The sequence below is a fragment of the Pseudomonas sp. BIGb0176 genome (assembly GCF_024810175.1).
Classification (GTDB): Bacteria; Pseudomonadota; Gammaproteobacteria; order Pseudomonadales; family Pseudomonadaceae; genus Aquipseudomonas; species Aquipseudomonas protegens.
Map to the genome: position 1 here is coordinate 1078878 of NZ_JANUEC010000002.1, position 227636 is coordinate 1306513.

At 63.6% G+C, this 227636-nt stretch carries 206 protein-coding genes and 1 pseudogene (2 of these 207 cut by a window edge); 95 read left to right on the top strand and 112 right to left on the bottom strand.

What is annotated here, in order from left to right:
- The 4 genes from M2395_RS16005 to M2395_RS16020 all read right to left on the bottom strand — a co-directional run.
- Nucleotides 1-450 carry the beginning of an NADH:flavin oxidoreductase/NADH oxidase gene (locus tag M2395_RS16005; protein ID WP_077933403.1) on the bottom strand. Its footprint begins 657 nt before the window's first position, so only the first 450 of its 1107 coding nucleotides appear in the window; its start codon is at nucleotides 448-450; its stop codon lies beyond the left edge, outside the window.
- 244 nt (nucleotides 451-694) lie between these two features.
- Entirely contained in the window at nucleotides 695-1078 is a 384-nt protein-coding gene (locus M2395_RS16010) for a DUF6124 family protein (protein ID WP_077933402.1), read from the bottom strand.
- A 527-nt stretch (nucleotides 1079-1605) separates the two neighbouring features.
- A complete protein-coding gene (gene recJ / locus M2395_RS16015) occupies nucleotides 1606-3315 on the bottom strand; it encodes a single-stranded-DNA-specific exonuclease RecJ (RefSeq protein ID WP_011059468.1) in 1710 nt (569 codons plus the stop codon).
- A gap of 57 nt (nucleotides 3316-3372) precedes the next feature.
- Nucleotides 3373-3915, bottom strand: coding sequence for a YaeQ family protein (locus M2395_RS16020; protein ID WP_041116152.1), 543 nt, complete (start codon nucleotides 3913-3915; stop codon nucleotides 3373-3375).
- A 218-nt stretch (nucleotides 3916-4133) separates the two neighbouring features.
- On the opposite strand from M2395_RS16020, the gene M2395_RS16025 reads away from it, so the two are divergent.
- Nucleotides 4134-5870, top strand: coding sequence for a hypothetical protein (locus tag M2395_RS16025; RefSeq protein WP_123430112.1), 1737 nt, complete (start codon nucleotides 4134-4136; stop codon nucleotides 5868-5870).
- A 70-nt stretch (nucleotides 5871-5940) separates the two neighbouring features.
- The gene (locus tag M2395_RS16030; RefSeq protein WP_123430111.1) at nucleotides 5941-7659 is read left to right on the top strand and encodes a hypothetical protein; all 1719 of its coding nucleotides are present in this window, start codon (nucleotides 5941-5943) and stop codon (nucleotides 7657-7659) included.
- A 29-nt stretch (nucleotides 7660-7688) separates the two neighbouring features.
- On the opposite strand, the gene M2395_RS16035 is transcribed toward M2395_RS16030, so the two are convergent.
- The 6 genes from M2395_RS16035 to M2395_RS16060 form a co-directional block, all read right to left on the bottom strand.
- Nucleotides 7689-8378: a phospholipase D-like domain-containing protein gene (locus tag M2395_RS16035; RefSeq protein ID WP_011059464.1), complete on the bottom strand. Its 690-nt coding sequence runs from the start codon at nucleotides 8376-8378 to the stop codon at nucleotides 7689-7691.
- Nucleotides 8379-8414: 36 nt separating this feature from the next.
- Complete coding sequence (locus M2395_RS16040; RefSeq protein ID WP_123430110.1) at nucleotides 8415-13562, bottom strand: DNA repair ATPase; 5148 nt, start codon at nucleotides 13560-13562, stop codon at nucleotides 8415-8417.
- A gap of 176 nt (nucleotides 13563-13738) precedes the next feature.
- Nucleotides 13739-15814, bottom strand: a complete 2076-nt coding sequence (locus M2395_RS16045; protein ID WP_015634288.1) for a flotillin family protein — start codon at nucleotides 15812-15814, stop codon at nucleotides 13739-13741.
- A 37-nt stretch (nucleotides 15815-15851) separates the two neighbouring features.
- On the bottom strand, nucleotides 15852-16493 hold the full coding sequence (locus M2395_RS16050; RefSeq protein ID WP_041116145.1) for an OB-fold-containig protein: 642 nt from the start codon (nucleotides 16491-16493) through the stop codon (nucleotides 15852-15854).
- Between the two features lie 66 nt (nucleotides 16494-16559).
- The gene (locus tag M2395_RS16055; RefSeq protein ID WP_041116143.1) at nucleotides 16560-17255 is read right to left on the bottom strand and encodes a PspA/IM30 family protein; all 696 of its coding nucleotides are present in this window, start codon (nucleotides 17253-17255) and stop codon (nucleotides 16560-16562) included.
- 15 nt (nucleotides 17256-17270) lie between these two features.
- Nucleotides 17271-17891, bottom strand: a complete 621-nt coding sequence (locus M2395_RS16060; RefSeq protein ID WP_011059459.1) for a YjfI family protein — start codon at nucleotides 17889-17891, stop codon at nucleotides 17271-17273.
- A 320-nt stretch (nucleotides 17892-18211) separates the two neighbouring features.
- On the opposite strand from M2395_RS16060, the gene M2395_RS16065 reads away from it, so the two are divergent.
- The gene (locus M2395_RS16065; protein WP_011059458.1) at nucleotides 18212-19411 is read left to right on the top strand and encodes a CaiB/BaiF CoA-transferase family protein; all 1200 of its coding nucleotides are present in this window, start codon (nucleotides 18212-18214) and stop codon (nucleotides 19409-19411) included.
- 76 nt (nucleotides 19412-19487) lie between these two features.
- Nucleotides 19488-20339 (top strand): TIGR02285 family protein, encoded by an 852-nt coding sequence (locus M2395_RS16070; RefSeq protein ID WP_015634285.1) that lies wholly within the window; start codon nucleotides 19488-19490, stop codon nucleotides 20337-20339.
- Between the two features lie 168 nt (nucleotides 20340-20507).
- Here M2395_RS16070 and M2395_RS16075 read toward each other — a convergent pair whose 3' ends face one another.
- On the bottom strand, nucleotides 20508-20795 hold the full coding sequence (locus tag M2395_RS16075) for a DUF3509 domain-containing protein (RefSeq protein WP_011059456.1): 288 nt from the start codon (nucleotides 20793-20795) through the stop codon (nucleotides 20508-20510).
- A gap of 208 nt (nucleotides 20796-21003) precedes the next feature.
- Here M2395_RS16075 and M2395_RS16080 point away from each other — a divergent pair, with 208 nt between their 5' ends.
- A complete protein-coding gene (locus M2395_RS16080; RefSeq protein WP_011059455.1) occupies nucleotides 21004-21666 on the top strand; it encodes a response regulator transcription factor in 663 nt (220 codons plus the stop codon).
- Here M2395_RS16080 and M2395_RS16085 read toward each other — a convergent pair.
- From M2395_RS16085 to xerD, 6 genes are all read right to left on the bottom strand, one after another.
- A complete protein-coding gene (locus M2395_RS16085) occupies nucleotides 21663-22922 on the bottom strand; it encodes an EAL domain-containing protein (protein ID WP_011059454.1) in 1260 nt (419 codons plus the stop codon). The two genes, M2395_RS16080 and M2395_RS16085, sit on opposite strands and share 4 nt — an antisense overlap.
- 90 nt (nucleotides 22923-23012) lie before the next feature.
- A complete protein-coding gene (locus M2395_RS16090) occupies nucleotides 23013-26615 on the bottom strand; it encodes an ATP-binding protein (protein WP_123430109.1) in 3603 nt (1200 codons plus the stop codon).
- 100 nt (nucleotides 26616-26715) lie between these two features.
- Nucleotides 26716-28125 (bottom strand): threonine synthase, encoded by a 1410-nt coding sequence (gene thrC / locus M2395_RS16095; protein ID WP_011059452.1) that lies wholly within the window; start codon nucleotides 28123-28125, stop codon nucleotides 26716-26718.
- Between the two features lie 107 nt (nucleotides 28126-28232).
- Nucleotides 28233-29537, bottom strand: coding sequence for a homoserine dehydrogenase (locus M2395_RS16100; RefSeq protein ID WP_011059451.1), 1305 nt, complete (start codon nucleotides 29535-29537; stop codon nucleotides 28233-28235).
- A 134-nt stretch (nucleotides 29538-29671) separates the two neighbouring features.
- Nucleotides 29672-30403, bottom strand: a complete 732-nt coding sequence (locus M2395_RS16105; RefSeq protein WP_011059450.1) for a thioredoxin fold domain-containing protein — start codon at nucleotides 30401-30403, stop codon at nucleotides 29672-29674.
- 149 nt (nucleotides 30404-30552) lie between these two features.
- Entirely contained in the window at nucleotides 30553-31449 is an 897-nt protein-coding gene (xerD, locus tag M2395_RS16110; RefSeq protein WP_011059449.1) for a site-specific tyrosine recombinase XerD, read from the bottom strand.
- Between the two features lie 107 nt (nucleotides 31450-31556).
- Here xerD and M2395_RS16115 point away from each other — a divergent pair, with 107 nt between their 5' ends.
- Nucleotides 31557-33359 carry a sodium:proton antiporter gene (locus M2395_RS16115; RefSeq protein ID WP_072443100.1) on the top strand — a complete coding sequence of 601 codons (1803 nt, stop codon included), beginning with the start codon at nucleotides 31557-31559 and terminating at the stop codon, nucleotides 33357-33359.
- Between the two features lie 57 nt (nucleotides 33360-33416).
- Here M2395_RS16115 and M2395_RS16120 read toward each other — a convergent pair whose 3' ends face one another.
- The gene (locus M2395_RS16120) at nucleotides 33417-33830 is read right to left on the bottom strand and encodes an acyl-CoA thioesterase (protein WP_019094772.1); all 414 of its coding nucleotides are present in this window, start codon (nucleotides 33828-33830) and stop codon (nucleotides 33417-33419) included.
- A gap of 325 nt (nucleotides 33831-34155) precedes the next feature.
- On the opposite strand from M2395_RS16120, the gene M2395_RS16125 reads away from it, so the two are divergent.
- Nucleotides 34156-36282 carry a DUF4132 domain-containing protein gene (locus tag M2395_RS16125; protein WP_123430108.1) on the top strand — a complete coding sequence of 709 codons (2127 nt, stop codon included), beginning with the start codon at nucleotides 34156-34158 and terminating at the stop codon, nucleotides 36280-36282.
- Nucleotides 36283-36340: 58 nt separating this feature from the next.
- On the opposite strand, the gene rplS is transcribed toward M2395_RS16125, so the two are convergent.
- The 5 genes from rplS to ffh all read right to left on the bottom strand — a co-directional run bounded on the left by rplS (nucleotide 36341) and on the right by ffh (nucleotide 39912).
- On the bottom strand, nucleotides 36341-36691 hold the full coding sequence (gene rplS / locus M2395_RS16130) for a 50S ribosomal protein L19 (protein ID WP_009047143.1): 351 nt from the start codon (nucleotides 36689-36691) through the stop codon (nucleotides 36341-36343).
- A 45-nt stretch (nucleotides 36692-36736) separates the two neighbouring features.
- Nucleotides 36737-37510 (bottom strand): tRNA (guanosine(37)-N1)-methyltransferase TrmD, encoded by a 774-nt coding sequence (gene trmD / locus M2395_RS16135; RefSeq protein WP_019094770.1) that lies wholly within the window; start codon nucleotides 37508-37510, stop codon nucleotides 36737-36739.
- Nucleotides 37492-38028 carry a ribosome maturation factor RimM gene (rimM, locus tag M2395_RS16140; RefSeq protein WP_011059444.1) on the bottom strand — a complete coding sequence of 179 codons (537 nt, stop codon included), beginning with the start codon at nucleotides 38026-38028 and terminating at the stop codon, nucleotides 37492-37494. Before rimM ends, trmD begins: the two co-directional genes overlap by 19 nt.
- Nucleotides 38029-38033: 5 nt before the next feature.
- A complete protein-coding gene (gene rpsP, locus M2395_RS16145; RefSeq protein ID WP_007927680.1) occupies nucleotides 38034-38285 on the bottom strand; it encodes a 30S ribosomal protein S16 in 252 nt (83 codons plus the stop codon).
- Nucleotides 38286-38535: 250 nt separating this feature from the next.
- Nucleotides 38536-39912, bottom strand: coding sequence for a signal recognition particle protein (gene ffh, locus M2395_RS16150; protein WP_011059443.1), 1377 nt, complete (start codon nucleotides 39910-39912; stop codon nucleotides 38536-38538).
- A gap of 209 nt (nucleotides 39913-40121) precedes the next feature.
- Between ffh and M2395_RS16155 the strand changes: the two genes are divergently transcribed.
- The 3 genes from M2395_RS16155 to M2395_RS16165 all read left to right on the top strand — a co-directional run bounded on the left by M2395_RS16155 (nucleotide 40122) and on the right by M2395_RS16165 (nucleotide 43780).
- A complete protein-coding gene (locus M2395_RS16155) occupies nucleotides 40122-40934 on the top strand; it encodes an inner membrane protein YpjD (protein WP_011059442.1) in 813 nt (270 codons plus the stop codon).
- 9 nt (nucleotides 40935-40943) lie between these two features.
- Nucleotides 40944-42173 carry a transporter associated domain-containing protein gene (locus tag M2395_RS16160; protein WP_077933395.1) on the top strand — a complete coding sequence of 410 codons (1230 nt, stop codon included), beginning with the start codon at nucleotides 40944-40946 and terminating at the stop codon, nucleotides 42171-42173.
- Between the two features lie 290 nt (nucleotides 42174-42463).
- Nucleotides 42464-43780, top strand: coding sequence for an MFS transporter (locus tag M2395_RS16165; protein ID WP_015634277.1), 1317 nt, complete (start codon nucleotides 42464-42466; stop codon nucleotides 43778-43780).
- 77 nt (nucleotides 43781-43857) lie between these two features.
- Here M2395_RS16165 and purT read toward each other — a convergent pair whose 3' ends face one another.
- The 5 genes from purT to M2395_RS16190 form a co-directional block, all read right to left on the bottom strand.
- On the bottom strand, nucleotides 43858-45039 hold the full coding sequence (gene purT / locus M2395_RS16170; protein ID WP_015634276.1) for a formate-dependent phosphoribosylglycinamide formyltransferase: 1182 nt from the start codon (nucleotides 45037-45039) through the stop codon (nucleotides 43858-43860).
- A 93-nt stretch (nucleotides 45040-45132) separates the two neighbouring features.
- Complete coding sequence (locus M2395_RS16175) at nucleotides 45133-45600, bottom strand: hypothetical protein (RefSeq protein ID WP_015634275.1); 468 nt, start codon at nucleotides 45598-45600, stop codon at nucleotides 45133-45135.
- A gap of 132 nt (nucleotides 45601-45732) precedes the next feature.
- Nucleotides 45733-45948 (bottom strand): DUF1289 domain-containing protein, encoded by a 216-nt coding sequence (locus M2395_RS16180; protein WP_011059437.1) that lies wholly within the window; start codon nucleotides 45946-45948, stop codon nucleotides 45733-45735.
- Nucleotides 45945-46469: a gamma carbonic anhydrase family protein gene (locus M2395_RS16185; RefSeq protein WP_011059436.1), complete on the bottom strand. Its 525-nt coding sequence runs from the start codon at nucleotides 46467-46469 to the stop codon at nucleotides 45945-45947. Before M2395_RS16185 ends, M2395_RS16180 begins: the two co-directional genes overlap by 4 nt.
- Before the next feature lie 56 nt (nucleotides 46470-46525).
- Entirely contained in the window at nucleotides 46526-47125 is a 600-nt protein-coding gene (locus M2395_RS16190) for a CoA pyrophosphatase (RefSeq protein WP_011059435.1), read from the bottom strand.
- 147 nt (nucleotides 47126-47272) lie between these two features.
- Here M2395_RS16190 and M2395_RS16195 point away from each other — a divergent pair, with 147 nt between their 5' ends.
- From M2395_RS16195 to nagE, 7 genes are all read left to right on the top strand, one after another.
- Nucleotides 47273-47824, top strand: a complete 552-nt coding sequence (locus tag M2395_RS16195; protein ID WP_011059434.1) for an NUDIX hydrolase — start codon at nucleotides 47273-47275, stop codon at nucleotides 47822-47824.
- 48 nt (nucleotides 47825-47872) lie between these two features.
- The gene (locus tag M2395_RS16200) at nucleotides 47873-48376 is read left to right on the top strand and encodes a murein L,D-transpeptidase family protein (RefSeq protein ID WP_011059433.1); all 504 of its coding nucleotides are present in this window, start codon (nucleotides 47873-47875) and stop codon (nucleotides 48374-48376) included.
- 275 nt (nucleotides 48377-48651) lie between these two features.
- Nucleotides 48652-49383: a GntR family transcriptional regulator gene (locus M2395_RS16205; RefSeq protein WP_011059432.1), complete on the top strand. Its 732-nt coding sequence runs from the start codon at nucleotides 48652-48654 to the stop codon at nucleotides 49381-49383.
- 27 nt (nucleotides 49384-49410) lie between these two features.
- Entirely contained in the window at nucleotides 49411-50517 is a 1107-nt protein-coding gene (gene nagA / locus M2395_RS16210; RefSeq protein WP_123430107.1) for an N-acetylglucosamine-6-phosphate deacetylase, read from the top strand.
- Nucleotides 50498-51520, top strand: a complete 1023-nt coding sequence (locus M2395_RS16215; RefSeq protein ID WP_103289925.1) for an SIS domain-containing protein — start codon at nucleotides 50498-50500, stop codon at nucleotides 51518-51520. Before nagA ends, M2395_RS16215 begins: the two co-directional genes overlap by 20 nt.
- 26 nt (nucleotides 51521-51546) lie before the next feature.
- Complete coding sequence (gene ptsP / locus M2395_RS16220) at nucleotides 51547-54069, top strand: phosphoenolpyruvate--protein phosphotransferase (RefSeq protein WP_123430106.1); 2523 nt, start codon at nucleotides 51547-51549, stop codon at nucleotides 54067-54069.
- Between the two features lie 22 nt (nucleotides 54070-54091).
- Complete coding sequence (nagE, locus tag M2395_RS16225; RefSeq protein ID WP_123430105.1) at nucleotides 54092-55798, top strand: N-acetylglucosamine-specific PTS transporter subunit IIBC; 1707 nt, start codon at nucleotides 54092-54094, stop codon at nucleotides 55796-55798.
- 123 nt (nucleotides 55799-55921) lie between these two features.
- Here nagE and M2395_RS16230 read toward each other — a convergent pair whose 3' ends face one another.
- A complete protein-coding gene (locus tag M2395_RS16230; RefSeq protein ID WP_015634269.1) occupies nucleotides 55922-56233 on the bottom strand; it encodes a YqfO family protein in 312 nt (103 codons plus the stop codon).
- 5 nt (nucleotides 56234-56238) lie between these two features.
- Nucleotides 56239-60135, bottom strand: a complete 3897-nt coding sequence (gene purL, locus M2395_RS16235) for a phosphoribosylformylglycinamidine synthase (protein ID WP_015634268.1) — start codon at nucleotides 60133-60135, stop codon at nucleotides 56239-56241.
- Nucleotides 60136-60422: 287 nt separating this feature from the next.
- Between purL and mltF the strand changes: the two genes are divergently transcribed.
- Nucleotides 60423-61883 carry a membrane-bound lytic murein transglycosylase MltF gene (gene mltF / locus M2395_RS16240; RefSeq protein WP_011059425.1) on the top strand — a complete coding sequence of 487 codons (1461 nt, stop codon included), beginning with the start codon at nucleotides 60423-60425 and terminating at the stop codon, nucleotides 61881-61883.
- A 66-nt stretch (nucleotides 61884-61949) separates the two neighbouring features.
- Here mltF and pdxJ read toward each other — a convergent pair whose 3' ends face one another.
- The 8 genes from pdxJ to lptF form a co-directional block, all read right to left on the bottom strand.
- Nucleotides 61950-62696, bottom strand: a complete 747-nt coding sequence (pdxJ, locus tag M2395_RS16245; RefSeq protein WP_123430104.1) for a pyridoxine 5'-phosphate synthase — start codon at nucleotides 62694-62696, stop codon at nucleotides 61950-61952.
- Between the two features lie 49 nt (nucleotides 62697-62745).
- The gene (gene recO, locus M2395_RS16250) at nucleotides 62746-63435 is read right to left on the bottom strand and encodes a DNA repair protein RecO (RefSeq protein WP_011059423.1); all 690 of its coding nucleotides are present in this window, start codon (nucleotides 63433-63435) and stop codon (nucleotides 62746-62748) included.
- Between the two features lie 118 nt (nucleotides 63436-63553).
- The gene (gene era, locus M2395_RS16255; RefSeq protein WP_019094760.1) at nucleotides 63554-64456 is read right to left on the bottom strand and encodes a GTPase Era; all 903 of its coding nucleotides are present in this window, start codon (nucleotides 64454-64456) and stop codon (nucleotides 63554-63556) included.
- Nucleotides 64449-65138, bottom strand: a complete 690-nt coding sequence (gene rnc / locus M2395_RS16260; protein WP_011059421.1) for a ribonuclease III — start codon at nucleotides 65136-65138, stop codon at nucleotides 64449-64451. Before rnc ends, era begins: the two co-directional genes overlap by 8 nt.
- Nucleotides 65139-65354: 216 nt before the next feature.
- Nucleotides 65355-66209: a signal peptidase I gene (gene lepB, locus M2395_RS16265; RefSeq protein ID WP_011059420.1), complete on the bottom strand. Its 855-nt coding sequence runs from the start codon at nucleotides 66207-66209 to the stop codon at nucleotides 65355-65357.
- Nucleotides 66210-66214: 5 nt separating this feature from the next.
- Complete coding sequence (gene lepA / locus M2395_RS16270; RefSeq protein WP_011059419.1) at nucleotides 66215-68014, bottom strand: translation elongation factor 4; 1800 nt, start codon at nucleotides 68012-68014, stop codon at nucleotides 66215-66217.
- 168 nt (nucleotides 68015-68182) lie between these two features.
- A complete protein-coding gene (gene lptG, locus M2395_RS16275; protein ID WP_011059418.1) occupies nucleotides 68183-69244 on the bottom strand; it encodes an LPS export ABC transporter permease LptG in 1062 nt (353 codons plus the stop codon).
- On the bottom strand, nucleotides 69237-70355 hold the full coding sequence (gene lptF, locus M2395_RS16280) for an LPS export ABC transporter permease LptF (RefSeq protein ID WP_015634263.1): 1119 nt from the start codon (nucleotides 70353-70355) through the stop codon (nucleotides 69237-69239). Before lptF ends, lptG begins: the two co-directional genes overlap by 8 nt.
- Before the next feature lie 306 nt (nucleotides 70356-70661).
- On the opposite strand from lptF, the gene M2395_RS16285 reads away from it, so the two are divergent.
- The 5 genes from M2395_RS16285 (at nucleotide 70662) to rlmF (ending at nucleotide 77322) form a co-directional block, all read left to right on the top strand.
- Nucleotides 70662-72152 carry a leucyl aminopeptidase gene (locus M2395_RS16285; protein ID WP_123430103.1) on the top strand — a complete coding sequence of 497 codons (1491 nt, stop codon included), beginning with the start codon at nucleotides 70662-70664 and terminating at the stop codon, nucleotides 72150-72152.
- A 60-nt stretch (nucleotides 72153-72212) separates the two neighbouring features.
- Entirely contained in the window at nucleotides 72213-72641 is a 429-nt protein-coding gene (locus M2395_RS16290) for a DNA polymerase III subunit chi (protein ID WP_015634262.1), read from the top strand.
- Nucleotides 72642-72648: 7 nt separating this feature from the next.
- Nucleotides 72649-73125 carry a hypothetical protein gene (locus M2395_RS16295; RefSeq protein WP_041116109.1) on the top strand — a complete coding sequence of 159 codons (477 nt, stop codon included), beginning with the start codon at nucleotides 72649-72651 and terminating at the stop codon, nucleotides 73123-73125.
- A 119-nt stretch (nucleotides 73126-73244) separates the two neighbouring features.
- Nucleotides 73245-76091 (top strand): valine--tRNA ligase, encoded by a 2847-nt coding sequence (locus tag M2395_RS16300; protein ID WP_011059413.1) that lies wholly within the window; start codon nucleotides 73245-73247, stop codon nucleotides 76089-76091.
- A gap of 205 nt (nucleotides 76092-76296) precedes the next feature.
- Nucleotides 76297-77322: a 23S rRNA (adenine(1618)-N(6))-methyltransferase RlmF gene (gene rlmF / locus M2395_RS16305; RefSeq protein ID WP_015634259.1), complete on the top strand. Its 1026-nt coding sequence runs from the start codon at nucleotides 76297-76299 to the stop codon at nucleotides 77320-77322.
- Nucleotides 77323-77416: 94 nt separating this feature from the next.
- On the opposite strand, the gene M2395_RS16310 is transcribed toward rlmF, so the two are convergent.
- Nucleotides 77417-77698, bottom strand: a complete 282-nt coding sequence (locus M2395_RS16310; protein ID WP_003440137.1) for an HU family DNA-binding protein — start codon at nucleotides 77696-77698, stop codon at nucleotides 77417-77419.
- Between the two features lie 394 nt (nucleotides 77699-78092).
- Here M2395_RS16310 and yejK point away from each other — a divergent pair, with 394 nt between their 5' ends.
- Both yejK and M2395_RS16320 read left to right on the top strand, forming a co-directional pair.
- A complete protein-coding gene (gene yejK, locus M2395_RS16315) occupies nucleotides 78093-79097 on the top strand; it encodes a nucleoid-associated protein YejK (RefSeq protein ID WP_015634258.1) in 1005 nt (334 codons plus the stop codon).
- Nucleotides 79097-79450: a glutaredoxin family protein gene (locus M2395_RS16320; RefSeq protein ID WP_011059410.1), complete on the top strand. Its 354-nt coding sequence runs from the start codon at nucleotides 79097-79099 to the stop codon at nucleotides 79448-79450. The genes yejK and M2395_RS16320 overlap by 1 nt, the downstream gene beginning before the upstream one ends.
- A gap of 91 nt (nucleotides 79451-79541) precedes the next feature.
- On the opposite strand, the gene M2395_RS16325 is transcribed toward M2395_RS16320, so the two are convergent.
- The 5 genes from M2395_RS16325 to M2395_RS16345 form a co-directional block, all read right to left on the bottom strand.
- On the bottom strand, nucleotides 79542-80477 hold the full coding sequence (locus tag M2395_RS16325; protein WP_015634257.1) for a glutathione S-transferase family protein: 936 nt from the start codon (nucleotides 80475-80477) through the stop codon (nucleotides 79542-79544).
- A gap of 87 nt (nucleotides 80478-80564) precedes the next feature.
- Nucleotides 80565-80885 (bottom strand): GIY-YIG nuclease family protein, encoded by a 321-nt coding sequence (locus M2395_RS16330; protein ID WP_123430102.1) that lies wholly within the window; start codon nucleotides 80883-80885, stop codon nucleotides 80565-80567.
- A 54-nt stretch (nucleotides 80886-80939) separates the two neighbouring features.
- Nucleotides 80940-81410: a nuclear transport factor 2 family protein gene (locus tag M2395_RS16335; protein ID WP_011059407.1), complete on the bottom strand. Its 471-nt coding sequence runs from the start codon at nucleotides 81408-81410 to the stop codon at nucleotides 80940-80942.
- A 99-nt stretch (nucleotides 81411-81509) separates the two neighbouring features.
- Nucleotides 81510-82802: a CynX/NimT family MFS transporter gene (locus M2395_RS16340; RefSeq protein WP_015634256.1), complete on the bottom strand. Its 1293-nt coding sequence runs from the start codon at nucleotides 82800-82802 to the stop codon at nucleotides 81510-81512.
- A gap of 13 nt (nucleotides 82803-82815) precedes the next feature.
- Entirely contained in the window at nucleotides 82816-83475 is a 660-nt protein-coding gene (locus M2395_RS16345) for a FadR/GntR family transcriptional regulator (RefSeq protein ID WP_015634255.1), read from the bottom strand.
- 165 nt (nucleotides 83476-83640) lie between these two features.
- Between M2395_RS16345 and M2395_RS16350 the strand changes: the two genes are divergently transcribed.
- Together M2395_RS16350 and M2395_RS16355 are read left to right on the top strand one after the other, a co-directional pair.
- Nucleotides 83641-83952, top strand: coding sequence for a type II toxin-antitoxin system MqsR family toxin (locus M2395_RS16350; RefSeq protein WP_011059404.1), 312 nt, complete (start codon nucleotides 83641-83643; stop codon nucleotides 83950-83952).
- A complete protein-coding gene (locus M2395_RS16355; RefSeq protein WP_015634254.1) occupies nucleotides 83949-84431 on the top strand; it encodes a type II toxin-antitoxin system MqsA family antitoxin in 483 nt (160 codons plus the stop codon). The genes M2395_RS16350 and M2395_RS16355 overlap by 4 nt, the downstream gene beginning before the upstream one ends.
- Nucleotides 84432-84496: 65 nt before the next feature.
- Here the strand turns inward: M2395_RS16355 and M2395_RS16360 are convergent, their stop codons facing one another.
- From M2395_RS16360 to M2395_RS16375, 4 genes are all read right to left on the bottom strand, one after another.
- Complete coding sequence (locus M2395_RS16360) at nucleotides 84497-85261, bottom strand: amino acid ABC transporter ATP-binding protein (protein ID WP_011059402.1); 765 nt, start codon at nucleotides 85259-85261, stop codon at nucleotides 84497-84499.
- A gap of 10 nt (nucleotides 85262-85271) precedes the next feature.
- Nucleotides 85272-86369 carry an amino acid ABC transporter permease gene (locus M2395_RS16365; RefSeq protein WP_011059401.1) on the bottom strand — a complete coding sequence of 366 codons (1098 nt, stop codon included), beginning with the start codon at nucleotides 86367-86369 and terminating at the stop codon, nucleotides 85272-85274.
- Nucleotides 86370-86379: 10 nt separating this feature from the next.
- Nucleotides 86380-87561 (bottom strand): amino acid ABC transporter permease, encoded by a 1182-nt coding sequence (locus M2395_RS16370; RefSeq protein ID WP_011059400.1) that lies wholly within the window; start codon nucleotides 87559-87561, stop codon nucleotides 86380-86382.
- Nucleotides 87562-87626: 65 nt separating this feature from the next.
- The gene (locus M2395_RS16375) at nucleotides 87627-88655 is read right to left on the bottom strand and encodes an amino acid ABC transporter substrate-binding protein (RefSeq protein WP_011059399.1); all 1029 of its coding nucleotides are present in this window, start codon (nucleotides 88653-88655) and stop codon (nucleotides 87627-87629) included.
- A 476-nt stretch (nucleotides 88656-89131) separates the two neighbouring features.
- On the opposite strand from M2395_RS16375, the gene M2395_RS16380 reads away from it, so the two are divergent.
- From M2395_RS16380 to M2395_RS16400, 5 genes are all read left to right on the top strand, one after another.
- Nucleotides 89132-89788 (top strand): alpha/beta hydrolase, encoded by a 657-nt coding sequence (locus tag M2395_RS16380; protein WP_011059398.1) that lies wholly within the window; start codon nucleotides 89132-89134, stop codon nucleotides 89786-89788.
- A 97-nt stretch (nucleotides 89789-89885) separates the two neighbouring features.
- Nucleotides 89886-91382: an ATP-dependent RNA helicase RhlB gene (rhlB, locus tag M2395_RS16385; RefSeq protein ID WP_015634252.1), complete on the top strand. Its 1497-nt coding sequence runs from the start codon at nucleotides 89886-89888 to the stop codon at nucleotides 91380-91382.
- Between the two features lie 140 nt (nucleotides 91383-91522).
- A complete protein-coding gene (locus M2395_RS16390) occupies nucleotides 91523-92476 on the top strand; it encodes an ornithine cyclodeaminase family protein (RefSeq protein WP_077933386.1) in 954 nt (317 codons plus the stop codon).
- Nucleotides 92477-92509: 33 nt separating this feature from the next.
- Nucleotides 92510-93649 carry an FAD-binding oxidoreductase gene (locus tag M2395_RS16395; protein ID WP_019094753.1) on the top strand — a complete coding sequence of 380 codons (1140 nt, stop codon included), beginning with the start codon at nucleotides 92510-92512 and terminating at the stop codon, nucleotides 93647-93649.
- 73 nt (nucleotides 93650-93722) lie between these two features.
- Nucleotides 93723-94352: a transcriptional regulator gene (locus M2395_RS16400; RefSeq protein ID WP_011059395.1), complete on the top strand. Its 630-nt coding sequence runs from the start codon at nucleotides 93723-93725 to the stop codon at nucleotides 94350-94352.
- Nucleotides 94353-94446: 94 nt separating this feature from the next.
- On the opposite strand, the gene M2395_RS16405 is transcribed toward M2395_RS16400, so the two are convergent.
- From M2395_RS16405 to moaC, 4 genes are all read right to left on the bottom strand, one after another.
- Nucleotides 94447-95223, bottom strand: a complete 777-nt coding sequence (locus tag M2395_RS16405) for an ABC transporter substrate-binding protein (RefSeq protein ID WP_015634249.1) — start codon at nucleotides 95221-95223, stop codon at nucleotides 94447-94449.
- Nucleotides 95224-95441: 218 nt separating this feature from the next.
- Nucleotides 95442-95894 carry a molybdopterin synthase catalytic subunit MoaE gene (moaE, locus tag M2395_RS16410; protein ID WP_123430101.1) on the bottom strand — a complete coding sequence of 151 codons (453 nt, stop codon included), beginning with the start codon at nucleotides 95892-95894 and terminating at the stop codon, nucleotides 95442-95444.
- 1 nt (nucleotide 95895) lies between these two features.
- Complete coding sequence (locus M2395_RS16415) at nucleotides 95896-96138, bottom strand: MoaD/ThiS family protein (protein ID WP_011059392.1); 243 nt, start codon at nucleotides 96136-96138, stop codon at nucleotides 95896-95898.
- The gene (gene moaC / locus M2395_RS16420; RefSeq protein WP_011059391.1) at nucleotides 96135-96608 is read right to left on the bottom strand and encodes a cyclic pyranopterin monophosphate synthase MoaC; all 474 of its coding nucleotides are present in this window, start codon (nucleotides 96606-96608) and stop codon (nucleotides 96135-96137) included. Before moaC ends, M2395_RS16415 begins: the two co-directional genes overlap by 4 nt.
- A 230-nt stretch (nucleotides 96609-96838) precedes the next feature.
- Here moaC and M2395_RS16425 point away from each other — a divergent pair, with 230 nt between their 5' ends.
- The 6 genes from M2395_RS16425 (at nucleotide 96839) to ribD (ending at nucleotide 102729) form a co-directional block, all read left to right on the top strand.
- Nucleotides 96839-97285: a DMT family transporter gene (locus M2395_RS16425; protein WP_011059390.1), complete on the top strand. Its 447-nt coding sequence runs from the start codon at nucleotides 96839-96841 to the stop codon at nucleotides 97283-97285.
- Between the two features lie 101 nt (nucleotides 97286-97386).
- Complete coding sequence (locus tag M2395_RS16430) at nucleotides 97387-98127, top strand: class I SAM-dependent methyltransferase (RefSeq protein ID WP_123430100.1); 741 nt, start codon at nucleotides 97387-97389, stop codon at nucleotides 98125-98127.
- 41 nt (nucleotides 98128-98168) lie between these two features.
- Complete coding sequence (locus M2395_RS16435; RefSeq protein ID WP_015634245.1) at nucleotides 98169-99176, top strand: SUMF1/EgtB/PvdO family nonheme iron enzyme; 1008 nt, start codon at nucleotides 98169-98171, stop codon at nucleotides 99174-99176.
- A gap of 66 nt (nucleotides 99177-99242) precedes the next feature.
- A complete protein-coding gene (ribA, locus tag M2395_RS16440) occupies nucleotides 99243-99842 on the top strand; it encodes a GTP cyclohydrolase II (protein WP_011059387.1) in 600 nt (199 codons plus the stop codon).
- An 80-nt stretch (nucleotides 99843-99922) separates the two neighbouring features.
- A complete protein-coding gene (locus tag M2395_RS16445) occupies nucleotides 99923-101626 on the top strand; it encodes a WD40 repeat domain-containing protein (RefSeq protein ID WP_015634244.1) in 1704 nt (567 codons plus the stop codon).
- Nucleotides 101623-102729 (top strand): bifunctional diaminohydroxyphosphoribosylaminopyrimidine deaminase/5-amino-6-(5-phosphoribosylamino)uracil reductase RibD, encoded by a 1107-nt coding sequence (gene ribD / locus M2395_RS16450; RefSeq protein ID WP_011059385.1) that lies wholly within the window; start codon nucleotides 101623-101625, stop codon nucleotides 102727-102729. The genes M2395_RS16445 and ribD overlap by 4 nt, the downstream gene beginning before the upstream one ends.
- On the opposite strand, the gene M2395_RS16455 is transcribed toward ribD, so the two are convergent.
- On the bottom strand, nucleotides 102708-103634 hold the full coding sequence (locus M2395_RS16455) for a LysR family transcriptional regulator (RefSeq protein ID WP_011059384.1): 927 nt from the start codon (nucleotides 103632-103634) through the stop codon (nucleotides 102708-102710). The genes ribD and M2395_RS16455 overlap by 22 nt on opposite strands.
- A 46-nt stretch (nucleotides 103635-103680) precedes the next feature.
- On the opposite strand from M2395_RS16455, the gene M2395_RS16460 reads away from it, so the two are divergent.
- From M2395_RS16460 to M2395_RS16470, 3 genes are read left to right on the top strand one after another with little or no spacing between them, the layout of a single operon-like run.
- Nucleotides 103681-104094 carry a VOC family protein gene (locus M2395_RS16460; protein ID WP_015634243.1) on the top strand — a complete coding sequence of 138 codons (414 nt, stop codon included), beginning with the start codon at nucleotides 103681-103683 and terminating at the stop codon, nucleotides 104092-104094.
- Between the two features lie 30 nt (nucleotides 104095-104124).
- A complete protein-coding gene (locus tag M2395_RS16465; protein WP_015634242.1) occupies nucleotides 104125-105276 on the top strand; it encodes an efflux RND transporter periplasmic adaptor subunit in 1152 nt (383 codons plus the stop codon).
- Nucleotides 105273-108335 carry a MexW/MexI family multidrug efflux RND transporter permease subunit gene (locus M2395_RS16470; RefSeq protein ID WP_123430099.1) on the top strand — a complete coding sequence of 1021 codons (3063 nt, stop codon included), beginning with the start codon at nucleotides 105273-105275 and terminating at the stop codon, nucleotides 108333-108335. Before M2395_RS16465 ends, M2395_RS16470 begins: the two co-directional genes overlap by 4 nt.
- Before the next feature lie 59 nt (nucleotides 108336-108394).
- Here M2395_RS16470 and M2395_RS16475 read toward each other — a convergent pair whose 3' ends face one another.
- Both M2395_RS16475 and M2395_RS16480 read right to left on the bottom strand, forming a co-directional pair.
- A complete protein-coding gene (locus tag M2395_RS16475) occupies nucleotides 108395-109789 on the bottom strand; it encodes a PhoH family protein (RefSeq protein WP_011059380.1) in 1395 nt (464 codons plus the stop codon).
- A 346-nt stretch (nucleotides 109790-110135) separates the two neighbouring features.
- Nucleotides 110136-111260, bottom strand: a complete 1125-nt coding sequence (locus M2395_RS16480; protein WP_123430098.1) for a polysaccharide deacetylase family protein — start codon at nucleotides 111258-111260, stop codon at nucleotides 110136-110138.
- Between the two features lie 211 nt (nucleotides 111261-111471).
- Here M2395_RS16480 and yaaA point away from each other — a divergent pair, with 211 nt between their 5' ends.
- The 13 genes from yaaA to M2395_RS16545 all read left to right on the top strand — a co-directional run bounded on the left by yaaA (nucleotide 111472) and on the right by M2395_RS16545 (nucleotide 129832).
- Complete coding sequence (gene yaaA, locus M2395_RS16485; protein ID WP_053156460.1) at nucleotides 111472-112251, top strand: peroxide stress protein YaaA; 780 nt, start codon at nucleotides 111472-111474, stop codon at nucleotides 112249-112251.
- 813 nt (nucleotides 112252-113064) lie between these two features.
- Nucleotides 113065-114381 carry a nucleotide sugar dehydrogenase gene (locus M2395_RS16490; protein ID WP_011059377.1) on the top strand — a complete coding sequence of 439 codons (1317 nt, stop codon included), beginning with the start codon at nucleotides 113065-113067 and terminating at the stop codon, nucleotides 114379-114381.
- A 142-nt stretch (nucleotides 114382-114523) separates the two neighbouring features.
- Nucleotides 114524-116005 carry a mannuronan synthase gene (alg8, locus tag M2395_RS16495; RefSeq protein ID WP_011059376.1) on the top strand — a complete coding sequence of 494 codons (1482 nt, stop codon included), beginning with the start codon at nucleotides 114524-114526 and terminating at the stop codon, nucleotides 116003-116005.
- Between the two features lie 35 nt (nucleotides 116006-116040).
- A complete protein-coding gene (locus tag M2395_RS16500) occupies nucleotides 116041-117210 on the top strand; it encodes an alginate biosynthesis protein Alg44 (protein WP_011059375.1) in 1170 nt (389 codons plus the stop codon).
- An 83-nt stretch (nucleotides 117211-117293) separates the two neighbouring features.
- Nucleotides 117294-118733, top strand: coding sequence for an alginate biosynthesis TPR repeat lipoprotein AlgK (gene algK / locus M2395_RS16505; protein ID WP_011059374.1), 1440 nt, complete (start codon nucleotides 117294-117296; stop codon nucleotides 118731-118733).
- Nucleotides 118734-118894: 161 nt separating this feature from the next.
- A complete protein-coding gene (locus M2395_RS16510) occupies nucleotides 118895-120352 on the top strand; it encodes an alginate export family protein (protein WP_185057767.1) in 1458 nt (485 codons plus the stop codon).
- A gap of 26 nt (nucleotides 120353-120378) precedes the next feature.
- Nucleotides 120379-121968, top strand: a complete 1590-nt coding sequence (algG, locus tag M2395_RS16515; protein ID WP_123430096.1) for a mannuronan 5-epimerase AlgG — start codon at nucleotides 120379-120381, stop codon at nucleotides 121966-121968.
- 11 nt (nucleotides 121969-121979) lie between these two features.
- Nucleotides 121980-123440: an alginate O-acetyltransferase gene (locus tag M2395_RS16520; protein ID WP_011059371.1), complete on the top strand. Its 1461-nt coding sequence runs from the start codon at nucleotides 121980-121982 to the stop codon at nucleotides 123438-123440.
- An 8-nt stretch (nucleotides 123441-123448) separates the two neighbouring features.
- The gene (locus M2395_RS16525; RefSeq protein WP_019094744.1) at nucleotides 123449-124564 is read left to right on the top strand and encodes a mannuronate-specific alginate lyase; all 1116 of its coding nucleotides are present in this window, start codon (nucleotides 123449-123451) and stop codon (nucleotides 124562-124564) included.
- Between the two features lie 187 nt (nucleotides 124565-124751).
- The gene (locus M2395_RS16530; protein ID WP_053149125.1) at nucleotides 124752-126317 is read left to right on the top strand and encodes an MBOAT family protein; all 1566 of its coding nucleotides are present in this window, start codon (nucleotides 124752-124754) and stop codon (nucleotides 126315-126317) included.
- An 11-nt stretch (nucleotides 126318-126328) separates the two neighbouring features.
- A complete protein-coding gene (locus M2395_RS16535; RefSeq protein WP_123430095.1) occupies nucleotides 126329-127504 on the top strand; it encodes an alginate O-acetyltransferase in 1176 nt (391 codons plus the stop codon).
- Nucleotides 127505-127519: 15 nt separating this feature from the next.
- Nucleotides 127520-128188, top strand: coding sequence for an alginate O-acetyltransferase AlgF (locus tag M2395_RS16540; protein ID WP_011059367.1), 669 nt, complete (start codon nucleotides 127520-127522; stop codon nucleotides 128186-128188).
- A gap of 192 nt (nucleotides 128189-128380) precedes the next feature.
- Entirely contained in the window at nucleotides 128381-129832 is a 1452-nt protein-coding gene (locus M2395_RS16545) for a mannose-1-phosphate guanylyltransferase/mannose-6-phosphate isomerase (RefSeq protein WP_123430094.1), read from the top strand.
- Between the two features lie 281 nt (nucleotides 129833-130113).
- Here M2395_RS16545 and M2395_RS16550 read toward each other — a convergent pair whose 3' ends face one another.
- Nucleotides 130114-131379, bottom strand: coding sequence for a type II toxin-antitoxin system HipA family toxin (locus M2395_RS16550; RefSeq protein ID WP_123430093.1), 1266 nt, complete (start codon nucleotides 131377-131379; stop codon nucleotides 130114-130116).
- A complete protein-coding gene (locus M2395_RS16555; protein WP_123430092.1) occupies nucleotides 131376-131672 on the bottom strand; it encodes a helix-turn-helix domain-containing protein in 297 nt (98 codons plus the stop codon). Before M2395_RS16555 ends, M2395_RS16550 begins: the two co-directional genes overlap by 4 nt.
- Before the next feature lie 215 nt (nucleotides 131673-131887).
- On the opposite strand from M2395_RS16555, the gene M2395_RS16560 reads away from it, so the two are divergent.
- The 4 genes from M2395_RS16560 (at nucleotide 131888) to M2395_RS16575 (ending at nucleotide 135675) form a co-directional block, all read left to right on the top strand.
- Nucleotides 131888-132352, top strand: a complete 465-nt coding sequence (locus M2395_RS16560) for a hypothetical protein (protein WP_015634229.1) — start codon at nucleotides 131888-131890, stop codon at nucleotides 132350-132352.
- A 36-nt stretch (nucleotides 132353-132388) separates the two neighbouring features.
- Nucleotides 132389-133213 carry an SDR family oxidoreductase gene (locus tag M2395_RS16565; protein WP_015634228.1) on the top strand — a complete coding sequence of 275 codons (825 nt, stop codon included), beginning with the start codon at nucleotides 132389-132391 and terminating at the stop codon, nucleotides 133211-133213.
- A 176-nt stretch (nucleotides 133214-133389) separates the two neighbouring features.
- Entirely contained in the window at nucleotides 133390-134418 is a 1029-nt protein-coding gene (locus M2395_RS16570) for a hypothetical protein (RefSeq protein WP_053149112.1), read from the top strand.
- A gap of 231 nt (nucleotides 134419-134649) precedes the next feature.
- Nucleotides 134650-135675, top strand: coding sequence for a sel1 repeat family protein (locus M2395_RS16575; RefSeq protein ID WP_233447048.1), 1026 nt, complete (start codon nucleotides 134650-134652; stop codon nucleotides 135673-135675).
- A gap of 139 nt (nucleotides 135676-135814) precedes the next feature.
- Here M2395_RS16575 and M2395_RS16580 read toward each other — a convergent pair whose 3' ends face one another.
- From M2395_RS16580 to M2395_RS16595, 4 genes are read right to left on the bottom strand one after another with little or no spacing between them, the layout of a single operon-like run.
- Nucleotides 135815-136675, bottom strand: coding sequence for an HlyD family secretion protein (locus tag M2395_RS16580; RefSeq protein WP_053149108.1), 861 nt, complete (start codon nucleotides 136673-136675; stop codon nucleotides 135815-135817).
- Between the two features lie 10 nt (nucleotides 136676-136685).
- Nucleotides 136686-136886, bottom strand: coding sequence for a DUF1656 domain-containing protein (locus M2395_RS16585; RefSeq protein WP_007930063.1), 201 nt, complete (start codon nucleotides 136884-136886; stop codon nucleotides 136686-136688).
- Complete coding sequence (locus tag M2395_RS16590; RefSeq protein ID WP_019094736.1) at nucleotides 136876-139083, bottom strand: FUSC family protein; 2208 nt, start codon at nucleotides 139081-139083, stop codon at nucleotides 136876-136878. Before M2395_RS16590 ends, M2395_RS16585 begins: the two co-directional genes overlap by 11 nt.
- 11 nt (nucleotides 139084-139094) lie before the next feature.
- Nucleotides 139095-140606 (bottom strand): efflux transporter outer membrane subunit, encoded by a 1512-nt coding sequence (locus M2395_RS16595; RefSeq protein ID WP_077933375.1) that lies wholly within the window; start codon nucleotides 140604-140606, stop codon nucleotides 139095-139097.
- Nucleotides 140607-140880: 274 nt separating this feature from the next.
- Between M2395_RS16595 and M2395_RS16600 the strand changes: the two genes are divergently transcribed.
- Together M2395_RS16600 and M2395_RS16605 are read left to right on the top strand one after the other, a co-directional pair.
- The gene (locus M2395_RS16600) at nucleotides 140881-141849 is read left to right on the top strand and encodes a LysR family transcriptional regulator (RefSeq protein WP_011059356.1); all 969 of its coding nucleotides are present in this window, start codon (nucleotides 140881-140883) and stop codon (nucleotides 141847-141849) included.
- A 206-nt stretch (nucleotides 141850-142055) separates the two neighbouring features.
- Nucleotides 142056-143030: a D-glycerate dehydrogenase gene (locus M2395_RS16605; RefSeq protein ID WP_123430091.1), complete on the top strand. Its 975-nt coding sequence runs from the start codon at nucleotides 142056-142058 to the stop codon at nucleotides 143028-143030.
- Between the two features lie 89 nt (nucleotides 143031-143119).
- Here the strand turns inward: M2395_RS16605 and M2395_RS16610 are convergent, their stop codons facing one another.
- Nucleotides 143120-144067, bottom strand: coding sequence for a DMT family transporter (locus M2395_RS16610; RefSeq protein ID WP_072443052.1), 948 nt, complete (start codon nucleotides 144065-144067; stop codon nucleotides 143120-143122).
- Between the two features lie 154 nt (nucleotides 144068-144221).
- On the opposite strand from M2395_RS16610, the gene M2395_RS16615 reads away from it, so the two are divergent.
- The 3 genes from M2395_RS16615 (at nucleotide 144222) to M2395_RS16625 (ending at nucleotide 147748) form a co-directional block, all read left to right on the top strand.
- Nucleotides 144222-145097 carry an AraC family transcriptional regulator gene (locus M2395_RS16615; RefSeq protein WP_011059353.1) on the top strand — a complete coding sequence of 292 codons (876 nt, stop codon included), beginning with the start codon at nucleotides 144222-144224 and terminating at the stop codon, nucleotides 145095-145097.
- 497 nt (nucleotides 145098-145594) lie between these two features.
- Nucleotides 145595-146869: an OprD family porin gene (locus tag M2395_RS16620; protein WP_123430090.1), complete on the top strand. Its 1275-nt coding sequence runs from the start codon at nucleotides 145595-145597 to the stop codon at nucleotides 146867-146869.
- A gap of 51 nt (nucleotides 146870-146920) precedes the next feature.
- Complete coding sequence (locus M2395_RS16625) at nucleotides 146921-147748, top strand: phosphatase PAP2 family protein (protein ID WP_019093376.1); 828 nt, start codon at nucleotides 146921-146923, stop codon at nucleotides 147746-147748.
- Here M2395_RS16625 and M2395_RS16630 read toward each other — a convergent pair.
- The 12 genes from M2395_RS16630 to M2395_RS16685 form a co-directional block, all read right to left on the bottom strand.
- The gene (locus M2395_RS16630; protein ID WP_123430089.1) at nucleotides 147745-148794 is read right to left on the bottom strand and encodes a hypothetical protein; all 1050 of its coding nucleotides are present in this window, start codon (nucleotides 148792-148794) and stop codon (nucleotides 147745-147747) included. The genes M2395_RS16625 and M2395_RS16630 overlap by 4 nt on opposite strands.
- Entirely contained in the window at nucleotides 148794-151229 is a 2436-nt protein-coding gene (locus M2395_RS16635; protein WP_015634217.1) for a TonB-dependent receptor, read from the bottom strand. The genes M2395_RS16630 and M2395_RS16635 overlap by 1 nt, the downstream gene beginning before the upstream one ends.
- A gap of 299 nt (nucleotides 151230-151528) precedes the next feature.
- On the bottom strand, nucleotides 151529-153232 hold the full coding sequence (locus M2395_RS16640; protein ID WP_011059348.1) for a bifunctional UDP-sugar hydrolase/5'-nucleotidase: 1704 nt from the start codon (nucleotides 153230-153232) through the stop codon (nucleotides 151529-151531).
- A 113-nt stretch (nucleotides 153233-153345) separates the two neighbouring features.
- Nucleotides 153346-153990: a MotA/TolQ/ExbB proton channel family protein gene (locus tag M2395_RS16645; protein ID WP_123430088.1), complete on the bottom strand. Its 645-nt coding sequence runs from the start codon at nucleotides 153988-153990 to the stop codon at nucleotides 153346-153348.
- Between the two features lie 28 nt (nucleotides 153991-154018).
- Entirely contained in the window at nucleotides 154019-156259 is a 2241-nt protein-coding gene (locus tag M2395_RS16650) for a TonB-dependent receptor (RefSeq protein ID WP_123430087.1), read from the bottom strand.
- A gap of 43 nt (nucleotides 156260-156302) precedes the next feature.
- Nucleotides 156303-157070 carry an energy transducer TonB gene (locus tag M2395_RS16655; protein WP_011059345.1) on the bottom strand — a complete coding sequence of 256 codons (768 nt, stop codon included), beginning with the start codon at nucleotides 157068-157070 and terminating at the stop codon, nucleotides 156303-156305.
- A gap of 4 nt (nucleotides 157071-157074) precedes the next feature.
- A complete protein-coding gene (locus tag M2395_RS16660; protein WP_011059344.1) occupies nucleotides 157075-157482 on the bottom strand; it encodes a biopolymer transporter ExbD in 408 nt (135 codons plus the stop codon).
- A 168-nt stretch (nucleotides 157483-157650) separates the two neighbouring features.
- Nucleotides 157651-158640 (bottom strand): FecR family protein, encoded by a 990-nt coding sequence (locus tag M2395_RS16665; RefSeq protein ID WP_123430086.1) that lies wholly within the window; start codon nucleotides 158638-158640, stop codon nucleotides 157651-157653.
- A complete protein-coding gene (locus tag M2395_RS16670; protein WP_011059342.1) occupies nucleotides 158637-159215 on the bottom strand; it encodes an RNA polymerase sigma factor in 579 nt (192 codons plus the stop codon). The genes M2395_RS16665 and M2395_RS16670 overlap by 4 nt, the downstream gene beginning before the upstream one ends.
- 11 nt (nucleotides 159216-159226) lie before the next feature.
- Entirely contained in the window at nucleotides 159227-159553 is a 327-nt protein-coding gene (locus M2395_RS16675; protein ID WP_047283981.1) for a DUF3325 domain-containing protein, read from the bottom strand.
- Nucleotides 159554-161137: a PepSY domain-containing protein gene (locus M2395_RS16680; protein ID WP_077933368.1), complete on the bottom strand. Its 1584-nt coding sequence runs from the start codon at nucleotides 161135-161137 to the stop codon at nucleotides 159554-159556. It abuts the gene before it with no gap.
- A complete protein-coding gene (locus tag M2395_RS16685) occupies nucleotides 161134-161439 on the bottom strand; it encodes a DUF3649 domain-containing protein (RefSeq protein ID WP_077933367.1) in 306 nt (101 codons plus the stop codon). Before M2395_RS16685 ends, M2395_RS16680 begins: the two co-directional genes overlap by 4 nt.
- 219 nt (nucleotides 161440-161658) lie before the next feature.
- Here M2395_RS16685 and M2395_RS16690 point away from each other — a divergent pair, with 219 nt between their 5' ends.
- The 3 genes from M2395_RS16690 (at nucleotide 161659) to fecA (ending at nucleotide 165678) form a co-directional block, all read left to right on the top strand.
- Complete coding sequence (locus tag M2395_RS16690) at nucleotides 161659-162147, top strand: sigma-70 family RNA polymerase sigma factor (RefSeq protein WP_019093370.1); 489 nt, start codon at nucleotides 161659-161661, stop codon at nucleotides 162145-162147.
- Between the two features lie 8 nt (nucleotides 162148-162155).
- Nucleotides 162156-163121, top strand: coding sequence for a FecR domain-containing protein (locus M2395_RS16695; protein ID WP_123430085.1), 966 nt, complete (start codon nucleotides 162156-162158; stop codon nucleotides 163119-163121).
- A 202-nt stretch (nucleotides 163122-163323) separates the two neighbouring features.
- Complete coding sequence (fecA, locus tag M2395_RS16700) at nucleotides 163324-165678, top strand: TonB-dependent Fe(3+) dicitrate receptor FecA (RefSeq protein ID WP_123430084.1); 2355 nt, start codon at nucleotides 163324-163326, stop codon at nucleotides 165676-165678.
- A gap of 70 nt (nucleotides 165679-165748) precedes the next feature.
- On the opposite strand, the gene M2395_RS16705 is transcribed toward fecA, so the two are convergent.
- A complete protein-coding gene (locus M2395_RS16705; protein ID WP_011059335.1) occupies nucleotides 165749-166156 on the bottom strand; it encodes an HPF/RaiA family ribosome-associated protein in 408 nt (135 codons plus the stop codon).
- 213 nt (nucleotides 166157-166369) lie between these two features.
- Nucleotides 166370-167317 (bottom strand): LysR substrate-binding domain-containing protein, encoded by a 948-nt coding sequence (locus M2395_RS16710; protein ID WP_015634207.1) that lies wholly within the window; start codon nucleotides 167315-167317, stop codon nucleotides 166370-166372.
- A gap of 135 nt (nucleotides 167318-167452) precedes the next feature.
- Between M2395_RS16710 and M2395_RS16715 the strand changes: the two genes are divergently transcribed.
- The 3 genes from M2395_RS16715 (at nucleotide 167453) to M2395_RS16725 (ending at nucleotide 170724) form a co-directional block, all read left to right on the top strand.
- Nucleotides 167453-168829: an L-serine ammonia-lyase gene (locus tag M2395_RS16715; RefSeq protein ID WP_123430083.1), complete on the top strand. Its 1377-nt coding sequence runs from the start codon at nucleotides 167453-167455 to the stop codon at nucleotides 168827-168829.
- A 63-nt stretch (nucleotides 168830-168892) separates the two neighbouring features.
- Entirely contained in the window at nucleotides 168893-170188 is a 1296-nt protein-coding gene (locus M2395_RS16720; protein WP_123430082.1) for a serine/threonine transporter, read from the top strand.
- 218 nt (nucleotides 170189-170406) lie between these two features.
- Complete coding sequence (locus M2395_RS16725) at nucleotides 170407-170724, top strand: DUF3509 domain-containing protein (protein WP_011059331.1); 318 nt, start codon at nucleotides 170407-170409, stop codon at nucleotides 170722-170724.
- Here the strand turns inward: M2395_RS16725 and M2395_RS16730 are convergent.
- Complete coding sequence (locus M2395_RS16730; RefSeq protein WP_011059330.1) at nucleotides 170721-171221, bottom strand: phosphate-starvation-inducible protein PsiE; 501 nt, start codon at nucleotides 171219-171221, stop codon at nucleotides 170721-170723. The genes M2395_RS16725 and M2395_RS16730 overlap by 4 nt on opposite strands.
- A gap of 266 nt (nucleotides 171222-171487) precedes the next feature.
- Here M2395_RS16730 and M2395_RS16735 point away from each other — a divergent pair.
- Nucleotides 171488-171742 (top strand): annotated as a pseudogene (locus M2395_RS16735) (YebG family protein); the annotation flags it as partial.
- A gap of 135 nt (nucleotides 171743-171877) precedes the next feature.
- Here the strand turns inward: M2395_RS16735 and M2395_RS16740 are convergent.
- The 3 genes from M2395_RS16740 to M2395_RS16750 all read right to left on the bottom strand — a co-directional run bounded on the left by M2395_RS16740 (nucleotide 171878) and on the right by M2395_RS16750 (nucleotide 173695).
- Nucleotides 171878-172330 (bottom strand): hypothetical protein, encoded by a 453-nt coding sequence (locus M2395_RS16740; protein ID WP_123430081.1) that lies wholly within the window; start codon nucleotides 172328-172330, stop codon nucleotides 171878-171880.
- An 11-nt stretch (nucleotides 172331-172341) separates the two neighbouring features.
- Entirely contained in the window at nucleotides 172342-172596 is a 255-nt protein-coding gene (locus M2395_RS16745) for a hypothetical protein (protein ID WP_019093365.1), read from the bottom strand.
- A 79-nt stretch (nucleotides 172597-172675) separates the two neighbouring features.
- The gene (locus M2395_RS16750) at nucleotides 172676-173695 is read right to left on the bottom strand and encodes a Glu/Leu/Phe/Val dehydrogenase dimerization domain-containing protein (protein ID WP_011059327.1); all 1020 of its coding nucleotides are present in this window, start codon (nucleotides 173693-173695) and stop codon (nucleotides 172676-172678) included.
- Nucleotides 173696-173877: 182 nt separating this feature from the next.
- Between M2395_RS16750 and M2395_RS16755 the strand changes: the two genes are divergently transcribed.
- The 3 genes from M2395_RS16755 to M2395_RS16765 all read left to right on the top strand — a co-directional run bounded on the left by M2395_RS16755 (nucleotide 173878) and on the right by M2395_RS16765 (nucleotide 176083).
- Entirely contained in the window at nucleotides 173878-174681 is an 804-nt protein-coding gene (locus M2395_RS16755; protein WP_011059326.1) for a SirB1 family protein, read from the top strand.
- 65 nt (nucleotides 174682-174746) lie between these two features.
- The gene (locus M2395_RS16760; protein WP_123430080.1) at nucleotides 174747-175559 is read left to right on the top strand and encodes a class I SAM-dependent methyltransferase; all 813 of its coding nucleotides are present in this window, start codon (nucleotides 174747-174749) and stop codon (nucleotides 175557-175559) included.
- Nucleotides 175560-175615: 56 nt separating this feature from the next.
- Nucleotides 175616-176083 (top strand): GNAT family N-acetyltransferase, encoded by a 468-nt coding sequence (locus M2395_RS16765; protein ID WP_011059325.1) that lies wholly within the window; start codon nucleotides 175616-175618, stop codon nucleotides 176081-176083.
- Between the two features lie 13 nt (nucleotides 176084-176096).
- Here M2395_RS16765 and M2395_RS16770 read toward each other — a convergent pair whose 3' ends face one another.
- The 4 genes from M2395_RS16770 to hmgA form a co-directional block, all read right to left on the bottom strand.
- Entirely contained in the window at nucleotides 176097-177464 is a 1368-nt protein-coding gene (locus M2395_RS16770) for an aromatic acid/H+ symport family MFS transporter (protein ID WP_053156409.1), read from the bottom strand.
- 138 nt (nucleotides 177465-177602) lie between these two features.
- Nucleotides 177603-178241: a maleylacetoacetate isomerase gene (gene maiA / locus M2395_RS16775; protein ID WP_019093360.1), complete on the bottom strand. Its 639-nt coding sequence runs from the start codon at nucleotides 178239-178241 to the stop codon at nucleotides 177603-177605.
- 12 nt (nucleotides 178242-178253) lie between these two features.
- Entirely contained in the window at nucleotides 178254-179558 is a 1305-nt protein-coding gene (gene fahA / locus M2395_RS16780; RefSeq protein ID WP_011059322.1) for a fumarylacetoacetase, read from the bottom strand.
- Nucleotides 179559-179561: 3 nt separating this feature from the next.
- Nucleotides 179562-180866: a homogentisate 1,2-dioxygenase gene (hmgA, locus tag M2395_RS16785; RefSeq protein ID WP_011059321.1), complete on the bottom strand. Its 1305-nt coding sequence runs from the start codon at nucleotides 180864-180866 to the stop codon at nucleotides 179562-179564.
- Nucleotides 180867-181033: 167 nt separating this feature from the next.
- Here hmgA and M2395_RS16790 point away from each other — a divergent pair, with 167 nt between their 5' ends.
- The gene (locus M2395_RS16790; protein WP_011059320.1) at nucleotides 181034-181828 is read left to right on the top strand and encodes an IclR family transcriptional regulator; all 795 of its coding nucleotides are present in this window, start codon (nucleotides 181034-181036) and stop codon (nucleotides 181826-181828) included.
- A gap of 10 nt (nucleotides 181829-181838) precedes the next feature.
- Here the strand turns inward: M2395_RS16790 and M2395_RS16795 are convergent, their stop codons facing one another.
- The 9 genes from M2395_RS16795 to M2395_RS16835 form a co-directional block, all read right to left on the bottom strand.
- A complete protein-coding gene (locus M2395_RS16795; protein WP_015634192.1) occupies nucleotides 181839-184394 on the bottom strand; it encodes a LuxR C-terminal-related transcriptional regulator in 2556 nt (851 codons plus the stop codon).
- A 261-nt stretch (nucleotides 184395-184655) separates the two neighbouring features.
- Nucleotides 184656-186023, bottom strand: coding sequence for a DUF1329 domain-containing protein (locus M2395_RS16800; RefSeq protein ID WP_015634191.1), 1368 nt, complete (start codon nucleotides 186021-186023; stop codon nucleotides 184656-184658).
- Between the two features lie 24 nt (nucleotides 186024-186047).
- The gene (locus M2395_RS16805) at nucleotides 186048-187838 is read right to left on the bottom strand and encodes a DUF1302 domain-containing protein (protein WP_015634190.1); all 1791 of its coding nucleotides are present in this window, start codon (nucleotides 187836-187838) and stop codon (nucleotides 186048-186050) included.
- Between the two features lie 497 nt (nucleotides 187839-188335).
- On the bottom strand, nucleotides 188336-188695 hold the full coding sequence (locus M2395_RS16810) for a hypothetical protein (RefSeq protein ID WP_019093356.1): 360 nt from the start codon (nucleotides 188693-188695) through the stop codon (nucleotides 188336-188338).
- 183 nt (nucleotides 188696-188878) lie between these two features.
- Nucleotides 188879-189790 (bottom strand): SDR family oxidoreductase, encoded by a 912-nt coding sequence (locus M2395_RS16815; protein ID WP_011059315.1) that lies wholly within the window; start codon nucleotides 189788-189790, stop codon nucleotides 188879-188881.
- 138 nt (nucleotides 189791-189928) lie between these two features.
- Nucleotides 189929-190831: an alpha/beta fold hydrolase gene (locus M2395_RS16820; protein ID WP_019096053.1), complete on the bottom strand. Its 903-nt coding sequence runs from the start codon at nucleotides 190829-190831 to the stop codon at nucleotides 189929-189931.
- Entirely contained in the window at nucleotides 190831-191613 is a 783-nt protein-coding gene (locus tag M2395_RS16825; RefSeq protein ID WP_011059313.1) for a class II aldolase/adducin family protein, read from the bottom strand. Before M2395_RS16825 ends, M2395_RS16820 begins: the two co-directional genes overlap by 1 nt.
- 143 nt (nucleotides 191614-191756) lie before the next feature.
- Complete coding sequence (locus M2395_RS16830) at nucleotides 191757-192443, bottom strand: LrgB family protein (protein WP_011059312.1); 687 nt, start codon at nucleotides 192441-192443, stop codon at nucleotides 191757-191759.
- Complete coding sequence (locus M2395_RS16835; RefSeq protein ID WP_011059311.1) at nucleotides 192433-192819, bottom strand: CidA/LrgA family protein; 387 nt, start codon at nucleotides 192817-192819, stop codon at nucleotides 192433-192435. The genes M2395_RS16830 and M2395_RS16835 overlap by 11 nt, the downstream gene beginning before the upstream one ends.
- Before the next feature lie 98 nt (nucleotides 192820-192917).
- On the opposite strand from M2395_RS16835, the gene M2395_RS16840 reads away from it, so the two are divergent.
- Nucleotides 192918-193814, top strand: a complete 897-nt coding sequence (locus M2395_RS16840) for a LysR family transcriptional regulator (protein WP_011059310.1) — start codon at nucleotides 192918-192920, stop codon at nucleotides 193812-193814.
- Here the strand turns inward: M2395_RS16840 and M2395_RS16845 are convergent.
- The gene (locus M2395_RS16845) at nucleotides 193795-194250 is read right to left on the bottom strand and encodes a flavodoxin (RefSeq protein WP_123430079.1); all 456 of its coding nucleotides are present in this window, start codon (nucleotides 194248-194250) and stop codon (nucleotides 193795-193797) included. The two genes, M2395_RS16840 and M2395_RS16845, sit on opposite strands and share 20 nt — an antisense overlap.
- A gap of 154 nt (nucleotides 194251-194404) precedes the next feature.
- Here M2395_RS16845 and M2395_RS16850 point away from each other — a divergent pair, with 154 nt between their 5' ends.
- Together M2395_RS16850 and M2395_RS16855 are read left to right on the top strand one after the other, a co-directional pair.
- Nucleotides 194405-194863 carry a PAS domain-containing protein gene (locus M2395_RS16850; protein ID WP_011059308.1) on the top strand — a complete coding sequence of 153 codons (459 nt, stop codon included), beginning with the start codon at nucleotides 194405-194407 and terminating at the stop codon, nucleotides 194861-194863.
- Nucleotides 194864-194931: 68 nt separating this feature from the next.
- The gene (locus M2395_RS16855) at nucleotides 194932-195537 is read left to right on the top strand and encodes a hypothetical protein (protein ID WP_011059307.1); all 606 of its coding nucleotides are present in this window, start codon (nucleotides 194932-194934) and stop codon (nucleotides 195535-195537) included.
- A gap of 11 nt (nucleotides 195538-195548) precedes the next feature.
- Here M2395_RS16855 and M2395_RS16860 read toward each other — a convergent pair whose 3' ends face one another.
- A complete protein-coding gene (locus tag M2395_RS16860) occupies nucleotides 195549-196490 on the bottom strand; it encodes a MerR family transcriptional regulator (RefSeq protein ID WP_123430078.1) in 942 nt (313 codons plus the stop codon).
- 211 nt (nucleotides 196491-196701) lie between these two features.
- Here M2395_RS16860 and M2395_RS16865 point away from each other — a divergent pair, with 211 nt between their 5' ends.
- The 6 genes from M2395_RS16865 (at nucleotide 196702) to M2395_RS16890 (ending at nucleotide 199814) form a co-directional block, all read left to right on the top strand.
- Nucleotides 196702-197271, top strand: a complete 570-nt coding sequence (locus tag M2395_RS16865) for an antibiotic biosynthesis monooxygenase (RefSeq protein ID WP_011059305.1) — start codon at nucleotides 196702-196704, stop codon at nucleotides 197269-197271.
- Between the two features lie 176 nt (nucleotides 197272-197447).
- Nucleotides 197448-198158: a dihydromonapterin reductase gene (gene folM / locus M2395_RS16870; RefSeq protein ID WP_041115997.1), complete on the top strand. Its 711-nt coding sequence runs from the start codon at nucleotides 197448-197450 to the stop codon at nucleotides 198156-198158.
- A 23-nt stretch (nucleotides 198159-198181) separates the two neighbouring features.
- Nucleotides 198182-198742 carry a GTP cyclohydrolase I FolE gene (gene folE, locus M2395_RS16875; RefSeq protein ID WP_011059303.1) on the top strand — a complete coding sequence of 187 codons (561 nt, stop codon included), beginning with the start codon at nucleotides 198182-198184 and terminating at the stop codon, nucleotides 198740-198742.
- A gap of 2 nt (nucleotides 198743-198744) precedes the next feature.
- Entirely contained in the window at nucleotides 198745-199125 is a 381-nt protein-coding gene (folX, locus tag M2395_RS16880; RefSeq protein WP_011059302.1) for a dihydroneopterin triphosphate 2'-epimerase, read from the top strand.
- Nucleotides 199126-199185: 60 nt separating this feature from the next.
- Nucleotides 199186-199479 carry a DUF1244 domain-containing protein gene (locus M2395_RS16885; RefSeq protein WP_011059301.1) on the top strand — a complete coding sequence of 98 codons (294 nt, stop codon included), beginning with the start codon at nucleotides 199186-199188 and terminating at the stop codon, nucleotides 199477-199479.
- The gene (locus M2395_RS16890; RefSeq protein ID WP_019093350.1) at nucleotides 199476-199814 is read left to right on the top strand and encodes a HopJ type III effector protein; all 339 of its coding nucleotides are present in this window, start codon (nucleotides 199476-199478) and stop codon (nucleotides 199812-199814) included. Before M2395_RS16885 ends, M2395_RS16890 begins: the two co-directional genes overlap by 4 nt.
- Before the next feature lie 146 nt (nucleotides 199815-199960).
- Here the strand turns inward: M2395_RS16890 and trxB are convergent, their stop codons facing one another.
- On the bottom strand, nucleotides 199961-200923 hold the full coding sequence (trxB, locus tag M2395_RS16895) for a thioredoxin-disulfide reductase (protein WP_011059299.1): 963 nt from the start codon (nucleotides 200921-200923) through the stop codon (nucleotides 199961-199963).
- 310 nt (nucleotides 200924-201233) lie between these two features.
- Here trxB and cysZ point away from each other — a divergent pair, with 310 nt between their 5' ends.
- Nucleotides 201234-201983 carry a sulfate transporter CysZ gene (gene cysZ / locus M2395_RS16900; protein WP_123430077.1) on the top strand — a complete coding sequence of 250 codons (750 nt, stop codon included), beginning with the start codon at nucleotides 201234-201236 and terminating at the stop codon, nucleotides 201981-201983.
- Nucleotides 201984-202028: 45 nt separating this feature from the next.
- On the top strand, nucleotides 202029-203309 hold the full coding sequence (locus M2395_RS16905) for a glycosyltransferase family 1 protein (RefSeq protein ID WP_053156387.1): 1281 nt from the start codon (nucleotides 202029-202031) through the stop codon (nucleotides 203307-203309).
- Here the strand turns inward: M2395_RS16905 and M2395_RS16910 are convergent.
- The 3 genes from M2395_RS16910 to M2395_RS16920 all read right to left on the bottom strand — a co-directional run bounded on the left by M2395_RS16910 (nucleotide 203306) and on the right by M2395_RS16920 (nucleotide 205686).
- Entirely contained in the window at nucleotides 203306-204409 is a 1104-nt protein-coding gene (locus M2395_RS16910; RefSeq protein ID WP_123430076.1) for an NADH:flavin oxidoreductase, read from the bottom strand. The genes M2395_RS16905 and M2395_RS16910 overlap by 4 nt on opposite strands.
- Before the next feature lie 187 nt (nucleotides 204410-204596).
- Nucleotides 204597-205079, bottom strand: coding sequence for a glutathione peroxidase (locus tag M2395_RS16915; protein WP_015634175.1), 483 nt, complete (start codon nucleotides 205077-205079; stop codon nucleotides 204597-204599).
- A 121-nt stretch (nucleotides 205080-205200) separates the two neighbouring features.
- On the bottom strand, nucleotides 205201-205686 hold the full coding sequence (locus M2395_RS16920; RefSeq protein ID WP_011059294.1) for a peptidylprolyl isomerase: 486 nt from the start codon (nucleotides 205684-205686) through the stop codon (nucleotides 205201-205203).
- Here M2395_RS16920 and M2395_RS16925 point away from each other — a divergent pair.
- The 3 genes from M2395_RS16925 to M2395_RS16935 are packed head-to-tail and all read left to right on the top strand — an operon-like array spanning nucleotide 205655 to nucleotide 209055.
- Complete coding sequence (locus M2395_RS16925; RefSeq protein WP_011059293.1) at nucleotides 205655-205993, top strand: DUF3565 domain-containing protein; 339 nt, start codon at nucleotides 205655-205657, stop codon at nucleotides 205991-205993. The genes M2395_RS16920 and M2395_RS16925 overlap by 32 nt on opposite strands.
- Nucleotides 205994-206049: 56 nt before the next feature.
- Complete coding sequence (gene pta, locus M2395_RS16930) at nucleotides 206050-208149, top strand: phosphate acetyltransferase (RefSeq protein ID WP_019096051.1); 2100 nt, start codon at nucleotides 206050-206052, stop codon at nucleotides 208147-208149.
- Nucleotides 208150-209055 (top strand): acyltransferase, encoded by a 906-nt coding sequence (locus M2395_RS16935; RefSeq protein ID WP_011059291.1) that lies wholly within the window; start codon nucleotides 208150-208152, stop codon nucleotides 209053-209055. It begins immediately after the preceding gene.
- Between the two features lie 120 nt (nucleotides 209056-209175).
- Here M2395_RS16935 and cysN read toward each other — a convergent pair whose 3' ends face one another.
- From cysN to M2395_RS16950, 3 genes are all read right to left on the bottom strand, one after another.
- Nucleotides 209176-211074: a sulfate adenylyltransferase subunit CysN gene (cysN, locus tag M2395_RS16940; protein ID WP_011059290.1), complete on the bottom strand. Its 1899-nt coding sequence runs from the start codon at nucleotides 211072-211074 to the stop codon at nucleotides 209176-209178.
- 9 nt (nucleotides 211075-211083) lie between these two features.
- The gene (gene cysD / locus M2395_RS16945) at nucleotides 211084-212001 is read right to left on the bottom strand and encodes a sulfate adenylyltransferase subunit CysD (RefSeq protein ID WP_011059289.1); all 918 of its coding nucleotides are present in this window, start codon (nucleotides 211999-212001) and stop codon (nucleotides 211084-211086) included.
- A gap of 224 nt (nucleotides 212002-212225) precedes the next feature.
- Nucleotides 212226-212984 carry a Nif3-like dinuclear metal center hexameric protein gene (locus M2395_RS16950; protein WP_123430075.1) on the bottom strand — a complete coding sequence of 253 codons (759 nt, stop codon included), beginning with the start codon at nucleotides 212982-212984 and terminating at the stop codon, nucleotides 212226-212228.
- Nucleotides 212985-213086: 102 nt separating this feature from the next.
- Here M2395_RS16950 and algW point away from each other — a divergent pair, with 102 nt between their 5' ends.
- From algW to M2395_RS16965, 3 genes are all read left to right on the top strand, one after another.
- A complete protein-coding gene (algW, locus tag M2395_RS16955; RefSeq protein WP_123430074.1) occupies nucleotides 213087-214241 on the top strand; it encodes a Do family serine endopeptidase AlgW in 1155 nt (384 codons plus the stop codon).
- Between the two features lie 85 nt (nucleotides 214242-214326).
- Entirely contained in the window at nucleotides 214327-216432 is a 2106-nt protein-coding gene (locus M2395_RS16960) for a TonB-dependent siderophore receptor (RefSeq protein WP_041115983.1), read from the top strand.
- Nucleotides 216433-216444: 12 nt separating this feature from the next.
- The gene (locus M2395_RS16965) at nucleotides 216445-217173 is read left to right on the top strand and encodes a DUF4198 domain-containing protein (RefSeq protein ID WP_041115982.1); all 729 of its coding nucleotides are present in this window, start codon (nucleotides 216445-216447) and stop codon (nucleotides 217171-217173) included.
- Between the two features lie 33 nt (nucleotides 217174-217206).
- Here M2395_RS16965 and hisC read toward each other — a convergent pair whose 3' ends face one another.
- The 10 genes from hisC to M2395_RS17015 all read right to left on the bottom strand — a co-directional run bounded on the left by hisC (nucleotide 217207) and on the right by M2395_RS17015 (nucleotide 225197).
- A complete protein-coding gene (gene hisC / locus M2395_RS16970) occupies nucleotides 217207-218259 on the bottom strand; it encodes a histidinol-phosphate transaminase (protein ID WP_123430413.1) in 1053 nt (350 codons plus the stop codon).
- A 2-nt stretch (nucleotides 218260-218261) separates the two neighbouring features.
- Nucleotides 218262-219590, bottom strand: a complete 1329-nt coding sequence (gene hisD / locus M2395_RS16975; protein ID WP_011059283.1) for a histidinol dehydrogenase — start codon at nucleotides 219588-219590, stop codon at nucleotides 218262-218264.
- A 154-nt stretch (nucleotides 219591-219744) separates the two neighbouring features.
- Nucleotides 219745-220380: an ATP phosphoribosyltransferase gene (gene hisG, locus M2395_RS16980; protein WP_011059282.1), complete on the bottom strand. Its 636-nt coding sequence runs from the start codon at nucleotides 220378-220380 to the stop codon at nucleotides 219745-219747.
- A 129-nt stretch (nucleotides 220381-220509) separates the two neighbouring features.
- Nucleotides 220510-221775: a UDP-N-acetylglucosamine 1-carboxyvinyltransferase gene (gene murA / locus M2395_RS16985; RefSeq protein WP_011059281.1), complete on the bottom strand. Its 1266-nt coding sequence runs from the start codon at nucleotides 221773-221775 to the stop codon at nucleotides 220510-220512.
- Between the two features lie 22 nt (nucleotides 221776-221797).
- A complete protein-coding gene (locus M2395_RS16990) occupies nucleotides 221798-222037 on the bottom strand; it encodes a BolA family protein (RefSeq protein WP_011059280.1) in 240 nt (79 codons plus the stop codon).
- A gap of 116 nt (nucleotides 222038-222153) precedes the next feature.
- Nucleotides 222154-222462: a lipid asymmetry maintenance protein MlaB gene (locus M2395_RS16995; protein ID WP_011059279.1), complete on the bottom strand. Its 309-nt coding sequence runs from the start codon at nucleotides 222460-222462 to the stop codon at nucleotides 222154-222156.
- Entirely contained in the window at nucleotides 222459-223112 is a 654-nt protein-coding gene (locus tag M2395_RS17000) for a phospholipid-binding protein MlaC (RefSeq protein ID WP_011059278.1), read from the bottom strand. Before M2395_RS17000 ends, M2395_RS16995 begins: the two co-directional genes overlap by 4 nt.
- Nucleotides 223113-223123: 11 nt before the next feature.
- On the bottom strand, nucleotides 223124-223591 hold the full coding sequence (gene mlaD / locus M2395_RS17005) for an outer membrane lipid asymmetry maintenance protein MlaD (protein WP_011059277.1): 468 nt from the start codon (nucleotides 223589-223591) through the stop codon (nucleotides 223124-223126).
- Nucleotides 223591-224388, bottom strand: a complete 798-nt coding sequence (gene mlaE, locus M2395_RS17010) for a lipid asymmetry maintenance ABC transporter permease subunit MlaE (protein WP_011059276.1) — start codon at nucleotides 224386-224388, stop codon at nucleotides 223591-223593. The genes mlaD and mlaE overlap by 1 nt, the downstream gene beginning before the upstream one ends.
- Nucleotides 224388-225197: an ATP-binding cassette domain-containing protein gene (locus tag M2395_RS17015; RefSeq protein WP_011059275.1), complete on the bottom strand. Its 810-nt coding sequence runs from the start codon at nucleotides 225195-225197 to the stop codon at nucleotides 224388-224390. Before M2395_RS17015 ends, mlaE begins: the two co-directional genes overlap by 1 nt.
- 264 nt (nucleotides 225198-225461) lie before the next feature.
- On the opposite strand from M2395_RS17015, the gene M2395_RS17020 reads away from it, so the two are divergent.
- The 4 genes in view from M2395_RS17020 to lptA are tightly spaced (at most 9 nt apart) and all read left to right on the top strand, a layout consistent with a single transcriptional unit that may run on beyond the window.
- Nucleotides 225462-226436: a KpsF/GutQ family sugar-phosphate isomerase gene (locus M2395_RS17020; RefSeq protein ID WP_011059274.1), complete on the top strand. Its 975-nt coding sequence runs from the start codon at nucleotides 225462-225464 to the stop codon at nucleotides 226434-226436.
- Complete coding sequence (locus M2395_RS17025; RefSeq protein ID WP_011059273.1) at nucleotides 226436-226960, top strand: HAD family hydrolase; 525 nt, start codon at nucleotides 226436-226438, stop codon at nucleotides 226958-226960. The genes M2395_RS17020 and M2395_RS17025 overlap by 1 nt, the downstream gene beginning before the upstream one ends.
- A gap of 9 nt (nucleotides 226961-226969) precedes the next feature.
- Complete coding sequence (gene lptC / locus M2395_RS17030; RefSeq protein WP_011059272.1) at nucleotides 226970-227542, top strand: LPS export ABC transporter periplasmic protein LptC; 573 nt, start codon at nucleotides 226970-226972, stop codon at nucleotides 227540-227542.
- Nucleotides 227529-227636, top strand: the beginning of a protein-coding gene (gene lptA / locus M2395_RS17035; RefSeq protein WP_011059271.1) for a lipopolysaccharide transport periplasmic protein LptA. The gene runs 438 nt beyond the window's last position; only the first 108 of its 546 coding nucleotides appear in the window; its start codon is at nucleotides 227529-227531; its stop codon lies off the right edge, out of view. Before lptC ends, lptA begins: the two co-directional genes overlap by 14 nt.

Below are 227636 nucleotides of genomic sequence, written 5' to 3' on the forward strand. Positions count from 1 at the left end.
CCCTTCATCGAGCTGGGTCGGCGGTGTGTGCTGCGGGTCGAAGGCAATCCGCGAGGGCCCCACCGGCACCCAGCCGCCGTCCTCGGGCTTGACGCTGCCGGACTTGCCCAGCCAAGGCCGATGAGTACTGGCCTTGCGCCCGGCATGAGCCAGCTGGATACCCGCCACCGCGCCCTGGGCGGTGATGAAACGGGTGATGCGCTGCAAGGGTTCGATCTGCGCGTCGTTCCACAGGCCCAGGTCCTGGGCGGTGATCCGGCCTTCGGCGGTAACCGCCGTGGCCTCGGTGAAGATCAACCCGGCGCCGCCGACGGCACGGCTGCCCAGGTGCACCAGGTGCCAGTCGTTGGCCAACCCGTCCACCGACGAGTACTGGCACATGGGCGACACGGCGATGCGGTTGAGAAGGGTCAGTTGACGCAAGGTATAGGGTTCAAGCAGCAGACTCATGGGGCACCTCTCGGTCAATGGTCAGGCTCCAGGGTTCTGTTTGAACGGTCGACGAGTGACTGCGAAGTGAAGCGCCCGCCCCCGCGGGTAGAAGAATGACAAAAGGTCACAAGGCCAATCAGACAGTGCTTAGAGACTAGTCGACAACACTGCCGCTGGCAGGGTTCCTGATGGGTGCAGGGGTAAAAACTTGCCCCCGGGCCCAAGCGCTAGCCGCTGCGGCGGGGCAGCGGCTAGCAGAGCGTCAGATTGCAGGCCCCCTGCGATTGCCATCGAGCAAGGCTTCCACCACGCCGCGGGCCATCTCCACCGAATGCACCAGCGACCAGATCAGGCCACGCTCGATGCCGCTGGCGTGCTCGGTGATTTCATCGGACACCTCCTCGGCGGCCTTGAGCAGCATGGACACATGAATCAGCGCTTCTTCGGCACTGATACCGGGGCGCACAGTGAAGGGGTTATCAGGCCCTGCAGGGCCGGCCACGGTGGGTTGCAGAGTCGCGATCAACGAGCCGTTTACGCAAGTATTGGCCAGTGCATGGCGCACAGCTTCATTGGCCAGATCGTGGTCTGGATTACGACGGGAAGAAGGATGGAGAACCGGCGGATCGGGGACGATCTTTTTCATGGTGCAGCTCCTTGGAATGGAGCCACCACCCAACGCTGCTAAACGTAAGGGTGGCAGCTGTACGCGGGTTAGCAGACCGGTCCAAGGAACCCGGCGCACCCAAAGGGCGCCCCACGCACAGCCGCCATAACAGAACACAGCAGGCAGGAAAGCCAACTGGGCTCGCGGCAACATTCACGTGTCTTGGTAACAGGCTGCTAAACCCGATCACTGAAAATTCAGTGACGATCCGAGCCTAGTGAGCCGAATACCCAGCCGCAAGCGCCCGAGAGTGTCTCGGAAACCCCTTACAAAAGAAAGAGACATGCCGCCGCCGCGCTTTCCCAAAGTCTGGCAAAACCACCCACATCACTTACTGCCAATCAGTTAAGGACAAGCACTGTACTTGCTCCCGCTGGGCCGGGCTGGCGTACCAGCGCAAAGCGGCCCCAAAAATGGGACTGCTACGCAGTCCAGCGGGAGCAAGCTCCCTCGCCACAAGTGATTTTTCGCTCACTCCAGCGTTGAGCTGATCGGCAGTACCCGCCTCAACGCGGTTCGATATGAGCAATCATCAACTGCACGGTTTCCTGGCCACGGAACTCGTTGAGGTCGAGCTTGTAGGCCAGCTCCACCCAGCGGATGGTCGGGTTGGGCCAGACTTCGCGGTCGATGCCGAAGGCAATGCCGTCCAGCTTCAGTGAGCCGCATTCGCTGCGCAGCACCACTTTCAGGTGGCGTTCGCCAACGATGCGCTGCTCCACCAGTTCGAACACGCCATGGAACATCGGCTCGGGGAAATGCTGGCCCCAGGGCCCGGCATGGCGCAGGGCGCGGGCCAGTTCCAGGTGGAACTCTTCCACGGCCAGGGTGCCGTCCGACAGCAGGCGCCCGGTGAGGTCTTCTTCGCGCAGCTGGCGCCGCACTTCTTCGTCGAAGGCCTCGGCAAAGGCCGGGAAGTTCTGTTCCGGCAGCGACAGCCCGGCGGCCATGGCGTGGCCGCCGAACTTGCTGATCAGTTGCGGATGGCGCGCGGCCACGGCGTCCAGGGCGTCGCGGATATGAAAGCCCGGCACCGAACGCGCCGAGCCCTTGAGCATGCCGTCACCGGCATCGGCAAAGGCGATGGTCGGCCGGTGGTAACGCTCTTTCAGGCGCGAGGCGAGAATCCCGATCACCCCCTGGTGCCAGTCGGCGTCGAACAGGCACAGGCCGAACGGCATCGACTCCACCGGCAGTTCCTTGAGCTGGGCCAACGCTTCGCGCTGCATGCCCTGCTCGATGGATTTGCGGTCCTGGTTCAGTTCGTCGAGCTGGGCGGCCATGGCCCGAGCGGCGGAAACGTCGTCGCTGAGCAGGCACTCGATACCCAGGCTCATGTCGTCCAGGCGCCCGGCGGCGTTGAGCCGCGGGCCGAGGATAAAGCCCAGGTCGGTGGAGGTGATGCGCGAATGATCACGCTTGGCCACTTCGAGAATCGCCTTGAGCCCCGGCCGTGCGCGACCGGCGCGAATCCGCTCCAGGCCCTGGTGCACCAGGATGCGGTTGTTGGCGTCCAGGGGCACCACGTCCGCCACGCTGCCCAGGGCCACCAGGTCCAGCAGCTCGCCGATGTTCGGCTGCGGCTGGGTTTCATAGCGCCCCAGGCTGCGCAAACGGGCGCGCAGGGCCATCAGCACGTAGAAGATCACCCCGACCCCGGCCAGGGCCTTGCTCGGAAACTCGCAGCCCGGCTGGTTGGGGTTGACGATGGCGTCCGCCGCCGGCAGTTCATGGCCGGGCAAGTGGTGGTCGGTGACCAGCACTTGCAAGCCTGCTGCCTTGGCCGCCGCCACGCCCTCGACACTGGAGATGCCGTTGTCCACGGTAATCAAAAGCTGCGGCTCGCGCTGCAGGGCCACGGCAACGATTTCCGGGGTCAGGCCGTAGCCGTATTCGAAACGGTTGGGCACCAGATAATCGACATGGGCCGCGCCCAGCAGGCGCAGGCCCAGCAAGCCCACGGTGCTGGCGGTGGCGCCGTCGGCGTCGAAGTCGCCGACGATGAGGATGCGCTGGCGCTGGTCCAGGGCGGTCACCAGTAGGTCCACCGCGGCGTCGATGCCCTTGAGCTGCTGATACGGGATCAGCCGCGCCAGGCTCTTGTCCAGCTCCTCCACCGACTGCACGCCACGGGCGGCATAAAGGCGGGTCAGCAGTGGCGGCAGATCGCCGAGAAAGGGCAGGACGGCGGGCAACTCACGGGGTTCGATACGCATGGGCTAACAGCAACTTCTCTGGGGGGACGGTGGATCGTTCAGGTGCGGAGCGGGCGATCAGCCGCGCTCGCCCAGCAGCCATTCCAGCTGCACTTCGTGCTGGCCGCGATCATCGGTGACGAAGATCGTGCCTTCGCTGATCATCACGTCCCACTTGATGACCCGCGGCATGTCCTTGGCCAGGGTCTCGAGGACGTCCTGGGGCACGCCGGCGATGTTGAGGTTCTTCAGGTTCTTCACCGCGTCCAGCACCCGGGTCTGCCAGACCCGCAGGCTGCCGTAGGCCAGCAGGCTGGTGCGCTCGGTGCGGCGCGAGCACCAGGTCAGGCGATCGGCGTCCGGCTGGCCGACTTCGATCCAGTGCAGGACGCGGTCATCCAGGCTCTTTTCCCACAGGGCGGGTTCATCCACGTCCGACAGACCCCGACCGAACGACAGGTGCTCGTTGTACCAGAAGGCGTAGGCCAGCAGCCGCACGGTCATGCGCTCTTCGGTTTCCGAAGGGTGACGGGCGATGGTCTGCTTGACGCTTTCGTAGACCCCGCGGTCGAGGTCGGTCAGGTTCAGTTCGAATTTGTAGGTGGTGGACGGCTGGGCCATGTGCGGGCTTCTTGAATGTGCGAAAAGGCGGCAAGTCTAACCCGAAACCCGCCGCCCTGCCCGACCGCTGACCGGCCACTCGGACCCTGGACGACATCCGCTGAAATGCATTGCCTGGGTAAAGTCGGTTGCCAGCCCGTAACCATGGCTTTATAACCCCGCGCAAACCGGCTGGCGCGCACCGCGCCAGAGCCGCTGTGCAATAGAAAAGGACGTCCATGACCCTCTTTGTCACCCTGCTCGTCATCGTGCTGCTGTTCATCGCACTGATCCTGTACTTGCGCCAGAAATCCGCCGACCAGCAGCAGTACCTGGAACAGACCGGCAACCTCACCGCCCAGATCAATCAGACCCTGCTGATGAGCAAGGCCGAGCCGCAGCTGGCCCTAGAACTGGCGCTGCAACTGCCGGAGGGCGAAGCGCAGCAGTTGGCCCTGCAACTGGTGGCCAGCGAGCTCTATGTAGCTGGGCACAAGGCCCAGGCCACGGCGATCTACCAGCAACTGTCGCCTCACGCTCGGGAATACGTGCTCAATACCCTGATTGAAACGCTGCTCGACAGCCAGGATACCCAGGCCTGCCTGGAGCTCCTGGAGCACTGGGGCGAATCCCTGCCCAGTTGGCCGCTGCTGCAGGTGCCAATCCTCCAGGCCCGCGGTGAACAGGCGCGCGCCCTGGCGCTGATCGGCGAGCTCGGCGACCCGAAAAACCCTGCGGCCCATGAACGCCAGAGCATCGGCAATTTGCTGATGCTGTCGCGCCTGCAATTTCAGGCGGGCATGCAAGACGCCGCGCTGATCAGCCTCGAACAGGCCTGGGCGAGCTTCCAGCAACCCGGGCAGGAGCGCTATCACACTGTGCTGCGCAGCCTGTTCGACGCGTTCGCCACCCAGGGGCATGCCGAGCGGATTCTGGCCCACTCGGCCGAACTGCCGGCCGAGGAACAGGTGCAGGCGCTGATCGCCCTGTTCGATGCCGGCAATCTGGAGCCGGCCTTCAGCTTGCTGGCCGACAACGGCACCCTCTACTCCTCGACCTACAGCGACCTGATGGACTCGGCCCTGAAACGCCAGCCCATCGAAACCGCCCTGCGCCTGCTGGACCTGAGCCCCGAGATGCACCAGCACAGCCTGCTGCTGCAACTGCTCAACCATCTGGCGGCCCAGGGTCAGACCGCCGAAGCCGAGGCCCTGCTGCTGCAGCGAGCCAGCCACGAGTCGCAGCGTCCGGGGCTGATGCTCAACCTCTGCGATGAGTTGCACCAGGCGCAGCCGCAATGGACCACAGCCCTGCTGGCCCAGGCCCTGCAACTGATCGACGGCTACAAGAATGAACATGAGTTCTACAACAGCTTGCGCATGCAGGCCCTGCAAACCCAGCTACTGATGCAAAGCCACCTGCCAGCTCATCGCCGGGACAGCTGGCTGGTGCGCAGCAGCATCGAGGAAATGCACCGCCTGCGCCAGCAGATGCCCGGTGACGAGCAATTGCTGCACCTGTGCGACCAGGCCAAGCTGCTGCACGCCCTGGACCAGACCGCCCAAGCCAGGTCCCTGCTGGAGCAGGCGGTGCAGCTACTGGATGGCGAGCCGCTGCCGGATGTGGATGAGATGGACGCGCGCTTCTACCTGGAAGACATCGCCAGCGCCTACCTGAGCATCGACGAGGCGCAACAGGCCCAGGCCCTGCAGGACCGGCTCAACGCCGAGGATTCGGGCAGTCGCATCCTGGAAGAGGAACTGCTGCTCAACCATATCCAGCATCAGCGTTACGCCCAGGCCATCGAGGGCCTGAACCTGGGCATCCTGCTCAGTGACAAGAAGCCCCTGTCGCTGCTGTACCAGGCCCTGGAAGACCTGCAGCAGCGTGCCCCCGAACGTGCCGGCGAGCTGAAACAGCAGCTGATGGCGCGCATCGCCAACGGCCAGATCTGGCTCAGTTCCCAGACCAACTGACGCCCCCCCGGTTGCGCGCCCTTGGCGGGGCGCGTCACCGGCCAACAGCCGCACCCGAGGAAGATTCATCATGGAAGTACTTGTCATCCTGCTGCTGATTACCGGCGTGATAACGCTGCTGGTGGTCTATGCCAACAAGCGCAGCGCCGGCAATGACCTGGGCATCACCCTGGACGAGGCGGCGCAGATCAATCGCGCGGCGCACCTGAGCGCCATCGAACCGCAAGTGGGCCTGCAACTGGCCCAACGCCTGACGGGTAAAGCCCGGCAACTGGGGCTGTTCCAGATGCCCGCAGCGCTGTACCGGCAGGGGCACCCGGAACAGGCCCTGGAAGTACTGGCCGAGCTGGATGAAACCTACCAGCCCATGGCACTGAACCAGTTGCTCGAAACCCTGCTCGACAACGACGGCCCGCAGGCTGTGCTGGGCTTGCTGGAGCGCCTGCATCAACCCCTGCCGTCAGCGCCCTTGCTGCGCATCCCGCTGCTGCTGGCCAAGGGTGAACACGAGCAGGCCCGCGCCTTGCTGGTGACCTTCGGCGTCAACCAGCTGAGCCCGGACTCCCCCGGCGAGCACCGGCAGTTGGCTGCCCTGCAACGCAGCTTGGGCCTGGCCGACGAGGCTGCCATCAGCATCGGCCTGGCCTGGCAACTGCTGCTCAAACAGCCGGTCAACGAACTGGACCCACACGAGATAGAGCAGACCCTGCGCGAGTACCGTGCCCAGGGGCAAGATGCGCAGTTCCCGGCCATGGCTGCGCAATTGCCCGGATCGGCTCGGATCATCGTCGTGACCCTGCTCATGGAAACCGGGGAATTCGAGGCCGGGTTCGAACTGCTGGCGCAGGCCCTCGAGCCCGAGGACTACTTCGGCTACCCGCCGCTGCTCAAGCTGATACTGGACGCCAACCGCCCGGATCTGGCTCCACGGCTGATCGCCCAGATGCCGGAAAGCTACGCCAGCGATCTACTGCTGAGCCTGTTGAACTGGCATGTCGGGCGCAACGAAATGGCCAAGGCCGAGGCGGCCCTGCAGGCCTGCGCCGTTTCGCCCTCGCAGCGTATCTGGTGCCTGGTCTGCCTGTGGGGCAGCTACGTCGAGGAACACTCGCAATGGTGCGCCCATCTGCTGGAGCAAGCCTTGCTGACCCTGGAAACCCTGCGTGGCGATGAGCAATGGCCATGGTTGCGCCTGCTGATCCTGGAAACCCAACTGCGGGTGCAGGCCGACCTGCCGCGCCTGCGCCGCGACAGCTGGCTGATCCGCAACAATCTGGAGGAAATGGCGCGCCTCAACACCCAGCTCGAATACGCCGATCGACCGATGAAACTGGCCTTGCAGGCCAAGCTGCTGCACGACCTGGAGCAGACCCGGCAAGCCGGTGAACTGCTGGACCAGGCGGTGCAAGCCCTCGACGACAGTCAGAATGCGCCTCTGGATCCAGCGGAAAAAAACTTCTTCCTGGAACAGCTGGCGCTGAGCTACGTCTACATCGACGACCAGGCAAAGGCTGTCGAACTGAAAGCTCGCCTGGAGCAGCAGGCGGCCTACACCCACCAGTTGAGCCAGGCCATGGTGCTCAAGCACATCCACGAGCAACGCTTCGACGAGGCGATTGCCGGGCTGGAACCGGGCAACCTGTTTATCGGCGAAAACCCGGTGCAACAGTTGCACCTGGCCCTGGAAACCCTGCGCCAGAGCGCCCCGGAAAAAGCCCAAGGGCTGTGCCAGAAGTTGATCGACCACCTGGCCGCCGAGAGCGCCTGGGGCCAGCCGAACGCCGCCTGAGGCCGCGTCAAGGCCCGCCGCTGCACGCCTTAACGCGGCGCGTAGCGGCTCCAGAGTTCGTTGAACTCCTTGAGGTAACTGGCCACCAGTTGCGGATGGTCGATCACCAGCAGGTTTTCCTCATTGCCGGTGGTGGCGCTGCGGGTCCAGTTGAAGCTGCCGTTGAGCAGGGTCCGGCCATCGAACACGGCGAACTTGTGGTGCATGTGGAACGGCGTGTCGTCGATCCGCACCGGCACCCCGGCCTCGCGCAGCGCGGCGATATCGCTGCCGACATCGAACTGCTTTTCACTGTCGCTGATCACCCGTACGGCCACGCCGCGCTGGTGGCAGGCGCGAATTTCGTCGCTCAGTTGATCGTCGGAAATGGTGAACACGCAGATATCCACCGAGATCCGGGCCTGGCGGCACAGGTCGCGGATCTTGCGCCGGCAGTCTTCGCCGGGGCTGAAGTGGGCGCTGGCCATGTCCCGGACCGGGGCGCTGTTGGCGTCCAGGGTCTTGATCACTTGTTCCAGCCACTTCAACGCCGGCAGCACATTGACGCTGTCCGCCAGCGCCAGCTCGCGCACCAGGTCAAAGGCACGGTTACGCATGTAGCGCACCTGGTCCTGGCCCAGTTCGCTGCCCAGCTGGCGCAGCTCGTCCCGCTCTTCGTTGCTCAGTTTCAGGTCCAGCACGCTGTCGCGCAGTTGCTGGTCCAGGTGGGCAAAATCCATGTCGTGATCCTTGGCTGTTCGCCGGCAAGCCGGCTCCTACGGTTGGGAGTCCTTGAGGGTCGGAACCTCGCCGTTACTGAGCATCTGGCTCAGTTCGTCGAGGCGCGTGGCAATGTCGCCGATGCGCTGGTGGCTGTGCAGGTCGACATCGATCTTCTTGTGCATGACCTTGAGCAGCGGCAGGAAACTCTGCTCCAGGTGCTCGGAGAGGTTCTCCAGCACTTCACGCATGCCTTGCTGCGGCGCGGGCCGGGCCAGGCCGCGCACACCTTCCACCAGATCGTTGAGCTGCGCCACGACGCGGGTACCGACATCGCTGTCGCTGCCGCCCATGGAACGGTTGCGCACGAAGTCGCGCTTGATCTGGGTCCAGCGCTCGCTCTGCTCCGGGGTCTGGTTGCCCCGCAGTTCGGCGAGCTTGAGCAGGTTCTCTTCGGCGCCGGTGGTCAGCAGCTGGGATTCGCCCTGGTAGTGGTCGGCCAAGAGTTGCAGGAGCTCGGCATCGTTCATCACCGCCGAGATCTTCTCGGCCATCTTGTTCATGTTGCGGTAGCTGCCCTGCAACTTGAACGGCGGCTCGCTGCGGTACTGGTCGGCCTGGGCGGCGCTGGCGATGTACTGCTGGTTGACCCGCAGCACCACGTCGCGCACCTGCATCAGGCGTTGCAGGGTGGTGGTGATCTCGTTGATCTCGGCACCGCTGTAGCTGTGGCTCAGCTCGTTGCTGGAGAAGGCCTTGCCCTCGGCCTTGGCGACGAAGCGGTAGACGTCCGCCATGTCGCGGGTGGCCAGTGGCGCCAGCACCGGGTTGGAGGTCAGGCCGTTCTCGATGTAGCTCAGGGCGAAGGCGTCCTGCATGCCCCCCAGGGTGTCGCCGAGGTTATAGATGTCGGCCCGGTTGGCCAGCATGTCGGGGATCTTGAACACTTCGCCGGACTCGGTGTACGGGTTGCCCGACATCACCACGCAGAACTTCTTGCCGCGCATGTCGTAGGTCTTGGTGCGGCCTTTCCACACGCCTTCGATGCGCCGGGTGCCGTCGCACAGCGAGATGAACTTCTGCAGGAATTCCGGGTGGGTGTGCTGGATGTCGTCGACATAGAGCATCACGTTGTTGCCCATCTCCAGGGCCAGGTTGAGCTTCTCCAGCTCCTGGCGCGAAGTGGCGTCCGGCGCCTGGGCCGGGTCCAGGGAACGGACCTGGTGCCCCAGGGCCGGGCCGTTGATCTTCATGAAGATCAGGCCCAGGCGGTGGGCCACGTACTCCATCAGGGTGGTCTTGCCGTAGCCCGGTGGCGAAATCAGCATCAACAGGCCCATCAGGTCGGTGCGCTTGTTCTCGCCCACGGTGCCCATCTGCTTGGCCAGGTTGTCGCCGATAAAGCCCAGGTACACATCGTTGATCAGCTTGTTGCGCACGAACGAGCTCAGCGGCCGCGGCTTGAATTCGCTCAGGCGCAGGGCCGAGCGTTCGCGGCTGATGATGCCCTGGCGCAGGCTCTGGTAACGCTGCAGGCCAGGCAGGAATTGTTCGCGGTGAGCCCGCAGGCGAGCGAAGAAGCCGTCCACGGTGAGGGACAGGCTGCGCTCCTGGATGCGCGGGTGTTCGCCCATCAGGTTGTCGACCTTGAACCGCAGATCGACTTCGGTGATGCGCTTGGCAAAGTCTTCCCGCAGCAGCGACAGGGCCACCGCCTCGGGCACGTAGTCGGCCCACTCGACGAACTCGCCCTCGGCGCACAGGGCCGAGAGCCAGTTCTCGGTCAGCGCCCACTGCGCAGCGGGCCGCTCCACCAGCCGCGCCAGGGCCTGCTGGTAGTCGTCCCACATCCGCGCGCCTTGCAGGCGCAGGGTCAGGGCTTCCTGCAGTTGCTTGGCGTATTTGCTGAAGGTGAATTCGATGCGTTCTGCGGCCAGTTCCTGAACCAGGTACTCGGCAGCCTCGGGCAACAGCTCGGCGGCCAGGGTGAAGGCGTGCTGCTGATGCCAGTCACCCAGCGCCACGAGGATTTCCTCCTGCAATTGCAGCAAGCCTTCACGACGCCCGAACAGTTGCTGGATATGCCGGCTGGTACGGGCACGTTCCACCCATTGCCGAGGTTGCGGCTGTTCCTGCTGGCGATCCCAGTAGAGGCAGGCAAAGGCACGGGCCGCCGCGCCGAAACGCAGCAGGCCGGCGCTGTCGCGCAGGGGCAGCAGCTGCAGGAGGATCGCTGCGGCGTCGTGGTCGTGGATGCCCTTCTCGTAGCCTTCCTTGTAGCGCGGCGCGGCAAAGTCGCGGATCACCCGCGCCAGTTCTTCAGGGTGCGCCAGCAAGGGTTTCAGGCTTTCCAGGCTCAGGCCTTCCTCGCCGCGGTCGGCAGCGTCCAGCACCTGCCCGGCCAGGTATTCGGCGCGGTACAACTGGGCCGATTCCGACTCCAGGGCTACCTGCCAGAAGTCCCGCAGGGCCTCCAGCTCGGGGTCGCGCAGGGGTTCGAGGAAATCCGTGCCGGTGAGGTGCAGGTGCAGCTCATCGCCCCGGGGCATCAGGGTCAGGTCCAGCTCCTGGGTGTTGACGCTGAAGCGGTGGCGCGGCCCCAGCTTGATGACGTTGCCGCCCTCTTCGAACAGCTCGGTCTTGTCGCGCAGGGCACGCACGGCTTGGTCCCGGGCGCCTTTGAGGCGCGACTCGACATCGTCGGCCTTGACGCTGTCCTTGAGCTCGCGCAGGCGCTCGGCCAGCTCCCGCAGCTTGAGGATCAGCGGGTCGGCGGCGAAGAACGCATTGAGCTCTTCGGCCTGGGTGAACTTGGCGGTGCGCCGACCGAGGCTGTCGAGAATCCGCCGCGCGGCATCCAGCAGGCCCTGGGCCTTGCGCTGGCGCTCGTCGAGCAGCGATTGCTTGTGGGCCTCGAAGGTTTCCAGCAACTCCTCGCGCTTGCCGAGGATGTCGCCGAGGAACTGTTCGTGATCGCCAAAGCGACTCTCCAGCTCCTCAAGCTGTACCAGCAAGCGCGACAGTTGCTCATCGCAACGCTCGGGGTCCTGGGCCTGGGCCAGGGCGTTGGTGATGCCCTGGCTGAAGAGTTTGAACTGGGCGCCGAACTGGGCCACGGTCTCGGTCGAACCCAGGGCCTTGCGCCGTTGTTCGGCGCGGGCCTTGGCCTGGTTCAGGCGGGCGTAGATCTGCGAGATGGATTCGATGATCCGGGTGCGCTGGGTGGCGTCGTCGATCTGCAACGAGGCCATCAGGCTCGACAGCATGTCCAGGTCCCCGGCCATGGCTTGCAGGGCGCCCAGGGGCTCGCTGAGCTGGGCCACGGTTTCGGCTTTCTGCGCCTGGGCGTCCAGGGTTTCGAGCTGGGTGACGAAGGGTTGCAGGGCCTGCTCGCTGGCAAGGAAGGTCGCGGTGCCGGCGGCAGTGCGTTCCTGGGCCTTGAGCAGCTCGGCTTCCATGGCGTCGATGCGCGCCACGTCGATGTAGCGGTAGTCGCGAATGGTCAGCAGCAGGCCGCGCTGGGTGGTGATGCCGTTCAGCGCATCGACGAAGCTCTGCACCTGGTCCCAGCTGTCCACCAGCAGGCTGTCCAGCAGGGCTTTCTGCTTGGCCTCCGCGGCCACCATGGCCTGGTCCGACTGGCGGCGGATGCTTTCGACCTTCTCGTATTCGTCCAGCACCAGCTCCGACGTGGACGCCACTTCCCGCAGCAGCGGGGCCAGGCCGTCCAGCTCGTCGCTGCCCAGCCAGTGGTACACATCGAACAGCCGACGGGTGTTCTGGCACAGCAGCGAATAGCGCTGCACCGACACCGCCGGGGTATCGATCTCGCGGCACAGGTCGTAGAGGTCGGAAACGCTGCGCACCAGTTCGGCATTGCCGATGCGTCCGAGAAAACCGCTGCGGGTCGGCTGCCGCGCGGCGTACTCCTCGGTGAAGAACGGTGTCTGCCAGACCTGCATCGGATGGACCCGGGTCGGCTCGTCGCCCTCGGCGGCGAAGATCACCATGCGCCCGTCTTCCAGGCGCGCGTAACCGTGGCCGAACAGCGGGTTCTGCAACTGGCGGTTGATCATGTTGTAGGTCAGCAGCACCGAGCGGCCCTGCTCCGGGTGGTAGAAGATGTACTGCACATCTTCACCGTTGGGCGAGCGCACCGAGCGCTTGAAGCGCATGCCTTCCATGGACTGTTCGAAGGTCTTGTACTCGCCGCTCTGCAGGTAATAGCCGCCGGGGAAGATGATCCCGTGGTCTTCCGGCAGCTGCACGCAGGCCAGGCCGATGGCGTCGATGCGCTCCACCTGGCGAGTCAGGCTGTTGAACACCAGATAGCGCCACTGCTCTTCGCGGTACGGCAGAACCTTGAGCAGGATCAGGCTGCCCAGGCGGGCGAATTCGATCTGCGAGTCGTCCAGGGACTGGGTCTTGTCCAGCACCTCTTCACGGTAGATGCCCAGACCCGACTCGGTGTTGTTCTCGACCTTGATGGTCAGGTCGCCGCCGATGGTTTCGACGAACACCGTGTCGAGGATGTTCAGGTGCGGGAAGCGGCCTTCGACCACCATCTCGCGGGTGGCCTTCTTCCATTCGAAGTCGAAGGGCGCCGGCAGGGCGATATCTCGCTCGCCGCGATTGTCGATGTAACGGACGTCCCGTCCGTCCACCGAGATCGACCAACGGAACACCCGCACATCGGTGACGCGCTCGCCGATCTGGAAACTCGCCAGCAACTTGCCGTCACGGATCGCCAGTTGCAGCAGGCGGGTGTTCTTGTAATAGGTGTAGAGCTCGTTGAAATCGTTGAGGAAGCCCTGGGCCGCCAAAAAACTGCCTTCCAGGGGCACGGGCTCGGCTTCGTAGCCTTCGCCCTCTTCCACCAGGCGGTAGAGGGAAAACACGTCGGCGACGCTGGTTTCCTTCTTCAGGCCGATAAAGACGTTGTAGCCAAACAACAGGCAGTCGCCGACCTGGACGATGTCCCGGGCGATGCAGTTGTTCTCGGTACGGATGCGCACCCGCCCGACCACTTCCATGCGGCTGTTGCCGAACTCGTCGAGACGCCTCTGGTTGAGGTCGTCAGTGGTGGCCCGCAGGCGCTGGCCCTGGTCCAGCAGGCGCTTTTGCAGCACCTCATAGGCGCCGCCTTCGGCGACGGCCTTATCCAATACGTCCTGTGGGGGAGTTGCGACTTGAGCGTCCGACATCGTGGCCTTCCTGGATCTACGGCGGTGTGCAAAAAAGCGGGCTCCTCAAACCTGGAGCCCTGCACCTGAAACCAGCCAGCTGAAACCCGCCGCCTGACACCTGCCCTGCAGCCGTGGATAAAAACGGTGGCTACAGGATTAGGTGAGGGCTGGTGAATCAGCTGTGGTCAGGCATTTCAGGCTTCGGCAGACGGAGCGTCGGCCTTGCGCGTAACGGCAGCGGCGGCCAGCTCAGCGGCTACGGCCGGAGCGCCCTTGCCATTGAGCAGGCGTGCCAGGACGTCCTGGACCACCGGGCTCTTGCCCACCACGCCCTCGATGGCCTTGCCCACCGACAGTGACTTGGCGAAGGAGTTGAAGAAGTCGCCTTCGCCACCAACGATCTCGATCTTGGCCTTGCTGAGGGCGGCGGACAGCACTTCGGCCTGGTCCTTGGCGATTTCCTTGTTGGCGGCGATGGCGGCCATCGCTTCCTCGAAGTTCTTCTCCAATTGCATGCGGAACTCTTCGTGCTGACGTGCGCTGTCGCTGAGGGAGTCCAGGGCACCGAACTTCTTGCCCAGGCCTTCGGCTTCGGCGTTCAGGCGCTGCAGCAGCACTTCGGCTTCGGCCGAACCCAGGTCCTTGGTGGCCTTGGCCTTGGCCGCGCCCAGTTGCTCTTCGCCACGGGCCTGAGCCCCGAGCTTCTCTTCCATGACCTTGGCTTCTGCCAGGCCGTCCTTCTCTTTGGCAGCCGCCTGGGCTTCCATGATGCGGGCGTCGGCCAGGCCTTTTTCCTGCTCGCCGCGGGCTTCGGCAATCAACTGCTCGGTGCGTACGCGGGCTTGAGCCAGGCCTTCCTTTTCCTGGGCCGCTGCGGTGATTTCCAGCACCCGGGCATCGGCCAGGCCAGGCGCGGCGCGCTCGGCTTCCAGGCCTTCGGCCAGGCGTTTCTTGGCTTCGGCCTGCTTGGCCGCGGCTTCCAGTTCGGCCTGGGCCAGGTTGTTGATTTCCACGGCCTTGTGCTTGGAACGGGTCTCGTCGGCTTCGGCCTGCTTCACCTGGCGCACCAGGTCCTGCTCGGCTTCGGCCTGGGCCTGGATCACCACCACTTGCTTGGCGCGCTCGGCTTCGGAGACTTCGCGCACTTCCTTGATCCGCTCTTCCTCCTGGGCCACGGTCTTCTCCACCGCTACCCGCTCACGGATCACGGTGGCGATGTTCTTGCGCTGTTCTTCCAGAGCCTTTTCTTTCTCGATGCGTTGCAGTTCCACTTCACGCTCGCGGGCCACCACTTCCAGGTCCTTGGCGCGGGTGACTTTCTCGACTTCGATGACCACCGCACGCTGGCGGTTCTGCTGGGCCACTTCGACTTCGCGCTGATGGTTCTCGGTGCGCACGTCGATTTCCTGCTGGGACTGAATGCGTGCCTGTTCGGCCTTCAGGCGCTCTTCTTCCTTGACCTTGGCGGTCTCGGCTTCCTCGCGGGCACGGATGGTTTCGATCTCGCGCTTCTGCCGGGCTTCGGCATCGGCCTGCTGGCGTTCGAGGGACAGCGAGGCTTCGCGGGTCTCGACGTTCTTCTTCTGGATCGCCAGTTCCTGGTTGCGCTCCAGTTCGTTGGTGATGACGTTCTGCGCCGCGGTCAGCTCGGTGATCTTGCGGATACCCTCGGCGTCGAGAATGTTGCTCGGGTCCAGGGAGTGCTTGGCGGTCTGCTCCAGGTAGTCGATGGCCACGTCTTCCAGCACATAGCCGTTGAGGTCGTTGCCGATGATCTCGATGATGCGGTCGCGGAAGTCCTGGCGGTTCTCGAACAGCTGGACGAAATCGAACTGCTTGCCCACGGTTTTCAGCGCTTCGGAGAACTTGGCGTTGAACAGTTCGTTGACCGCGGCGCGGTCGGAGGCACGGTCGACACCGATGGCCTTGGCCACCTTGAGCACGTCTTCCTGGGTTTCATTGACCCGCAGGTAGAAGGCCACGGTGATGTCGGCGCGCATGTTGTCGCGGCAGATCAGCCCGTCCTTGGCCCGACGGTCGACTTCCAGGGTGATCAGCGAGATGCGCATGAACTCCTTGAGGTGGATGACCGGGTACACCAGGGCACCGGTGAAATGCACCTTGGGGGTCGAGGACATGTCGTTGACAATCAACGCTGTGCCTTGGGGAACCTTGATATAGAAGGCCTTGAACAGGGCCAACAGGCCGAAGACCACCAGGACGACGAGGCCGATCCCGAGCAGGATGGGCAGCAGCGACGGTAAATTCATGCAATCAATCTCCTTTGATTCTTGAGGAAGCCCGGGCTCAGAGGCCGCGAAACTCGTCCTCTGTAATGACCCGATAGGCGTGTTGCGCCTCCAGATACTCCAGTAACACGACGCGATCGCCGCGTTTGAAAGCTCGTGCCTCATCGGCACGCACACGCAGGATCAGGCCCGCGCCGCCGTCCTCGAGCACGGCTTCGCCATGTTCCAGGGTGACTCTGCCGCTGCGTACCACAGCCGTCTGCCCCAGCACCGACTTGCTGCTGGTGGCCTCCATCTTGAGAAACAGCGGGCGCAGCGGACGACAGATCGTCGCGCTGATGGGCGCTGCCAGGAACAGTGCGAACACCGCCAGCAACAGGCCCAGGGGATAGCGCAGCCAACCCAGGGGCAGGTGGCTGAGCACGTAGAGTTCGGCGAAATAGGTCAGGAACCAGCTGAAGAACATCAGCAGGGTCAGCACCAGGGTGACCGGCACCCCGTTGAGTTTGAACTTGATCAGCAGCCCGGCCAGGCCTTCGCCGGCGTGGGCACTGTCGAGCAGCGAGTCGGCCTCGAAGTCCAGCAGGTCGACTTCAAGCATGCCCATGGCCACCACGGCCCAGTAGATCACGGCCAGGCAGAGCATGAAGCTGAACAGCACTGTGGGGAACGACAACACTGTCTGCAGGAAGATTTCCATTGCTTTCCTATCCCTGAAAAAGCCGGGCAAGGCCAGGCGGCCCCGCCCCTACAACACAACGGTGAATCAGGACTTGCTACGGTCCTTGAGGCGCGCCAGCACGCTGTCGGCGCTGGTGCTGCCGGCAACGATCCCGGCTTCACGCAACTTGGCATCCAGGGCATCGTCCGGGCTGCTGGTATTGGCCAGCTCGGCCGCGGCGTCCATCTTTGCCGCGCGCTCGGCCTGCTTCTGCTTGATCCGCTCCAGGGACTCCACGGCGGTGTGCAGCTTGCTCTGGGAGCCGCCATAGCGCTGGGCCACGGCCTGCTGGGCCTTCTGCACGCTTTCGGTGGCCTTGACGGTATCCACCTGTTGTTTCAAATGCTTGATGTTGCCCTCGGCCTGGGTCACGGCCTTGCGCAACTGCGCGACGCTGGCGGCAAAACCATCGGCCTGCTCACGCTCCACGGCCAGGTCATTTTCCAGGTTGGCGATCTTTTGCGCCACTTCCTGGGCAAGGGCTTCGTTGCCCGCTTCCAGGGCCTTGAGGGCGTAGCTTTCATACTCGGCGATCTTGGCCGCGCTGCCGTTGGCGCGCTCGGCGGCGAGTTTCTGCCGGGCCATGATCTCGGCCAGGGCTTCCTTGGACTTGCGCAGTTCCTGATCGGCGTCGCGGATCTCCTGATCGAGAATCCTCAGCGCCTGGCTGTCCACCAGGGCCTCGCCCGCCTCATTGGCACCACCGCGCAGCGCGGTGAGCAGCTTGCTCCATACGTTCATGTGCATTCCTCCAGGTCAGGCCTGAGCCTTCAGGTAGCCTTCGTAGGCCTCGGTTGCCCTGATCACGTTGCTGGCCAGGGTTTCGATCTCGTAGAGCACGTTGGAGAGAATCGAGGTTGCGCTCAGGGCGCCGTACATCATGTAGTGGCGCTCACCGCCAAAACGGGTTTCCAGGCCGATGCTCGACAGCGGGAACAACTGGCGGCTGAGCAACACTTCCTCGTTGAACGCGGCCACATCGGTCACTTCACTTTGCGGCCACAGCAGCGCCTCCACCAGGATCTGCTCGCCGGACAGGGCCACGAACAACGGCAGGTCGCCGTATTCGCGCATGGTCACGTGCAAGCTCGGCTCCGCACCCTCCAGCAGTTCAACGCTGGCTTCGCCACTGCTGAACAACTCGGTGGCTACCAGGGCCTGGCACAGCGATCGGGCATTCCAGATCTGCGGCATGCTCATTTCTCCATCCTTTTCCACAGGAGCCAGCCCTTCTGAGGGCTGACGCAGTTTGCGTTCAACCGCCAGCAACGCCTGGGCGTTCTCCGGCAGTATCCAGACTTCCTTTTTCACCAAGCCCTGATCACGCAGGCGCTGGCGGAATAAACGTTGGTAATGGGCTGAGGATTTGTTTTCCATGGCGCAGAGACTAAAACATCACATGTAAGGTTTTCAATTCATCACATGTAAAATTTACAGGCGACATTTGTAACAAGAAATATCAGGAAGATCGCTCGGCAAACAGCCGCAAGGCATCCATCGCTGCATAGACCCTTTTACAGCTTTCGCAACCGCTCTTTTTTCAAGCGGCGTCATTAAACCCTGCCGCCCAATAGAATGAGAAGCACAATAATCCTTGGCCCGGGCGGGAAATAATCGGCAAAGGCAGGCGTCAGGCGCTGCCTTAATGGCGACCAATGGTCTAGGCTAGGCGGATTTTCCTGCCCAGCGGATGCCCCATGACCAGCCTCAGCAAGCCCCTCGCCGGATTGAAAGTGATAGAACTCGGCACCCTGATCGCCGGCCCTTTCGCCTCGCGCATCTGCGCCGAGTTCGGTGCCGAGGTGATCAAGGTCGAGTCACCCGATGGCGGCGATCCGCTGCGCAAGTGGCGCAAGCTGTATGAAGGCACCTCGCTGTGGTGGTTCGTCCAGGCACGTAACAAGAAGTCCCTGACCCTGAACCTCAAGCACCCGGAAGGCCTGGCGGTGCTCAAGCAACTGCTGGGTGAAGCGGACATCCTGATCGAGAACTTTCGCCCCGGCGTGCTGGAAAAACTCGGCCTGGGGTGGGACGTGCTGCACGCCCTCAACCCCAAACTGGTGATGGTGCGGCTATCGGGCTTTGGCCAGACCGGGCCGATGAAGGACCAACCGGGCTTCGGCGCGGTGGGCGAATCCATGGGCGGCCTGCGCTACATCACCGGTTTCGAGGACCGCCCACCGGTGCGCACCGGAATTTCCATCGGCGACTCCATCGCTGCCCTGTGGGGGGTGATCGGCGCGCTGATGGCGCTGCGTCACCGCGAGGTCAACGGCGGCCAGGGGCAGGTGGTGGACGTGGCGCTGTACGAGGCGATCTTCGCCATGATGGAAAGCATGGTTCCGGAGTTCGATGTATTCGGCTTCATCCGCGAACGCAGTGGCAACATCATGCCCGGCATCACCCCTTCGTCGATCCACACCAGTGCCGACGGCAAGCACGTGCAGATCGGCGCCAACGGCGATGCGATCTTCAAGCGCTTCATGCTCCTGATCGGCCGTGAGGACCTGGCCAATGACCCGGCCCTGGCCAGCAACGACGGGCGCGACACCCGCCGCGACGAACTCTATGGGGTGATCGACCGCTGGGTGGCGTCCCTGCCCCTGGAGCAGGTGCTGGAGCAGTTGAACCAGGCCGAAGTCCCGGCGAGCCGGATCTTCAGCGCCGAGGACATGTTCCACGACCCGCAATTCCTCGCCCGGGAAATGTTCCTCCAGGCCAGGCTGCCGGACGGCAAGGCCTTCAAGATGCCCGGCATCGTGCCAAAGCTCTCGCAGACTCCGGGCTCGGCCGACTGGGTCGGCCCCGAGCTCGGCGAACATTCCAGCGAAGTTCTGGCCGGCCTGGGCTACAGCAGCGAGCAGATCCAGGACCTGCGCAACTCTGGGGCAATCTAAGCTGAAACAGCCGTCTCACACTGCCCCCCCGCAACGGGCCCAGCGACGCCCGAGGCCAGGCCTTGGCCGGTTGACGATGGCGCTCGCGACCTGCCTGCTGTGGCTGCCCTGCGCCCCCGGCCACGCCGGCGAAATGCTCACCTGGCTGCTGCGCGACCTGCCGCCGCTGAATATTTTCGAGGGCCAGCAAAAAGGTCGAGGAGTGGTCGACCTGCTGATGCCGCAATTGATTGCCAGCCTGCCGGAGTACCAGCACGAACTGGTACGGGTCAATCGCGCCCGGGGCATGCAGATGTTGCGCGACCCCAGCTTCACCTGTGATCCGGCGCTGATCTGGAACAAGGAGCGTGCGCAATGGGTGGCCTTTTCCATCACCAGCTTTCGAGTGCTGAGCAATGGCCTGGCGATCCGCCGTGCCGACCGTGAACAGATCGCGCACTTCATCCATGACGGCAAGGTCGACCTGCATGGCCTGCTCGACAGCGGCAAGGAACTGATCGGGGTGGTGGCAGAGCGCAGCTACGGGCAACAGCTCGACAACCTGCTGCAGCAGGTTGCTCCGCAGCAGATCCGCGCCCACTACGGCAACGACGCCCTGGGCAGCCTGCTGCAGATGCAGCGCCTGGGGCGCCTGCAACTGCTGTTGGGCTACTGGCCGGAAATCCGCTACCAGGCCGTGCAGCAGGGCATGGACCCGCAGGATCTGGAGTTCTACCCGGTCGAAGGCACCAGCAAGTATCAGGAAATCCACGTCGGCTGCTCCGATACCCCGCAGGGCCGCAAAGCCATCACCCGGATCAACCAGGCCCTGCTCAAGCTGCGCGAGGAGCGACTGGTGGAGTTGTATGCCGCCTGGCTGGACCCCGGAATGCGCGATGAATACCGCGCCGATGCCCGGGCCTACTTCCAGGACTTGAAGGACCACTGACAAACGCCGGGCAAAAAGAAACCCCGAGAAGTGGGGAGACGACTCGGGGTTAAACGTGGTCTTTGCAGACCCGTACCAGCAGGCCACAAGCACCGGAGCACAATGCCTGATCCTGCTGATACTGAGTCTGACTGACGGGCCTGGCGGAAGGTTCCGTAAAATTTCAGATCAATTGCGCCGGGCGAACGCCTTGTCTTCGGCGGCATGGCGCAGGGCGGCGATCACGCAGGGTTCGAGCCGGCCTTCGGCGATCAGCACATCACGGTGCAGGCCGTCCACCACATCAGTGAGCAGGCGCTTGTCAGTGAGCTGGGCCCGATTGACCTCACGCTCCACCACGATGGCGCCGGCAGCATTCTTCAAGGTCACCAGGCATTCGCCCCGAGCCCCGCAAGGCGTCAGAGCAACCTGGTAAGGGCTCAGGGCCTCACTCAATAAAAGACTGATACTTTCCATCTAGATCACCACTCAATAGCTCGAATTAAAGGTTCGAAAACAAAAATGCCGGTAGCTTTCTGACATTCAAGTGACCATCGCTCAGAGAAGAAAGTTCGCCACACCTACTGCTGCCGACCTGAGTCAATCGAGCATGCACGGGTAATATGACAGCTGAAAAACGGCCGACCAGGCGCAAACAACGCCGCCTTTGCATTGGAGCTCAGCTTTGAAAGCAACGACGAACAACAAATTGCGCATCATCCTTGCCGACGACCACCCGATCTTCCTCATTGGCCTGCGCGCCGTCCTGGAACAGGACGACAGCCTGGCCATCGTCGGCGAGGCCAGCTCGCCCTCCGCCCTGGCGCAACTGATGCAGGAGATCGAATGCGATGTGCTGGTGACGGATTTCATGATGCCAGCCGAACAGCAGAACGACGGCCTGCGCCTGATCGAACAGCTGCGCCGCCGCCACCCCGACCTGCCCATCGTGGTGGTGACCATGCTCAACCACCCCGGGCTGTTCCGCTCGATCCTCGATCTGGGAGTAACGGGCCTGCTGAGCAAGGCCAGCCTGGCGGACGAGCTGCCGACCGCCATCGCCCGGGCGCGGCAACACAAGCCCTACATCGCCCAGGCCATCAAGCAGGCCCTGAGCCTGGCCGGCGAAGTGGGGCCGGACCGCCTGGTTTCCAGCGATCAGTTGTCGCCGCGGGAGCTGGAAGTGATCCGCCTGTTGGCCGCTGGCCATGCGGTCGGGGAAATTGCCGCGCAACTCAACCGCAGCAAGCAGACCGTCAGTGCGCAGAAGGTCAGTGCCATGCGCAAGCTCGGCCTGTCCAGCGAAGCCGCGCTGTACATCTACGTGCAGGAGCACGGGCTGTCCTAGGCACACAGGCCCTCAGCGCCAGCCCCCTCAGCACCCCGGTCCAGCGCCTGCGCCAGCCACTGGCGCATCTGGGCAGCGCTCATCGGCCCGGCCAGGAAGCAGCCCTGCAGATGGGCCGCCCCCAGGGCCTTGGCCGCCTTATAGTCGGCCTCGCTCTCGATCCCGGCCACCACCACTCCCAGGGACATGCGCCGGGCCATGTTCATCGCCCCACCGACCAGGGCCACCTTGCGCTCGTCGGCCGCCATGCCCGCCACGAACACCGGGGGAATCTTCAACTCGGTAAAGGGCAGTTCCAACAAGCGCTGCAGGCTGGTGCCGCCGATGCCGAAGTCGCCGATGGACAATTTGCAGCCGATCATCCGCAGGCGCAGCAGCGCCTCCACATGGGCGGTATCGGTCTGTAGCCGGGTGGTGTCGATGATTTCCAGGGTCAGCAGCCGGGCGGGCACTTCGAAACGCCTGAGCAAGGCCTCCAGCTGACGGGGAAACAGCGGCCGTTCAAGGATGCCGATGGGAATGTTCACTGCCACCGGCAACGAATGGCCCATCACCAGCTTCACCCCAGCCGCCAGCTCCAGGGCCTGTTCCAGCATGTGCCAGGTAAAGATCTCCTGCAGGCCGGCGAACTCGATCAATGGCAGAAACTCCCCGGGCATCAGCAGCCCGCGCTCGGGGTGCTGCCAGCGGGCCAGGGCCTCGACCCCCTGGAGCTCGCCGTGGGGCTGGATGACCGGCTGGAAATGCGCCACGCCGTGGCCCAGGATAGCCGCCAGCCCTTCCTCCTGGGTGACGCTGTCGAGGGAAAACGGCTCCAGCCCGAGCAAGTCCCGCAGCAACGCCTGGTCCGGCGCCGGCGCCCCCTGCCTGGAGTGCTGCTGGTAGGCCGTGAGCAAGTCGCCGATCACCGTCACCGAGGCCGGCTTGGGCAGGCAGCCCAGCACTTTCAGGCCCAGCTCCCGGGCCATGCCGGCCGCCCCCTCCAGCACATCCTCTTCAGCATCGCTGAGGATGATCAGCGCCCTGGCCCGCTCCTGGCGGGCCAGGTCACGGATCAACTCCAGCCCGTCGGCCTGCTCCAGGTACAGGTCGCAGATGGCGATATCCACCGGCCCCTTGCTGTCCAGCGAACGCCGCGCGGCCTCGACACTCTCGGCGGTCAGCACATTGAACACGCCATTGGCGTTGAGCATCTGGTGCAGGGCCATCAATTGGAACGAGTTATCTTCGAGAATCAGCACTTTAAGCGAATGCATGGGGCAACCTCCGGTACGACGTGCGTGGCAAGTATCCACAACGAGCCGGCAGGTTAATCAGACAATTCCTACACACACATAGGACAAGTCTTAATCATCCAGGACAGCCTGGATATCACTGCGCAAGCTGGCGATGACCTCCAGCAACAATGGCCAATGACGATCGATGGCCTCGTCCTGCCGCCCCTTGACCAGCCCCTCGAGCTCGATACAGGCCCTGGCCAGGGGCAGGGCATCGATCAGGCAGCACACGCCCTTGAGCCGATGCAGGGTACCCCCTAGGCGTTCCCGGTCGCGGTCCTGGTGCGCCGCTTCCAGCGCCTGCTGCTCCTCGGCGAGGTTGCGCAACAACTCGTGCAGCATGCGTTGCAGCACCTGGTCGTCGGCCTGGGTCATGCTGCGCAAGGTCTGGATGTTGAAGGATGGCGGCGGCAGGAAGCGCGCCAGGGCCTGGGCCAACTGATCCAGGGTTACCGGCTTGACCAGCAGTTGATCCATTCCGGCCTCCTCGCAGCGCTCGCGTTCGTCTTCAAAGGCATTGGCGGTGCAGCCGATCACCGGACAACGCCCGCGCCCTTCCTGTGCCTCGGCCTGGCGTATCGCCTCGGCCAGGGCGTAGCCGCTCATGTCCGGCATGTTGCAGTCAGTCATCACCACGTCGAAGGTGCCGCCACGCCATTGCTGCAACGCCTCCCGGGCATTGTCACAGGCCACCACCCGGTGCCCGAGGAACATCAGTTGCTGGCACAGGACCATGCGGTTGGCGCTCAAGTCATCCACCACCAGCACCTCCATGCTCCGGCTCGGCGGACGTTCCTGCGTCGACGCCGGCACAGACTCGAAATCGTCACTGACCCGCTCCAGGTACAACTCCAGCGACACCACGGTACCGACCCCAGGCTCGCTGAGCAGGTGAATCCGCCCGCCCATCAGTTCCACCAGTTGCCGGCAGATACTCAACCCCAGCCCGGTGCCGCCGTAGGCCGACGAGGTCATGGCATCGGCCTGGACAAAGGGCGTGAACAGCTTGGCCTGCTGCTCGGCGCTGATACCGCGGCCGGTGTCCGCAACGCTGATGCGCAGGCACTCAAGGCCGGACTCGTCAGGCTGGCACTCTACCGTCATCCGCACCTCGCCCTGGGCGGTGAATTTCAGCGCGTTGCTCAACAGGTTGTGCACTACCTGGCGCAGGCGCGCCGGGTCGAACAGATAACGGCCCTTGGCCCGCTCACTGAACACCAGCTGCAACTGCACGCCCTGGTTGCGCGCCGTGACCTCGAACAACTGCCGGATACTCTCGAAAAACGGCTTGAGGGCGGTGACCTGGGGCACCAGGTGCATATACCCGGCCTCGATCTTGGCCAGGTCCAGGCTATCGCCCATCAGGCCGATCAATTCCTGGGCAGACTGGTAAGCCACCCGCAGGGCTTCGGAAAAGGGCACGCCGCGCAGCCGCGCCTGCTCTTTCTCCAGCTCCAGCAGGCCAAGGATGGCGGTCATCGGTGTGCGGATCTCGTGGCTCATGGTGGACAGGAAAGCCGTCTTCGCCGCGTTGGCCTGATCGGCCGCCTGGCGTGCCTCCACCAGTTGGTTCTCCAGGCGCTTGCGCTCGGTGATGTCGATCCAGCCGCCCAGCAAGCCCTGCAACTGCCCTTCTGCACTGTAGAAGGGCACCGCCCACTGATAGACATCGATAGGGCCATCCCTGGACTCCACCTGTCGGTCGGCGAACACCGACTCACCGGAGGCCAGCAACTGCATGAACTCACCATGCAACTGCTGGGCGGTGGCCGGCGGCAGGATGTCCAGTTCGGTCAGTTGCCGCCCCTGGATCTGCGCCAGGCTGGTGCCCAATTGCTGTTCATAACTCTTGTTGCAGGTCATCAAACGCCCCTGCAGGTCGCGCACGAAAATCGGGTTGGGAATACCGTCGAGCAAAGCCCGCTTGAACACCAGTTGATCATTGAGCCGCTGTTCGGCCAGCAATCGCTGCTGGATCTGGCGCTTGAGGCGACTGTTCCAGGCCAGGGAAATCAGGCCGAACAGCAGTGCTGTGGCAATCGCCCAATACACCCAGTTCGGCACGCGCTGCCAGGCAGGCACCGGCACTGGCGTAGCCCCCAGCCATTTCAAGCGCAGAGCGCTGAGCTCCGCTACCGGCAAGGCTTCCAGTGCCTTGTTGAGAATGCTCAGCAGCTCGGGCTGGTCCTTGCGCACGGAAAACTCGTCGGCCGACCAGGTGCCCTCGACACTGCGCCCTACCATCACCCCGGTCTCGGCCGGCCCCAGGGCTTGCACCTCGCTCTGGATAGTCGCCATGGCCTCGCCATTGCTGACCAGGGCCCGGGCCTCTTCATAGCTGGCAACGCTGCGCAGGCGAATGTCCGGGTAGTTGCGCCGGATAAAGCTCTCCAGGGTGTGCCGGGCCGGAAGCACCAGCACCTCCCCCGCCATCTGCTTCAGGCTGCTCAGGCGCCGGTCCTCGGGACGCACCACGAACACCCAGGCCGCGCCGCCGAAGGCATGGGAGAAGTTCAGGAACAACCGCCGGTCATCGCTGGCCGTGAGGGTGGTGTTCATCTGCGCCTCCCCGCTTTCCAGCAGTTCCAGAGTCTGGGCAGTAGTCTGGCTTTCCTTCTGCACGAAATGCAGCCCGGTCATGCGCGAGATACGGTTGAGCAGGTCGATATTGAGGCCGGTCCACTGGCCTTCCTTGTCCTTGAACACATGGGGCGGGTATTGCTGGGAGGCCACCACCACATGCTGGTGCTGGAGGATCCAGGCCTGTTCCTGGGCGCTGAGCTCGATCGGCTCAGCGAAGTTGCTCGCCCCAAGGCCAGTGGTCCAGCGAGCCTGGATTTCCCGGCGTATGGATTCATCGATGCTTTGCAGGGCCTTTTCCAGCAACTGCGCCAGCAGCACATTGCTGTCGCGGGTGGCGAAGGCGAAGCCGGTGGGCGGCAGGCGGCTTTCCACGTGGATCTGCAACCCCAGGTAGGGACGCAGGGCCTTGTAGGCGCGAACGATCACCTCGTTGCCGATGAAGGCGTCGGCATCCCCCTGCTTCACCGCTTCCAGGCCGCTGTAGAGGTTCGGTGAAAGCATGATCTGGCTGTCGGGATAGGCCGCATGGACCTGGGCGGCATTGGCGTAGCCGTCCAGCAGCACCACCTTCTTGCCCGCCAGGTCGTCACTGGGCTGCGGCTCGTCCCGACGCACCACGACCACCGCCAGGTCCGGCATGTAGTCACTGGTAAAACGCAGCCCCGGCGCTCCGCGCTCATAGCCGTTGGCACTGGTCAGCACATCGATGGTGCCGTTGCGCAGCGCTTCCACCGCCTGCTCGCGCTCGGAAAAGCCCAGGACCTCCATGGACGTCCCCAGGCGCTCGCCCACCAGGCTCAGGTAATCGGCGCTGATGCCCTGGTAACGGTTACGGTCGCGAGTGATGTCGATGGGCTGGTAGTCATCGATGGAAATCCCCACCCTTAGGGTCCGGTGGCTTTTCAGCCATCGCTGCTCGGCGGGAGCCAGGGGCAAGGGGTCGAGATCGACGAAGGCCGGCACCAACTTGAAAGACAGGTTCTGAGCGGCGTAGGCAGGTGCCGCCCAAGCGAATATTGCACAGACCAGCACAGGCCCGCACAGCCAGCGCTGGACGGGCAGTTTCCGATAGGTTCGACGGCGAATCATCCGGGCCTCCCGGCGTCTTGCGAGCCACACTCATGCCACTGGGGCAAGAAAAAACAAAGCCCGTCAGAAGACGGGCTTGTTAGTCGGCAAAGCCAATGAATCAGAGCGGCTTGCCACGATTGCCGTGCTGGCTGACAAAAGCCTGCACCGCTTTCAGGTCGTTGGCCAGGACCGTGCAGCGCTCTTCACGCTGGAACAGGTCGGACAGATGCGCCGGCAGCTCCAGAGCCTTGCCGACACCGGCCTTTTCCACCGCATCCGGGAACTTGACCGGGTGCGCGGTGCCCAGGACCACCATGGGTGTATCCAGGCTGCGCCGGCATTCACGGGCGGCCTTGACCCCGATCGCGGTGTGCGGGTCCAGCACTTCGCCGGTCTGGGCGAAGACTTCGGCGATGGTTTCGCAGGTCTGCTCGTCGTTCACCGCCAGGGAGTCGAACAGCTTGCGCGCTTCGGTCCAGCGATCCTGTTCGACGCTGAAACCGCCGCCCTGCTTGAAGCTGTCCATCAAAGCCGCCAGGGCCGCGCCGTTGCGACCGTGCAGGTCGAACAGCAGACGCTCGAAGTTCGACGAGACCATGATGTCCATGGACGGCGACAGGGTCGCGTGCAGGGTTTCCTTGACGTACTGATTGCCGCTCATGAAGCGGTGCAGGATGTCGTTGCGGTTGGTGGCGACGATCAGTTGGCTGATCGGCAGGCCCATGTTGCGCGCCAGGTAACCGGCGAAGATGTCGCCGAAGTTGCCGGTGGGCACCGAGAACGCGATGGAACGTGCCGGGCCGCCCAACTGCAGGGCCGCGTGGAAGTAGTAGACGATCTGGGCCATGATCCGCGCCCAGTTGATCGAGTTCACCGCCACCAGGCGAGTGCCCTTGAGGAAGCCCTGGTCGGCGAAGCTGGCCTTGACCATTTCCTGGCAGTCGTCGAAGTTGCCTTCGATGGCGATGTTGTGGATGTTCTCGCCGAGGATGGTGGTCATCTGCCGGCGCTGCACTTCCGATACACGGTTGTGCGGATGCAGGATGAAGATGTCGACGTTGTCGCAACGCTTGCAGCCTTCGATGGCCGCCGAGCCGGTGTCACCGGAGGTGGCACCGATGATCACCACGCGCTCGCCGCGCTTCTCCAGCACGTAGTCCAGCAGGCGACCCAGCAGCTGCAGGGCGAAGTCCTTGAATGCCAGGGTCGGGCCATGGAACAGCTCCAGCACCCACTCGTTGCCGTTGAGCTGGCGCAGCGGCGCAATGGCGTTGTGGGAGAAGGCGCCGTAGGTTTCTTCAAGGATCTTCTTGAAATCGGCGTCCGGAATGCTGCCGGTGACGAACGGGCGCATGACCCGGAACGCCAGCTCGTGATACGGCAGGCCAGCCCAGGAAGCGATTTCTTCCTGAGTGAAACGCGGCAGGTTCTCTGGCACATAGAGACCGCCGTCGCTGGCCAGACCTGCCAGCAGCACATCTTCGAAATTCAGGGCCGGTGCCTGGCCACGAGTACTGATATAGCGCATGGGGACAAACCTTCGGTTTGAGCCTCAAGCCGCAAACTTCAAGCCTCAAGTCAAAGCCGATCAGCTTCTGACTTGGCGCTTGCCGCTTGCCACTTGCGGCTGCTTCATTAATTCAAATGTTCGACGCGGATACGCACCACCGGGCCAACGACGCCCTGCAGGGCCTCCAGGGCGGTGATCGCATCGTTGATGTGCTGCTCCAGAACACGGTGGGTCAGCAGGATCATCGGCACCAGGCCGTCCTGCTCTTCCACTTCCTTCTGCATGATCGATTCGATGTTGATGCCGCGCTCCGAGAGGATGCTCGCCACCTGGGCCAGTACGCCCGGGTGATCCTTGGCCTGGATGCGCAGGTAGTAGGCGCTCTCGCAGGACTCGATCGGCAGGATCGGATGATCCGACAGCGAGTCAGGCTGGAACGCCAGGTGCGGCACGCGGTTTTCCGGGTCGCTGGTCATGGCGCGAACCACGTCCACCAGGTCGGCCACCACCGAGGAAGCGGTCGGCTCCATGCCCGCGCCGGCGCCGTAGAACAGGGTCGAACCGGCGGCATCGCCATTGACCATGACCGCGTTCATCACACCGTTGACGTTGGCGATCAGGCGATCGGCCGGAATCAGGGTCGGGTGCACCCGCAGCTCGATACCGGCCTCGGTGCGGCGCGCCACACCCAGGTGCTTGATGCGGTAGCCCAGGGCCTCGGCGTAGTTCACGTCGGCGGTGGTGAGCTTGGTGATGCCTTCGGTGTAGGCCTTGTCGAACTGCAGCGGGATACCAAAGGCAATGGAGGCCAGGATGGTCAGCTTGTGCGCGGCATCGATGCCTTCGACGTCGAAGGTCGGATCGGCTTCGGCGTAGCCCAGGGCCTGCGCTTCGGCCAGCACGTCTTCAAAGGTGCGGCCCTTCTCGCGCATTTCCGAGAGGATGAAGTTGCCGGTGCCGTTGATGATCCCCGCCAGCCAGTTGATACGGTTGGCCGACAGGCCTTCGCGGATCGCCTTGATCACCGGGATGCCACCGGCCACGGCGGCTTCGAAGGCCACGATCACGCCCTTCTCCTGGGCCTTGGCGAAGATTTCGTTGCCGTGCACGGCGATCAGCGCCTTGTTCGCGGTGACCACGTGCTTGCCGTTCTCGATGGCCTTGAGCACCAGGTCACGGGCCACGGTGTAGCCGCCCACCAGCTCGATGACGATATCGATTTCAGGGTTGGTGGCCACGGCGAAGACATCGTTGGTAATCGCAATACCGGTCGTTTGGAACTGCGGCTTTGGCGTACGGGTAGCAATCTGCGCTACTTCGATTCCACGCCCGGCACGGCGGGCAATCTCCTCGGCGTTGCGCTGAAGTACGTTTAGGGTACCGCCACCGACAGTACCCAGCCCACAGATGCCTACTTTGACCGGATTCACTCTGAACTCCCCATAAAACGGCCGACTCTAGGCCGGCCGTGGAATACAGCCGCAAACTGCGCGGCTCTCTATTAATGGCCCGCCGGCTTGGCCGGCGGGCCATGATCGTCAAAGGCTAGCGTGACGATGCAGGATTATTTCGCACCCAGGGCCAGTTTGGCGATCTGCGGTGCCGGCTGGTAGCCGGGAATCACCTGGCCATCAGCCAGAACGATGGCCGGGGTGCCGTTGACGCCGATCGACTGGCCCAGGGCGAATTGCTTGGACACCGGGTTGGCGCACTTGGCGGCCTTGATTTCCTTGCCGTCGACCATCTTGTCCATCGCGGCTTTCTTGTCCGCCGAGCACCAGACCGCCTGCAGCTGTTCGTCACCCGGCGAGCCCAGGCCCTGGCGCGGGAACGCCACGTAGCGCACTTCCACACCCAGCTTGTTCAGCTCGGGCACTTCGGCGTGCAGCTTGTGGCAGTACGGGCAGGTGGTGTCGGTGAACACGGTGATGTGGGTCTTGGTCTCGCCAATGGCTGGATAGACCACAGTTTCCGCGACCGGAATGCCGTTGATCAACTTGGAAATGCCCAGGCGCTCGGTTTTTTCGGTGAGGTTGACCGGCTTGCCATCCTTGAGCTGGAACAGGTAGCCCTGGACCACGAACTGGCCGTCGGCGCTGGCGTACAGCACACGGCTGCCCTTGAGCTTGACTTCGTACAGGCCACCCATGGGGCTGGCGGTAATGCTTTCCACAGGCGTTTCGAGCTGCAGGGTCTCGAGGCTCTTGCGGATGGCTTTCTCGGCACTGTCATCGGCCATGGCAAAAGTGCTGAGCAGCGCCAGGGAGGCGGCGGCAAAAATCTGGGTCAAGCGCATGGGAACTCCTGAAGGCGGGCAAATGGGCCACTCGCAGCGATCACCATGGCAACCGCTCGCAAACAGCCGTTTTGCAAACCGGCAAAGCCTATCACATCTGTTTGCCGGCACCGACTACGGGCGACGCAAAGCGCGGCCCGGAAGGCAAATCAACCGCGCGGATGGTGCTTGGCGTGCAGATCCTGCAGCCGGGCGCGGGCCACATGGGTATAGATCTGGGTGGTGGACAGGTCGCTATGGCCCAACAGCATCTGCACCACTCGCAGGTCGGCGCCGTGATTGAGCAGATGGGTAGCGAAGGCATGGCGCAAGGTGTGGGGCGACAGCGCCTTGCCGATCCCGGCGACCTTGGCCTGGTGCTTGATCCGATGCCAGAAGGTCTGGCGAGTCATCTGCTCGCCACGCAGGCTGGGGAACAGCACGTCGCTGGGACGCCCGCCCAGCAGCTCGGCACGGGCATCACGCATGTAGCGCTCGACCCAGACAATCGCCTCCTCGCCCATGGGCACCAGGCGCTCCTTGCTGCCCTTGCCCATGACCCGCAGCACGCCCTGGCGCAGGTTGACCTGCTCCAGGGTCAGGCTGATCAGCTCGGTAACCCGCAGGCCGCAGGCATAGAGCACTTCGAGCATGGCCCGGTCGCGCTGGCCGATGGCCTCGCTCAGGTCCGGCGCGGCCAGCAGCGCTTCCACATCCGCCTCCGACAGCGACTTGGGCAACGGACGCCCCAGTTGCGGCATGTCGATCTGCAAGGTTGGATCGATTTCAATCAGCTTTTCCCGCAGCAGATAGCGATAGAAACCACGCACGCCCGAGAGGAATCGCGCTGTCGAGCGGGGCTTGTAGGCTTGCTCCACGCGCCAGGCCAGGTGATCGAGGATCAGCTCGCGCCCGGCCCGCGGCAACTCCAGCCCCTGCTCCTGCAACCAGCCGTTGAACAACGCCAGGTCACTGCGATAGGCGTCGCGCGTGTTGTCGGACAGGCCTTTCTCCAACCACAGGGCGTCGAGAAAACGGTCGATCAGGGGGTGGTCGATGGCAGGCATAAAGACTCGAAAGGCGCGGCCCAGAGGCCAGGCGTAAAAAAATAGTGAACTGCGCGCAGGGTCGCTAGTCTTTCATAGCCAGCCATTTTCAGGAACAGGGTGCATTGATGAGTGAACAACAGATTCTGCTGGCCTTCGGCGGCATCGGCGTGGCCGCGCTGGGCTGCCAGTGGCTGGCCTGGAGGCTGAAACTGCCGGCCATTCTCTTTCTGTTGCTCAGCGGCATTCTGGCCGGGCCGATACTGGGCTGGCTCGACCCGCAGGAGATGTTCGGCCCGCTGCTGATGCCCCTGGTTTCGCTGGCGGTGGCGCTGATCCTGTTCGAAGGCAGCCTGACCCTGCACCTCTCCGAGTGGCGCGAGATCGGCAGTGTGGTGCACCGCCTGGTGACCATCGGCGCGCTGTCCACCTGGGCCGTGATCACCCTGGCCACCCACTGGCTGCTGGGCTTCGACTGGATGCTGGCCCTGCTGTTCGGCACCCTGACCCTGGTCACCGGACCGACGGTGATCGTGCCCATGCTGCGGGTAGTGCGGCCCAAGGCTTCGATCGCCAATATCCTGCGCTGGGAAGGCATCGTCATCGACCCTATCGGCGCCCTGCTGGCGGTGGTGGTCTACAGCTTCATCATCGCCAGCGCCGAGGGCGCCGGTCTGAGCCAGAGCCTGCTGACCTTTGGCGGGGTGATTCTGTGCGGCAGCCTGTTCGGCATCGCCGGCGGCTGGGTCCTGGGCAGCATCATGCGTCGCCAGTGGCTGCCGGAATACCTGCACAACCTGGCAACCCTGGCGGCAGTGCTGGGAATCTTCATCGCGTCCAACCAGGTGATGCACGAATCCGGGCTGCTGGCGGTGACCCTGATGGGCATGTGGATGGCCAACATGAAGGGCGTGGATGTGCGGCACATCCTGCACTTCAAGGAAAACCTCAGCGTGCTGCTGATTTCCGGGCTGTTCATCCTGCTGGCGGCACGCCTGGACCTCAAGGCGCTGATTGCCCTGGGCCCGCTGGTGCTGATCCTGCTGCTGGTGATCCAGTTCATCGCCCGGCCACTGAACGTGCTGCTGTCCACGGCCGGTTCCAACCTCAACTGGCGTGAACGCGCCTTGCTGGCGTGGATTGCCCCACGGGGGATTGTTGCAGCAGCGGTGTCGGCGATCTTCGCCATCCGCCTGGATGAAGCCGGTCATGAGGGGGCATTGCTGCTGGTGCCACTGACCTTTGCCGTGATCATCGGCACCGTGGTCCTGCAAAGCGCCACGGCTCGCCCCCTGGCGCGCCTGTTGAAAGTCGCCGAGCCGGCGCCCAGCGGCTTTCTCATCGTCGGCGCCAACGGCCCGGCACGGACCCTTGGCAAAGCCTTGCAGCAACTGGGCAGCCGGGTGCTGTTGACCGACTCCAGCTGGGAAAACATTCGCGCGGCGCGCATGGAAGGGCTGCCCACCTATTTCGGCAACCCGGCCTCGCAGCACGCCGATGCCCATCTGGACCTGGTGGGCCTGGGCCACTTGCTTGCACTCTCGCCCTCAGGAGAGCTGAACACCCTGGCCGCCATGCGCTTTCGCCACGACTTCGGCCACCAGCGCCTGTTCGCCCTGGCCAACAGCCAGGAAAGCCGGCGCACCGACAAGCACCGGGCCAGCCACGAACACCGCGGCCAGTTGCTGGGCAGCGAGGCCTTGACCTACACCAAGCTGGCCAGCCTGCTGGGCCAGGGCGCGGAGCTGTACAGCACCAACCTGACCGAAGCCTTTGGCTGGAACGATTACCAGGCCCTGCACGGCGAACGCGCCACTCTGCTGTTTGCCCGCGACAGTAGCGGCTGGGTGCATGTCGTCACCCCAGACAGCAGCCTCAAGCCGGCGGCAGGCTGGACGCTGCTGGCCCTGATCCAGCCCGAGTCCCTGTAACGCTAACTGGTTTGCCAGCGAAGAGGCCCGATGGCTTATTCGCCGGCACGCCGGCTCCTACGTCGCAAACCCTGGAAGCACCGGCACCGGGCGCTTGTCATCGTCGATGGCGACAAAGCTGAACAAGCCATGGATGGCCTTTTCCCGACCATCACAGCTCATGCTCTCTACAAACACCTCGACTTCGACCTTGAGGCTGGTGTTACCCACCTTCACCACTCGCCCCACCAATTCGACGATCGAACCTGCGGCAATCGGATGGTTGAAATCAATGCGGTCGGTGGACACCGTCACCAACGGCAGCCGGCAGAAACGGGTCGCGGCGATAAACGAAACCTCGTCCATCCAGGCCAGGGCAGTGCCGCCGAACAGGGTGTTGTGATGATTGGTGGTGGACGGGAATACCGCCTTGGTCACGCGGGTCACCGAGAGTTCGGTACGGCGCTGGATTTCTTGCTCACGAAGGGTCATCGGACTACTGCCTGAATGGATGGATCCGCGCACGGGCACGCTGCGGGCATGGAACGCCCATGAGCACTGCAGGGCAGCGACCCAAGGCTTGATGGGAATAATCGGGGGCGGCCTGCCTGTGGATAGAACCAGGCCAGGATTGCCGGGAGGATGCGACGCACCCTGGGCGTCCGTGCAGGCTGCACGGATCGGGCGATCACACTTTATTGGGCCGGCGAGTATATCGCCGCCCGGCAGGGGTCGAAAGAACCCGCCAGGGGCCAAAGGCCACAACCGGCGATAAAAAATGCGATTATCCGCGCACTGAAAAAGGAGACCCGCCGCCATGGATGCCCCGCTCGCGCCTTCGCTCATCGCGCACCTGCAACAACGCCTGAACACCGACCGCGTGGATCATCCGAACTTCATCGGCCCGCCGCCCGACATCAGCCCATTGACGCCCGCTCAATTGGGCAGCCTGTGGCCGGCCATCCGCCGGGCCCTGCGCGACCATGCCAACCCGGCGGCGCAGCAACTGGCGACCGCGATCGTGCAGCAGGCCACGCAACTGGAGCTGAGCCCGGCCCTCGATCAAACCACCCTGCTGGAGGCGCTGCGCAGTTGCGTGAACTGGCAGGAAGCGCTGGAACAACTGGCCTGTTTCAGCGGAACACCGAGCCCCGCCTTGACCGAGGAACTGCGCAGGATCCTTGCGGAACCGGGCCCACAGTGGGCGCTGTACTACCACCAGGCGTACGTGCTGGCGCAATGGGTGGATGAAGAAACCCGCACGGCGCTGCGGCGCTGTGTGGAACAACACTACGCCGATGCGCCCTACGCCCGGCAGGAGTTCGAACTGCTTGGGCAACTGGAGCCTCGCTCACGGCAGGCCCTGGCCGGCAGCGAGTACTGGACCGGCCATCATCACCTGAGCGCCGATCCGGCCAGGGTACTGATGGATGACGCGGCGTACGTCGAATTCTCACAGCAGATCCTCAGTACCGCAGCCCAGCGCCTGGACGCCATCCACAGCGGCGCCACGCCCTATGTGGCCGATGGCGCCTTTACCACCGATGACACTCCGGTGATCGCCCGCGCCGCGCGGGTCGCCCTGCTGCGCGATGCCTCCTGGCTGCCGCCACTGATGGACATTTTGCTGCCCAAGGCCTGCGTCGCCCCGACCCAGGCCAAGACTGCGCCGTCGCAGTCCCTGGCCATTGCCCTGGGGCATTGCATCGAGCAGGTACCAACCCCGGAAAGCGTGCAGGCACTGCGCAGCGCCCTGGGCCTGGTGCGCCATGCCAGCATCCAGAAAAAACTCGCCCGCAACCTCAAACCTGCCGAACGCGGCCTGGCCCAACGCCCCGAGATAGCCCTGCGCCTGGCCCCCACCAGCACGCCCGGCAAGGCCCAGCACGGGCTTCTGGCCAGTTGCCTGGAATCCGGGCTGTGGCAAGCCTTTGAGTTGTCTTTCAGCGACTGGCGAGCGCAACTGGCGGACTCCGCCGTGGGCTCGCCCTTTGCCCGCTCACTGGTTTGGGTTGCCCATTGCACAGATGGCCAACGCCGCAGCTTCCTGCTGGACGCCAATGCTCAAGCGCTAGACTCCCGGGGCCAACCGCTGAGCCTGGATGCCGGGTGCAGGATTTCGCTATGGCACCCGCTGTCAGCCAACGCCGCAGAGCGCCACGCCTGGCAGGCCCTGATCAGCGAACGCCGGATCAAACAACCGCTGCGCCAAGTGTTTCGCGAGTACTACCTGCCCTCTCAGCAAGAGCTGGAAAGCCACACCTGCCAGGCATTCGCCGGATACAGCCTGTCCATCCGCCCCCTGATCGGCCTGGCCCGCCGCGAAGGCTGGAAGATCGACAGGGACAGCGGCCTGAGCCGGAACCTGGGGGATATCCGGGTGAGCTTTGCGGTGGACGCTGCACTCTATCCGGGGCTGCAGGGGCACTGCCTGTCCGGCAGCGCAAGCTTCGCTCGGCGCACCGATAAACACTGGCAGCCGATGCTGCTGCAGGATGTGCCGCCGCAGGTGTTTTCAGAAGCCTGCCGGGCCATCGACCTGCTGGTGAACGTCAGCAGTTTCGCCATCGAAGAGCTGGCACAGAGCGCCAGCGGCCAGCCCCTGCCGCAAATGCCGGCCGCCAGGCGCGAGCAACGCCTGAACCTGCTGGCCGGGCACAACCTCACCCAGATGGCTCTGATGCGCCAGCACGTGCTGGGCAGGGCTTTCGCCCCACTTATCGAGCAGGGGGTGTTGTCGATGGAGGGGCGCCATGCCCGCATCGGCGACCATGCGGTGCATCTGGTCACCGGGCGCGTGACACGCGATGGCGAACCCGTGGAGATGGCCCTGGCGGCGCAAAGCGGCAAATTGACCGCCGTGCCCTGGCTGCCTTATGACGAGGTACTGCTGGAACGGATCGCCAACACGGTCTGTGCCCTGCTGAACCGCTCCGGGCATTAAATGACAGGCAACAAAAAAGCAGCCCGTAGGCTGCTTTTTTCTGCATCGGAAGCTGGACTTAAGCCAGTTTTTCCTTGATGCGAGCTGCTTTACCCGACAGGTCGCGCAGGTAGTACAGCTTGGCTTTACGCACGTCACCGCGACGCTTGACAGCCATGCTGTCGATCTGCGGGCTGTAGGTCTGGAAAGTACGCTCTACGCCAACGCCGTTGGAGATTTTACGTACGGTGAACGCGCTGTTCACACCGCGGTTGCGCTTGGCGATAACTACGCCTTCGAACGCCTGCAGACGGGAACGATCACCTTCCTTCACTTTCACCTGAACGACAATGGTGTCGCCCGGGGCAAAGGCTGGGATCTCTTTGGTCATCTGCTCTGCTTCGAGTGCAAGGATGATTTTGTTGGTCATGCTGTGCTCCTAAGGTAAATCGTCGGATCTACCATCGATACGTTGTTAACTATCGTCCCGCTCGCGGAGATATTCCTCGAGCAGCTTCTTCTCTTCTCCAGAAAGCGAGCGGCTTTCCAGAAGATCGGCGCGTCGTTCATAGGTCCGACCAAGGGACTGCTGTAAACGCCAACGCCGGATGTGTGCGTGGTTGCCACTTAGCAACACGTCGGGAACACGCTGATCCGCATACACCTCCGGTCGGGTGTAGTGCGGGCAATCCAGCAGACCGTCCGTGAAGGAATCTTCCTCCGCGGAATCCACATGCCCTAAAGCTCCGGGCAGCAGTCGCGTAACCGCATCAATCAGGACCATCGCCGGCAGCTCGCCACCGGAGAGTACATAGTCGCCAATCGACCACTCTTCATCGACATGAGCATCAATAAAACGCTCGTCAATGCCTTCATAACGACCAGCAATCAGGATCAATGCATCCTCATTCGCCAACTCGCGCACCGCCGACTGATTCAGTTGGCGGCCTTGGGGCGACAGGTAGATCACCTTCGCGCCCTCCCCGGCTGCGTTTCTGGCCTGAACCAGTGCATCTTCCAGGGGCTTGATCTTCATCACCATGCCCGGACCACCGCCAAACGGGCGATCGTCCACAGTGTGATGTCGATCCGTGGTGTAGTCTCGCGGATTCCAACAGGTCAGCTGCAACAGCCCCTGTTTCACCGCGCGGCTGGTTATGCCGTACTCGCTGATGGCGGAGAACATCTCGGGAAACAAACTGATCACTTCTACGCGCAAGTTAGCCACACTTAGAAGTCCGCATCCCATTCCACCTTCATCTCGCCCGCGGCCAGGTCGACGGCCAACACGCATTGCTCGGTATAGGGCAACAGGCGTTCGCGATCATCCAGGCTGCCAGCGCAAGGCTTGACCACCATTACATCGTTCGAGCCGGTCTCCAGCAGGTGATCGATCTTCCCGAGCAGTTGCCCGAGGCCGTCGATAACCTTGAGACCTTGCAGCTGGTACCAGTAGTACTCGCCGTCGGTCAGTTCAGGGAACAGGCTGCGCGGCACGCAGATCTCGTAACCGGCCAGAAGACGAGCTTCCTCGCGATCATCAAGACCCTTGAGCTTTGCGACCAGGAACTTGTCGTTCCCGCGTCCGCTGACCAGCTCAACCTGCTTCACGCTACCTTCGCGCTTGAGCGTCCAGGTTTTGTAGTCCAACAGGTTTTTAATCGGATCAGTAAAGGAAAAGACCTTCACTTCGCCGCGAACGCCATGAACAGAGTAGATTTTGCCGATAACGATCAAATCATCAGCAGGAGCTGGCGTCGCGTTCATAGGGTTCAGGCTGCAGCCTTAGCCGATTCCTTCAGCAACTGAGCAACACGCTCAGAAGGCTGTGCACCAACGCTCAGCCAGTAGGCTACGCGCTCTTGGTTCACGGACAGGCGGACTTCTTGACCACGAGCGATCGGGTTGAAGAAGCCAACTTGTTCTTTGTGCGAACCGTCGCGTGGGTTGCGGCTGTCGGTCACGGTCAAGTGGTAAAACGGGCGCTTTTTGGAGCCGCCAAGGGCAAGACGGATTGTTAGCATGTGAACATCGTTCCTGTAGTCGGTGCTGCAAATCTAAATGCACAGCGGGCATGGGTGCCCGAAAGGCCGCATATTCTAAGGAATATCCGGACTTTTGCAAATGACTTTTTCCGGCGCCCGTCGGCTGCCATTCAGATTTGCCATGGAGCTGCCGCAAGCGACAGCGGGTGAGCGCACCCCAATCGAGGGTTTGCCCGGGATTCCACGTCCCCGTGGAAAAAGCGCCGGCATGACGGCCGGCGCGGATTCTTCAGATCTTCGGCATGCCGCCGCCGGGCAACATACCGCCCATGCCGCGCATCATCTTGGCCATACCGCCCTTGGCGGAGAACTTCTTCATCATCTTCTGCATCTGCTTGTGCTGCTTGATCAAGCGACCGATGTCCTGCACCTGGGTGCCGGAACCCAGGGCGATCCGGCGCTTGCGCGAACCGCTGATCAGCTCGGGGTCGCGGCGCTCGGCCGGGGTCATGGAGTTGATGATGGCTTCCATCTGCTTGAACTGCTTCTCTGCCGCGCCCTGGGCATTGCCCATCTGCGCCAGGTTCACGCCACCGATGTTCGGCAGCTTGTCCATCAGGCCGCCGAGACCGCCCATGTTCTTCATCTGCTGCAACTGATCGCGGAAGTCTTCGAGGTCGAAGCCCTTGCCCTTCTTCAGTTTTTTAGCAAGCTTGTCGGCCTTGTCCTTGTCGAGGGTCGCTTCAGCCTGTTCGATCAGGCTGAGCACGTCGCCCATGCCGAGGATGCGCGAAGCGATGCGCTCAGGGTGGAACGGTTCCAGGGCTTCGCTCTTCTCGCCCATACCGATGAACTTGATCGGCTTGCCGGTAATGGCCCGCACCGACAGCGCGGCACCACCACGGGCATCGCCGTCGACCTTGGTCAGGATCACACCGGTCAGCGGCAGCGCGTCGCCAAAGGCCTTGGCGGTGTTGGCGGCGTCCTGACCGGTCATGGCGTCGACCACGAACAGGGTTTCCACCGGCTTGATGGCCGCGTGCAGCGCCTGGATCTCGTCCATCATCTCGCTGTCGATGTGCAGGCGACCGGCGGTGTCGACAATCACGACATCGATGAACTTGAGCTTCGCTTCCTTAATAGCCGCTTCGGCGATAGCTACCGGCTTCTGGCTCAGGTCCGATGGGAAGAAGGTCACGCCAATATCATTGGCCAGGGTTTCCAGCTGCTTGATAGCCGCCGGACGGTAGACGTCCGCGGAGACCACCATCACGCTCTTTTTCTTGCGCTCTTTAAGGAAGCGCGCAAGCTTGCCGGCGGTGGTGGTCTTACCCGCACCCTGCAGACCGGCCATCAGCACCACGGCCGGTGGCACTGCGCTGAGGTTCAAATCTTCGTTGGCCGCGCCCATCAGGCTTTCCAGCTCGGCCTGGACGATCTTCACAAAAGCCTGGCCCGGCGTCAGGCTGCGGGACACTTCGGTGCCGACCGCACGCTCCTTCACGGAGTTGACGAAGTCCTTGACCACCGGCAACGCAACGTCGGCTTCGAGCAGCGCCATGCGCACTTCGCGCAGGGTGTCTTTGATGTTGTCCTCGGTCAGCTTGGCCTTGCCGGTGACATGGCGCAGCGTCTGCGAGAGACGGTCGGTTAGGTTTTCAAACATGCTCGATCCTTTCAGGCCCAAGGTAGACCGGGGGTAATGGCGGCCCAGAGCGTAATAAACAGGTGCTCGATGAGCCTGCGGCGTGGGCAGGTCGCGGATTATAGCGAAGACTGTGCGTGGCGGACACCTCGCCGTCTGCTTGCCTGGTCTTTCAGGGCTCTGGGTTCTATGCCAAACTCAGCGACTTTCGGGCCTGCCTAACAGGATTTATGCTCCCCTTGTCACCCAGTTTGCTACCCACCCTCGCCGCCGCCGTCCTTTATGCCGCTGCGACCTTCTACCAAGGCTCCCGCCTGGCCACAGGCGCCAAGGCGAACAAGCGCCTGCTGGTTACGCTCGGCATCCTGGCCTTGCTGGCCCATGCCGCCAGCCTGCTGACCCACTTGCTGACTCCGGTCGGCCTGGGCCTGGACTTCTTCAGCGCCGCCAGCCTGATTGCCGCTGCAGTCATCGCCCTGACCCTGCTGGCCTGCTGGCGCATCCCGGTGGAAAACCTGCTGGTACTGCTGTTCCCGCTCGGCGCCCTGACCGCGCTACTGGCGCAATTCGTCCCCACCGGCACAGTGCCGGTGATCGATGAGGAACCCGGGATCCTCGCCCACATCCTGTTGTCGATCCTGGCCTACGGCATGTTCACCATCGCGGTGTTCCAGGCCTTGTTGCTGCTGGTGCAGGACCATCAGCTGAAGAACAAGCACCCGTCCGGGCTGATCAGGAACTTCCCGCCGCTGCAAACCATGGAAAGCCTGCTGTTCGGTTTTCTCTGGGCCGGCTGGACCCTGCTGTCGCTGTCGCTGATCTCCGGCTGGCTGTTCGTCGAGAACCTGTTCGCCCAGCACCTGGTGCACAAGACACTGCTGGCCTGTTTGGCCTGGGTAGTGTTCAGCGTGCTGCTATGGGGCCGCAATCGCCTCGGCTGGCGCGGGCACAAGGCAATTCGCTGGACCCTGGCAGGTTTCTGCCTGCTGATGCTGGCCTACTTTGGCAGCAAGCTGGTTCGTGAATACATCCTGCACATCTGACGACCGGCCATGACCGACTCCCTGCCCACCGGGCCCATGCTCGCGGTAATCGCCCTGCTCATCGTCTGGTCGGGCCTGTTCACCGCTATCGATGCCGCCCAGCAGCACCTGCTGACCCTGCGCGGCAACTCGCGCAATGGCGACAAGTCCCAGGCACGCCTGGCCTTCCCCAAGGAAAGCCTGATCCTGTGCAATACCCTGTGCCGGGTCCTGGCGGTGATCATCAGCACCCTGCTGGCGCTGTTCTACTGGGCGGAAAATGGCCCCTGGCTGGCCTGCCTGATCAGCACCTGCGCCCTGCTGGTGCTGGCCGAATACCTGCCGCGAGCCCTGGCCGTGCGCTACCCGGAAGGTACCTTGGGCTTTGGCAACAGCCTGCTGCTCATTCCGATGAAAATCGTCTATCCCCTGGCCTGGCTGCTCGACACCCTCAGCCAGTTGCTGCTGCGCCCGTTTGCCCGCAAGGCCAGCGCGGTCAAGCACAGTGACGACGACCCGGCGCTGCTGGACGACGAGCCCACGCCACAGGAGCCACATGCCCTGTCCGGCATCCACGCCCTGGACAACATCACCGTCAATGACATCCTGGTGCCCCGCAGCGAAGTGGACGGCATCAACCTGGACGACCCGATCGAGGACATCATCGCCCAACTGCGCCTGAACCGACGCACACGGCTGCCGGTGTTCCACAGCGATATCAACCAGGTCGAAGCGGTGCTCAACACCCGACAGATCCGTCACCTGCTGCCGGACGCCAGCCTGACCAAGGAGGCCCTGCTGGCGGCCTGCCACGAGCCCTACTTCGTCCCGGAAAGCACCCCGTTGCAGTTGCAACTGCTCAACTTCCACAAACAGCAACGGCGCCTGGGCATGGTGGTGGACGAATACGGCGAAGTGCTGGGCATCGTCACCCTGGAAGATATCCTCGAAGAAATCGTCGGCGAGTTCGAAAGCGAGCACAGCCTGGACAACCCGCACATCCACCCCCAGGCCGATGGCCGCTATGTGGTGGAAGGTGCGGCATCGATCCGCGAGCTGAACAAGAGCCTGGGTTGGCACCTGCCCAGCGACGGTCCCAAGACCCTCAACGGCCTGGTCACCGAAGCCTTGGAAACCATCCCCGACAGCGCGGTGTGCCTGAAAATCGGCCGCTACCGCCTGGAAATCCTCGAAACCGAGGAAAACCGCGTCAGCCGCGTACTGATCTGGCACACCAGCAGCGTCCCCGCCCGCATCTGATCGCCTGCCGCCGCAGCCAATGGCGCCCCTGAAGGTCGAAAACCGTCTCGCCAGCCCGGCAGCCGCCAAGCCCCTTGTTGAATCGTTAGCCGCCTTTCTATAATCGATCCGCTTACCCAAGCCCTGTGCAGACCCGCGTGCTACCCGCACCCAGCGCAAATCTGCCGATAACCAGCCCTTCTGTTCGACGTCACTCCCATCCCGAGGGACGACCGCGCCAAACCCACATCCCTGGGTGCTCGACCATAATAATTCGCTCCACCGGAGCACAGACTGTCAGGGATAACCGCATGACGACCAGCACCGCCTACAGCGCCACCACGCCTGCCCAACCGAGCAATTCCGCCTCGCGGGTGGCCACTGCCAGCTTTATCGGCACCGCCATCGAGTTCTACGACTTTTACGTCTACGCCACCGCCGCCGCACTGGTGATAGGCCCGGTATTCTTTCCCCAGACCTCCGGCACCGCCCAGATGCTCTCGGCGTTCCTGACCTTCGGCATCGCCTTCCTTGCCCGCCCCTTGGGCTCGGCACTGTTCGGCCACTTCGGCGACCGTATCGGACGCAAGTCGACCCTGGTTGCCTCGCTGCTGCTGATGGGCGTGTGCACCACCCTGATCGGCGTACTGCCAGGCTACGCCAGCATCGGCGCCTGGGCGCCCATCCTGCTTTGCGTGCTGCGCTTCGGCCAGGGCCTGGGGCTGGGTGGCGAATGGGGCGGCGCCGCGCTGCTGGCCACGGAGAACGCACCGGAAGGCAAGCGCGCCTGGTTCGGCATGTTCCCGCAGTTGGGCCCCTCCATCGGTTTTCTCGCTGCCAACGGCCTGTTCCTGGCCCTGGCCATGGGCCTGGATGACGAACAGTTCCGCTCCTGGGGCTGGCGCATTCCCTTCCTGCTCAGCGCCGCCCTGGTGATGGTGGGCCTGTACGTGCGCCTGAAGCTGCACGAAACCCCGGTCTTTGCCAACGCCGTGGCACGCCAGGAACGGGTGAAGATGCCACTGGTGGAACTCTTCAGCCAGTACTGGCTGCCGGTACTGCTGGGCGCCGCGTCGATGGTGGTGTGCTACGCCCTGTTCTACATCTCTACGGTGTTTTCCCTGAGCTACGGCGTCGCTACCCTGGGTTACAGCCGGGAAACCTTCCTCGGCCTGCTGTGCTTCGCCGTATTGTTCATGGCCGCGGCCACGCCTCTGTCGGCCTGGGCCAGCGACCGCTTCGGGCGCAAGCCGGTGCTGATTGTCGGCGGCGTGCTGGCGATTCTGTCCGGCTTCACCATGGAACCCCTGCTGACCCAGGGTTCCACCGCCGGCGTGGCGCTGTTCCTGTGCATCGAACTGTTCCTGATGGGGGTGACCTTCGCCCCGATGGGCGCCCTGCTGCCGGAACTGTTTCCGACCCACGTGCGTTATACCGGCGCTTCGGCGGCGTACAACCTGGGGGGCATCGTCGGGGCTTCGGCCGCGCCGTTCTTTGCCCAGAAACTGGTAGCGATGGGCGGTTTGAGCTGGGTTGGGGGGTATGTTTCAGGGGCGGCGATCCTGAGCCTGATCGCGGTGCTGTGCCTGAAGGAAACGCGCAATAACGATTTGAATCGGGTCGCTTGAGCGACCGCTTCACGAGCAAGCTCGCTCCTACAGGTTCAATCCGGACGCTGTAGGAGCGAGCTTGCTCGCGATGCTTTTTACAGCTCGACCACCACCGCTTGCGCAGCGCGGGTCGCCTTGGCCCGGGCGGCTTCGATCGACTCGTCACGCGCCAGGGCTACGCCCATGCGGCGCTGGCCATTGACTTCCGGCTTGCCGAACAGGCGCAGCGCAGTGTCCGGCTCGCTCAGGGCGGCACCGAGGTTGGCGAAGGCGGTCTGGGTGGATGTGCCTTCTACCAGGATCACCGCCGAAGCCGAAGGGCCGAACTGGCGGATCAGCGGAATCGGCAAGCCGAGAATGGCCCGCGCATGCAGGGCGAACTGGGACAGGTCCTGGGAAATCAGGGTCACCAGGCCAGTGTCGTGTGGGCGCGGCGAAACTTCGCTGAACCACACCTGGTCGCCCTTGATGAACAGTTCCACGCCAAACAGGCCGCGGCCCCCCAGGGCCTCGGTGACTGCCTTGGCCACCCGCTCGGATTCGGCCAGGGCTTTGGGACTCATGGCCTGAGGCTGCCAGGATTCCTGGTAGTCGCCCTTTTCCTGACGATGGCCGACCGGCGCGCAGAAGGTGGTGCCGCCCACATGACGCACGGTCAACAGGGTGATTTCGTAGTCGAAGTCGATAAAGCCTTCGATGATCACCCGGCCCTTGCCGGCACGGCCGCCTTCCTGGGCGTAGTCCCAGGCTTTCTGCACGTCGTCGACGCTGCGCAGCAGGCTCTGGCCCTTGCCCGAGGAACTCATCACCGGCTTGACCACGCACGGGAAGCCCAGGTCTTGCACGGCCTTGGAATAGTCTTCGAAGGTGTCGGCGAAATGGTACGGCGAGGTCGGCAGGTCCAGCTCTTCAGCGGCCAGGCGCCGGATGCCTTCGCGGTTCATGGTCAAGGAGGTGGCCCGGGCGGTGGGGATCACGGTGAAGCCCTCGGCTTCCAGTTCCACCAGGGTCGCGGTGGCGATGGCTTCGATTTCCGGCACGATGAAGTGCGGCTTCTCGGCTTCGATCACGGCCCGCAGCGCCGCGCCATCAAGCATGTTGATCACGTGGCTGCGATGAGCCACCTGCATCGCCGGAGCGTTGGCGTAGCGGTCCACCGCAATCACCTCGACACCCAGGCGTTGCAGCTCGATCACCACCTCCTTGCCCAACTCACCACAGCCACAAAGCAAGACGCGGGTCGCGGTTGGCGACAGTGGAGTTCCGATACGAGTCATCTGAAGGTCCTCAAAGGAGCGGATCATCGAGGGCCGAGCGCCAGGCGGGCGACCCATGGGGAGCGGCATTTTACATGAAGCGCGGGCTTTGGCTCAGCCGGCGCACGCCGCTTTGCGCAAACGCCAGGCCATGGCCAGCCAGACCACGGTAACACCGGCGAACTTCGAACCCAGGGCGGTCAGGATCACCCCAGGGGTCAAGGCATCGATCATGCCGAAGAAGATGAAGGTATCCAGGGGAATGCTCAGGGCCGAGCTGATCCATAGACGATCATGCAAGGGCCGCTTGGTGATACTGAACACCAGCCAGTCGATGCATTCCGAGACGGCGAATGCCGTGGCGCTGGCCAGGGCGATGGTCGGATCGGAGGTCACATAGGACAGCACCAGGGCCGCCAGCATCGCGACGATGGCGCCGTGGCCGAAACGAGTCTGCACCATGTCCCGCAGGACAAACACCAACCCGCCCCAGGCCGACCAGATGATGTCCAGATGCGGGGCAGACGAAAAGGCGTAGTTGATCAGCACGACACTGCTGATATAGGCGATCAGGAAGAACATGGGGGCGAAGGGTACCTGTCAGGAAGGTGCACAGGTTACTGCAGGCCCGGGGCTGGGCCAAGAAGCCCTTTCGCCAGCACGCTGGCACCTGCACAAGATTGCAGGAGCCGGCTTGCTGGCGAAACGAGCGGATCAACTTGCCGAGCTGGAGCCGATCATCCACAGCAAGCCGCTGGACTTGGCCCGCTCATGGCACAGGGCCAGGACCGCACGCCGCTCGGCGTTGTCCATGCGGCTCCAGCGGGTGATCTCGTCCACCGTGCGCTGGCAACCGGTGCAGATATCCTGCTCGTCCAGGGCACAGATGCTCACGCAGGGCGAAGCGACGGGTCTTTCAGGGGCTGTCATTGTTCTTGCTCAACCAGGTCTCGGGCATAACGCTGGGCATTATGAACGTAGTGCGCGGCGCTGGCTTCGAGCATTTTCTTCTGCGGCTCGGTCAACTCCCGTACCACCTTGCCTGGCGAGCCCATGACCAGCGAACCGTCGGGGATTTCCTTGCCCTCGCCGATCAGCGAGTTGGCGCCGATGATGCAGTTCTTGCCGATCTTCGCGCCATTGAGGATCACCGCGTTGATGCCGATCAGGCTGTAGTCGCCCACGGTGCAGCCGTGCAGCATGGCATTGTGGCCGATGGTCACGCCGGTACCGATGGTCAGGGGAAAGCCCATGTCGGTGTGCATCACCGTGCCATCCTGGACGTTGCTGTGCTTGCCGATCAGGATCAGTTCGTTGTCCCCGCGCAGCACGGCGTTGAACCAGACGCTGGCTCCCTCCTCCAATTTGACCTTGCCCACCAGCGTGGCATTCGGGGCAACCCAGCTCTGTGGATGGGTCTCGACTCGGGCGTCGCCCAGGCGGTATTTCATCTTATTGTCCTCATGGCTCAGGCAGCCGCGGGTTTATGCCATGCGAAGTGATGGCTTCAGGTATCGATATAGTTTTTCGGCGGGCGATGCAGGCTGATTCCGGCGTCGTACAACAGGTTGACCAGCTCGACGATCATGATCGCGGTCAGGCCCCAGATCTTGTACTCGCCAAAGCGGTAGCTGGGGACGTACCAGCTGCGCCCCTGGTAATCGATGCGATGGGTATGTTCACGGGGGTCCTGGCGAAAGAACTCCAGGGGCACGCTGAAAACGGCGGCGATCTCGGCGTCATTGGCCTGGTATTCGACATAGTCGGGAATCACCCCGACGTAAGGCGTGACCTTGATTCCGTGCAGGGAAATCAGCGGGCTCAAAGGCCCGATGACCTCCACCAGCCCCGGCGGCAGGCCGATTTCCTCCTTGGCCTCGCGCAGCGCGGTAAAGATCAGGTCCGGATCTTCCGGATCGCGTCGGCCACCAGGGAAAGCCACCTCGCCGCCATGGGTCGACAGCCCGCTGGCACGCAAGGTCAATACCAGTTCCGGTTCTTCGCTGCGGGTGATGGGCACCAGCACCGCAGCCTCGGGAAAACGTCGGTCGGTCTCCAGCGTACGCGGCGTGTAGTGGCTTACCCGATGAAGTAGCTCGTCCAGCATGAGGCATCTCGATCTGTTGGCTACCGTGCATCATGCACCAATCCAATCTTCGGCCCAACCCCCGCCCCCGGGCATGTCGCTTAACGACAACTTGCCGACAACGGGGCTGGCGCGCCAAGATAGCCCCAGCCTTTTCGGATACCCCACATGAAATTTTGCAGCCAGTGCGGCAACCCGGTGACCCAGCGCATTCCCGAAGGCGATTCGCGCCTGCGCTATGTCTGCGACCACTGCCAGACCATCCATTACCAGAACCCCAATATCGTCGCCGGCTGCCTTGCCACCTGGGAGGGCAAGGTGCTGCTGTGCCGTCGCGCCATCGAGCCGCGCCTGGGCTACTGGACCCTGCCCGCAGGCTTCATGGAAAACGGCGAGACCATCGAACAGGCGGCCATTCGCGAAACCTACGAGGAGGCCTGCGCCCGGGTGCGCGGCCTGAGCATCTACACCCTGATCGACGTGCCGCACATCAGCCAGGTGCATGTGTTCTTTCGCGCGGAGCTCGCCGACCTGGACTTTGCCGCCGGCCCCGAGAGCCTGGAAGTGCAGTTGTTCGACGAAGCCGATATCCCTTGGTCCGAGCTGGCTTTCCGCACCGTCGGCCGTACCTTAGAATGCTTCTTCGCTGACCGGCGGGCCGCAGCCTTTGAAGTGCGCTCCGAATCCATTCCGCCGCTCTCTCAGCCTGCCATCAGTTAAACAATAAAACGTGCACGGGATCTGTGTGCGCCTGGGGATATCGTGTCAATGCGCTGGTTGCTTGCCCTGCTGTGCTGTTCCGTCGTTGCTGTGTGCCAGGCCTCCACCGTGGAAACCCTGGACGGCAAGGTCATCGAAAAGGTCCTGGTGCTCAAGTCCGCCCATCAACTGCAACTGATCAACGGTGGCAAGCCACTGAAGACCTACCGCATATCCCTGGGCAAGAAACCCAAGGGTCCCAAGCTCATGGAGGGCGACAAGCGCACCCCTGAAGGCCTCTACTGGCTCGACTGGCGCAAGACCAGCGACCGCTACAACCTGGCCATGCACATCTCCTATCCGAACATCACCGATGCCGCCCGCTCGCGGCGCGAAGGGGTGGACCCGGGCGGCATGATCATGATCCACGGCACCCCGGACACCGAAGAATTCCCGGAGCAGTATTTCCACACCCTGGACTGGACAGACGGGTGCATCGCCATGCGCAACGTCGACATGCGCGAGGTCTGGGGCCTGGTCAAGGACGGCACCATGATCGAGATCCGCCCTTAATTTCCCTTCCGCAAAAAATATTTTTACCCCCGCCAGCTCTTCCACTGCGCCCATACCACTTGGCGACCCGCAAGGGGTCGCCACTCGACGCCATGGCGATGGCAGTCAGACCTGCCTAATACCACTTTAATCATTTACCCTTCAAAGCACCCCGAAAACGCTGGATTTACGCCACCTTCAGCAGACCAGTGGCGTTGACATGGTATCTAAGTGGTATTAGTTTTTCGGCACTACCGGGCGACAACAACCTAATAACCGCATCGGAAAACCTACAGATGAATCACCTCCTGGCCCTGCGCCCCGACGACTCCCAACCCACTCCGCTGTACCTGCAACTGGCTCGCAACCTGGAAGCGGCAATCCATGCCGGCCAGTGGAAAGCCGAGCAGGCACTGCCGTCGGAACGCAACCTCAGCGAATTGCTGGGGATCTCCCGGGTCACCGCGCGCAAGGCCCTGGAAGTGCTCTTCGAACAGGGCTTGATCCGCCGCAGCCAGGGCTCGGGGACCTTCATCACCCCGCGCCTGGAGCAACCGCTGTCGCGGCTCTCCGGCTTCAGCGAAATGCTGCGCCTGAAGGGTTTCGTGCCCGGCTCCCAATGGCTGGAACGCACCCTCACCCCGCCCACCCATGAAGAACTGATCCGCCTCGGCCTGTCGCCCAACGACAAGGTGGCGCGGCTCAAGCGCCTGCGCAAAGCCGATGACACAGTGATGGCCATCGAGATGAGCACCCTGCCGGCCAGCATCATCGCCCAGCCGGAAGCGGTCGGGGATTCGCTCTATGAATACCTCGATGGCATCGGCAAGCCCGTGGTGCGGGCGCTGCAGCACATCCAGGCGATCAATGCCTCGGACGAATTCGCCGCCCTGGTGGGCATCGCCCCCGGCACCGCCATGTTGCTGATGACCCGGGTCGGCTACCTGGAAGACAACACGCCGATCGAGGTCACCGACACCTACTGCCGCAACGACTACTACGACTTCGTCGCTGAACTGCGACGCTGAACCCGCTTCCGGAGCCAGAGAAACGCCATGTCCGAAGACAATATCCTCACGCCCCAAGGCTGGGTCCGCGGCCGTCTGCTGCATCAGGACGGCAAGGTGATCGCCATCGAAGGCAGCCCCTGCAATCCGGCGGACAACGACCTGCCCTACCTGCTGCCCGGCTTTATCGACCTGCATGTGCACGGCGGCGGCGGCAAGGACATCATGCAAGGCCGCGATGCCTTCCAGACCATCACCCGCACCCATCTGCGCTTCGGCACCACCTCGTTGCTGGCCACCACCATGACGGCCCCCAGCGAGGAAATCCGCCAGGTCCTGGAGCAACTGGGCAGCTATGCCGAACAGCGCCCCAAAGGCTGCGCCCGAGTGCTCGGCGTGCACCTGGAAGGCCCCTACATCAACCCCGGCAAACTTGGCGCCCAGCCCAACTTCGCCCACACCGCACTGCTGGCGGAAGTGGAGCAGTACCTGGCGCTGGCGCCGATCCGCGTGATCACCATCGCCCCGGAAGTCGCCGGCCACGACGGCCTGATCCGCGAACTCAGCGCCCGCGGCGTGCGCATGCAGATCGGCCACACCCTGGGCAGCTACGAGGAAGGCGTGGCGGCCCTCGCCGCTGGCGCCACCAGTTTCACCCACCTGTACAACGCCATGAGCCCGCTGCATCACCGCGAGCCGGGGATCGTCGGCGCGGCCCTGGCCCACGCCCAGTACGCCGAGCTGATCCCGGACCTGCTGCACGTGCACCCCGGTGCCATGCGCGTGGCCCTGCGCTCGATCCCATGCCTGTACTGCGTTACCGACTCCACCGCAGCTGCCGGCATGCCCGACGGTGAATACAAGCTGGGCAGCCACACCGTGACCAAGTGCCTGGGTGGTGTGCGCCTGGCCGACGGCACGCTGGCCGGCAGCACCCTGACCATGGACCAGGCCCTGCGCAATCTGGTGAAGATCGGCCTGCCCCTGGCCGAAGCCTCGCAGCGCCTGTCGCAATTTCCCGCCGACTACCTCGGCATCCCTGAACGCGGCCGCCTGCAACCTGGCAGCTGGGCCGACAGCGTGCGCCTGGACCGGGCACTCACACTGACCGCCGTCATGGTCGAAGGAGAAGACATTGACTTCAAAAATGCTTGAAGAGGCGCTGTCCTCGCACCTGGCCGCGAGCAACCAGTTGCAGCACCTGGACCCGGCGCTGATCGAGGTCGCCGGCCGCCTGCGCCGCCAGCCGCCACAAGTGGCAATGACCGTGGCCCGGGGCAGCTCCGACCACGCCGCCAGCTACTTCGCCTACCTGACCATGCAGCAAGTGGGTATTCCCGTGGCCTCGCTGCCGATGTCGGTGGTGACCATGCAGCAGGCGCCCCTGCGGGTCAGCGGCCAGGCGGTGTTCGCCTTTTCGCAATCGGGGCAAAGCCCGGACCTGGTAAACAGCGTGCGCCTGCTGCGCAAGCGCGGGGCCCTCAGCGTGGCCATGGTCAACGCGGAAAACAGCCCGCTGGAAGCGGCCAGCGAATTCTTCCTGCCATTGCACGCCGGCGCCGAGCAGAGCGTGGCCGCCACCAAGAGCTTTATTGCCACCCTCAGTGCCAGCGCGCGACTGATCGGCCACTGGAATGATGACGGACGCTTGCTCGAAGCCGGCCTGGCCCTGCCCGAAGGCCTGCGCCAGGCCGCGACCCAGGATTGGAGCCTGGCCGTCAATGCGCTGCGCGATTGCCAGCGCCTGATGGTGATCGGCCGTGGGGCGGGATTCGCCATTGCCCAGGAAGCCGCGCTCAAGCTCAAGGAAACCTCGGCCATCCAGGCCGAAGCCTTCAGCAGTGCCGAAGTCCGCCACGGCCCCATGGCGCTGATCGACCACGACTATCCGCTGCTGGTGTTCGCCCCCCGCGGCGCCGAGCAGGGCGGCCTGCTGAGCCTGGCCGCCGACATGCGCCAGCGCGGCGCCAAGGTGCTGCTGGCCGCTCCGGACGACATCGGTGAACGGGACCTGACCCTGAGTCGTGCCGAACACCCGGCACTCGACCCGATCCTGGCGATCCAGAGTTTCTACGTCATGGCCGCCGGCCTCGCCCAAGCCCGCAGCATGGACCCCGACCAACCGCGCCACCTGAGCAAAGTGACCCGCACTCACTAAGCCCCATCGCCAACGAGTACTGCGCCATGCACAACAACAATAACGAACTGACGCTCGGTGCCCCGTTAAGCGGGCCAGTGCTAGCACTACGCAGCGTGCCCGACCCGGTGTTCGCCAGCGGTGCCATGGGCGACGGCATCGCCATCGATCCCCTCAACGACACCCTGCATGCGCCCTGCGCCGGCCAGGTGATCCAGGTCGCACGTACCGGGCACGCAATCACCCTGCGCGCCGCCAATGGGGCCGAACTGCTGCTGCACCTGGGCCTGGACACTGTCGAACTGCAGGGCGAGGGGTTTGCCCTGCTGGTGAAGGAAGGCCAGCAGGTGCGTGCCGGCCAGCCCTTGATGCGGGTTGATCTGGACCACGTGGCACAGCATTGCCGAAGCCTGATCAGCCTGCTGATCCTGACCAATGGCGAGGGTTTCGACCTGCGCCCGCTGACCCTGTCGACAGTCCAGGTGGGCGAGCCATTGCTGCACATCAGCCGGCGCGCCAACGCGGGCCCGCAGCCGCTGGCGCAAGAGCAATCCGGGCAGCAGGCCAGCGCCCGGATCAAGGTCGCCCATCGCGGCGGCCTGCATGCCCGCCCCGCCGCCCTGGTGCGCCAGACCGCCCTGAGCTTCAACAGCCATTCGCAGTTGATCTTCAAGGACAAGAGCGCCCCCTGCACCAGCCTGATTGCCCTGATGAGCCTGGGCATCGGTGAACAGGAAGAAGTGCTGGTCAGTTGCCAGGGCGACGATTGCCAGGATGCCCTGCAGGCGGTGCTGCAGACCCTCGGCACCGCGATGGCCGCAGATGCCCATGGCGAAACCCCGGTACCGGCCCCGGCCGCCCAAGGCCCCGTGGAAGACGGCGTGCTGCCGGGCGTCTGCGCCGCGCCGGGCCTGGTGTGCGGACCCCTGGTGCGGCTTAACGCCATGGTCTTGGCGGAGGATCATGGCCAGCATGCACCCGAGCCTCAACGGCAAGCATTGAGCACCGCACTGAACCAGGTGCGCGGGGAAATCCGCCACACCCTGGAGCAGGCTCAACAACGCCGCGACCAGCAGGAACAGGACATCTTCAGCGCCCACCTGGCGCTGCTCGAAGACCCGACCCTGCTGGACGCCGCCGAAGCCTCCATTGCCCAGGGCCGCGCCGCCACCCATGCCTGGAGCGCGGCGATTACCGAGCAATGCCAGATCCTGCAGCAACTGGGCAGTACGCTGCTGGCTGAACGCGCCAACGACCTGCGGGACCTGCAGCAGCGCGTTCTGCGCGCCCTGCTGGGGGAGGCCTGGCACTACGATCTGCCAGCCGGGGCGATCGTTGCCGCCGAGGAGTTGACCCCTTCCGACCTTCTGCAACTCAGCGCCCAGGGCGTGGCCGGGTTGTGCATGGCCGCCGGCGGTGCCACTTCCCACGTGGCGATCCTCGCCCGGGGCAAAGGCCTGCCTTGCCTGGTGGCCCTGGGCCCGCAAGTGCTGCGCATCGACAGTGGCCGCCAGGTGGTGCTGGATGCCAACGGCGGGCGCCTGGAACTGGAGCCCGACCCGCAGCGCATCGCACAGGTGCAACGGGCCGGTGAAACCCAGCGCCAGCGCCATGCGCTGCAACAGCAAAAAGCCCATGAGCCCGCCCTGACCCAGGACGGCCAGCAGATCGAGGTGGCGGCCAATGTGGCGTCCAGCGATGAAGCCCGAGACGCCCACCAGGGTGGCGCCGACGGCGTCGGCCTGCTGCGCACCGAGTTTCTCTTCGTTGACCGCCAGACCGCCCCGGATCAAGAAGAACAGCGCCAGGCCTATCAGGCAGTGCTCAACGCCATGGGCGACAAGCCGGTGATCATTCGCACCATCGACGTCGGCGGCGACAAACAGCTGGATTACCTGCCCCTGCCGGTGGAAGCCAACCCGGTACTTGGGCTGCGCGGCATCCGCCTGGCCCAGGCGCGCCCTGAACTGCTGGACCAACAACTGCGGGCGCTGCTCCAGGTCAGCCCCGTGCAACGCTGCCGGGTGATGCTGCCGATGGTCACCGAAGTCGCCGAGCTGCTGCACATTCGCCAGCGCCTGGACCTGTTCGCTGCCGAACTGGGCCTGAGCCAGCGCCCGGAACTGGGGGTCATGATCGAAGTCCCCGCCGCCGCCCTGATGGCCGAGCAACTGGCCGAACACGCCGACTTCCTGTCCATCGGCACCAACGACCTCTCCCAGTACACCCTGGCCATGGACCGTGACCACGCCGGGCTGGCGGCACGGGTCGACGCCCTGCACCCCGCCCTGCTGCGGCTGATCGCCCAGACCTGCGCCGGCGCCCAGCGCCATGGTCGCTGGGTCGGGGTCTGTGGCGCCCTGGCCTCCGATCCCCTGGCCACACCAGTACTCATTGGCCTGGGCGTCAGCGAGCTGTCGGTCAGCCCCCCACAGGTGGGCGAGATCAAGGACCGGGTGCGCCAGCTGGACGCCAGCCAGTGCCGCCAGCTCAGCCAACCGCTGCTCAACCTGCCCGGTGCCGCCACAGTCCGTCAGGCCTGCGAACGGCTTTGGCCTCTGCACTCATAACAAGAATTCCAGGAGAGACGCCATGTACCAGTATTTCATCGAGGGCCTGCAACGCCTCGGCCGGGCGCTGATGCTGCCCATCGCTATCTTGCCCATCGCCGGTCTGCTGCTGCGCCTGGGCGACACCGACCTGCTGAACATCGCGATCATCCACGATGCCGGGCAGTCGATCTTCGGCAACCTGGCGCTGATCTTCGCCATCGGTATCGCCGTCGGCTTTGCCAAGGACAACAATGGCACCGCCGGGCTGGCCGGGGCCATTGGCTACCTGGTAATGATCTCGACCCTCAAGGTGCTGGACGCCAGCATCAACATGGGCATGCTCGCCGGGATCATCAGCGGGCTGATGGCCGGCGCGCTGTACAACCGCTTCAAGGACATCAAGCTGCCGGAGTACCTGGCGTTCTTCGGCGGCCGGCGCTTCGTGCCCATCGCCACCGGTTTCACCGCCGTGGGCCTGGGGGTGGTGTTCGGCCTGATCTGGCCGCCGATCCAGCACGGCATCAACAGCTTCGGCCAGTTGCTGCTGGAGAGCGGCAGCTTCGGCGCCTTTGTCTTCGGCGTGTTCAACCGGCTGCTGATCGTCACCGGCCTGCACCACATCCTCAACAACATGGCCTGGTTCATCTTCGGCAGCTTCACCGACCCGAGCACCGGCGCCGTGGTCACCGGCGACCTGACCCGCTACTTTGCCGGCGACCCCAAGGGCGGCCAGTTCATGACCGGGATGTTCCCGATGATGCTGTTCGGCCTGCCCGCCGCCTGCCTGGCGATGTACCGCAACACACCGCCGGAACGGCGCAAGGTAATGGGCGGGATCTTCCTGTCCATGGCCCTGACATCCTTCCTGACCGGGGTCACCGAACCGATCGAATTCGCCTTCATGTTCCTTGCCCCCCTGCTGTACCTGGTGCATGCCCTGCTCACCGGGCTGGCCATGGCCCTGACCAACCTGCTGAACATCCACCTGGGTTTTACCTTTTCCGGCGGCGCCATCGACATGGCCCTGGGCTGGGGCCGCTCCACCAACGGCTGGAAGGTGTTTCCGGTGGGCCTGCTGTACGCGGTGGTGTACTACCTGGTGTTCGATTTCTGCATCCGTCGCTTCAACCTCAAGACCCCGGGCCGTGAAGACAGCCCCTCCAGCGAAAAGACTGAACTGAGCGTCGATCAGCGCGCCGCGGCCTACATCAAGGCCCTGGGTGGCGCCGGCAACCTGCTTACCGTCGGTGCCTGCACTACGCGCCTGCGCCTGGAACTGGCAGACCGCAACCTGGCTTCGGACAGCGAGCTCAAGGCTCTGGGCGCCATGGCCGTGGTGCGCCCCGGCAAGGGCGGCAGCTTGCAGGTGGTGGTGGGGCCGCTGGCAGACAGCATCGCCGACGAGATCCGCCTGGCGTCACCCGTTTCGGCCAGGGCTGCGGTGGCACAGGCGCCTGTTGAAGAAACCCCGCAGGTCGACATTTCCATCCACGAAGCCCAGCAGTGGCTCAACGCCCTCGGCGGTCGGGACAATCTGGTGCAGATGGACTGTGTGGCCCTGACCCGGTTGCGAGTGCGAGTGAACAATAGCCGCAGCCTGTCGGAGCCGGCGCTCAAGGGGCTGGGCTGCCAGGGCATGCGGCGCATGGAAGGGGACGTCTGGCACGTGCTGATTGGCGAAAAGGCCGGGGGCTTGCAGGTGGCGCTGACGGGCTTGCTGCACCAAGAGGTCGGCGCAGGTGCTTGAAGGCACTTTCGCCGGCAAGCCGGCTCCTACAAGGCTCCTGTAGGAGCCGGCTGGCCGGCGAAGGCCCACAAAAAAGCCCGCTGACCGTTGCCGGTTCAGCGGGCTTTGTGTCTGTGGATAACCTCAGAACGCTTCGAGGCGCCAGACTTCATAAGCCGGCGTTTCGTAGGGATGGCTCTGCTTGAGGGCCAGTACCACGTCGCGAATCAGTTCGTCGGCCACCACCAGCTCGACCTTCCACTCCTCCACCCGCTCCACCTGGCCGGTCTGCCCGAGAAACGGCTGGCTGCCGTCCAACGGGCGAAACTGGCCCTGGCCAAGCACCTGCCAGGCGCACTGGTCATAGGCGCCGATGCGTCCGCCGCCCGCGGCGAACACAGCGCTCTTGACCGACTCCACATGGCTGGGGGGCACGAAGAAGCTGAGCTTGTACATCAGCCTCAGTTCACCCAGACCCGAGCGTTACGGAACATGCGCATCCACGCCCCATCTTCGTTCCACTCATCCGGGCGCCAGGAGTTCTGCACGGCACGGAACACCCGCTCAGGGTGCGGCATCATGATGGTGACGCGACCGTCGCGGCTGGTGAGACCGGTGATCCCGCGCGGCGAACCGTTGGGGTTGGCCGGGTAACGCTCGGTAACCTTGCCGTGGTTGTCGACGAAACGCAGGGCCACGCAACCGGACAGGTCGGCTTCCAGCAATGCCTCTTCGCTTTCGAACTCCGCATGGCCTTCACCGTGGGCGATGGCGATCGGCATCCGCGAACCGGCCATGCCCTGCAGGAAGATCGAGTTCGACTCCTGCACCTGGACCATGGCCACCCGCGCTTCGAACTGCTCGGAGCGGTTGCGCACGAAGTGCGGCCAGAACTCGCTGCCCGGGATCAGCTCGTGCAGGTTGGACATCATCTGGCAACCGTTGCACACACCCAGGGTGAAGCTGTCGGTACGTTCGAAGAAGCCCTGGAAGGCATCCCGCGCACGGCTGTTGAACAGCGCCGACTTGGCCCAGCCTTCACCAGCGCCCAGTACGTCGCCGTAGGAGAAGCCACCGCAGGCAACCATGCCCTTGAAGTCGTTGAGGTCGACACGACCGGCGAGGATATCGCTCATGTGCACGTCGATGGCGTTGAAGCCGGCGCGGTCAAAGGCCGCTGCCATTTCCACCTGGCCGTTGACGCCCTGCTCACGCAGTACCGCCACCTGTGGACGCACGCCTTTCTTGATGTAAGGCGCGGCGATGTCCTGGTTGACGTCGAAGCCCAGCTTGACGCTCAGGCCCGGGTTGTCTTCTTCCAGTACCACGTCGAATTCCTGCTCGGCGCAGTCGGCGTTGTCCCGCAGGCGCTGGATCTGGTAGCTGGTTTCTGCCCACTGACGCTGCAGCAGGCGACGCTGGCCGGTGAACACGCTTTCGCCGTTGTAGGAGATGCTCACTTCACCGTTGTTGATCGGCTGGCCGATCACGGCCACGCAATCGCCCAGGCCGGCGGCGCTGAACTGGGCCAGCACGTCCGGAGTAGCGTCCTGGCGCACCTGGATCACCGCACCCAGCTCTTCGTTGAACAGGATGGCGGCGATTTCGGCGGTGTTTTCCGCCACGGCGTCGAGGCTCAGGTTCAGGCCGCAATGGCCGGCGAAGGCCATTTCCACGGCGCTGACCAGCAGGCCGCCATCGGAACGGTCGTGGTAGGCCAGCAGGTGACCGTCGGCGTTGAGGCCCTGGATCACCGCGAAGAAGGCCTTGAGGTCTTCCGCATCATCCACGTCCGGTGCCTGGCTGCCGAGCTTGCCGTGGGTCTGGGCGAGGATCGAGGCGCCCATGCGGTTCTGCCCGCGACCGAGGTCGATCAGGATCAGGTCGGTGGTGCCCTTGTCCATGCGCAGTTGCGGGGTCAGGGTCTGGCGAATGTCCGCTACGGGTGCGAAGCCAGTGACGATCAGCGACAGCGGCGAGGTGACGCTCTTGTCCACGCCCTCTTCGTTCCAGCGGGTGGCCATGGACATGGAGTCCTTGCCCACCGGGATGGTGATGCCCAGCTCAGGGCACAGCTCCATGCCCACTGCCTTGACGGTGTCGTACAGACGCGCGTCTTCGCCCGGGTGGCCGGCAGCGGACATCCAGTTGGCGGAGAGCTTGATGTCGCTGATCTTGTTGATGCGCGAGGCCGCGATGTTGGTCAGGGTCTCGCCGATCGCCATGCGGCCGGACGCCGGGGCATCCAGCAGGGCCAGCGGCGTGCGCTCGCCCATGGCCATGGCCTCACCGGTGTAGACGTCGAAGCTGGTGGCGGTCACGGCCACGTCGGCCACCGGCACCTGCCATGGGCCGACCATCTGGTCGCGGGCCACGAGGCCGGTGATGGTGCGGTCGCCGATGGTGATCAGGAAGCTCTTGCTGGCCACGGCCGGGTGGTGCAGGACGCGCTCGATGCTCTCGGCGATATCCAGGGTGCTTGGATCGAAATCGTCACCCAACTCGTTTTCCCGTACGGCCGAACGGTGCATGCGCGGGGCCTTGCCCAGCAGCACTTCCAGCGGCATGTCCACCGGGCTGTTGCCGAAGTGGCTGTCGGTCACGGTCAACTGTGGCTCGGCAGTGGCTTCGCCGACCACCGCGAACGGGCAGCGCTCACGCTCGCAGATGGCCTTGAAACGTTCGAAATCCGCAGCGCCTACCGCCAGGACATAACGCTCCTGGGATTCGTTGGACCAGATTTCGTGCGGGGCCATGCCCGGCTCGTCGTTGGGGATGTTGCGCAGTTCGAAGCGACCGCCACGGCCGCCATCGTTGACCAGTTCCGGGAAGGCGTTGGACAGGCCACCAGCCCCGACGTCGTGGATGAAGCTGATGGGGTTGTTGTCCCCCAGTTGCCAGCAACGGTCGATGACTTCCTGGCAACGGCGTTCCATCTCAGGGTTTTCACGCTGTACCGAAGCGAAATCCAGGTCCGCCGAGCTGGTGCCGGTGGCCATGGAGGAAGCGGCGCCGCCGCCCAGGCCGATGAGCATCGCCGGGCCGCCGAGCACGATCAGCTTGGAGCCGACGGTGATCTCGCCTTTCTGCACGTGCTCGTCACGGATGTTGCCCATGCCGCCTGCCAGCATGATCGGCTTGTGGTAACCGCGAACTTCATCGCCACGAGGCGTGGTAATGGATTGCTCGAAGGTGCGGAAATAACCGGTCAGGGCCGGACGGCCGAATTCGTTGTTGAACGCCGCGCCGCCCAGTGGGCCTTCGATCATGATGTCGAGGGCGGTGACGATGCGCTCAGGCTTGCCGTACGGCACTTCCCACGGCTGTTCGAAGCCCGGGATCTGCAGGTTGGACACGGTGAAACCGGTGAGGCCGGCCTTGGGCTTGGCGCCGCGCCCGGTGGCGCCTTCGTCGCGGATTTCGCCGCCGGAACCGGTGGAGGCCCCCGGGAACGGCGCGATGGCGGTCGGGTGGTTGTGGGTCTCGACCTTCATCAGGATGTGCACCGGCTCCTGCACCGCACCGTACTGGCGGGTCTCAGGGTTCGGATAGAAACGCCCGGCAACCGAACCGACGATGACCGCAGCGTTGTCCTTATAGGCGGAGAGCACACCTTCGCTGTGCATCTGATAGGTGTTCTTGATCATGCCGAACAGGCTTTTTTCCTGGCTCTGGCCGTCGATATCCCAACTGGCGTTGAAGATCTTGTGGCGGCAGTGCTCGGAGTTGGCCTGGGCGAACATCATCAGTTCGATGTCGTGGGGATTACGCTTGAGGCCCTGGAAGGCGTTCATCAGGTAATCGATTTCGTCTTCGGCCAGGGCCAGGCCCAGCTCGCTATTGGCCTGCTCCAGCGCAGCACGGCCACCGCCGAGGATGTCGATGGCGGTCAGCGGCTTGGGTTCGGCGTGGCTGAACAGGCCGGCGGCCTGTTCCAGGTTGGCCACCACGATCTGGGTCATGCGGTCGTGCAGGGCGTCGGCAATCAGTTGGGCCTCGGCCTCGCTGAACTCACCAGCCACATAGAAGGCGATGCCGCGCTCCAGGCGCTGGATCTTCGCCAAGCCACAGTTGCGGGCGATGTCGCTGGCCTTGCTCGACCACGGCGAAATGGTGCCGAAACGTGGCAGGACCAGGAACAGACGGCCGGTCGGCTCTTGTACCGGAACGCTGGGGCCGTACTTCAGAAGGCGCGCAAGCACCTGCTGTTCGTCGCCGGTCAGGACGCCGGTGACTTCGGCGAAGTGAGCGAATTCAGCATACAAGCCACTGACAGCCGGTACTTTCTGGCTCAGTTGCTCAAGGAGTTTGCTGTGGCGAAAGGCAGAAAGGGCAGGAGCGCCGCGCAGGATCAACATCTTCGGGACAGCCTCGGGAAGGGGGTGTGCTTTGAGGCCGTGCATTCTAACGTAAACCGCTGGCATCGGCACTCGAAACGCAACCCCCGGGCGCCTCCGGACGTCGGCCCGGGGCCAGCCCCCTATAACAAAGCCTCATCAGGGTCATTGCCGGTGGTTATTTTAAACGTCACATTCAGCGCCCAGGCCCCATTCCTGAGGCCTTCAGCCCGGCTCGACCATCGCTAGCAGACAAGCCCTTCGCTGTCGAGATATGGCGGCCGTTATCCTTTGCGTATACTGCGCCAATGTTTTCCCCTATGGCTTTACGTCCGCGCTGCGCCAAGTGGCTCATCGTTACCGGACTCTTCCTGATGCTCGGCGCCTGTGTTGAGAAACCCAGCACGCTCGAGCGCGTAAAGGAGGATGGTGTGCTGCGGGTGGTCACCCGTAACAGCCCTGCCACCTACTTTCAGGATCGCAACGGTGAAACCGGCTTCGAATACGAGCTGGTGAAACGCTTTGCCGACGATCTGGGGGTGGAGCTCAAGATCGAGACCGCCGACAACCTCGACGACCTATTCGACCAGCTGGGCCAGCCCAAGGGCCCGGTACTGGCCGCCGCCGGCCTGGTGAGCAGCGAGCAGCGCAAGCAGCAGGTGCGGTTCTCCCACCCCTATCTGGAAGTCACGCCCCAGGTCATCTATCGCAATGGCCGTTCCCGCCCCACCACCGCGCAAGACCTGGTGGGCAAGCACATCATGGTGCTCAAGGGCAGCACCCACGCCGAACAACTGGCGGAACTCAAGCTCAAGTACCCCGGCATCGAATACGAAGAGTCGGACGCCGTGGAAGTGGTGGACCTGCTGCGCATGGTGGACGAAGGGCAGATCGACCTGACCCTGGTGGACTCCAACGAACTGGCGATGAACCAGGTCTACTTCCCCAATGTGCGAGTGGCCTTTGACCTGGGCGACGCCCGCAGCCAGAGCTGGGCCGTGGCCGCAGGCGACGACAACAGCCTGCTCAACGAGATCAACAGTTTCCTCGACAAGGTCGAGAAGAACGGCACCCTGCAACGCCTGAAGGACCGCTACTACGGCCATGTGGACGTGCTCGGCTATGTCGGCGCCTACACCTTTGCCCAGCACCTGCAGCAACGCCTGCCCAAGTACGAGAAGCACTTCAAGGCGTCGGCCAAGCAGGAAAAGCTCGACTGGCGCCTGCTGGCGGCGGTGGGCTATCAGGAATCGATGTGGCAGGCCGAGGTCACCTCCAAGACCGGGGTGCGCGGGCTGATGATGCTGACCCAGAACACCGCCCAGGCCATGGGCGTTTCCAACCGCCTGGACCCCAAGCAGAGCATCAGCGGCGGGGCCAAGTACCTGGCCTATATCAAGGAACAGCTGGACGACAAGATCGAGGAACCGGACCGCACCTGGTTCGCCCTGGCCGCCTATAACGTCGGCACCGGCCACCTGGACGATGCGCGCAAGCTGGCCGAGAAAGAGGGCCTGAACCCGAACAAGTGGCTGGATGTGAAGAAGATGCTGCCGCGCCTGTCGCAAAAGCAGTGGTACAGCAAGACCCGCTACGGCTATGCCCGGGGCGGCGAGCCTGTGCATTTCGTCGCCAACATCCGTCGCTACTACGACATTCTCACCTGGGTGACCCAGCCGCAGCTGGAAGGCGACCAGGTCGCCGAAGGCAACCTGCACGTACCCGGGGTCAACAAGACCAAGCCGCCGGAAGAGAATCCGCCGCTTTAAAAGCATTCGCCGGCCAGCCGGCTCCTACGCAGGTTGTACAGGAGCCGGCTGGCCGGCGAAGGCGATTCAGGCCTTGGCCGCAGCCGCCAGGATCAAGGCCTTCATCTCAGCCACCGCACCTTTGAAACCGACAAACAGAGCGTGTGCCACCAGGGCATGGCCGATGTTCAGCTCGTTGATGCCCTTGATCGCCGCCACCGCCTCGACGTTGTGGTAATGCAGGCCATGGCCGGCGTTGACGATCAGCCCCTGGGCCAGGCCAACAGCAACGCCGTCGACGATACGTTGCAGCTCCTCGGCCACTTCACTGGGCGTCTGGGCATCGGCATAACGCCCGGTGTGCAACTCGATGGCCGGCGCGCCGACCCGCTTGGAGGCCTCGATCTGGCGATCGTCGGCGTCGATGAAAAGGGACACTTCGGAACCGATTTTCGACAGCCGCTCTACCGCCGCCTTGATCCGCGCCTCCTGCCCCGCCACATCCAGGCCGCCTTCGGTGGTGAGCTCCTGGCGGGTTTCCGGCACCAGGCAGATGTGTGCCGGACGGATACGCTCGGCAAAAGCCATCATCTCTTCGGTGACGCCCATTTCGAAGTTCATGCGGGTCTGCAGCACATCCTTGAGCAGCAGCACGTCGCGCTCCTGGATATGCCGGCGATCTTCGCGCAGGTGCACGGTGATGCCGTCGGCGCCCGCCTCTTCCGCGTCCAGCGCTGCCTTGACCGGGTCCGGGTAACGGGTGCCCCGTGCCTGGCGCAGGGTGGCAACGTGGTCGATGTTCACGCCAAGAAGAATGCGATTGCTGGTGGTCACGGAAGCGCTCCTGAATAAATGAAGATTCGGCGCACAGCATACGGGGAGACTAAGGCTTGCGAAACAACTCGCGACTGACCAGGGGCCGGCCGCCCAGGTGCACCGCCAGGGCCTGGCGCATCAGGCGCTTGGCCGCCGACAGCGCGCCGGGAGCGCTCCAGTCGGCATCGGCCATGGCCAGCAACTCGGTGCCGTTGAACAACCCCGGCTGCAGCAGGAACACCTGCTCCAGCCCGGCATCCACCTGTAAGCGGTACAGGCCGTCGGCAGCAATGGGCGCGCCATGGATGTCGCTGTCCAGGGCAAAGCCGTAGCCCAGGTCATCCAGCAGGCGCCACTCGAAGGCCCGCAGCAGAGGCTCCAGGGGACGGCCTTCGGCCAGGGCCAGCAGCGTGGCAGCGTAGTGGTCGAATACCGCGGGATGGGGATCTTCCGCCGGCAGCAGGCGAATCAACAGCTCGTTCAGATAGAGGCCGCTGAACAACGCCTCGCCATTGAGCCAGGCGGCAATGCCGGCACTTTCCATGCGCCCGACGTTCTTCAGTTCGCCACGGCCGCGAAACTCGACCTCCAGGGGAACGAAGGGCCGCGCCAGGGTCCCGGCCTTGCCCCGGGCATTGCGCAGCACCGCTCGCAGGCGACCTTGGGGGGTAAGAAAATCCACCAGGGCACTGCTTTCGCGGTAGGCGCGGCTGTGCAGGACGTAGGCGAGTTGGCCGACTGGGGCGTTGCTGGACATGGTTGCGAGGGATCTCAGGGGAAGAGAGGGAACCGGGTCCGGAGAAGGGGTTGCAGCTGTACGCCGGCAAGCCAGCTCCTACAGGAAGGTGCAGGAGCCGGCTTGCCGGCGAAGTGCATCAGAGGTCGCCGTAGCCCAGCGAGCGCAGGGCGCGTTCGTCGTCGGACCAGCCGCCCTTGACCTTGACCCAGAGGTTGAGCATGACCTTGGAATCGAACAGCAGCTCCATGTCCTTGCGCGCCTCCATGCCGATGCGCTTGATCCGCTCACCCTTGTCGCCAATGATGATTTTCTTCTGGCCGTCGCGCTCGACGAGGATCAAGGCATGGATATGCAGGGTCTTGCCCTGCTGCTTGAACTCTTCGATTTCCACGGTGATCTGGTAGGGCAGCTCGGCACCGAGCTGGCGCATGATCTTTTCCCGCACCAGTTCGGCGGCGAGGAAGCGGCTGCTGCGGTCGGTGATCTGGTCTTCCGGGAAGAAGTGGTCGTTCTCCGGCAGGTGCTTGGCGATCAGGCCTTCCAGGGCTTCGAGGTTGTGGCCCTGCTGGGCGGAGACCGGCACGATCTCGGCGTTCGGCAGTTGCTCCTGCAGCCAGGTCAGGTGCGGCATCAGCTCGGCCTTGTCCTCGATGCGATCGGTCTTGTTGATCGCCAGGATTACCGGGCCCTGCACGTACTGCACACGCTCCAGCACCAGTTGGTCTTCGTCGGTCCACTTGGTGCGATCGACCACGAAGATCACCACGTCGACGTCTTTCAACGCCGCCGAAGCGGTCTTGTTCATGTAGCGGTTCAGCGCCTTCTCGTTGCTCTTGTGCATACCGGGGGTATCGACGTAGATCGCCTGGATGGCGCCTTCGGTCTTGATCCCGAGCATGTTGTGACGAGTGGTCTGGGGCTTGCGCGAGGTGATCGCCAGCTTCTGACCGAGGATGTGGTTGAGCAGCGTCGACTTGCCCACGTTGGGGCGGCCGACGATGGCGACATAGCCACAGCGTGTTGCAGTTGAATCAGTCATGGCCATTCTCCACGCCCAGGGCAATCAGTGCTGCGGCGGCCGCTACCTGTTCGGCAATACGGCGGCTCACACCCTGACCTCGGCTTTTTTCATTCAATAAGGTGACTTCACATTCAACGAAGAATGTCCGGCAATGCGGTTCGCCCTGGATATCCACCACTTCGTAACGTGGCAATTCGCAGGCGCGGGACTGGAGGAACTCCTGCAGCCGGGTCTTGGGGTCCTTGTTGGTGTCCACCAGGGTCAGGCTCTCGAACTCCGAGGCCAGCCAGGACAGCACGCGGTCACGGGCAGTCTCCATGCCGGCGTCCAGGTAGATCGCACCAATCAGGGCCTCCAGGGCATCGGCAAGGATCGACTCACGACGGAAACCGCCGCTCTTCAATTCGCCGGAGCCCAGGCGCAGGTACTCGCCCAGGTCGAAACCACGGGCCAGCACCGCCAGTGTTTCACCTTTTACCAGACGCGCGCGCAAACGCGACAGCTGGCCTTCGCGGGCCTGGGGAAAGCGCTCGAACAGCGCCTCGCCGGCAACGAAGTTGAGAATGGCGTCACCGAGAAACTCCAGGCGTTCGTTGTTGCGCCCGGCAAAGCTGCGGTGAGTGAGGGCCAGCAGCATCAGCTCCTGGTCCTTGAAGGAATAACCGAGCTGACGCTCGAGACGGCTCAAAGAAACGCTCACGGTTTACCCACGCTGGTTTCGTTGCCGAAACTCGCCATCCCAGGGGCCGCGCACGAGGTGCGGGTGGCAATTAACGCTGTGTTCAAATTTACATCCTGAATATCGTTGACTGCATGCTTCTGGCGATAAGGCTGTTACGGGTCGCCCAAGGGCAAGGCCGTTTTATACAAGAGCCAGAAAAGCATTCGGCGCTGTGTTCAACAGCGCCGCGTGTGATTACTTGATCAGGCCAACCCGCGAGAAATTCGGCAGGTGGCTGAGTTTCGGTTCGGGCCAGCTCATCCAGACTGCGAAGGCCTTGCCGACGATATTCTTGTCGGGAACCATGCCCAGCAGGTCCTTGGGAATACTTGGATCGTCCCAGTAGCGACTGTCGTTAGAGTTGTCGCGGTTGTCGCCCATCATGAAGTAGTGCCCGGCCGGCACCACCCAGCGACCGTCCGGGGTTGCCCGGTAACGGCTCATTTCCTTGCGGATCAAGTGCTCGGCGGCGCCCAGTTTTTCCTTGTACAGCTCGGCGCTGCCCAAGGTGCCGGGTTCAGCCCCCACCAGTTGCTCCGCCACCGGCTGACCGTTGACGAACAGGTGCTTGTCGCTGGTGTAGCGCACTTCATCACCCGGCAGGCCGACCACACGCTTGATGTAGTTGACGTTCGGATCGCTTGGGTAGCGGAACACCATCACATCGCCGCGCTGCGGATCACCGACTTCGATGACCTTCTTGTCGATCACCGGCAAGCGGATCCCGTAGGAAAACTTGTTCACCAGGATGAAGTCGCCCACATCCAGGGTCGGCTTCATCGAGCCCGATGGAATTTGGAACGGCTCCACCAGGAACGAACGCAGCACCAGGACGATGAACAGCACCGGAAAGAACGACTTGCCGTATTCAACCAGCAGCGGCTCTTTGCTCAGCTTCTCGACCACCACCCCGTCCGGCTGGCTGACGCTGCCCTGATAGTTGGCAATGGCGGCACGCCGGCGCGGTGCCAGGAACACCAGGTCGAGCAACGCCAAGAGACCGCAAACGAAGACAGCGATGACCAGCAACAGCGGGAAATTTAGTGACATAGGACCTAACTATCCAACCTGAGCACGGCAAGGAAGGCTTCTTGTGGAATTTCCACGTTGCCCACTTGCTTCATGCGTTTCTTACCGGCCTTCTGCTTTTCCAACAGCTTGCGCTTACGGCTAACGTCGCCGCCGTAGCATTTGGCCAGTACGTTCTTTCTGAGCGCCTTGACGGTTGTCCGCGCCACAATCTGCCCGCCAATGGCGGCCTGGATTGCCACGTCAAACATCTGCCGAGGAATCAGTTCTTTCATCTTTTCGGTCAGCGCACGCCCTTTGTAGTGGGCGTTGTCACGGTGCACGATCAACGCCAGGGCGTCGACCTTCTCACCGTTGATCAGCACATCCAGTTTCACCAGATTAGCCGACTGGTAACGATCGAAATGGTAATCCAGCGAAGCATAGCCGCGGCTGGTGGATTTCAGGCGGTCGAAGAAGTCCAGGACCACTTCGTTCATCGGCAGATCGTAGGTCACCTGGACCTGGCTGCCGAGGAACAGCATGTCGTGCTGCACGCCGCGCTTCTCGATGCACAGGGTTATGACGTTGCCCAGGTGCTCTTGCGGCACAAGAATATTGGCCCGCACGATCGGCTCGCGCATGTCTTCGATCGCCGACAGATCCGGAAGCTTGGACGGGTTGTCGACGTAGATCGTTTCACCGTTCTTCAGTTGCAGCTCGAAGATTACCGTCGGTGCGGTGGTGATCAGGTCCAGGTCGTACTCGCGCTCCAGGCGCTCCTGGATGATCTCCATGTGCAGCATGCCGAGGAACCCGCAGCGGAAGCCGAAGCCCAGGGCGTCGGAGCTTTCCGGGGTGTACTGCAGGGAAGAGTCGTTGAGGGTGAGCTTCTGCAGGGCTTCGCGGAAATCCTCGAAGTCGTCGGAGCTGACCGGGAACAGGCCGGCGTAGACCTGGGGCTGGATGCGCTTGAAACCCGGCAGCACTTCAACGTCCGGGGTCGAGCTCAGGGTCAGGGTGTCACCCACGGGCGCGCCGTGAATGTCCTTGATGCCCGCGATGATGAAGCCCACTTCACCGGCCTTGAGGTCGGTGGTGGCGGTGTGTTTCGGGTTGAATACACCAACGCTGTCCACCAGGTGGATCTTGCCGGTGGATTTCACCAGGATCTTGTCGCCCTTCTTCACCCGGCCATGACGTACACGTACCAGGGACACGACGCCCAGGTAGTTGTCGAACCAGGAGTCGATGATCAGGGCTTGCAGCGGGTCTTCGATGTTGCCGGTCGGTGCCGGAATGGTGGTCACCAGGCGCTCGAGCACCTCGTCCACGCCCAGGCCGGTCTTGGCGCTGCAGGTCACGGCGTCGGTGGCATCGATACCGATGATCTTCTCGATCTCTTCCTTGACCCGCTCAGGATCGGCCTGTGGCAGGTCGATCTTGTTCAGCACCGGCATCACTTCCAGGCCTTGCTCGATGGCGGTGTAGCAGTTGGCAACCGACTGGGCTTCGACGCCCTGGCCGGCGTCCACCACCAGCAATGCACCTTCACAGGCCGCCAGGGAACGGCTGACTTCGTAGGTGAAGTCCACGTGGCCCGGGGTGTCAATGAAGTTCAGCTGGTAGGTAATGCCGTCGCGGGCCTTGTAATAGAGGGTGACGCTGTGGGCCTTGATGGTGATCCCGCGCTCACGCTCAAGGTCCATGGAATCCAGAACCTGGGCTTCCATTTCGCGCTCGGCCAGGCCGCCGCACATCTGGATGAAGCGATCGGCCAGAGTCGACTTGCCATGGTCAATGTGGGCGATGATGGAGAAATTGCGGATATGACTCAAATCACTCACGGATGAACACTCAAAAAGGCTGCAGGCATGGCCCGCCGAAAAATAGCCGGGAATTGTACCTGATACTCGGCACAAGCGTCACGCTCGCCTGTCAGCGTTTGTCAAATGCAAAAACGCCCCGATCCAAGGACCGGGGCGTTACGTCAAGACCCTGGCAAAGCCGCGGAATCAGCCGGCCCGGCGCAACAGCCAGACGCCCGCCACCGCGCAGATACCCGCAGGCACCAGCACCGCGAACAGCGGCGAAAAGCCAAATACCAGGCTCGAAGGGCCCAGCAGATCCTGGGCGATGCGGAAGGTGAAACCCACCAGTACGCCGGTGAATACCCGCTGACCCAGGGTCACCGAACGCAGCGGACCGAAAATGAAGGAAATGGCCATCAATACCAGCGCCGCCGTCACCAGCGGCTGCAGGACCTTGACCCAGAACGCCAGCCAGTAGCGACCGTTATTCAGGCCCTGGTCGGCCAAGTAGTGGATGTAGCCCCACAGGCCGCTGATGGACAGGGATTCCGGCGCCATCACCACAGTGCTCAGCAGTTGCGGGCTCAAGGCCACATCCCAACGTTCGCCGGGCACGCTGATGACTTCGGTATGACCGTCGCGGAAGTAGGTGGTGGTGACATCCGTCAGCTGCCAGTAGTCCTCGTGGAAACGGGCCTGGCGGGCAAAACTCGACGACAGCATGTGGCGCTGGTCATCGAAGTGGTAGCGGGTCACGCCATAGAGCAGGCCATTGGGCTGCACTGCGTTGATATGGATGAATTCATCGCCCTGGCGGTGCCACAGGCCGTGCTTGGAACTCTGGGCATCGCCGGAACCCTGGGCCAGGGCCCGACTGGCCTGGGCCTGGGTCTCGGTGGCCGGCGCTACGTATTCGCCCACCAGCACGCCCACCAGCATCAGCACCAGCATGGGTTTCATGACCGCCCAGACAATACGGCCCACCGATACACCGGCCGCGCGCATGATGGTCAACTCGCTGTTACTGGCCAGGCTGCCAAGGCCGATCAGGCAGCCGATCAGGCCTGCCATCGGCAGCATTTCATAGACCCGACGCGGCGCAGTGAGGGCCACGTAGCTCATTACATCCACCACGGTATACGTTTCGTTGACAGCCCCCATCTCATCGATGAAGGCAAACAGCGAGGCCAGCCCGAGGATGATCCCCAGGACCGCCAGGATAGCCATGAACACACTGCTACCGATGTAGCGATCGAGCTTAACCACGAGCCATCTCCTTCACGCTGCGACGACTCGCCATTTTCAAGCGCATCGGCTCCCAATACATCAGGCCGAGGCCGATCAACAGAAACAGTAGGTGCACCCACCACAGCCCCAGGGCCGGGGAAATCTTGCCCTTCTCCAGTGCACCGCGCACGGCGATCAGGATGGTCAGGTAAGCCATGTACAGCAGGATCGCCGGGATCAGCTTGAGGAAGCGGCCCTGGCGCGGGTTCACCCGGGACAACGGCACCGCCATCAGTGTCACGATGAACACCAGCAATGGCAGGGACAGGCGCCATTGCAGCTCGGCACGGGCTCGCAGGTCATCCTTGCCGATCAGGTCAGCGGTGGGCATGGCATCGCGATCGGTGACTTCGTCGCTGACGTCCGGACGCTCCAGCAAAACACCGTAGGTGTCGTACTTGATCACCCGGTAGTTGGCCTCGCCCGGGTTGCCGTCATAGCGATAGCCGTTTTCCAGGATCAGGTAGCGATTGCCGTCGGGGCGAATGTCCTGATGGCCCTTCTCGGCCACCAGCACCGAAATGCCCTCGTCCTTTTTCTGCTGGCCCAGGCGCTTCTCGGAAATGAACACGCCGCCCAGGTTGGTTCGGTCTTCGGACAACTGCTCGGTGTAGGTGACCCGGGTACCGTCGTTGAGCGCCTGGAAGCGCCCCGCCACCAGCGTGTCGAACTCGGTCAGGGCATCCTGCTTGTTCAGCAACAGCTGGAACTGGTTGGCACCCTGGGGCGCCAGGCTCAGGCTCAGCCAGGCCACCAGCAGGGCCACCAGGGCCGCCGGGATCATGGTTATGCCCAACAGGCGCTGCTGGCTCATGCCGGTGGCCGACAGCACGGTCATCTCGCTTTCGAGATAGAGCCGGCCGTAAGCCAGGAGAATGCCGAGGAACAGCCCCAGGGGCAGGATCAGTTGCAAGAAGCCCGGCAGGCGAAAACCCATGATCAGGAACAGCGAGCCCGGATCCAGGGCCCCCGAGGCGGCTTGCGCGAGGAACTTGACGAAGCGCCCGCTCATGATGATGACCAGCAATACCGCGCTCACGGCACTCAGGGTCAGCAGGATTTCGCGGGACAGATAACGAAAGACGATCAAACCAGACACTCCAGGGTTGTCAGGCTAAGGCGGCCGAACAAGCAAACGTATCGAGCCGGCCCCAGACGCGGGGCCGCCGAAAAAAGATGGCGCATTATCCTGTGATTGCGCGCGCCTGTCACGGAGGATGCTCACCCAGCGCTCTAATGCGCCGAAACTGGCCCATGCGAGGGTTGTCAGCCGCGACCGGCGAGGTTCAAACTGGCGGCTTTGTCGTCGGCAGCATGCGGCGTCTTCTTCTATATAGATAAGCTCGGCGCAGGACAGCCTCCTGCGCTCTTTGACCATTTATTCAGGGACCCAGACATGGAACTGGTTGTAAAAAGCGTTAGCCCGGAAACGTTGAAGACTGCCACCCTGGTGGTCGCCGTCGGCGAAGGCCGCAAACTCGGCAGCGTTGCCAAGCAACTCGACGAACTCAGCGGCGGCGCCATCAGCGCCGTACTCAAGCGCGGCGACCTGGCCGGCAAGGTCGGCCAGAGCCTGCTGCTGCACGGCGTGGCCAAGCTCAAGGCCGAGCGGGTGCTGCTGGTAGGCACCGGCAAGGACGGCGAACTGGGCGACCGCCCGTTCCGCAAGATCATCAGCGGCGTGCTCACCACCCTCAAGGGCCTGGGCGGCAGCGACGCCGTGCTGGCGCTGGATGAAGTCGTGGTCAAGGGCCGCGACAGCTACGGCAAGACCCGCCTGCTGGCGGAAACCCTGGTGGACGGTGGTTATGTCTTCGACCGCTACAAGAGCCAGAAGGCAGAGCCCCGCGCCCTGAAGAAAATCACCCTGCTGACCATCAAGGCCGCCGAAGCCGAAGTCCAGCGCGGCGTAACCCATGCCCAGGCCATCGCCAACGGCATGGCCTTTACCCGCGACCTGGGCAACCTGCCGCCGAACGTCTGCCACCCGACCTTCCTCGGCGAACAGGCCAAGGCCCTGGGCAAGGAGTTCAAGGGCCTGAAGGTCGAGGTCCTCGACGAGAAGAAGATCAAGGAACTGGGCATGGGCTCGTTCTATGCCGTGGGCCAGGGCAGCGACCAGCCGCCACGCCTGATCGTCATGCAGTACAACGGCGACAAGAAGTCCGAGAAGCCGTTCGCCCTGGTGGGCAAGGGCATCACTTTCGACACCGGCGGTATCAGCCTCAAGCCGGGCGCCGGCATGGATGAAATGAAGTACGACATGGGCGGCGCCGCCAGTGTGTTCGGCACCCTGCGCGCCGTGCTGGAGCTGAAGCTGCCGATCAACCTGGTGTGCATCCTGGCCTGCGCCGAGAACATGCCCAGCGGTGGCGCCGCGCGCCCTGGCGACATCGTCACCACCATGAGCGGGCAGACCGTGGAGATCCTCAACACCGACGCCGAAGGCCGCCTGGTGCTGTGCGATGCCCTGACCTACTCCGAGCGCTTCAAGCCACAGGCCGTGATCGATATTGCCACCCTCACCGGTGCCTGCGTGGTCGCCCTGGGCGCCCATACTTCGGGCCTGCTGGGCAACAACGACGAACTGATCGGCCAACTGCTCAGCGCCGGCCAGCAAGCCGACGACCGCGCCTGGCAACTGCCGTTGTTCGACGAGTACCAGGAGCAACTGGACAGCCCGTTCGCCGACATCGCCAACATCGGCGGGCCGAAGGCCGGCACCATCACCGCCGCCTGCTTCCTCTCGCGCTTCACCAAGAACCTCAACTGGGCGCACCTGGACATCGCCGGCACTGCCTGGACCAGCGGTGGCAAGGACAAGGGCGCCACTGGCCGTCCGGTCCCCCTGCTGACCCAATACCTGCTGGACCGCGCCAAAGCCTGAAAACCATGACCGCAGGGGGCGCCGCATGAAGGCGGCGCCCTCCTCGGCTCAGGAAGCCCAATGACCAAAGTCGACTTCTATATTCTTCCCAGCGCGGACCCTGCGGCGCGCCTGGATTTTGCCTGCAAGCTCACCGACAAGGCCTGGCGCATGGGCCACCGCATCTACCTGCATTGCAGCGATGCAGAGCAACGGGACGAGCTCGATGCCCGCCTGTGGCGCTTCAAGGGCGAAACCTTCGTCCCCCACGGCCCGGCGGAAAGCGAACCCGAAAGCCTGATCGTCCTCGGCCTCGGCCAGGACCCCGGCCCCCACAATGACCTGCTGGTGAACCTGGACCTGAAAGTGCCGGCCTTCGCCCCGCGTTTTGCCCGGATTGCCGAGGTGGTGGTAGAAGACCCCGCTATTCGTCAGGCGGCCCGCGAGAGTTTCCGTTTCTATCGCGAACAGGGCTATCCTCTGCAAGATCACCGTTTACAGCGACTCTGAGCACCCGATGGACACTCCCAATCCGCTGCAAAAGCCCGCGCACCTGCTGGATGACCTCGAGTCGATCCGTAAACTGCTCGGCGATGAAAACCTGCAACCGCCACTGCTGACCGAGACCGTCAGCAGCGAAGTACAGATTCCCCTGCTGTTCGACATGGTGGGCAACCAGCAGCCGGCCGCTGCCCAAGCCGCCCCTGCTGCACCTGCCAAGGCGCAACCCGCGCCAGCCGCCGCACCCGCACCGGCTCAAGCGGCGACACCCGCTCCAGTACCTGCTGCGGCGGCCCCCGTCGCCAAGCCTGCCCCCGCCAGCAACAACGCCGATGCCTTGCTGCACCTGGACAGCGAACTGCGCGCCGCCGCACAACTGATCATGCAGGACGTGATCGACGACTTCGCGCCGCATATCGAAACCGAGATCAAGCGTCGCCTCGACGCCCGCCTGGAACGCCTGCTCGCAGCGGCCACCAGCGGCAAACCATAAGCCACACGCAAAAGCCGGGCCGGGCCATCTTGTCGCTTGCCGCAGGTGGCTTGCTGCCGCCCCCCTCCGCTATACTTCCCGGCTTTTCCTGAATAAATGCCAATAGGGTCCCGCCGCGCATGGATAAGACCTACCAGCCGCACGCCATTGAAACTTCCTGGTACCAGACCTGGGAGTCCGAGAACTACTTCGCCCCGCAAGGCGCGGGCGACTCCTACACCATCATGATCCCGCCGCCGAACGTCACCGGCAGCCTGCACATGGGCCACGGCTTCAACAACGCGATCATGGACGCCCTGATCCGTTTCCGCCGCATGCAGGGTCGCAACACCCTGTGGCAGCCGGGCACCGACCACGCCGGCATCGCCACGCAAATGCTAGTGGAGCGCCAGATCGAAGCCCAGGGCCAGAATCGCCATGACCTGGGCCGGGAAAAATTCCTCGAAAAAGTCTGGGAATGGAAGGATCAGTCCGGGGGCAACATCAGCCGCCAGATCCGCCGCCTGGGCTCCTCCGTGGACTGGAGCCGCGAGCGCTTCACCATGGACGACGGCCTCTCGGAAGCGGTGAAGGAAGCCTTCGTGCGCTTGCACGAAGACGGCCTGATCTACCGCGGCAAGCGCCTGGTGAACTGGGATACCAAGCTGCACACGGCGATTTCCGACCTCGAAGTGGAAAACCACGACGAGAAGGGTTTCCTGTGGAACCTCAAGTACCCGCTGGCCGACGGCGCCAAGACAGCCGAAGGCAACGACTACCTGATCGTCGCCACCACCCGTCCGGAAACCATGCTCGGTGACTCCGCCGTTGCGGTGAACCCTGAAGACGAGCGCTACAAGGCCCTGATCGGCAAATTCGTCGAGCTGCCCCTGGTGGGCCGCCGCATCCCGATCATCGCCGACGATTACTGCGACCCCGAATTCGGCACCGGCTGCGTGAAGATCACCCCGGCCCACGACTTCAACGACTATGAAGTCGGCAAGCGCCACAACCTGCCGCTGCTCAACATCTTCGACAAGAACGCCGCCGTACTGCCGGCCTGCCAAGTGTTCAACCTGGACGGCAGCCTGAACGACAGCGTCGACGGCAAGATCCCGGCCGAGTACGTGGGCCTGGACCGCTTCGAAGCACGCAAGCAGATCGTTGCCGCGTTCGACGCCGCCGGCCTGCTGGTGAGCGTCGACGATCACGCGCTGAAAGTGCCGAAGGGCGACCGTTCCGGCACCGTCATCGAGCCGTGGCTGACCGACCAGTGGTATGTCTCCACCAAGCCGCTGGCAGAACCTGCCATCGCCGCCGTGGAAGACGGCCGCATCGCCTTCGTGCCCAAGCAGTACGAGAACATGTATTTCTCCTGGATGCGTGACATCCAGGACTGGTGCATCAGCCGCCAGCTGTGGTGGGGACACCGCATTCCGGCCTGGTACGACGAGTCGGGCAAAGTCTATGTCGGCCGCGACGAAGCGGAAGTACGGGCCAAGCACAACCTCGGCCCGGACGTTGCCCTGCAGCAGGACAACGACGTGCTCGACACCTGGTTCAGTTCGGGCCTGTGGACCTTCTCCACCCTGGGCTGGCCGGAGCAGACCGACTTCCTCAAGACCTTCCACCCCACCGACGTGCTGGTCACCGGCTTCGACATCATTTTCTTCTGGGTCGCCCGGATGATCATGCTCACCATGCACCTGGTGAAGAACGAAGACGGCACGCCGCAGGTTCCGTTCAAGACCGTGTACGTGCACGGCCTGGTCCGCGACGGCCAGGGCCAGAAGATGTCCAAGTCCAAGGGCAACGTCCTCGACCCGCTGGACATCATCGACGGTATCGACCTGGAAACCCTGGTGCAGAAGCGCACCACCGGCCTGATGCAGCCCAAACTGCAGAAAGCCATCGAGAAGCAGACCCGCGCCGAATTCGCCGACGGCATCGCCAGCTACGGCACCGACGCCCTGCGCTTCACCTTCTGCTCCCTGGCCACCACTGGTCGCGACATCAAGTTCGACATGGGCCGCGTCGAGGGTTACCGCAACTTCTGCAACAAGATCTGGAACGCCGCGCGCTACGTGCTGGACAAGGGCGAGGACTGCGGCCAGAACGGCGAAGCTTACGAGCTGTCCCTGGCGGACCGCTGGATCATCTCGCAGCTGCAGCGCACTGAAGCCGAAGTCACCCGCCAACTCGACCAGTTCCGTTTCGACCTGGCCGCCCAGGCCCTGTACGAGTTCATCTGGAACCAGTACTGCGACTGGTACCTGGAGCTGTCCAAGCCCGTGCTGTGGGACGAGAACTCGCCGGTTGAGCGCCAGCGCGGCACCCGTCGCACCCTGGTACGGGTACTGGAAGTGGCGCTGCGCCTGGCGCATCCGTTCATGCCGTTCATCACCGAGGAAATCTGGCAGCGCCTGGCGCCGTTGGCAGGCAGCACCGGCAAGACCATCATGCTGCAACCTTGGCCGGTGGCTAACGAAACCCGCATCGACCAAGGCGCCGAGGACGACATCGAATGGCTCAAGGGCCTGATGCTCGGCACGCGCAACATTCGCGCGGAAATGAACATCGGCCCGGGCAAGCCCCTGGCCCTGTTCCTGAAGAACGTCAGCGCCGAAGACCAGCGTCGCCTGACCGAGAACGAAGCCTTGCTGAAGAAGCTGGCCCGTCTCGAATCCATCACCGTACTGGCTGCCGGCGACGAAGCGCCGCTGTCCGCCACGGCGCTGGTGGGCGAGATGGAAGTGCTGGTGCCGATGGCCGGCCTGATCGACAAGGGCGCCGAACTGGCGCGCCTGGACAAGGAAATCCAGCGCCTGCAAGGCGAAGTGCAACGCGTGGGCGGCAAGCTGTCCAACCCGTCCTTCGTCGACAAGGCCCCGGCCGAAGTGATCGAGAAGGAACGCGCCAAACTGGCCGAGGCCGAACAGGCCCTGGGCAAGCTGGCGGAGCAGCACGCACGGATCTCCAGCCTGTAACGGCGATTCGCGCAGTGTGAAAAAGGGAGGCCCGCAAAGGCCTCCCTTTTTTATTGGCGGCAGATCGCTTTCGCTGGCAAGCCAGCTCCTAGCGTTACGCGGTGGTTTGCCAGGAGCCGGCTTGCCGGCGGCGAAGCCTCCCGCCCCAACGCCGCAAGATATGGGACAATGCCCGCCACTTTGAACCACCCCGAATCGATCCCCCATGACCGCCCCCAGCACACCCAAGCCTTCGCGCAAAAAGCCCAAGCCTGCCTCCCCAGCCAAAGCCGCCACGCCCCGGGAAAAGGCCAGCCTGCATCCGCGCAATCGTCACCAGGGGCGTTACGACTTCCCGCAACTGATCAAGAGCACCCCGGAGTTGGGGCAGTTCGTGATCCTCAATCCCTATGGCAAGGAAAGCATCGACTTTGCCGACCCGGCCGCCGTGCGGGTATTCAACCGGGCCCTGCTCAAGGCCTTCTACGGCATTGCCCACTGGGACATTCCGGCGGACTTCCTCTGCCCACCAGTGCCCGGTCGCGCTGACTATGTGCACTTCCTCGCCGATCTGCTGGCCAGCCACAACCAGGGTGAAGTCCCTCGTGGCGCGGCCGTGCGGGTCCTGGATGTCGGGGTCGGCGCCAACTGCATCTACCCCCTGATCGGCTACAGCGACTACCGCTGGCAGTTCCTCGGCTCGGACATCGACAGCACCGCCCTGGCCGCGGCCAAGGCAATTGTCCAGGCCAACGGCTTGAACAAGGCCATCAGCCTGCGCCAGCAGGGCAATCCCAAGCAGATCCTCACCGGCCTGCTGGACAGCACCGAGCGTTTCGACCTGACGATGTGCAACCCGCCCTTCCATGCCTCCCTGGACGAAGCCACCCGCGGCAGCCAGCGTAAATGGCGGGCCCTGGGCAAGGCCGACCCCAAGCGCAAATTGCCGGTGCTGAATTTCGGCGGGCAGGCCCGGGAGCTCTGGTGCGAAGGCGGCGAGATCCGCTTTGTCAGCCAGTTGATCAGTGAAAGCGCCAGCGTCGGCCAACAGGTACTGTGGTTCAGCACCCTGGTGTCGAAGGCCTCTAACCTGCCGGCGATTGAAAGCGCGCTGAAAAAGGCCGGAGCCCTGGAAAGCCAGGTGGTGGAAATGTCCCAGGGGCAGAAACAGAGCCGCTTCGTCGCCTGGACCTTCAAGGACAAGGCACAGCAACAGGCCTGGAGCCAGGAACGCTGGATGAGGAAGAACTAAAGAGGCGGGGGATTCAAGGACGATTCACCTTGCGTGAATCGGTGTTACACAAACCGTGCCCGGAAGACTTCTGAGCACGGTTTCACTGCAAGTATTACTTGTTAACAGCGTCGGTCAGGCCTTTAGCCACAACCAGCTTGATAACTTTCTTGGCAGCGATTTCGATGGCAGCGCCAGTCGATGGGTTACGGCCAGTACGGGCAGGACGCTCGGTCACTTTCAGTTTGCCGATACCTGGCAGAGTGATTTCGCCGCCATTTTCCAATTGATCAGCAACGATCTGAGCCAGTTGGTCCAGGGCGTTACGCGCGGTGGTTTTCGGCGCGTCGATAGCTTCAGCGATATCAGCGATCAGTTGGTCTTTAGTAATAGCCATTGTGGTGTTCCTTCCCTATCAAATTCATTTGGATTGCAGAGTGCAGTGTCAGCCATCGAGCCAGATCTTGTGAATCTGGCACCCCGGTTACAACCACGACAGATCGGGGTTATAGATACCGAAATCAGGGTTTGGTTCGACCCGACAAATGCTGAATGCACGCTTAACGCTGAGACATCGCGTAAGACGGGGCAAAACTAGCACACAGACGGGGAAATATCCGCCTCTACCTAGCCATTTGGTCAGCTTTATTGCTCTAAATCGGTAAAAAAATGCATAAGCCTTACCGAGGAGCCGTTCATCACCCGGCAAACCGCGCCAAAACCAGCGGGTGCGGTACACTGGGTACTTTTTCGGGGAGCCCGCCCTCCCCCTTCAATCAGCCGAGAAGCCCATGCCGATCCGTCATTGCATCGTCCACCTGATCGACAAAAAACCCGACGGCAGCCCAGCAGTCCTGCACGCCCGCGATTCCGAACTGGCAGAGTCCGCGGCCATCGAGAACATGCTCGCCGACCTCAATGAAAGCTATAACGCCAAACAGGGCAAAGCCTGGGGCCTGTTCCACCCCGAGTCCGGTGCGTTCCCCTTCAGCGGCTGGCTGAAGGAGTACCTGGAAGGCGGCCAGGACTTCACCGCGTTCAGCCGGGTGGCGGTGGAGCATCTGCAGAAGCTGATGGAAGAGTCCAACCTGTCGGTGGGCGGCCACGTACTGTTCGCCCACTACCAGCAAGGCATGACCGACTACCTGGCGATCGCCCTGCTGCACCACAGTGAGGGCGTGGCGGTGACCGACCAGCTGGACGTGACGCCGTCCCGTCACCTGGACCTGGGCCAACTGCATCTGGCGGCGCGGATCAACATCTCCGAATGGCAGAACAACAAGCAGTCCAAGCAGTACATCTCCTTTATCAAGGGCAAGAACGGCAAGAAGGTCTCGGAGTATTTCCGCGACTTCATCGGCTGCCAGGAAGGCGTCGACGGCCCGGGCGAGACCCGCACCCTGCTCAAGGCCTTCAGCGACTTCGTGGAAAGCGAGGACCTGCCGGAAGACTCGGCCCGGGAGAAGACCAAGACCCTGGTGGACTACGCCAGCAGCCAGGCCAAGCTCGGCGAACCCATGGGCCTGGAAGAACTCTCGGAACTGATCGACGAGGATCGCCCCAAGGCCTTCTACGATCACATCCGCAACAAGGACTACGGGCTGTCGCCGGAGATCCCCGCGGACAAGCGCACCCTGAACCAGTTCCGCCGCTTCACCGGTCGCGCCGAGGGCCTGTCCATCAGTTTCGAGGCCCATCTGCTGGGTTCGAAGATCGAGTACGACGAAGAAGCCGGGACCCTGATCATCAAGGGCCTGCCAACCCAGCTGACCGACCAGCTCAAGCGCCGTAACTGATGCTCCAGGGGGTATTGAAGAAGTTCCTGCTGATCCTGCTGGTGGTGGTGACCTACCAGCACTGGGGCAAGATCGAACGGCTGTTCAACCCTTCGGCAATGGTCAGCGAAGAGACCCGCGAGCATGCCCGGGTGGTGCTGTACGCCACCGACTGGTGCGGCTACTGCAAGGCCACCCGGCGCTTTCTCGATCAGAAGGGCATTCCCTTCCGGGAATTCGACATCGAGAAAGACGCCGCGGCACGCCAGGCCTACACCGCCCTGGGCGGTGCCGGGATTCCGATCCTGGACGTGAATGGCACCCTGATCCGCACCTACGACCCCGACGCAATCATGGCCGCGCTGAAGCCCTAAGTGCCGTTTCGCTTGCCAGCGAAGGCGGCGGCCGCTCGTTCGTCGAACCTGGGAACGCCTTCGCAGGCAAGCCAGCTCCTGCAGATATGCATCACTGGGCCTGGATGCGAAAGCCCAGCCGTGGGAAGTGCACGTGGACCACTCCGGCACGTGGATCTTCACGGCGCAGGATCAGCTCTTCAGTACCGGCGAACAGCAACTCGCCCGCCACCGGGTCGACACCGTAGTCAGTCGCGGCAATCACCACCTGCTGGCCCGCCTTGAAGCCGTTGGGGTCGACGAACTGTTCATCTGGCAGCGCCGCCGGGGTGGCACTGCGCGAGACCTCGAGGGCCTCTTCGGCGCTCATTTCGGTGAAGGAGCCATGCCCGAAACCCAGGACCCGCGCCAGCCAGCCAGCAACCGCCGGGTAGTCGTCCACCAGCGGCGCGGTCACCGGCGTGCCCTTGAGGAACCACAGCGGGTGAGCCAGGGCAATATCGGCAATCGACGGTTGGCCAAACAGGAAGTCCCCGGGCTCGCGCTGCAACTGCTGCTCCAGGCGCGCCATGAGGGTCGGCCACTGATGCTTGGCCACCTCCAGAGGCAGCCGGCTGGCGCTGCCGCCACTGAACAGCCCGGCACGGTCGGCCATGAAGGCCTTGACCGCTTCCGGCGGCAGCTTGCCGAAACGCACGGCTGCGGATTCAGGCTGGAATACCAGGGTCACCGCGTGCTGGAACACTACCGAATCGACCCAGGCGGCGAAGGCCGCACTGATCATTTCCTGGCCTTCGGGAAACAGCGCAGGCGAGGATTTTTCCTGCTCCAGGCGGCGCGCGATCAAGGCCGTGTCGCAATAGATATCCGCGCCGACCTGCAACACCGGGGTCTTGCGATAGCCACCGGTCAGGGCGGTCAGGTCGGGCTTGGGCATCACCGGGGAAATCTTCACCGAGCGCCAGGACAGACCCTTGAAACCCAGCAGCAAGCGGGCTTTTTCCGCAAAGGGAGAGGTCGGGTAATGGTGGAGAATCAACTCTGACATGCTGGGGTCCGCCGGAAGAGGGAGAGCGCTGAGCTTAGCGCGCAATCCGTGGACGGCCTACAGATCCGGCTGATGAGAACCTATCAGTCAGATTGATGCCGCGGAGGTGGCCGAAGCCACCAGGCATTCCTTGGCACTCTTCCTGAGCTTCTTGATCAGCCGCTCCTGGCGCAAGGCTTCGCCCTTGTCCCGGCAAGCCTCGGTATAGACCAGCGCCACCGCCGGGCTGGAGAGAAAGAAACGCGCGCCCTTGCCGCTCTGGTGCTTGGCGAAGCGCTTCACCGGGTCGTCGCTGATACCGCAGTACAGGGCACCGTTGGCCGCCCGCACCAGATACACGAACCAGGGCTTGGCGTCAGTGGCAGGCTGCGCCGTTTCGGCACTGGAGGATGAAAGAGGGCTGGTCACAAAAGGTATCGAGGCCTGTGGATAACAAGCCGCGATCTTAGCAGAGGATGGCTTTCAGCGACCGCTCTGGAAGGCCTTGAGCCCCTTGCGCGCCTGGGCTCGAACAGCATTCTTGAGCAGCGGCGTCCAGCCCAGCAGCAGGCCCTTGGTGCCCAGGGCCTGGCGCGCCCAACGCCACATGTCGAACTGATCGTGATGCTCGCAGATCTTGCCGTCGCGAAACACGAACCGGGCCTGGATATCGTTGATCACCGTATTGCCGGTCTGGCTGAACAGGTAGGTGGCAACCCAGTGCGCGCCGCCGGAATTCGAGTCGGCACGCACCTGATCGAAAGTCAGGGAAAAGTCCTTGGCACGGGAGGTGAGCATGCGCCACATATCGCCGGCATCACGCCCGCGCAACTCGCCGAACGCCGGGTCACTGAACAGCACATCCTCGGTGTAGCAGGCGCTCATGGCCTCGGCATCCAGGCGCTGGAAAGCCTGATAGAACTCGGTGATCAGGGCGCGATGGGCATCACTCATGAACGGACTCCGAAAGGGCAAGGGGGATGCAGCACAATAATCCGCAACCCCGGCGAACACTATCGGCATTTACCGGGCAAATAGTGCAAGCAAGGCCCGTCAGATTCTCTCGCTCTGCACCTGCACATGCAGCGAACGACCGGCGCCCAGCCCGGCAATGATCGCACCGCAGCCCAACACCGCGAAAATCCAGCCCACAGCGTTCCAGCCCCCGGTCCAGTCGTGCACCAGGCCCACCGCAAACGGCCCCATGGAAGCCAGGGTGTAGCCGATGCCCTGGGCCATGCTCGACAGGTTGGCCGCCACATGGGGGTCCCGGGAGCGCAGCACGATCAGGGTCAGGGCCAGGCTGAAGGTGCCACCCTGCCCCAGGCCCAGCAGGACCGCCCAGCCCCACAGGCCCTCGATGGGCGCGTACAGGCAACCGAACAGGCCGCCCAGGGTCATCAGCATGACAATCACGATGGCCAGGCGCTGGTCCTTGCCCCGGGTCGCCAGCCAGGGCGCCGCCAGAGAACTGGCCAATTGCACGATCACCGAACCGGACAGCACCAGCCCGGCCTGGGTCGGGGTCAGCCCACGGCCGATCAGGATCGACGGCAACCAGCCAAACACGATGTATGCCAGGGAGGATTGCAGGCCCATGTACAGGGTTACCTGCCAGGCCAGGCGGTCCCGCAACAGGCCGCGCACGCGAAAGGCCACATGGTGAGCACCGTGCTTGTGCCCCACCTGAGGCAACCAGAACAGGGCCGCCACCAGCGCCGGCACCACCCAGAAGCCCAGCCCCATGGCCCAACTGCCCCCGAAATGCTGGCTCAGAGGCACCGTGGCCCCCGCCGCCATCGCCGCGCCCAGGCACAGGGCCATGGTGTAGACCCCGGTCATGGTGCCCGCGTGCCGGGCGAAGTCACGCTTGACGATACCCGGCAGCAGCACCCCGATCACGCCGATGCTGGCGCCGGCCAGGATGCTCCCGGCAAACACTCCGACCTCACCGAAGGAACTGCGCAGCACAATGCCCAGGGCCAGGGTCATGAGGATGCCCAGCACCACCCGCTCGGCGCCGAAGCGCCGGGCCAGCAGCGGCGCCAAAGGCGCGAACAGCCCCAGGCACAGCACCGGCAAGGTAGTCAGCAGCCCGGCCTTGGCGGCCGAGAGCCCCAGGTGCTGCGACACATCACTGAGCAGTGGCGCCATGCTCGACAGCGCCGGACGCAGGTTCAGCGCCACCAGGATCAGCCCCAGCAGCAACAGCCAGGGGCGCTGCAGAGGCGGTGGAGCCTGCTGCACCTCCTCATCATCAGCCTCGGCGTCGATCAGCAGCTCTTCGAGCTCGGCGGAACACCGAGGCGAGGACGGGGTTTTCGCAGGTACCGTTTGATTGGACATGGAGGTCTCGGACTCAGGATTCGTTGATCAGCTGGCGGGAAATGTTCTTGGCTCGTTCGGGGTCGCGTTGCTCGATGGCATCCAGCAGGTGCTGGTGCCGATCGAAGACTTCCTGACGCCTGGGGGTCACGGTCAGGGTCTGGCGCAACTGGACGCCGACCACGCTGGAGAAATAGCGATACAGCTGGCTGAGGGTCGGGTTGTGGGCGGCGTCCACCAGGCGCTGGTGAAACACCAGGTCGCAGGCGATGTAGCTTTCCAGGTCGCCATGAAAGTGCCCGCCGCTGACGGCCAGCGCATCGCTCAGGGCGTGCAGGTCCTCGTCGGTGCGGCGCAGGGCGGCCAGGCCGACGGCCTCAACTTCCAGAATGTGGCGGGTTTCCCGGGCCTGCTCCAGGGAGCACTGGGACAGTGCCTGGAGCATGTCCAAGGGATCGGCCACCGCCCGCAGGTAACTGCCGTCACCCTGGCGGATCTCGATCAGCCCGGAAAACGCCAGTACCCGCAGGGCCTCGCGCACCGTGTTGCGGCTGATGCCCAGCTCACTGGCCAGTTCCGGTTCGGTGGGCAGGCGCTGGCCCACGACCCAGGCGCCATTGGTGATGCGCAGGCGCAGTTGCTCCAGGGCCTGGTCGACCAGGGAACGTTTGATCAGGGGGGATATTTCGCTCATTGAACTCACTCTTTCATCCAATCATCGGACGAATTGCCTGGCATGGTATTCAGACCTTTCCCAGAGTTCAACGTTTTAGGCTGGAGCAGGCACTTTCGCCATTTCAGCCAGGCCTTGACAAAAAACCCTATAAGGGTAATTTCGAGTCAGCCTCAAGGGTGTCTCATGGAAAAGAAAACACCTCATTACGACCTGTCGCTGATCAAGGCACAGGTCGTTCGGCAAGGGGCACAAGCCTTCACTCGAAGCGCGTTGCTCTGCGGCAAGGAACTCGGATTATCCTTGGCGGCCATGCAACGAGTGATAGCCGGACTCCAGGGCAGCATGTTCTACAAATCGATGACCACCTATCACGATCACCGGGTGTGGCAGGACGTGTATTACACCGGCATCGATAACCGGACGCTCTACATCAAGATCACCCAGCGCCCCGGCATAGGGCCTCCAGTGATCTCCTTCAAGGAGGCACAAGCATGAAACGACAACAGTGCTACAGCTGCGGCGCTCCCACCGGCATGCTGGCGTTCGAGCAGCGCAGCGAGCTCATCGACTACCGGCACCTGCAGCGTCACCTCCATGGCCTGGCGGGTTGGGAATGCCAGGAATGCGGTGAAATCGAATTCGACGCACCGAGCGCAGAACGTTACGCCGCCGCGGGCGACCAATTGCTGGAGGAGTACCGGCAGAGCGTCGCCGCCGACATGAAGCGCATCCGCCGCAAGCTGCACCTTTCCCAGAAAGAAGCGGTCAGGCTGCTGTCGGGTGGCGGGCACAATGCCTTTTCCCGTTACGAGCGCGGCGAAGTCGGCGCGCCCCAGCCGCTGTACATGCTGATGCGCCTGCTGGATCGCCACCCGCAGTTGATGAAGGACGTACTGGAGCTCAGCGAACCGCAACTGGCGCCCTCAGCCTTGAGCGACCAACCCGAACCACAGCTCGGCGCTGCCGGCCGTTGAACGCCGGGCAAAAATAAACCCGGAGCTAGTCCGGGTTTATCGTCAGCGCAGGCCCCGCTGCAGCATCAATGCAGGATCTGGCTCAGGAACAGCTTGGTACGGTCGTTCTGCGGGTTGTCGAAGAAATCGTTGGGCGCCGCCTGCTCGACGATCTCGCCCTTGTCCATGAAGATCACCCGGTTGGCCACGGTGCGGGCAAAGCCCATTTCGTGGGTCACGCAGAGCATGGTCATGCCGTCTTCGGCCAGGCCGATCATGGTGTCCAGCACCTCCTTGACCATCTCCGGGTCGAGGGCCGAGGTGGGCTCGTCAAAGAGCATGATCTTGGGCTTCATGCACAACGCCCGGGCAATCGCCACCCGTTGCTGCTGGCCACCGGAGAGCTGGCCAGGGTACTTGTTGGCCTGCTCCGGAATGCGCACTCGCTCCAGGTAATGCATGGCGATTTCCTCGGCCTTGCGCTTGGGCATCTTGCGTACCCACATCGGCGCCAACGTGCAGTTCTGCAAAATGGTCAGGTGCGGGAACAGGTTGAAGTGCTGGAACACCATGCCCACTTCCCGGCGAATGGCCTCGATCTGCTTGAGGTCGTTGGTCAGCTCCACGCCGTCCACCACGATGCGCCCCTGCTGGTGTTCTTCCAGGCGGTTGAGGCAGCGGATGGTGGTGGATTTGCCCGACCCCGAAGGCCCGCACAGGACAATGCGCTCGCCTTGGCGGACGTTGAGGTTGATGTCCTTCAACACGTGGAACTGGCCGTACCACTTGTTCACACCCTGCATCTGAATAATGCCTTCAGGGCCCACAGGCTTTTTGCTCGCTTGACTCATGGAGATACTCCTAACGCTTGTGGCCTGTGTCCAACTTACGCTCCAGGTGCATGGAGTAGCGGGACATACCAAAACAGAAAATCCAGAACACCAGGGCCGCGAAGACATAGCCTTCGGTGGCCATGCCCAGCCATTTGGGGTCGGCGGCGGCTTGCTTGACGCTGTTGAGCAGGTCGAACAGGCCGATGATGATCACCAGGCTGGTGTCCTTGAACAGGGCGATGAAGGTGTTGACGATGCCGGGAATCACCAGCTTCAGGGCCTGGGGCAGAATCACCAGGCCCATGGCGCGCCAGTAGCCCAGGCCCATGGCCGCAGCCGCTTCGTACTGGCCCTTGGGAATGGCCTGCAAGCCGCCCCGCACCACCTCGGCCACATAGGCCGACTGGAACAGGATCACCCCGATCAGCGCACGCAACAGCTTGTCGAAGTTCATGCCTTCGGGCAGGAACAGCGGCAGCATCACCGAGGACATGAACAGCACGGTGATCAGCGGCACGCCGCGCCAGAACTCGATGAAGGTCACGCAGACCACGCGGATCGCCGGCAGGTTGGAGCGCCTTCCCAATGCCAGCAGGATTCCCAGCGGCAGTGCCCCGGCGATGCCCACGGTGGCAATCACCAGGGTCAGCATCAGGCCACCCCACTGGCTGGTGGCCACCGTGCTCAGGCCCAGGTAACCGCCGTGCAACAGGCTGTAGGCAATGATCGGGTAACCCACCAGGAAGCACAGCCCGTAGATCGCCTTGCGCGGGAAGCGCGAGATGAACAACGGTGCGGCACCGATCACCGCCAGCCACACGCTCAGGTCCACTCGCCAGCGCAGTTCCACCGGGTAGTAGCCGTACATGAACTGGCCGAAGCGCTGCTGGATGAACACCCAGCAGGCGCCGCCCCTGGTGCAGTCGGCGCGAGAGGTACCGACCCAGTTGGCGTCGAGAATCGCCCAATGCAGCAGCGGCGGCACCACCAGGTAGATCAGGTAGAAGGCAAACAGGGTCAACAGGGTATTGAGCCAGTTGGAGAACATGTTGGCGCGCATCCACGCCAGCACGCCGATACTGCGGCTGGGCGGCGGCATATCGGGCTTGAAGGTATGAGTCGTCATGGGCGCTTCCTCACCGCTCGATCAGCGCAATGCGCTTGTTGTACCAGTTCATCAGCAGGGAAATGCTGATGCTGATCGCCAGGTATACGCTCATGGTGATGGCAATGACTTCAATGGCCTGGCCGGTCTGGTTGAGCACCGTGCCGGCGAACAGCGAAACCATTTCCGGGTAGCCGATACCCGCGGCCAGGGAAGAGTTCTTCGCCAGGTTCAGGTATTGGCTGGTCAGCGGCGGAATGATCACCCGCAGGGCCTGGGGAATGATCACCTTGCGCAGGGTCGGGCCGTTGCGCAGCCCCAGGGAGCGGGCCGCCTCGGTCTGGCCGTGGCTCACCGACTTGATCCCGGACCGCACGATCTCGGCGATGAACGCCGCGGTGTAGACAGTCAGGGCCAGGGTCAGGGCCAGCAGCTCGGGAATCAGTACCCAGCCGCCGACGAAATTGAACCCCGCCAGCTTCGGCATCTCCCAGTGCACCGGCGAGCCGAAGATCAGCGTGCACAACGCGGGAATCACCAACAGCAGGCCCAGGCCGCTCCAGAACTTGTGAAAAGGCACGCCGGTGGCCTCAAAGCGCCGGTTGGCCCAGCGGCACATCAGCGCGATGGCGCCGATGGCCAGGACCAGGCTTGCGACAAACGCCCAGAAACCGGGGGCCATCTGCGCCGCCGGCATGTTCAGGCCGCGGCTGCTGACAAAGAACATATCGCCAAAGTTGTGGCTGTTGCGCGGCCCCGGCATGGTCAGGAATACCGCGAAGTACCAGAACAGGATCTGCAGCAGCGGCGGAATGTTGCGGAACACTTCCACATACACCGTCGCCAGCTTGCTGATGATCCAGTTCGGCGATAGCCGCGCCACACCGATGATGAACCCCAGCAGGGTCGCGAGGATCACCCCGATAAAGGTCACCAGCAGGGTGTTGAGCAGGCCGATGACGAACACCCGGGCATAACTGTCCGCTTCGGTGTAGGCAATCAGGTGTTGCGCGATGCCGAACCCGGCGCTGCGCTCGAGAAAGTCGAAACCCGAGGTGATCCCTCGGTGCTGGAGGTTGGTTTGCGTGTTGTCGAACAGAAACCAGCCCAGCGAAACCACCGCCACCAGGGTGATGATCTGGAACAGCCAGGCGCGCACACGGGGATCGCTGAGGCTGAGCCTCTGCTTGGGTGCGCCGATTGTATTTTGCATGAAGTGCCCCAGAAATAATGGAACAGAACATCACCCGGCGGTTGGCCCGCCGGGTGATAGAACCATCAGCGCACAGGTGGTGCGTATTGGATGCCGCCGTTGTTCCACAGCGCGTTCAGGCCGCGGTCGATGGCCAGTGGCGTGCTCTTGCCGAGGTTTTTCTCGAACACTTCACCGTAGTTACCTACTTGCTTGACGATCTGCACCACCCAGTCCTTCGGCAGTTTCAGGTCTTTGCCGTATTCACCGTCCGCGCCCAGCAGACGTGCAACATCAGGGTTCTTGGTGGATTTGGCTTCAGCCTCGACGTTCTTCGAGGTGACGCCCGCCTCTTCGGCGTTGAGCATGGCGAACAGGGTCCACTTGACGATGCTGAACCACTCTTCGTCGCCCTTGCGCACCACCGGGCCCAGGGGCTCCTTGGAGATGGTTTCCGGCAGAACGACATAGTCGGTAGGGGTTGCCAGCTTGCTGCGCTGTGCGTAGAGCTGGGATTTGTCGGAGGTCAGTACGTCGCAACGCCCGGACTCCAGGGACTTGGCGCTTTCGTCAGAGGTATCGAAAGTGATCGGGGTGTATTTCAGACCATTGCCGCGGAAGTAGTCCGACACGTTCAGTTCGGTAGTAGTACCGGCTTGAATACAGATAGTCGCACCGTCCAGCTCTTTGGCACTTTTTACGCCCAGCTTTTTGTTCACCAGGAAACCGATGCCGTCGTAATAGGTGACGCCGGCGAACACCAGGCCCATGCCCGCATCGCGGGAACTGGTCCAGGTGGTGTTGCGCGACAGCACGTCGATCTCGCCGGACTGCAGCGCAGTGAAGCGCTCCTTGGCGTTCAACTGGCTGAACTTGACCTTGGTCGCATCGCCGAACACCGCAGCCGCCACCGCGCGGCAGACGTCGGCATCGATGCCGAGGATCTTGCCGGTGGCATCCGGTACCGAGAAGCCCGGCAAACCGTCACTGACGCCGCATTGCACGAATCCTTTCTTCTGTACTGCATCGAGGGTTGCACCCGCCTGTGCGAAACCGCTCATACCCAGCACCGTTGCTGCCGTGACGGCAGCCAGGGTGGATTTCAACATCTTCATTCAAACCTCCAATTTTGCTCTTGTTGTGTCGGAGCTTGAGTCCTGCCGCACCCTCATGAGGCGCTGTTGACCCGTGTCGGCTTTTTTATGGGGTCAAGCGGCGTAAGACCTTAGCTATGAGTCTAGTAGGAGAAATCCACGTAATAGGGGGCCTACATCTCACCAATCGGCCGAACGGGCTGTAGCCCTTCGCAGTTCGCAAAGCCCGTAGCGGCCAGTGGCGAACCTTCATCAGAGGAGGCTGGCTATCCCATCGCCTGCGGTAGCCTGTTAGTGTTACCGCCGGCGGACAGGGCTTTCACCTGGACTCCTCTTTCTGAGCCATAGCAAAGCCCGTACCACAGTCCCGGCTAAAGCGTTTCAGCCAGTGGTCAACAGTAAAACGTTCAACCGTGCGACATCTTCTTCACCGATCAACCGGGCGCGCCCTTCACTCACGCACTCAATCAGCGCGCACGCACACAAATGGAGCAGCCATGACCGAGCCCTTGATTCTTCAGCCCAGCAAGCCCGCAGATGCCTGTGTGATCTGGCTTCACGGCCTGGGAGCGGACCGTTACGACTTCCTGCCGGTAGCCGAGATGCTGCAGGAAACCCTGCTGAGCACGCGCTTCGTATTGCCCCAGGCGCCGACCCGGGCAGTGACCATCAATGGCGGATATGCCATGCCCAGCTGGTACGACATTCTGGCCATGAACCCGGCCCGCGCCATCAGCCGTGAACAGCTCGAGGAATCGTCTGACGAGGTCATCAGACTGATCGAAGAACAACGCACCAGCGGAATAGACGCATCGCGAATTTTCCTCGCCGGTTTCTCCCAGGGTGGCGCCGTTGTACTGCACACCGCCTTCCTCAAATGGCAGGGTCCATTGGGTGGCGTACTTGCCCTGTCCACCTATGCCCCGACCTTCAGCGATGAACTGCAACTATCGGCCAGCCAACAGCGGATTCCGGTGCTTTGCCTGCACGGCCAGTACGACGAAGTGGTACAGAACGCCATGGGCCGTACCGCTTATGAGTACCTGAAGCAGCATGGTGTCACCGTGACATGGCAGGAATACCCAATGGAACACGAGGTGTTACCAGAGGAAATCCGCGACATCGGCACCTGGCTGAGCGAGCGCTTGCGCTAGAAAATCCGCGCGCCGTGCCCCCGGCGAGCAACAGACTACGCCGCGCCCGCTTCTTGCATTACACTGGCCGGCGTACATTCCTTAACCAATTGATGAGATGACCGTGCTCAAAGCACTCAAGAAAATCTTCGGTAAAAGCGAGGCTGAGCCGCTCGCGCCAAGCCCCAGTGCCCCCTCCCCCAGTTCCAGCAGCCGTCATGACGGCCGTCAGCCGGAACGGAGCGCACCCGCTACCGCAGCTAAAAAAGAACCGGTGAACACACCGGCCACCCCTTCCGCTCCCAAAGCCCCACGCCAAGAGAAGCCCAAGGCCGAGCAACCCAAAGCTGAGCAGCCGCGTCGCCCGCGCGCGCCGAAACCGCCGGTCAGCACCTGGAAACTCGAAGACTTCGTGGTCGAACCCCAGGAAGGCAAGACCCGCTTCCACGACTTCAAGCTCGCTCCGGAACTGATGCACGCCATCCAGGACCTGGGCTTTCCCTATTGCACGCCAATCCAGGCCCAGGTGCTGGGCTATACCCTGGCGGGCAAGGACGCCATCGGCCGGGCCCAGACCGGTACCGGCAAGACCGCCGCATTCCTGGTGTCGATCATCACCCAGCTGCTGCAGACCCCGCCGCCCAAGGAGCGCTACATGGGCGAACCACGGGCGCTGATCATCGCTCCGACCCGGGAGCTGGTGGTACAGATCGCCAAGGACGCCGCGGCGCTGACCAAGTACACCGGCCTCAACGTCATGACCTTCGTTGGCGGCATGGATTTCGACAAGCAGCTCAAGCACCTGGAAGCGCGCCACTGCGACATCCTGGTCGCCACCCCGGGCCGCCTGCTGGACTTCAACCAGCGCGGCGACGTGCACCTGGACATGGTCGAAGTCATGGTGCTGGACGAAGCCGACCGCATGCTCGACATGGGCTTCATCCCGCAGGTACGGCAGATCATTCGCCAGACACCCCCCAAGAGCGAGCGCCAGACCCTGCTGTTCTCCGCCACCTTCACCGAAGACGTGATGAACCTGGCCAAGCAATGGACCACCGACCCGGCCATCGTCGAGATCGAAGCCGAGAACGTCGCCAACGCCAACGTCGAACAGCACATCTATGCCGTGGCCGGCGCCGACAAGTACAAGCTGCTGTACAACCTGGTCACCGACAACGGCTGGGAACGGGTGATGGTCTTCGCCAACCGCAAGGATGAAGTGCGACGCATCGAGGAACGCCTGGTACGCGATGGGGTGAACGCCGCCCAGCTGTCCGGCGACGTGCCGCAGCACAAGCGGATCAAGACCCTGGAAGGCTTCCGCGAAGGCAAGATCCGGGTCCTGGTGGCCACCGACGTGGCCGGCCGCGGCATCCACATCGACGGCATCAGCCACGTGATCAACTTCACCCTGCCGGAAGTGCCGGACGACTACGTGCACCGCATCGGCCGGACCGGTCGCGCCGGTGCCGACGGCGTATCCATCAGCTTCGCCGGCGAAGACGACTCCTACCAGCTGCCATCGATCGAAGCCCTGCTGGGCCGCAAGATCAGCTGCGAGATGCCGCCCGCCGAACTGCTGCGCCCGGTGGAGCGCAAGCGCCCGCAAGCCTGACGGCCGGCGCTCCCGCGGCGCCCCGGCAACCTGGAGAAACGCAGCCCGACCACAGGCTGCGTTTTTTTTCGCCTGGATATTGCCCATCAAAACTAAAAGTCCATAATAGACAAATTAGTTTAAATCCAGGAAGCCCTTGCATGTCCAGCACGCCTTACGTGATTGCCCGCCCCGAGGCCCGTCAATTGCTCGAACGCATCGACGTGCCGCAGATCCTGCGCAAACTGTTCCGCGACCTGGCTGCCGGGCTCGCCGTGCAACCGGCGCAGCAACTGGTGGAGTTTCCCCAGGGGGCCGGCGACTTCATCAATTACCTGGGGGTGCTGGCCGAAGACCGGGTGTACGGGGTCAAGACCTCGCCCTACATCGTCCGTACCGAAGGTGCGCTGGTTACCGCCTGGACGTTGCTGATGTCCATGGACAGCGGCCAGCCGTTGCTGCTGTGCGACGCCGCCGAACTGACCACCGCCCGTACCGCGGCCACCACAGCGGTCGCGGTCGACGCCCTGGCGCCCCCCACAACCCGGCACCTGGCGATCATCGGTAGCGGCGCGGTGGCCCAGGCGCACTTGCGCTATGTGCAGGACCTGCGCCCCTGGCAGAGCATCCGCCTCTACTCCCCGAGCCTGGCGAACAAGCCCGCCGCGGAGCTTGCCCGCCTGCAAGCCCTCGACCCGCGCCTGCAACTGGTGGCCCGGCTTGAGGACGCCACCGAGGGCGCCGATGTGATCATGCTCTGCACCTCGTCCGCCGGCCCCGTGCTGGATCCGAGCAGCCTCGGCAAGCCGGCGCTGATCACCTCCATCAGCACCAATGCGCCACGGGCCCACGAAGTGCCGCCCGCGGCCCTGGCACAGATGCAGGTCTACTGCGACTACCGGCGCACCACACCGGGCTGCGCCGGTGAAATGCTGATCGCCGAAGAACAGCACGGCTGGGACAGTGCGGCGATTCTCGGCGACCTGCCGGAGCTGCTCAGCGAACAGGCCCCGCTCCCGGATGCCGAACGCCCGGTGTTCTTCCGTTCCATCGGCCTGGGCCTGGAAGACATCGCCCTGGCCAATGCCCTGTACCACCTGCGGCGCCCGCAGTAACCACTGCTGCTCGCCCCTATTGCGGAGCTTCGAATGATCCAGGCAGATTTCATCATCATTGGCGGCGGTATCGCCGGAGCGTCCACCGGCTACTGGCTGTCGCCCCATGGCCGGGTGGTTGTGCTGGAACGTGAATCCCATCCCGCCTATCACTCCACCGGCCGCTCCGCGGCGCTCTATACAGCCGCCTACGGCACCGCCCAGGTGCGCGCCCTGACCCTGGCCAGCCGGGCTTTCTTCGACCACCCGCCGCAGGGTTTCTGCGAGCACCCGCTGCTGACCCCGCGGGGTGAAATGACCGTGGACTTCAACGGTGATCCGGCCGAGCTGAACAACCAGTACCTGAGCGCCAGGGCCACGGTGCCGGAGATGCAACTGCTGAGCGCCGACGAAGCCTGCGCGCGCCTGCCGATCCTGCGCCGGGAAAAGGTCCATGGCGCGCTCTACGACCCCAGCGCCAGCGATATCGACACCGACGCCCTGCACCAGGGCTACCTGCGGGGCATCCGCCGCAACCAGGGCCAGGTCTGCACCGACCATGAAGTGCTGGGGATCGAGCGCGACAGCCAAGGGCAGTGGCAGGTGCGAACGGCCGCTCAGGCGTTCAGTGCGCCGGTGTTGATCAATGCCGCCGGGGCCTGGGCCGACCACATCGGCACAATGGCCGGAGCCCGCGCCCTGGGCCTGCAGCCCAAGCGCCGCGCGGCTTTCATCTTCGCCGCCGCCGAAGGCCTGGACTTTCACCACTGGCCAATGCTGGTGAGCCTGGATGAATCCTTCTACATGAAGCCCGACGCCGGCATGTTCCTCGGCTCACCGGCCAATGCCGATCCGGTTGAACCCCACGATGTGCAACCCGAAGAACTGGACATTGCCCTGGGTATCCACCAGATCGAAGAAGCCACCACCCTGAGCATCCGTCGTCCGACCCGGACCTGGGCCGGGCTGCGCAGCTTTGTCAGCGACGGCGATCTGCTGGCCGGTTTCGACCTGCAGGTTCCGGGGCTGTTCTGGGTTGCAGGCCAGGGCGGCTACGGTATCCAGACCTCGCCGGCCATGGGCCAGGCCAGCGCCGCCCTGGTGCGAGGTGCCCCCTTGCCGGAACACCTGACCCGCTTCGGCCTCACGCCTGCCATGCTCTCCCCGGCCCGCCTCGACCGAACCACCGGTTGAGGCGCCCCCAACGATTGCGGCACACTCCCAGCGCCCGCTGCCGGCGGGCGCTGAAGCTGCCTGGAGTACGACCATGACCTCACCTGCAAAGGACCCTGCCCTGGACAATTTCCGGGCGATTGCCGATGCCATTGCCACCCTGTTCTTCCCCCATGCCGAGGTGGTGCTCCACGACCTGCGTACACAGAAGATCGACTACATCGCCAACAACCTGTCCAAACGCGAAGTGGGCGACGACGCAGCCCTGGAAGACCTGCTCAGCGGCGACCGCGACGAACGCAACATCGGCCCCTATGAAAAACTCAACTGGGACGGACAGAAGATCCGCAGCCTCAGCAGCGTGCTGCGCGACAGCCAAGGCCAGCCCCAGGCGGTGCTGTGCATCAACCTGAACATCTCGCTGTTCGAAAACGCCAAGGCGGCGCTGGACCTGTTTCTGTCGCCGAGCAAACTGATTCCCCAGCCCGACTCGCTGTTTCGCGATGACTGGCAGGAGCGGATCAACACCTTCCTGCACAACTGGCTGCGCGAGCGCCAGCTGGGGCTGAACCTGCTGACCCGCGATCACAAGCGCGAACTGGTGCTGGCGCTGCACGCCGAGGGCGCCTTCAAGGGCAAGAGCGCCTCCAACTACGTGGCCAACGTGCTGAACATGGGCCGGGCGACGGTGTACAAGCACCTGAAGGAATTGAAGGGACAATAAAGGTTCACGAGCAAGCTCGCTCCTACGCGGAATTGCACAACACCTGTAGGAGCGAGCTCGCTCGCGAAGGCGTCCTCAAGAACGCCACAATGTCTCAATCCCCATAGATATCCGACTTGAAGTACTTGGCCTGGATCTTCTGATATTCACCATTGGCCCGAATATCATCGATGGCCCTGTTCAACTCGCCCACCAGTTCACTGTTGCCCTTGCGCACGGCAATCCCGGCGCCCTCGCCGACGTACTTCGGATCTTTGAGCTCAGGCCCGACAAAGGCGTAGTCGGCCCCCCGGGGCATCGACAGAAAGTCGGCCAGCGGAATGCTGTCGGCAAAGATCGCGTCCAGGCGCCCGGCCGCCAGGTCCATGTAGATCTCTTCGTTGTTGCTGTAGCGCACCACCTTGATGCCCTTGGGCTCGAACACCTCCGTGGCATAGCGGTCGGTGGTGGTGGAGCGCTGCACGCCCACGGTCTTGCCCTTGAGGCTGGCGTACTGGTCGTCCACCTCGGCGCCCTTCTTCATCACCAGGCGCGACGACGTGAAGTAGTACTTGTGGGTGAAATCCACGGATTTGCGGCGCTCGGCGGTAATGGTCATGGAGGACAGCGCAGCGTCGATCTTCTTCACCTTCAGCGAAGGAATCAGGCCGTCGAACTCGCCCTCGATCCACTCGCACTTGACCTGCATCTGCGCGCACAGGGCATTGCCGATGTCGTAGTCGAAACCACCGATCTTGCCCTCGGCGGTCTTGAAGGCAAATGGCGGGTACGCCGCCTCGATGCCCAGGCGCAGGGTCTTTTCGGCCGCGAACAGGCTGCTGCACGCCAACAGGCTCAAGGCCAGGCCACTGATCAGGGGGAGTTTTTTCATGTTCGTTCTCTCGCGGGTTGTTGTTGGTTTGGCAAGACAGAAGGAAGAGGAGAAACAGGCGACGCTTTATTTGTACTTGTTAATCCATACTGGACTTTTACGTACATATCGTCAACGACGCGCGCAACGACTTATCCCCAGCGGTCGGCGGGAACAGTCGCAGTCGATTGCAGGTTGGATTGCGGCGGGCTCAGGCGCCGCCGGCAAGTATCAGGGGATCAGTCTTTCCAGCGCGCGGCCGCCGCGTGATCACTGTCGCGGCCTTCCACCCAGCGCGGGCCGTCGGCGGTGTTTTCCTTTTTCCAGAACGGCGCCCGGGTCTTCAGGTAATCCATGACAAAGACACAGGCATCGAACGCAGCCTGGCGATGGGCACTGGCCGCGCCGACAAACACAATGGGCTCGCCCGGCTCCAGGGCGCCGATGCGGTGCAGGACTTCCAGTTGCAACAGCGGCCAGCGCTGCTCGGCTTCGGCGGCGATCTTGCCCAGGGCCTTTTCGGTCATGCCCGGGTAGTGTTCAAGAAACATGCCGTGGACATCCTGCCCATCATTGAAATCGCGCACGTAGCCGACAAAACTGACCACCGCACCCACCCCGGTATCCGCGGCGTGCATGGCGTTGACTTCAGCCCCGGGATCGAACGCTGCTGACTGCACTCGAATCGCCATCTCAACCTCCGGTCACCGTGGGGAAAAACGCCACTTCGTCGCCGTCTTCCAGGGGTTCGTCCAGCTGGCACAGCTCTTCATTGCGGGCGCACATCAGGTTCTGCTCGGCCAATACCTCGGCCCCGTCCCGGGACAGCAACGCCTGGCGCACATCCTCGACCTGCTGGAACACGCCTTCGATCTCCAGCCCGTCAATGCCCAGGGCCTCGCGGTAGCGAGCGAAAAACTTCACCGAGATCTTCATGCCTGATCCGCCTGGTAATGGCCGCTCTTGCCGCCGAGCTTCTCCAGCACCCGAACACTGTCGATGGTCATGCCCCGGTCCACCGCCTTGCACATGTCATAGATGGTCAGCGCGGCGACGCTGGCGGCGGTCAGCGCCTCCATTTCCACCCCGGTCTGCCCCGATAGCTTGCAACGCGCAACGATGTGCACGCAGTCCTCGCCTTCGGCACTGAGCTCGACCTTGACACTGGTAAGCATCAACGGATGGCACAGGGGGATCAGGTCACTGGTTTTCTTTGCCGCCTGGATCCCGGCGATGCGCGCCACGGCGAATACATCGCCCTTGGGGTGACCGCCGCTGACGATCATCTGCAGGGTTTGCGGGAGCATGCGCACCCGCGCTTCGGCCACCGCCTCGCGAAAGGTCACGGCCTTGTCGGTGACGTCGACCATATTGGCGCGCCCCTGGGAATCGAGATGAGTCAGCACGGCGTTACTCCTGATCTGGTGGCGGCGATTGTAAACCCGCGGGTCAGTTTTCCGCACCCTGCAGCCCCGCCCCCCGGGGGAAAACAATCCTGCCCGAGATGGTCAGCCGGCCTGTCTGGCCCAGGGTCCCAGAGGACGATCAGCGTGGCGAATACCCAGCATAAGAACAAAGAATTGGCGCCATTATATTAATAAAAGTACAACTTCCCGGAAAAAGGAAACGAAAAAACATGGCATTTCTAATATCAATCCTCCTAAGCCTCCTGGCCGGTTTCGCAGTACCACTACAAGCAGGAACCAATTCAAGACTTGGACACCTATTAGGCCATCCACTATGGGCCACCGGGGTATCACTACTTGTCAGCCTACTGGCACTTATTGCTGTAATAATCTTTATTAAAGTTCCTCGCCCCAACTTCGCAGCCGCTCAGGAAGGCCCCTGGTGGATCTGGATGGGCGGGATTGCCGGTGTGTTCTACATCACCGTCGCCCTGCTGATGGCGCCACGCCTAGGGGCCCTCAACTTCATCATGACAGTGATTGTCGGACAACTGATCATTTCCTTGCTCATCGACTATTTCGGTTTGGTCGGTCTTCCACGCCAAACAATAAGCATGCAAAAACTCATTGGCGTACTAGTCGTCATTGGTGGATTCATCATTACCACTCGCGGCTAGCCATAAGAACAACGCAACAACCGATAACAACCAGAAACAACCTGCCCAACTATTTCCTCATCGGAAAGTTAATAACACTCAGCCGACCAGATAGGTGAACAATGACCAGTCAAGCTGCAACTTATGACTCCATCGGTGAACGCTTTGAAGACTTTACCGACACCGCCTCGCAACGCTCGGTAGAAACCGAAACCTTCTTCCATATGGTGGGAGCCATCCAAGGCAAATCCGTCCTGGACCTGGCCTGCGGCTTCGGCTACTTCGGCCGCGAGCTTTACCACCAGGGCGCCAGCAAGGTGGTCGGGGTGGATATTTCCTCATCGATGATCGAACTGGCACGCAAGGAATCGGCGCGCAACCAGGAGGCCATCGAGTATCACGTCGCCAACGTCTGCGAAATGGGCGTACTGGGGCACTTCGACCGCGTCACTGCGGCCTGGCTGTTCAACTACGCGCAATCACCACAAGAGCTGGAAAAGATGTTCAAGGTGGTGGCCAGGAACATGGTCCCCGGCGGCAAACTCATCGCCTACACCGTGGACCCGGGCTTCGAGCTGCAACGCGGCAACTTCACCAAGTACGGCGTCCACGTACTCAGCGAAGAAGCCCATGCCGGTGGCTTCCGCCATCACGCCGAGTTCGTTACCCAACCGCCCAGCGCCTTCACCTTCCACCGCTGGAGCCGCGACACCTACGAGCAGGCCATCCTCAAGGCAGGCTTCTCCAAGCTGCAGTGGCAGAAGCCAATCATCTCCGTCGCCAATCGTGCCAAGCATCCCGTCGGCTACTGGGACGATTTCGAGCGCAACTGCCTGCAAACCGGGCTGATCTGCACCCTGTGACCGCCCCTCTCCCCTCAACCAGATGCAGGACAAGAAGTACTATGAATTCCAAGGGTTTTGCTCACTGGCCAGTGTTCGACGGCCCCCTGACAGCCGAAATGACCGACAGGCAATTGATGGGCCTCGCGGAACACTTTCAGCCAGGCATCGAGCTTTCGCTGCCCCTGGCGGTCTGGCGGCAGTTGTCCGACAAATCGGCGGAGCAGTTGGCCCTGGGGGTGGAAAACCCTGACGCTCCTCTGTCATGGCGTCTGGCCTCGGCACGGCTGCTGGCACAGACCATGGACCCACGCCTGGATGTACTCAACCCGCCGATGATCACCATCGAAGGCGGCCAGGTCGAGATCGGCCTGGAGGAGTCGGCCATCGACCAGGTGCTGCAGCACATGCAGGGCCTGGGGCTGGACCGCAGCTGGATCGAGAAGGAGGCCCCGCGCCACCAGGTGGAGCTCAAGCCCTACGCCATTGGCAAGTACCCGGTAACCAACCTGGAATACCGGGCATTCCTGGAGGATTCGCAGTACCCCGCCATCCCCGGCAACTGGCTTTTCGGCCAGTTCCCCAGCGAACGTGCCAACCATCCGGTCTATGGCCTGAGCGCCGGCGATGCCGACGTCTACTGCCAGTGGCTGGCGGCCCGTACCGGTCGCTCGTTCCGCCTGCCCAGCGAAGCGGAATGGGAGTTTGCCGCCGCCGGCCATGAAAACCTCGAATACCCCTGGGGCGACCAGTTTCTGCCCCTGCACGCCAACACCGCGGAAATGGGCCTGTTCGCCACCACCCCGGTAGGTGCCCTGCCCGAGGGCGCATCGCCCTTCGGCTGCATGGACATGGCCGGAAACGTCGAAGAATACGTGGCCGATGACTACGCCCCCTACCCCGGCGGCAATGCCGTCATCGACGACCTGGTGACCGTGGTCGGCACCCACCGGATTGCCCGCGGCGGCAGCTTCACACGCTTTCGCGACTTGACCCGCAACTGCCGTCGACACGGCAAATACCCCAGGGAGATCTACGTGATGGGCTTCAGGCTCGCCGAGAGCCTCTGACCCGGCATTTCTACTTTTGCAACCAAACAATTACACGTTCAACGTCAAAGAACGGAAGGGATTTCCATGAACACACTCAGCATCAGAAACCAGGTCGACATCCCCCTGAACGACTCGCCCACCCCCGGCACTTTCTACAGTTTCAGCGGCCTGGAAGCGGCCCATGAACACATCCTGATCAAGCTGGGCCCCGCCAGCGAACACAGCCCCCTGGTGCGCATTCATTCCGAATGCCTGACCGGCGATGTCTTCAACTCCCAGCGCTGCGATTGCGGCCCGCAACTGAGCGAGTCCATCTCGCGCATGCAGGAAGAAGGCGGCTACCTCATCTACCTGCGCCAGGAAGGCCGGGGCATCGGCCTGTACGCCAAGCTGGATGCCTACCGCCTGCAAGACGGCGGCATGGACACCTTCGAAGCCAACAGCCACTTGAACTTCCCCGAGGACGGCCGGGACTTCTCCATGGCCGCCAGGATGCTCAAGGCCCTGGGCGTGCAGCACTGCCGCCTGATCACCAACAACCCGGACAAGGTCCAGGCCCTGAAGGACAACGGCATCATCGTGGACAGCACCATCCCCACCGGGGTCTTCCTCACCCGGCACAACAGCCACTACCTGCAAGCCAAGAAAGACAAGAAGCACCACCTCATCGATCTCATCAAATAGAAGAACCTGCCTCCCCCGGAGCCCGCGGGCCGGGGGACGGCTGCCCGTCATCCGCCAACGCATTATTAAGGACAATAATCATGAGACATTTCGGGCCCATCAGCGGCATCGCCACGTTCAAGGACACCTACGTCGCCACCGCCGGCTACGACAACCAGGTGATCCTCTGGGATGCCAGGACCCGGACCCCGATCCAGCGGGTCCTTCACGATCATCTGGCCAACCAGTGCGCATTCAACGCCGCCGGCACGCTGCTGGTAAGCGCCAGCAGCGACTACACCGCGCGGGTCTGGGAAGTGCCGTCCCTGCGCCTGAAGACCGTGCTCATCGGCCATGACGACGACATCGAGATGGCCGCCTTCTCCCCGGACGGCCAGACCATCGCCACCTGCTCCCGGGACCACAGCATCCGCCTATTCAACCTCAGCGGCCAGACCCTGCGGATCCTCCACGGCCACACCGCCGACGTGATCTCGGTGTGCTGGTCGGCCGATGGCCAGACCCTGGTGTCGAGCAGCGATGACGGTTCGATCCGGCGCTGGGATGCCAATACCGGGCAACAGCTGGAAACCATCGACCTGGGCGGCGTGGAAACCGACACCGTGGCCCTGTCCCGCGAGGGCATCATTTTCGCCGGCGACGACGAAGGCAAGATCTCCATCATCAGCCCCCGCGGCACCCTGCTGCAGCCCGCCCACAGCGCCGGGATCAAGCGCATCATCTGGGACGACAGCCAGCGCCTGCTGATCAGCCTCAGCTACGACCGCTCGGTCATGCTCTGGCACCTCAAGCAGGACGGCACCCTGGTCAAGACCGCGGAAACCTCCCTGCCGAGCATCATCTGGCCACGCAGTTGCGCGCTGCTGGGCAGCCATCGCATCGCCTTCGTCACCTTCGGCTCGCGCTATGCCACCTGGGATTTCGCCACCCAGACCTGGGACCTCAGCGGCATCGAACCGGCGGTCAGCCTCAACGCCGTGGCGGTGGTCGGCGAAGACGTCTACAGCATCGGCGACGCCGGCATCCTGCATATCAACGGCCAACCCAGCATCAAGGCCGGCAGCCTGTGCAACTTCCTCCTGCCCTTTGGCGACAGTGTGTTGACCGGCGGCCAGATGGGCACGGTGTTCGACGCCCGCACCGGCGCCACCCTGTACCAGCACCGCTCGCCCCTGAACTGCGGCACCACCTTCATCAAGGACGGTGCCTTGCACGCAGCCATCGGCACCTACACCGGCGAAGCGCTGATCTTCTGCCTGGACCAGCAGCAGCCGCGCTTCGTCACCCAGGTGCGCATGCATGAGAACGCCATCAAAGGCATCGCCGCCGATGAAACCTACATTTTCAGCGTGTGCGCCACCGCAGCCGCGGCCTTCTTCCGGATTGCCGACTTCGGCCTGGAAACCTACCTGGACAAGGCCCACGAGCGGATCTCCAACGGCTGCACGCAGATCCAGGGCGGCTTCGCCAGCATCGGTCGCGACCTGAAACTGCGCCTGTGGCGCGATGGTGCCAGCGAGGTGTTCGACACGCCCCACAGCCACTCGATCAAGTGCATCGCCATCTCCCGGGACCGCTCGATGATCGCCACCGGCAGCTACGGCGGCACCGTGGCCGTCTTCGATCTGAAAAAGCGCGTCTGGGCCAGCGTGGAGAAACCCACCGCCAGCGGCATTTCCTGCCTGATCCATGACGCCAGCGGCGAAGGTTTCCTGGCCAGCGCCTACGACGGCCGGATCTACCCGATCACGCCCCCGGCCGCTGTCCAGTCGGCGCGCCCATGACCTACTTCAGCGAAGTCGACTTCCAGCACATGCAGCACGCCCTGTCCCTGGCAGAACGGGGCAGCCACTCCACCTGGCCCAATCCGCGGGTAGGTTGCGTGATCGCCCATGGCTCGCAAGTGGTCGGCGAAGGCTGGCATCGGCGGGCCGGCGGGCCCCACGCCGAGGTGTTCGCCCTGCGCCAGGCCGGTGGCCTGGCGCGGGGTGCCACCGCCTACGTGACCATGGAACCCTGCAGCCATGTCGGACGCACCGGTGCCTGCCATCAGGCCCTGATCGACAGCGGCGTGCACAGCGTGGTGGTGGCCCATCAGGACCCGTTCGAACAGGTCAACGGCCAGGGCATCGCCCAACTGCGTAACGCCGGAATCGAGGTGCGGGTCGGCCTGCTGGAATCGGCGGCCCAGGAGTTGAACCGCGGCTTTCTGTCCACGGTGCGGCGCCAGCGGCCCTGGGTGCAACTGAAAATGGGCATGAGCCTGGACGGGCGCACGGCCCTGGACAATGGGCGCTCGAAGTGGATCACCAGCACCCGGGCCCGGGCCGACGTGCAGTATTGGCGGGCCCGCAGCTCGGCGATCCTCACCGGCAGCGGTACCGTCCTGGCGGACGACCCACTGCTCACGGTACGCCAGCTGTCCTCCCCGGAGGCCCTGGCGCCAGTACGTGTGGTGCTCGACAGCCAGGGCCGGGTGCCCGCCACGGCGCGGGTGTTCAACGACCAGGCGCCGAGCCTGCACGTGGTGCACCGGGAGTGCCCGCTGGCCAGCAGCGACAGCGAGCAGGTCATGGCGCTGCCCGGGGACGACCAGGGCCTGCACCTTGAGCAGTTGCTGCACAACCTCAGCCAGCGCGGCCTGCACGACCTGCTGGTGGAAGCCGGCCCGACACTGGCCGGCAACCTGCTCAAGGCGCATCTGGTGGATGAGTTGCTGTTGTACGTGGCTCCGCGCCTGCTGGGGGATCTGGCCCGGCCGCTGGTGCACCTGCCGTGCTTCGACCGCCTGGAGGAGGCCCTGGACTTTGCCCTGTATGACGTCAGCCAGCTGGGGCCGGACCTGCGTCTGCGCCTGCGGCCGGCTCAGCCGCCGAGCGCGCTATGAGCGACCACCTGCTTGACCTGCTCACGCAACCAGACATGGGCCGGTTCATTGTCGAAACGCTGATGCCAGATCTGCACGAAGGGAAACGGCGGAATCGGCAACGGCGGTCGCAGCTGGATCAGGTCCTGGTTAAGCAGCGCTTCGTCCAGGGTGCGAGTGGCCACCGTGAGAATCAGGTCGGTGTTGTGAATCATGCTGGGGGCAGTGCGCCAATGGGGCACGCTCACGGCTATCCGCCGCTGCAGCCCTTCGTCGCGCAGCAGGCTGTCCACCTCGCCGTTGGCGCTGCCATCCATCGACACCAGGATGTGTGGCCGGGCCAGGTAGCTGTCCAGGTCCAGCGTGCCGTCGGCCGGCAATGTGCGTCGATCGAGGAGGCAGGAGAAGGTTTCCTCGAACAGTACCTCGGTGGAAATGTCGCCGGACAGGTTGGGAAACACCCCCAGGGCCAGGTCGATCTTGCCCTGGGAAACCTGCTCGAACATTCCGTGCCGGGTGTCCTGGGTCACCACCAAGGTGGTGTTCGGCGCATCGCGGCGCAAGCGCACCATCAGGTTGGGCAGCACCAGCGCGGCGCCGTAGTCGGACATCGCCAGGGTGAAGATGCGCTGGGAACTGGCGGGGTCGAAGTCGATGGACTTGCCGAACAGGGTTTCGATCTGGCCGAGGATTTCCCGCAGCGGCTGCTGGATGTTCTGGGCCAGGGAACTGAGCACCAGTTCGCTGCCCCGGCGAATCAGGATCGGGTCATCCAGCAACCCGCGCAACTTGCTCAACGAGTGGCTGATGGCCGGCTGGCTCAAGTGCAGGCGCAAGGCCGTGCGGGTGACATGTTTTTCTGTCAGCAGGGCATCAAGCACCACCAGCAGGTTCAAATCGATATTGCGCAGTAAGACCGTGACCATCCTGTCATTTCCAACTCAGGGAGCAAGGTCCCAAAAGGAGCAACACATGCTGCAACTCAAACGAATTATTGAAACAGCCCTTTATGTGAACGATCTCGACATCGCGAAAGAATTCTACGCAAAAACCTTCCAGCTGGAAGTCATGGTCGAGAGTGATGTCCTCGTGGCGCTGAACATCGGCGGCCAGAATACCCTGTTGCTGTTCAAGCGGGGCGCCTCGCTGCACACCAAATACCTCAGCGGCGGCGAGATCCCGCCCCACGATGCCAGCGGGCGGATCCATGTGTGCTTTGCCATCGACAAGCAGGACCTGCCCGGCTGGAAGGAACGCCTGGCCCACTCCGGCATTCCCCTGGAAGGTCGTACCGAATGGCCCAAGGGCGGCTCCAGCATCTATTTCCGCGACCCGGATGAAAACCTCGTCGAGCTGCTCACCCCCGGTTGCTGGCCGATCTACTGAAACTGCAACTGACGTCAAGGAGTGAATGTCATGGTGTCCGTCGGTGTAACCAAGCCCCCCTCCCTGCGCGCATGGCTGGCGCTGATCGCGGCGCTGCTGACCGTCGGCCTGCTGGCCGGGTGGCTGTGGCACGGGGCCCGGCCCGGCCCACAGGCCTATGCACAGGCACCGGTCAAGGTCGCCGTGGCCACGGCCAGTACCCTGCCCTTCCCGAACTACCTGGAAGCCATCGGCGAACTGGAGGCGATCCAGCAAGTCAGCGTGCCGGCGGAAATCGGCGGGCGCATCGTCAACCTGCCGATCCAGTCAGGGCAGCGGGTCGAACGCGGCCAGGTCCTGGTCCAGCTCAACGACGCGCCCCAGCGCGGCAACCTGGTGCGCCTGCAAGGGGAAATGGAAAACGCCCGGATCCGCCTCGAACGCTCGCGGCGCCTGGTGTCGGTCAACGCCACCTCCAGGGAAGCCTTCGACAATGCCCAGACCGAGCTGTCCACCGCCAAGGGCGCCTTGCAGGCGCTGACCGCGGAAATCGAGCAGCGCACCATCCGCGCGCCCTTTGCCGGCACCCTGGGCATTCGCAAGGTGCACCTTGGGCAATACGTGAACCCCGGGGACGTGCTGATCAACCTGATTGGCGACAAGGGCCTGTACGTCAACTTCAGCGTGCCCGAGCAGGCGCTGGCCCAGGTCACGCCGGGGGCGACCCTGGAAGTGCTTCTCGACGCCCTGCCCGGGCAGGTGCTCAGCGCCAAAGTGAGCGCTGTCGATCCGTTTCTCGATCGCACCCGCACCCTGAGCATCCAGGCACGCTTGCAAGACCCGCCAGCCAGCGCCCTGCCCCATATGTTCGCCCGTGTGCGGCTGGCCCAGCCGCTGCCCAGCGGCACCTTGAGCGTGCCGGAAACCGCGGTGACCTATAACGCCTACGGCGAAGAGTTGTTCGTGGTCCAGCCGGCCAAGGATGCCCAGGGCGCGCCGACGGTGCAGCGGGTATCGGTGAAAACCGGCGCGCGGCATGCCGGCCGGGTGGTGATCGACAGCGGCCTGGCGCCGGGCGCGCAAGTGGTGACGTCCGGGCAGATCAAGCTCAGTGACGGCGCCCCGATCGAACCGCAGCAGCACAGCGTGCTCAGCGATGCCGGCGGCAGTGCGACAACCCTGGCCGCGGGAGAAGAGCCGTGAAGTTCACCGATCTGTTTGTCCGCCGCCCGGTGCTGGCGCTGGTGGTCAGCCTGCTGATCCTGCTGGCGGGGCTCAAGGCCTACAGCAACCTGCCGGTGCGCCAGTACCCGTTGCTGGAAAGCTCGGTGATCAGCGTCACCACCGACTACCCCGGGGCGCCGGCTGAGCTTATGCAGGGCTTTGTCACCCAGCCGATCAACCAGTCCCTGGCCTCGGTGGAGGGGGTGGACTACGTCAGCTCGTCCTCGGTCCAGGGGCGCAGCCTGATCACCCTGCGCATGGCCCTCAACCAGGATTCGTCGAAGACCCTGAGCGAGGTGATCGCCAAGGTCAACCAGGTTAAGTACCGCCTGCCCGAGCAGGCCTACGACCCGGTGATCGAGCGTTCCGCCGGGGACGCCACCGCCGTGGCCTATGTCGGTTTCGCCAGCCGCTCGCTGTCCGCCTCGGCGCTGAGCGACTACCTCAGCCGAGTGGTACAGCCGCTGTTTTCCAGCATCGAGGGCGTGGCCAAGGTCGAGACCTTCGGCGGCCAGCGCCTGGCCATGCGCCTGTGGCTGGACCCGCAGCGCATGGCCGGCCACGGCGTCAGCGCGGCCCAGGTGGAACAGGCGATCCGCGCCAACAACTTCCAGGCCGCCCCCGGGCAGATCAAGGGCCAGTACGTGATCTCGTCGATCCAGGTCAACACCGACCTGAGCAACCTCGACGAGTTTCGCGACATGGTCATCAGCAACCGTGGCGACCACCTCCTGCGCCTGCGGGACATCGCCCGGGTCGAGCTGGGCTCGGCGTCCTATGAAACCAGTGCGCTGATGGACAGCAAGCCGGCGGTGCACCTGGGCCTGTATGCCACGCCCAAGGGCAACCCGCTGCTGATCGTCGCCGACATCAAGCGCCTGCTGCCGGAGATCCAGAAGACCCTGCCGCCGGGAGTGGAGGTGGCCCTGGCGTTCGAGACCGCCCACTTCATCCAGGCCTCGATCATCGAGGTCATCGAAACCCTGATCGAAGCCATCCTGATCGTGGTGGCGATCATCTACCTGTGCCTGGGCTCGGCCCGCAGCGTGCTGATCCCGGTGGTCAGCATTCCGCTGTCGATGGTCGGCGCACTGGCGCTGATGCACCTGTTCGGCTTCAGCATCAACCTGCTGACTCTGCTGGCCATGGTCCTGGCCATCGGCCTGGTGGTGGACGATGCCATCGTGGTCATGGAGAACATCCACCGCCACCTCAAGGAGGGTCGCACGCCGTTGCAGGCGGCCTTTGTCGGGGCCCGCGAAATCGCCTCGCCGGTGATAGCCATGACCATCACCCTGGCTGCGGTGTACATGCCCATCGGCCTGATGAACGGGCTGACCGGCGCGCTGTTCAAGGAGTTCGCCCTGACCCTGGCCGGCGCGGTGCTGATCTCCGGGGTAGTGGCCCTGACCCTGACCCCGGTGATGTGCGCCACGCTGCTGCCGGCGGGGCAGCAGGAAGGTCGCATGAGCCGCTGGGCCGAGCAGTTCTTCCACTGGCTGGCACGTCTCTACCAGCACGGCCTGGTGCGTTCCCTGCGCTGGCGCGGCGCGGTCCTGGCGTTTGCCGCCCTGGTGCTGCTCAGCCTGCCGTGGCTCTACGGCCACGCCAGCAAGGAGCTGGCGCCCAACGAAGACCAGGGCAACCTGCTGCTGGCGATCAAGTCGCCGCAGCACGCCAACCTGGACTATGTCGAGCGCTATGCCTACCAGCTGGACGCGATCCTCCAGGGCCTGCCGGAAACCGTCAGCACCTGGATCATCAATGGCAGCGACGGCGTGGCCGCCAGTTTCGCCGGGGTCAACTTCAGCGAGTGGTCGCAACGCCAGCGCAGCGCGGCCAGCATCCAGCAGCAGTTGCAGCAGGAGGTCGATGCGGTCGAGGGCAACTCGATCTTCGTCTTCCAGTTGCCGCCGCTGCCGGCCTCCACCGGCGGCCTGCCGGTGCAACTGGTGATCCGCAGCACCGAGGACTACCGCTCGCTGTTCCAGGCCATGGAGGAGATCAAGCAGCAGGCCCGGGCCAGCGGCCTGTTCGCGGTGGTGGACAGCGACCTGGAGTTCAACAACCCGGTGACCGAGGTGCGCATCGATCGCAGCAAGGCCAACAGCCTGGGCATCCGCATGCAGGACATCGGCACCACCCTGGCGGTGCTGATCGGCGAGAACTACACCAACCGCTTCGCCCTGCAGGGCCGCTCCTACGACGTGATTCCCCAGAGCGCCGCGGCCCAGCGCCTGACACCCCAGGCCCTCAACGGCTTCTACGTGGAGACCGACAGCGGCACCCAGGTGCCGTTGTCCACCGTGGTCAGCCTGCATGACAGCATCCAGCCCAACAAGCTCAAGCAGTTCAACCAGCAGAATGCCGCGACCTTTCAGGGCATCCCCGCCCCGGGGGTCAGCCTGGGCCAGGCGGTGGCCTTCCTGCAGCAGCAAAGCCAGGCCCTGCCCGCCAGTTTCAGCCATGACTGGCAGGCCGATTCGCGGCAGTTCATCCACGAAGGCAATGCCCTGCTGCTGACTTTCCTGTTCGCCCTCATCGTGATCTACATGGTGCTGGCCGCGCAGTACGAAAGCCTGAGCGACCCGCTGATCATCCTGATCACCGTGCCGCTGTCGATCTGTGGCGCGCTGATTCCCCTGGCGCTGGGGCTGGCGACCATCAATATCTACACGCAGATCGGCCTGGTGACCCTGATCGGCCTCATCAGCAAGCACGGCATCCTGATGGTGGAGTTCGCCAATGAACTGCGCGCGGCCCTGGGCTGCACTGCGGCCCAGGCGATTATCCGCGCGGCACGGATCCGCCTGCGGCCGATCCTCATGACCACCGCCGCCATGGTGGTGGGGCTGGTACCGCTGCTGTTTTCTTCCGGCGCCGGCGCCAGCAGCCGTTTCGGCCTGGGGCTGGTGATCGTCATCGGCATGCTGGTGGGCACCCTGTTCACCCTGTTCGTGCTGCCGTCGATCTACAGCCTGATGGCACGCGCCCACAGTCGTTCCAGCGAGTTGGAGGAACTGCAGCAACTGGCCTGAGCCTGCGCCAGAAGTGCAACGGGCGGCCCAAGGGCCGCCCGTTGTGTTCCAGGGTGAGGTTACAAGTGGCTTTCGGCGTATTCCGCCAGGATCGAGCGCGGCACCCCTTGCAGGGTGATGTGCACGCCGTTGGGGAAGTCCTTGAAACGTTCGGTGAGGTAGGTCAGGCCAGAGCTGGTGGCCGACAGGTAGGGGGTATCGATCTGTGCCAGGTTGCCCAGGCACACCACTTTGGAACCGGCGCCGGCACGGGTGATGATGGTCTTCATCTGGTGCGGGGTAAGGTTCTGGCATTCGTCGATCAGGATCAGGCTCTGCTGGAAGCTGCGGCCGCGGATGTAGTTCAGGGATTTGAACTGCAACGGCACCTTGCTGAGGATGTAGTCGACGCTGCCGTGGGTGTTCTCGTCATCCATGTGCAGGGCTTCGAGGTTGTCGGTGATGGCGCCCAGCCAGGGTTCCATCTTCTCCGCCTCGGTGCCGGGCAGGAAGCCGATCTCCTGGTCCAGCCCCTGCACGCTGCGGGTGGCGATGATGCGCCGGTAGCGCTTGCTGACCATGGTCTGCTCGATAGCGGCGGCCAGGGCCAGGATGGTCTTGCCCGAGCCCGCGGCGCCGGACAGGTTGACCAGGTGGATATCCGGATCGAGCAGCGCGTACAGCGCCAGGCCCTGGTAGATGTCCCGCGGTTTCAGGCCCCAGGCCTCCTGGTGCAACAGGGGCTCCTGATGCAGGTCGAGGATCAGCAGCACATCGGCGCGGATTTCCTTGATCCAGCCGACAAAGCCCTGTTCGTCGATGATGAATTCATTGATGTGCACCGCCGGCAGGTTGTCGATCAACTGCACCTGGTGCCAGGTACGGCCATGGTCCTGGCGGGTTTCCACCTTGCTTACGCGGTCCCAGAACGAGCCGCTCATGTTGTGGAAACCATTGGGCAGCAGGGAAACATCGTCCACCAGCTGGTCGGTGCTGTAGTCCTCGGCGGCGATCCCGCAGGCCCGCGCCTTGAGGCGCATGTTGATGTCTTTGGTCACCAGCACCACGGGCAGGTCCTTGTTGCGCGCGTGCAGGTCGATCAGCTGGTTGATGATGATGTTGTCGTTGAGGTTGTCCGGCAACAGGCTGGTGGGCTCGTTGCGCTTGCTCATGAGGATCGACAGCAAGCCCTTGGGCCCACTCTTGCCACGCTGGATCGGTACGCCCAGCTCGACGTCCTCGGGTGAGGCTTCACCCAGGGTCTTGTCGATCAGGCGGATGGCCTGGCGGCATTCGGCGGCCACGCTGTGATGCCCGCTCTTGAGCTTGTCCAGCTCTTCGAGGACGGTCATGGGGATGGCGACGTGGTGTTCTTCGAAATTCAGTAAGGCGTTTGGATCGTGAATCAATACATTGGTATCGAGTACATAAAGGATTGGCTGGTTGGAAGAAGAGCTACGTCCGTGGTCATCCATACTCGGTCACCTTATGTGGGAGCCAGTCGACGCAATACCATGGGGTATCGCGCCTCGAAGGGCCACCGAATTCACCCGCGGGGGTTCAGGTGACCTGCACACACAAGGAGTCTTGGGAGACGCCACCTGTGTCGCAGGTTTCGGCGGTCTGAGTTCGTAATACTCCAAAAGCCGTGACAGGAAAAAGCACTTTGACGCTTTTTTGATGTTTATTTTGCAGAGTGACGAATAGCCCTTGGCGAGTGGCCCGGGCACCGTTAAAGTCGGAAGTCCGCCTGCCTCGAAATCCCGCTATTTTTCCCCTCTTCAGCCGCCTTTTCTCCCTGTTTGCGCAGGCTGTTTCGTTTCAGCGAAATGCATCCTGGCAGTCTTCCCAACCGATGCCGCTCTGCGCGGTCTGGGCCAGCAACCAGGGCAGGCTGCTCTTGACCCCATCCTGCTTGGCATTGAAGGCGATCACCCCGCGTCGCCACAGCAGCATCAAGGTCAACACTCTTTGCCCGCTGTCCTCGGCCTTGAGCTTGCCGGCGCCGTCCTGGGCGTCGATGTCCCATAGCGCCACCTGCATGCCCTGGGCATTGAAGAAGCCCTGGGCGTCGGCGCGACGCTGGCCATAGGGCGGGCGGAACAGCGGCACGTAGTTTTCCGGCAGCTTGCTTTTCACCAGGTCGGCACTGCGCTGGATCGAGTACTGCCAGTCCTGCCAATGGCTGTGGGAACGGAATTCCCACCCCTGGACCCCAACGCACTGCCGGGAATACAGGGATTGCAGGCTGGCCACCGACGCCTTGTCGAGACGGTTCTGGATATCGTTGCCAAGAACGAAGAAGGTGCCGCTGAGGTTGGCCTTGCGCAGGTAGTTGGTGAGCCAGGGCGTGTTGTCCGGCGCCAGGTTGGCGGCGCTGTCGAAGGTCAGCAGAAACAGCCGGTCATTGAGCTCGTCGCCATTGCGCTCGTAGTCGCCAAAGCGCAGCACTTCGCTGCTGGTCTGCGGTGACAGCGCGGCCTTGCGCAGCAATTCGTCCAGGTACTGCTCGTGGAAGGTCCGGCTCGGCTCGCCCCAGCGCGCGTAGTAGGAGTCCTGCGCCAGATGGAACTTGCCGGCCTGCTTGCGCAACTGCTGCATGTTTTCCACCAGGTAACAGAAGGACGCGTCCTGGTCGCAGCTCTGCTGGGCGAAGTTGTAGTTATCCAGCAGGCGCTGCCACAGATGTTCGCGCAGCTCAGAGATCGCCTCCATGTTGATCATCCGCAGGCCCAGGCGCTGCTTCATCGAGGCCTCGTCCCAGGCTTCGCTGATCAGCAAGGCGCGAGCGAAGGAGAGGATCTCGGCCCGCGAGGCGACGTCGAACAGGGTCGGATTGTCGAGCTTTTCCGGCCAGGTGCTGCGGTCCAGGGTCGCCACATCATTGGGCGCTGCCAGCACGCTGAAACTCAGAAGCCAGGCCGAGAAGAGAAACGCGATACGCAAAAGGGATGCCTCCAGAACAAAACCCGCGCCGCACTATAGCCGATCTGTGCCAGGAATCAGGGCCCCTTCGCCGGCAAGCCGGCTCCTACAGGCTCGTGCGGGAGCCGGCTTGCCGGCGAACCGCGATCAGCGGTCATGACTATCGCCATCATAGGTGGAGTCCGGGCGCCCGAGCCCCTAGAATCCCCCGACGCCAAAAGGAGACGACCCCATGCTGATGGTGATTTCACCCGCCAAGACCCTCGATTACGAAACACCGCCGGTTACCCAGCGCTTCACCCAGCCGCAATACCTCGACCACTCCCAGGAACTGATCCAGCAACTGCGGGAACTGACCCCGGCGCAGATCAGCGAGCTGATGCACGTATCCGACAAGATCGGCGGGCTCAACGCCGCGCGCTTCGGTAGCTGGACCCCGGCCTTCACTCCAGACAACGCCAAGCAGGCGCTGCTGGCGTTCAAGGGCGACGTCTATACCGGGCTCAACGCCGAAACCCTCAGCGAGGCGGATTTCGACTACGCCCAGCAACACCTGCGCATGCTTTCCGGCCTGTACGGCCTGCTGCGCCCCCTGGACCTGATGCAGCCCTATCGCCTGGAAATGGGCACCAAGCTGGCCAACGCCCGGGGCAAGGACCTGTACGCCTTCTGGGGCACCCGCATCAGCGAATGGCTCAACGAGGCTCTGGCCGAGCAAGGTGACGACCTGCTGCTGAACCTGGCTTCCAACGAGTACTTCTCGGCGGTCAAGCGCACGGCCCTGAACGCGCGGATCATCAATACCGAGTTCAAGGACCTGAAGAACGGCCAGTACAAGATCATCAGTTTCTATGCCAAGAAAGCCCGTGGCCTGATGAGCCGCTTCGTCATCCAGGAGCGCATCAACGACCCCGCCGAGCTCAAGCAATTCGACGTCCAGGGCTACCGCTTCAGCGCGGAGCAGTCCAAAGCCGACAACCTGGTATTCCTGCGCGACCACGCACCGGAATAAAGCGTTCCCCTGCCGCGCTCGCTTCCAACCGGCGAGCGCGCCAGAATGTGATCATCCGCACATTCCCCGCCTTTAATAAGCCAATTTTCTGGCGCCATAGAACTTTCAGCGTTTTGCCTAACTTTTATTTCACTCGACAGCGCTGATTTTTTTCAGTAGTGGCACCACTTTTTTTATTCGGTAGTGGCACAAAAATATCCCCTCGCTTCAACTCCCCATAACTAAAGGCCCAAACCGTTAGTGCTATCAGTTTGAGAGCAGTGCCATCTTTCTCAATATTTCAAGAAATTTCGAAAAACAGGATGAGCGGGCAGGAACTATGCCTTCAGACACCGCTCATACCACCGGTAACGATTCTCAACGAGGTTGTAGGAGATGACTTACATGGGCTCACGAGGAACTAATCAAGTTGCAACATTGATTTGACCAACGAGTCACAAACTTGAACTAAAGGGTAAACAAACGGAGATAAGGCACCTCAACTATCCCCTAACGAGCCAAGGAACAGCTGGCCTTCAAGGCCCCCGAAAACAACTGGAGAGCCCGTACTGCGTGGCATCCAGCCATCCACAGGAACGCGGATGGTTTTTCTCGAGGGACCTGCAGCAGGAGCCGCCGGCAACATTCAAGGGCAAGTCAAAACAACATGGATCGGTTGCGCACAACTTGAGTGCATTTATTTAGTCACTCGGAACTTAGTCTGCCTGCACACGGCACTACAGCGTACTTCGCTGGACTTCCGAGTGCGCAACAACAGCTGGCAAACATTAACTCCGGCCATCTAATGGCGTGAATAACACAGAGGTAAATGCGATGCGCATCAGCATATTTGGTTTGGGTTACGTCGGTGCAGTATGTGCCGGTTGCCTGTCCGCACGGGGCCATGAAGTGGTTGGCGTAGATATCTCCAAAGACAAGATCGACCTGATCAACGCCGGCAAGTCGCCGATCGTCGAACCGGGCCTGGGCGAACTTCTGGCGCAAGGAATCCAGACCGCTCGTCTGCGTGGCACCACCAACTTCGCCGAGGCCATTCGCGATACCGACCTGTCGATGATCTGCGTCGGTACCCCGAGCAAGAAGAACGGCGACCTGGAACTGGACTACATCGAATCGGTGTGCCGCGAGATCGGTTTCGTCCTGCGTGACAAGGCCACCCGCCACACCATCGTGGTGCGCAGCACCGTGCTGCCGGGCACCGTGAAGAACGTGGTGATCCCGATCCTCGAAGACTGCTCGGGCAAGAAGGCCGGGGTGGATTTCGGCGTCGCGGTGAACCCCGAGTTCCTGCGTGAAAGCACCGCGATCAAGGACTACGACTTCCCGCCCATGACCGTGATCGGCCAGTTCGACCAGGCCTCCGGTGATGTGCTGCAAGCGCTGTACGAAGAGCTCGATGCACCGATCATCCGCAAGGACATCGAAGTCGCCGAGATGATCAAGTACACCTGCAACGTCTGGCACGCCACCAAGGTCACCTTTGCCAACGAGATCGGCAACATCGCCAAGGCGGTGGGCGTGGACGGCCGTGAAGTGATGGACGTGGTCTGCCAGGACAAGACCCTCAACCTGTCCCAGTACTACATGCGCCCGGGCTTCGCCTTCGGCGGCTCGTGCCTGCCCAAGGACGTGCGCGCCCTGACCTACCGCGCCGGCTCCCTGGACATTGAGGCGCCCCTGCTCAACTCGCTGATGCGCAGCAATGAATCCCAGGTGCAGAACGCCTTCGACATCGTTTCCAGCCATGACAAGCGCAAGGTCGCCCTGCTGGGCCTGAGCTTCAAGGCCGGCACCGACGACCTGCGCGAGAGCCCGCTGGTGGAACTGGCGGAAATGCTCATCGGCAAGGGCTTCGACCTGAGCATCTACGACAGCAACGTCGAGTACGCCCGGGTTCACGGCGCCAACAAGGACTACATCGAGTCGAAGATCCCCCACGTTTCGTCCCTGCTCAACTCGGACTTCGACGCGGTAATCGGCAACTCCGACGTGATCATTCTCGGCAACCGCGACGAGAAGTTCCGCGCCCTGGCCGAAGACGTGCCCCACGGCAAGCAGGTCATCGACCTGGTGGGCTTCATGTCCAAGGCTACCTGCAGCAAAGGCCGTACCGAAGGGATCTGCTGGTAAGGGTTCGCCAGCCAGCCGGCTCCTACCCCATCCCCGTAGGAGCTGGCTGGCCAGCGATCTGGCCCTCCCAGATCTCCATGCCTGCCTTAACCCCCCTCGGGCCACCCCACAGGCTCGCCCGAGACCTTGATGGACGCAGATTATGCACAGGCTAAAGCACGGCCTGCTTCAGGCCGCCGGTTGGCTGTTCTACTCGAGTTTGCTGATGGGCATGGCCTTGTTGCTGCCCGCCTCGACCTTCGACTCACAGTCCAAGGACTTCATTTTCCTGATTGGCGCCGTGGGCATCTGGCGCTACTCGATGGGTGCCACGCACTTCGTGCGCGGCATGCTGTTTCTCTACGTGGTCTACCCGCACCTGCGGCGCAAGGTGCGCAAGCTCGGCAGCGCGGCGGACCCGTCCCATGTGTACCTGATGGTCACCAGCTTCCGGATCGACGCGCTGACCACCGCCCAGGTCTACGGCTCGGTCATCCGTGAAGCCATCGACTGCGGCTTCCCCACCACCGTGGTCTGCTCGATCGTGGAAATGTCCGACGAGCTGCTGGTGAAAAGCCTGTGGGCGCGGATGAACCCGCCGGAGCGGGTCAAGCTGGACTTCGTGCGCATCCCCGGCACCGGCAAGCGTGATGGCCTGGCCTTCGGCTTTCGTGCCATCTCCCGCCACCTGCCGGACAGCCGCGCCGTGGTAGCGGTGATCGACGGTGACACCGTGCTCGGCGAAGGCGTGGTACGCAAGACCGTGCCCTGGTTCCAGCTGTTCGGCAATGTCGGCGGCCTGACCACCAACGAATTCTGCGAAGTGCGCGGCGGCTACATCATGAGCGAATGGCACAAGCTGCGCTTCGCCCAGCGCCACATCAACATGTGCTCCATGGCCCTGTCCAAGCGCGTGCTGACCATGACCGGGCGCATGTCGGTGTTCCGCGCCACCGTGGTCACCGACCCGGACTTCATCGCCGACGTGGAAAGCGACTCCCTGCAGCACTGGCGCCTGGGCCGCTTCAAGTTCCTTACCGGCGACGACAAGTCCAGCTGGTTCAGCCTGATGCGCCTGGGCTACGACACCTTCTACGTGCCTGACGCGGCAATCAACACCGTGGAGCACCCGCCGGAGAAGAGCTTCATCAAGGCCAGCCGCAAGCTGATGTTCCGCTGGTACGGCAACAACCTGCGGCAGAACTCCCGGGCCCTCGGCCTGGGCATGAAACGCCTGGGGCTGTTCACCAGCGTGGTGCTGTTCGACCAGCGCGTGTCGATGTGGACCTCGCTGCTGGGCCTGACCGTGGCGATCATCGCCAGCTTCAAGTACGGCACCGCCTTCATCCTGGCCTACCTGCTGTGGATCGGCATTACCCGCCTGATCCTGACCCTGCTGCTGTCCTGCTCGGGGCACCGCATCGGCCCGGCCTACCCCTTGATTCTCTATTACAACCAGATCGTCGGCGCGCTGGTGAAGATCTACGTGTTCTTCCGCCTCGACCAGCAATCCTGGACCCGCCAGGACACCAAGCTGACCCGCGACCTGGCCAGTTTTCAACGTTGGTTCAACACCTGGTCGTCTCGGACCATGACCTTCTCGGCCGGCAGCGTGTTCGTCGCTGTCCTGCTGCTGATGGTCTGAACCGCCTTGCCTGAATTAACTAGGAAATCGACTCTATGAACACCGCCGTGAACGTCAATGTAGTGCATGAATCCGAAGCCCAACGCCAGCACGCCCGGGTCAAGATCCCGGCCAAGCTGCGCTTCTTCGGAACCGAGGCCAAGCCTCTTGAAGTGCGGGTCCACGACCTCTCCGCCGGCGGCCTGAGCTTCAACGCCGGGCAGCAGATGCTGACCGTGGGCGAAGTGCACAAGGGCCGCCTGCAATTTGTCATCGACAACCTCGGCCTGGCCATGGACGTCGAGCTGCAGGTCCGCTCCTTCGATCGCCAGAGCGGCCGGGTCGGTTGCCAGTTCCAGAACCTCGAACCCCAGGACATCTCCACCCTGCGCCACCTGATCACCTCGCACCTGGCCGGCGACATCGTCAGCATGGGCGACGTGCTCGCCACCCTGCAGCGCGACAACTTCACCAAGGCGCGCAAGAACAAGGACAGCGGCAGCGGCATGACTCCGCTGGGGCGCCTGCGGGCGGTGACCTTCAGCGCCGGGATCTTCATCGTCGGCCTTGCCGCCTTCGGTTTCATCCTCAAGTCGGTGTACGGCATGTACTTCGTCAGCCACGCCGAGGCCGGCCTGGTCAACGTTCCGGGGATGAACGTCACCATGCCGCGCGACGGCACCGTGCAGAGCCTGGTGCAGACCGATGGCAGCGTCGCCAAAGGCGCGCCCCTGGCCAGCTTCAGCACCAGCATGCTGGACGTGCTCAAGGGCCACCTGGACGAAAACCAGCTGCAACCGGCCAAGGTCGAGGAACTGTTCGGCAAGCAGATGACCGGCACCCTGACCTCCCCCTGCGACTGCACCGTGGCCCAGCAACTGGTGGCCGACGGGCAGTACGCCAGCAAGGGCGACGTGATCTTCCAGCTGGTGCCGCGCAATAGCCTGGCCAATGTCGAGGCGCGGTTCTCCTACCGCCAGTTCGGCGACGTGCGCCCGGGCACCAAGGTCAACTTCCAGATCGCCGGCGAGGATGAAGTGCGCACCGGCACCATCGTCAGCAGCGCCAGCCTCAACAGCAACGACCTGTCCTCCGACATCCGCGTACAGATCAAGCCCGACGCGCCCCTGAGCAGCGCCTTCGCCGGCCGCCCGGTGGAAGTCAGCAGCGACCGCGGCCCGTCGATGAACTGGCTGATCGACAAAGCCATGGCTGCGGGTCTGTAACCATGAGAGTGCCTACCCAGCTCCCTGTAGCCGCTGCCGCAGGCTGCGCCCGGCCGCGCAGCGGACGCCATCCGGCCGACTCGATGCTCCCCGACAACCAGCACGAGCGCTTCGCGCTCGATCGCAGCCTGCGGCAGCGGCTACAGGGTTCGGTGTTGCCTTTGGTCGCGGCGCTGGCCCTGGCCGGTTGCGCCGGCCTGCCGGACCAGCGCCTGGCCAACGAGGCCCTGAAGCGCGGCGACACCGCCCTGGCCCAGCAGAACTACCGCCAACTGGCAGACCTGGGCTACAGCGAAGCGCAAGTGGGCCTGGCCGACATTCAGGTGGAAAGCCGCGACCCGGCGCAGATCAAGCAGGCCGAGGCCACCTACCGCGCCGCAGCCGACACCTCGCCCCGTGCCCAGGCGCGCCTGGGGCGCCTGCTGGTGGCCAAGCCCGGCTCCAGCGAGGCCGAGCAGCACGAAGCCGAAGGCCTGCTGAAGAAAGCCTTTGCCAATGGCGAAGGCAACACCCTGATCCCCCTGGCGATGCTGTACCTGCAATACCCCCACAGCTTCCCCAACGTCGACGCCCAGCAGCAGATCAGCCAATGGCGCGCCGCCGGCTATCCGGAAGCCGGTCTGGCCCAGGTCCTGCTGTACCGCACCCAGGGCACCTACGACCAGCACCTGGACCAGGTGGAAAGCATCTGCAAGGCCGCCCTCGACAGCACCGACATCTGCTACGTCGAGCTGGCCACCGTCTACCAGAAACGCGGCCAGCCAGAACAGCAGGCCGAGCTGATCAAGCGACTGCAGGCCGGCTACAGCCGTGGCAGCGTCAGTGCCCAGCGAGTCGACAGCGTGGCCCGGGTACTGGGCGATGCCAGTCTTGGCAAGCCGGATGAAAAGACCGCCCAGGCCCTGCTGGAACAGGTCGCCCCCGGCTACCCGGCCTCCTGGGTCAGCCTGGCGCAACTGCTCTACGACTTCCCCGAGCTGGGTGACGTCGACAAGATGATGGAATACCTGGAGAACGGCCGCGCCGCCGACCAGCCCCGGGCCGAACTGCTGCTGGGAAAGCTCTACTACGAAGGCAAGTGGGTGCCGGCGGACGCCAAGGTGGCCGAGGCGCACTTCCAGAAAGCCGTGGGCCGCGAAGTCGCCGCCGACTACTACCTGGGGCAGATCTACCGCCGTGGCTACCTGGGCCAGGTGTACCCGCAAAAAGCCCTGGACCACCTGCTGACGGCTGCCCGCAACGGCCAGAACAGCGCCGACTTCGCCATTGCCCAGCTGTTTTCCCAGGGCCGCGGCACCGCGCCCAACCCGGTCAACGCCTACGTCTTCAGCCAGTTGGCCAAGGCCCAGGACACCCCACAGGCCAACGAACTGGCCCAGCAGCTGGATCAACAACTGCCCCCCGGCCAGCGCGCCGAAGCCCAGCGCCTGCTGCAACAGGAGCAGGCGGCGCGCGGTGCCCTGACCCAGAACACGCTGCAACTGCACGCGCTGCAGGAAGAAGACGGCGAGGAATCCCTATGAAGTCCATCCCATTCAACACCACCCCTGTAGCCGCTGCCGCAGGCTGCGACCAAGCGCGAAGCGCTCGCCACGCCTGCCCTCGCGAATCGCGGCCGCTGCGCGACCGGGCACACCCCGCCGCCACCACCACAGGCAAGCGCTTGTGCCTGTCGAAACTGGGCATGGCCCTGGGTTTTGCCATGATCTGGTCCAACCCGACCCTGGCGGCCATCACCGACACCAAGAACTTCGGCCTGGAAGTGAAGATCACCGGCCAGTCCGAGGACGATCGCGACCTGGGCACCCAGGGCGGTGGCGACGTCAACGGCATCGGCCTCGACCTGCGGCCCTGGGTCTATGGCGAAAGCGGCAACTGGAGCGCCTACGCCATGGGCCAGGCAGTGACCGCAAGCGACGTGATCGAAACCGACACCCTGCAACAGTCCGGCGACGACGCCAGCCAGCAGTCCAGCAACGATGACCGCAAGACCAAGAAGAACTACCTGGCCATGCGCGAGTTCTGGGTCGGCTACAGCGGCTTCACCGCCTACCCCGGCGAGCAGTTGAAGTTCGGCCGCCAGCGCCTGCGCAACGATGACGGGCAATGGCGAGACACCAACATCGAGGCGCTGAACTGGACCTTCGACACCACCCTGCTGCGGGCCAACCTGGGGGCCGCCGAGCGCTTCAGTGAATACCGCACCGACCTCAAGGAGCTGGCGCCCAAGGACAAGGACCGCCTGCACCTGTACGCCGACGCCGCCTACCAGTGGACGCCCGGCCAGTGGGTGGGCATCCGCGCCCACCATACCCACGACGACGGCAAGCTCGACTATGCCCAGCCCGGCGTGGCCAGCGACCCGCTGGACAAGAAGGAAAACGGCGACCTGACCTGGCTCGGCCTGGAAGCCAACAGCGACGCCTTTAACTGGCGCAACACCAATACCGTCAACTACTGGGCCAACCTCACCGGCATGCGCGGCGACCGCGATACGGTCAACCCGCTGAACGCCGATGGCAGCCGCCCGACCCAAGCCAAGCGCGGGGACAACCTCAACGGCTGGGCCACCGACCTGGGCGTGCGCCTGCGCCTTGACCCGAACTGGCAAGTGGGCGCGGCCTATGCCCGGGCCAGCGCCGAGTACGAACAGAACGGCCTGCAAAGCAACCGCTCCAACTACACCGGTACTCGCTCCCGGGTGCACCGCTTCGGCGAAGCCTTCCGGGGCGAAATGAACAACACCCAGAGCGCCACCCTGTTCGGTTCCTGGCAACTGCGCGAGGACTACGACGCCAGCCTGGTCTACCACAAGTTCTGGCGTGTGGACGGCAACAAACCGGTGGGCAGCAACGGCATCAACGCAGTGGACAACAACTACGACGACACCACCGGCGCCCTGCTCAGCAGCACCTCGCTGCCGCTCATGGATGGCAAGAAGGACCTCGGCCAGGAGATGGACCTGGTGGTCACCAAGTACTTCAAGCAAGGCCTGTTGCCCGCGGCCCTGAGCCAGTCGATCGATGAACCTTCGGCCCTGGTGCGTTTGCGCGGTGGCGTGTTCAAGCCCGGCGACGCCTACGGCAAAGAGGTCGACTCCTACATGCACCGCGCCTTTATCGACGTGATCTGGCGCTTCTGATGCAAGCCGCTAAAGGAGTGCCCGACATGCCTACTCAAACTCTCCAGAGCCCGTTGTCCAGAGGCTCCCTGAGCCTCCTGGCCGGCGCCCTGCTGCTGGCCAGCAGCAGCGCCTTCGCCACTGCCGAGACGGCCAAGGCGCCGATCATCGCCAAGGAGCTGCAACAGGCCAAGACCTACACCGTCAGCAGTGCTCCCACCGAGCCCCTGGCCCTGGCCAAGCCGACCCTGCCCGACCTCTCCGGCTACACCGCCGAGGCGGCCGCGGCGAAGATCGTGCGCAGCAAGCCGGGCAAGATCAGCGTGCGCCGGATGATGCAGGAAGACGCCCTGAAGGACTTTATCGGCGGTGACAACAAGATGGCCGAATGGGTGGTGCGCCAGCACGGCATACCCCAGGCGATCTTCATCGACGACGGCTACGTCAACCTCAAGGAACTGGTGGGCAAGCTGCCCAAGCAGTACATCAGCGAAACCGCGCCCGGGGTCTACCTGGCCCGCCTGCCCATCGTCGTCGGCCGCCACGGCATCCTGGAAATCGACAAACAGACCCAGGAGCTGCGCCTGTCCCAGGAAGGCGGCTCGTTCCTGGTCAACGATGGCCAGCTGTTCGTGCGCGACACCAAGGTCACGGGCTGGCGCGAGAAGGACAACGGCCCGGCGACCTTCCGCTCGCCCAAGGAATTCCGCCCGTTCCTGCTGGCCTGGGGCGGCACCGAGACTTACATCGTCAACAGCACGATGGCCAGCTTCGGCTACGCCAACTCCAAGTCCTACGGGGTGAGTATTTCCCAGTACACGCCGAACATGGCCAAGGTGCTCAAGCGCCCCGAGCCCACCGGCTGGATCGTCGGCTCGACGTTCTCGGACATGTGGTACGGCTTCTACTGCTACGAGACCCGGGACTTCGTGCTCAAGGGCAACACCTACAAGGACAACATCGTCTACGGCATCGACCCCCACGACCGTTCCCATGGCCTGATCATTGCCGACAACACCGTCCACGGCACCAAGAAGAAGCACGGCATCATCATTTCCCGGGAAGTGAACGACAGCTTCATCTTCAACAACCGCAGCTACGACAACCACCTCTCCGGGCTGGTGATCGACCGTAACAGCGTCAACAACCTGATCGCCTACAACGAGATCTACCGCAACCACACCGACGGCATCACCCTCTACGAGAGTGCCGACAACCTGATCTACGGCAACAAGGTGATCAGCAACCGCCGCCACGGCATCCGCATTCGCAACAGCGTGAACATCCGCCTGTACGAAAACATCGCCATGGCCAACGGCCTGACCGGGGTCTACGGCCACATCAAGGACCTTTCCGACACCGACCGCGACATCAAGCTCGACCCGTTCGACGCCCAGGTCTCGCTGATCGTGGTCGGCGGCGAGCTGGCCGCCAACGGCAGCGGGCCGATGTCCATCGACTCCCCCTTGAGCGTGGAGCTGTACCGGGTCTCCATGCTGGCGCCGACCAAAAGCAGCGGCATCAGCTTCTCCGGGGTCCTGGGCGAGCGCCAGGATGAAATTCTCGACCTGCTGGTGCGCCAGCAGAAAGCCGTGTTGATCGACCCCGTCGAACGCCAGACCGAATTGCGGGATTGAGGATGACTTTCATGCACCCACACTGGATCAAACTCCTGGGCCTGTCGGCCCTGACCGCGGGGATTCTCGCCGCCAGCGCCGGCGCCCGTGCCGACGAAACCAGCGCCACGAGCGCCGCGCCGAACTTCAAGGCCGAGCCGTGCTGCAACCTGTGCCCGGCCGCCCACGACGCAAAGAACTACGTGACCCGCTACCAGCAGAACTTCACCACCCTGGTGCAAGCCCAGGGCGACTGGCTGTTCCGTACCCAGGAAGATTTGCGCACCGAGTTCAACACCACTCCCGAAGGCTACCGCCGCCTCAAGCAGTTGCACGAAGCCTTCAAGAGCAAGGGCGTGGAACTGGTGGTGGTCTATCAGCCGACCCGCGGCCTGGTGAACCGCAACAAGCTCAACCCGGCGGAGAAAGCCCGTTTCGACTATGACAAGGCGCTGAGCAACTACAAGGCCATGCTCGGGCGCTTCGCGCAGATGGGCTACGTGGTGCCGGACCTCTCGCCGCTGACCAACGAACAACTGCCCGATACCCTGCCGGCCCACGACTTCTACTTCCGCGGCGACCAGCACTGGACCCCTTATGGCGCCCAGCGCACGGCGAAGATCGTCGCCGACAAGGTCAAGCAGTTGCCGGCCTTTGCCGACATTCCACGGCGTGAATTCGAAACCCACAAGTCCGGGCGCATGGGCAAGACCGGCACCCTGCACAACATGGCCGGCCAGTTGTGCGGCACCAGCTACGCCATCCAGTACATGGACCAGTTCACCACCGAGCCCAAGGGCGAGGCTGGCGACGGCGACCTGTTCGGCGACTCCGGCAACCCGCAGATCACCCTCGTGGGCACCAGCCACAGTGGCAAGAACTACAACTTCGCCGGCTTCCTGGAAGAGGCCATCGGTGCCGACATCCTCAACGTCGCCTTCCCCGGCGGCGGCCTGGAAGGCTCGATGCTGCAGTACCTGGGCAGCGACGAGTTCCAGAAGAGCCCGCCGAAGATCCTCATCTGGGAATTCTCGCCGCTGTACCGCCTGGACCAGGAAACCATCTACCGGCAGATGATGGCCCTGCTGGACAACGGCTGCGAGGGCAAGGACGCGCAGATGACCGGCAGCACCACCCTCAAGCCCGGCAAGAACGAATTGCTGGTCAACAGCAAGAACATGGACCTGCGCAACAGCGGTCATCAGGTCGACATCCGCTTCGCCGACACCTCGGTGAAAACCCTGCAAGCCACCCTCTGGTACATGAACGGGCGCCACGAGGACATCAAGATCGAAAAACCGGAAACATCCGACACCGACGGGCGCTTCGCCTTCGAACTGCGCACCGACGAAGACTGGGCCTCGCAGAACCTGCTGGCGGTCGAGATCCAGGGCCCGGAAGCGGGCACTGCGGGGCAGAAGGTCGAAGCGAAAATTTGCAAACGCAACGTATTCCCGAGCGCCGAGCAACGCACCGCGCAGATCGGGCAATGAGGTTACCTATGCAAAGCACAGACTTGAAACGCTTGTTGATACCCAGCCTGCTGGGGCTGGCCATCGTCACCGGCAGCGCCCAGGCCGCCGCGCCGCTGCGCCCGCCCCAGGGCTATTACGCCCCGGTGGACAAGTTCAAGAGCGGCGACAACAGCGAGGGCTGCGACGCCATGCCGGCGCCCTACACCGGCGCCCTGCAGTTTCGCAGCAAGTACGAAGGCTCGGACAAGGCCCGGGCGACCCTCAACGTGCAGTCCGAACAGGCCTTTCGTGACACCACCGCGGACATCACCAAGATCGAGCGCGGCACCAGCAAGCGGGTCATGCAGTTCATGCGCGACGGCCGTCCTGAACAGCTGGACTGCACCCTCGCCTGGCTCAGCGCCTGGGCCCAGGCCGATGCGCTGATGTCCAAGGACTTCAACCACACCGGCAAGTCCATGCGCAAATGGGCCCTGGGCAGCATGGCCTCGGCCTACCTGCGACTGAAGTTCTCCGACTCCCACCCCCTGGCCACCCACCAGGAACAGGCACAGAAGATCGAGGCCTGGTTCAGCAAGATGGCCGACCAGGTGGTCAGCGACTGGGACAACCTGCCCCTGGACAAGACCAACAACCACTCCTACTGGGCCGCCTGGTCGGTGATGGCCACCGCCGTGGCCACCAACCGCCGCGACCTGTTCGACTGGGCGGTCAAGGAATACAAGGTCGGCGCCAACCAGGTCGATGCCGACGGCTTCTTGCCCAACGAACTCAAGCGCCAGCAGCGGGCCCTGGCCTACCACAACTACGCCCTGCCGCCGCTGGCAATGATCGCCAGCTTCGCCCAGGTCAACGGCGTCGACCTGCGCCAGGAGAACAACAGCGCCCTCAAGCGCCTGGGCGAGCGGGTGCTGGCCGGGGTCAAGGATCCGGACACCTTCGAGAAGAAGAACGGCAAGCAGCAGGACATGACCGACCTCAAGGTCGACTCGAAATTCGCCTGGCTGGAACCCTACTGCAGCCTCTACACCTGCGCTCCGGAGACATTGGAGCGCAAGCACAAGATGCAGCCGTTCAAGACTTTCCGCCTAGGTGGCGACCTGACCAAGGTCTACGACCCGGCCCATGAAAAGGGCTCCTGATTCGAATCGTTGGAACGTCCCCCTGTAGGCGCTGGCTTGCCAGCGAAGAGGCCCTCAAGAGCGCCTTCGCCGGCAAGCCGGCTCCTACAGGGGGCGCGCTGCACGCAGTACCGCTTCCCCGGTTTTTCACGGGGGGGTTTGGGGGGGCTCCGGCCTCTGACTATTGGTTAAACATGGAGAGATCGGGATGGTTTTCTCATCCAATGTGTTCCTGTTCCTGTTCCTGCCGATCTTTCTCGGCTTGTACTACTTGAGCGGGCAACGCTATCGCAACTTGCTGCTGCTGATCGCCAGCTATGTGTTCTATGCCTGGTGGCGCGTGGACTTCCTGGCGCTGTTCGCCGGGGTCACCCTGTGGAACTACTGGATCGGCCTGAAAGTCGGCGCCGCCGGTGTCAGGACCAAACCCGCCCAGCGCTGGCTGCTGCTGGGGGTGGCTGTGGACCTGTGCATCCTCGGCTACTTCAAGTACGCCAACTTCGGCGTCGACAGCATCAACGCCATCATGACCTCCATGGGGCTTGAGCCGTTCATCCTGACCCACGTGCTGCTGCCGATCGGCATCTCGTTCTACATCTTCGAGTCCATCAGCTACATCATCGACGTCTACCGCGGCGACACCCCGGCCACCCGCAACCTGATCGACTTCGCGGCGTTCGTGGCGATCTTCCCGCACCTGATCGCCGGCCCCGTGCTGCGCTTTCGTGACCTGGCGGACCAGTTCAACAACCGCACCCACACCCTGGACAAGTTCTCCGAAGGCTGCACCCGCTTCATGCAGGGCTTCATCAAGAAAGTGTTCATCGCCGACACCCTGGCGGTGGTCGCCGACCATTGCTTCGCCCTGCACAACCCCACCACGGGCGATGCCTGGCTCGGCGCCCTGGCCTACACCGCGCAGCTGTACTTCGACTTCTCCGGCTACAGCGACATGGCCATCGGCCTGGGCTTGATGATGGGTTTTCGCTTCATGGAAAACTTCAAGCAGCCCTACATCAGCCAGTCGATCACCGAGTTCTGGCGGCGCTGGCACATCAGCCTGTCCACCTGGCTGCGGGACTACCTGTACATCACCCTGGGCGGCAACCGCAAAGGCACCCTGATCACCTACCGCAACCTGTTCCTGACCATGCTCCTGGGCGGCCTGTGGCATGGCGCCAACTTCACCTACATCGTCTGGGGCGCCTGGCACGGCATGTGGCTGGCCATCGAAAAGGCCCTGGGCATCAACACCACGCCGCGCAGCCTGAACCCGGTGCGCTGGGCCCTGACCTTCCTGCTGGTGGTGATGGGCTGGGTGATCTTCCGCGCCGAGAACCTGCACGTAGCAGGCCGCATGTACGGCGCGATGTTCAGCTTTGGCGACTGGTCGCTGTCGGAACTCAACCGCGCCAGCCTCACCGGCCTGCAAGTGGCGACCCTGATCCTGGCCTACGCCACCCTGGCGTTCTTCGGCCTGCGTGACCTGTACCGCAACCCGGCGCCGGTCAAGGCCAAGCCCGAGGTCACTACCGCCGCCGACGGCCCGGCCAGCGCCCAGCCCGGCCTGATCAAGGCGGTCCCCGGGGACAACCCCGGCAGCATTCACCAGCCGGGCTACATCGTCGGCACCGAGGCCCAGGTGCAGCCGGCCTACTGGACTGCCGACTGGTCGCGCTACGCCATGCGCGCCCTGGTGCTGCTGCTGTTCATTGCCTCGATTCTCAAACTCTCGGCGCAAAGCTTCTCGCCGTTCCTTTACTTCCAGTTCTGAGGGATCTGCCCATGACCCGCTCATTACGTGTGTTCTACATCGCCCTGTTCCTGCTGACCCTGCTGGTGCTGGGGGTGTGGTCGGCGCGCAGCTTCTTCGGTTTCAGTACCAACAACGACGCCACCGTGCTCAACGGGCGCTGGGCCAAGGCGGTGGAAACCCACTACGACGACCAGTTTCCGATCAAGCGCCTGGGCACTAACCTCTGGGCCGCCCTGGACTTCAAGCTGTTCAACGAAGGGCGCCCGGGGGTGGTGCTGGGCCGTGACCAGTGGCTGTACAGCGATGAAGAGTTCAACCCCGTAGTCAACGAGGAGCTCAACCTGCAGGGCAACTACGCCCTGGTAGAAGGCGTGCGCCAGACCCTCAAGGAGCACGGAGTGAAGCTGGTGATGGCGATCGTTCCGGCCAAGGTGCGCCTGTACCCGGAACACATGGACGAAGTGCGCCCGGCGCGCATCCACGCCAACCTCTATCAGGACTTCCACGCCCGGGTCGCTGCCGACAAGATCCTTGCCCCCGACCTGCTGGGCCCCCTGCAACAGGCCAAGCAACAGGGCCAGCAAGTGTTCCTGCGCACCGACACCCACTGGACCCCCGCCGGCGCCGAGATCGTCGCCCGCCAACTGGCCCTGACCATCGCCGCCAAGACCCCGCTCAGCGGTCAGCCACAGCGCTTCGTCACCGAGACCGAAGAGACCGTGGAACACAAGGGCGACCTGCGCCGTTTCCTGCCCCTGGACCCGCTGTTCGAAAACCTGATGCCGGCCGAAGAGCCCCTGCAAAAGCGCGTGACCCGGGCCAGCGATGAACAGCCGGCCGCCGACGACGCGCTGTTCGCCGACCGCGAAGTGCCGGTGACCCTGGTGGGCACCAGCTACAGCGCCAACCCCAGCTGGAACTTCGTCGGCGCCCTGAAACAGGCCCTGCACAGCGACGTGCTGAGCTACGCCGAAGACGGCCACGGCCCGATCCTGCCGATGCTCAGCTACCTGAAAAGCGACGACTTCAAGAACAACCCGCCCCAGGTGCTGATCTGGGAATTCCCTGAACGCTATCTGCCTGTGAACAACGAAATCGGCGACGCCGACCCGCAGTGGGTCGCAGAGCTCAAGCAAGCCGGTGCTCGCCAACAGAACGTAGCTGTACTCAACAAATCCGAGACGCCCGACCGGGCGCAAAACTGAAAAGAGGTAACACTCATGACTTTCACTACTACTCCTCGTCGTCTCGCTGCCAAATCCCTGAAAGCTGCCGTATTGGCCGCGGGCCTGGGCCTGCTATCAGCTCCGGTATTCGCCGGTGGCGATGCCGCCCTGTACGGCCCCACCGCGCCCAAGGGCTCGACCTTCGTGCGCCTGTACAACGCCAGCAACAGCGAAGTCAGCGCCACGGTGGGCAGCACCAACGTCAATGACGTCGCGCCCCTGGCCAGCAGCGACTTCAGCTTCATGCCCGGCGGCGACTACACCGCCAAGGTGGGCAGCCAGAGCGTACCGGTGAAACTGGCCGCCGATCACTATTACACCCTGGTCAACAACGCCAGCGGCCAGCCGCAGTTGATCGAAGAACCGCCGTTCAAGAACAAGCAGAAATCCCTGGTGCGGGTGCAGAACCTCAGCGACCAGGCCCTGACCCTGAAGACCGCCGACGGCAAGACCGATGTGGTCAAGGCCGTGGCCGCCAAGGGCCGCGGCGAGCGCGAAATCAACCCGGTGAAGGTCAGCTTCGCCCTGTATGACGGCGAGAAAAAGGTCAGCGACCTCAAGCCCGTGGCCCTGGAGCGCGGCGAAGCAGCGGTGCTCTACGTCACCGGCAACGGCAGCAACCTGTCGCCGGTCTGGGTCAAGCGCCCGGTTTCCACCCGCTAATGAATTTCCGGAAGGCTGCTCCCCGCCTCTCGTAGGAGCTGGCTTGCCAGCGAAGGCGTCCTCACGGGCCCCTTCGCCGGCAAGCCGGCTCCTACAGAAGGTGGGCAGCGCATCCGGGCACGCAACAAAAACAAGAGTGAAACGACAGAACGCAGTAGCTCTAACCCATACGATGTTTGAAGGAGTAACAACATGATTCCGGTGATCTTGTCAGGTGGTAGCGGCTCACGTCTTTGGCCGCTTTCGCGCAAGCAATTCCCCAAGCAGTTCCTCGCCCTGACCGGCGAACACACTTTGTTCCAGCAGACCCTGGAGCGCCTGGTGTTCGAAGGCATGGATACCCCCATCGTGGTCTGCAACAAGGACCACCGCTTTATCGTCAACGAGCAACTGGCGGCCCGTAAGCTCGAATCCCAGCGCATCCTCATGGAGCCCTTCGGCCGCAACACCGCCCCGGCCGTGGCCCTGACCGCGATGATGCTGGTCAACGAAGGCCGTGACGAGCTGATGCTGGTACTGCCCGCCGACCACGTCCTGGACGACCAGAAAGCCCTGCAACGGGCCCTGGCCCTGGCCACCGTGGCCGCCGAGCGTGGCGAAATGGTGCTGTTCGGCGTCCCGGCAACCAAGCCGGAAACCGGCTACGGCTACATCAAGTCCACCAACGATGCGCTGCTCCCGGAGGGGGTCAGCCGGGTCTCGCACTTCGTCGAAAAGCCCGACGAAAAACGCGCCACCGAGTTTGTCCAGGCTGGCGGCTATTTCTGGAACAGCGGCATGTTCCTGTTCCGCGCCAGCCGCTTCCTCGAAGAGCTGAAGAAACACGACCCGGACATCTACGACACCTGCCTCTTGACCCTGGAGCGCAGCCAGCAGGACCCGGACACCGTGAGCATCGACGAAGCCACCTTCGCCTGCTGCCCGGACAACTCCATCGACTACGCGGTGATGGAGAAGACCCAGCGCGCCTGCGTGGTGCCCCTGACCGCTGGCTGGAGCGATGTCGGCTGCTGGTCGTCGCTGTGGGACGTGCATGAAAAAGACGCCAACGGCAACGTCAGCAAAGGCGATGTGGTGATCCAGGACAGCAAGAACTGCATGATCCACGGCAACGGCAAGCTGGTATCGGTGATCGGCCTGGAAAACATCGTCGTGGTGGAAACCAAGGACGCCATGATGATCGCCCACAAGGACAAGGTCCAAGGGGTGAAACAGATGGTCAACACCCTCAACGAACAGGGCCGCAGCGAAACCCAGAACCACTGCGAGGTCTACCGCCCGTGGGGCTCCTACGACTCGGTGGACATGGGCGGGCGTTTCCAGGTCAAGCACATCTCGGTCAAGCCGGGGGCCTGCCTGTCGCTGCAGATGCACCACCACCGCGCCGAACACTGGATCGTGGTCAGCGGCACCGCCGAAGTCACCTGTGACGAGAACGTGTTCCTGCTCACCGAGAACCAGTCCACCTACATCCCGATTGCCTCGGTGCACCGCCTGCGCAACCCGGGCAAGATCCCGCTGGAGATCATCGAAGTGCAATCGGGCAGCTACCTGGGCGAAGACGATATCGAGCGGTTTGAAGATATCTACGGCCGCTCCACCCCGGTGGAACGTGGCGTCTCGGTGAAGACCATCGCCCAGTAACAGCGACAGGCTTCAAGCGGCAAGCTGCGAGCAAAAGCAGAGCGCCGTTATCAGCGAGTCCTTTCAACCCCCTTCCAGGCGCCTGCGTCCCCTATCCGCAGGCGGTTGGACAGGGGGATTTTTTTTGTAGCCGCTGCCGCAGGCTGCGAAAAGGGCCGAAGGACCTTCAGCGGTCTTGAGCCCCCTGCGCCCGCTGCGCGGTCGTTCGCAGCCTGCGGCAGCGGCTACAAGGAGCTGACCTGTGTATCGTTGCTAGATCCATTTCAGCCCTGGTCGCGGCGCTAAAGATTGGCATGAACATCTTCAAGCGTTTCAAAGATCTCCTGCCCATCGGCCTGCAGAATACCCAGTTCGGCAAACAGCGTTTTCCAATTGCCCAGCGCCTCCAGCGTCTGGTCGATGTAGTCATCCGGTTTGAGAAACTTGTAGTCCGCGCACAAGCGCCTGATTGCCTTGCGGGACGGACGCCCCTGGCCGTCGAACGCGGTGGTGTGCTCGCCCATGCCGGTGGAGAAGGTCAGGTCATAGGCGGGTGCGAGAACCCACTGCCCCTCCAGGCCGCCCTGCCCCTCTTCGTAGAGAAAAGCGAAGTTCTTCGCGTGATCGTCGTAGTTGTGCGCCAGGCCGTTGAACACCATGAGCCGGGCCATTTTCTCCACTTCCTTGGCGCTCTTGGTCAGCGCAAAGGTCAGGCGCAGCAAGTCCTTGTAGTCCAGGCCTGGAACTCTGAAGTCCGCATGCAGAATCCCGGCAGCGGTCATCATGTGGACTTTCTCGTTGTGCTGGCGATCAAAGCGCCGGGAGGCAAAGAAGCGCTCGTTCCATCCCTGCTCCGAGGGCACGGTGATCAGCTCGCAATGGGCCATATCGACCCCGGCGGCACGGGCCATGCGGGCGTAGGCATACTCAATCGCGCCCATGGACCAGGGTTCCTGCAGGGCCCTGAATTTCACGATCCAGTGCGCGTAGCCCTCCGGCAAGGGTTCAAAGGCCGAAACCACATGGGACAGGTCCGGCGAAAGGGCAACGGCTGCCTTGGGCCTGGCGCCACCTGGCGAGCCACCGGCAATCCGCAGTGCCTTCAGGACTTCAACCGTTTCCCCCACCTGGACCTGGACCGAAGCCTGGTACAGCAGTGAAAGGCTGATGGGTTCGCGCTGCACTTTTTCCGCCATGGGGTAGTACTCCAAGGCGCCCATCCCACGGTTGCCAATGTAGGCAAGCCGATCGAGTTGAGTCAGGCCATTGGCGACCCGCGCCCCATACTCCGCCGTGAAAAAACGCTTCATCAGCAGCAAGCCCCAACCATCGGGAAGGGAATCGGCGAAGGCTCCATGAATGCCCAGGAACACTTGGCTATCGGGTTGCTGCGGCTTCTCGTCGAAGGTCAGTTGCGGCGACAGATTGAAGCCCCGGCTCAACCAGTCCCTGGCGTAGGTGAAGTAGCAGCCCTGGCGATTCCAGCTCAGTACCCCCACCTGCCGCCCATGCATGAAGACGCCCAATTCCTCGATCGGCTGGTATTTCCTGGTGCCTCGTCCAGTCATCGGGTGCCCCTCTGGCGTTTTGAGTTTTGCAGCTCAAACAGCGTGTTTGGCGCAGGTGGCTTGAACAACCTGAGCAGCGGATCGAGCTCATCCAAAGCCGCCGCAATCAGCACCATCGACTCAAGGGAGATGGCCCCCTGCAGCTCGAAACGCTTGATGGTCGAGGCAGGCACCCCGGATTTTTCGGCCAGGGTTTTGCGCGACAGGTTTTTTGACAACCTGAGGGCCTGTGCGTTTTTTCCGATCTCGGCCGTGATCTCGGACGGGGTGTACATGAAACGAGTAAGGGACATGACGCTGCGTCTGCCTCCGGCCTGTTGATTACTTCGTCAAACTATGGACAACATAGGGTCCATTATAGTTAAAAAATGCGAATAACAGACCTTATATTGCCCACAATAATTTTGCGTCCAGAACATTGGGCTAAAACACGCCCTGGACACCCTCCATCGCCAACCCCACCTACGCTTAGGTAGGATGTCCCCTCCTTTTCCCCGAGGCTCGCGTCATGTTCATCGGCGTTCTGCTGGTCATCACCTGGCTGATCCTGCTTCTGCGCTACCCCGCCAAAGCCCTTCCCGTGTCCCTGGCTGCCGCTTTCGGCCTGGCCCTGGTGGCCTGCTGGGTGGTCTGGCTGGACAACCGCGAAGCCCAGCAACTGGCGCGCCTGGAGTTGCGCCTGAGCTACGCCCCGGAGCACTGCCCCGCCGACCGTCCATTGCAGGTCAAGCTGAACAACGGCAACAAGGTGCCCCTGGTGGAATTGCGCTGGCGGGTCGCCGCCTATGCCCCGGGGGATACGGTCAACCTCGCCGACAACCAGTACAGTGCCCCGCGCTACCGTGGCCCCGGCGAGTTGCAGGCCGGCGCCAACTGGCAGGACTGCTTGCCCCTGCCGCCGCTGCGCCCCGGCTATCGCCCGCAAACCCTGGAGTTTCGCGCCGAGCGTTTACAGGGTAGTTTCTCCGACTGATTCACCCCCTCCCTCACCCAGCACAAGGACCGCGCCATGCCCGTAGCGTTGATCACCGGTTGTTCCAGCGGCATCGGCCGCGCCCTGGCGGACACCTTCAAGGGCGCCGGTTTCACCGTGCTCGCCACCGCCCGCAAGGCCGAGGACGTCTCTGCCCTGCAAGCGGCCGGTTTCAAGGCCGTGCAACTGGACGTCAATGACGGCCCGGCCCTGGGCGCCCTGGGCGAGGAGATCAACCAGCAGTACGGCGGCCTCGATGTGCTGATCAACAACGCCGGCTACGGCGCCATGGGCCCGCTGCTCGATGGCGGCGTGGAAGCGATGCAACGTCAGTTCGAAACCAATGTGTTCTCGGTGGTCGGGGTGACACGGGCGATGTTCCCGGTGCTGCGCCGCAGCCGCGGCCTGGTGGTGAACATCGGCAGTGTGTCCGGGGTGCTGGTGACGCCTTTTGCCGGTGCCTACTGCGCCTCGAAAGCCGCAGTGCACGCCTTGAGCGATGCCCTGCGCATGGAACTCTCGCCGTTCGGCATCCGCGTCATGGAAGTGCAGCCCGGGGCCATTGCTTCGAGCTTCGCCAAGAATGCCGGGCATGAAGCCGAACAGCTGCTCAACGAACAATCGCCCTGGTGGCCGCTGCGCGAGGGCATCCGCTCCCGGGCCAAGGCCTCCCAGGACAAGCCGACCCCGGCCAGCGAATTCGCCGCCGGCTTGCTCAAGGCGGTGCAGCAGGACAATCCGCCACGCCTGGTACGGCTGGGCAATGGCAGCCGCGCCCTGCCGCTGCTGGCCAACCTGCTGCCCAAGGGTCTGCTGGAGAAGGGACTGATGAAGCGCTTCGGCCTGAGCGCCAGGCTCTGATCCCCACGCACGCAAGCCATCCAGGGTGTACCACGTGCCTCCCGTAGGAGCCGGCTTGCCGGCGAAGAGGCCCGCGAGCCGAGTGCCAATCTTGCGACCACCTTCGCTGGCAAGCCAGCTCCTACAGCGGTGGCGCAGTGCGCCTTTGTTCATTCGCCAATCAAGGATCTGCCCCATTGAAATATCGTAGTGCGCTGACGTTGACCCTGTTCGCCTTGCTGCTGGGCTGCCATGCCTCGTCACCGGACGAAAAACTCAATGCCACCCTGCCGGAGCTGAGCCTGGAACAGATCCTGCCCAAGGTCGAGGCCAACCCGTACTGCTCGCCGGAGATGGACAGCGAACGGCTGGTCGGCCTCGGCATCCGCCTGATGAATGAGGACGAGGTGCTGCATGGCGCAAGCCGTACCTTGCTGGCGAGCAAGGCCATACAAATGGCCCGCGGCTGCCTGATCATGGCCGCCCCCCGCGACACCATGAGCCTGTGCATCCTGGGCGGGATTGTCGGCTCCAGGCAGAAGGACTATGACAAAAGCGAAGCCTTCAACTACATCGCCTACGCCGCCCAGCACAATGAATCCTGCGCGGAAGCGGGCCTGTACGACATCTACAACCTTGGCAAGCTGGACCAGCCGGCGAACAAGGCATTGGCCATGGCCTGGCTGGAACGCGCCGCTCGGCACGGCGACGAGGACTCGCAACAGGAGATGCTGCGCAGCAGCGAACAGGACAATTTGCCACTGGCCTACGCCTGGGCCCGAACCCTCGATGACGCCCAAAGGCTCGAAGCGCTGAAACGCAAGATGAGCCCTCAGCAGATGGCCGAAGGCGAGCAGCACTACACCCGGCTGCTCAGCCAGCTCCCCTCCAAACAGGATCTTGAGCAGGCGCTGCGCCAGAACGTCATCCTCCTGGGCACAGGGGATATCTACTACGACTACCCGGAAGTGTTCGCGGGCATGTCCGCTGAGCAACAGCATGCTTTCGTCGCCCAGTTGGTGGACATGCAGGACCGCTACCCGAAGTTCCACACCCGCGGCCAGCTGGTGGCCTACGCCTTGATTTCCCGCCTGGTGCAAAGCACCGGGCCGGCCGTGGACCTGTGGCAAGACCCGGCGCTGCAGGCCGTGCTGGAGGACGATGACCTGAGCGTGGAAGATGCCGTGGCCAAGGCCAAAACCATCCTGGCCAAGCGCAAGCAATAACGGGAGCGGCTGGCGCAACTGCTTTTGCAGCCGCAGCCAGACAGCTGCTGCGGTTTCGGTTGTGCGTCCTCTCAAACCCAGTAGAATCCGCGGTCTTGAGCGCCCGCGCTCAAGCAGCATGGAATCGCTGGCGCCGACACCCAAGCACGGAACTGCTCACGCTCCCCTCCTTTGCCGTCCCTGCCTGATTTCATGCGCGTCTTTTTTCATTCGCCGATCAGGGAATATCCATTGAAATTGTTCAACGTGCTGCCACTGGCCTTGGCTGTCTTGCTGGCGGCTTGCGCCTCCACGCCTGCGCAAAACACCGAACCGAAAGTCCCCGAACTCAATGACACCCTGCCCAAGCTGACGCTGGACAGCGTCTTGCCCAAGGTCAGCGCCAACGAGTACTGCAACCCGGCCATGGACGCGGATGTGCTGTACGGCGCCGGTTACAAGCTGAACGAGATCGAGGACTACGCGAACGCCAAGAGCTGCTTCGCCATGGCCGCGCCGCACTACACCCGGGCCTTCTGCTATCTGTCCACCACCACCGATCAGGAAACGGACAAGCCCAAGGCTGAGCGCGACCGCGAGTCCTTCAACTACATCGCCTACTCGGCGTCACAGAACGATTGGTGCGCCGAGTACGGCATGTACGCCACCTACTGGTTCGGCGACAAGGACATCCCCAAGGACCGGGACCTGGCCCTGCGCTGGCTGGAGCGCTCGGCGCTGCACGGCAACCCGGAACCGCAGCAGAGCCTGGCCGACGCCGCCGAAGAGTCCGGCGACCTGGTAAAGGCCTACGCCTGGTTGAAGGTTATCGACAACACCGAAGACACCAGCCAGTTGGATGCCCTGAAAGGCAAGATGAGCCCAGAGCAACTGGCCGCAGGCGAACAGCACTTTGGCGAGCTGAAGGCGCGGGTGACCAGCAAGCAGGTGATGTACGACGAGGCGCGGGATGAAGAAGTGGCGATTTTCTCGGCCGAGATCCATTTCGATCTCCCCGACCTGTTCCAGGGCATGACCACGGCCGAGCGCCAGGCCTTCGTCAAGGCGGCCATCGCCAAGGCCCGGGACAGCGGCCAGTTCAAGCTGCATTACGCGGTGACCCAGTACATCATCGTCTCGCGCCTGGCCCAGCAGCGTTACCCCGGTGTCGACGTGCTGCAGAACCCGAAGCTGGTGGCCACCATCAACAACGTCAACGACGGCCTGGAAGCTGCGGCGAAGAAGTCCCAGGCGATCATGGACAAAAGCTACAAATAACCGCCCCCTGTAGGAGCCGGCTTGCCGGCGAAGAGGCCCGCGAGCCTTGCATCGCCCCTGCCGGCGAAGAGGCCCGCGAGCCTTGCATCGCCCATGCCGGCGCCTTCGCTGGCAAGCCAGCTCCTACATAGGGTGGCGCCTACAAAGGCTCGGGGTTGACGATGACGGTGCAGGTGATGCCGGCCGCCAGCATGACGCCTTCAGGCACTTCATCGATATGGATGCGCACCGGTACGCGCTGGGCCAGGCGCACCCAGTTGAAGGTCGGGTTGACGTCGGCGATCAGTTCGCGGCTTTCCGGGTTGTCGCGGTCGTAGATGCCCCGGGAAATGCTTTCCACATGGCCCTTGAGCACTTCGCCGCTCATCAGTTGCATGTCGGCCTTATCCCCGACGCGCACGTGGGGCAGCTTGGTTTCCTCGAAGAAGCCGTAGACCCAGAACGAGTTCATGTCGACCACCGCCATCTTCGCCTCGCCGATGCGTGCGTAGTCGCCACGGTGCACGTTGAGGTTGGTGACGTAGCCATCCACCGCCGCCCGCACCTGGGTGCGCGCAAGGTTGAGTTGCGCCGCTTCCAGCTGGGCCTGGGCGTGCTGGTAGTCGGCCAGGGCCGAGTCGGCGATGTTGCCGGCGTCGTCGCGGTTTTCCTTGGAGATCACCAGGTTGTCCATGTCGGCGCGACGCCGGGCGTTGACCTTGCGCATCTCCCAGGTGGCCTTCTTCGACGCCACCAGCGCTTGCGCCTGCTTGACCGCGATCTGGTAGTGCTCGGGGTCGATCTGCATCAGCAGATCGCCCTTGCGCACCAGCTGGTTGTCCTTGACCGGCACGTCCACCACTTCGCCGGTGACATCGGCGGCGACGTTGATGATGTCCGCGCGCACCCGGCCGTCACGGGTCCAGGGGGTGTACATGTAGTGCTCCCACAGGGTACGGCCGATCCACAGGGCCAGGGCCAGCACGAGCAGGGTGGCGAGCAGGCTGAAAAACTTTTTCATTGCGGGGGTCTCAACGGTAGACAGTGAGCGCCATGGCGCCGAACAGACAGCAGAACAGGCTCAGGCGCAGCAGCGCCGGGTGCCAGAAGAAGCGATACAGGTCATAGCCGGAAATGAACCGGTCCAGGGCCCAGGCCAGGGCCGCGGCGATGAAGAACATCAGGGTCATGGTGGGCATGTAAACGCCGTGGAAGGCGATTTCACGAGGCATGGTCAAGTCCTTGGGGTGCAGGCGCCGTTGGCTTGGCCACGGCATAGGCCGCCAGCGGCGATTGCGGGTCGAGCAATGAAGTACGGATGAAGTGCAGGTAGCTCTTGACCCGGCGCAGGGCCGAGGTGTCGAAGTGCGGGGCAAAGGGCTCGTCGGTGGCCTGGACCCGGCTGATGGCGTGGTCCACGGCGATCAGGCCGCGCTCCAGGTTGCTCTGGCTGGGCTGCAGGAACAGCCGCACCAGGGAGCGGCCCATGACCCGGATCGCCTGGCGCCAGGGCTGGGATTCGGCATAGGCCGGGTGCACCGGGAGGATCGCCTGCTCCTTGCGCAGCTCGATGATGGCGTGGCCGACTTCCAGCACCACGAACATCCAGCGCAACAGCTCGCTCTGCACCTTGGGCTGGCCCACCGCCAGGCCATAGGCCTGGTGCAGCAGGTCGCGGGTACGGCTCTCGAAGCTCGACGCCAGGCCCTTGAGCTTGCCGCTGATGGCGTACACCACCTGGCCGCGCAGGTCCTGCTCCAGGCGCCGCCACAGCCAGCGGCTGTTGGGCGGCAGGATGATCGCCCCGGCCGCGGCGCAGACCAGCATGCCCATGACCATGGCGATGTAGTCGTTGATGAAGGTGTAGGGGTTGTAAATGGTCAGGTTGTCCGGCACCGAACCGGTGCTGAAGAAGATCAGCAAACCCAGGCCGACCCCGGCGTACTTGGGCCTGGACGCAAGGAACGAACCGAGCACGATCACCGGCGCCAGCATCAGGCACAGCAGCGGGAAGCCGTCGATCCAGGGGAACACGAAGAACATTTCGACGAAGCCCACCAGGGCGCCGATGAAAGTCCCGCAGGCCATCTGGAACGCCATGCGCTTGGGGTTCGGCGTAGCCGCCGAGAGGCCGATGGTGGCGGCGGCGATCAGGGTCATGGTGGCGCCGCTGGGCCAGGCCGTGGCCACCCAGTAGCTGCCCAGCACCACCAGCACGAAGGCCGCGCGGATGCCCGAGGCGGCGCAGGCCAGCCAGTTGGTCTGCGGGGTGTAGGGCTCGTCCCAGCGCTCGCGCTCGTGGCTGTGGTCGGCCAGGGACGCGTGGGTCTGGGCGTAGCTGTGCATCTCGTCGACAAAGCGGTAGAGCAGCTCGTAGGCGGTGTGGAAATCCAGCTGCTCGGCGTCGCTCGGGCCGCTCTCCTGGAAGGCCGTGCGCAGGCTGCGCACCCGCGCCGGCAGCTCGGCCTTGTAGGCCGCCAGGGCCGTGGCCAGGCGCGCCGCATCGGGGCTGGTCAGGGCACGGCCGGAGAAGCCGTCCAGCAGTTCCGCCAGGTCCTGCAGGCCGGGCTTGATCGCCGCCACCACGTGATCGGCGCCGCTGCTGCGCAGGCGTTCGAGCAACTGGTGCAGGGCGTTGAAGCGCGTGGTGATGCCCATGAACTCGCTGTTCAGGCGGCTCAGGCGGCCGTTGCGCCGACGCATGTGCGGGTCTTCGAACACGGTGACGCTGCGCAGCCCTTCCAGGCCCACGGCCTCGGCGATGAAGCGCACGTTGCTGCTTTCGAAGCTGTCGCGCTGGCTGCGCCCGCGCAGGCCGTCGGTAACGAACAGGGCGAACACCCCGAAGCGCTGGTACAGGGCGTTGCGCATGGCGGCGCTGGCGGTCTGTGGCAGGATCGCGGCGCTGACCAGGGTGGAGCAGAGAATCCCCAGGGAGATCTCCAGTACCCGCCACACCGCCGCCATGAAGGCCCCTTCCGGATGGGCCAGGGCCGGCAGGCCGACCATGGCCGCGGTGTAGCCGGCGAGGACGAAACCATAGGCGCGAAAGTTGCGGTAGCGCGCCGCGCCGGCCGAGCAGATGCCGACCCAGATCGCCAGCGAGCCGAGGAACAGCTCGGTGTTCTGGGCGAACAGGGCGATCAGCGCCACCATCACCGCCGAGCCGGCCAGGGTGCCGAGAAAGCGGTAGAAGCTCTTGGCGAACACCTGGCCGCTCTGCGGCTGCATGACGATGAACACGGTGATCATCGCCGTGCGCGGTTGCGGCAACTCCAGGCGCATGGCCAGCCACAGGGTGAGGAACGCGGCGGCCAGGACCTTGAAGATATAGACCCAGGTCACGCCGTCGCTGCGCGCCCAGTCGAAGAAACCCCGGCGCCATTCAAGGGAGTACAGCCAGCGCAAAGGTGCGGGCAAGGAAGTCATGGGTGCCTGCTTCAATGGTCGAACACGGCCAGGGCCGCGGGGGTCTTGGGTGCCTCAAGGCGGTCTTGCGCGGGAACGTCGCGGCCGGCTTCAAGCCCGCCGCCCAGGGCCGTGACCAGGTCCGCCTGGACCGTCAGGCGTGCGGCCTGCACCTGCTGCTGCACCTGCTGCTGATGGAACAGCAGGCTCTGGGCGTTGAGCACATTCAGGTAGTCGGTCAGGCCGCGCTGGAAGGCCACGGTGGCGATGTCGTAGGTCTTCTGCGCAGCGGCCACCGACTCGGCGGCGAAGGCTTGCTGCTTGTCCATGGACTCGCGGCGGATCAACTGGTCGGAGATGCTTTTCAGTGCATCCACCAGGGTCTGGTTGTACCTGGCCACGGCCATGTCGTAGCCGGCCGAGGCTTCACCCAGCTCCGAGCGCAGGCGCCCGCCGTCGAAGATCGGCAGGCTGATGGCCGGGCCGACGTTGTAGTTGAGCTTCTTGCCGGTGAGGAACTCCAGGGCCCCACCGCCGGTGGCCATGAAGCCGATGCTGCCCACCAGGTCGACGTTGGGGTAGAAGCCGGCGTGAGCCACATCGATACCGCGAGCCTGGGCCGCCACTTGCCAGCGGCTGGCGACCACGTCCGGGCGCTGCCCCAGCAGTTCGGCGGGCAGGGCCGAGGGCAGTTTCAGCGCGGCGCCCAGGGACAGGCTTGGCCGCTGCAACTGCGCGCCCTCCCCCGGGCCCTTGCCGGCCAGGGCCGCCAGCTGGTTGCGGGTCAGGGCGATTTCTTCGTCCAGGGCGTCCAGCTGGCGATGGGTTTCCGGCAGCGGCGCCTCGGCCTGGCTGACTTCGAAATGGGTGCCGATGCCGCCGTCCAGGCGCCGTTGCGCCAGTTCGAGGATCTGTTGCTGCTGCTTGAGGGTGGCCGCGACGATATCGCGCTGGGCGAAGTGCAGGGACAGCTGGATATAGCTGCGCACCACATTGTTCACCAGTTCCAGCTGGGCCTGACGGGCTTCGGCCACGCTCATGTGGGCCAGGTCCACGGCACGCTCGGTGCTGTTGCTTTCCCGGCCCCAGAGGTCCAGGGCATAACTGAAACCCAGGGCGGCGTTGTTGTCCCAGGTGGTGCTGTTGGACAGGGCGCCGGGGCCGTAGAACTGATCGGTGGGCCAGTTGTGGCGCTTGAGGGTGGCGTCACCCTTGATCTGCAGCGACTCGGCCGACTCGGCGATGCCGGCCAGGGCCTTGGCCTGGCGGACCCGGGCGGCGGCCATGGCCAGGCTCGGGCTGCCTTGCACCGCAAGGCTGATCCAGCGGTCCAGTTGCGGGTCGCCATAGGCCTGCCACCACTGGGCGCTGGGCCAGTGGGCGTCCTGCGCGGCGCTCTTTATCGCCTCATCCGTGGCCAATGTATTAGCGGGAAGTGTCTTGCCCTGTGGGGCAATGCCTCCGGTTCCGATGCAGCCGCTGATTGCTAACGATAAAGCCCAAACACTGAGGGTCTTGAACCCTCTGCTGATGCGACGCGGCACTGCTGCGAATTCCTGAGATCGGGGGGGAGTATTTCTCTCGTAGGAGCTGGCTTGCCGGCGCAGCGATACGCCTGCTACACCGCGTTGCGCGGATCGCCGGCCTGCCGGCTCCTAGGGATCGGCGCAATTCTAGGGGGCGGTCGTTGCGGCGATAAGCTGGGATTCCTGTGAATCTTTGTTACCGTAAACGCGATAATCCCTTGGTCGTATCCCTGTACGCCTGTAAAAACAGAAACTTCGTGTCACAATTTGCAATCTCCCTTGAGAGCACCCCATGGACACCTTGCAAAACATGCGCGCCTTCAGTTGTGTTGCCGAAGCCGGTAGTTTCACGGCCGCCGCGGTGCAGCTGGACACCACCACCGCCAACGTCTCGCGCGCCGTCTCCAATCTAGAGGCGCACCTGCAAACCCGCCTGCTCAACCGCACGACTCGCCGCATCGCCCTGACCGAGGCCGGCAAGCGCTACCTGCTGCGCTGCGAGCAGATCCTGGCCTATGTCGAAGAAGCCGAGGCCGAGGCCAGCGACGCCCACGCCCGCCCCGCCGGGCAGTTGAAAGTGCACACCATGACCGGCATCGGCCAGCACTTCGTGATCGACGCCATCGCCCGCTACCGCAAGACCCACCCGGACGTGACCTTCGACCTGACCATGGCCAACCGTGTGCCGGACCTCCTGGACGAGGGCTACGACGTGTCCATCGTCCTGGCCCGGGAGCTGCCGGATTCGGGGTTCGTCTCCCAGCGCCTGGGGATGACCTACAGCATCGTCTGCGCCTCGCCGGCCTATGTGAAAGCCAACGGCTGCCCGCAAAAGCCCAGCGATCTGCTGAACCATGCCTGCCTGCGCCTGGTGAGCCCGGTGATTCCCCTGGAGAAGTGGACCTTCGACGGCCCGGAAGGCCAGGAAATGGTCACCATCAACAGCTCGCCGTTCCTGGTGAACTCCGCCGATGCCATGAAGACTGCGATCATCAGCGGCATGGGGGTCGGGGTGTTGCCGGTATACGCGGCTATAGAGGGTTTGCGCACCGGCACCCTGGTACGGGTGATGCCCAAGTACCGCTCCCAGGAGCTGAACCTGTACGCCATCTACCCGTCGCGCCAGTACCTGGACGCCAAGATCAAGACCTGGGTCGAATACCTGCGCGGCTCTCTGCCGGAGATCCTCACCGCGCACCAGACGGAACTGGCGGCCTATGAACTGAGCGGCAGCCTGACCGGCGCACGCCTGGCCACCTGACCACGGGGCTCCCCACCCAGACCACCGACCCACCTGTAGGAGCCGGCTTGCCGGCGAAGAAGCCCGCACATCCTGTGCAAACCTGGATGCCGCCTTCGCTGGCAAGCCAGCTCCTACACATGCAGGCTCGTGGCGGGGTGCTTTGGTGGCGGCGGCAAAAATGTTAGCTTGCTTGGCATTCTCCCCGCCTGACGAGCCTTCGCGCGATGAAAAAGACTGTACTTGCCTTCAGCCGCATCACCCCCGAGATGACCGAACGCCTGCAACAGGATTTCGAGGTCATAGTGCCCAACCCCAAGCACGGGGACATCGCCGCGCAATTCAATGAAGCCCTGCCCCAGGCCCACGGCCTGATCGGTGTCGGCCGCAAGCTGGGCCGTGCGCAGCTGGAAAACGCCGCGCGCCTGGAAGTGGTGTCGAGCATCTCGGTGGGCTACGACAACTACGACCTGGCCTACTTCAACGAACGCGGGCTGATGCTCACCAACACCCCGGACGTGCTCACCGAAAGCACCGCCGACCTGGCCTTCGCCCTGCTCATGAGCAGCGCCCGCCGAGTGGCCGAGCTGGACGCCTGGACCAAGGCCGGGCAATGGCAGGCCAGCGTCGGCCCGGCGCTGTTCGGCTGCGATGTGCACGGCAAGACCCTGGGCATCGTCGGCATGGGCAACATTGGCGCGGCCATCGCCCGCCGTGGGCGCCTGGGCTTCGGCATGCCGATCCTCTACAGCGGCAACAGCCGCAAGGCGGCCCTGGAGCAGGAATTGGGGGCGCAGTATCGCAGCCTGGAGCAACTGCTGGCGGAGGCGGATTTCGTCTGCCTGGTGGTGCCGTTGAGCGAAAAGACCAAGCACCTGATCAGCCACCGCGAACTGGCGCTGATGAAGCCCAGTGCAATCCTGGTGAACATTTCCCGCGGGCCGGTGGTGGATGAACCGGCGCTGATCGAAGCCTTGCAGAAGGGCCAGATCCGTGGCGCCGGCCTGGATGTGTACGAGAAGGAACCGCTGGCGGAGTCGCCGCTGTTCCAGCTGAAGAACGCAGTGACCTTGCCGCACATTGGCTCGGCCACCCATGAAACCCGCGACGCCATGGCCGCGCGCGCCATGAGCAACCTGCGCAGTGCCCTGCTGGGTGAGCGGCCGCAGGACCTGGTCAACCCGCAGGTGTGGAAGGGCTGACCACCCACGGCCTATCCCCCCTGTAGCCGCTGCCTAGCCTGCGAGGCTGCGAAAAGGTCCGCAGGACCTTCAGCGATAGCCCGGCAGAATCAGGTCGCCCGGTTTTGCGACGGCTGCGCCGCCGTTCGCAGCCTCGCAAGCTCGGCAGCGGCTACAGAGGCAGGCACAGCCTTGGGTTTGCGGAACACCAGGACGTTGCCCAGCATCACCAGCACCAGCCCGGCCAGGGCCGGGGCGGTCCATTGGTAGCCTTCGACAAAGGCCGACACGTTCAACGCCACTACCGGGAACAGCACGGTGCAGTAAGCCGCGCGCTCCGGGCCCATGCGCCCCACCAGGGTCAGGTAGGCGGTAAAGCCGATGACCGAGCCCGGAATCACCAGGTACAGCAGTGAGCCGATGTAGCGGGTGCTCCATTCCACATCGAAGGCGATGCCCTGGAACAGGCAATACACCGCCAGCATCGTCGCGCCGTAGGCCATGCCCCAGGCATTGGTGGTCAACGGCTTGAGCCCGGCTTTTTGCTGCAGGCTGGACAGCATGTTGCCCGCCGAGAAGCACAAGGTGCCCAGCAGGGCCAAGCCCAGGCCCAGCAGGGTTTGCGGGCTGGCACTGTGGCCCACCAGCTCCGGCCAGAACAGCAGCCCCAGCCCCAGCAGCCCCAGGCCGCCGCCCAGCAGCACGTTGCGAGCGATCTTCTGGCCGAAGAACACCCGCGCATTCAGGGCGTTCCACAGGGTCGCGGTGGAAAACACCACCGCTACCAGGCCACTGGGAATCCACTGGCTGGCGTGCAAAAAGCACATGAAGTTGATGCAGAACAGGCACAGGCCCTGGGCCACGCAGATCAGGTGACCACGACGGTTCATCGGCTGCAGCTTGCGGCTGAGCAGCAACAGGACGAACAGCACCAGGGCCGCCAGGGCGAAGCGATAGACGATGGACACCGGAATCGCCACCACCCCCAGTTGCAGTTTCAGGGCGATCCAGGTGGTGCCCCAGATCAGCACGGTCAACAGGTACAGCGATAGGTTCATGGCGCGACTCCTTTGTCAGGAGTGCAGTGTCACGCCCCGCCAGCCTTGCGCGCTTGCACAAACTTGCGCTTTTTATCCGCCCGGGGCTGGCAGCCCACGGGCTACGGAGTAGCATGCAGAACACCGGCAGCCCCACCCATGTTGACGCCCCACCATGCACGCACTGGATACCCTGCAAGTCTTCCAAGCCCTGAACCGCTCGCCCAATGCTCGCCTGGAGCACAGCGCCGAGCTCGGTGACGGCTTGTCCGCAGCCTTGTGGAGCAACCATCACGACGCCCAGGAGTACGAGGCCCCCAGCCATCACACCCTGTCCTGCTACCTGGCCGGCGGCACCGGGACCTTCCGCCGCGACCAGCCGGGCAGCAAGGGCGGCCCGGGCAAGTTGTGCATCCTGCCCGCCGAGCACCAGTCGGCCTGGGTGATCAACGGTGATATTCGCCTGGCCCATCTGTACTTCAGCCCGGAGCAGTTCGCCCTGGGCTGCGTCACCCTGCTGGATCGCGAGCCCCGGGAACTGCAACTGCGCGAAAGCACCTTTCTCGACGACCCCGAGCAGACCCAGCGCTTTGCGCAGTTGGTCCGCCTGAACTGGGACGAACCCGGCGAGCGCCTGCTGACCAGCAGCCTGGCCCACGAGATGCTCAGCCATGCCCTGCTCAATCAAGTGGGCCAGCGCCAGGGGGCCCGGCTCAAGGGCGGGCTGGCCGCACACCAGCGACGGCTGCTGGTGGACTACATCGACAGCCAGTTGGACGCGCCCCTGAGCCTGGGCCAGCTGGCGGGGTTGTGCGCCCTCTCCGAATACCACTTCGCCCGCATGTTCCGTGCAAGCTTCGGCCTGCCGCCCCACCAATACCTGCTAGCCCGACGCCTGAGCCGGGCCCGGCACCTGCTGCGCACCACCGCCCAGCCCCTGGGCGAGATTGCACTGGCCTGTGGTTTTGCCAGTGCCAGCCACTTCAGCAATCGCTTCCGGCACGCCCTGGGGGGCACGCCGGGAGACTACCGCCTGGCGTTCCTGCGCTGAGGCCAGGGTTACCCAAAACCCGCCTCTGCATGCTCCTTCTTATGCCAAAGCCCAGGCTGACACGCCTGAGTCAGTGAACGGTTAAAGTTCCTTACTTTAATAAGACAATTCTTACAAGCCAATTAAAAACCCCCTACATATCTCTCTCAGAAAGATCACGCCCGGCAAGTTCTTATATGACACTCAAGAACATAATCAGGTAATTATTTTAATATTTTATTTACCACTTCATTCATGGAGCTGATGGTTATTGTTTAAGCCCAGTTTCAACTTAGTCTTCGAACCCTGAGTGCCAGGCATTCCATAAATATCCACCCCCCTCACAGGAGCCAATTACCTGAAATACCCGGCAGACTCTTGCCCACAACAATTGACACACAACTTTCACCACACCCCTGAGGCAATCCAACCTTCAACCATTGGATCCTTGAATAAACCAGCAACAACTAAGCCGTTAATCGCCTTACTCCAAAACAACAAAAACAGAGGACGATGAAATGCTTTCACAAAGTTTGCCACGGCAATGGGTCAGACACTCGCCCCTGCTGTGTGCCTCGATACTGGCCATTCCGGTAAAAGCCGAACTGCTCGAGGACAGCAGCGCACGCCTGGAACTGCGCAACTACTACTTCAATCGGGACTACCGCGAAGGCACTGCCCCTACCCGTGAAGAATGGGCGCAAGGTTTCCTCTTGCGCCTGGATTCGGGGTTCACCGAAGGCCGCCTCGGCGTCGGTGCCGACGCCATCGGCATGCTCGGGATCAAGCTGGATTCCGCTCCTGGCCGGACCGGCACCGGGCTGTTGAAGGTGGCACGCAATGGCCGGGCAGAGGATGACTATTCGAAACTGGCCCTGGCCGGCAAGCTCAAGACCAGCAAGACCCTGTTCAAGTTCGGAACCCTGGTACCGCCGGTACTGCCGACACTGAGACCCAATGACGGCCGCCTGTTTGCGCAGATGTTCGAAGGCGGGCTGCTGACCTCCAATGAAATCGAAGACCTGGAGTTTACCGCCGGGCGTCTGAGCCGGGTCCTGCAGCGCAACGCCACGCAGTACACACCGCTGACCCTGAGCCCCTTGAACCGGCGCTTCGAGAAGCTGGGGGCCACCGCGGAACACTTCGACATGGCGGGCCTCGACTATCGGTTCCACAAGCAATGGCTGGCTCGCGTGCATGTCGCCCAGCTGCAGGATATCTACCGCCAGCAGGTCTTCACCCTGGTCAACAAGAGCCCCTGGGGAGCGGGGACGTTCAGCAGCGATCTGCGCTTCAGCCTGATGAACGACTACGGCAATGCCAAAGGCGGCAAGATCGACAACCGCGCCCTGCAGGGGTTGCTCGGCTATGCCTATAAAGGCCATAGCCTTGGCCTGACTTATCAGCGAATGTTGGGGGACACCGGTTATGCCAACATCCTGGGTACCGATGCCAACTTGATCAACTTATCCGTACTGGGTGACTTCGCCAATGCCAAGGAGCGCTCCTGGGCACTTCGTTATGGCTATGACTTTGCCAACCTGGGCTTGCCGGGCCTGACCATCAATAGCCGCTATATATCCGGCAGCCATGCCGAGATAACCGGCAGCCAAAGAATTGGTAAGTCATGGGAGCTGGATAATGAATTGCGTTATGTCGTGCAACAAGGCCCGCTGAAGAACTTAAGTGTACGCCTGCGCAGTGCGCTCTATCGCTCCAACTACGCCAAGAACTTCATTCGCGACACTGATGATACGCGACTGATGTTCAACTACACCTGGAATATCAAGTAACCAGACCACCAGAACCGATGTAACGGATCAAATGCCTAGAGGACTATCTCCATGCAACGTCTATTATCGAAAAGTTTGGCCAGCCTGTTGTTTTTAAGCCTGTTCAACCCGGTCGCGGCGAAACAGCCCCTGCAAGCGCAAAGCGTCCCGGAGTTCCGACCGGGTTACTTGATCGGTTATCTGAAACAGCAGGATCTGCCCGACAGTCTGTCGCTGTTGCCGCCCCCTCCTGCGGTGGGGACCCCAGCCTTCGCTCTGGACCAGAGCATGGCCGAGAAAAACCAGGCCTTGCGGGGCAGCAAACGCTGGGAGTTGGCCGTCAGCGATGCCAACCTGAAGTTCCCTGCCGCCGCGCAGACATTCTCCTGTGCCCTGAATGCCCCGATCAGCGAACAGCTGACACCTACGCTGTACAGAGTCCTGCGGCGGACCCTGGCCGACGCCGGGCTGGCCACCTACAGCGCAAAGAAGCGCTACCAGCGCACCCGGCCCTTCGTCTACAACCAGCAACCCAGCTGCACCCCGGAAGACGAGGCGAAACTGGCCGCAGATGGTTCCTACCCATCGGGCCACAGCGCAATCGGCTGGGCCTGGGCGCTGTTGCTGAGCGAACTGTCCCCCGAGCACGGCAATGCGCTCTGGGCCCGCGGCCGGGCCTACTCGCAAAGCCGCATGGTGTGCAACGTGCACTGGTACAGCGATATCCGTGAAGGCCGTGAAATAGGCGCGACCACCGTGGCACGCTTGCACGCCGACCCGACCTTCCAGGCCGATTTCGCCGTCGCCCGGCAAGAGTTGCTGGCCGTTCGGGCCCAGGGCCTGACCGCCGGCGCTGACTGTGCAGCGCAAGCGCAGGCCCTGGCACTTGACGCCGACTAGGGTGCCAGGGTGAGGACCTTGAAGGTATTGGCATGAAACAGCGGGTCCGGCTTGGGTTCGGCCGGGCTCGCGGCCGGTTGGGTGAAGTCCATTGCCGCCAGGTAGACCCGCCGGGTACGCGGGTCGAACGCCATGTTGTAGGCCATGGGCTGGGTGCTGACGCTACCCAGGAGCTGGTAGCGGTCGGCATCGAGCTGGGCGACGACGCTGAGGTTGGCGTCCACCCCGCTGGCGATCAGCAAGCGCTGGGCCTGCGGGTCGTAGGCCAGGGCGTTGACGTCCCGGGTAATCGGCAGGCTGGCCTTCAGCGCACCGTTGTCGCGGTCGAGCACCAGCAGCACTGGCCGCTCACCACGGCAAGCGACGAACAACCGCCCCCGTTGTTCATCCTGGGCCAGGGCACTGGGCCGCGGGCAGTCGGGATACTGCCAGCGGTCCAGGACCTTGAAGCTGCTGGAGGACAACCGCGCGACGATGCCCTCATCGCGCATCGGCAGGAAGAAACTGCCATCGCCCTTGAGCAGCAACGGGTCGATCTTCTTCACCGCCAGCTCATGGGCGGCGGTGATGCGCTCTTCTTTGGGATCGAAGACGAACAGGGTGGAACGATCGGCCCGGCGCCCGCTGACAATGATCACCTGTCCGGTGCGCGGCTCGTACACCGCGCTGTTGAGGTTGCTCTGGGTCACGGTGATGCGCTTGAGCGGCTTGAATGTGGATAACTCCACCACCCCCAGGCTGCCGTCGGTGTTGAGCACCAGCAGGCGGTCCAGCTCCGGTACCAACACCACACCATTGGCGCCCCGGGACTGTTCGAGGGTGCGCACCGGGCGCTGCCTGTCCACATCGAACACGCTCAGGCCGTTTTCCCGGCGGGCCAGGAACAGGTAGGGCCGCGTCGGGTCCAGGGCGATGAAGCCCCAACTGCTGCCGGAACCCGGCAGCTGCACTTGCTGTTCGCGGTGGTACAGGCGCTCATCCGCCGGCGCGGCCGCCTGGGCCATGCCACAGAACGCCAGGAGCACACTCAGGGCCAGGGCTTTCATCAGAACTCCAGGGTGCTGGAGAGCGACACTTGGCGAGCATCCCCCAGGGACACGAAGTACTTGCTCACCGAGGAGGTGTAGTAGGTCTTGTCGAACAGGTTCTTCACGTTGAGCTGAAACTTGACCTTCTGCCCTTCGACCTTGGTGTCGTAGGTGGCGAAGGCATCGGCCACGGTGTAGCCCGGCAGGTCGAAGCTGTTGGGCGCATCCCCGGCGCGCTCACCGACATAACGGGCACCGGCGCCGACCCGCAGGCGGTCGCCGCCGATCAGGCTGCCGAAGTCGTAGACCGCCGACAGCGAGCCGGTGTTCTTGGCCACGTTCTGCAGTTGCTTGCCCTTGTACTGGGTGTCCTTGGTCACTTCGGCGTCGGTGTAGGCGTAGCTGCCGATCAGGCTCCACTGGTCGGTGAGCTGCCCGGTCAGGTCCAGCTCCAGGCCCTGGGAATGCACTTCACCGGCCACGCTGGTGACAGTCTCGGAGGCCGTGGCGGTGGTCACCAGCACGTTGCGCTTGGTGATGTCGAACAACGCCGCACTGGCGGTGATGCGCCCTGGAATGTCGAGCTTGGCCCCCAGTTCCCAGGACTTGGCTTCTTCCGGTGCGATGGAGCCGTCCAGCACCACGCTGCCGCCGGCCAGCTGGGCAATGCTGGAGTTGGGTTTGAACGACTCGGTGTAGCTGCCGTAGAACGACAGCTGGTCGGTGTAGCGGTACACCAGGCCAGCGCGGGGCACGAACTTCTGCCCGTTGCTGTCGGTATTGGCGTGGAACGGCCGGCCCTTGCCCGCGTACTGGTCGTATTCCTGGAAACGCCCGCCGCCCACCAGGATCCACTGGTCGGTGAGGTGGATGGCATCCTGGAAGAACAGCGAGTCACTGCGCAGCAGGTCGGTCTGGTCGCTGTCCGGGGCGCTGACGTTGGTTCCCGCCACTTGCTGGCCATACACCGGGTTGAGGTAGTTGAAACTGGTGTTCTTGCCGCGGATCAGGTCGGCGCGGTAGATCTTGCGGTACTCGTCGTCCAGGCCGAACACCAGGTCATGCTGCATGCCGCCCAGTTGCACCTTGCCTTCCAGGCTGACGGTGGCATAGCGGTCGGTGGTCAGGGCATTCTTGGTGCCGTCCATGGTCCGGGTCAGGGTGCCGTTGGCGTTCACCGCGGTCAGGCGCACCTGGCTGGCGTCGTAGGTTTCACGGTTCCAGCTGTAGCCGAAGTGGGCCTTCCAGTCGTCGCTGAGCTCGTGATCGACCTCGAAACGATACAGGTCCGAACGCCCTTCCATGTTGTTGAACGGCTCGTCCAGGCGCCGGGTGGCCGGGATGTCCAGCGGGTGGTTGGTCTTGGGGTCGATGGCCGTGCCGCGGTCGAACGGGGTCAGGAATTCGCGATGCTCATAGGCCAGCAGCACCTTGGTGCGCTCGCCGTACCAGGCCAGGGACGGCGCCACCAGGGATTCGCGGTGGGTGCCGAAGTTGCGCCAGTAGTCTTCGTCTTCGTGGTCCACGACCAGCCGGTAGGCCAGCCCGGAATCCCCCAGCGGCCCGGTGGTGTCCAGGCTGCCGCCGCTGCCGTTCTTGCCCGAGCCGTAGGTCGAGCCGCGCACGGTCAGGGCCGTGGACTGCTGCAACTCGGGTTTCTTGCTGACGATGTTGATCACCCCGCCCGGGTCCTGGATGCCATAGAGCAGGGACGACGGGCCCTTGATCACTTCCACGCGCTCGGCCGTGGCGTTCAGGGCACGGCCCTGCACCACCGGCATGCTGTCGCGCATGATCGAGCCGTTGCGGTTGTCGCCGAAGCCGCGCAGCAGCACCGCGTCCTGAGTGCCGCCCAGGGTGTTGGTCTGGGTGATGCCACTGACGTTCTTCAGGGCGTCATCCAGGTTGCGCGGGGTCTGGTCGCGCAGTACCTGGGCCGGGATCACGTTGATGATCTGCGGGATTTCCTGGTTCAGCGCCTGGGAGCGGGCCACCGAGGTGGTGGCCGGCGGCTGGTAGCTGGTGCTTTCGTCGACGCCCTGGGTGGTGATGCTGGAAGTCCCCAGGTTCAGCCCGGCACCTTGGGGCAGGGGTTCGAGAACCAGGGTATGGGCGTCGCTGCGGCGATAGGTGAAACCGGAATTGCCCAAGAGACGCTGCAAGGCCTGCTCGGCACTGAGCTGGCCGGTGACGGCCGGGGCCTTGAGGTTGTAGGGCGCCTCGTCGGTGTAGACCACGCTGATCCCGGTGACCCGGGTGAAATCGCTCAGGGCCTGGGGTAGCGGCTTGGCCGCGATGGCGAAGTTGAACAGCGCACTGTGCTGCTCGCTGCCGGCCTGGGCCGCCAATGCCACGCTCAGGGGCAGCAGGGCCAACCCCGAAACCACCAGCGCCGAAGCGCCGAACCACCGTTTGACCGAACCGTTTACCGCCGAATTTGCCCTGGACTTCATGCTGGAGACTCGTGTGTAAAAGCACCGTGAATGCGAATTAGTCGCACTTTCAAGCACTACACGTATGTCGCAGGCAAAGACCTCAGCATTTTTTTGAAAATATTTTCAGGGCGGCGAAAACGCCCCCGCCCGATGCATCCCCTGTAGCCAGTGCCGCAGGCTGCGATCGGGCTGGGCGGCACTCTGACGAAGCGATCGAGGCGCTCGTGAGGCCGCAGGAGGTTTGACGGGAGACCGTCAAGCAAGGTCCTGCGGACCTTTTCGCAGCCTCGCAGGCTCGGCAGCGGCTACAGCGCTCGTTACAGGGATCGCTGGATGCGCCCGGCACTGGTGCTGGAACCCACGGGCTTGCCCTGCTGGTCCATGTCCTTGAGGTAGTGCAGCATCGCCTCCAGGTCGCTGACCCCCAGGTCGCTGCGGTTCAGGCCGCTCTTGAACAGGCTGAAGCGGTCGCCGCCATCGGCCAGGAAGCCGTTCATCACCAGCCGGTAGTTCGCGCCGGCCTGCAGCGGCTTGCCGTTGAGGCGCACGCTGCCGGGGACGACACGGCTGTCCGGCGGGCGCTTGGGGTCCCAGCGATAGGTGAAGCCCTGGGACACTTGCAGGATGTTGGCATCGTCCGCGCCCTTCCATTGCTGGTTGAGCACCTGTTCGATCTGCCGGCCCGTGAGGTCGAAAGCGATCAGGTTGTTGTTGAACGGCTGCAAGGTCGCCAGTTGCCCGTAGTTGACCCGGGTCTGCCCGGGCTCCAGGGCCAGGTCGCTGCGAATGCCGCCGGTGTTCATGAAGGCGATCTGTGCGCCATTGGCCCGGCCGCCGGCCAGATGCGCGTCGGCAATCAGGTCACCGATGGGCATTTCCCCGGCCGCGTCGGCCCGCCGGGCAATCGGCGAGGCGGCAATCGCCCCCACCGGCTTGAGCAGCACCTGGTTGCTACGGGCCTCGACCTCCTGTTGCAACTGCGCCAGGGCCGGGTCCTGTGGATAACGGGCCGGATCAGCCAGCAGGTTGAGGGCCTGGATGCTCGCCACCCGGTGCTGGCCCGGGGTCACTTGCAGGGTCAGGTGGGTCAGCAGGTGGCCGTAGGAATTGCCCTGGGTCACCAGCAGCGGCCCGACCTTGCACAGGTAGCCCTGGTGCGAGTGGGCGCTGATCAGCACGTCCACCGCCGGGTCCAGGCGCTTGGCCACATCGACGATATCGCCGCCGAGCTGCGAGCAGTCCTGCTTGTCGAACGGCTCGGGGGTCGAGCCGCCCTGGTGCACCACGGCGACGATGGCGTTGACACCCTGGGCATTGAGTTCGGGGATCAGCTTGTTGATGGATTCGGCTTCGTCGGCCACCTGCAAACCGCGCATGCCCTTGGCGCTGACCACCGAGGCCACGTCCCGCAGCACCGCACCGACAAAGGCCACCTTGACCCCGCGCACCTCTTCGATGCGGTAGGCCGGCAGCAACGGCTTGCCGGTGTCGCTGTCCAGCAGGTTGGCCGCCAGGTAGGGGAAGCCGCTGCCGGGGTAGTTCGGGCGGAACTGGCAGGCCTTGTCCGGCCGCGACGACTGGCAGCCGCCATTGAGCTGGCGCAGGAACTCGGCCTTGCCGTTGTCCAGTTCGTGATTGCCGATGGCGCTGAGTTTCATGCCCATCTGGCGCAGGGCGTCCAGGGTCGGCTCGTCGGCCCACATGGCCGACAGCGGCGGGCTGCCGCCCACCAGGTCGCCGGCGCCGATGAACAGCAGTTGCGGGTCCTGCTGGCGCAGTTGGGCAAGCATGCCGCCCAGGGTAGCGATGCCGCCGGCCGCAAGCTTGCGCACGCCGCCCGGGGCCTGGGGGTCCTTGTAGCTGAAGGGGTTGGCTTGCAGGTAGCCGTGCAGATCGTTGATGGCGACGATGTTCACCGCCACTGGTTGCGGCGGTTCAGACAGCGAGCTGCAACCGGCCAGGGTGACCAGGGCCAGGGTCAGTGCACCCAGCATCCGGGGCATGGGACGAAGACGGGACATGGATAGAGTCCTTGGCAAATCGGCAAAAAAAGACCGCTGGTGATCAGCCGGCGCAGCCCCCTGAACAACAGGGGCCCCAGCGTCGATCACCAGCGGCTACAGAGGGCAACTCATCAGGCGGTTTGCAGGCCGCCATGCACCGCTGGTGCGGCCGTTGGAGCTTTCAGCGCGGTGCCCATGCCGGCGCGCAGCAGGAGGATCTTCAGGTGGTCGGTGATGCGCTCGACCCGGTCCTGGAAGTGGTTGTGGAAGATCATGCTGCCCAGGGCGATGGCGATACCCAGGGCCGTGGCGTAGAGCGCGGTGCCGATGCCCTTGGACACTTCGCCCGGATCGCTGACGCCGGTCTCGGCCAAGGCCTTGAAGGTGTCGATGATCCCCAGGATGGTGCCCAAGAGGCCCAGCAAGGGCGCGGCGGTGACCACGGTTTCCAGCAGCCACAGACCGTGCATCAGCTTGCTGCGGGTGGCGATGTAGATCGACTCGCTGAGGTCTTCCAGGTCCTTGTGGCTGGCCAGTCCCTGCTTGTGGGCAAACAGCTCGGCGACCATTTCCAGGGGCAGGCTGTTGCGCTCACGCAGTTCGGCGGGCAGGTCGTCGACGCTGTGCATCTTCGGGTTGAGCACGGTCTCCAGTTTCTTCGCCTGGCGCAGGCTGAAGCTGAAGTAGATGCCCCGCTCCACCGCGATGAAGGCGGCAATCGCGGCAGCGCCGTACATGGTGTAGAAGGTGATGTCGTGCAGCAGATTCATGTCCATCGTCATTTCCTCTTGTGCCTGAATCGAATCAGAACGCAGCTTCCAGGGAGACCATCGCGGTGCGTTCTTCACCCACGTTGTAATAGGCGGTGCTTGGCGCCAGGCCATTGGTCCTTACCGAGTTGAAAGACACGGTGCGTACCGACGCCAGGTATTCCTTGTCGAACACGTTGAGCATCGAGAAGCGCAGGGTCGCGGACTTCAGCACCTTCTTGTCCACCGGCAGGTGGATACCGGCATTGAGGTCGAACACGGTGCGTCCGGAGATCTTCTCGTCGTTGGTCAGGTCGCCGTAGAAGGCGCCGACGTACTTGCCCACCACGTTGCCGTAGTAGAGCGAATCGTCGTAGCCCAGGCTCAGGTTGAACATGTTTTCCGGAACGTTGGTCAGCTGTTTGCCGGCCGTCGGCAGCAGCACGTTCTTGTTAGTCAGGTCATCCATCTGCTCGGACTTGGTGTAGGTGTACGAGGCGTAGTAGTTGAAGTTGTGTGGCAAGCGGCCGCTCCACTCCAGCTCCAGGCCACGGTTCTTCACTTCGCCGACGTTGGCCACGACGTAGTCGCCATTGAGGTCGGTGGTGGAGATCTGCCGGTCCTTGAAGGTGATGTAGAACAGGGTCGCGCTCAGGGCCATGTTCTCCTCGCTGTAGCGCCAGCCCAGTTCCTGGTTCCAGCTCAGCTCGGGTTTCAGGCTGATGGAATCACCCTTGTTGTACAGCACGTAGTTGGGCGGCGTGCGCATGTTGCGGGTGACGTTGTAGAACGCCTGGTTGTTCGGGTCCACCTGGTACTTGGCGTTGAAGCTGGGCAGGAACTCGTGGTACTTGGCGTCGCGTTTTTCCGGCTTGTCGGTGAGGCTGCCCAGGTTGTTGCCATCGCGCTCCACGTACTGGTAGGCCAGGGCTCCGGTGAGGGTCAGGTCCGGGGTCGCCTGCCAGGTGTCCTGCACCCAGAGTTTCTGCGCCGGGGTCACGGTGTACTGGTGGCGGCCCTGGACCGTCGCGCCATTGCGGTCCACCAGTTGGTCGGAGCCGTTGTAGTCGCCCCAGACGTTTTCCGGAGCGCCGTTGCCCTTGATGCCGATGAAGGGCTGGGTCTGGCGCTGGCGGGCGCGCTCGTACCAGTAGCCGACGTCCAGGCTGTGCTCTTCGTTGAGGTCCCACTTGAGCTTGGTGGTCATGCCGGGGCGCCAGGTCTCGGTCCACGAAGGCCGGTAGTAGGTGCCGCTGGGCAGCCCGCTCAGGTCATAGTTGCCGGCCCGGCTGGAGGTGCTGGACAAGGTGGTGGCGGTCTGGCCGCTGAAGCTGCCGCCGTTGGACCAGACGTAGTACGGGTTGAAGGTCAGGCTCAGGTCGTCGCGCAGCTGGAAGCGCTGGGTCACCGAGGCGGTCACGCTTTCGAAGGGGTTGCGGTTGAGCTTGTAGGACTGTGACACGCTGCCGTTCTTGAACACGGTGCTTTCCGAGTAGTCCAGGCGCCGGCCCTGGGTCTGGAACTGGGACTTGCTGACGCTGTTGTAGTTGTAGTTTTCCTGCAGGTTGTATTTGACGATGGCGTTGGTGGAGTTGCCGTTGCCGTCTTCGAACAGGGTGTTCCACTCGATCTTGTCGGCCCGCAAGGTGCCCTTGCCCTTCCACTTGTCACCTTCGGTATGGGACGCCGAGACCCAGGTCTTGAAGCCCCCCAGCTCGCCGGTGTTGAGGCGGGCAAAGGATTTGCGCAGGTTGTTGGAACCCACAGACTGCTTGACGAACACCCCGAAGTCCTTGGTCGGGCGCACGGTCACCAGGCCGATGTTGCCACCGCTGGAACCGATGTGCGGGCCGTCGGCTTCGGACGAACCCTGGGTGACGAAGACTTCACTGAAGTTCTCCGGGTCGCCCATCAGGTTCGGGTAGATGCTGTAGTCGCCCGAGTCGTTGATCGGGAAACCGTCGGCGGAGAGCCCGACCTGGTCGGAGTTCATCCCGCGCATGGTGAAGTTGGTGCCGCTCAGGCCCGAGGCGTCGGTGCTGGAAACGTTGATCCCCGGGGTGTACTTGAGCTTGTCCACAGCGTTGGCGGTGGGGGCCATCTGATCCATGGCCTCCTTGGTCACGGTGGAGCGGCCCTTGGCGCTTTCTTCCTTGATCATGTGGCCGTTGCCCAGGGTCTGTTTACCGGCAACGTTCACCGAACCTACGTCCACGGTATCGTCGGCCAAAACCAGTGGCGCAAAACTGCCCAGGCCCGATGCCAGAAGCAGGGCATAAAGTTTATTGATCTTCACGGGTCAATCCCTTGCTTACAACTTTCGTTAATAGGTGATGGGTTTATTCCACGTTGTAACTAAAGGTCGCGGTAAAACGTTGCTTGTTCTTGCCGGAGAACGCGTCCGAGGGAAACGGCGAAACTTTCTCCACGCGGCGCAAACTGGTTTGCGCCGCGCGATTGAGCAACATGTTCGGCGCCTTGTTTTCGATGCCACTGTCGAGCACGTTGCCGGCCCGATCGACTTCCAGCCAGATCACCACATCGCCCTGGGGACGTTGCAGCGAGGCCTCGCGGCCGCTGGGGTATTGCTTGTGCTTTTCCAGTTCCTTGCGCAAAGCGGCGGTGTACAGACTTTCCTTGATTGCACTGCTGGGCGCCGCGGGCGCGGTGGCCGGAGCAGGTACGGGAGCCGGTGCGGCCACCGGTTTCGGCGCAGCGGCCACTGCGGGCTGCGGCGCGGTGGGGGCGTTCTGGGCCACGGCCGGGGCCGGCTTGGGTGGCGCAGGCTTGGCCACCATGGGCTTGGGCACCGGCGGCTTGGGCTTGACCACCGGCTTGGGTTTCGGCGGCTCGATCACCAGCGGTTCTTCCTCCGGCACCACCTGCGGCGGCTCGGGCTCGATGGGCAACGGCTCAGGCGGTGGCGGTGGTGGCTCGGCCGCCGCCAGCAGTTCGGCGGCATCGACCAGGGCGATTTCCACGGTGCTTTCGTCATACACCGGCTTGATCTGCAACTGCTGCAACTGGCTGGTATAGATCACCAGCAACAACAGGCCAGCCGGCAGCAGGCACGCAAGCAACTTGCGAGTTCTATAGAGGCTGAACATGGCGTCAGGACTTGCGTGTAGCGATGGAGACGGAAGAGAAGCCATTGCCCTTGAGCAAGTCCATCACCGAAACCAGGCGTTTAACTTCCACGCCCTGATCGCTGTTGATAATGATCACCAACTTTTCACTGCTGTCGTTCAACACTTTGAGTTGCGCCAGCAATGCACTTTCATCCAGGTCCTGGCCATCGAGTTGCAGGCGCTCTTGCAGGCCCAGGGTAATCACTGCCTTGTTTTGCGGCTTCAACTGTTGCGCGGTACTGGCGACCGGCAACTGCGTCTTGATCCCTACGGCCGGGATCACGTTGAGGCTGATGAGTACGAAGAACACCAGCAGAAACATCATCACATCGATCATCGGAATGATCTCGATATGAGCTTTTTTCTTTTTAGCTACATCCCAGCTGCGCATCGTCTTGCTCCCGCTTCAGCCATCCCTCCCTTGTGAGAGCTGAATCACAACCCTCGCCGATCCTGACCATGTGCTCAGGAATGCGCAGATCATCCCCGTCTGATGTAACGGTTTGGTGACAGAACGGAGTGATAACGATGAATGTTCGGGAGCTCTGGGACGCGGTTCTCAGCGCAGGACGATGAATCTCCCGAGAACCCGATGCTGCTGGAAGCCGAGCACCGCCTGCAGTGAATCGAGGACCGCCTGCGGGTCCTTGCTGGAGAAACTGCCACTGATGCGCCGCGCCGCCAGTTCATCGTTGAGCAGCAGGATACGCCCGGGGAAATAGCGCCGCAGGTCGTCCACCACCTCGGCCAGAGGCGCGTGGTAATAGTTCAGCCAGCCCTGGCGCCAGGCCAGTTGCGCCTCACTGTCGACAGCGTGCAGCGGGGCCGCAACGCCATGTCCGTAGGCCACTTGCTGCCCGGCGCCGAGCACCTGCTGCGCCGCGCCCTTGACCGGCGTGACCCCCACCCGGCCGGACAGCACCGTGACCTGGGCCCCGCCCGGCTGCAGGCGCACTTCGAACTGGGTGCCCAGCACCCGCGCCTCCCCCTCTTGCGCGTCCACCACAAAGGGCTCGCCGGTGTGGCTGACGCTGAAGAAACCGGCGCCGCGACGCAGCTGCACATGCCGCTCGCCGCGGCTGAAATCCACGGCAATGGCGCTGTCGGCATCCAGGGTCACCTGGCTCTGGTCGGCCAGGGTCAGGGTGCGCACCTGGCCCGGCGCGGAAACGTAGTCGGCCCCCAGGTCATCGACCCAGCGCCCGGGCTGCCAGCCGGCGCCCAGGGCCACCGCCAGCAATACACTGGCGGCCAGCGCCAGCCCCGCCGACCAGCGCCGCCGGGCCCGGCCCCTGGCAGCATCCATGGAACGCAGCAGGCCGTGCAGGGCAAAGGCGTCTTCATCGGCCAGGGTGCGCGCCGGCTGCTCGCTCAGCTCCCACACCACCTGGGCCTGGGCATAGGCCTCGATATGCGCGGGGTCGGCCTGCAACCACTGGCTGAAGGTGGCCTGATCGCCACTGCTGGGCTGATCGTGGAGCAGGCTCAGCCAGGCCAGCGCGGCCTGCTCCTGAGCGGGCGTCGGGCAGATACTCGTGCGGTGGTTCACGGTGCATTCCTTGGCGTGCGCGTGCCCGGGGCTTCCCGCAGGCTGGCCTTGCAGGCTTCGAGGGCGCGCATCATATGTTTTTCCACGGCGCTTTGGGACAAGCCCATGGCCTTGGCGATCTCGGCGTACTTGCGCCCGTGGATGCGGTTGAGCAGGAAGATCTGCCGGGTGCGCTGCGGCAGGCTGCGCAGGGCCGCTTCGACATGCCGCAGGTCGTTGCCGGCTTCCAGCGCCGCCTGGGGCTCGCTGCCCTGGTTGTCCTGCTGCTCTGGCAGCCAGCCTTCATTGACCCGCACTCGCGCGCCCTCGCTGCGCAGGTGGTCGATGGCGATATTGCCGGCGCAACGCAGCAAGTAGGTGCTGAGTTCCTCGACCTGCACCAGGGGCCGGCGCCAGAAGCGCAGGAACAGGTCCTGCACCAGGTCGGCGGCGGTAGCCCGGCAACCGACCCGGCGGCTGACCAGGGCCTCCATCTGCGAACGCTGGGAGAGGAACACCTGGAGAAAATGCGCACGGCTGCCCTGCGGATCAGGGTGATCCCCCTCGGCAGGCTCCGGTGGCAGGGTGCTCATCATCGTCGGTCCGCTCAGAAGTGGGCCAGGGCCGCGACCGGGCTGGCCAGCAGGCTGGCCCCCGCCATCGTCAGCACCAGGCGCGGCCGATAGGGCAACAGCAGCACCAGCAGCAAGGCGCTGAACATCAGCACCGCGCACCACTGCACCAGCCCCAGGCTCCAGCCGGTGCCCTGCACTGCTGCTGCCAGCGACAGGCCCAGCAGCATCCAGCCGCCCAGACGCAGGCCGTGGCGGCGCAGGGCCGAAGGCTTGTGCCCGAGCAGCTCGCCGTGATGCCGGTCCAGGGACAGGCACAGGCCGGTAAAGCCGGCATAACAGAGCAACAGCACCAGGAGCATTCAATTCACCTCGGTTTCAGGAGCCGGCGGGCGTTGCCGGGGCACCCGGGGCGTGGCTGTGGCGGCGGCCCCCGCGCGATGCAGCTTGCGCGCCGCCCAGGCCAGGAACAGGCCACTGCCCAGGCACGCCAGGTCGAAGCTCGCCATGGCCCAGTCGCCCCGGACCATGAAGCCATCCATCAGGCTCGGGCTGGTGAGCACGCTGAGTACCGGCACCCCGGCGAACAGCAAGGCGCCAAGGCCCAGTTGTTCAACCCAGGCGCGACGGCCAGGGCGGACGCAGGCGTGCAACAGGCTCAGGCCCCAGGCCCAGAAGAAGCTGTTGACCTCCCAGTCGGCACGTTCGGCGAAGCCTGCGGGCAACAGGCGGTTGGCCCAGAAGAACGCCGCCACCGCCAGCAGCAGCCCAGCCATGCTGGCGATGTTCAACACTTCCACCAGGCGCAGTTCGAAAGGCTGGGCGGCACTCTTGGCATGCTTGAGCTGGCGCTTGCCCAGCCAGATCACCAGCCCGGTGCCGATCATCGCGGTGCTGGCCAGCCCACAGAGGAAGTACAGCCAGCGCAACACCGGCCCGGCGAAGCGACCCATGTGCAAGCCATAGAAGCTGCCGCCGATGGCCAGCGGCAGGGATTGCTCGGCAGAGGCCTGCAACGGCTGGCCGGTCACGCCGTTGAACGCCACTTGACTGCCGAAATCCCGGGCCACCCGGTCGGCTTCATGGCGAAACACCTGCACCGAGGCATTCAGGTCCCCCGGGTAACTGACTACCAGGCGCTGCGCATGGCCGCCCGACCAACGTTCCCGGGCCTGCTTCAGCATGGGTTCGAGGGGGGCCAGCGGGGCACTCTGCCCGGCGGCCGAGGCAGCGGCAGCAGCGGGCCGCAAGTCCTCGAAGAAGGCATCGGAATCCCCTTTGTAGGCCACCAGGATGCTCGCCGGCATGACCATGTACATGAAGATCACCAGGCTGCTGTAGGTGATCATCAGGTGAAACGGCAGCACCAGCACGCCCACCGCGTTGTGCCCGTCGAGCCAGGTGCGCTGGCCCTTGCGCGGGCGGAAGGTGAAGAAGTCCTTGAAGATTTTCTTGTGGGTAATGATGCCGCTGATCAGCGCCACGAACATCACCATGGCTGCCATCGTCGACAGCCATCGGCCCCAGGGATAGGGCATCTGCAGCTGGAAGTGGAAGCGGTAGAAGAACTCGCCGCCGCGGGTGTCGCGCACCTGCACTTCGCTGCCGGTGGCCGGGTCCAGCAGTTTCTCGGTGAAGGCACCGCGCTCGCCGGGTTTGCCGGGCGCCTGCCAGCCCACCGACAGGCTCGGCTGGCGGGCATCGGGCAGGCCGATGAACCAGCGTTGCGCACCCTGGGCATGGCGTTCCAGGTAGCGTTGGGCCAGCCCCAGGCTGGCATCGGCGTTCAGGACCCGGGCCGGCGCCTCCGGCTGCATCCAGTGGGTGATCTCATCCTTGAAGTAGGACAGGGTCCCGGTGAGGAAGATCGCAAACAGCAACCAGCCGAACAGCAGCCCGCTCCAGGTGTGCAGCCAGGCCATGGACTGGCGAAATCCTTCCTTCATAGCAGGGCCACCCAGTAGGCGCTGCCGGCGACCAGCGCCAGCACCAGGCTCGGCAGCAACAAGCCCAGCCAGGCCTGCCAGGCACTGCGACAGGCAAAGCACCAGAGCACTGCCACCAGATAGGACAGGAAGGACGTCATCATTCCGCTGACCACGGCATCGGCCCTGGGCAGGGGCAGCAGCAAGGTCAGGCAGACACTGCCCAGCGCCGCCAGCAGATAGCCCCCCAGCACCGCGGCGAATACCCGCGAAGCCACCGCCAGACGATAGGAAGCGGAAAGACCGCCAGCCTTGCTTTTCATGTTTCGACCTTGACGCGAGGGGAGGTCCGGCACAGCACACAGGCGGCCGGGGGAAGTAGGCGGGCCAGTTTAATGATAAATATTCTCATATGCAAAAAGCAGCGACGAACCCGATGCAAACCCGTCGGTCCGGCCTGATTGCCGAATGCCATGTCGCCCCACTACAATGCGAACAGTTCTTGTTCTCTTATGCGCGATCTCGGTGCAGGAGCGTCCGGCTTGTCCCACACCGCTACCGTCGAAGGCCTCTACCAGGCCCATCACAGCTGGTTGAACACCTGGTTGCGGCGCCGGCTCGGCTGCCCCCACAGCGCCGCAGACCTGGCCCAGGACACCTTCATCCGGGTACTCAGCGCCCGGGAAACACCGGCCCTGATCGAGCCCCGGGCGTTTCTCACCACCATCGCCAAGCGCGTGCTGTTCAACCACTACCGGCGCCAGGACCTGGAGCGGGCCTATCAGGAAACCCTGGCGCAGATGCCTGAACAGGTGGCGCCCTCCGAGGAAGAGCGGGCCATCATCCTGCAAACCCTGATGGATCTGGACAGCCTGCTCGACGGCCTGCCGCGGCCGGTCAAGCGAGCCTTTCTGCTGTGCCAGCTGGACGGCCTGACCTACGGCGAAATCGCCCGGGAGCTGAATATCTCCATCGCCACGGTCAAACGCCACCTGAACAAAGCGGCGATGCGCTGCTACTTCGCCCTGTGAGTGCCTCGATGAACCCACACCTCAATGGCCAGCCCGATTTCAGCAACCAGGTGGCCGAACAGGCCGTGCACTGGTTGATCGAAATGCAGGGCGGGCCCTTGAGCCCGCGCCAGCAACAGGCCTGGCAGCAATGGCACGATGCCCACAGCGAACATCAGCGGGCCTGGGAGCATATCCAGCGCGTCAACCAGCGCCTGCGTGGCCTGTCTTCGCCCCTGGCCCACGCCGCCCTGAACGCGCCGAAATCCGCCAGCCGGCGCCAGGCACTGAAGCTGCTGCTGATTCTCGGCGCCGGCTCGGCCGCCGCCTGGGGCCTGCACGAACACAACCCGCTGCCGCCACTGCTGGCGGATTACCGCAGCCCCCTGGGGCAGCGGCGCAAACTGCAACTGAGCGACGGCAGCCAATTGCAGCTCAATACCAGCAGCGCGGTGGATGTGCGCTTTGATGGCCAGCAACGGCTGATCCGCCTGCTGGAAGGCGAGATCATGCTCACCAGTGCCCAGGATGCCCGGCCGCTGCGGGTGCAGACCGCACAAGGGCAGGTAAGCCCGCAAGGCGCGCGGCTGAACCTGCGCCAATTCAAGGACTACACCCAACTGGCGGTGTTCTCCGGAACCGTCGGCGTGACGCCCCTGGACTACGCCACAACCCCGCCCCAGGTGGCGGCCGGGCAGCAACTGAATTTCACCGGCAACAGCTGGCAAGCTCCCCGGGCCCTGGATGCCGGCAGCGGCGCCTGGAGCGAAGGCATGCTGGTGGCAGCGCACATGCGCCTGGCGGACTTTCTCGACGAACTGGGGCGCTACCGCCGCGGCCAGCTCAACTGTGATGCGCAGGTGGCGGACCTGCTGATTTCCGGCAGCTACCCCCTGGATGACAGCGAGCGGATTCTCGACCTGCTGGAGATCAGCCTGCCGGTCAAGGTACGTCGCTTCACCCGCTATTGGGTCACCGTCCAGGCCCGCGCCTGACGGCACTCTGTCGCCGCTGCCGCGGGCTGCAACCGGCTCCGCAGGGGACGCGCCCTTGACCCGGGCCGCACCCAAGCCCCCGCAAACCAATCGCCGCCCGCCCCGGCACCGAAAAAAAACCACCGCCCATGAGCCGTTTCCCCAGGTTCAAGTGACAGAGAAGGAAAGCCACCTTGATTCCCCCTTCTCAGGACCCACCTTCATGACCGAGCAACCCACCTGCCTCACGCCTCTGGCCCGTACCCTGCGCCACTTGCTGCTGGGGGCCAGCCTGAGCCTGGCCAGCCTGCCCCTGGTCCAGGCCGCCGAGGCCCAGAGTTATCACATCGCCCCGACCTCGCTGGAAAACGCCCTGAACCAGTTCGGCCGGCAAGCCGGAGTGCTGATCTCTTTCGGCTCACACGTCACCAGTGGCGTGCAAAGCCGTGGCCTGCAAGGCCAGTACAGCCCGCAGGAAGGCCTGAACGTTCTGCTGCAAGGCACCGGCCTGCAAGCCCGGGCCGAGGGCAGCAATGCCTTCAGCCTGCAACCGGCCAGCCCCGAGGCCGCTGCGCAGCCGCTGCACCTGGGCGCCTCCAGCGTGGTCGGCGACTGGCTCGGCGATGCCCAGCAAAGCGATGTGTTCGAGCACCCAGGGGCCCGGGACGTGATCCGTCGCGAGGAGTTCGAACGCCAGGGCGCCACCCAGGCGCGGGACGTGCTCAATCGGATTCCCGGGGTCAACGCACCGGACAACAACGGCACCGGCAGCCACGACATGGCGCTGAACTTCGGCATCCGCGGCCTCAATCCGCGCCTGGCCTCGCGCTCCACGGTGCTGATGGACGGCATCCCGGTACCCTTCGCTCCCTACGGTCAGCCGCAACTTTCGTTTGCCCCCATCAGCATGGGCAACATGGATGCCGTGGACGTGGTGCGCGGTGGTGGCGCGGTGCGCTATGGCCCGCAGAACGTCGGCGGCATCGTCAACTTCGTGACCCGGGCAATTCCCGACGCGCCGACGGTCAAGGGCGGCTTCCAGACCGAAACCAGCCCCTCCTCCAGCCATGACGGCTTCAAGACCACCGGCAACCTGCTGGCCGGTGGCACCGCCGACAACGGCCTGGGCGGCGCCCTGCTGTACTCCGGCACCCGCGGCGGCGACTGGCGCGAACACAGCGACACGCAGATCGACGACCTGATCCTCAAGGGCAAGTACCAGCTCGATGAAGCCAACAGTTTCAATGCCATGGCCCAGTACTACGAAGGTGAGGCGGACATGCCCGGCGGCCTGAACGTGGCGGACTACAAGGCCGACCCGTACCAGTCGACCCGCCCCTACGACAAGTTCTGGGGCCGGCGCACGATGTTCAACGTCGGCTACCGCTACCAGGAAGATCGCCGCGAATTCACCGTCAACAGCTTCTTCACCAAGACCCTGCGCAGCGGTTACCTGGACCAGGGCAGCTTCCTTTCCCTGTCGCCTCGCGAATACTGGGTACGCGGCCTGGAAACCCGTTTCGCCCAAGGCTTCGACCTGGGGGACAGCAGCCACGAAGTGGGCGTCGGCTACCGCTACATCAACGAGGCCGGTCATGAACTGCGCTATCGCACGCCGCTGACCGCCAACCAGCAACTGCCCACCAGCAACAGCCGCAATGACCGCGACACCCGTGGCGGCACCGAAGCCCATGCGTTCTTCGTCGACGACCGGATCGATATCGGCAAGTGGACCCTGACCCCGGGCATCCGCTACGAGATGATCGAGTCGCAGCAGAGCAACAACCTCACCCACGTCAAATACAAGGGTGACTACAACACCGCGCTGCCGGCGCTGAATGTGATGTACCACCTCAACGAGAGCTGGAACCTCTACGCCAACACCGAAGGTTCCTTCGGCAGCGTGCAATACAGCCAGATGCCCAACCGCGTGGCCAGTGGCGAGGTCAAGCCGGAGAAAGCCCGCACCTGGGAACTGGGCACCCGCTATGACGACGGCACCCTGCGGGCGGAGATCGGCGCTTTCCTGATCAACTTCGACAACCAGTACGACAGCAACCAGACCAATGACACAGTGATCGCCCGGGGCGAGACTCGCCACCAGGGTATCGAGAGCAGCGTCAGCTACGCCCTGGATGGCCTGGCCCCGGCGCTGGCGGGCTTCGATGTCTACGCCACCTACGCCTATGTCGATGCCACCATTCGCGAAGACGGCCCGAACAAGGGCAACCGCGTGCCCTTCTCTTCCAAGCACAAGGGCACCCTGGGGGTGAGCTACACCGAAGGCCCGTGGAAGCTCAACCTCGACAGCAGCTACCAGAGCAGCCAGTTTGCCGACAATGCCAACACCCGTGCCGAAAGCGCCGATGGCAGCACCGGGCGCATCCCCGGCTACATGCTGTTCAGCACCCGCGCCGGGTATGACTTCGGCCCGCAACTGTCGGACCTGAACGTGGCGGTGGGGGTGAAGAACATCTTCAACCACCAGTACTTCACCCGTTCCTTCGACGACAACAACAAGGGCAAGTACGTAGGCGAGCCCCGCACGCTCTATGTGCAGACCTCCGTGGCGTTCTGATTAATTTTCCCCACAAAGCAAAACGGGCCTGCAATGCAGGCCCGTCCGGTTGGGGGGTGAAACTCGGCCGTCAGCTATTGAGCGCGGCCTGTTGGTTCTCCAGGAATTCTTCTTCGAGCAGGGCATCTGCCTCGCTGCCATCGGCTGTGGGCACCGCTGCCGCACGTTTGCCGCGCAATTTGCCGAACATGTGCTCCAGGGCACTTTCCAACTTGACGGTGGCGCCGTCGAGGGCCTGCTCCAGGGTGTCGGCCTTGTGGGTCACGGAAACCGGTTGGTGACCTTTCGGACGGGCTTCCAGCTGGCAGCGCATATCGTCCGGACCCGACTTGCCGCCGTTCTCGTCCCGCAGGTGGACCACTACCCGGGTCAGGTCTTCTTCGTAGCGTTCGAGCGTGCTTTCAACGGTGCTGCGCACCCACTCCTCCATCCGAAGGCTGCTTTGAATATGGTTATCGCTATGGACTTGGATTTGCATAGTTCTTCCCTTATTTCAGCTTGCTCGTAAGAGGGTCAAGGCAATGCGTATGAACCTGCATTTCGTGACCTCTTGATTACACAATTAGGCACGGCGACGAACATTTCAACCCCTTAAAAAAGATAAATATTCATACGCAAATAAAGCCGGACAAACCGCAGAGGCGCTGTTAAGGTCGGGAGTTAGCCCGCCCCATGCGTCAGTCAAAACCGCTCACAGCTGCCCCTCGCCCAGAGGGTGCAAGCCGCGAAAGATCTCCGCTTCCTCCACCAGCCAGTCATGCACCGCGCGTACGCCCGGATGGCTCAGTGCGCCCGGCGCATAGAGCAGCACGTAGCGTTTGTGGTTGGGCACCGCCAGGCCGAAAGGCACGATCAGGGTGCCACGCTCCAGTTCGTCATTGAGCAGGGTGCGCCGGGCAATCGCCACGCCCATGCCGGCAATCGCCGCCTCGATGGTCAAGTGGTTGCGATTGAAGGTATGGCCACGACGCACGTCCGCGCCCTCGAAGCCGATGGCATTGAGGTAGAACTCCCATTCGGCGTATTCATAGCTGCCGCGCCAGGCGGTGATGTCGTGCAGCAATGGAAAATGCGCCAGGTCCGCCGGACCGTGCAACGGCGGACGGCCCCGCAGCAGACTCGGCGCGCAGACCGGGAAAATCTGCTCATCCAGCAACGCGGTGGACTGCAAGCCGGGGTAGCTGCCGTCGTTCAGGTCGATGGCCAGGTCGAAGTCGCCCTCGTGCAGGGCCACGCTGCTGTCTTCGGCCACCAGCCGCAGCTGGATCTCCGGATAACGCTGCTGCAGGCGCGGCAGGCGCGGAGTCAGCCACTTGCCGAGAAACGACGGGATCGAGCGCAAGCGCAAGGTCCCCCCGATCATCCCCGCATCCAGGCGCCGCAGTTCCGCGTCGATGCTGCCGTAGGCCTCGCTCACCGTCAGCGCCAGCCGCTGGCCTTCGGCGCTCAGCTCCACCCCCCGGGGCCGCCGGTGAAACAGGCGAAAACCCAGGCGTTCCTCCAATTGGCGGATCTGCTGGCTGACCGCCCCTGGCGTGATGTGCAGCTCTTCGGCACAACGGGTGAAAGACAGGTGCCGCGCGGCACAGGAAAACACATGCAGCCAGACATAGGTCTGGGCATGAAATTGTCGGCTCATCGTTTAGCCCTGCTAAAGGATCTCTTAGGAAGTTTCGTTGGTCAGTGCTGACCGAGGCGGGCAGTATCGCCGACATTGCGCTTGGCCTACAAAAAATGGCAGCGATCCACCTTCCATTGCTTGTAAGGCTTTAGCATGGCTATCAGTGTTTTCGATCTCTTCAAAGTCGGTATCGGCCCCTCCAGCTCCCACACCGTGGGCCCGATGCGCGCCGCCGCCACCTTCGCCCAGGCGCTGTTCGAGCAAGGCCTGCAAGACCAGGTACAGCGGGTACAGATCCGCCTCTACGGTTCGCTGTCCGCCACCGGCGTTGGCCATGCCACCGACCGCGCCAGCGTCATGGGGCTGATGGGCGAATGGCCAGACAGCATCGACCCCACCAGCATCAACCCACGCATCCAGCAGCTGCGCGACAGCGGCCAGCTGCTGCTGGGCGGGCGCAGCCACATCGCCTTTGACTGGCAGCAGGACCTGCTTCTGCTGGACGAAAGCCTGCCCTACCACCCCAACGCCATGTCCCTGAGCGCTTTTGGCGAGCACGGCACGCTGCTGGAGCAGACCTACTACTCGGTAGGCGGCGGCTTCATCGTCGAGGCGGCCCAGGTCGAGGCTGGTGCCGAAACCACCGCCGGCGTCCAACTGCCTTACGACTTCAACAGCGCCGCCGAGCTGCTGGCCCTGTGCAAGACCCACCAGCTGCGGGTCGGCGAGCTGATGCTGGCCAACGAACGGGCCTGGCGCAGCGACGCCGAGATCCGCAGCGGCCTGCTGCACATCTGGTCGGTGATGCGCGAATGCGTGGCACAGGGCCTGCGCCACGAGGGCATCCTGCCCGGCGGCCTCGACGTGCCGCGGCGCGCCGCCAAGCTGCACCGCAGCCTGCTGGAAATCGGCAAGCCGAATGTCATCACCTCGACCCTCTCGGCCATGGAGTGGGTCAACCTCTATGCCCTGGCCGTGAACGAGGAAAACGCCGCCGGCGGGCGCATGGTCACCGCGCCCACCAACGGCGCGGCGGGGATCATCCCGGCGGTGCTGCACTACTACATGAAGTTCAACCCGCAGGCCTGTGACGACGACATCCTCAACTTTTTCCTCGGTGCCGCCGCCGTGGGCATCCTGTGCAAGAAGAACGCCTCCATCTCCGGCGCCGAAGTCGGCTGCCAGGGCGAAGTGGGCTCGGCCTGCGCCATGGCCGCCGCCGGGCTGGCGGAAATCCTCGGGGCGACCCCGGAGCAACTGTGCAATGCCGCGGAAATCGGCCTGGAGCATAACCTCGGCCTGACCTGCGACCCCGTAGGCGGGCTGGTGCAGGTGCCCTGCATCGAACGCAACGCGATTGCCGCGGTGAAGGCGATCAACGCCACCCAGATGGCCCTGCGCGGCGACGGCAAGCACTTCATCTCCCTGGACCGGGTGATCCGCACCATGCGCGATACCGGCGCCGACATGCATGACAAATACAAAGAGACTTCACGGGGCGGCCTGGCGGTGAGCTGGGTGGAATGCTGAGGAGCCTTCCCTGACCGTCCGCACTACGTGAGCCCGAGCAAAAATAATAACGAGGCGATAACGATGACCGATGTACCGACACCTGCTGCCCAAACCCCTGCTGTAGCCACACCCCGCGACACCACCAGCGCCCGCCAGGGCTGGAGCAAGCACGACACCACCTGGATGCTCGGCCTGTATGGCACCGCCATCGGCGCCGGCACCCTGTTCCTGCCGATCAACGCCGGGGTTGGGGGCTTCTGGCCGCTGATCGTGCTGGCGCTGCTGGCCTTCCCCATGACCTTCTTCGCCCACCGCGGCCTGACCCGCTTCGTTCTTTCCGGGCGCTCCGGAGACATCACCGAAGTGGTCGAGGAGCATTTCGGGGTCGGCGCCGGCAAGCTCATCACCCTGCTCTACTTCTTTGCCATCTTCCCGATCCTGCTGGTGTACAGCGTGGCGCTGACCAACACCCTGAGCAGTTTCATGGAACACCAGTTGCACATGACTCCACCGCCGCGGGCGCTGCTGTCGATGCTGCTGATCCTCGGCCTGATGGCCATCGTGCGCTGCGGCCAAGGCGTGATCGTGCGGGCCATGAGCCTGCTGGTCTACCCGTTCGTCGCTGCGTTGCTGCTACTGGCCCTGAGCCTGATCCCCAACTGGAACGGCGCGTTCTTCGCCTCGGCCGGCGAAGGCATGCCCCTGCCGCTGTTCTTCAAGACCCTGTGGCTGGCGATCCCGGTGATGGTGTTTTCCTTCAACCATTCGCCGATCATCTCGGCCTTCGCCCTGGATCAGAAGCGCCATTACGGCCCGCAGGCCGAAGCCAAGAGCAGCGGTATCCTGGCCACGGCCCACGGCATGATGGTGCTGACAGTGATGTTCTTCTGCTTCAGTTGCGTGCTGGCCCTGTCGCCGGCGGACCTGGTAGCGGCCAAGGAGCAGAACATCTCGATCCTGTCCTACCTGGCCAACCACTTCCAGACCCCGGTGATTGCCTATGCCGCCCCGCTGATCGCCCTGGTGGCCATTACCAAGTCGTTCCTGGGCCACTACATCGGCGCCAGCGAAGGCTTCCAGGGCCTGATCGTGAAAAACCTGCGGGGGCGCTCGCTGTCCTCCAGCAGCCTGGAAAAGATCACCGCGCTGTTCATGATCCTCACGTGCTGGGCCGTGGCCACCTTCAACCCGAGCATCCTGCACATCATCGAGACCATGGGCGGACCGGTAATCGCCTGCCTGCTGTTCCTGATGCCGATGTATGCGATCCGGCGGGTGCCTTCACTGCGCCAGTATTCGGGCCAGTTGTCGAACCTGTTCGTGGTGCTGATCGGGCTGGTCGCACTGTCTGCGATCATTTATTCAGTCGTGCCCTGAATCGGGCCGGGATAAAAAAAGCGGACCTCATGGTCCGCTTTTTTGTCCCCGTATTCATTGCCCGGCGCGTTTCCCGGCATGTCCCTTGCTTTGTCCCGGGGGAGGAATACGGACGTTGGCCACCCTCGGCGAACGACTGGCCAGTGGTCCGGAATCGCGAACTAATTCCGCGCCCTGCCGGTCAATGACTGCACGATCCAATCAGGCGGTGACGCATCATGGACAACCCTTTTCAACTGATTACCGACACCTTCACCCCGCAATACCAGGTCAACCTGAGCATCCAGGGCCTGGACGGCAGCATCATGCTGACCTTGTCCGAAGGTGGCCGGGTGGTGGCCAAGCGCATGATCAGCGCGGCCCAGCGCAATGATCCGCAGCGCATCAAGCGCCTGGTGCAAAGCATTCAGTTTGGTATCGCCATCGAGCAGGGCCACAGTGCCGTGGCCATTCTCGAAGCCATGACCAACGGCGACAGCCTGGGCCTGCCGCCGCCCACCGGCCAGAAGCTCGCGCCGCCGGCCCTGAGGTTCTAGAGCTCGCCCTTCTCCACTTCCGGGTGTTCGCCGGAGCCCGCGCCGATCTTGCGCTGCGGATGCTCGATCTTCACCGAAGGGAACTGCGACGAGGCGTAGCGCACCACCAGGATGGCGAAGGCCAGCAACAGGATGCCGCCGCACAGGTAGATGATGCCCAGGTCCGGCGGGTTGTGGTGCGAGACGTTGGAGATCAGCAACCGGGTCAGCGCGGTGATCGCCACGTAGATCAGGAAACGCACCGGCATGTGGTTGGTCTTGAAGTAGATGCCGACCATCGCCCCCAATTCCAGGTAGATGAACAGCAGCAGGATGTCATCGATCTTGATGTGGCCCACCTCGATCATCTGCAGGAACTCCATCACCGCCGCCCAGGCGGTCACCGCACCGATGGCGAACAGCGCCAGGTAGTGGAACGACTCGACGAACAGGTTGCCCAGGGATTCGGCCAGCTGGTGGACGTTCTGCCGCAGGTTCTCGGCCCAATTGATTTTCACGATGGTTTTTCCTTAGGTCGTTTCGACCGGATGATGCGGATTGGACGTGACGGTTGTTCTGCATGCAGAAAAAAGGCCAGGAGCCTTCAATGAGATGGTGGCCGCCGGCAACGAGGCACGGCCTGGTAACAATCGGCCCGGGAAAAAAATTGCGTCTACATTAAAAAGCCACTATCCAAGGGAAAAGGTTTCGCCTATTCTCTCGACCTGTATATAGATACAGTGTTTATACAGACCCATTATCGTGAAGGCATGTGAGGTGGTGAATGGCCGTCGAAGTGGTATACCGCAGCAGCCGAGATCTGGAGCGCTTGTTCATGGATAAAGCCGAAGCTGACCGTCATGACAAAATGCTCGAACTGGCTGAATTGCTCGCTGAAGTGTTGCACAAAGCCGTGCCGTCGCTGAGCGAACAGCAGGTGGAAGAAGCCGGGATCTACATGGCGAAGAACCGCGATGTGTTCGCCAAGGCGTTCAAGAGCCAGCCGGACGCGTTGTCCGAGTTGCTCAGTGCCCCCGCTCCCGTAGTGGAGGCTGTGGCAGAGCCGCAACCTGTTGAAGCCGAGGCGCCAGCCAAACCGGCGAAAGCGGCCAAGGCCGCAAAATAGGCTTTACGCGAATTGAATAAGCCCTGTGCCCCTGGCACAGGGCTTTTTTCATGCCTGCGAAGGCAAGAGTGGCACTTGTGCGGTGGCCGGTTGAAGCGCTGTCGCCCCTGGCGGATCAGGCAATTCGATAGCGTTGCGATGCAGCAGGGAAGTGATCTTGCCCAGGAAGGCCAGGGGCATCTCAGTCGAGTCGCCATACAGGTCAACCATTCCCACCTCAACTGCGCTGTCAACGATGCAGGAGAACGCCTCGACCTCTTCAGGCGCTATCAAGGCGACAAGCTCCTGGGGCCAATCATCTCCGCGACCATTGAGTGCCAGCAGCGCCCCGGCTCTCTCCCACGCCAGTAGATCGCCCTTTGGCGGGTAGCCCTCAAGGTGCTTTATCAACTCATCGATGGACGGGTGAGCAATGCCTTTTCGTTCGCAGTAAACCGCCAGGCATGCCGCTGCGTACAACTGCAGTTGCCTGATGGAGCAGCCAATCAATGGTGGGGCCATATCTGGCGCTGTCATTGCGCGACGTCCCAGACCCTGGAGCCTGCGGAACAAAAACCTGATGCGATATCCATGGCTTCCAGAATTCGGTCCTCCAGCTCTTCTGATGCGCCAGGACGGAGTGATGCCAGATGCTTGTATACGGCCTCTGCGCAAAAGCCCTTGTCCCGGTATGCCACAAGAACATCACGAACCGCCTGAATGTCCGCCCCCGCCCGCAACAGGCAGGACAACTGCTCATCCAGCCCGGTCTCCAGCGCTTCACGCATCGTCGATACATTCCTTGTCAGTGGGCACTTCGCAGCCGGATGGTACACAGAGCCTGGCCAAGGGTTAAGGCAAGAATGCCTAGCGGTACAGCACCCGTTCCGCCAGTTCATCGGCCACTCGCGCCGGGGAGCGCTTTTCGGCCTGGGCGTGGGCGAAGATTTCCGTCAGCCGCTGGCTGATCTTCGACAGGTGGGCGGTGATGACCGGCAGTTCCGTGTTGCGGTGCTTGAGGGACACATAGATCAGCCCCCCGGAATTGATCACGTAGTCCGGCGCATAGAGAATCCCGCGGCGCTCCAGTTGATCGGCCACCTGCAGGTTGGTCAGTTGATTGTTGGCCGAACCCGCCACCGCCGAGCAGCGCAGTTGCGCCACGCTGAGGCTGTTGAGCACCGCCCCCAGGCCGCAGGGTGCGAGGATGTCGCAAGGGGTGCTGAGCAGAGAATCGTTGGCGATGGGATGGGCGCCCAGTTGCTCCATGGCCAGTTGCACCTTGCCGGCATCGATATCGCTGACCAGCAACTCCGCCCCGGCAGCGTGCAACTGCTCGGCCAGGGCATAGCCGACATTGCCCAGCCCCTGGATCGCCACCCGCAGGCCTTCCAGGTTGTCGCTGCCCAGGCGCGCCATGGCGGTGCTGCGAATGCCGGCGAACACTCCCATGGCAGCATGGGGGGCCGGGTCGCCCGCGGCACTGGTGCTGGTGACGTAACGGGTCTGCTGGGCGATGCAGTCCATGTCGGCCACCGAGGTGCCGCTGTCGATGGCGGTGATGTAGCGCCCGTCCAGTTGCTCGACGCATCGGCCAAAGGCTTCGAACAGGGCGGCGCGGCTTTCCACATGGGCGGGGCGGATGATCACGGCGGTACCGCCCCCCTGGGGCAGGCCGGCCAGGGCGGCCTTGTAGCTCATGCCCTGGGCCAGGCGCGCGGCATCCGTCACGGCACTGCTGTCGTCGGGGTAGGCGAGGTAACGACAGCCGCCCAGGGCGGGCCCCAGGCGGCTGTCGTGGATGGCGATCACTGCCTTCAACCCGGTACAGGGGTCGACGCTGAGGTGCAGCGATTCAAGGCGGGTGCTGTGCATGAGAGCGAACATCGACGGGCTCCCGAATCACTTCTTGTAGACGCCAGTATAGGCTTGCGCCTGGAATTTGCTGCGCCGCGCAGGAATAAGCCCCGGGGTTTTGCAGGCTTTGGGAAATAACCTGCTACCACGCATTTCAACACTGGACGAAGCTTCGTCACGAGGCTAAAACGAGGCATCCGTCGGAGATCGAGATGAACCCGCGCCAAGCTTTTTTCGCCTGTCTGCACCGCTCGCCACCCGCCCTGCTGGAAGCTGCCCTGTGGATTGCCGCCGAGCATGATCCCCAGGTGGTGCCCGGCCTGTTGCTGGAGGAGTTCAAGCAACTGCAGCAGCAAGTGGGCAGCAGCCTGCCGACGCTGCCGGCGAACGAGCTTGGCCAACCGCTGTTGCGCCGGCTCAACGACCTGGGTTTCCAACAGGACGAACACCTGCCCCTGCGGCCCCAGGCGGCGCTGATGGACAAGGTCCTGGAGCGTCGGCGCGGCCAGCCCCTGGCCCTGGCCCTGATCGCTCTGGAACTGGCGCAGCGGCTGCAGGTGCCGCTGGCGGGGGTGAACTTTCCCGGGCACTTCCTGCTGCGGGTGCCCGGTGCCGACCACCTGCTGGACCCGTGCGGCGGGCGCCGGCTGTACCCCAACGATTGCCGGGAACTGCTGCAACGCCAGTACGGCGCCCATATCAAGCTCAGCGCCGAGCACCTGGCCAGCGCCGAACCGCTGCAGATGTTCCAGCGCCTGTCACGCAACCTGCGCCAGTTGCACCTGTCCTACGACGACCACCTGGGGGCCCTGATCAATGCCGAACGGGTCCTGGAAATCGGCAACGGCAGCGCCGCCGACTACCTGGCCCGGGCCAGCCTCTACCAGCGCCTGGAATGCCCGAATGCCGAACGCTTCGACCTGGAGCACGCCCTGCTGCTCAGCGACGACCCGATCCAGCGCCTGCGCCTGACCGAACGCCTGGGGCACCTGCCGCCCAACACCATCGTGCACTGACCCCCCCGCTGTTTCGCGCCTGCCGTGCAAGAAGGCCCGCCGCCCTGCTGCAAGGATGAAAAAGCATGAACAGCGCCGAACGCTTCCTCCAGGATTTCCACCAGCGCCACCCCGGCACCACGCCACCGGCCTTCGCCGGGCTGAGCCTGGCAGGGCGTGGTTCCTCCTACGACATACTGGCAACCACCCTCAAGGCCCTGCCACCCGAGGCGCGGGTGCTGGACCTGGGTTGCGGCGACGGTTTCCTGCTCGACCTGCTGGCCAGGCACCACCCCACGGCACGGTTGCTCGGGGTCGACATGAGCGCCACCGAATTACAGGCGGCCCATGTGCGCCTGGCGGGCCGGGGCCTGCTGCTGGAGGAGCGGGCGCAAGCCCTTTCCCTCGCCAGCGCCAGCGTCGACGCGGTGCTTTCCCACCTGGCGCTGATGCTCATGAGCGATATCGAGCAGGTGCTGCAGGAGGTTCATCGAGTACTGGTCCCCGGCGGCCAACTGTCAGCGGTGGTCGGCCGGGAATTTCTCCTCGGGGAACTGGGCCAGCACTACCTGCAGGTGTTCCGCGCCGCCGCCCGACGCGACCACCTGGCGCACCTGCCCCTGGTGGACCCACGGGCGCAGTCGGAGGATGGCTGGCGGCAACTGCTGGGCCGGCACTTCACCGCGCTGCACTTCGAAGACCTGGACCTGCCCTGGACGCCAACCTTCGAGGAACTCTGGGTTGCCCTCGGCGACACCTACGACCTGGATCGCCTGAGCCCTGCCAACCGCGCCAGGATGAAGCAGGAACTGCACGACGCCACCCGGCACTTGCAATGCGCCGACGGCACCCTGCCCACCGGCTGGGGGCTGTTGCTGATACAGGCCAGGGCCGCATGACAGCAGCGCCCGGGCTCTGGCAGGATGGGCGGCTAACCCCAGGGAACGGACACAGCATGCTCATCAGAAAAGCCCACGGCGCCGACGCACAACGGGTCTTCGACATTCGCAACCAGGCCATCAACCAGCAGTGCGCCGGCCACTACCCCGAAGCGGACCTCCAGGTCTGGACGGCTGGCGAACTGAGCGACTACTTCATCGAAGTGGTGGAAAACACCGGCCATGTCGCGGTCATCGACAATCAGGTGACCGCCAGCGGCATGCTCGACCTGGAGACCGGGCAGGTCGACGCGGTGTTCGTCGACCCGGCCTACATGGGACGCGGCATCGGCCGCAAGATGATGGAGTACCTCGAAGAGCGGGCGCTGGAGGCCCAGTTGCCCCACCTGATCCTGGATTCGACCCTCAACGCCGCCGACTTCTATCGCCGCTGCGGCTTCGTCGGTGAGCGCATCGCCCAGTACCAGTCGCCCCGGGGCCTGACCCTGGCCTGCGTGCCGATGATCAAGCACCTGGCACGCTGAACCCCCCTGCCCCTCAGGACTTGAGCGGCGCCTGCCGTTGCGCGGCCGGCCCCGCCTCACCCGAGGCCGACGCCAGGGGCGAACGCACCTGGATGATCAACAACGCCGCAAGCAGGGCCGGAATCGCGCAGAAGAAGAAAATCTGCTGCACCGGAATATGCATCGCCAGCAGCATGCTGCCGAACAGCGGACCGAGGATCGAACCGAAACGCCCCACGCCCAAAGCCCAGCCGGTGCCGGTGGCGCGCACCTGGGCCGGGTAGAAGTTGCTGGCGAAGGCATTCAGGGTCAACTGGCCACCGATGATGCAGAAGCCCGCGGCAAACACGAACACCACCAGGTAGCGCGGGTTGTCGTGGTTCAACCCCAGTAGCACGGTGCACAGTGCGGCGGCGCTGAGCACCGCGGCCAGCAGGCGCACCTTGCGTTTCAGGCGGTCGGCGAACCAGGCCATGCAGATCGCGCCGAGGGTGCCGGCGAAGAGGAACATCGAAGTCACCAGGTTGGCCTGCTTCAGGGCCAGGCCACTCTCCAGCAGCAGCGTCGGCAACCAGCTGATCATGAAATACAGCAGGATCAGGCTGACGAAAAAGGTCGCCCAGATCAGCAAGGTCGGCCGTGCATAGCCGTGGCGGAACAGCTCCAGCACCGTGAGCTTGCTGTCCACCTGCTCACCGCTGTTGAGCACTGCGGCCGGCGGTTGCCAGTCCGGGAGCATCTGTGCGGTGACCTTGCGCAGCCGCGCATAGGGCGGCGCGTCCCGCAGCAGGCGCGGCAGCGATTCGGGCAGGCGCCAGAGCAGGAAAGGAAACAGCAGCAGCGGCGTGATGCCGCCGGCGAGGAACACCGCTTCCCAGCCAAAGCGATCGATGAAGCCGGCGGCAACGAAACCACCCGCCGCGCCGCCAAAGGAGAAACCGCAGGCGGCCAGGGTCACCATCAGGGTGCGCAGGCGCGGCGGCGAATATTCGGACATCAGCGCCATCGCGCTGGGCATCGCCCCGCCCATGCCGATGCCACAGATAAAACGGGCGGCCATCAGGCTTTCAAGGGAATTGGCGAACACCATCAGCACCGTCAGGCTGGCGTAGATCAGCACGCAAACGAGCAGGATCCGGCGCACGCCAAAACGGTCCGCCAGGGGCGTCACCGCCAGGGACCCCAGGGTCAGGCCCAGCAGGTTGGCGCTGAACACCGGGCCGAAGGCGGCCTTCTCCAGCCCCCAGTCCTGGGCCAGGGCCGGCACCACATAGCCCAAGACCTGGGCGTCGTAGCCATCGGTGACCAGCAGCAAGGCGAGAAGCAACAAGAGCAACCACTGGTAGCGGGACACCGGGCGGGCGTCGAGCGCAGCACGAAAGCTGGCAATCTGATTTTGCATCGCAAGGTACCTGTTCGGTTTTTTATGGTTATGGGCAGCAGTGTTGCGCAGGTCACAGGCGGTGACCGCTCAGGCCCCGTTGCGGGGCCTGGATGATGCGGATGCCACGCTGCCCCGGATACCGGGCAGCGTGCAGGTTCAGGCTGGCGTATCCGGCTGGTTGGCCGGGTGCGCGGCCTGGAACGCCGGGTGCTCGGCGGCCAGGGCCGCGACCCGGAGGATCCGCGGATAAGCGTCCAGGGACACCTTGAAACGCTCGGCCGCATACAGCTGGGGAATCAGGAACACATCGGCCAGCCCCGGCTCATCGCCAAAACAGAAGCCCTGGTCGCCGATCAGTTGCTCCAGGGCCGCCAGCCCCTGGCTGATCCAGTGGTCGATCCACACCAGCAGTTGCGCTTCCTCATGACCCCATTCCCGTAGCAGGTTCTGGGTGCTGGAGTTGTGCAGCGGATGAATGTCGCAGCCGATGATCGCGGCAACCGCCCGTTCCCGGGCGCGGCTGACCAGGTCCGTGGACAGCAGCGGCACCTGTGGATAACGCTCCTCCAGGTACTCGATGATTGCCAGCGACTGGATCAGCAGGTCGCCGTCATCGGTCCGCAGGGCCGGCACCCGGCCCTGCGGGTTGATCTCCAGGTACTCCGGCTGGCGATTCGCACCGCCCTTGGGCACCAGCAGATTGACCGGTATGGCCTGGAACTCCAGGCCCTTGAGGGCCAGAGCGATGCGCACCCGGTAGGACGCAGTGGAGCGGTAGTAGGTATAGAGCTGCATGGGGGCTCTCCCTTAACGTGCCGGCTGGACCGTGCCACGGCATTCGCCGAAACCGATGGAGGCGAAACCCTCACGGCTGCAACGCCCGCGCAGGATGATTTCATCGCCGTCCTCGAGGAACTTGCGCACCTCGCCGGACGCCAGTTCGATGGGTTTCTTGCCGCCTTCGGTGATCTCCAGCAGGCTGCCGAACTGGCCGCTCTCTGGGCCGGACAAGGTGCCCGAACCGAACAGGTCGCCGGCCTGCAACTGGCAGCCGTTGACGCTGTGGTGCGCAACCATCTGCGCCACGGTCCAGTACATGTACCGGGTGTTGCTCAGGGTCAGGCGGTGTGCCGGCAGGCCCTGCTCGCGCATGGTGCGGGTGGTCAGCAGCACTTCCAGTTCGATGTCGAAGCCACCGGCGGCCTGGTCGCGCTTGTCCAGCAGGTACGGCAGCGGTTGCGGGTCGCCTTCAGGGCGCGGGGCCTGGGCCTGGCGGAACGGCTCCAGGGCCTCGGCGGTCACCACCCAGGGCGAAATACTGGTGATGAAGCTTTTCGACAGGAACGGGCCCAGCGGCTGGTATTCCCAGGCCTGGATATCCCGCGCCGACCAGTCATTGAGCAGGCAGAACCCGGCGATGTGTTCGGCGGCGTCGCCAATGGCGATGGGCTCGCCCATCTCGTTGCCCTGGCCGATCCAGATGCCCAGCTCCAGTTCGTAGTCCAGGCGCGCGCAGGGGCCGAAGGTCGGTTCGGACTGCCCGGCCGGCAGGGTCTGGCCCTTGGGCCGGCGCACGTCGGCACCGGAAGTACGGATAGTGGATGCGCGACCGTGGTAGCCGATCGGCACGTACTTGTAGTTGGGCAGCAGCGGGTTGTCGGGGCGGAACAGCTTGCCGACGTTCTGCGCGTGTTCGATGCCCACATAGAAGTCGGTGTAATCGTTGATCTTGGCCGGCAGGTGCATCTGGCAGTCCGCGGCCAGGGGCAGCAGTTTCGCCCCCTGGGCCTCGATCTTGCCGCGCAGGCTGCTGCCTTCGCCGAGCAGTTCCAGCAGGCGTTCGCGCAAGGCGACCCGGGCCGGGCGGCCGAGTTCGAAGAACGCATTCAGCTGGCCGCCACGGGCCGCCTGCACCGCAGCCTGGGCCTGGCCTTCGAACAGCCCGGCATCCAGCGCCGCTTCCAGGTCGAAAATCTGTTCGCCAATGGCGACCCCGCTGCGGGGCGCCGAACCCTGGGTGCTGAAGACGCCCAGGGGCAGGTTCTGCAACGGGAAGTCGGGGTGACCGTTGGCGGACTCGACCCAGCTACGGGTGATGGTGGGCAAGGTCATGGGTTATCTCCGATTCGGGTTGAAGGTGACGGGCAGCGAGGCCCAGCAAGCATCGTAGTCGTTCTGCAGCTCTGGGCACTCCAGGGCGAACTGGCTCGGGCGCAGCACCTGGCTGGTCTCGAACATGAAGGCCATGGTGTTGTCGATCTTGGCCGGCTGCAACTGGGCGTTTATCGCCTTGGTGCAGGTCTCGCCGTCCGGGCCGTGGGCGCTCATGCAACTGTGCAGCGACGCGCCGCCGGGCAGGAAGCCTTCGGCCTTGGCATCGTAGGCACCCTGGATCAGGCCCATGAACTCGTTCATCAGGTTGCGGTGGAACCACGGTGGACGGAAGGTGTTCTCGGCCACCATCCAGCGTGGCGGGAAGATCACGAAGTCCAGGTTGGCCAGGCCCGGCACGCTGGTGGGCGAGGTCAATACGGTGAAGATCGACGGGTCCGGGTGGTCGAAGCTGACGGTGCCAATGGTGTTGAAACGACGCAGGTCGTATTTGTACGGCACGTTGTTGCCGTGCCAGGCCACCACGTTCAGTGGCGAATGGTCGAGCTCGCAGCCCCAGAGCTCGCCGAGGTACTTCTGGACGAGCGTGGTGGGCTGGCGCAGGTCTTCGTAATGAGCCACCGGGGCCAGGAAATCCCGGGGGTTGGCCAGGCCGTTGCTGCCAATCGGCCCAAGGTCCGGCAGGCGCAGCGGCGCACCGTGGTTCTCGGCGACGTAGCCACGGGCTTGCGGGTCCAGCAGTTCGATGCGGAATTTCAGCCCGCGAGGCAGCACGGCGATTTCCAATGGCTCCAGGTCCAGCATGCCCAGTTCGGTGACGATGCGCAGGCGACCCAGCTCCGGCACCAGCAGCAGCTCGCCATCGGCATTGAAGAACACCCGCTCCATCGAGCGGTTGGCACGGTAGTGATAGACGCTGATACCCGCCGGCTTCTGCGCCGCCGAGTTGGCCACCATCGCCACCAGGCCGTCGATGAAATCGGTGGGCTCGCTTGGAATCTGCAGGGGGCTCCAGCGCAGTCGGTTGGGGGTGACCTCACCCAGGGGGCCGCCTGCCAGCTGGCGCGCAAGCTTGGCGAAAGCCGGGTGTTTGGCCGAGGGCTGGATGCGGTACATCCAGGTACGCCGGGCTTCGCTGCGGGTCATGGTGAAGGCGGTGCCGGAAAACAGTTCGGCGTACAGGCCATAAGGGGCTTTTTGCGGGGAGTTCTGGCCGACGGGCAGCGCCCCTGGCAGGGCCTCGCTGGCAAATTCGTTGCCGAAGCCCGATTGGTAGCTGAGGGCCGACGCCGAAGAATCGAGGTTCATGGAGCCTCCTGGAAGTTGGAGTAGGCAGGGGCCCACCACTCCCTCACAAGAGCTATCGGCACGCCTGGGTTATTTTTATCGTAATCCAATTACGCATAACGTAATTTGATTGCCCAGGAGCGTCAAGCTATAAAGACCGCCACTTGTCACGGGACCCCAATGCCTCCATGGAAAAGCCGCGCAGCATCAGCGACAGCACCGGTAAACAGAAAGTCCGCTCGGCCGAGGTCGGTACCGACATCCTCAAGGCCCTGGCCGAACTGTCGCCGGCCACTTCCCTTTCGCGCCTGGCCGAACATGTGCAGATGCCGGCAAGCAAGGTGCATCGCTACCTGCAGGCCTTGATTGCCAGCGGCTTTGCCGAACAGAACAGCGCCACCAATCACTACGGCCTGGGCCGCGAAGCCCTGCGGGTAGGCCTGGCCGCCCTGGGCAGCATGGACGTACTGAAAGTCGCGACCCTGCCCCTGGCGGAACTGCGGGACGAATTGAACGAAACCTGCTTCCTTGCGGTGTGGGGCAACCAGGGCGCGACGGTGGTGCATATCGAACCGGCGGTGCGGGCGGTGACCGTGGTCACTCAACTGGGCTCGGTGCTGCCACTGCTCAGTTCATCCACCGGGCTGGTGTTCAACGCCTACCTGCCACAGCGCGAAACCCTCGACCTGCGCCAGCAGGAACTGGCAACCGGCAGCCCCCACGCCCTGGCCGACAAGCAGGTGCACGATGCCCTGGCCGAGCAGATTCGCCAGCGCGGGCTGCACCATGTCCACGGTTTGCTGATGCCCGGTGTCGATGCCCTGTCGGCGCCGGTGTTCGATGCCACCGGCAAGATCGCCGCGGTGCTGACCGTGGTAGGGCCGACGTCGCTGTTCCACGCCGATGAACATGGGCCCGCAGCCCAACGTCTGCTGGCGGCCAGCTCTGCAGTGAGCTGGCGCATGGGTTATCAGCCGCAATAACCGCTAGCGCTCAACTCATCAGCCCCAGGGCCTGGGCCTTGGCTACCGCCTGGGTACGCCGCTCCACCCCCAGTTTGCTGTGAATCCGGCGCCCGTGGGTCTTCACGGTATGCAGGGAAATGAACAATTGCTCGGCGATCTGCTGGTTTGAACAGCCCTGAGCGATCAGTTGCAGCACTTGCAGTTCCCGCAGGCTGAGCAGGCTTTCGCGGTTTTCCAGGGGGCCTGCCGATGATGGCGTCTGCAGCGCTTCCCCCGCAGCCAGCAAGAGTGGTTGCCGCAGGCGCAGTTCGTGCAGTGCCTGCGGCAGGTTGCATCGCTGCACCAGTGCCTGCCCCGCCTGCAATGCTTCCTGCGCCAGCGCCGGGTTGCCTTGCAGGTGGGCGACCTCGGCCAGGGCCAGTTGCACCTCGGCCTCCAACCCCTGCATGCCGTGGCGTTGGGCCCGGGCCAGCAGCCCCTGCAAGGTAGCGATCGGCGCCTGGGCCCGCCCCAGGTGCACCTCGGCCAGCACCAGCAGGTATTCGATCCCCGGAATCAACTCCAGGGTGGCCGGTGGCGCCTGTAGCGCCTGGGGGCCGCGAAAGTGCCGGAGCAAGCGGCTCAAGGCCTCCTGAGCCAGCTCCGGTCGCCCCTGTTGCAGCCAGAGCTGGCTGCTGACCTGCAACAGCACGCCCCGGTACACCGTGTCGGGAATCTGCCGCTGCTGCATCAGCCGCTCCGCATCCCGCAGGCGCACGAAGGCCTGGGCATAATCACCCTGGTTGGCCGCCAGTTGGGCCTGGCCGAGGAAACCATACAAGGCACGCTTGTCGTGGCTCAGCAGGCAATCCTCGAGGCCGCTGCGAAAGTAGCCGGCCGCCTGCTCTGCATGCCCCTGGCGCAAGGCCAGGCGACCGAGACGCAGGGCGATGCGACCGAGCAGCGGGGTCGCCCGCAGCGCCTGCATCGACAAGCGCTCACAGACCTGCTCCAGCAGGCTCTGGGCCCGATGCGGCGCGCCCCTTTGCTCCAGCAACTGGGCATGGTCCAGTTCCAGCAGGCCTTCGAACAGCTGGGCATCCTGGGCCCGGGCCAGGCACAGGGCTTCACGATTGAGGGCCTGGGCCACATCCAGCTCCGCACCCAGCAGGGCCTGCTGGGTCAGCCCCGACAGGCACAGCAGGCGGGTGGTCCAGGCGCTGTCCGCCAGCTCATCCAGGGCCTCGATAAAATGCTGCCGCGCCGCCGTCATCCGCCCGCTCAGGTGCAGCAGCCAGCCCTGCTGTGCCTGCCAGCGGGCCAGCAACTGACGCTGCTGAGCTGCGGAGGGCTGGGGGGCGAACCGGGCCATCTGCGCCATGCACTGCCCCGCCTGCTCGAAGCGCCCGGCAAACAGCATGGCCGCAACCAGCAGCCCCACCAGGTGCGGCGACACCAGCAAGAGTTCGCCACCGTGGCGCTCATGCAGTTGCAGCAACAGCAGCGCATTGTCCTGCTGGAACAGGAACTCGAAACTGAAATGCTCCAGCAGGCTGACCGCGACTTCATACTCTTCGGCCCGCAGCGCCTGCTCAAAGGCCGACTGCCAATCCTCCTGGGCAATGAACCACTGGCAGGCCCGGCGATGCCAGGAGCGCCCGCCCGGCCAGGCCTCGTCGCGCATCAGCCGGGCCAGCGGCGGAAACACCTGGAGCCAGTCGCCGCCACCGTCCCAGGGTTCGATGAAGCAGGCCATGTCCTGCAAGGTCCGCAGGTACTGGGCCCCCTCCCCGACGCCGAACAGATGCTCGCACAGCTCGGCGTTGAAACGTGGCAGGTGCGCCAGTACTTGCCAGACTTGCGCCAGCTCCGCCGGCAGCACGCTGAACAGCTCGTGCTCCAGGTACTCCAGCAAGGTATTGGGGCGCCCCGGCTTGCAGGGCTGAATCGTCAGCTCGCTGCCTTCCAGCAAGGCAATGCGCACCCCGGCGCACCAGCCGCCACTGCGTTGCAGAATGCGACTGGCGGTCTGCGCACACAGGGGTTGCGGCAGCCGTTGCAGCAGTTGCTCGATCTCGATCTGGCTGAATGCCAGTGCCGGGCCGTCCAGCTCGAACAACTGATCGTCCAGCAGCAGGCGTGGCCAGTTGCACAGGGGCCGGCGACGGCAACCCAGCCACCAGGTCAACTGCGGGTTGTCCAGGCTCAGCAGGCGATCGAGCAGCAGGTCCAGGTCCGCAGCCGCGACCCGGCAATAGTCATCGATGAAGATCCAGGCCGGCGCCTGCAGGTGCGCCAGGTGCTGCAGCACCGTGGCTTCGTCATCGCGTTCCAGCCCCAGGGCCTGGGCCAGGGCAGCGCACAGCCCCTGCGGGCTATGCCGCCCGCCGGACAACGGCAACCAGCTCACCCGGCAGGTCTCTGGTGCCTGTTGCAGGCACTCAGCCAGCAGCGCCGTCTTGCCGCTGCCGGCAGGCGCGCAAAGCAGCTTGACCCGCGCACCGGAGGCCAGCAACGGCGCGCTCAGGCGGCTGCGGGAAAAATGATGGGAGGACAAACGGGGCATGAACCCGGGACGCTCTGGACAACGAGTCATGGCGGTCATTGCGGCGTGCCTTTTTATAGTTTTAGCCAGCGTAGCCCCACCCTAGCCCCGACCTCCCGGCCAGTTGAAGAAGTATTCAGCAGGCTGATCAGCCCCCATAAAAAAACCGACCAGGCAGTCGGATAACTGCCAGTCAAGAGGAACGCAGTATTGCCGCGACTGTGGCGAGCAAGCTCGCTTGCCAGGACTGGCCGCCCTAAAAAACCGCACGCCCCAAGAGCGTGCGGCTCGACCATTACTCCACTGCAACCCAAGAGGCGCCTAGCGCACTCCGCTGGCGCGCAGGGCCGCCGGGGTGTAGTCGGCCGCCTTGGCGGCAAAGCCGAACTCCAGGCTGTGCTTCTCTTCGTTCTTCATGCCCAGGGCCAGGTAACGGCCGGCGTTCAGGTCATACAGGGCCTCCAGGGTGTAGGCCGGTACCTGGTGGTCGTAGTAGTACTGCGCATGACCTTCGGCTACCCGCCACAGTTGGCCGCGTCCGTCATAGTGGTCGACCAGGGCCACCTGCCAGCTGTCCTCGTCGATGTACATGTGCCGAGTGGCGTAGATGTGCCGCTGGTTGGGCTTGACCGTGCCCACCACTTCCCACACCCGGTGCAGTTCATAGCGGGTCAGATCCTGGTTGATGTGCCCGGCCTTGACGATGTCGTCGTACTTGAGGCTCGGGGAATCCAGCTTGTAGCTGTTGTAGGGGATGTACATCTCCTTCTTGCCCACCAGCTTCCAGTCGTAACGGTCGGGAGCACCGGAGAACATGTCGAAGTTGTCCGAGGTGCGCAGGCCGTCGGCGGCGGTGCCCGGGCCGTCGTAGGCCACTTGCGGGGCGCGGCGCACGCGACGCTGGCCCGCGTTGTAGATCCATGCCGAACGCGGTTCCTTGACCTGGTCCAGGGTCTCGTGGACCAGCAGCACGTTGCCCGCCAGCCGCGCCGGGGCGGTCACCGACTGCTTGAAGAAGTTCTGCACGTTGGCCGCCTTGGCCGGGTCCAGGTCCGGGATCAGTTGCGGCGCCGCCACCTCTTCCTCGAAACGGATCGAGGTGTAGCTGCCGTTGGTCTGCGGGGTGACCTGGGTGACGATGCGCTTCTGGTTGCCGCCGTGATAACGGGTCAGGTGGTTCCACAGCACCTCGATGCCGTTCTTCGGAATCGGGAAGGCGTAGTAACGGTTGCCGGTAAAGTTGGCCAGGCCGTTGCCGTCGTTGGTAGTGGTCACGCTCAAGGCGCTGCGCTTGGCCGACTCGTAGATCTCGGGTGGCAGGCCGACGCTGCGGTGAGTGGGGTAGACCGGGATCCGGTAGCTGTCCGGGTAGCGCTTGAACATCGCCACCTGGCCGTCCGAAAGCTTGTCCTTGTATTTGTCCACCGTCGCCGCGGTGATGATGAACAGCGGTTTTTCATTGGCGAACGGGTCGGCGAGAAAGCCCTTGCTGTCCACCGCCCCGGCATTCTTGGGAATGCCTCCGGTCCAGGCCGGGATCGAGCCGTCGGCATTACCGGCTTTTTCCGCACCCACCGGGGTCAGGCTGGTTCCCAGCTTGGCGGCTTCTTCCGGGCTCACGGCGGCCATCAGGTTGGCCGCCCACAACCCCAGTGCCAGGGCGCTGCATTGCAGAATCATCTTGCGCATTCAAATGCTCCTTCTTGTGCCGGTTCAGAAGTTCACGCCAAAGCTCAACGCGAGGAAGTCCCGGTCGGTCAGGGTGTTGTAGCGCCCGCCAAAAAAGTCGGTGTAGCTGAGGCTGGCGGTGTAGGTGTTGCGGTAGTCGGCATCCACGCCAACGCTCAGGGCCTTGGCGCCCTGGTTGAACAGGCCGTTGGGCCCGTAGCCGTTGACGTCATGGGACCAGGAAAGGTTGGGCTTGAAGTTGATGCCGGCGATCACGTTGCTGTAGTCGAGGATGGCCCGGGCGCGATAGCCCCAGGAGGTGGCCGTGACGAAACCGTCGGTGTCGCCCCCATAGCCGTATTGGCCGTACACCGAGTCCCGGCCGTAGCGCAGCTTGCTCTTGTCTTCCAGGCCTCCGACGTGGACCACTGCCGCCTCGCCCACCAGGGTCAGGCGGTCGGCCCCCAGCACCTGATCGAAGAACTGGGTCATGGAACTCTGGATCTGAGTGATTTCCTTGCGCCGGTAGCCGGTGTTGTCAGCCCCCATGGCGGTCTTGATCGGCGACGCCGCGCCCCCGGAAATAGGGTTGAGCAGGGCCAGGGTCAGGTCGTTGGTGTTGACCTGCACCGGCGCGTTGGGCCGATAGCTGATCTCGCCGGTCCAGGCGGTGCCGGTGGGCAGGGTGGTGGAGAAACTGGCGCCATACAGGCGGATGTCTTCCGGGTATTCGAGGTAGTACTGGCCACGGCCAAGCATCACGCTTTGCACCAGGCCACTGCCAGAACCCGGAACGATGCCGTTGGCGACGCCGGCAATGGCGCCCAGGGTCGCCGCGCTGACATTGGCCGTGGTGGTACTCACCACCGGGCTGCGGGAGTGGTAGTTCATGAAGTACAGGCCGTACTCGGTGTCATCGCCGAGCCAGCGCAGGGCGGCGCCCCACTGCCCGGAGTCGCGGGCATCACGATCACCGCCGCGGGGCAGGATCACCCCTTCGCGGGTCACCTGGAAGCCCTGGCCGAAGGCCGCCGCCACCGGCTGCAACGGCGCGATGGCCGGGCTGCCGACGGTGTAGCCGGTGGTGCAGCCATCGGCCACCACGTCGTTGCCGAAGAAGGTGCCGCAGTTGTCCACCACGGTCTGGTCCCACTCCAGCTGATAGAAGCCTTCCACGGTCAGCTGGTTGGTCAGGCCCTGGGACGCGAACAGCATGTTCACCGGTACCAGGCCTTCCTTGATTTCGGCGCCGGGGCGGCGAAAGGCCGAGACATCCACAGGGTTGATGCTGTTGATGGAGTTGCCGATGAAGGTGCTCTCGCCCCAGCTGACCACCTGCTTGCCGGCACGCACGGTACCCGGCAGGTCGGCAATGGAATAGTTGTGGTAGACGAAGGCATCGAGGATCTGCGCCCCCGAGGACTTGGCGCCCTCCTTGCGGTTGTGGTCGCTGATGGGCTTGAACTCGCGGTCTTCGTCCTTGAGCTCGAAGTCGTACCAGTACTTGCCGCGAACGAAGACCCCGGTGTCGCCGTACTTGAGTTCCAGGTCATGCAGGCCCTTGAAGATCTTCGAGAAGGTTTCGCCCTTCTTGAAGTTCAGGCGGCCATCGTCGCCAGTGGACGACTGGGCGGTACCGCCATTGACCGTTCCGACGAAGGCGCGGTCGGCATTGCGCATGCCCCAGCTGGCACCAACCGATAGCGACGAGTCGAACTGCCCTTCGATTTCCCCGATGTTGAACGACACCGCCTGCGCCTGGGCGCAGCAGCCCAGCGCCACCGCGACGGCCAGCGCCTGCGGTTTGAAGATGGCGCGCATTGTTATTCTTGTCATGCGTCTTCCCCGGTGAGTGACAGGAGGCCTCACCCTACTGCCGGGGTAGCACGGTCGATAAGCGCACCAAGGAGGTATTCGCGCTGTCACTCGAAGGAATTAGTGCCCTTGCCATCACGGCCGTTCAAGGGGTTATCCAGCGGCTGGATGCAGGCTTATCAGGGGCGTCGATGCAGGGGGATGACCGGGGCGAAAAAACGCTCAGACTGTTGCTCAGGCTGTAACAGTCCTTGTCCTGAATCGCTATTTTTCCGTACCCGGCCAGGGCTTATTCTTCACTCGCAGTCACGGCAAACAACCGCTTGCCACTGACCTTGCAAGTACCGGGCACGAACTGTTCCCGGGAATGATTTCCAGCCGCTTGAAGGCGTGTGATTCAAGCTGCTGCCCCTGGTTCACCGACGTTGATTTTGTAGCTCCTTGATCTAACGTCTTGCTTCGGCCGCTGCTCTTGCAGCGGCCTTTTTTATGCCTGGAACACCAGAGGAAAGTGGCAACTACGCCGCGTCGTCCTCGCTCTCGTCGTAATGAAACTTGTGCAGCAGACGGTGCGCCACTGGGGACAGGATCAAGCCCAGGGTGGCAGCGAAGACCAAGTTGGTATAAAGCCCGTAGCTGGCAAAAAACAGTTTGCCACCAGGGGTTTGCGGCATGTTGATGGGGCCGATGCCGCCGAGGATCATGGCCGCGTCATACAAGGCGTCATGGAAGGAAATGTCTTGTTCGAAGTACAGCAGGCCGCTGATACCCAGCAGCACCGAGAAGATGATCAGCGCCAGCACCACCAGCCCATGCATGCATAAACGGCGGATGAACAGCAGCCGCGACAATACCGGCTGATCCTTTGACTCATACATATGCAGCACTCCCTGTTCGTTCGCGGACCGTCGAGCATAGTGACGAACGCTGCAGGAGTAAAACCGCCGGGGCCAGGGCCCGGCGGGGTGATGCATCCAGTGCTGAAAACCCGGCGCACTTAGCGCCAGAAGCCGGCCCCTATCATCCTGGCGCAGGCGATAGGGGATGGACAAAGGGGCGCTTCAGAGGGCGTACTTTTGCAGATTCTGCATCATCTCCTTCAATGCCTCGATATTGTCCTTGGGGTGCGCCGCGCCCTCGAAGTCGCAGATCTGCTGCCAGTGGGCCGCCACGTCTTCCGGGGAAAAGCCCTGGCGAGGATCGAAGCCGGCGCCCAGGCTGCGCTCCCAGCGCACCTTGCCGATCCAGCCGCCGCCCACTTCGAACAGGCCGGAGGTTTCCTGGCACTGCTCGCTGCCCAGGTACACCACCAGCGGGCTGACCAGTTCGGGCTTGAGCTGCTCGAACACCTGGGGCGGAATCAGCCCCTCGGTCATCCGCGTACCGCCGGTGGGCGCGATGGCGTTGACCAGGATGTTGTTCTTGCGCCCTTCGATGGCCAGGGTCCGGGTCAGGCCGTACAGGCCGAGCTTGGCCATGCCGTAGTTGGACTGGCCGAAGTTGCCATAGATGCCCGAGGTGGAAGCGGTGAAGATCACCCGCCCATACCCCTGGTCGCGCAGGTGTGGCCAGGCGGCGCGGGTGACCTTGTAGGCCCCCTCGACATGCACCCGATACACCAGGTCCCAATCGGCGTCCTCCATCTTGTGGAAGGTCTTGTCCCGCAGGATCCCCGCGTTGTTGACCACCACATCGACCCGACCAAACACATCCAGGGCGTTCTGCACGATCTTTTCACCGTCGGTGACCGAGTCATGGCTGGCTTCGGCGATACCGCCGGCCTCGCGGATCTGCGCCACCACGCGGTCGGCGGCCGAAGCGCTGGCGCCTTCGCCCTGGGCCGAGCCGCCGAGGTCGTTGACCAGCACCTTGGCGCCGTGCCGGGCGAACAGCAGTGCATGGGCCCGGCCCAGGCCACCGCCGGCCCCGGTGACGATCACCACTTTATCTTCCAAGCGCACAGACTCACTCATACCGAACTCCAGCAGGGCCAATGGACAATGCTTCGAGTGTCAGGCAGCCAGCCTTTGGTCACAATAAAAACGTTTTGACCTGAATGGTGCGCAATAAGGCAGCGGGATAATCGCCTTGCCCGCTCAAGGCCGCGGGGTTCAGGAACACGCCAACCGTGATGATGGCGACAGCAGATTGTCGCGAAACTCCAGGTAATGCTTGAGCACCGCCAGGGGCGCTTCGATCTGCGGGTAATGCCCGATGCTCGGCAGCAGCACCGTGTCGGCCCGTGGGATCAATTGCCGATAGCGCTCCACCATGTGTGCCCCGGAAATCGGGTCCAGGGCACCATCGATCACCCGCAGGGGCACCTCGCCGCGCTGCATGGCACTGACCCAACGTTCACGCCGGGCCCGGCGTTCAGGGATGTAGCCGATCAGCTTGTGCAGGATTCGCGGGCCATCGTTGCTCTGCACCAGGCTCCAGAAATCATCCAGCACCGACTCGCTGGGGCGGTTCTGGGGGCCGAATATCTGCCGGAAACTCTTGGCCAGGCCCTGGCGGCTGAACGTTCTCCCGAGCATCCAGCCCAGCGGGCTGAGCAGCAGCTTCTGGGTCAGCACCGGGCGATGGGTTTCCGGGAACAGGCCGCCGTTGAGAAACACGCAACTGGCGATATCGATCCGCTCTTCGTAGTGCCGGGCCAGCAACTCCTGGGCAACGCTGTCGCCGTAGTCGTGGGCCAGCAGATGCACCGGCTCGGCGATACCCAGATGGGCCAGCAGCGCCTGCTGCAGGTCAGCCTGCTCCAGCAGGCTGTAGTCATGCTCCAGGGGCTTGGCCGAATCACCGAAGCCCAGCATATCGCAGGCGATCACCTGATGATGCCGGGCCAGGGGCTGCCACAGGTAGTGCCAGTCCCAGCTGGCGGTGGGAAAGCCATGGATCAGCAGCAGCGGCTCGCCCTGCCCGGCCACCCAGTAACGGATGCGCTGGCCGCGAAAGAGCAGGTCATGTCCGCGTGTACGCCACACGCACAGCGGGATCTCGGCAATAGGCATCAGAGTGTGTAACCCGGGTCGAGTTGATCGAGTTTGCGCAGCAGGGCCGGCCAGGCCAGAGCGCCGCCCATGCCCTGAGCGCTGCGGGTGACACCAGCGATCATCGCCCTGGCCCCGGCCAGGATCGGCGCAGGGATGGCAATCAGCTCGGCGCCGCCGTTCTGCGCCAGCACCTGGATCTCGCAGGCGCGCTGGAAGGTGAACATCATCAGGAAGGTGTCGGCGATGGTCGCGCCGCAGGTGAGCAGGCCATGGTTGTGCAGCATCAGGAAACTGTTGTCCCCCAGGTCGGCCTGCAGCCGGACCTTCTCCTCGGGGTTCAGGGCCACACCTTCATAGGGGTGGTAACCCAGGCTCGACAACACGAACAGCGACTGCTGGCTGATGGGCAACACGCCCTGCTTCTGCGCCGACACCGCAACCCCGGCCGCGGTATGGGTGTGCAGCACGCAAACCACATCGTGACGCACCGCATGCACCGCGCTGTGAATGGTGTAGCCCGCCGGGTTGATCTCGTAGGGGCTGTCCATCAGCTTGTTGCCGGCCTGGTCGACCTTCACCAGGCTCGACGCGGTGATCTCGTGGAACATCAGGCCAAACGGGTTGATCAGGAAATCTTCGGTGCCCGGCACCTTGGCGGATATGTGGGTGAAAATCAGGTCGTCCCAGCCATGCATCGCCACCAGGCGATAGCAGGCGGCCAGGTCCACGCGGGTTTGCCACTCGATGGCGCTGACCTGGTTTTTTACACTCGGTGTCGATTGAACGGGGGCTAGGCTCACGGCAAGGACCTCGGTGATGGTTCTTATAGAAAGAGGACCTCCAGAGTCTAGACAGCTCACGCCGCTGGCGGAGTTGCATTGGCAGCCAGCTTGATGGCCGTGCGGGTCAGCCGGGAATCAGGCCCTGGCCCGGGGCTTGCGCGTCAAAGCAACGACGCCAGCAAAGGGGCGGCGAACAGGTTCAGAAGCCCAGTCAGGACCATCACCAGCCCTGCCACCGAACCTTCTTCGCCCCCCACCTCATGGGCCCGGCTGACCCCTGCACCATGGGCCCCGACGCCAAACAGGGCGCCGCGGGCCAGGGCGCTGCGCAGCGGCAGCCAGCGCAGCAGCACACCGCCGAGCATGGCCCCGAACACCCCGGTGAACATCACGAATACCGCGGTCAGCTCGGGTACGCCGCCCAAGTCATGGGCCAGGGGCATGGCGAACGGCGTGGTGATGGAGCGCGGCACCAGGGACAGGGTCACCGAGCTGTCCAGGGCCAGGGCCTTGGCCAGGCCGAACGAGCTGCCAATGGAAGCCGCGCTGCCCGCCAGCATGCCCAGCAGCAATGCCGACCAGTGGCGCATCAGCAGTTGCCGCTGCTGCCAGATGGGAATGGCGAAGGCCACGGTCACCGGCCCCAGTACCAGCATCAGCCAGTGGGTATTGGCGGCGTATTCGGCGTAGGCGGTGTGCAGCGGCACGGCGACCGCCAGCAGCAGGGCCGGCACCAGAATCAGCGGCGACAGCAGGTAGCGCCCGGTGCGCCGATAGATCCAGCGGCTGAACAGGTAGGCGCCCAGGGTCAGGGCCAGCCAGAACACCGGCATGGCTTCAAGCTTCATGGCGCATCCTCCAGCGGCACACCAGTTCCACGGTCAAGGCTGTCACCAGCATCACCAGCAGGGTGCTGACGCCTATTACCAGCAGAATCCGCCAGCCGTCCTGGCGCAGCAGGCCGCCGTAGTCCAGCAGGCTCATCAGTGCGGGAATGAAGAACAGCAGCATCTCGGCCATCAACAGGCCGGCCCCCAGCTGCAGGGCCGCCGGCTTGACCCAGCCCAGGGCGAAGGCCAGCAGCAACAGCGCAAGGCCCATGACCCCGCCAGGAATCGGCCAGGGCAGCCAGCTGGCCAGTTGGCAGCCGAGAAAATAGATGGCCAGCAGCACCGCCAGTTCAAGAATCAGGCGGCCCAGGCGTTTGCAGGTGGAAATGTTCATGGTGGTTCGGTCCTCTCAGGGGCTTATTTTATGAAAAGCCCCATCATTACCGAAGCGAATTGTTAGACTGGAAGCCATTCCAATCTGGAATCAACGCCATGGATTTCAAACAACTGCGCAGCTTTGTCGAGGTGATCCGCCAGGGCGGCTTCACCCAGGCGGCCAGGACCCTGCACATCAGCCAGTCGGCGGTCAGCAAGCAGATCGCCCAGCTGGAACAGAGCCTCGGCACGCCCTTGCTGGAGCGCCAGGGTTCGCATATCCACCTCACCGCCGCCGGCAACGTGGTGCTGCAACGGGCCGAAGGCATGTTGCGCCTGCGCCACGAACTGCTCAGCGAACTGGACGACCTGAGCCAGCTGGCACGGGGGGAACTGCGCCTGGGGCTGCCGCTGCTAGGCAGTGACGCGCTGTTCGCCAGCCGTTTTGCCGAATACCGCCGGCGCTATCCGAATATCCAGGTGCAGTTGCTCGAAGGCGGCAGCCTGAATGTCGAACAGGCGGTGCGCAACGGCGAACTGGAACTGGGGGGCAGCCTGACCCCCAAGGACCCGGCGTTCGCCTACCAGCCCTTCTGCGATGAACCGCTGGATGCCTTGCTGCCCGCCGATCACCCCTTGGCGATGAACGCCCAGGTACGCCTGGAAGAACTGGCGGACACACCGTTCCTCCTGTACCAGCGCAGTTTCGTGCTCAACGACCGGCTGTTGCAGGCCTGCCAGCAGGTGGGTTTCACCCCCAGGGAAGGCGGGCGCAGCGGCCAGGCGGATTTCCTGGCGGCGCTGGTGGCCGCCGGCCAGGGCGTGGTGCTGTTGCCCAGTGTGGTGGCCCGTGGCCTGGTGCGGCCTGGGGTGGTGCGCCTGACCTTGAAGGCGCCGGACTACCTGCGATGGGATATCGCCTTCATCTGGCGCCAGGGCGCTTATCTGTCCAAGGCAGCGCAAGCCTGGCTGGCGCTGCTGCGGGAACAGCCGGTCAGCCCCGCAGGGCGCTGATCAGTTCGGCCAGCCAGGGCTCGGCGTCGGTTTCCGGGGTCACGCTCTCGCTGGCGTCCAGGCGCAGCATGGGCAGCACTTCCTGCACGCCCAGCTCGGCGAACAGCTCGCGCATCTGCTCGCCACCGCCACAGAAGGTATCGCCGTAGCTGGAATCCCCCAGGCCGATGACCGCTCCGGGCAACCCGCGCCAGGCGGCGGGCAACTGATCGCGAATACTCGAATACAGCGGCAGCAGGTTGTCCGGCAACTCGCCCATGCCGGTGGTGGAGGTCACGGCCAGAAACGCCTGCGGGGCGAAGGCCTGAAGCTCGGCCAGAGTGGCGCGCGGGTTGTGCCAGGCCTCGAAACCTGCGGTGTTGAGGAGTTTGGCTGCATGCCGGGCGACTTCTTCAGCCGTGCCGTACACCGAGCCGGAAAGGATGGCGACTTTCATCAATCTGATCCTGAAGCTGACTAAAAGGCTGGGATATTAACAGCTACGGAGTAAAATCCCGCCTGTGCCGCCACCTCTGCTGCAAAGCGCTGGTGGACAGCGGGCCAGCCTCTCTTACACTCCAGCACTTGCTGATCGAAAGCGGAACTTCAGGATGATCAACGCTCATCTGCTGCAACGGATGATCAACGCCTCCAACGACGGGATTGTGGTCGCCGAGCAGGAAGGCGAAGACAACATCGTGATCTATGTGAACCCGGCCTTCGAGCGGCTGACCGGCTACAGCGCCGACGAAGTGCTGTACCAGGATTGCCGCTTCCTGCAATCCGGGGACCGTGACCAGCCAGGCCTGGAAGTGATCCGCCAGGCCCTGCGACAAGGCCGGCCGTGCCGCGAGGTACTGCGCAACTACCGCAAGGACGGCAGTCACTTCTGGAATGAGCTGTCGATCACCCCGGTATTCAATGACAGTGATCAGCTGACCTATTTCATCGGCGTGCAGAAAGACGTCAGCGTCCAGGTCAAGGCCCAGCAACGCTTGCTCCAGCTGGAGCAGCAACTGGCCGAAGTGCAAGCTGAACTGGCCGCCCTCAAGGCGACCAGCGGCCACTAATAAATCGCGGAATTCGTGGTCGTAGGGATATTCCCCGCCGATCTGTCCTCCACCCTCCGAGCAACATCATGCAGCGTGACGCCCTCCTCACCCAGGATGAACTGGACTTCATCCAGACCATGCAGCACAACCCGCAGCTCAATGTGCGTGATACCACGTCGAGCCTGATGGTCAATGGCGGCGCGCAGATCCGTGACCTGCTGACGCGCCTGGCGGCCAATGAAAAGGTCACCATCCAGGCCCGTTTCGACAACCAGCAGATGACCTTCCCGCTGCAGCTGGTGGAAGACGAATTCCATGCCCTGCACCTGCGGCTGGGGGTGCCGAGCATCTTCGAGGATGGGCCCATGGTGCGCCCCTGGCGCCTGGCCCTGGAGCAGCCGGTGGCCCTGGAAAATGCCAGGGGCCAGCCTGGCCGCCTGTGGGTTCGGGAGGTCTCGTTCAAGGGGATATTGGTGGAGATCCGCAACGGTACCCGGCCGCCGCGGCAGTTCGCCCAGTGGTTCAGCCCCTCGGGCTATGAACGGATTGCCCTGCACGGGCGCTTCGAGCGCCAGACCGAAGCCGGTTTCTACGCCTACCGCCTGGATCAGAGCGACCTGGAGGAAACCGAGCGCCTGCGCCAGTTCATCCTCCAGCAGCACCGCCACAGCCATCCGGCACTGCACGCCTGAAGGCTAGCGCCTCAAAGAAACCCGCGCAGGCGCTGCTGCATCAAGCGCCCCTCGTTACCCAGGCAAGCCACCGGCGAACCGACCAGGCTGTCCTGAGCCAGGTCCGCCGCGTCCCCGGCCAGCAGCAATGGGCAATCCAGGGTCAGTGCCAGGCGCTTGAGGCGCTTGGGCAACTCGGCCGAGGGTGCGTGATTGGAAAACACCACCAGGGCTACCGGCGCGACCTTTTCGCAGACCAGGGTCAGTTCCTCCAGCGGCACACCCGCGCCTAGAAGGCGCACACCGATCGGGTCCTGCCCGAGCATCAGCGCCGCCACCAACAGCTCCAGTTCGCGGCATTGCTCATTGAGCGCCGTCAGCAGCAGATAGCGGCTCTGGGTGGCGCGTTGCAACAGCAGGCGCTGGGTAATCCGCGCCCGCAGGAAGCCATCCAGGAACAGCCATTCGCTGGTCTGGCCAAAAGCCTCGCGCGCCAGCAGTAACTGCTTCCAGAACGGCAGGAAGATGTCCTGGAACACCACCGGCAAGGCATAGCTGGAGAAGATCTGCCCGTAGAGGCGCTCAAGCTGCTCCTCATCGAACGCGCTGACCGCCAGCTTCAATTGATCGCGCCACTGGCCGTATTCGCCCTGCAAGCCGCCATCCACCGGAGCCTTGAGCTGGGCCTGGGCAGCCCGGCCCTTGGCCAGGATCTTGCCCACTTTGCTCACCGCCACGCCGCGTTCGATCCAGCCGAGAATCTCACGCACCGCCTCAACATCGTGCATGGAGTACAGGCGATGCCCACTTTCGGTGCGTGTCGGCTGAATCAGACCGTAGCGTCGTTCCCAGGCCCTCAGGGTCACCGGGTTGATTCCGGTCAGGCGCGCCACCTCACGGATCGGAAACAACTCGTCCTGACGAACGGCTTCGGGGGCGTGAGGGACGGAGGCAAGTTCAGTCATGACGGGCATCTGGGAAGAAAACACCGGAAAACAAAGTGGCGACCATTCTACTCCCCTCAGGTGGCGATGCTTCAAGCACGAGAAAAACCGACCGCCGTCATTGGTGCCTGGGCAGTAATCAGGAATAATCCTTGCTTGCTTCAGGCGCGGCCCGCCACCCCGGTGCCTCGTCAAGCGACTGCCTTACCCAGGCAGCGCATTGGTTTTACGGAGATACATAATGTCTACCTCACCCGTCACCCTGATGGTTGCCCGGCGCGTTGCCGACGGCCGTTACCAGGACCTGATCGCCTGGCTGCGCGAAGGCGAACAACTGGCCACCGACTTTCCCGGCTACCTGGGTTCCGGCGTTCTTGCGCCGCCCCCCAACGATGACGAATTCCAGATCATCTTCCGCTTCGCCGACGAATCCACCCTGCATACCTGGGAACACTCCGCCTCGCGTACGGCCTGGCTGGCCCGGGGCAGCGACCTGTTCGCCCACCCTTCGGAGCACCGGGTCAGCGGTATCGACGGCTGGTTCGGCGCCGCCGGCCATCGCCCGCCGCGCTGGAAGCAGGCCGTGGCCATCTGGCTGGCATTCTTCCCGGTGTCGCTGCTGTTCAACTTTGTCCTGGGCCCGTTGCTCGGCGACCTGAGCCTGCTGCCTCGGGTATTTGTCAGCACCCTGGCCCTGACCCCGCTGATGGTCTATTTCTTCATTCCGCTGTCCACCCGGCTGCTGGCCAACTGGCTCAACAGCACACCGGCCCGACCGCTGCCGGCCACCCCCTCGACGCAGAATCCGTGATTCGCCGGCAAGCCGGCTCCTACCACACCTCGCGCAATATTTGCGCCTACCGTAGAAGCTGGCTTGCCAACGAAAAAACCCCGCAAGATCGCATTCGCCGGCAAGCCCGTTGCCTGCAGGCACAGGGCCTTCCCTCGCTGGTATAGTTTTCCCACTACCCGCGACGCGAGCCCTTCATGAACACCTCTCCTGCCCCGATCCTGATCACCGGCGCCAGCCAGCGAGTCGGCCTGCATTGCGCCCTGCGCCTGCTCCAAGACGGGCAGCCGGTGATCGTCACCTACCGCAGCCAGCGCCCGGGCCTTGAGGCCCTGCGGGAAAAGGGCGCGACCCTGCTGTTCGCCGATCTCTCCAGCGAAGCCGGGATCCTGGCCCTGATCACCGAGCTGAAAAACCGTACCCAGAGCCTGCGGGCCATCGTCCACAACGCCTCGGAATGGCTGGAGGAGAGCCCTGGCGACGAAGCAGCGGCCTTTGCCCGGATGTTCGGCGTGCACATGCTGGCGCCCTACCTGATCAACCTGCATTGCGCCGAGTTGCTGCAGCGCTCGAGCCCGGCAGACATCATCCACATCAGCGACGACGTGACCCGCAAGGGCAGCAGCAAGCACATCGCCTACTGCGCCAGCAAAGCCGGCCTGGACAGCCTGACCCTGTCCTTCGCAGCGAAATACGCCCCGACAATCAAGGTCAACGGCATTGCCCCGGCCCTGCTATTGTTCAACCCCGACGACGACGCGGCGTACCGCGCCAAGACCCTGGCCAAATCCGCGCTGGGCATCGAACCCGGCAGCGAAGTGATTTACCAGAGCCTGCGCTATCTGCTGGACAACCCCTATGTCACCGGCACCACCCTGACCGTCAACGGCGGGCGGCACCTCAAGTAAGCCGGCCCCTGTGAGGACCTTGCATGACCCTTTCCCTGCCCCAGCACTATCGCGAGATCCTCAAGGACCTGGGCGAAGACCCCGAGCGCGAAGGCCTGCTCGATACCCCCAAGCGCGCGGCCAAGGCCATGCAGTACCTGTGTCACGGCTACGGCCAGTCGCTGGAGGACATCGTCAACGGCGCGCTGTTTGCTTCCGACAGCGATGAAATGGTGATAGTCGCCGACATCGAGCTGTATTCCCTGTGCGAACATCACCTGCTGCCCTTCATCGGCAAGGCCCATGTGGCTTATATTCCTACCGGCAAGGTCCTGGGGCTGTCGAAGATCGCGCGGATCGTCGACATGTTCGCCAGGCGCCTGCAGATCCAGGAAAATCTCACTCGGGAAATCGCCGACGCGGTACAGAGCGTGACTCAGGCCGCCGGCGTCGCGGTGGTGATCGAGGCCAAGCACATGTGCATGATGATGCGCGGCGTCGAGAAACAGAATTCCACCATGCACACCTCGGTGATGCTCGGCGCCTTCCGCGATTCGAGCACCACTCGCCAGGAATTCCTGCAATTGATTGGACGGAGCAAGTAGCAATGCCACAACTTCAGCCAGGAATGGCTCGTATCCGAGTCAAGGACCTGCTCCTGCGGACCTACATCGGAATCAACGAGGAAGAGATCCTCAACAAGCAGGATGTGCTGATCAACCTGACCATCCTCTACGCGGCCCAGGACGCGGTGCGGGACAACGACATCGACCACGCACTGAACTACCGCACCATCACCAAGGCGATCATTGCCCATGTCGAGGGCAACCGCTTTGCCCTGCTGGAGCGCCTGACCCAGGAGCTGCTGGACCTGGTGATGAGCAACGCCTCGGTGCAGTACGCCGAAGTCGAAGTCGACAAACCCCACGCCCTGCGTTTTGCCGAGTCGGTGTCCATCACTCTCGCGGCCAGCCGCGCCAGCGCCTAGAAAACTGCCACAAGTGGCAAGTGCCCGCCTGGGCGCTTGCCCCTGTCCCGGAGAAACCCCATGACTGAACAACAACGCCTGGAACTGGAAGCCGCGGCCTTTCGCCGCCTGGTGGCCCACCTGGACAGCCGCAAGGACGTACAGAACATCGACCTGATGAACCTCGCCGGGTTCTGCCGCAACTGCCTCTCCAAGTGGTACAAGGCCGAGGCCGACGAACGCCAGATCGAGGTCAGCCTCGATGACGCTCGTGAAGTGGTGTATGGCATGCCCTACGCCGAATGGAAAAATCTCTACCAGAAAGAAGCCAGCGCCGAGCAGCAAGCGGCGTTCGCCAAAGGAAAACCCCAATGACTGACCTGAACACCCTGCGCGCCAGCCTGAACAGCGGTGAACACGCTTTTGCCGACACCCTGGCCTTTGTCGCCGCCGGCTATGACTACCAGCCCCAGGCCTTCAACAACGGCGGCGTGGAAAACGCCGCCGGGCAGAACGAAGGTTCGTGCAAGACCTTGGGCCTGGCCCTGCTGGAAGGCCTGAGCGACGAAGAGGCCCTGCTGGCCTTCGGCGAACACTACCGCTCGGTACTGGCCACCCCCGAAGGCACTGACCACGGCAATATCCGCGCCCTGATCGTTCACGGCCTGGCCGGGGTCAAGTTCTCCGCCCAGCCGCTGACCCGCCGCTGATCCGCATTCTGTAGGAGCTGGCTCGCCAGCGAAGGCGTCAGCACAGCGGCGCAAGGCTCGAGGGCCTGTTCGCCGGCAAGCCGGCTGCTACCGTGCAACACCCATAAAAAAACCGGCTTGCGCCGGTTTTTTTTATGGGTGGCAAATCAGAACGAAGCGTTCTGCAGGCCGTCCAGGTAACGCTCGGTGTCCAGTGCCGCCATGCAACCGGCGCCGGCCGAGGTGATGGCCTGGCGGTAAACGTGGTCGGCCACGTCGCCGGCAGCAAAGATGCCCTCGACGCTGGTGGCGGTGGCATTGCCGTCACGGCCGCCCTGCACGACCAGGTAACCGTCCTTGAGGGTCAGCTGGCCTTCGAACAGCGAGGTATTCGGGGTGTGGCCGATGGCGATGAACACGCCGTCGACCTTCAGCTCGTCGAAGCTGCCGTCGTTGTTCTTCAGGCGGGCACCGGTCACGCCCATGTTGTCACCCAGGACTTCGTCCAGGTTGGCATTGAGCTTGAGGATGATCTTGCCTTCGGCCACCCGGGCGTTGAGCTTGTCGATCAGGATCTTCTCGGCGCGGAAGGTTTCGCGACGGTGGATCAGGGTCACGGTGCTGGCGATGTTGGCCAGGTACAGCGCTTCTTCAACAGCGGTGTTACCGCCACCGACCACTGCCACCGGCTTGTTGCGATAGAAGAAGCCGTCGCAGGTGGCACAGGCGGAAACACCCTTGCCCATGAACGCTTCTTCCGAAGGCAGGCCCAGGTAGCGAGCGCTGGCACCGGTGGCGATGATCAGGGCGTCGCAGGTGTAGGTCGCGCTGTCACCGGTCAGGGTGTAGGGCTTGGCTGCGAAGTCCACGGCATTGATGTGATCGAAGACGATTTCAGTCTCGAAACGCTCGGCGTGCTCGCGCATCCGCTCCATCAGGGCCGGGCCGGTCAGGCCGTGCACGTCACCGGGCCAGTTGTCGACTTCGGTAGTGGTGGTCAGCTGGCCACCGGCCTGCATGCCGGTGATCAGCAGCGGCTTCAGGTTGGCACGGGCGGCATAGACGGCGGCGCTGTAACCGGCAGGGCCGGAACCGAGAATAATCACACGCGAATGGCGTACTTCAGACATGACTCACTCCTATCGACCGGCCCGGCTAGCCTGGCGCGGAACGCCGGATTGCCGGCTGGAATAAAAAAGGACGGCGAAACCTTGGGGAAGGCTTGAACTCGTCCGTCCAAAAAATAATGGGTGAAGCGTATAGAGGGGGCGAAGATTAAGGAAATACGGTTTAACAATCCAGCTCATAGGCGGTCTCTATCCTCAGCAGGCCCCTTTGAAAGGGTCTTTGTTACCGTTGATGTCGACCTGTTCACGGTGCTTTCGCCCCCTGCGCAAAGCCGGTAAGGTCGGCGCGTTTTCCAACTGCTCGGAGCACTCTATGCCCGCCCCCGTACTGTCCGGCCCGCAATACCTGCGTGAGGGCCTGAAGCTGGTCCTCAGTCCCGGCCTGCGCCTGTTCGTGCTACTGCCCCTGGTGATCAACCTGGTGCTGTTCGTCGGATTGATCTATTTCGCCGGCCACCAGTTCAGCCTGTGGATCGACACCTTGATGCCGACCCTGCCGCAATGGCTGAGCTTTCTGAGCTACATCCTCTGGCCGCTGTTCATGGTGCTGGTGGTGTTGATGGTGTTTTTCACCTTCACCATGCTGGCCAACATCATCGCCGCCCCATTCAACGGCTTTCTATCGGAAAAAGTCGAAACTGTGGTCCGTGGCACCGATGATTTCCCGCCCTTCAGCTGGGGCGAACTGATCGCCATGATCCCCCGCACCCTGTCCCGGGAAATGCGCAAGCTCGGCTACTTCCTGCCCCGGGCCATCGGCCTGTTCATCCTGTCGCTGATCCCGGTGGTCAACCTGATCGCCGCGCCGCTGTGGCTGCTGTTCGGCGTCTGGATGATGGCCATACAATACATCGACTACCCGGCGGACAACCACAAGATGAGCTGGCAGGACATGCTCGCCTGGCTGCGCCAGAAGCGCTGGCAGAGCCTGGGCTTTGGCGGCATCGTCTACCTCGCGCTGATGATCCCGTTCGTCAATATCCTGATGATGCCGGCCGCCGTGGCCGGGGCGACGCTGTTCTGGGTCCGTGAGCGCGGGCTGGAGAAGCTGCCGGCCAAATAAGGCCGGAGCGTCATCAATCCATCATCCAGACGTCACAATGACGACATGGCCTCAGTCGACACTGAGGCCATGACGACAGCTCTGCACATCACCCTCATCACGGAAACCTTCCCACCGGAAATCAATGGCGTGGCCAATACCCTTGGCCGCTTGTGTGATGGCCTGCGTGCCCGTGGGCATCAGGTGGAGCTGGTACGTCCGCGCCAGGGCTGTGATCAGAGCCGCCCCAGCGACGAGGCCCTGCTGCTGTGCCGCGGCTGGCCGCTACCGGGCTACCCGGGGCTGCAATGGGGCCAGTCGTCGATGCACAAACTGCTGCGGCGCTGGAAACGCCAACGCCCGGACGTGCTCTACATCGCCACCGAGGGGCCGCTGGGGCTGTCTGCGCTGCGGGCCGCCAAGCGCCTGGGAATCTCCGTGGTCAGCGGCTTTCACACCAACTTCCAGCAGTACTCCAGCCAATATGGCCTGGGTTTGCTGACCCGCCTGCTGACCCACTATCTGCGCTGGTTCCACAACCGCTCGCAACTGACCCTGGTACCCAGCGCCAGCCAGCACCTGGAGCTGGAGCGCCGGCATTTCGAACGCCTGGCCCTGCTGTCCCGGGGCGTCGACAGCCAGCTGTTCCACCCGGCCAAGCGGCTCGATACGCTGCGGGCCGACTGGGGCCTGGGCGCCGATGACCTGGCGGTGATCCACGTTGGGCGCCTGGCGCAGGAGAAGAACCTGGGCCTGCTCAAGCGCTGCTTCGAACGCCTGCAGGCGACTTATCCACAGCGCAGGATGAAGCTGATCGTGGTGGGTGACGGCCCGCAACGTGGGGCTCTGGAAAAAAGCCTGCCCGAGGCCCTGTTCTGTGGCAGCCAGCGGGGCGAAGCCCTGGCCGCCCACTACGCCTGCGGGGATCTGTTCCTGTTTCCCAGCCTCACCGAAACCTTCGGCAACGTGGTGCTGGAGGCTCTGGCCTCGGGGCTCGCGGTGGTGGCCTACGATCAGGCTGCCGCAGCCCAGCATATCCGCCATGGCTACAACGGCGTGCTGGCCATGCCCGGCGACGAAAGCGCCTTCTGCGACGCTGCCAGCTGGCTGCTGGAAGAACCGGAAACCTTGCGCCGGGTACGCCTCAACGCCCGCCAGCATGCCAGCCGCCAGGGCTGGGCCGCGGTTATCGAGCAGTTTGAAGATCGCCTGCGCAGTGCCTGCGAGCACGGGCCGGCCGAGGATTACGAAGGGCTTATCGAAGCGACGGTCAAACCCCGCAGCGCCGTGGAGACACTCGGCACGGCAAGGGGGCTGCCCCCCTCGCCGCCCGGAGCCGGCAGTTAAACCAGGGTCGTCAGCGCGTCACGGCTGAACGGCAGGATGTCCTGCTCGCGACCTTCACGGACTTTCTGCGCCCAATCCGGATCCACCAGCAGTGCACGGCCCACGGCCACCAGATCGAACTCGTCGTTGTTCAGACGCTGCAGCAGGTTTTCCAGGCTGGCCGGCTGCGCCACCTTGTCGGTGTTGACCATGAACTGCAGGAACTCGCCGTCCAGGCCGACGCTGCCCACGGTGATGGTGGGCTTGCCGGTGAGTTTGCGAGTCCAGCCCGCCAGGTTGAGGTCGGAACCTTCGAACTCAGGCTCCCAGAAGCGGCGGGTCGAGCAGTGGAAGATATCCACACCGGCATCCGCCAGCGGCTTGAGGAAGGCCTCCAGAGCTTCCGGGGTCTGCACCAGGCGCGCGCTGTAGTCCTGTTGCTTCCACTGGGAAAAACGCAGGATGATCGGGAAATCCGGACCGACGGCAGCCCGTACGGCCTGGATCAGCTCAATGGCGAAGCGCGAGCGCTGGGCCAGGTCGCCACCGTATTCATCGGTACGCTGGTTGGTGCCTTCCCAGAAGAACTGGTCCACCAGGTAACCATGGGCGCCATGGATCTCCACGCCGTCCATGCCGATGCTCTGGGCATCCTTGGCGGCCTGGGCGAAGGCTGCGATCACCTCCTGGATGTCCTGGTGGGTCATGCCGTGCACCAGCACCTTGCCGTCCTTGAGCTTCTCGGTCGGGCCGTAGCCGGGCACGCTGGCGTCCGGCTCGGTGCCCAGGCGCCGCACATTCCCCACATGCCAGAGTTGCGGGACGATCTTGCCGCCTTCGGCGTGGACCGCATCCACCACCTTCTTCCAGCCGGCCAGGGCCGCCTCGCCATGGAACTGCGGCACATTGGGGTAACCATTGGCAGCCTGGTGACCCACCGTGGCGCCCTCGGTAATGATCAGGCCGACACCCGCAGCAGCGCGGCGGCGGTAATACTCGATGACCTTGGAGTTGGGCACGCCACCGGGGGAAAACGACCGGGTCATTGGTGCCATCACCACGCGGGTCGGCAGTTCCAGCGCGCCGAGTTGAAAGGGTTTGAACAAGGCTTGAACAGGCATGCTGCGCTCCGAGAAAAAGGCTTGAGTCGATATTCGACGCACAAGACTGCGCCGGGTACCGGCCCCGGCGCACTTATGATGAGGATAATATTCCCCCCTCAATGCGCTGCACAGCATTATTGATTTGAGTGATTTAGATGCAAAAACGCCGCATTGAAGCGGCGTTAAACAAGGGCCCGGCGCGGGTTCAGCTCAAGGCTTTTTCAATCGCCTGGATCACTGTCGGATCATCGGGAGCGGTACGCGGCGAGAAACGCGCCAGTACCCGACCGTCCTTGCCCAATAGGAATTTCTCGAAGTTCCAGGTGATGTCCCCGGGAAACTCGGCGCCTTCGCCCGCCAGCAGGCGGTACAGCTGATGGCGCTCGGGACCGTTCACGTCCAGTTTGCTGCTCAAGGGAAAGGTCACCCCGTAGTTGAGGCTGCAAAATTCCTGGATCTCCTGCTCGGTGCCCGGTTCCTGCCCGGCGAACTGGTTGCAAGGCAACCCCAGCACGCTGAATCCCTGGGCCTTGTATTGCTGGTAGAGATTCTCCAGCGCCGCATATTGTGGTGTCAGACCACATTTGGAGGCGACGTTGACCACCAGCACGACGTGCCCCTTGAAGGGCGCGAGCGGCAGCTCCTGACCATCCAGGGCTTTCAATTTAAGGTCGTGAAAAGCACTCATGACGAACTCCAAATTCCTGTGTTCTTACAGAAAACAGCCTCTCGACAGTACAGCCAAAAGCCGCGGACTAAAAAGGCGCCCTCGGGCGCCTCTCCAGTAAGCTTGAGCTTAGCGCAGAAAATCAGTGGTGATGGCCACCTTCGCCATGGACGTGACCATGAGCGATTTCTTCCTGGCTGGCGTCACGGATGGCAACGATCTTGACCTGGAAATTCAGGCGCTGACCGGCCAGCGGGTGGTTGCCGTCGACGGTAACGTCGTCGCCGTCCAGGTCACGGATGGTCACGATCTGCATCTGGCCGTCCGGAGCGGAAGCGTGGAACTGCATGCCCACTTCCAGTTCGTCGACGCCTTCGAACATGCTGCGGCTCAGGGTGCTGACCAATTCGGCAGCGTATTCGCCGTAGGCATCTTCAGGTTCTACGGAGACTTTCAGTTCGTCACCAACTTGCTTGCCTTCCAGGGCCTTTTCCAGACCAGGAATGATGTTACCTGCGCCTTGCAGGTAAACCAGCGGGGCGCCGCCGGCAGAGCTGTCGATGACCTCACCAGCGTCGTTGGTGAGGGTATAGTCGATGGAGACAGCCTTATTGGCGGCGATCAGCATGGGGCGGGACCTTTTGCATAAGAATGAAGAACGTCCAAGTTTAGCGAAGCAATCGCTCGAAAGCGAACGGAACCCGGACCAACGGAACGTGAAAAATCACTCGACAATCTGCGGTTTTCATCAGGATGAAGAAGGCCATTGGGTGGCTGAACTGTCCTGCGGGCATACCCAGCACCTGCGCCACCAACCGCCCTGGCAGTCCCGGGCCTGGGTCCTGGAGCCGCAGTTGCGAGCCAAAAAAATAGGCCAGCGCTTTGCCTGCGGCTGGTGTGCTCAAGCCCCGGATAACGATAACCTTAGCGCCTGACTTCAGGCAGACGGCCAAAGACCGGCGCCTTTGCCATGCACCTTCTGAGAATTCGCATGCAAACTTTTTTCATCGCGCCCACCGATTTTGGAGTGGGTCTGACCTCCATCAGCCTCGGGCTGGTGCGTACGCTGGAACGGGCTGGCCTCAAGGTCGGCTTCTTCAAACCCATAGCCCAACCTCACCCCGGTGACACCGGCCCCGAGCGTTCCACCGAACTGGTGGCGCGCACCCATGGCCTGAAACCGCCACAACCCCTGGGCCTGGCCCATGTAGAGCGGATGCTCGGCGACGGCCAGCTGGATGAGTTGCTGGAAGAAATCATCACCCTCTACCAGCAGGCAGCCATCGGCAAGGATGTATTGATCGTCGAAGGCATGGTGCCGACCCGCAGTGCCAGCTACGCCGCCCGGGTCAACCTGCACCTGGCAAAAAGCCTGGATGCCGAGGTGATCCTGGTATCCGCCCCGGAAAACGAAGTGCTCACCGAGCTGTCCGGACGGGTCGAGTTGCAAGCGCAGCTGTTCGGCGGCCCGCGGGACCCGAAAGTGCTGGGGGTGATCCTCAACAAGGTGCGCACCGACGAAAGCATGGAGGCGTTTTCCGCGCGCTTGAAGGAACATTCGCCCTTGCTGCGCAGCGGCGACTTCCGCCTGCTGGGGTGCATCCCCTTCCAGCCGGAGCTCAATGCCCCGCGTACCCGGGACGTGGCCGACCTAATGGGCGCCCAGGTGCTCAACGCCGGCGACTACGAAAGCCGGCGCATGACCAAGATCATCATTTGCGCCCGCACCATGCGCAACACCGTGGAACTGCTCAAGCCCGGCGTGCTGGTGGTGACCCCGGGCGACCGTGACGACATCATCCTCGCCGTGAGCCTGGCGGCCATCAACGGTGTGCCCCTGGCCGGCCTGCTGCTGACCAGCGACACCCTGCCCGACCCGCGGATCATGGAGCTCTGCCGGGGCGCCCTGAACGCCGGCCTGCCAGTGCTTTCGGTGAGCACCGGATCCTACGACACCGCCAACCAGCTCAATGGCCTGAACAAGGAAATTCCCATCGATGACCGCGAGCGCGCGGAAATCATCACCGACTTCGTCGCCAGTCACCTGGACGCCAACTGGCTGCACCAGCGCTGCGGCACCCCACGGGAAATGCGCCTGTCACCTGCGGTGTTCCGCTACCAGTTGATCCAGCGCGCCCAGCAGGCCAACAAGCGTATCGTCCTGCCCGAAGGCAGCGAGCCGCTGACCGTGCAGGCCGCCGCCATCTGCCAGGCCCGGGGCATCGCCCGCTGCGTGCTGCTGGCCAAGCCCGAGGACGTGCACGCGGTGGCCCGGGCCCAGGGCATCGAACTGCCCGAAGGCCTGGAGATTCTCGACCCGGACCTGATTCGCCAACGCTATGTGGAGCCCATGGTGGCCCTGCGCAAGAGCAAGAGCCTCAACGCTCCCATGGCCGAGCAGCAGCTGGAAGATCCGGTGGTGATCGGCACGGTGATGCTGGCCCTGGATGAAGTCGATGGCCTGGTTTCCGGGGTCATCCACTCCACTGCCAACACCATCCGCCCGGCCCTGCAGTTGATCAAGACCGCGCCGGGCTGCAGCCTGGTGTCCTCGGTATTCTTCATGCTGTTCCCCGAGGAAGTGCTGGTGTATGGCGACTGCGTGATGAACCCGCACCCCAGCGCCAGCGAGCTGGCGGAAATCGCCCTGCAGAGCGCCGACTCGGCAGCCGCCTTCGGTATCACCCCGCGCGTGGCGATGATCAGCTACTCCAGCGGCGACTCGGCCAGCGGCGAGGAAGTGGAGAAAGTTCGCGAGGCCACCCTGCTGGCTCACGAAGCCCAGCGTTCGCTGCTGATCGACGGGCCGTTGCAATACGACGCCGCGGCCAACGAAAACGTCGCCCGGCAACTGGCCCCCAACAGCCAGGTCGCGGGCAAGGCCACGGTCTTCGTGTTCCCTGACCTCAACACCGGCAACACCACCCACAAGGCGGTGCAACGCAGCGCCGATTGCGTGAGCCTGGGGCCGATGCTGCAAGGCCTGCGCAAACCGGTGAACGACCTGCCCCGGGGCGCCCAGGTGGACGACATCGTCTACACCATCGCCCTTACCGCGATTCAAGCCGCCAACCGACCTATGGATGTCTAAATGCTGGAATTCCTACCTGCCGTGGTACGCGGAGTCATCGCCTCGCTCCTGTTGGCGCTGAACACCATCCTGCTGTGCTCGTTCCTGTTCTGCGTGGCGTTGGTCAAGGCCCTGCCCTTCGCTCTCACCCAGCGCTTGAGCCTGTGGCTGATGAACCACACCCACGAAGCCTGGATCAGCAACAACAAGGCCTGGATGCAGTTGGTATGCCGTACCCGTTGGCACGTACAGGGCCTGGAAGGCCTGGATTACCAGCACTCCTACCTGGTCACCAGCAACCACCAGAGCTGGGTCGACATCATGGTCCTGCAGTACGTGCTCAACCGGCGTATCCGCCCCCTGAAGTTCTTCCTCAAGCAGGAGCTGATCTGGGTGCCGGTGATTGGTCTGGCCTGGTGGGCCCTGGGCTTTCCGTTCATGAAGCGCTACTCCAAGGCGTACCTGGAGAAGCACCCGGAAAAGAAAGGCAAGGACCTGGAAACCACGCGCAAGACCTGTGCGAAGTTTCGCAACAACCCGGTGGGCATCTTCAACTTCGTCGAGGGCACGCGCTTTACCGACGCCAAGCACGCCCAGCAGCAATCGCCGTTCCGCTACCTGCTCAAGCCCAAGGCCGGCGGCATCGCCTTTGTCCTGGATGCCATGGGCGAGCAACTGCAGTCGATCATCGATGTGACCATCCACTACCCGGCGGGCCGCCCCGGTTTCTGGGACCTGCTGTGCGGCAGGGTCAAGGATGTGGTGGTGCGTTTCGAAGAGGTGCAGATCCCGGCGCAGTTCCTTGGCAAGAACTACGAGCAGGACACGGCCTATCGCCAGGAATTCCAGGGCTGGATCAACCAGCAGTGGCTGGACAAGGATGCGCTGCTCGAAACGCTGCATCGGGAGTATCCGGCAAGACCCTGAGGGCCTTTTCGCTGGCAAGCCAGCTCCTGCGGTCCTGCACCCTACTTACCGGCGAACGCTATCTGAAGCGCACAAAAAAGCCCGCAGCCGATCACTCGGCTGCGGGCTTTTTGCTATGGCTTAGATCGCGCCCCGGCTGCGCAACAGGTCCAGCACCTGCTTGACGCTTTCTTCCAGCGACAGCGACTGGGTGTCGATCACCAGATCGGCATTGAGCGGCACGTCATAGGGGAAGGACTCGCCCGGGATGTTATCCCCGCCGGCCGCGTACAGGCCCTGCGGATCACGCTCGGCGCACACCGCAGGAGATGCCTGGACGTAGACCGTCAGCAGACGCTCCTTGCCGATCAGGTCCTTGGCCTGCTCGCGCCCTTCGGCACTCGGTGCCACGAACGCCGCCAGGGTCAGCAGCCCGGCTTCGTTGAACTGACGGGCCACATGGGCCGCGCGCCGCCAGTTCTCGGTACGCCCGGCACGGTCCTGGGGCAGGCCCTTGTTCAGGTCATGCCGCAGGTTCTGGCCATCGAGCACATACACCGCGCGCCCCATGTCGAACAGCTTGCGCTCGACCGCGTAGGCCAGGGTGCTCTTGCCCGCACCCGACAGGCCGCTGAACAGCACGGTAGCCGGTTGCTGGCCGAAACGCTGGGCACGCTCTTCGGTGGCTACATGAGCCAGCTTGCCGTGTTGGGTGACGCTGCCATGGGCCACCGGCTGGGCGATGATCATGCCGGCGCCGACGGTGCCGTTGGTCAAGCGGTCGATGACGATGAAAGCACCGGTGGTGCGATTGCTTTCGTAACCATCCAGGGCAATCGGCGCGTCGAGGCTGATCTTGACCTTGCCGATCTCGTTCAGTTGCAGCGCGCTGGCCGCGCCCTCTTCCAGGGTGTTCACATCGACCTTGTGATGGATGCTGGCAATCGAGCCCGGCACATAGCTGGTGGCGCGCTTGATGTCGTACTTCTTGCCCGGCAGCATCGGCTCTTCGGCCATCCATACCAGCATGGCTTCGAAGCTGTCGGTGACCGGCGGCACGTTGTCGGCATGCACCAGCAGGTCGCCGCGGGAGATATCGATTTCATCTTCCATGGTCAGGGTCACGGCCTGACCCGGGCCGGCCTGCTCCAGTTCACCTTCGAAGGTGACGATGGACTTGACCCGGCTGCTCTTGCCAGACGGCAATACGACGATCTCGTCGCCCTTGTGCACGATGCCGCTGGCCAGGGTGCCGGCAAAACCACGGAAGTTCAGGTTCGGACGGTTGACATACTGCACCGGGAAACGCAGGTCGGTGAAGTTGCGGTCGCCGGCCACTTCCACGGTCTCGAGGATTTCCATCAGCGACTGGCCGGTGTACCAGGGCGAGCGCTCGCTCTTGTTCACCACGTTGTCGCCCTTGAGCGCCGACATCGGCACGAAGTGCAGGCTGGTGGGCTGCAGCTTCAGGCCCTTGGCGAACTTCAGGTAGTCGGCCTTGATCGATTCGAACACGCCCTCATCGAAGTCCTTGAGGTCCATCTTGTTGATGGCCACGACGATGTGCTTGATGCCCAGCAGGGAGGCGATGAAGCTGTGGCGACGGGTCTGGGTCTGCACGCCGTAGCGGGCGTCCACCAGGATGATCGCCAGGTCACAGGTGGATGCACCGGTGGCCATGTTGCGGGTGTACTGCTCATGGCCGGGGGTGTCGGCGATGATGAACTTGCGCTTGGCGGTGGAGAAATAGCGGTAGGCGACATCGATGGTGATGCCCTGCTCACGCTCGGCCTGCAGGCCGTCGACCAGCAACGCCAGGTCGATGTCGTCACCGGTGGTGCCGACCTTCTTCGAGTCCCGGGTGATGGCTTCCAGATGGTCTTCGTAGATCATCTTCGAGTCGTGCAGCAGGCGCCCGATCAGGGTGCTCTTGCCGTCGTCGACGTTACCGCAGGTCAAAAAGCGCAGCAGCTCCTTGCGTTCGTGCTGGCCCAGGTACGCGAGGATGTCCTCGCTGATCAAATCAGATTGATGCGACATGACAGCCCCTTAGAAATAACCTTGACGTTTCTTGTCTTCCATTGAGCCGGCGCCATCGTGGTCGATGACCCGGCCCTGGCGCTCGGAAGTTCGCGTCAGGAGCATTTCCTGGATGATGTCCGTCAGGCTCTCGGCCTCGGACTCCACCGCGCCCGTCAACGGGTAGCAGCCAAGGGTACGGAAACGTACTTTCTTTTTGACGATGCGGGCTTTCTCTTCATCGGACAGATGCTCGAGGATGCGCTCGTCATCGATCATGATCAGGGTGCCGTTCTTCTCGATCACTTCACGCTCGGCGGCGAAGTACAGCGGCACGATCGGGATGCCTTCGAGGTAGATGTACTGCCAGATGTCCAGCTCGGTCCAGTTGGACAGCGGGAACACACGGATCGACTCGCCCTTGTTGACCTTGCCGTTGTAGACGTTCCACAGCTCGGGGCGCTGGTTCTTCGGGTCCCAGCGGTGCTTGCTGTCGCGGAACGAGTAGACGCGCTCCTTGGCGCGGGACTTCTCTTCATCGCGGCGGGCACCGCCGAACGCGGCGTCGAAACCATGTTTGTCCAGAGCCTGCTTGAGGCCCTCGGTCTTCATGATGTCGGTGTGCTTGGCACTGCCGTGGGTGAAAGGGTTGATGCCCTGGGCCACGCCATCCGGGTTGACGTGGGTGATCAGGTCCAGGCCCAGCTCTTCGACCATGCGGTCGCGGAACTTGTACATTTCCTGGAATTTCCACTGGGTATCGACGTGCATCACCGGGAACGGCAGCTTGCCGGGGAAGAACGCCTTGCGAGCCAGATGCAACATCACGGCGGAGTCTTTACCGATGGAGTACAGCATCACCGGGTTGTCGAACTCGGCGGCCACCTCGCGGATGATGTGGATGCTTTCCGCCTCCAGCTGTTTCAGATGCGTCAGTTTGTCGACCATGGCTACTCACGAAAGCTTTCTTATGGACGGCCATCGGGCCGTGTTCGAGCGGGGCATGCTAGCACAGCGACCTGCTTCTAATCAGGGAGCCAACTAGAACGAAACGGTATATGAATATACCGCTCCGTTAGGCCCCAAGCGCCACTCTGCGGGAGCTGGCTTGCCAGCACAGGCGCTTTCGGGCGCACCTTCGGGCTGACCGGCAAGCCGGCTCCTGCCGGGGGTCAGATGGGGTTGGGGCAATCGATGAACAGGTGCTCCAGGGCAAAGCGCCGGGCCAGGTAGTCACCCAGGGCCTGGACGCCATAACGCTCGGTGGCGTGATGGCCGGCGGCAATGAAGCTGATGTCGTTTTCCCGGGCACTGTGGAAGGTCTGCTCCGAGGCTTCGCCACTGAGGTACAGGTCGACGCCGGCCTGCACCGCCTGGTCGATGTAGCCCTGGCCGCCACCGGTGCACCAGCCGACCCGACGGATCATCTCGCGGCCTTCGATCAGCAGCGGCTCTCGCCCCATTGCCTCTTGCACCCGGCGGGCAAAGTCCCGCGCGGTCATCGGCTCGCCGAGGGAACCCACCAGGCCGACGACCTTGGGGTTTTCCGGGTCCAGCGGGCCTTCCACGGTGATGTCCAGCTGACGGGCCAGTTGCACGTTGTTGCCCACTTCCGGGTGCAGGTCCAGGGGCAGGTGATAGGCCAGCAGGCTGATGTCGTGCTTGAGCAGGGTTTTCAGCCTACGCTGCTTCATGCCGGTGATGCAGGGGTTCTCGCCCTTCCAGAAGTAGCCGTGATGCACCAGCACCAGGTCGGCCTTGGCCTCCACCGCAGCGTCCAGCAACGCCTGGCTGGCGGTCACGCCACTGACGATGCGCATCACCTGCGGGCGCCCTTCGACCTGCAGGCCATTGGGGCAGTAGTCGGCAATACGTGAACTGCCCAGGTAGCGGTCCGCTTCTTCCACCAGTGTGCTCAGGGCAACGGCCATAAAAGACTCCTAAATATCCCGTTCAGAGGCACGCGCGGCCTCGTATAATGCGCGACATTATGGGCCGTGCGCAGCCCTTCGTAACCACCCAGGACTTGCTCAATGCTCAAGGCTCTGCGTTTTTTTGGCTGGCCGCTACTGGCCGGCGTGCTTATCGCGTTGTTGATTATCCAGCGCTACCCGCAATGGGTGGGCCTGCCCAGCCTGGACGTCAACCTGCAGCAAGCGCCGCAAACCGCCCGCACTCGACTGGGGCCGGTGTCCTACGCCGATGCCGTAGTGATCGCAGCGCCCGCAGTGGTCAACCTGTATACCGCCAAGGTCGTCAACAAGGTTGTCTATCCACCGTTCGAAGACCCGAAACTGCGGCGCTTCTTCGGCGACAACCTGCCCAAGCAGCAGCGCATGGAATCGAGCCTGGGCTCGGGGGTGATCATGAGCCCCGAAGGCTACCTGCTCACCAACAACCATGTGACCTCCGGTGCCGAGCAGATCGTGGTGGCCCTCAAGGACGGCCGCGAGACCCTGGCCCGGGTAATCGGCAGCGATCCGGAAACCGACCTGGCGGTGCTCAAGATCGACTTGAAGAACCTGCCTTCGATCACCGTCGGCCGTTCGGAAAACGTCCGCGTCGGCGACGTCGCGCTGGCCATCGGCAACCCGTTCGGGGTCGGCCAGACCGTGACCATGGGCATCATCAGTGCCACCGGGCGCAACCAGCTGGGCCTGAACAACTACGAAGACTTCATCCAGACCGACGCCGCGATCAACCCGGGCAACTCCGGTGGCGCCCTGGTGGACGCCAACGGCAACCTGACCGGGATCAACACTGCGATCTTCTCCAGGTCCGGCGGCTCCCAGGGCATCGGTTTTGCGATCCCGATCAAGCTGGCCATGGAAGTGATGAAGTCGATCATCGAGCACGGCCAGGTCATCCGCGGCTGGCTGGGGATCGAAGTGCAACCCTTGACCCAGGAGCTGGCAGAGTCCTTCGGCCTGGCCGGGCGCCCGGGAATCGTGGTGGCGGGGATCTTCCGCGACGGCCCGGCGCAGAAAGCCGGGATGCAACTGGGTGACGTGATCCTCAGTATCGATGGCGAACCTGCCGGCGACGGCCGGCGTTCGATGAACCAGGTGGCGCGGATCAAACCGACGGACAAAGTCTCGATCCTGGTCATGCGCAACGGCAAGGAACTCAAGCTGACGGCAGAAATCGGCCTGCGACCACCGCCCGCGCCCGTCAAAGAAGAAGAGTGAAGCTGGGCCCGGCCATGCCGGCCTAACAGCATACATTCTCATTAGTCATGTTATATTGTTTCAATATCGCTATTGGAACAGCCCCATGACGTCCCGAAGAATCCTCCCCTTGGCAGGCCTGACCCTGGGCCTGCTGGCAGATCCGCTGCTGGCCAAAGAACCTGAGCCGCTGGAACTTGAAACCACCCGTATCAGCACTGAATACGAATCCGCCACGGGCCCGGTCAAGGGCTACCGGGCCACACGCTCGGCCAGCGCGACGAAGACCGATACGGCGATCCGCGACATTCCCCAATCCATCAGCGTGATCCCCGCCAGCGTGCTCAAGGACCTGGGCAGCAACAACGTCGAACGCGCCCTGGAGTTTGCCGGCGGGGTTTCCAAGCAGAACAACTTCGGCGGGCTGACCCTGTATGAATACAGCGTGCGCGGCTTCACCACCTCGGAGTTCTACAAGGACGGCTTCAGCGCCAACCGCGGCTACCCCAGCACCCCGGACGCCGCCACTGTCGAGCGCATCGAAGTGCTCAAGGGGCCGGCCGCCAGCCTCTACGGCCGTGGCGACCCCGGCGGCACGGTGAATATCGTCACCAAGAAACCTCAGCCCGAAACCTTCGCGACCTTGCAGACCAGCGCTGGCAGCTGGGACCGCTACCGCACCGCCCTGGACCTCAACACCCCGCTGGATGCCCAGGGCAACCTGCTGTCCCGGGTCAACCTGGCCGTGGAGGACAACCACAGCTTTCGCGACCACGTGGACAGCCGCCGGGTGTTCGTCGCGCCCTCCTTCAGCTGGCAGTTGAACCCGGACACCAGCCTGCTGCTGGAAAGCGAATGGGTGCGCCACAGCTCGACCTTCGACCGCGGCATCGTGGCCCCGAACAATCGCTGGAGCGGCGTCTCCCGCTCGACCTTCCTCGGCGAACCCGATGACGGCAACATCGACAACCATAACAACATGCTCCAGGCCACCCTGGAACACCACCTCAATGACAGCTGGAAACTGCGTCTGGCCAGCCACTACAAGGAGGGCAAGCTCTGGGGCTTCGCCTCCGAAACCCGACCGCTGAACGCCGACCGGCACACGGTCAACCGGCGCTACCGCGAGCGGGACAACAACTGGCATGACAGCATCACCCAGCTGGAACTGCGCGGCCTGTTCGACCTCGGCAGTTGGCAGCATGAACTGCTGATCGGCAGCGAATACGAGAACTACCGCAAGAACGAGCGGGTCACCAGCATTGCCGGCGGCGCCTATGCCATCGATATCTACGACCCGATCTACGGTCAGGCCAAGCCCAACGGCAAACGCTCTGGCACGGACTTTTTCGAGCATGTCGAAAGCCAGGCCCTCAACCTGCAGGACCAGATCATCTTCACTGACCGCCTGCGAGGCATGGTCGGCGCCCGCTTTGAACACTTCGAGCAAAAGATCGACGACCACACCACCGGCAAGCGCAGCCGCCAGAACCACGATGCCCTGACCCAGCGCGCCGGCCTGCTCTACCAACTGACCCCGCAGGTGGGGCTGTTCGCCAACGCCTCCACCTCGTTCAAGCCCAACAATGGGCTGGATGCGGGCGGCAAGACCTTCAAGCCCGAAGAAGGCGTCGGCTATGAAGTGGGGATCAAGAGCGAGCTGTTCGACGAGCGCTTGAGCGCCACCCTCGCCGCCTTCCATATCGACAAGGAAAACGTCCTGGCCCTGGACCCCGGCACCGACTCCAGCCGCGCCATGGGCAAGGCCCGCAGCCAGGGCTTCGACCTGCAGTTCAGCGGCCAGTTGACCGACGCGGTGCGCGTGATAGGCGCCTATGCGCTGATTGATGCGCAAGTCACCAAGGGCGACCCGGCAATCCCCGCCGGCAGCCGCATTCTCGGCGTGGCCAGGCACAGCGCCAGCCTGCTGGGGGTCTATGAATTCCAGGACGGCCGGCTCAAGGGCTCGGACATCGGCGCAGCCATGACCTATGTCGGCGACCGCTCGGGCGAGGCCGGAGGCCGCTTCGAGCTGCCCGCCTACCGCACCCTGGACCTGCTGGCCCACTACAAGGCCAGCGACAACCTGACCCTGGGCCTGAACCTGAACAACCTGTTCGACGAGAAGTACTACGAACGCTCCTACAGCAACTACTGGGTCAATCCCGGCGAACCGCGCAATTTCACCCTCAGCCTCACACTCAACCTGTAGAAGAGAGCCGCCATGCACAGCCTCAAATCCATCGCCCTGCTGGGCCTGCTCGCCACACTGGGCGCCACCCAGGCCTCGGCCCACGGCCTGTGGACCGAACAACGACGCGGCAATGTCGAAGTGATCTACGGCCACGGCGCCGAAGACGACGCCTTCAAGGCCAAGAAAATCAGCGGTGCCTGGGCCTATGACGGCGCGGCCAGAATGATTCCGGTGACCGTGCAACGCCTGGCGGACCACGCACGCCTGCAACCGCTCAAACCGCCGGCGGTACTGGCCGTGGCACTGGACAACGGCCCCTGGTCGCAAACCGCGGACAAGCGCTGGGTCAACCAGGGTCGCAGCAAGGTCCCGGGGGCCATCGCCTCGACTCACACCTACAAGTACAGCCTGGCGATCTATCAACCGGGAGCGAAGCTGCCCAAGCTGGAACAGCTCAAGCTGGTGATCCTGCCGGAAGTCGACCCGCTGACCGTCGGCCCGGGCAAGAACCTGCCGGTGCGGGTGCTGCTGGATGGGCAGCCCGTGGCCGGGGTGAAGTTGATTGGCGATTACCGCAATGCACCGAGCACCCTGAGCACCGAGACCGATGCCCAGGGACGCGCCCAAGTGCTGGTGAGGAACGAAGGCTTGAACGTGATTGCCGCAGAGCTGGAGGTAGCGCTCAAGGACAACCCGGATGTGGCCTCACGCGGCCTGTTCAGCTCCCTGACCTTCCTCGGCGAGCCGCACCACGAATAAAGGTACGGCCACCTCGGAAGCCAGGCGCCTGGACTACAGCTCGCCCAGGCCGTCGATCAGCGCCTGGTTCTGTTCCTGTGTGCCGATGCTGATCCGCAGGAACTGAGCGATCCGCTGCTGCTTGAAGTGGCGCACTATCACCCCTTGCTCGCGCAGCTTGGCCGCCAGGCCGGCTGCGTCGTGCCGCGGGTGGCGGGCAAAGATGAAGTTGGCCGCCGACGGCAGCACTTCGAAGCCCTTGGCCTGTAACTGCGCCACCACCCATTCGCGACTGTCTATCACCTGCTGACAGGTCTTGGCGAAGTACTCGCGGTCCTCGAAGGCCGCCGCCGCTCCGACGATCGCCAGGCGATCCAGCGGGTAGGAGTTGAAGCTGTTCTTGACCCGCTCCAGAGCCTCGATCAGATCCGGGTGCCCTACCGCCAGGCCCACTCGCAAGCCGGCCAGGGAGCGCGACTTGGACAGGGTCTGGGTCACCAGCAGGTTCGGGTAGCGATCCACCAGGCTGATGGCGGTCTGGCCGCCGAAGTCGATGTAGGCCTCATCCACCACCACCACGGAGTCCGGGCTGGCCTTGAGGATCTGCTCCACCGCATCCAGGGCCAACAGGCAGCCGGTGGGCGCATTCGGGTTGGGGAAGATGATCCCGCCGTTGGGCCTGGCGTAGTCGGCCACGCGGATCTGGAAATGCTCGTCCAGCGGCACCGCTTCGTGCTCGATGCCGTACAGGCCGCAATACACCGGGTAGAAGCTGTAGCTGATGTCCGGGAACAGCAGCGGTTTTTCCTGCTGCAGCAGGCCATGGAAAATGTGCGCCAGGACTTCGTCGGAACCGTTGCCGAGGAACACCTGGTTACCCTGCACCCCGTAGTAACTGGCCACCGCCTGCTTGAGCAGGTCACTGTTGGGGTCCGGATACAGGCGCAGGTTATCGTTGAGTTCGGCCTGCATCGCCGCCAGGGCCCTGGGCGACGGGCCATAGGGGTTTTCATTGGTGTTGAGCTTGACCAGCTTGGTCAGCTTGGGTTGTTCGCCCGGCACGTAGGGCACCAGGTTCTTGACGAACGGACTCCAGAATTTGCTCATGTTCATTGCCCCTGATCTTGGTCGTCGACGATGCGGTATTCGGCACTGCGGGCGTGGGCGGTCAGCGACTCGCCACGGGCCAGCACCGAGGCGGTGCGGCCCAGTTCAGAGGCACCCTGCTCGGAGCAGAAGATGATCGACGAACGTTTCTGGAAGTCATACACCCCCAGCGGCGACGAGAAACGCGCGGTGCCGGAAGTCGGCAGCACGTGGTTCGGCCCGGCGCAGTAATCCCCCAGCGCTTCGCTGGTGTGGCGGCCCATGAAGATCGCCCCGGCGTGGCGGATCTGCGGCAGCCAGGCTTGCGGGTCGGCCACGGACAGCTCCAGGTGCTCGGGGGCAATGCGGTTGGCCACTTCAATGGCTTGCTGCATGTCGCGGACCTTGATCAGGGCTCCACGGCCATTGATCGAGGTGTTGATGATTTCCGCGCGCTCCATGGTTGGCAGCAGCTTGGCGATGCTCGCCGCGACTTTATCCAGGAACTCGGCATCCGGGCTGACCAGGATCGCCTGGGCGTCTTCGTCGTGCTCGGCCTGGGAGAACAGGTCCATGGCGATCCAGTCCGGGTCGGTCTGGCCGTCGCAGACCACCAGGATTTCCGACGGGCCGGCGATCATGTCGATGCCGACCTGGCCGAACACATGGCGCTTGGCGGTGGCCACATAGATGTTGCCCGGGCCGACAACCTTGTCCACCTGGGGCACGCTTTCGGTGCCGTAGGCCAGCGCGGCCACGGCCTGGGCGCCGCCGATGGTGAACACCCGATCGACCCCGGCGATGCAGGCGGCAGCCAGTACCAGTTCGTTGACCTCGCCACGCGGGGTCGGCACCACCATCACCACCTCGGTAACGCCCGCCACCTTGGCCGGAATCGCGTTCATCAGCACCGACGACGGGTAGGACGCCTTGCCCCCCGGTACGTACAGCCCGGCGCGGTCCAGCGGCGTGACCTTCTGGCCCAGCACCGTGCCGTCGGCCTCGGTGTAGGTCCAGGAGTCCTGTTTCTGCTTCTCGTGGTAGCTGCGCACCCGCGCCGCGGCCTTTTCCAGGGCTTCGCGCTGGGCCACGGTGATCCGGGTCAGCGCCAGTTCCAGGCGCTCGCGCGGCAGGATCAGGTCTGCCATGGAAGCTACTTGCAAGCCGTCGAAACGCTGGGTGAACTCCACCAGCGCCGCATCGCCGCGCTCGCGCACGGCCTTGATGATGTCCAGCACCCGCTGATTGACCGAATCGTCAGAGACACTTTCCCAGCTCAGCAGATGATCCAGATGACGGGCGAAATCCGGGTCGGCAGCGTTGAGTCGGCGAATTGCAGTCGGAGCGGTCATAGCGAAGGCCTCAATGATTGGCGAATGCACAAAAGGGCAAGCTTGGATTTGCAAAGCTCAGGCGCCGCAAGACTACCAAGCCATCCGCGTGGGCACCTGAGCATTCTGGCTATGACGCGGATAGATGGGCGCGGCTCAAGGCCACGCATGTGAATCAGCCGCGGTGTCGCGATTCCACTGCCTTGCGCAGGGTGTCGATCAACGCCTGGATACGGGCGTGCTGCATCTTCATCGATGCCTTGTTGACCACCAGGCGGGAGCTGATGGTCGCAATCAGTTCCTGGGGTTCCAGGCCGTTGGCCCGCAGGGTGTTGCCGGTGTCGACCACGTCAATGATCTTGTCGGCCAGGCCGATCAGCGGCGCCAGCTCCATGGAACCGTAGAGCTTGATGATGTCCACCTGACGACCCTGCTCGGCGTAGTAGCGCTTGGCTACGTTGACGAACTTGGTGGCCACGCGCAGGCGGCCCTTGGGTTCTGCGGCGCCAATGGCACCGGCAGTCATCAGCTTGCACTGGGCAATCTGCAGGTCCAGTGGCTCATACAGGCCTTGGCCGGTGTATTCCATCAGGACGTCCTTGCCGGCCACCCCGAGGTCGGCAGCGCCATGCTCGACATAGGTCGGCACGTCAGTGGCACGCACGATCAACAGGCGGACATCGTCCTGGGTCGTGGGGATGATCAGTTTGCGGCTCTTGTCCGGATTCTCGGTTGGCACGATGCCCGCTTCAGCCAGAAGCGGCAGCGTGTCGTCGAGGATACGGCCCTTGGACAGTGCGATGGTCAACATGAGTAACGTAAGTCCTTATGCGGCGACTGATGCCCGGACGCAAACGGCGCCAGACATGCGTCGAGCCTGAAGACAGGCTCGACGTGGAACAGATTCGGCAGTGGGCACCTCCCTGTGCCCGTCATGCAACTAGCCCGGTACGCGGCGGATCTTGGCGCCGAGCATCTGCAGCTTCTCTTCGATGCACTCGTAACCACGGTCGATGTGGTAGATGCGATCGATCAGGGTGTCGCCTTCGGCCATCAGCGCCGAGATCACCAGGCTGGCCGAAGCCCGCAGGTCGGTAGCCATGACAGGCGCGCCCTTGAGGATTTCGGTACCGGTAACGATGGCGGTGTTGCCTTCGACCTGGATCTTGGCGCCCATGCGGTGCAGCTCATAGACGTGCATGAAGCGGTTTTCGAAGATGGTCTCGATCACCGCGCCAGTACCTTCGGCAATCGCGTTCAGGGAAATGAACTGCGCCTGCATGTCGGTGGGGAACGCCGGGTACGGAGCGGTACGCACGTTGACCGCCTTGGGGCGCTTGCCGTGCATGTTGAGCTCGATCCAGTCGCTACCGGTGGTGACTTCAGCGCCGGCTTCCTTGAGCTTTTCCAGAACGGCTTCAAGGATGGTGGGATCGGTGTCCTTGACCTTGACGCGGCCGCCGGTGACGGCTGCAGCCACCAGGTAGGTGCCGGTTTCGATACGGTCAGGCATCACTTTGTAGATCGCCGAATGCAGGCGCTCTACGCCATCGATGGTGATGGTGTCGGTGCCGGCGCCGGAAATCTTCGCGCCCATGGCGATCAGGAAGTTCGCCAGGTCCACGACTTCTGGTTCGCGAGCGGCGTTCTGCAGCACGCTGCGGCCACGGGCCAGGGCTGCAGCCATCATGATGTTCTCGGTACCGGTCACGCTCACGGTATCGAAGAAGAAATTCGCGCCGCGCAGGCCACCCTCAGGCGCCTTGGCCTTGATGTAGCCGCCTTCGACGTCGATCACCGCGCCCATGGCTTCCAGGCCGCGGATGTGCAGGTCCACCGGACGCGAGCCGATGGCGCAACCGCCAGGCAGGGCCACTTCGGCTTCGCCGAAACGGGCAACCATCGGGCCCAGTACCAGGATCGAGGCGCGCATGGTTTTCACCAGCTCGTAGGGTGCCACCAGGGTCTTGATGGTACGCGGGTCGATTTCGACGCTGAGCTTCTCGTCGATCACCGGCTCGATGCCCATGCGACCGAACAGCTCGATCATGGTGGTAATGTCGTGCAGGTGCGGCAGGTTGGCCACGGTGACCGGGCCATCGCACAGCAGGGTTGCCGCCAGAATCGGCAGCGCGGAGTTCTTGGCCCCGGAAATGCGGATCTCGCCATCAAGGCGAACGCCGCCGGTAATAATCAATTTATCCATAACAGTCTCGACGCCCTTGGGCTCAGGTGCGCTCGGCCCAGGCCGCGCGGCTGAAAAATTTCATGGTGATCGCGTGGATGCTGCCATCGGCAATCCATGGATTCAAATGGGCATAGATGCTCTGCTGACGCTTCACCGGGCTCAAGGCCGACAGTTCGTCGCTAATCACGTTCAGCTGAAAGTTGCAGCCTTCGCCCTCAACTTCTACCTGAGCTCCGGGCAGCTTTCCCTCAAGAAAGCTCTTCACTTCGTTGGCCTGCATGCTCAACCTCAATCGGCGCCCTGTGCGCGCGGGTCGGACATCATACAAAAAAGCCCCGCGCCTGCGAACCCCGCATAGCAGGACTCTGACGGGGGGCTTCTATATAGAGATGTGGGTTATTGGGGATGGGCGAAGATTTCGGTGACTCCGGAGACCTCGGCGATCTCGCGCATGTCCTCGGGCAGCGCACGAACGCTCACCGCCTTGCCCAGTGCCTGGCCATCACGCATGAAGGCCAGCAGCAGCGCGAGTCCGACGCTGGAGGACTTCTCCACCGCCGAGCAATCGAGCACCAGCGCCGGTGCCTGGCTCGACTTGATCAGCGCCTGGCCCTGCTTGCGCAGGCCCGGGCCGCTGCGGTAATCCAGCACGCCGCTGATCAACAGTTCCCCGGCATCACCGAGGCGCACGGCCGATTCACTCATTGCGCAGCCTTTTGTGCAGCGTCTTCGGTCACTTCCTTGGCCTTGGCCACCTCACCGGCCCAGCCGTCGATGGTCTTGTCCAGGTTGTTGCCATTGCGCTGCATCGCGTCGGCGAACTGATCACGGAACAGCTTGCCGATATTGATGCCGTTGATGATCACGTTACGCACTTTCCACTCGTCGTTGATCTTTTCCAGGGTGTAGGACACTGGGTAGATCGCGCCGTTGTTGCCCTTGACCTGCATATCGACGCTGGTGCGGGTGCCGCTTTCATCCTTGGCCGGAGAAACCGTGATGCCCTGGTTGTTGTACTCCAGCAAGGCATTGCCATAGAACTGCATCAGGCTGCGCTTGAAATTTTCCTGGAAGCGCACCATCTGCTCCGGCGTAGCCTTGCGCGAATACTTGACGGTCATGATGCTGCGGGAAATGCCGTCGGCATCCACCACAGGACCGACGATGCTGTTCAAGGCATTGTAGAAGTCGTTCGGGCTTTGCTTGTACTTCTCTTTATTGGCCGCCAGGTCAGCGAGCAGACGGGTGGTCGTGTCCTGCACCAGATCATGCGCGGAAGGCGTGCTTGCCGCGTTGGCCAGCAACGGCAGAGCCGCCAGCAGCACCAACAGGCCACGTCGCAAGATAGAGATCATCGAAAAACTCCTCATTTGGCGTCTTTGCTAACGGTATTGAGCAGGAATTTACCGATCAGGTCCTCCAATACCAGCGACGACTGGGTGTCGTGGATGGTTCCACCATCCTTGAGCAAGGCTTCTTCCCCGCCCACGCTGATACCGATGTATTTCTCACCCAACAGGCCAGCAGTCAGGATAGATGCAGTGGAGTCAGTCGGCAGATTATCCACGCGCTTTTCCAATTGCATCGTTACCCGGCCAGTGAAGCTGTCACGGTCCAGATCGATCGCCGTGACCTTGCCGATGGTTACGCCGGCCATGGTCACTTTGGCTCTGACCGTCAAACCGGCGATATTGTCGAAGTAGGCGTAAAGTTTATAAGTATCGGTGCTCGCGGTTGGAGACAAGCCACTGACTCGCAGGGCAAGCAACAGCAAAGCCAGGATGCCGGCCAGCAGGAAAAGGCCGACACCGATTTCCAGGGTGCGGTTTTGCATCAGAAATCTCCAAACATCAAGGCGGTCAGAATAAAGTCCAAGCCGAGTACGGCCAACGAGGCATACACCACGGTCTTGGTAGTGGCACGGCTGATCCCCTCTGAAGTGGGCTCACAGTCATAGCCTTGGAAAACGGCGATCCAGGTCACTACAAACGCAAAAACAATACTTTTGATCACACCGTTGAGCACGTCACCACTGAAGGTCACGCTGTTCTGCATGTTCGCCCAGTAGGAGCCGTCGTAGACTCCCAGCCAGTCGACAGCGACCCACGAACCGCCCCAGATGCCCACCACGCTGAAAATCATCGCCAGCAATGGCAGGGAAATGAAGCCAGCCCACAGGCGCGGCGCAATGATGTACTTGAGCGGGTCGACACCGATCATCTCCAGGCTGGAGAGCTGCTCGGTGGACTTCATGTTGCCGATTTCCGCGGTCAGCGCCGAACCGGCACGCCCGGCGAACAGCAGCGCAGTCACTACCGGCCCCAGCTCCCGCAACAGGGTCAGGGCCACCATCTGCCCCACCGCCTGCTCCGAACCGTAGCTGGAAAGGATATTGAAGCCCTGCAGCGCCAGCACCATGCCGATGAAGATCCCGGACACGACAATGATCACCAGGGACATCACGCCCACTGAGTGCAGTTGCTTGACCAGCAGGCCAAAGCTGCCGCCGATGCCACCGCGGCCCAGCAGCGCATGGAACAGGAACAGCGTGGAACGCCCCAGTACCGCCAGGACATCGATGCCTGAGCGACCGAAGAGGCGAACCCTCTCGATTAGCGATATTTTGCGCATCAGCGCTTCCCCAGAAGATCTGCGCGGTAGTCCGTCGCTGGAAAGTGAAACGGCACCGGGCCGTCGGGATCGCCCTTCATGAACTGACGGATACGCGGATTATCGGAGTCCATCAGCTCTTCGGGAGTTCCCTGGCCCAACACCTGGCCATCGCCCACTACATAGAGGTAGTCGGCAATGCTCGCGGTTTCCGCCAGGTCGTGGGAAACCAGGATGCTGGTGATGCCCAGGGCATCGTTGAGCAGCCGGATCAGGCGCACCAGAACGCCCATGGCAATGGGGTCCTGGCCCACGAAAGGCTCGTCGTACATGAGGATCTGCGGATCCAGGGCAATCGCCCGGGCCAGGGCGACCCGGCGCTTCATGCCGCCGGACAGCTCGTCGGGCATCAGGTCGACCGCGCCGCGCAAGCCCACCGCCTGCAACTTGAGCAGGACGATGTCACGAATCATTTCGTCCGGCAGTTGGGTGTGCACCCGCAGCGGAAAGGCCACGTTCTCGAACACGTCCAGGTCGGTGAACAGTGCGCCGCTCTGGAACAGCACGCCCATCTGCTTGCGCGCGTCGAACAGATCGCTGCGCGAAAGGCTCGGCAGATTCTGGCCATTGACCCACACTTCGCCGCTGCTGGGCCGCAACTGCATGCCCATCAAGCGCAACAGGGTGGTCTTCCCACAGCCGGAAGGCCCCATGATGCCGGTGACCTTGCCCCGCGGAATACGGATATCCACGTTATTGAAAATGCTGCGCGTACCGCGCTTGAAGGACAGTCCCTTCAGCTCGACCGCGTAGGCGTTATCGGCACTCATCTAAACTCCTTGCGATGCAGCCTATCACTCGGACGCTTGGCTCCCTGCCGGGAGTACATGCCCCTGGGCAGGCCGAACTGGCGGCGAACTATATCACTGCTGATACGGAGCCCCCAAGGCCGACGCCACCCCCGTTCAGGTCGACGACAGGCAAAAACCAGACTTTCCTCGCGCCCGGTAGACAAAGCCTGACGAACTTGCGTGAGGGATTTGTTCATTACCGCTATAATCGCCGCCTTTTCATCGGGCTATACGATTTCAGACATGAGCCAATCCAGCGACCTGATTCAATCAGCACAACGCACCATCCGCCTCGAACTACAGGCAGTAGAAGGCTTGCTGCCCCATATCGACGCAGATTTCGTACGCGCTTGCGAGATGATTCTGGCCAGCAAAGGCCGCGTAGTGGTGGTCGGCATGGGCAAGTCCGGGCACGTCGGCAACAAGATTGCCGCCACCCTGGCCAGCACCGGGACCACGGCCTTCTTCGTCCATCCTGCCGAAGCCAGCCATGGCGACATGGGCATGATTACCCGCGATGACGTGATCCTGGCCCTCTCCAACTCCGGCTCCACCAACGAAATCGTCACCCTGCTGCCCCTGATCAAGCGTCTGGGCATCCAGTTGATCAGCCTCACCGGCAACCCCGAGTCGCCGCTGGCCAAGGCGGCTGACGTCAACCTCAACGTCCACGTCGAGCACGAAGCCTGCCCGCTGAACCTGGCACCGACCTCCTCGACCACCGCCGCCCTGGTCATGGGCGACGCCCTGGCCGTGGCGCTGCTGGAAGCTCGCGGCTTCACTGCCGAGGACTTTGCCTTCTCCCACCCGGGTGGTGCCCTGGGCCGTCGCCTGCTGCTCAAGGTGGAGAACGTCATGCACGAAGGCAGCGATCTGCCCCAGGTGCAACGCGGCACCCTGCTCAAGGACGCGCTCATGGAAATGACCCGCAAGGGCCTGGGCATGACCGTGATCCTGGAGGCCGACGGCCGCCTGGCCGGGATCTTCACCGACGGCGACCTGCGTCGCACCCTGGATCGGGCCATCGATATACACCATGCCACCATCGATTCGGTGATGACCCCTCATGGCAAGACCGCACGTGCCGACATGCTGGCCGCCGAAGCCCTGAAAATCATGGAAGACCACAAGATCAGCGCCCTGGTGGTGGTGGACAAGGAAGACCGGCCGATCGGCGCCTTGAACATGCACGACCTGCTGCGCGCGGGAGTGATGTGATGAGTGCCGACCTGCTGCAACGCGGTAAAAACATCAAGCTGGCGGTATTCGATGTCGACGGCGTGCTGACTGACGGGCGCCTGTACTTCCTCGAAGACGGCAGCGAGTTCAAGACCTTCAACACCCTGGACGGCCAGGGCATCAAGATGCTCATGGCGGCCGGCGTGCAGACGGCGATCATCAGCGGGCGCAAGACCCCGGTGGTAGAGCGCCGAGCCAAGAACCTGGGGATTCCCCACCTGTACCAGGGCCGCGAAGACAAGCTGGTGGTATTGGACGAGCTTCTTGGCCAACTGGGCCTAAGCTATGAACAGGTCGCCTATCTGGGCGACGATTTGCCCGACCTGCCGGTGATCCGCCGCGTGGGGCTGGGCATGGCGGTGGCCAATGCCGCAGCGTTTGTCCGCGAACACGCCCACGGCGTCACGGTGGCCCGCGGCGGCGAAGGTGCCGCCCGCGAGTTCTGCGAACTGATCCTGCGTGCCCAGGACCGCCTTGAAGCAGCCAATGCCGCTTACTTATAGAGCCTTCCCATGCTGAGCAAAAAGATTCGCAACATCCTGATCTTCGGGACCATCGCCCTGCTGTTCGCAGCGGTCGGTTACTGGAACATCAGCCCGGAACGCTTCCTCGACAAGCCGGTGGCCCAGGTCGACGAAAGCGCCATTGACTACTACGTGATCAACGCCCGCAGCGTGCAGTACCTGCCCGACGGCAAACTGCAGTACGAAATGACCTCGGACAAGGTCGAGCACGTCAAGGCCAGCGAAGTGACCCTGCTGACCAAGCCGGACCTGCAGATGTACCGTGGCACCACGTTCCCCTGGCATGTCCAGAGCGAACGCGGCGAGGTCAACCCGGACGGCACCGAGGTCGAGCTGATCGATTCGGTACGGGTTTCCCGCACCGACGAGCACAACCGCAACCTGCTGATCACCACAACCCGCATGACAGTATTCCCGCAGAAGCAATATGCGCAGACCGAGCAAGCCGTTAGAATCGACGGCGCCGGCGGCGTGACTACGGCCAAGGGAATGAAAGCGTATTTGAAAGACGGCAGGATGAACCTGCTATCGAACGTAAGAGGACAGTATGAGGCTCGTTAAAACCCTCCCTATTTTGCTCAGTCTGGGCGCAGCACTGGGAAGCGTGAGCGCCTGGGCTCTGCCGAACGATAGCCAACAGCCGATCCGCATCCAG

What these genes read in the sequence shown, in the direction of transcription:
- M2395_RS16615 (WP_011059353.1), top strand. Translation starts at nt 144,222, where the DNA reads ATGCACGCACTGGATACCCTGCAAGTCTTCCAAGCCCTGAACCGCTCG.
- M2395_RS17020 (WP_011059274.1), top strand. Translation starts at nt 225,462, where the DNA reads ATGAGCCAATCCAGCGACCTGATTCAATCAGCACAACGCACCATCCGC.
- M2395_RS16545 (WP_123430094.1), top strand. Translation starts at nt 128,381, where the DNA reads ATGATTCCGGTGATCTTGTCAGGTGGTAGCGGCTCACGTCTTTGGCCG.
- M2395_RS16475 (WP_011059380.1), bottom strand. Translation starts at nt 109,789, where the DNA reads ATGGATGACCACGGACGTAGCTCTTCTTCCAACCAGCCAATCCTTTAT.
- algW (WP_123430074.1), top strand. Translation starts at nt 213,087, where the DNA reads ATGCTCAAGGCTCTGCGTTTTTTTGGCTGGCCGCTACTGGCCGGCGTG.
- M2395_RS17015 (WP_011059275.1), bottom strand. Translation starts at nt 225,197, where the DNA reads ATGAGTGCCGATAACGCCTACGCGGTCGAGCTGAAGGGACTGTCCTTC.
- M2395_RS16950 (WP_123430075.1), bottom strand. Translation starts at nt 212,984, where the DNA reads ATGGCCGTTGCCCTGAGCACACTGGTGGAAGAAGCGGACCGCTACCTG.
- nagE (WP_123430105.1), top strand. Translation starts at nt 54,092, where the DNA reads ATGTACCAGTATTTCATCGAGGGCCTGCAACGCCTCGGCCGGGCGCTG.
- M2395_RS16395 (WP_019094753.1), top strand. Translation starts at nt 92,510, where the DNA reads ATGATCCAGGCAGATTTCATCATCATTGGCGGCGGTATCGCCGGAGCG.
- M2395_RS16550 (WP_123430093.1), bottom strand. Translation starts at nt 131,379, where the DNA reads ATGACTGGACGAGGCACCAGGAAATACCAGCCGATCGAGGAATTGGGC.
- M2395_RS16050 (WP_041116145.1), bottom strand. Translation starts at nt 16,493, where the DNA reads ATGGAAATCTTCCTGCAGACAGTGTTGTCGTTCCCCACAGTGCTGTTC.
- M2395_RS16915 (WP_015634175.1), bottom strand. Translation starts at nt 205,079, where the DNA reads ATGAGTGCTTTTCACGACCTTAAATTGAAAGCCCTGGATGGTCAGGAG.
- M2395_RS16045 (WP_015634288.1), bottom strand. Translation starts at nt 15,814, where the DNA reads ATGAATTTACCGTCGCTGCTGCCCATCCTGCTCGGGATCGGCCTCGTC.
- M2395_RS16335 (WP_011059407.1), bottom strand. Translation starts at nt 81,410, where the DNA reads ATGAGTGATGCCCATCGCGCCCTGATCACCGAGTTCTATCAGGCTTTC.
- M2395_RS16705 (WP_011059335.1), bottom strand. Translation starts at nt 166,156, where the DNA reads ATGCAAATCCAAGTCCATAGCGATAACCATATTCAAAGCAGCCTTCGG.
- folE (WP_011059303.1), top strand. Translation starts at nt 198,182, where the DNA reads ATGACCCTTTCCCTGCCCCAGCACTATCGCGAGATCCTCAAGGACCTG.
- M2395_RS16995 (WP_011059279.1), bottom strand. Translation starts at nt 222,462, where the DNA reads ATGAGTGAATCGGCCGTGCGCCTCGGTGATGCCGGGGAACTGTTGATC.
- M2395_RS16115 (WP_072443100.1), top strand. Translation starts at nt 31,557, where the DNA reads ATGAGTGAACAACAGATTCTGCTGGCCTTCGGCGGCATCGGCGTGGCC.
- M2395_RS16155 (WP_011059442.1), top strand. Translation starts at nt 40,122, where the DNA reads ATGCTCCCCTTGTCACCCAGTTTGCTACCCACCCTCGCCGCCGCCGTC.
- rpsP (WP_007927680.1), bottom strand. Translation starts at nt 38,285, where the DNA reads ATGCTAACAATCCGTCTTGCCCTTGGCGGCTCCAAAAAGCGCCCGTTT.
- M2395_RS16525 (WP_019094744.1), top strand. Translation starts at nt 123,449, where the DNA reads ATGCAAAGCACAGACTTGAAACGCTTGTTGATACCCAGCCTGCTGGGG.
- M2395_RS16430 (WP_123430100.1), top strand. Translation starts at nt 97,387, where the DNA reads ATGACCAGTCAAGCTGCAACTTATGACTCCATCGGTGAACGCTTTGAA.
- M2395_RS16610 (WP_072443052.1), bottom strand. Translation starts at nt 144,067, where the DNA reads ATGAACCTATCGCTGTACCTGTTGACCGTGCTGATCTGGGGCACCACC.
- hisD (WP_011059283.1), bottom strand. Translation starts at nt 219,590, where the DNA reads ATGACCGCTCCGACTGCAATTCGCCGACTCAACGCTGCCGACCCGGAT.
- M2395_RS16415 (WP_011059392.1), bottom strand. Translation starts at nt 96,138, where the DNA reads ATGAAGATCTCGGTGAAGTTTTTCGCTCGCTACCGCGAGGCCCTGGGC.
- M2395_RS16400 (WP_011059395.1), top strand. Translation starts at nt 93,723, where the DNA reads ATGACCTCACCTGCAAAGGACCCTGCCCTGGACAATTTCCGGGCGATT.
- M2395_RS16175 (WP_015634275.1), bottom strand. Translation starts at nt 45,600, where the DNA reads ATGTTCTTCCTGATCGCCTATATCAGCAGTGTCGTGCTGATCAACTAC.
- M2395_RS16740 (WP_123430081.1), bottom strand. Translation starts at nt 172,330, where the DNA reads ATGGCCCCACCATTGATTGGCTGCTCCATCAGGCAACTGCAGTTGTAC.
- ribD (WP_011059385.1), top strand. Translation starts at nt 101,623, where the DNA reads ATGACCTACTTCAGCGAAGTCGACTTCCAGCACATGCAGCACGCCCTG.
- purL (WP_015634268.1), bottom strand. Translation starts at nt 60,135, where the DNA reads ATGTTGATCCTGCGCGGCGCTCCTGCCCTTTCTGCCTTTCGCCACAGC.
- M2395_RS16300 (WP_011059413.1), top strand. Translation starts at nt 73,245, where the DNA reads ATGGATAAGACCTACCAGCCGCACGCCATTGAAACTTCCTGGTACCAG.
- M2395_RS16370 (WP_011059400.1), bottom strand. Translation starts at nt 87,561, where the DNA reads ATGCAAAATACAATCGGCGCACCCAAGCAGAGGCTCAGCCTCAGCGAT.
- M2395_RS16090 (WP_123430109.1), bottom strand. Translation starts at nt 26,615, where the DNA reads ATGATTCGCCGTCGAACCTATCGGAAACTGCCCGTCCAGCGCTGGCTG.
- M2395_RS16085 (WP_011059454.1), bottom strand. Translation starts at nt 22,922, where the DNA reads ATGCATTCGCTTAAAGTGCTGATTCTCGAAGATAACTCGTTCCAATTG.
- M2395_RS16355 (WP_015634254.1), top strand. Translation starts at nt 83,949, where the DNA reads ATGAAACGACAACAGTGCTACAGCTGCGGCGCTCCCACCGGCATGCTG.
- M2395_RS16490 (WP_011059377.1), top strand. Translation starts at nt 113,065, where the DNA reads ATGCGCATCAGCATATTTGGTTTGGGTTACGTCGGTGCAGTATGTGCC.
- M2395_RS16770 (WP_053156409.1), bottom strand. Translation starts at nt 177,464, where the DNA reads ATGCAAAATCAGATTGCCAGCTTTCGTGCTGCGCTCGACGCCCGCCCG.
- M2395_RS16455 (WP_011059384.1), bottom strand. Translation starts at nt 103,634, where the DNA reads ATGGTCACGGTCTTACTGCGCAATATCGATTTGAACCTGCTGGTGGTG.
- M2395_RS16120 (WP_019094772.1), bottom strand. Translation starts at nt 33,830, where the DNA reads ATGACCCTTCGTGAGCAAGAAATCCAGCGCCGTACCGAACTCTCGGTG.
- ptsP (WP_123430106.1), top strand. Translation starts at nt 51,547, where the DNA reads ATGCACAACAACAATAACGAACTGACGCTCGGTGCCCCGTTAAGCGGG.
- M2395_RS16725 (WP_011059331.1), top strand. Translation starts at nt 170,407, where the DNA reads ATGGACAACCCTTTTCAACTGATTACCGACACCTTCACCCCGCAATAC.
- M2395_RS16840 (WP_011059310.1), top strand. Translation starts at nt 192,918, where the DNA reads ATGGATTTCAAACAACTGCGCAGCTTTGTCGAGGTGATCCGCCAGGGC.
- rhlB (WP_015634252.1), top strand. Translation starts at nt 89,886, where the DNA reads ATGACCGTGCTCAAAGCACTCAAGAAAATCTTCGGTAAAAGCGAGGCT.
- algG (WP_123430096.1), top strand. Translation starts at nt 120,379, where the DNA reads ATGCCTACTCAAACTCTCCAGAGCCCGTTGTCCAGAGGCTCCCTGAGC.
- M2395_RS16755 (WP_011059326.1), top strand. Translation starts at nt 173,878, where the DNA reads ATGAACCCGCGCCAAGCTTTTTTCGCCTGTCTGCACCGCTCGCCACCC.
- M2395_RS16990 (WP_011059280.1), bottom strand. Translation starts at nt 222,037, where the DNA reads ATGCAGGCCAACGAAGTGAAGAGCTTTCTTGAGGGAAAGCTGCCCGGA.
- M2395_RS16835 (WP_011059311.1), bottom strand. Translation starts at nt 192,819, where the DNA reads ATGAACATTTCCACCTGCAAACGCCTGGGCCGCCTGATTCTTGAACTG.
- M2395_RS17025 (WP_011059273.1), top strand. Translation starts at nt 226,436, where the DNA reads ATGAGTGCCGACCTGCTGCAACGCGGTAAAAACATCAAGCTGGCGGTA.
- M2395_RS16620 (WP_123430090.1), top strand. Translation starts at nt 145,595, where the DNA reads ATGCTTTCACAAAGTTTGCCACGGCAATGGGTCAGACACTCGCCCCTG.
- M2395_RS16565 (WP_015634228.1), top strand. Translation starts at nt 132,389, where the DNA reads ATGCCCGTAGCGTTGATCACCGGTTGTTCCAGCGGCATCGGCCGCGCC.
- M2395_RS16340 (WP_015634256.1), bottom strand. Translation starts at nt 82,802, where the DNA reads ATGTCCAATCAAACGGTACCTGCGAAAACCCCGTCCTCGCCTCGGTGT.
- M2395_RS16535 (WP_123430095.1), top strand. Translation starts at nt 126,329, where the DNA reads ATGACCCGCTCATTACGTGTGTTCTACATCGCCCTGTTCCTGCTGACC.
- M2395_RS16190 (WP_011059435.1), bottom strand. Translation starts at nt 47,125, where the DNA reads ATGCTGGACGAGCTACTTCATCGGGTAAGCCACTACACGCCGCGTACG.
- M2395_RS16060 (WP_011059459.1), bottom strand. Translation starts at nt 17,891, where the DNA reads ATGGAAAACAAATCCTCAGCCCATTACCAACGTTTATTCCGCCAGCGC.
- M2395_RS16605 (WP_123430091.1), top strand. Translation starts at nt 142,056, where the DNA reads ATGAAAAAGACTGTACTTGCCTTCAGCCGCATCACCCCCGAGATGACC.
- M2395_RS16350 (WP_011059404.1), top strand. Translation starts at nt 83,641, where the DNA reads ATGGAAAAGAAAACACCTCATTACGACCTGTCGCTGATCAAGGCACAG.
- M2395_RS16375 (WP_011059399.1), bottom strand. Translation starts at nt 88,655, where the DNA reads ATGAAGATGTTGAAATCCACCCTGGCTGCCGTCACGGCAGCAACGGTG.
- M2395_RS16035 (WP_011059464.1), bottom strand. Translation starts at nt 8,378, where the DNA reads ATGGATTTTGCCCACCTGGACCAGCAACTGCGCGACAGCGTGCTGGAC.
- M2395_RS16855 (WP_011059307.1), top strand. Translation starts at nt 194,932, where the DNA reads ATGCAGCGTGACGCCCTCCTCACCCAGGATGAACTGGACTTCATCCAG.
- M2395_RS16910 (WP_123430076.1), bottom strand. Translation starts at nt 204,409, where the DNA reads ATGCCTGTTCAAGCCTTGTTCAAACCCTTTCAACTCGGCGCGCTGGAA.
- M2395_RS16630 (WP_123430089.1), bottom strand. Translation starts at nt 148,794, where the DNA reads ATGAAAGCCCTGGCCCTGAGTGTGCTCCTGGCGTTCTGTGGCATGGCC.
- hisC (WP_123430413.1), bottom strand. Translation starts at nt 218,259, where the DNA reads ATGAGCAAATTCTGGAGTCCGTTCGTCAAGAACCTGGTGCCCTACGTG.
- pta (WP_019096051.1), top strand. Translation starts at nt 206,050, where the DNA reads ATGCAAACTTTTTTCATCGCGCCCACCGATTTTGGAGTGGGTCTGACC.
- M2395_RS16760 (WP_123430080.1), top strand. Translation starts at nt 174,747, where the DNA reads ATGAACAGCGCCGAACGCTTCCTCCAGGATTTCCACCAGCGCCACCCC.
- M2395_RS16890 (WP_019093350.1), top strand. Translation starts at nt 199,476, where the DNA reads ATGACTGACCTGAACACCCTGCGCGCCAGCCTGAACAGCGGTGAACAC.
- M2395_RS16205 (WP_011059432.1), top strand. Translation starts at nt 48,652, where the DNA reads ATGAATCACCTCCTGGCCCTGCGCCCCGACGACTCCCAACCCACTCCG.
- M2395_RS16445 (WP_015634244.1), top strand. Translation starts at nt 99,923, where the DNA reads ATGAGACATTTCGGGCCCATCAGCGGCATCGCCACGTTCAAGGACACC.
- M2395_RS16070 (WP_015634285.1), top strand. Translation starts at nt 19,488, where the DNA reads ATGGCGCTCGCGACCTGCCTGCTGTGGCTGCCCTGCGCCCCCGGCCAC.
- M2395_RS16920 (WP_011059294.1), bottom strand. Translation starts at nt 205,686, where the DNA reads ATGCTGATCGCCGCCAATAAGGCTGTCTCCATCGACTATACCCTCACC.
- M2395_RS16850 (WP_011059308.1), top strand. Translation starts at nt 194,405, where the DNA reads ATGATCAACGCTCATCTGCTGCAACGGATGATCAACGCCTCCAACGAC.
- M2395_RS16765 (WP_011059325.1), top strand. Translation starts at nt 175,616, where the DNA reads ATGCTCATCAGAAAAGCCCACGGCGCCGACGCACAACGGGTCTTCGAC.
- M2395_RS16520 (WP_011059371.1), top strand. Translation starts at nt 121,980, where the DNA reads ATGCACCCACACTGGATCAAACTCCTGGGCCTGTCGGCCCTGACCGCG.
- M2395_RS16310 (WP_003440137.1), bottom strand. Translation starts at nt 77,698, where the DNA reads ATGGCTATTACTAAAGACCAACTGATCGCTGATATCGCTGAAGCTATC.
- M2395_RS16020 (WP_041116152.1), bottom strand. Translation starts at nt 3,915, where the DNA reads ATGGCCCAGCCGTCCACCACCTACAAATTCGAACTGAACCTGACCGAC.
- yejK (WP_015634258.1), top strand. Translation starts at nt 78,093, where the DNA reads ATGCCGATCCGTCATTGCATCGTCCACCTGATCGACAAAAAACCCGAC.
- M2395_RS16465 (WP_015634242.1), top strand. Translation starts at nt 104,125, where the DNA reads ATGGTGTCCGTCGGTGTAACCAAGCCCCCCTCCCTGCGCGCATGGCTG.
- M2395_RS16290 (WP_015634262.1), top strand. Translation starts at nt 72,213, where the DNA reads ATGACCAAAGTCGACTTCTATATTCTTCCCAGCGCGGACCCTGCGGCG.
- era (WP_019094760.1), bottom strand. Translation starts at nt 64,456, where the DNA reads ATGACTGATTCAACTGCAACACGCTGTGGCTATGTCGCCATCGTCGGC.
- M2395_RS16860 (WP_123430078.1), bottom strand. Translation starts at nt 196,490, where the DNA reads ATGCCCGTCATGACTGAACTTGCCTCCGTCCCTCACGCCCCCGAAGCC.
- maiA (WP_019093360.1), bottom strand. Translation starts at nt 178,241, where the DNA reads ATGCAGCTCTATACCTACTACCGCTCCACTGCGTCCTACCGGGTGCGC.
- M2395_RS16230 (WP_015634269.1), bottom strand. Translation starts at nt 56,233, where the DNA reads ATGTACAAGCTCAGCTTCTTCGTGCCCCCCAGCCATGTGGAGTCGGTC.
- M2395_RS16425 (WP_011059390.1), top strand. Translation starts at nt 96,839, where the DNA reads ATGGCATTTCTAATATCAATCCTCCTAAGCCTCCTGGCCGGTTTCGCA.
- M2395_RS16655 (WP_011059345.1), bottom strand. Translation starts at nt 157,070, where the DNA reads ATGTTCAGCCTCTATAGAACTCGCAAGTTGCTTGCGTGCCTGCTGCCG.
- M2395_RS16885 (WP_011059301.1), top strand. Translation starts at nt 199,186, where the DNA reads ATGACTGAACAACAACGCCTGGAACTGGAAGCCGCGGCCTTTCGCCGC.
- rimM (WP_011059444.1), bottom strand. Translation starts at nt 38,028, where the DNA reads ATGAACGCGACGCCAGCTCCTGCTGATGATTTGATCGTTATCGGCAAA.
- M2395_RS16720 (WP_123430082.1), top strand. Translation starts at nt 168,893, where the DNA reads ATGACCGATGTACCGACACCTGCTGCCCAAACCCCTGCTGTAGCCACA.
- rplS (WP_009047143.1), bottom strand. Translation starts at nt 36,691, where the DNA reads ATGACCAACAAAATCATCCTTGCACTCGAAGCAGAGCAGATGACCAAA.
- M2395_RS16555 (WP_123430092.1), bottom strand. Translation starts at nt 131,672, where the DNA reads ATGTCCCTTACTCGTTTCATGTACACCCCGTCCGAGATCACGGCCGAG.
- M2395_RS16030 (WP_123430111.1), top strand. Translation starts at nt 5,941, where the DNA reads ATGGAAGTACTTGTCATCCTGCTGCTGATTACCGGCGTGATAACGCTG.
- M2395_RS16295 (WP_041116109.1), top strand. Translation starts at nt 72,649, where the DNA reads ATGGACACTCCCAATCCGCTGCAAAAGCCCGCGCACCTGCTGGATGAC.
- yaaA (WP_053156460.1), top strand. Translation starts at nt 111,472, where the DNA reads ATGCTGATGGTGATTTCACCCGCCAAGACCCTCGATTACGAAACACCG.
- M2395_RS16670 (WP_011059342.1), bottom strand. Translation starts at nt 159,215, where the DNA reads ATGATGAGCACCCTGCCACCGGAGCCTGCCGAGGGGGATCACCCTGAT.
- M2395_RS16745 (WP_019093365.1), bottom strand. Translation starts at nt 172,596, where the DNA reads ATGCGTGAAGCGCTGGAGACCGGGCTGGATGAGCAGTTGTCCTGCCTG.
- M2395_RS16325 (WP_015634257.1), bottom strand. Translation starts at nt 80,477, where the DNA reads ATGTCAGAGTTGATTCTCCACCATTACCCGACCTCTCCCTTTGCGGAA.
- hisG (WP_011059282.1), bottom strand. Translation starts at nt 220,380, where the DNA reads ATGTTGACCATCGCACTGTCCAAGGGCCGTATCCTCGACGACACGCTG.
- M2395_RS16010 (WP_077933402.1), bottom strand. Translation starts at nt 1,078, where the DNA reads ATGAAAAAGATCGTCCCCGATCCGCCGGTTCTCCATCCTTCTTCCCGT.
- M2395_RS16510 (WP_185057767.1), top strand. Translation starts at nt 118,895, where the DNA reads ATGGCCCTGGGTTTTGCCATGATCTGGTCCAACCCGACCCTGGCGGCC.
- mlaE (WP_011059276.1), bottom strand. Translation starts at nt 224,388, where the DNA reads ATGCGCAAAATATCGCTAATCGAGAGGGTTCGCCTCTTCGGTCGCTCA.
- M2395_RS16965 (WP_041115982.1), top strand. Translation starts at nt 216,445, where the DNA reads ATGCACAGCCTCAAATCCATCGCCCTGCTGGGCCTGCTCGCCACACTG.
- recJ (WP_011059468.1), bottom strand. Translation starts at nt 3,315, where the DNA reads ATGCGTATCGAACCCCGTGAGTTGCCCGCCGTCCTGCCCTTTCTCGGC.
- ribA (WP_011059387.1), top strand. Translation starts at nt 99,243, where the DNA reads ATGAACACACTCAGCATCAGAAACCAGGTCGACATCCCCCTGAACGAC.
- M2395_RS16660 (WP_011059344.1), bottom strand. Translation starts at nt 157,482, where the DNA reads ATGCGCAGCTGGGATGTAGCTAAAAAGAAAAAAGCTCATATCGAGATC.
- trxB (WP_011059299.1), bottom strand. Translation starts at nt 200,923, where the DNA reads ATGTCTGAAGTACGCCATTCGCGTGTGATTATTCTCGGTTCCGGCCCT.
- M2395_RS16905 (WP_053156387.1), top strand. Translation starts at nt 202,029, where the DNA reads ATGGCCTCAGTCGACACTGAGGCCATGACGACAGCTCTGCACATCACC.
- recO (WP_011059423.1), bottom strand. Translation starts at nt 63,435, where the DNA reads ATGTCCAGCAACGCCCCAGTCGGCCAACTCGCCTACGTCCTGCACAGC.
- M2395_RS16865 (WP_011059305.1), top strand. Translation starts at nt 196,702, where the DNA reads ATGTCTACCTCACCCGTCACCCTGATGGTTGCCCGGCGCGTTGCCGAC.
- M2395_RS17000 (WP_011059278.1), bottom strand. Translation starts at nt 223,112, where the DNA reads ATGATCTCTATCTTGCGACGTGGCCTGTTGGTGCTGCTGGCGGCTCTG.
- M2395_RS16160 (WP_077933395.1), top strand. Translation starts at nt 40,944, where the DNA reads ATGACCGACTCCCTGCCCACCGGGCCCATGCTCGCGGTAATCGCCCTG.
- nagA (WP_123430107.1), top strand. Translation starts at nt 49,411, where the DNA reads ATGTCCGAAGACAATATCCTCACGCCCCAAGGCTGGGTCCGCGGCCGT.
- M2395_RS16710 (WP_015634207.1), bottom strand. Translation starts at nt 167,317, where the DNA reads ATGAGCCGACAATTTCATGCCCAGACCTATGTCTGGCTGCATGTGTTT.
- M2395_RS16055 (WP_041116143.1), bottom strand. Translation starts at nt 17,255, where the DNA reads ATGAACGTATGGAGCAAGCTGCTCACCGCGCTGCGCGGTGGTGCCAAT.
- M2395_RS16935 (WP_011059291.1), top strand. Translation starts at nt 208,150, where the DNA reads ATGCTGGAATTCCTACCTGCCGTGGTACGCGGAGTCATCGCCTCGCTC.
- M2395_RS16435 (WP_015634245.1), top strand. Translation starts at nt 98,169, where the DNA reads ATGAATTCCAAGGGTTTTGCTCACTGGCCAGTGTTCGACGGCCCCCTG.
- M2395_RS16125 (WP_123430108.1), top strand. Translation starts at nt 34,156, where the DNA reads ATGGATGCCCCGCTCGCGCCTTCGCTCATCGCGCACCTGCAACAACGC.
- M2395_RS16645 (WP_123430088.1), bottom strand. Translation starts at nt 153,990, where the DNA reads ATGGACATGAATCTGCTGCACGACATCACCTTCTACACCATGTACGGC.
- M2395_RS16405 (WP_015634249.1), bottom strand. Translation starts at nt 95,223, where the DNA reads ATGAAAAAACTCCCCCTGATCAGTGGCCTGGCCTTGAGCCTGTTGGCG.
- M2395_RS16380 (WP_011059398.1), top strand. Translation starts at nt 89,132, where the DNA reads ATGACCGAGCCCTTGATTCTTCAGCCCAGCAAGCCCGCAGATGCCTGT.
- M2395_RS16680 (WP_077933368.1), bottom strand. Translation starts at nt 161,137, where the DNA reads ATGAAGGAAGGATTTCGCCAGTCCATGGCCTGGCTGCACACCTGGAGC.
- M2395_RS16590 (WP_019094736.1), bottom strand. Translation starts at nt 139,083, where the DNA reads ATGACTTCCTTGCCCGCACCTTTGCGCTGGCTGTACTCCCTTGAATGG.
- M2395_RS16040 (WP_123430110.1), bottom strand. Translation starts at nt 13,562, where the DNA reads ATGTCGGACGCTCAAGTCGCAACTCCCCCACAGGACGTATTGGATAAG.
- M2395_RS16185 (WP_011059436.1), bottom strand. Translation starts at nt 46,469, where the DNA reads ATGAAATACCGCCTGGGCGACGCCCGAGTCGAGACCCATCCACAGAGC.
- M2395_RS16530 (WP_053149125.1), top strand. Translation starts at nt 124,752, where the DNA reads ATGGTTTTCTCATCCAATGTGTTCCTGTTCCTGTTCCTGCCGATCTTT.
- purT (WP_015634276.1), bottom strand. Translation starts at nt 45,039, where the DNA reads ATGACTCGTATCGGAACTCCACTGTCGCCAACCGCGACCCGCGTCTTG.
- folX (WP_011059302.1), top strand. Translation starts at nt 198,745, where the DNA reads ATGCCACAACTTCAGCCAGGAATGGCTCGTATCCGAGTCAAGGACCTG.
- M2395_RS16165 (WP_015634277.1), top strand. Translation starts at nt 42,464, where the DNA reads ATGACGACCAGCACCGCCTACAGCGCCACCACGCCTGCCCAACCGAGC.
- lptC (WP_011059272.1), top strand. Translation starts at nt 226,970, where the DNA reads ATGCTGAGCAAAAAGATTCGCAACATCCTGATCTTCGGGACCATCGCC.
- M2395_RS16800 (WP_015634191.1), bottom strand. Translation starts at nt 186,023, where the DNA reads ATGCGCAAGATGATTCTGCAATGCAGCGCCCTGGCACTGGGGTTGTGG.
- M2395_RS16390 (WP_077933386.1), top strand. Translation starts at nt 91,523, where the DNA reads ATGTCCAGCACGCCTTACGTGATTGCCCGCCCCGAGGCCCGTCAATTG.
- M2395_RS16600 (WP_011059356.1), top strand. Translation starts at nt 140,881, where the DNA reads ATGGACACCTTGCAAAACATGCGCGCCTTCAGTTGTGTTGCCGAAGCC.
- M2395_RS16580 (WP_053149108.1), bottom strand. Translation starts at nt 136,675, where the DNA reads ATGAAAAAGTTTTTCAGCCTGCTCGCCACCCTGCTCGTGCTGGCCCTG.
- M2395_RS16820 (WP_019096053.1), bottom strand. Translation starts at nt 190,831, where the DNA reads ATGCCTATTGCCGAGATCCCGCTGTGCGTGTGGCGTACACGCGGACAT.
- M2395_RS16065 (WP_011059458.1), top strand. Translation starts at nt 18,212, where the DNA reads ATGACCAGCCTCAGCAAGCCCCTCGCCGGATTGAAAGTGATAGAACTC.
- M2395_RS16105 (WP_011059450.1), bottom strand. Translation starts at nt 30,403, where the DNA reads ATGCGCTTGACCCAGATTTTTGCCGCCGCCTCCCTGGCGCTGCTCAGC.
- ffh (WP_011059443.1), bottom strand. Translation starts at nt 39,912, where the DNA reads ATGTTTGAAAACCTAACCGACCGTCTCTCGCAGACGCTGCGCCATGTC.
- M2395_RS16790 (WP_011059320.1), top strand. Translation starts at nt 181,034, where the DNA reads ATGGAAAAGCCGCGCAGCATCAGCGACAGCACCGGTAAACAGAAAGTC.
- M2395_RS16500 (WP_011059375.1), top strand. Translation starts at nt 116,041, where the DNA reads ATGAACACCGCCGTGAACGTCAATGTAGTGCATGAATCCGAAGCCCAA.
- M2395_RS16460 (WP_015634243.1), top strand. Translation starts at nt 103,681, where the DNA reads ATGCTGCAACTCAAACGAATTATTGAAACAGCCCTTTATGTGAACGAT.
- xerD (WP_011059449.1), bottom strand. Translation starts at nt 31,449, where the DNA reads ATGCCTGCCATCGACCACCCCCTGATCGACCGTTTTCTCGACGCCCTG.
- M2395_RS16635 (WP_015634217.1), bottom strand. Translation starts at nt 151,229, where the DNA reads ATGAAGTCCAGGGCAAATTCGGCGGTAAACGGTTCGGTCAAACGGTGG.
- M2395_RS16360 (WP_011059402.1), bottom strand. Translation starts at nt 85,261, where the DNA reads ATGAGTCAAGCGAGCAAAAAGCCTGTGGGCCCTGAAGGCATTATTCAG.
- M2395_RS16285 (WP_123430103.1), top strand. Translation starts at nt 70,662, where the DNA reads ATGGAACTGGTTGTAAAAAGCGTTAGCCCGGAAACGTTGAAGACTGCC.
- fecA (WP_123430084.1), top strand. Translation starts at nt 163,324, where the DNA reads ATGACCGAGCAACCCACCTGCCTCACGCCTCTGGCCCGTACCCTGCGC.
- M2395_RS16695 (WP_123430085.1), top strand. Translation starts at nt 162,156, where the DNA reads ATGAACCCACACCTCAATGGCCAGCCCGATTTCAGCAACCAGGTGGCC.
- M2395_RS16715 (WP_123430083.1), top strand. Translation starts at nt 167,453, where the DNA reads ATGGCTATCAGTGTTTTCGATCTCTTCAAAGTCGGTATCGGCCCCTCC.
- cysZ (WP_123430077.1), top strand. Translation starts at nt 201,234, where the DNA reads ATGCCCGCCCCCGTACTGTCCGGCCCGCAATACCTGCGTGAGGGCCTG.
- M2395_RS16845 (WP_123430079.1), bottom strand. Translation starts at nt 194,250, where the DNA reads ATGAAAGTCGCCATCCTTTCCGGCTCGGTGTACGGCACGGCTGAAGAA.
- moaE (WP_123430101.1), bottom strand. Translation starts at nt 95,894, where the DNA reads ATGGCGATTCGAGTGCAGTCAGCAGCGTTCGATCCCGGGGCTGAAGTC.
- M2395_RS16320 (WP_011059410.1), top strand. Translation starts at nt 79,097, where the DNA reads ATGCTCCAGGGGGTATTGAAGAAGTTCCTGCTGATCCTGCTGGTGGTG.
- alg8 (WP_011059376.1), top strand. Translation starts at nt 114,524, where the DNA reads ATGCACAGGCTAAAGCACGGCCTGCTTCAGGCCGCCGGTTGGCTGTTC.
- rlmF (WP_015634259.1), top strand. Translation starts at nt 76,297, where the DNA reads ATGACCGCCCCCAGCACACCCAAGCCTTCGCGCAAAAAGCCCAAGCCT.
- M2395_RS16075 (WP_011059456.1), bottom strand. Translation starts at nt 20,795, where the DNA reads ATGGAAAGTATCAGTCTTTTATTGAGTGAGGCCCTGAGCCCTTACCAG.
- M2395_RS16815 (WP_011059315.1), bottom strand. Translation starts at nt 189,790, where the DNA reads ATGAGTGAGTCTGTGCGCTTGGAAGATAAAGTGGTGATCGTCACCGGG.
- M2395_RS16345 (WP_015634255.1), bottom strand. Translation starts at nt 83,475, where the DNA reads ATGAGCGAAATATCCCCCCTGATCAAACGTTCCCTGGTCGACCAGGCC.
- M2395_RS16180 (WP_011059437.1), bottom strand. Translation starts at nt 45,948, where the DNA reads ATGACAGCCCCTGAAAGACCCGTCGCTTCGCCCTGCGTGAGCATCTGT.
- M2395_RS16830 (WP_011059312.1), bottom strand. Translation starts at nt 192,443, where the DNA reads ATGAAGCTTGAAGCCATGCCGGTGTTCTGGCTGGCCCTGACCCTGGGC.
- folM (WP_041115997.1), top strand. Translation starts at nt 197,448, where the DNA reads ATGAACACCTCTCCTGCCCCGATCCTGATCACCGGCGCCAGCCAGCGA.
- M2395_RS16925 (WP_011059293.1), top strand. Translation starts at nt 205,655, where the DNA reads ATGGAGACAGCCTTATTGGCGGCGATCAGCATGGGGCGGGACCTTTTG.
- M2395_RS16640 (WP_011059348.1), bottom strand. Translation starts at nt 153,232, where the DNA reads ATGTCCCGTCTTCGTCCCATGCCCCGGATGCTGGGTGCACTGACCCTG.
- M2395_RS16960 (WP_041115983.1), top strand. Translation starts at nt 214,327, where the DNA reads ATGACGTCCCGAAGAATCCTCCCCTTGGCAGGCCTGACCCTGGGCCTG.
- M2395_RS16025 (WP_123430112.1), top strand. Translation starts at nt 4,134, where the DNA reads ATGACCCTCTTTGTCACCCTGCTCGTCATCGTGCTGCTGTTCATCGCA.
- M2395_RS16750 (WP_011059327.1), bottom strand. Translation starts at nt 173,695, where the DNA reads ATGTTCGCTCTCATGCACAGCACCCGCCTTGAATCGCTGCACCTCAGC.
- trmD (WP_019094770.1), bottom strand. Translation starts at nt 37,510, where the DNA reads ATGGGATGCGGACTTCTAAGTGTGGCTAACTTGCGCGTAGAAGTGATC.
- hmgA (WP_011059321.1), bottom strand. Translation starts at nt 180,866, where the DNA reads ATGAACCTCGATTCTTCGGCGTCGGCCCTCAGCTACCAATCGGGCTTC.
- M2395_RS16675 (WP_047283981.1), bottom strand. Translation starts at nt 159,553, where the DNA reads ATGCTCCTGGTGCTGTTGCTCTGTTATGCCGGCTTTACCGGCCTGTGC.
- mltF (WP_011059425.1), top strand. Translation starts at nt 60,423, where the DNA reads ATGTTTTCCCCTATGGCTTTACGTCCGCGCTGCGCCAAGTGGCTCATC.
- algK (WP_011059374.1), top strand. Translation starts at nt 117,294, where the DNA reads ATGCTCCCCGACAACCAGCACGAGCGCTTCGCGCTCGATCGCAGCCTG.
- M2395_RS16195 (WP_011059434.1), top strand. Translation starts at nt 47,273, where the DNA reads ATGAAATTTTGCAGCCAGTGCGGCAACCCGGTGACCCAGCGCATTCCC.
- M2395_RS16625 (WP_019093376.1), top strand. Translation starts at nt 146,921, where the DNA reads ATGCAACGTCTATTATCGAAAAGTTTGGCCAGCCTGTTGTTTTTAAGC.
- M2395_RS16585 (WP_007930063.1), bottom strand. Translation starts at nt 136,886, where the DNA reads ATGCCTCGTGAAATCGCCTTCCACGGCGTTTACATGCCCACCATGACC.
- M2395_RS16560 (WP_015634229.1), top strand. Translation starts at nt 131,888, where the DNA reads ATGTTCATCGGCGTTCTGCTGGTCATCACCTGGCTGATCCTGCTTCTG.
- M2395_RS16810 (WP_019093356.1), bottom strand. Translation starts at nt 188,695, where the DNA reads ATGTATGAGTCAAAGGATCAGCCGGTATTGTCGCGGCTGCTGTTCATC.
- M2395_RS16795 (WP_015634192.1), bottom strand. Translation starts at nt 184,394, where the DNA reads ATGACCGCCATGACTCGTTGTCCAGAGCGTCCCGGGTTCATGCCCCGT.
- M2395_RS16365 (WP_011059401.1), bottom strand. Translation starts at nt 86,369, where the DNA reads ATGACGACTCATACCTTCAAGCCCGATATGCCGCCGCCCAGCCGCAGT.
- thrC (WP_011059452.1), bottom strand. Translation starts at nt 28,125, where the DNA reads ATGCGCTATATCAGTACTCGTGGCCAGGCACCGGCCCTGAATTTCGAA.
- fahA (WP_011059322.1), bottom strand. Translation starts at nt 179,558, where the DNA reads ATGACCTTGCCCACCATCACCCGTAGCTGGGTCGAGTCCGCCAACGGT.
- mlaD (WP_011059277.1), bottom strand. Translation starts at nt 223,591, where the DNA reads ATGCAAAACCGCACCCTGGAAATCGGTGTCGGCCTTTTCCTGCTGGCC.
- M2395_RS16805 (WP_015634190.1), bottom strand. Translation starts at nt 187,838, where the DNA reads ATGACAAGAATAACAATGCGCGCCATCTTCAAACCGCAGGCGCTGGCC.
- M2395_RS16685 (WP_077933367.1), bottom strand. Translation starts at nt 161,439, where the DNA reads ATGAAAAGCAAGGCTGGCGGTCTTTCCGCTTCCTATCGTCTGGCGGTG.
- cysD (WP_011059289.1), bottom strand. Translation starts at nt 212,001, where the DNA reads ATGGTCGACAAACTGACGCATCTGAAACAGCTGGAGGCGGAAAGCATC.
- lepB (WP_011059420.1), bottom strand. Translation starts at nt 66,209, where the DNA reads ATGTCACTAAATTTCCCGCTGTTGCTGGTCATCGCTGTCTTCGTTTGC.
- murA (WP_011059281.1), bottom strand. Translation starts at nt 221,775, where the DNA reads ATGGATAAATTGATTATTACCGGCGGCGTTCGCCTTGATGGCGAGATC.
- M2395_RS16200 (WP_011059433.1), top strand. Translation starts at nt 47,873, where the DNA reads ATGCGCTGGTTGCTTGCCCTGCTGTGCTGTTCCGTCGTTGCTGTGTGC.
- M2395_RS16540 (WP_011059367.1), top strand. Translation starts at nt 127,520, where the DNA reads ATGACTTTCACTACTACTCCTCGTCGTCTCGCTGCCAAATCCCTGAAA.
- cysN (WP_011059290.1), bottom strand. Translation starts at nt 211,074, where the DNA reads ATGTCGCATCAATCTGATTTGATCAGCGAGGACATCCTCGCGTACCTG.